Genomic DNA, 228,221 nt, shown 5'->3' on the forward strand with positions numbered 1-228,221 from the left:
CCGCATCCGGCGTCACGCCGCGGCGGCCGGCGACCTCGACATAGGACTGCACATAGGAACGGTAGCGCGGATCGTCCTCGGGATTGACGAGGTCGAAATCCTTGCCGGCCTTGATCGACAGGCCGAAGCGCTTGATGCGCGCCTCTACCACGGACGGACGGCCGACCAGGATCGGCGTCGCCAGCTTCTCCTCCAGCACCACCTGGGTGGCCCGTAGCACGCGCTCGTCCTCGCCTTCGGCGTAAATCACGCGCACCGGCTGGGTCTTGGCCTTGGCGAACATCGGCTTCATGACGATGCCGGAGCGGAAGGCGAAGCGCTCCAGGAGTGCTGTGTATTCGTCGAAATTGGTGATGGGGCGCGTCGCGACGCCGGATTCCATCGCTGCCTTCGCCACGGCCGGGGCAATGCGCAGAATCAGCCGAGGATCAAAGGGACTCGGGATCAGCGAGCCCGGGCCAAAGCCCTGCGTCTCGCCGCTGTCAAAGCCCTGCGCGACCGCATCCGACGGCGCCTCGCGCGCGAGCTGCGCAATGGCCTCGACGGCGGCGTGCTTCATCTCCTCGTTGATGGCGCTGGCACCAACATCGAGCGCGCCGCGGAAGATGAAGGGGAAGCAGAGGACGTTGTTGACCTGGTTCGGATAGTCGGAGCGGCCGGTGCAGATCATGGCGTCGGGGCGCACCTTGCGCGCCTCCTCCGGCATGATCTCCGGGGTCGGATTGGCAAGCGCCATGATCAGCGGCTTGTCGCCCATCGCCTTGGCCATCTCGGGCTTGAGCACGCCGGGCGCGGACAGGCCGATGAAGATGTCGGCGCCGCCAATGACGTCGCCAAGCGTGCGCTTGTCGGTCTTCTGCGCATAGACCGCCTTCCAGCGATCCATCGTGGTGTTGCGGCCCTCATGCACGAGGCCGTCGATGTCGCAGACCCAGATGTTCTTGCGCTGCGCGCCCATCGAGACCAGCAAATTGAGCGTCGCGATGGCCGCAGCCCCTGCCCCCGACGCCACGATCTTGACGTCCGACAGCTTCTTGCCGTTCAAGCGCAGGCCATTGGTGATCGCGGCGGCGACGATGATCGCGGTGCCGTGCTGATCGTCATGGAAGACCGGGATCTTCATGCGCTCCTTCAGCTGCGCCTCGATCTCGAAACACTCCGGTCCGCGGATGTCCTCGAGATTGATGCCGCCGAAGGTCGGCTCGAGCGCCGCCACGGTCTCGACCACGCGCTCGATGGTGTCGGCGGCAATCTCGATGTCGAACACGTCGATGCCGGCGAACTTCTTGAACAGGACGGCCTTGCCCTCCATCACCGGCTTGGACGCCAGCGGTCCGATATTGCCAAGGCCGAGCACCGCGGTGCCGTTCGATACCACCGCGACCAGATTGGAGCGGATCGTCAGCGTGGCGGCTTCAGCGGGGTTCTTGGCGATCTCCATGCAGGCGGCGGCAACGCCCGGAGAATAGGCAAGCGCGAGGTCGCGCTGGTTGGCGAGCGGCTTGCTCGCCTGGATCTCGAGCTTTCCGGGGCGCGGCAGACGGTGATAGGCCAGCGCCGCCTGGTGGAGATCATCAGAATAGGACGACATGCGGTCTCTTGCCTCGCGTTATGCGGCCTCAGTCATTCACAAGCCCCGGCCTGTTCGCCGCAGTGCACACGGTATTCCGGCTCGTGGAAACCGCGATGAAGCACGGCCGGCGCCCCGGTGGCAATATCCGATTCCGCCCCCATCAACAGGGCGGCCAGTCAAATATCTGATAGCCCTAGCTTTCCGCGCGGCGCTTCGCGAATATGGCCGCTTGCGCGGTGCAAAACGAGCAACTGGAGCTGGGAATGAAGCGCATCCTGATCGGCCTGATCGTGGCAGCCGTGCTCGCCGCGGGCGGATGGTTCGGCTTCAACCTCTACGTCCAGCACCGGGCCACGGCCGAGGTCGAAGCGGCGTTCGCGCGGCTTCGCGCCGGCGGCGCCAAGGCGAGCCACGGCAAGGTGGCGTTCGAGCTGTCGAGCCGGACGCTGACGATCGAGGATATTGCGGTTGATCCGGGCCAGCAGTCGCAGATGCAGATCAAGATTGCCGGCGTCAGGGCGACCGGCGTTCGCCAGATCGACGACAGCAGGTTTTCGGCCAACAGTATCGACATCACCGGCATCGACGTCGCGGTGGACCAGGGCGGCCCAGCCAAGGTGAAGGCGTCCTACAAGATCCCGCAACTGACGATCCGCGACTATGCCGGCCCCCTTCACAGCGGGACTGTGCCGGCGAACGGCTCCCTGGCCGACCTCTACCGCTACGTGCTCGGTCAATACGCAAGCGTCGCGGCGTCCTCGCTCACGGCGCCGGCGCTGTCGATGAGCTTCTATTCCAGCGACGGTCCCGGCAGCCACAGCGAGGTCACCTACTCCGGATTGGCGATCCAGAGCCTGAAGCACGGCACGATCGATGCGATGAAGGCGGACCGCGCCACCTTTTCGGCCGAGATGAAGCAGCCGGGCAAACAGAATAAGCTTACAGGTGAGCTCTCGAACATCATCGTCAATGATTTCGATGCGACCGCGATTATCGACGCGCTCGATCCAAAGACCAGCAGTGACGAGACCCATCATCGCGTCTACCGGCAAATTCTGGCCGGCCCCTATACGCTCAAAATGGATCATGGGATACGTATCGATATCGACGGCTTCGTGATCGAGGACATCGACGTGCAACCGTCGAAATTCCGGCTGGCCGAACGATTTGACGCGCTGCAGGATCAACCGGCCGTTCCGACGCCGGCACAGTCGCGCGAAATGCTGGAGAAGATCGCCGGAATCTATGAGGGTATTCGCATCGGCAAGGCCGAGGTCAGCAAGATCGCGATCGGCACGCCGCAGGAGACCGGCAAGGTCAACGCGATCAGATACCGCGAGGGCGAACTCGCGATCGAGGGCGTCGATATGCCGGCCCCACAGGGGCAGTTCAAGATGGAGCGCTTCGCGCTGAAGTCTTTCAGCATGGCAAAACTGATGCGCCTTGGAGCCCGCTTCAGCGAGCCCGGACAGATGCCCACACCGGAGCAGACGCTGGATCTGTTCCGCGTGTTCGAAGGGGTCGATATCAAGGGCGTGGTCTCGCCCTACAAGAACGCGCGGCACCCCGTCACCATCGACACGATCAGCCTGAGCTGGGGCCAACTGGTCGGATCGATTCCGAGCAAGGCCAATCTGGTCGTGAAGATGGTCACGCCCACCGATTCCTCCAATCCTGCGCAGCAGCCGCTGATCATGGCGGGCATCGACAAGCTCGCGATCGACCTCGACCTCGGCGCCGCCTGGACGGAATCATCGGGGGCGTTTGCGTTGGCACCCGCGACGATCGACCTCGGCAATCTTGCCAAGGCGCAGGCCCGCTTCGCGCTCGCCAACGTGCCACGCGGCCTGTTCACGACCGACCCGGCGCAGGCCATGGGTCAGGCGGCGCAGGTCGAGACCGGCGCGATCGAGCTCTCCTTGCGCGACAGCGGCGTGGTCGATCTGGTCGTCGCGCAGTTCTCGCGCATGCAGAACGTCAGCCGCGATGCCGCCCGCGGCGCCATCGTCGAGATGATCAGGGCCCAAGGCGAGAAGGTCGCGGCGTCCAATCTCGATGCAAAGCCCGCGGTGGATGCGCTCGCAAGCTTCGTCGAGACCTCAGGACAAACGCTCAGCATCAAGCTGACACCACTCGGCAAGGTGCCGGTGCTTCAGCTTATGGACGTCCTAAACAACGAGCCGATTGTCGCGCTGGCGCAGTTCAGGATCGAAGCGTCGACGGGGTTGTAGGGGACGACCCACAGACCTCTCCCCGTCATTGCGAGCGAAGCGAAGCAATCCAGACTCTTTCCGCGGAGGGATTCTGGATTGCTTCGCTACGCTCGCAATGACGATGTGGAAACACCTCTCCCCGCATCCGCCTTCGGCGAGAGCGGAGAGAGGCAAAGCCTCACTTCTGCGGCAGGTTTACCTTCACATGCAGCTCGCGGAGCTGCTTGGTCGTCGCATCCGACGGCGCGCCCATCAGCAGGTCCATGGCCTGCTGGTTCATCGGGAACAGCGAGATCTCGCGCAGATTGTTGGTGCCGCACAAGAGCATCACGATGCGGTCGACGCCCGCGGCCATGCCGCCATGCGGCGGCGCGCCGTACTGGAAGGCGCGGTACATGCCGCCGAAGCGATCGACCACTTCCTGCTCGCCGTAACCTGCGATCTCGAACGCCTTCACCATCGCTTCCGGCACGTGGTTACGGATGCCGCCCGAGGCGATCTCAAAGCCGTTGCAGGTGATGTCGTACTGGAACGCCTTGATGGTCAGCGGATCCTGTCCCCTGAGCGCATCGAGGCCGCCTTGCGGCATCGAGAACGGGTTGTGCGAGAAGTCGACCTTCTTGTCGTCCTCGTTGTACTCGTACATCGGGAAGTCGACGATCCAGGCGAGCTCGAACCGCTCCTTGTCGGTGAGGTTCAGTTCCTCGCCGACCTTGTTGCGGGCCAGACCCGAAAACTTCCAGAACTTGTCGGGATCGCCGGCGACGAAGAAGGCGGCATCGCCTTCCTTGACGCCGATCTGCGCGCGGATCGCGGCGGTGCGCTCGGGCCCGATGTTGTTCGCAAGCGGACCTGCGCCCTCACCGCCCTCGCGCCACATGATGTAGCCGAGGCCGGGCTGGCCCTCGCCCTGCGCCCACGAGTTCATGCGGTCGCAAAACGCGCGGCTGCCGCCGCCCGGCGCCGGGATCGCCCAGACCTGGTTCTTGGGGTCTTCGAGCATGCGCGCGAACACCTTGAAGCCGGAACCGCGGAAATGCTCGGAGACGTCCTGCATCTCGATGGGGTTGCGCAAATCCGGCTTGTCGCTGCCGTATTTGCGCAGTGCCTCGGCGAACGGAATCCGCCGCCAGTTCTTGCTCACCGGCTTGCCCTTGGCGAACTCCTCGAACACGCCGGTGATGACAGGCTCCATCGCCGCGAAGACGTCGTCTTGCGTGACAAAGCTCATCTCGACGTCGAGCTGGTAGAACTCGCCGGGCAGACGGTCTGCGCGCGGGTCTTCGTCGCGGAAACAGGGCGCGATCTGGAAGTAGCGGTCGAAACCCGACATCATCAGCAGCTGCTTGTACTGCTGCGGCGCCTGCGGCAGCGCGTAGAACTTGCCGGGATGGATGCGCGACGGCACCAGGAAGTCGCGCGCGCCTTCCGGCGAGGACGCGGTCAGGATCGGCGTGTTGAACTCGAAGAAGCCCTGCCCCTCCATGCGCCGGCGCATCGACTTGATGATGTCGACGCGCGTCATGATGTTCTGGTGCAGTTTTTCGCGGCGCAGATCCAGGAAGCGATACTTCAGGCGGATGTCTTCGGGATATTCCTGGTCGCCGAACACCGGCAGCGGCAAGTCGCCAGCCGGGCCCAGCACCTCGATCTCGGTGACGTAGATCTCGATCTTGCCGGTAGGCAGCTCGTCATTGTCAGTGCCTTCGGGGCGGCGGCGGGCCTTGCCGTCCATCTTGACGACGAATTCCGAGCGCAGCTTCTCGGCCTGCGCGAACGCCGGCGAGTCCGGGTCGACCACGCACTGGGTCAGGCCGTAATGGTCGCGCAAATCGATGAACAGCACGCCGCCATGATCGCGAACGCGATGGACCCAGCCCGAGAGGCGAACCGTCTCGCCGATGTTGCTCTCGCGGAGATCGCCGCATTTATGTGACCGGTAGCGATGCATGGTCGTCCCAAATTCAATGTCGGAGGAAGAGAATCGGACCGTCTGTAATGGCCGGTCCGAAGTTGCGGCAGGGTTTACCTCGGGAGGACGGGGGCGGCAACCAAGGGAACGGCCTGTTTTGGGCCCGGAACGCCCATTTTTGCCCAATCTGGGTCCATCCCTTTGCCATCGGGCGTTCGCCGCCTATCTTGAGGTTATGACGGTCCATTTCCCTTTCCAGAACTCGTATTCGGCACTTCCGGACAGCTTCTTTGCCCGTGTCGCGCCGACCCCCGTGTCCGCGCCCCGGCTGATCAAGCTGAACCGGCCCCTGGCGGTCCAGCTCGGGCTCGATCCTGATGTGCTGGAGACACCTGAGGGCGCTGAAATCCTGGCCGGAAAGACGGTTCCGGATGGTGCCGACCCCATCGCCATGGCTTATGCCGGCCACCAGTTCGGGCATTTCGTGCCCCAGCTCGGCGACGGTCGCGCCATCCTGCTCGGCGAGGTCATCGACAGGGACGGCCTCCGCCGCGACATCCAGCTCAAGGGCTCGGGCCCAACGCCGTTCTCTCGCCGCGGCGACGGGCGCGCGGCGCTCGGCCCGGTGCTGCGCGAATACATCGTCAGCGAGGCGATGTACGCGTTGGGCATCCCGACCACCCGTTCGCTTGCCGCTGTCATCACCGGCGAGCATGTCATCCGCGAGACCGCGCTCCCCGGCGCGGTGCTGACGCGGGTCGCTTCGAGCCACATCCGGGTCGGCACATTCCAGTTCTTTGCCGTACGCCGCGACACCGACGCGATCCGCCGGCTCGCCGATCACGTCATCACGCGGCACTATCCGGACCTGCTTCACGCCGAGCGGCCCTATCATGCCCTGCTCGCCGGAATCGTCGCGCGCCAGGCCGAGCTTATCGCGCGCTGGCTCCTGGTCGGCTTCATCCATGGCGTGATGAACACCGACAACTCTTCCATCTCCGGCGAGACTATCGATTACGGCCCCTGCGCCTTCATGGACGCCTACAATCCGTCGCAGGTGTTTTCCTCGATCGACGAGATGGGCCGCTACGCCTATGCCAACCAGCCGCGCATCGCGTTGTGGAATTTGACGCGGCTCGCCGAATGCCTGCTGCCGCTGTTCTCCGACGAGCAGGAGAAGGCAGTTGCGGAGGCACAGGACATTCTCGGCGCCTTCTCAGAGACGTTCAGCGCGGCCTACCAAGCAGGCCTGCGCAAGAAGGTCGGCCTGTTCACGGAGCGTGACGGCGACGCGGCGCTGATCCAGGACCTGCTCGATGCCATGGCCAAGAACCAGGCCGATTTCACCCTCACCTTCCGCAAGCTCGGTGATGCCGTGGGCGATAACGGCGCCGATGCACGCGCGCAGTTCATGGACCCCGCAGCCTTCGATGAATGGGCCAAGCGCTGGCGCGAACGAACAACCCTGGAGCCGCAGACCGCGTCTGAGCGGCAATCCGCCATGAACGCCGTCAATCCGATCTTCATCCCGCGCAACCACCGCGTCGAGGCCGTGATCCAGGCCGCGGTGAACGATGACAATTACGCGGCGTTCGAGGAGCTGGTGAAAGTGTTGGCAAAACCGTTCGACGAGCAGCCGGACTACGCCGCCTACGCCGATCCGCCGCTGCCGGATCAGCGGGTGCTGCAGACGTTCTGTGGGACGTGAGCCGAATTCACCGCTACTACCTTTAATTGGCTTACGGGTGGATCACGCCTTCGGCTGATCCTATTCGCGCGCCGGCTGTTGTTTACACCTCCCGCCCGCCGGAACCGCTGTCATCAAACTGATACACACGCGCTCTAACGGCCTGTCAGGGCCGTCCTGCCGGAGGCGCCCATCCTCCAACGATCCTGACAAGCGCGCCATGCCGTTCAAATTCATCCACATCACCGACACGCATCTGGCGAACCCCGGGCTGAAGCTCTATGGCCTCGACCCGCGCGCCAGGCTCGATGCTGCCATCGCCGACATCAACAAGCACCAGCCGGACGCCGCCTTCGCGGTCGTGACCGGCGACCTCACCCATTGGGGCGAGGCTGAATCCTACGCCAATTTCGCCGACGCGATGACGGCGCTGAAGATGCCGTACATCGCCATGGTCGGCAATCACGACCGCCGCGTCGCCTGCCTCGACAGCCTGAAGGCGGCGCCGCGCGATCCCAACGGTTTTGTGCAAGGCACCCGCACCACCGAACACGGCCTGTTCGTGTTCCTCGACACGCTGGACGAGACCAGCCACGCCGGCGAGATGTGCGCCAAACGCTTCGACTGGCTGGCGAAGACGCTGGCCGCCGCACCGGCCGACATGCCGTTCGTCGTCTTCATGCATCACCCGCCGTTCCCGGTCGGCGTGCACGCGATGGACGAGATCGCACTGAAGCAGAGCGCGGAATTCGCCGAGGTGATAGCGCCCTATCGCGCGCGCATCCGCCATCTCTTCTTCGGCCATGTGCACCGTCCCATCTTCGGCAGCTACGGCAAGATCCCGTTTTCGACGCTGCGCGGCACCAACCATCAGGTCTGGTTCGAGCTCGATGCCGACGCGCCGCATCTGGCGAGCCACGAGCCGCCGGCCTACGGCGTGGTGCTGATCGACGACGAGAACCTCGTCGTGCACAGCCACGACTTCCTCGACGCCAGCCTGCGCTTCCCGTTCGAGCCGCCTGCGGGTGTCGACGGCCGCGACTATGCGCTCAACTTCCCGGCGCGGTGACATGAGCCTCGCTGAACCCGCGGCTCTCCCGGTCGCGGCTGTGGTGCGGCCGCGCCTGCAGATCGTGACGCGGTTCACCACCCGCTTCAAAGCTTCGCTGCCGGCCTATCTGTTATTGCTGCCGTCGCTGATCTTTCTCGCGCTGTTCACCTATGGCGCGATGGGGCGCGTGCTGATCGATGCGCTCTATCAGCGCGCCACGCCGAAGGCGCCGCTTCTCTTCGTCGGCCTCGACAATATCGGCGCGGTGCTGGCGGACCCCTACTTCACCGGCGCCGTCGTCAACAACCTCATCTACGCAATCGGCACCGCGATCCCCAGCATCGGTCTTGCGCTGCTGTTCGCGCTGGCGCTGGCGCGCACCAATGCCGTAACCAGTGCGCTGCGCGCCGTGCTGTTCCTGCCGGTGCTGATCCCGATGGTGGCGGCGTCCGCGCTGTTTCTCTTTATCTTCCTGCCCAATGTCGGCCTGCTCGATTACTACATCGGCCGGCTGCTGCCGGTGGTTCCGAACTGGCTCGGCGATCCCGACATCGCGCTCTACGCGATCATGATCATCACGATCTGGAAGAACGCCGGCTATTACATGCTGTTCTTCCTGGCCGGCCTCCAGGCCGTGCCCGAGGACGTCATGGAAGCAGCCCATCTCGACGGCGCCGGTCCCTTCATGCGGCTGCGCTACATCATCCTGCCGGAGCTGAAGCCCACCTTCCTGTTCGTCATCGTGATCGCCACGCTGAACGCGGTGACGCAGGTCGACCACGTCTTCGTCATGACCAAGGGCGGCCCGTCGAACGCGACAAATCTCGTGCTGTTCTACATCTACCAGCAGGCGGTCGAGCACTACGACATCGGCAAGGCCTCGGCCGCGACGATGCTGACACTCGCCGCCTTGATGGGCGTCACCGCGCTATCGTTCCGCACCATGGCGAACCGCGAGGGCGGCGCATGAAGCTGATCGACGCCCTCACCAAAGACGCTCCGCTCGCCACCCGCAACGAGATCACGCCCAAACTTGGCTTCGCGCTGACTGTCCTGCTCGCGCTTGCCTGGCTGATCCCGTTCCTGTGGATGGGCGTGGCGACGCTGCGCCCGGCGTCCGACGGCATCAATCTGATGGCCGAGCTGATGCCGAGCCTGAAGCCGACGCTCGACAATATCAGGGACGCCTGGGAGATCGGCGACTTCCCGCGCTATTTCCTCAACACCACGATCATCTGCACCGGCATCCTGCTGGTGCAGTTCGTCACGATCACGCTGGCGGGCTTCGCGTTTGCGCGGCTCGACTTCGCCGGCAAGTCGCTGCTGTTCTATCTGTTCCTGATGCAGCTGATGCTGGTGCCGGTGCTGCTGATCGTGCCCAACTTGAGGATCATCGCGCAATTCGGCCTCTACGACACGCTCGCCGGCGTGATGATGCCGTTCTTTGCGTCGGCCTTCGGCACCTTCCTGATGCGCCAGGCGTTCGAGGCCATTCCGACCGAGCTGGAAGACGCCGCCCTGATCGACGGCGCCAGCCTGTTCCAGCGCATCCGCCACATCTATGTGCCGCTGTCGATCCCGAGCTTCTCGGCGTTCGCCATCATCTCCGTCACCAGCCACTGGAACGACTTCCTGTGGCCGCTGATGGTGATCAATTCGCCGGACAAGCGGCCGCTCACGGTCGGCCTCTCCGTCTTCACCGCGACCGCGGAAGGCACGCAGGCCTGGGGCACGATTGCCGCAGGCACGCTGATGGTGATCGCACCGCTGCTCATCACCTTCCTGATCTTCCAGAAGCGCTTCATCAGTTCTTTCGTCACCTCAGGCATCAAATAGGAGATTTGTAGATGCTGTTCTCCCGCAGGCTCATGCTCGGCCTCGCCATCGCAGGCTCAATGGCAAGCGCCCTCGCCGTTCCGGCGATGGCCGAAGGTCCGACCCAGATCGACCTGTTCTTCCCCGTTCCCGTCGACGGCAAGCTCGCCCGCGACATGGGCACCTTGATCAAGGAGTTCAACGACGGTCACCCCGATATCAAGGCGACCGCGGTCTATACCGGCTCCTATGACGACACGCTGATCAAGACCCGCGCCTCGATCAAGGCCGGCAAGCCGCCGGCGGCCGTGATCATGTCGGCGAACTTCCTGCTCGACATGCAGATCGAGAACGAGCTCACCAATCTCGACAGCCTGATCGCCGCCGACGGCAGCACCAAGGAAAAGTTCCTGGGCCAGTTCTTCCCGGCGTTGCAGGGCAACGCGGTGATCGACCGCTCGGTCTACGGCGTGCCTTTCCACAATTCGACGCCGCTGCTCTACATCAACGCCGACCAGGCCAAGGAAGCCGGCCTCGATCCGAACAAGCCGCCGCAGACCTGGGCCGAGCTCACCGACTGGGCCAAGAAGCTCACCAAGCGCGAGGGCGACAAGGTCACCCGGTGGGGCATCGCAATCCCCTGCGCCTATGACTATTGCGGCTGGATGATGGAAACGCTCACCATGACCAATGGCGGGCGCTACTACAACGAGGAGTTCGGCGGCGAAGTCTATTACGACACACCCTCGATGCTCGGCGCGCTGACCTGGTGGAGCGACCTCGTCAACAAGCACAAGGTCCACCCGCCCGGCGCCACGCCGGGACCAGCCGTCAGCACCTCCTTCATCTCCGGCAACGCCGCGATGATGATGCTGTCGACGGGGTCGCTGACCTATGTGCGCGAGAACGCCAAGTTCAACTACAAGGTCGCCTTCATCCCGCGCAACGTCCGCAACGCCGTGCCGATCGGCGGTGCTTCGCTGATCATTCCCGCGGGCGTCGAAGCGGACAAGCAGAAGGCCGCCTGGACGCTGATCAAGTGGATGACCTCGCCCGAGAAGAGCGCCTGGTGGAGCCGCGCCACCGGCTATTTCGCGCCCAACATGGCCGCCTACAAGACGCCTGATATGGTCGACTTCCTCAACAAGAACCCGGACGCCAAGACCGCCGTCGAACAGCTCGACGTCGCAAAACCGTGGTTTGCGACCTACAAGACCGTGCCCGTGCGCAAGAACCTCGAGGACGAGGTGATGCTGGTGCTCAACGGCAAGAAGCCGCCGAAGGAGGCCCTCGTCGCCGCCCAGAAGGCCGCCGACGAGACGCTCAAGCCGTACAATGCGGAGACGTCGCTGAAGCTGCCGTAAGGCGGCCATCCTGCAAAAGAACTTCGGCGCTCCGTCCTGCGGAGCGCCGAATTCATTCTGGGCAGTTCAAATTCGATCAGTTGCGCTTCCCGTCGAGCCTGAAGACCATCTGGGTCGGACGCACAAACCGCAACGCGATCAGCAGCACGGCGAGGACCGTACACATGTAGATCACCGCCATGGCGTCGATCGAATAGACCGGCCGGACGCCACCAGCGAAGACATTGTAGTAAAGTGCCACGACGAGGGTCTGCGAGCCTCCGCCTGCGAGCAGGAACGCCAGCTCGAAGTTGGAGATCGTGTTCACGAGCACGAGCAGCCCCGCCGTCAGGATGCCCGGCAGCATCAGGGGCAGCAGGATGCGGCGGAAGATCTGGATCCGGTTCGCGCCCAGCATCTGCGCCGACCATTCGAGGTTCATGCTGATCTGCTCGAAGAACGGCAGCAGGATGAACACGGCGAGCGGCACCATCGGGACCAGCACCGCGAGAATGACGCCGAGCACGGTCCCGCCGACGCCGAACCTGTAAAGCGTGGTGGCAAGCGGAATTCCGTAAGTCATCTGCGGGATCAGCAGCGGCAGGAAGTAGAGCAGCAGCAGGATCGGCTTGGCCCTGAAATTGCGCCGCGCCAGCACGTAAGCGGCCGGAAATCCGATCGCGAGCGCAATGACCACGACAGCCAGCGCGATGAACAGCGTGATGAAGAGAATGTGCGCGAGCTCGAACTCCCGCCAGGCGTAGGTGTACCAGTCCGCCGTGAAGGCCGGCGGAAGCGGGTTGCCGAACCAGCGCTTGGCAAACGAGCTCACCACGACATGCGAGACAATGCCCAGCAGGTTCAGGATGAACCCGAGCAGGAACAAATAGATCGCAAGTTTCCACAGGCGTCCGCGCATCGGTCCCTCTCAGCGTTTGCCGACGCCCATGGTCGTCGCGATGGTCATGCGGCGGCGCACCAGCACGATGGCAACGAGCGCCGCAAGCTGGCACAGCCCCATGATGACGGCGATCGCGGAGGCATAGGACATGTCGTATTGCTCGAACGCCTGCTGATACGCGGCGATCGAAATCGTTCGCGTCGAACCGGCCGGCTGCCCCACCATCACCGCCGACGGGAACACCGCAAAGCTCATCACGAAGACCAACGCAAAGGCGATGATCAGGCCGGGCGCGATCAAGGGAAACATCACGCGCCTGAAGATCGTCCACGGCCCTGCCCCCAGCATGCGGGCGGAACTCTCGAGGCTCGGGTCGATGCCTGAGATGTAGCCCAGCAGCATGAGGAAGCAGAAGGGGAAATTCTGCATGAACAGCGAGAAGATGACGCCAATGGAATTGTGGGTCAGCTCGAGCGGATTCTCGATCAGGCCAGCGGCGAGCAGCATCTGGTTCAGCCAGCCATTGGTGCCGTAGAAGCCGAGGATCCCTTCCGAGAGGAAGACGACGCCAAGCGAGATCGGAAGCACGAGAATGGTTGTGATCGTTCGCTCGAACCAGACCCCACGCCGCATTCCATAGGCGAGAAACAGCGCGATCAACACCACGGCAATCGTCGTCGGCAGTGCCAGCAGAAACGTGGTCTTGATCGTGCTGTATTGATAGGCGTCGCTGAAGAAGGCGACATAGTTCGACAGGATTCCGGCCGCGCCGCGTTTCGCCGGCTGCAGGCTGATGTAGATCCCGTAAACGAAGGGATAGACGAACATCGCAAGCACGTAGAGCAGCGAAGGCGCGAGACAGAGGATCGCAAGCAAATCGAGCTCGCTGCGGCGATCGGAACGGGTGAGAGCCACGACTTGTCTCCTCACTCGCGACGCAGCAGCACGAATTTTTCCGGCGGCAGCGTCAGATCCAGCGTGTCCCCGACCGAAAGCTTCTCCAGCGAACGGACCCAAAGCCTCGCGCCGTCACCGAAAGATATCTCCGCCTCCTGCTCCCGGCCGAGATACTCGACCAGTTCGATTTTGCCACGCAGCGCATTGACCCCATCAGCCGGCTTGCCGAGCCGGACATCCTCGGGGCGGATCGCCAGCACAGCGTCGTCTCCCGGACCGAAGCCGTCTCGCGCCCTCGCCCGCAGCGCCTGTCCCCTGAAATTCGCCTCGATCATGCCGCCCGCCTCCCCCCCGAGCGTCACGTCGAGGAAATTTCGAAAACCCATGAAATCGGCAACGAAGACGTTCTTTGGCCGGTCGTGGATCTCCTGCGGTGTGCCGACCTGCATCAGCACACCCTCGCGCAAGACGACGATGCGATCGGAGAGCGACAGCGCCTCGGCCTGGTCGTGGGTCACATAAATGGAGGTCAAGCCGAGCCTTGCATGCAACTGCTTGATCTCTGTGCGCATCTCGACGCGGAGCTTGGCGTCGAGATTGGAGAGCGGCTCGTCGAACAGCATCAAGCGGGGATGCAACACGAGTGCGCGCGCGATGGCGACACGCTGCTGCTGGCCGCCGGAGAGCTGGCCGGGATAGCGGTCTTCATAGCCGGCAAGACGGACCAGTCCGAGCATCTCCTGCACGCGCTGCTTGATTTCCGTGGACGGTCGGTTCTGCAGCGAAAGGCCGAACGCGACGTTGTTGAATACAGTCAGATGCGGGAACAGCGCATAGTTCTGGAACACCATGCCGAAGCCGCGCTTTTCCGGCGGCAGATCATCGATACGGCGGCCGTTGAGGTGAATTTCGCCGTCGCTCGGCAGCACGAGGCCGGCGATGATGCCGAGGGCAGTCGACTTTCCGCAGCCGCTCGGCCCGAGGAAAGTGACGAATTCACGGCCCCCGATCTCCAGCGGAAGGCGGTCGAGCACGACCTTGCCGCCGTAGCGCTTGGTGATCGACATCTCTAGCTTGTCAATGGAATCGGTCATCCCTGCCCCACATGCGCGCGCGAGGGCACGCTGGTGCGCCCCCCGCTCTCTGATCCCCGCGATGATTATTTCTTGACCTGATCAGCGCCGATCTCGCGATCCCACCGGTCCATCGCGTAGCTCAGCTCCTTCACGCCCAGCGGAGGCGAGACTTTCCACTTGGTCCCGATCTGGTCGTACTCAGGACGCCAGAACTCCTTCACCTCGTCCTGTATCTCTTTTGGCGCCGATGCGAGGGTCGCGGCCTTCACGACCGGGCCGATGAAGGCCTTCCAGGTGAGAGCCTGTTGTTCGGGCTTCCACATGAACTTCATCAGGTCGATGATGACATCCACCTGCTCCTGCGGCACACCCTTCGGAATGCACCAGTAGTGGCCATCCACCACGAAGGTGGTGTTCTCCAGGATCACGATCTTGGAATCCGGCGGGATCACGCTCTGGGCGCGAGGCTTCATGTCCCATTCCATGATCCCGGCGATCATCCAGCGCTGTCCCTGCGCGAACTCCTTCAGGGTGATGGCGGTGCCGGTCGGATAGTATTCCGTCGACTTGCCGAGCTCCTTCAGGAAGTCCCAGCTCTTGTCCCAGCCCTTTTCAGGATCGAGCGGCTTGGAGTCCCCGAGGATGAAGGCAAATCCCTGCAGGATCGCGCGGCCCGGGCCGCTGTTGGCCGGACGCGCATACATGAACTTGCCAGGGTTTGCTTTCACCCAGGTGAGCAATTCCTGCGCCGTCTTCGGCGGGTTGGGCACCTTGGCGGGGTTGTAGATCAGCACCGGGCCGCCGGCATTGCCGACCGACGGAAGCAGGAATCCCTTTCCCTCGTCATACAGCGCCTTGCCGGCGTCGGTCAGAACATCGCGCGGAAAGCTGCTCTGATAGTCGGGGATGGCGAGAAGCTGGCCGTTCTGCGCGAGCAGCGCGCCGCCGTCCTGTCCAGTCAGCACCAGGTTGATATCAAGACGTCCGGCATCCTGCTGCGTTTTGATCTTCGCGGGAAGCTCCGGCGCGGGCGCGCGCTGGATCTTGATCTCACCGACCTTGTCGGGATTGGCCTTCTTGTAGTTCTCGATGATGGTTTGCGTGGAGGCGAGATCGCCGCCGGTGTCGATGATCGACAGGCTGATTGGAGCGGCAAAGGCTCCACTGAGGCTCGCCCCAATCAAGGCGGCGGCCATCAGGGTCGCTGACACCTTCGTCATAAGTCCTCCCAGTCTTTATTTTTGTCATTAGTTGTTATTTATTTGTAATACGAAGATCGGCGAAACTGAGCCTTGTTGTCAAGCTATCTGTTGCACGGACATTTCAGCACAGCGGGAACGACCTGAACTTGTCAGAACATATGTCAATAATTTGTCCAATGGCTGACTATCCAAATTGGCGGAGCCGAATTTGAAAAAGCGCACTGCGAAGGTCGCTGAACTGCCGCGCTCCCCCGCGACCGGGCGGTTGAGCGACCGTGTCTACGACCACGTGCTCGGCCACATCGCGATGGGCATCCTTCCCATCGACTGCCGGCTGCCGCCCGAAAACGGCCTTGCTGACCTGCTCGACGTCTCGCGCCCCGTCGTTCGCGAAGCCTTGATGCGATTGCGCGATGACGGGTTGATCGCGTCGCGCCAGGGCGCGGGCTGGTTCGTCACGCGGCGCCCGGCTGCCAACGCTTTCGACTTCGCGCCCGTCAGCAGCATCCCGGACATCCAGCGCTGCTTTATCTTCCGGATGGCTGTCGAGGGCGATGCCGCGGCTCTTGCTGCGCGCAACCGGGACAGGCAAAGCCTGCGCCGCATCCACCAGGTCCTCACGAAGCTCGATGCAATGGTTGCCCAAGGGCGTGAGGGCGGACTGGGCGTCGAGGAGGATCTCCTCTTCCACCGCACGATTGCAGAAGCAAGCGGCAACCGGTTCTTCGTCGAGACGCTGACCTCGTTGAGGGAACAGATCGCCATCGGCGTCAATCTGAACCGCAATCTCTCTCTCATTCAGCCGCGCGGCCGAATCCTGCGAGGCCAGCAGGAACATCGCCGCGTTTTCGAAGCCGTCGAGGCTCAGGACGAAGAAGGTGCCCGTCGCGCCATGCGCACCCACGTCGACAATGCGCGAAAGAGAATATTTGAGGGAGGCTGATTGCTGCGGCGCGCGATTGCATCGGCTCAGATCGTCACCACGATCTCAGATCGTGACTACGATCTTGCCGAATTGCTCGTTCGACTCCAGGAAGCGATGCGCCTCGACGATGTCCTCGAACCGAAACGTTCGGGCGATGATCGGCTTCAACGTGCCGTCCGCCAGCCCATCGAGGATGAAGGCCTTTGCCTTCGCAAGGCGCGCGGGATCGCGGGTGATCTCGTGCACGAGGTAGCCGCGCAGGACCAGGCTCTTGGTCAGCACGTTGACGAGCGGGAATAGCGTCGGCTCGGGGCTCAATCCGCCATATTCGATCAGGATGCCGCCCGGCGACATCGCCGCGGTCAGCGGCTCGAACGCGGGTCCGCCGACCGCATCGAGCACCACACGGACGCCGCTTGAGCCGGCGATGTCGTCCAGCCGCGCGCGAATATCCTCTTCGGCTGACGCGACGACGTGTGCGGCGCCGGCATCGCGCAACGCCCACCGCTTGGCCGACGTCCGCGTCAGGGCGATCGGAACGGCCCCGATCCGGTTCGCGATCTGAATGGCCGCTAGCCCAACGCTGCTCGACGCCGCCGTGATGGCGACGAGATCCCCTCGCGCGAGTCCGGCGATGTCGACCAGTGCGCCGTAAGCCGTGAGATATTGCATCCACACCGCAGCCGCCGTCTCGAAATCCAACTGTGGGGGATGCTTCACGACAAGCTCGGCGGGAAACGTCGCGAGTTCGGCATAGGCCGGCCATCGCACCATCGACAGCGGCGGCACGATGCTGACGGCATCGCCCGGCGCGAAGCCGGCAACATCCGCTCCGACAGCCTCGACGATCCCCGCCGCCTCCAGCCCGAGGCCGGACGGAAATGTCGCGGTCTCGATATAGGTCCCCCTCCGCAACAGGGCTTCCGCACGGTTGAGGCCGAATGCCTTTATGCGAATCTGCACCTCGCCCCGTGCCGGCGGCGCGACGTCGACAGTCTCGATGCGCAGCACTTCGGGACCGCCATGCTGGTGAAAGCGAACGACGCGAGCCATTGGATCTACTCCAAAACAATTGAACTGAATGGAGCTATGCCGCGCCCACGGAAGCAGATAAATCGTCGAAATAAGTGAACAGTCGAAACTAGGAGTTTTTAATCATGGACCGCCTGACCAGCATGGCCGTGTTCGTCAGGGCCGTCGATCTCGGCTCGTTCGCAGCCGCCGCCGACGCCTTCGAGATGTCGGGGCCGATGGTCGGCAAGCATATACGCTTCCTCGAAGAGCGCCTTGGCGTCCGCCTCCTCAACCGCACCACGCGCCGCCAGAGCCTGACGGAAGCTGGCAAGGCCTATTACGAGCGCTGCCGTGTCGTGCTCAAAGAAGTGGAGGCCGCTGACACCGTCGTTGCCGACGAGCTCTCCGAGCCGCGCGGCAGGCTGCGCGTGACCATGCCCGCCCTGTTGGGACGGCACTGCATCGCTCCCTTGCTGATAAAGCTCGCGCGAAAATATCCGCATCTCGAGCTTGATCTGTCTTTCGGCGACCCGATCGCTGACATCATCGAGGCCGGGTACGACCTCGCGATCCGGACCGGCGAACTCGACGACCAGTCCGGCCTGATCACGCGGCGCATCGCGAGCCAGCGCATGGTGGTGTGCGGCGCGCGCTCGTATTTGCGCGCCAACGGCAGGCCGAAAAGGATCGACGATCTCGCATCGCATCAGGCGATCATCTATCGCCGCTCGGGGCGCGTCCGGCCATGGCTATTCCCACAATCGGACCAGCCTCCACGCGAGATCACGCCCATCGGCAGGCTGAGGCTCGATGATCTCGAGGCCATCGCCGATGCCGCCGCACAAGGCATGGGGCTGGCTTGGCTGCCCTACTGGCTGGTCCGCGAGCGCCTCGACACCGGCGCGCTGACCGGTCTCTTCGGCGGACAACCAGAATTCCTGTACGACTGCCACGCGCTGTGGCCGCGTTCGTCTCGGATGCCGCCAAAGGTTCGCGCCACTGTGGATACCCTCGCCGCCGGCCTGCCGAAGCTGATGACGTGATGGCGGGCCCGAAGGCCGCGTTAACCCCGCGTCCACCATCCGGCCCGCCCAGCCGCCGGTAACCATTTGAATTAACAGACCCTCAACGCACAGCCGACAAATCTAACGGTGTTTCTGGAGATTTCCGCCGTGGATCTGTTGGTTTTCGAGTTCCTGGGATTGGCGCTGGTTGCCATGTGTCTGGTCGTGGTGGCGCTGCCCTGCGCCCGCAAATCCTCGAACCGGATCCGGTACGAATAGGAATTTCGGCCAACTGAAGTGATTCCGGCCCAATGCAAGGCTCGAATTCGTCACGAGCCCCTTGACATCACAGCGCTTTCGGCAGAACGGCTGATGGCAAGTGTCATGGGCCCTTCATGGATTTGATTACCACCACCGCTGACCTCGCGGCTGCCTGCAGCCGGCTGGCCAAGCATCCCGTCATTACCGTCGATACCGAGTTCCTGCGCGAAACCACCTATTACCCGCTGTTGTGCGTGGTGCAGTTGGCCAGCGCCGAGGAAGCGATCGTCGTCGACACCCTGGCCGAGGGCATCGACCTCAAGCCGTTCTTCGAGCTGATGGCCAACGAGAGCGTGCTGAAGGTGTTTCACGCTGCGCGCCAGGACATCGAGATCATCTGGCACCAGGCCAACATCATCCCGCATCCGGTGTTCGACACCCAGGTCGCGGCCATGGTGCTCGGCTATGGCGACAGCATCGCCTATGACGCCCTGGTCGAGAAGGTCACCGGCCACCGCCCGGACAAGACCCACCGCTTCACCGACTGGTCGCGCCGGCCGCTGACCAAGGAGCAGATGCATTACGCGGTCTCCGACGTCACGCATCTGCGCGACGTGTTCGCAGCACTCGACGCCGATTTGAAGAAGCGCCGCCGCAGCGAATGGGTCTCGATCGAGATGGAGGTCCTGACCTCGCCAAAGACTTACGACTTCCACCCCGAGCGCGCCTGGGAGCGGCTGAAGACACGGGTGCGCAAGCCGAAGGACCTTGCCGTACTGATGGAGGTCGCGGCCTGGCGCGAGCAGGAAGCGCAGAGCCGTGACGTGCCGCGCGGCCGCGTGCTGCGCGACGAGGCCGTCAGCGACATCGCGACCCACGCGCCGAACACGATCGAGAAGCTCGCAAACCTGCGTTCGGTACCGAAGGGGTTTGAGAAATCCAAATGGGGCGCAGATATCGTCGCCGCCGTCGAGCGCGGGCTGGCGCGGGACCATTCCACGCTGCCGAAGCTGGAGAAGCCGCGCAACAATAACAACGGCGCTGCGACGGTCGAGCTGTTGAAGGTGCTGCTGCGCATGACCGCCGAGCGTCATGCGGTGGCCAGCAAAGTGATCGCGACCGTCGACGATCTCGAGGAGATCGCGGCCGACGACGACGCCGATGTGCCCGCCCTGCGCGGCTGGCGCCGCGAGCTGTTCGGCGACAACGCGCTGAAGCTCAAGCGCGGCGAGCTGGCGCTGGCGATCGAGAAGGGCCGCGTGATCGGGGTTCAGCGGGCGGAGGCGGTTAAACCGTCATCCTGAACTGCGCGCCATGCGCAGCATGGCGAGCCTCGAAGGATGAACGGGGATGGATTAGCGCCCGCTGCTTCCAACGCGTCATTGCGAGCGCAGCGAAGCAATCCAGAGTCTTTCCGAGGAGACAGTCTGGATTGCTTCGTCGCTTCGCTCCTCGCAATGACGGGGGCGAGAGGCCCCTACGCCTGCGGCAGCTTGGCCACTTCCGACTTCATGTCGTTCAACACGCCAGTGATCGCCGCGATCAGCTCGTCGATCTGGGCCTTGGTGACGATCAGCGGCGGGCAGATGGCGATGGCGTCGAGCATGTTGCGCGAGATCACGCCTCGCTCCTGTAGCATACGGCTCGCCATGCCGCCGACGGCGCCGGGCGTCGCGGCCGCGGTCTTGCGGCCCTTGTCGAGCACGAGCTCGATCGCTGCGATCATGCCGACGCCGCGGACCTCGCCGACCAGCGGATGGCTGGTGAGCTCGCGCAGCTTGCCCTGCATGTAGCCGCCGAGCTCGGCGGCATGCGCGACCAAGCCGCGCTCCTCGATGATCTTGAGATTCTCCAACGCAACCGCCGAACCGACCGGATGGCCGCCCGCGGTGAAGCCGTGGCCGAGCACGCCGATCTTGTTGCTCTCGTCCGCGATCGGCTCGAACATGCGGTCGTTCATGATGATCGCCGACAGCGGGAAGTAGCTCGACGTGATCTGCTTGGAGACCACCATCGCGTCGGGCTTGATGCCGTAGGTCTCGCAGCCGAACATCTTGCCGGTGCGGCCGAAGCCGCAGATCACTTCGTCGGCGATCAGCAGGATGTCGTACTTCTGCAAAACCTGCTGGATCTTGTCCCAATAGGTCGCCGGCGGCACGACGACGCCGCCCGCCCCCATCACGGGCTCGCCGAAGAAAGCCGCGATCGTGTCAGGTCCTTCCTTCTGGATCAGCGCGTCGAGCTCCTCGGCCCGGCGCGTCGCGAACGCTTCCTCGCTCTCGCCGGGCGCGCCGTCCTTGTAGAAATGCGGCGATCCCGTATGCAGGATGTTCGGCAGCGGCAGGTCGAACGAGCGGTGGTTGTTGGGTAGGCCGGTGAGGCTCGCGGACGCAATGGTGACGCCGTGATAGGCGCGCATGCGGCTGATGATCTTCTTGCGCTGGGGCTGGCCGAGCGCATTGGAGCGATAGGCGATCAGCTTGAGGACGGTGTCGTTCGCCTCCGAGCCGGAGTTGGTGAAGAACACCTTGCTCATCGGCACCGGTGCGAGCGCGACCAGCTTCTCGGCGAGGTCGATCGAAGGCCCGTGCGATTTGGCCGAGAAGGTGTGATAGAACGGCAGCGCCAGCATCTGCTTGTGCGCGGCATCGACCAGCCGTTTCTCGTTGAAGCCGAGCCCGACGCTCCACAACCCCGCCATCGCCTCGAAATAGCGTTTGCCCGACGCGTCGAACACATAGGGCCCCTCGCCGCGCTCGATCACCAGCGGACCTGCCTGCTGATGCGCGCGGGCGTTGGTATAGGAGTGGAGCTGGTAGGCCACATCCCGGGCTTCTTGCGAATTGGGCAGCATGGACATTTGCAGGGATCCCTTACGTCATCACGTCGCCGGCACGGCCAGCATCACCACTCGATCATCGAGTTACTCGTATCAAGCTACTTCTCAAGCTACTTCGCTATTGCGACGAGGCAAGACTTGCAACGCCAATTCGTCGGCAGCAAGCGCTCAGCAGCGATGCACAAAGCCGCACACAGGACAACGATCAGGCCGCACCGTCGTCATTCTCGTCGTTGTCGGCTGAGGCTTCCCTCACCTCGACCAGCGCCATCGAGAGCAGATAGATGGTCGTGGGCAGACCGATCCGGCGCGCCACCTCGACGGCACGCGACAGATCGCTCGCCAGCTCCCTGAGCTCGTCCTCCCGAGACAATGTCCACACCCCATCCATCCGCCGATCGCGTCAGTCTAGACTGCGACGGCGCCGCTGGTTTTGATCAGTTCGGCGCTGGACTGGAGTGTAGCAAAGTTGGCGATGACATTCACCACCGACTGTTTGTAGGCCGCCGCCTCGCCCGAGCCTGGCTGCCGGCAGGCCACGGCATCGCCGACCACCTGATAGCGGTGGCTACGGTGAAATCCCTCGACGACGGTGGCCAGGATGGTCTCGTCGAGCGAAAAGCCCGTCATCACGCAGCGCACGTTGCGGAGGTTGGACATGTAGTCCACGAAACGCGACGAGCTGTAAGCCGACGGCAACGGGTGCTCGAACGTCATCTCGCCGGGCCGCGGCCTGGCCTCCGCGATCCAATCGGTCAGTCTGGATGACGGATTGAACCACGCCGCCTGCGCGATGCGCTTCAAATGCATCACCGGCCAGAGATTGCTGCGCCACAGCGTCAGCAACTCCAGGCAGCGCATCGTGGCGGTGTCGCCGTCGACAATGACGTGGCGACGCCCAGGGGTCAGATATTCGACCTGGAGATCCGCACAAATCAGGATCGGCGGATCGTCATGGATGGAAACCAGCATTGTCTTGCGCGGAGCTGCACCAGTTTCAACGATCGGCGAGTGCGAGATCTCGCAGCGGCGAAGTCACCACCCGCCCCGCCGAGGCGTCGAGCACCCCCGGCCGGTCCCAATCGCCCTCGGGGCGGATGATAACGTAGGGATCACTGTCCAGCGTGATGGCGTCCGGCCCAGGTTCGATCTCCAGCAGCATCTCCGTGTAGGAGAAATCCGAGAAGGTGATCTTGCGATTGTGGCCGAGCGGCTTGGCGCCGAAATGAGCCCAGAAATCGACCAGCCGGTCCTGCGCCTGGCCGTAGATCTTGCGGAACCCCTTGCGCTTCACGTAGTCGACGCTGGCCTGCACCAGCTTGAACGAGATGCGCGAGCGCCGATATTGGTGACGCACCGCGAGCCGCTCGACCTTGGCGAAATCGCCGAAGAAGCGCACGCGCAAACAGCCCGCGGGCTCGTTGCCGATGTAGCCGATGAAATGCGCGGCAACCATGTCGTTGCCATCGAACTCCTCGTCGAACGGACAATCCTGCTCCGCGAGATAGACCGCGGAACGAATGGCCGTGACAAGCATGAGATCGCTGGGATCACGCGCGAGACGAACGGTGATTGCGCGGGAGTCGGGTTTGGCGAGAGGAATCCTAGTGCCGTGCATCTGCAAAACTCCTTGCTTGAATGATCGCGCCCGGCATGCGCATCGGCTGCCGATGCCAGGGCCGCTCGTAACACCAGAGATCGGGCTGGAAGCTTGAAATTGGCTCGAATCCGGTCGCTCTCATGATCTCGCGTCCGGCCACGGTTGACGGCTGCGCATAGCAATCGGCGCCATGAAATCTTATCTGGCGAAGATGAGCCGCAGCCTTGCCAAGACCGGCGATGCCACGGCCGGTCGCCGCGATCGCCCAGATATAAATCGCCGAAACCGCCTCGTTTGCCGAGGCGAGATGACGCGTGTCGGGTGCGGTCAGGCAGATATCGTCGAGCAGCAATGCATCATGCCCGCGGTCGTTGAGAAACATGAAGGCCATGCCGCCGAGCAGATTGCCATTTCGGGTGAATGTGAGGATGCTCTGGGGATCGAAAGCGAAATATGTCGCGAGCTCCATCGCCCCGATCTGCACACCCGGCACCAGCCGTCGCGCCATCTCCGAAAGCGCGGCAATTTCGGAAAATTGCGCGCAACGGACATCCACGTCAGGGCTCAGCGGCAAGGCATCGAAATCATGCCTTGCGGCAAACGAGCCCCTTTCCTTACTCATGTCGTCCCTCTATCGTTCGGGGGTTTTGTACGCCGCTATGAGGAGAGCCTAGCGGCTGGAGATCAGGAGTATGCAGCAAGTATTGCACCGGGGTGCTGCATTGATGCAGCACCATGAAGAAGCGCTAAATGCGTCCTGGGACGATTTGAAACTGTTTTTAGCTTGCGCAAAATATAAAAGTTTTCGCAACGCGGCCGAAGAGCTCGGGCTCACCTCCACCACATTGATGCGCCGGATCGACCGGCTCGAAGAGAGCATCGGTTGCAAGCTTTTCCTGCGCGACCAGAGCGGGCTCACGCTCAGCGACGAAGGCACCGCGATGATCGCCGACGTCGCGCATATGGAGCGCCACGCCTTCAACGTCTTCCGCCGCGCCTCGCGCTCGTCCAACGATACGTCGGGCACGGTGCGCGTCGCGGTGACGGAGGGCCCCGGCAATTTCTGGATCCTGCCGCGGCTGATCGATTTCCAGAAGACCTATCGCAAGATCGCCGTCGATCTGCGTTGCGCGATGGAGCAGGCGGACGTCGCGCGGCTGGAGTCGGACATCGCGATCCAGCTCGAGCCGCCGACCAATCCCGATCTCATCGTTGCCAGGCTCGGCCGGCTGCACATTTATCCCTTCGTCTCCAGCGACTATGCGGACCTCTACGGCGTGCCGGCGACGCTCGCTGAGTTGCCGAACCACCGCATCATCAAGCAGAGCGCGCCGCAGGTCGACGACGGCGCCTATGCCCGCGTGCTCGGGTTGAAATCGCTGGAGGGCATCGTCGGGATCAAGACCAATTCTTCCGTTGGCGTGCTCTATGCGGTCGAGCGCGGCGCCGGCATCGGTTTCCTGCCGACGGTGTCGATCGCGCTCGGTGCGCCACTCGTCGCCGTCGACCTCGGCGTCAGCCACCACGCCGACCTCTGGCTCACTTATCACAAGGAGTTCCGCACCTCCGAGCGGCACAAGATCGTGGTCGACTGGCTGAAGCAGATCTTCGACCCCAAAACCCATCCCTGTTTCCGCGACGAATTCATCCATCCGAACGCGTTGGTGCCGATGATGACGGCTGCGCACGAAGGCTTTGGATTGTCTGGATACGTTGCAGCGACGCCGAAGTGAGCGGGCTTCACCACCGATATTCGAAGCCGATCGTGCCCTGGTGCGACGTCAGCTCGTTGCGGAACTTGCCGTCGTAATTGACGTAGAGCCGCGCGGTGTTGGTCAGGCTGAGCGAGGCCGAGGCGCCGGCGTCCATGCCGTAACGGCTCTCGCCGATGCCGGGGACGACGATGTTCTGGGTCCCGAGGCTGACCTGGACCGAACCCAGATCCTGATAGAAATTGTCGACGAACTTGCCGTAGGCCGAGAGGTCCAGGATCTTCTGGTCGAAAATGAAGTAGCGCCCGATCTCGGCGCCGATCATGACCCGCGCGCGCGCGATCGCGCTCGAGCCAACGTTGAGCGGATCGAGTCCGCCCGCCTCCTGGAACGCCGCGCCGGTGGCCCGCACATATTCGAGCGCGCCCTTGGGCACGATGCGGATCTGGTCCCTGGTCCAGTAATAGCTGATCTCGGTCAACGCGCCGTCGACCGCGGCGCGATAACCCGCCGTCGCCAGGCCAAAGCCGGTATCCCGGCTGGAATGGACCTTGCCGAAACCGTGCACCACCGCGAAGGCCCAGGTCCAGGGTCCCTTGTCGACGGAGCCGTTGAAGCCGATCTGGGTCAGGTCGAGCGTCGCCGATTGCAGCGCGAGCGGCACGTCGATGTCGGTATGGCTCTGATCGACGGAGAAGCCGAGATTGACGCCCGGCGCGACCCGAGCACCGAAGCCGGCGACGCCGCCGAACGTCTTGCGCTTGTCGCCGACGAAATCGCCCTGCGGATCGGTCCGGACCGAAACGCCGTAGCCCTCGTACCAGGTGCGGTAACGCGGATCCTCCGTGCTCGCCGAGGCTCCGCCACCGCCGGGGTTGGTTCGGAACGCGCGATTGACGCCGCCGGAGGCCTGATTGCCGAGGCGCTCCAGGAAGTTCGAGCCGAGATTGAGTGCGCTGTTGCCGGCCGACTGGTCGTAATTGGTCGAGGTCGGCATCGGCACCGGGGTTGGCGACGGCGTGGGTGTCGGGGTCGGGGTCGGCGTCGGGCTTTGCGCGAAGCCCGGCGTCGCCGACATCATCACGGCGAACGCAAGCGCCATGGCGATCGCGGCCACGATCCGCCGGACGCGGTCCAACCCGATCGTCTGCCATGTTCCCGAACGCTGCGAGGGGCAGCCCATGCCGACAAATCCCGATGGCAAAATGGCGATCCGCAAAAATGCAACACGAGTTGCGGCGCGTGCGGCGATTTGTGCCGAACTGCCTCGGAGGGTCAACCGGTTGGCATGCGACGGCCGGGGCTATTGCCCTCGATTGTGGTTCCGCGGCCACAGGTCGCAAATAGCAGGCGCGTGCGCCCGGTCCGATCTTGAAATCCGGGCGCGGCTTGCTAACGCGCGATTTTCATGTTGCAATGTCGGACACAATCGGAATTGGCGCTCGGCTGTGCGTTTCGCGACCTTGAGACTCAAGACTCGAACAGACTTCCGGAAGCCCGTTTGTGGCGTGGCGTGCGAAAAGCAGCCGCGTCTTTTTTGTATCTAGCGGAGGAGACTACGATGCCACAAAAGGGCACCGTCAAATGGTTCAACCCGACCAAGGGCTATGGGTTCATCAAGCCGAACGGCAGCGACAAGGACGTGTTCGTCCACATCTCCGCCGTCGAGCGTGCCGGACTCTCCACCCTCAATGAAAACCAGGTGGTTGAATACGACCTCGTGGAGAACCGCGGCAAAGCCTCCGCGGAGAACCTCAAGGTCTCCTGATTTCTCTCAAAGCCAAAGCGCGAGAGATCATGACGTTGCCCCCGGCGCTGCCGGGGGATTTTGTTTGGGACGACGAAACGCGACCACGCCTCAGTTCGCCACCGGCGCTACCAGAAAATTCTCCGACGCCGAACTGCCCGCCGTCTTGCAGACGTCGCCCTCGATCTGGACCTTGCCGGTCGCAAGCAGGCTTAGTGCCGCAGGATAGATGCGGTGCTCGACTTCGAGGATGCGCTCCGACAGCGTCTCCGCCGTGTCGTGATCGCTGACGGGTACCGCGCCTTGCATCACGATCGGGCCAGCATCGGTCTCGGGGATGACGAAGTGCACTGTCGCGCCAGACAGTTTGACGCCGGCGCGCAAGGCCTGGCCGTGCGGATCGAGGCCCGGAAACGACGGCAGCAGCGAGGGATGGATGTTGAGCATCCGCCCGTACCAGGCCCTGGTGAACTCGGCGGTAAACAGGCGCATGAAACCGCCGAGGCAAATCAGCTCGATGCCGTGCCGGTCGAGCGCTGCCTGCAACACGGCCTCGAAGCCGGCGCGGTCCTTGCCGAACGGCTTGCTCTCGATCACCAGTGTTTCCACGCCGGCCGCCTTGGCCCGTTCGAGTCCGAGCGCATCAGCCTTGTTCGAGATGACGAGCGAAACCTCCGCCGGAAAATCCGCCGCGCTTGCGGCCTTGATCAGCGCGGACATGTTGGAGCCGCGGCCGGAGATCAGGATGGCGACGCGGCGCTTCATCACAGCGCCAGTCATCACAGTGCCATGTCGAGATGGCCGTTATAGACGACGCGGTGCTCGCCCTCGGCCGGGATCACGGTGCCGAGTTGCGCCACAGTCTCGCCGGCATCGGTGAAGACCCGCACGACATCGTCGACCTTGTCGGGCTCGACGATCGCGATCATGCCGATGCCGCAGTTGAAGGTGCGCAGCATCTCCAGCTCGGCAATGCCGGCCTGGGCCGCCAGCCATTTGAACACCGGCAGCACCGGCAGGCGCGCCAGATCGATGCCGACGCCGAGATGGTTCGGCAGCACGCGCGGAATGTTGTCGGTGAAACCGCCGCCGGTGATGTGGGCGAGGCCCTTAACCGCTGCCGTTTCGCGGATCGCGCGCAGGCAGGATTTGACGTAAAGCCGCGTCGGCGTCAGGAGCGCACCGCCGAGCGTCATGACCGGCGAGAACGGCGCCTGCGCCTCGAAGCCGAGACCGGACTGTTCGACGATCTTGCGCACCAGCGAAAATCCGTTGGAGTGCACGCCCGACGAGGCCAGGCCGATCACGGCGTCGCCCGCGGCAATGTCCTTGCGCGGCAACAGCGTGCCGCGCTCGGCGGCACCAACGGCAAAGCCGCCGAGATCATAGTCGCCGTCCTTGTAGAGGCCGGGCATTTCGGCGGTCTCGCCGCCGATCAGAGCGCAACCGGATTCGCGACACCCTTCGGCGACGCCGGCGACGATCGAGGCGGTGGCCTCCGGGTCGAGCTTGCCGCACGCGAAATAGTCGAGGAAGAACAGGGGCTCGGCGCCCTGTACCACGAGGTCGTTGACGCTCATGGCGACGAGGTCGATGCCGATCCCGCCATGCAGGCCGGTCTCGATCGCGATCTTGACCTTGGTGCCGACGCCATCGGTGGCCGCAACCAGGATGGGATCCTTGAAGCCGGCCGCCTTGAGGTCGAACAGGCCACCGAATCCGCCGATCTCGGCGTCGGCGCCGGGTCGTGCGGTGGCGCGCACCATCGGCTTGATCAGGTCGACCAAGCGGTTGCCCGCGTCGATATCGACGCCTGAATCGGCGTAAGTGAGGCCGTTTTTGCGGTCGGTCATGCCCGATTTCCAGTGGGTTTGCGGCTGGTTACGTCGAATTCCGGGGACGCGCAATGGCAAGCGTGGCGCCCCGCCCTATACTATGTAGATATCAACTGGTTCAGCCTCGAAGGGGCCGGATTTCGAGGTCAGGCCGGGTGCCGGGAAGCGCCGCGTGAGTATTCCGAATATCATTACCCTGGGCCGCATCATGCTGGTCCCGATCATCGTCTGGGCCATCGTGTCGAGCCAAATGGAGGTGGCGTTTGCCGTCTTCCTGATCGCCGGCATTAGCGACGCCGTCGACGGCTTCCTGGCCAAGCGTTTCAATATGGCGAGCGAACTCGGCGCCCTGCTCGATCCGCTCGCCGACAAGGCCCTCTTGGTCTCGATCTACCTGTCGCTCGGCATCTGGGGCGACATTCCCCGCTGGATCGTGATCCTGGTGGTATCGCGCGACATCATGATCGTCGCCGCCGTGATCGTGTCCTGGCTGTTCGACAAGCCGGTCGAGATGAAGCCGTCGAAAGTATCCAAGCTCAACACAGCGGCGCAGGTGGCCTATGCGGCACTGGTGCTGGCCGCCCTCGCCTTCGGCTTCAAGCCCGGTCCTTATGATATAATCCTGATGGCCCTCGTGACGGTCTTCACGCTGTCCTCCGTGTCGCTCTATCTCGTCGAGTGGCTGCGGCACATGAGCACGCTCGAGGCCAAATGAAGGGGATACGGCCCCGCAAAAGGCCAACTCGGGATCGAATAAGTCAAATCTCTTCAGACGAGGCCGGCGCGCCGGCATGGAGCAAAATAAGCGTGCCAGGCCGCGTTCATCCCCGACAATTGGCATTTTCGCTTCCGCACGCGGAGAGCCTGAGCCGGGACAATTTCCTCGAGGGGCCCGCCAATGCCGCCGGCCTTACTCTGATCGACGGCTGGCCGGAATGGCCGCATCGGATCATGTGGCTGGCCGGCCCCGAAGGCAGCGGCAAGAGCCATCTGGCCGCGATCTGGGCCGAGGAGGCTGGCGCCCGCTCGACCACGGCCAATGCGATGACCGCGGCCAGTGTCCCCGGCGCGCTCGCGACCGGCGCGCTGGTGGTCGAGGATCTCAAGGCCAGAGACTTTGACGAGCGCGCCCTCTTCCACCTCATGAACCTCGCCCGCGAGGACGGCGCTTACGTGCTTTTCACCGGCCGCGAGGCGCCGGCGGCGCTCGACGTCGAGCTCCGCGACCTGCGCTCGCGGCTTCGGACGATTCCAATGATTTCGCTACTGTCGCCGGACGACCAGCTGTTCCGCGGCCTGATCGTCAAGTTCTGCGCCGACCGCCAGCTCGCCGTGGACGAAAGCGTGGTGAGCTACCTCGCAACCCGGCTGGAGCGGTCGTCCGCCGCAGCGCGGCGCGCCGTGGAGCTGCTCGACGGCGAGGCCCTGCGGCTCGGCCGTCCCGTCACCCGGGCGCTCGCAGCCGAGCTGCTTCGGGATGCTTGACCGCCACGCCCCTCGGAGCCGCTTGACGCGGCGCGACGGCGGAACATCAATGTCATCGAAACGTCATCGCACTAACACATGCTCCGGCCGGTTTTGGGCGTAAGTCGCAAATTGGGGCGACCTGGATGGATCGACTTCTCATGGATTCCGCGCAAGCTATTGATACAAAAGAGAAAGCCACGGAACCCGAGCGTCAGCCGGCGATCGCATCGAGCCCGGAGCGATTCATCAATCGCGAACTCTCGTGGCTGCATTTCAACCGTCGGGTTCTCGAGGAATCGGTGAATCCCAGCCACCCTGTACTGGAACGGGTGCGTTTCCTGTCGATTTCGGCGAATAACCTCGACGAGTTCTTCATGGTCCGCGTCGCCGGCATCAAGGCGCAGGTGCGCGAGGGCATTGCCGAGCGCGCGCCGGATGGCCTGACACCGTCCGAACAGCTTGCGCTGATCAACCGGACCGTCCCCCAGTTGGCCTCCGATCAGCACGCAATCTGGGCCGATTTGCGCGGCACGCTGGCCGGCGTCGGCATCATACTGGTCGACGGCAAGGAGGTCACCAAGACGGAGCGGATCTGGCTCGAGGACTACTTCCTCAACAATGTTTTCCCGCTGCTGACGCCGCTGGCGATTGATCCGGCGCACCCCTTCCCGTTCATCCCGAGCCTCGGCTTCACCATCGCGCTCCAGCTCACACGCGAGGCCGACGGCAAGCCAATGAACGCGCTGATCCGCATGCCCGGCAAGATCGACCGCTTCATCCGCCTGCCGGCCGAGGGCAAGGTCAGGTTGATCTCGCTTGAGCAGGCGACCGGTCTGTTCATCAACCGTCTATTCCCTGGCTACAGTCTTCACGGCCAGGGGGCCTTCCGCATCATCCGCGACTCCGAGCTCGAAATCGAGGAAGAGGCCGAAGACCTCGTCCGCCTGTTCGAGACCGCGCTGAAGCGCCGCCGCCGCGGATCGGTGATCCGGCTCGAGATCGACGCCAAGATGCCGGAGGAGCTGCGCAGCTTCGTGCAGCATGCGCTGTCGGCGGCCGACGACGAGGTATTCCTGGTCGACGGCGTGCTCGCCATGAACGAGCTGTCGCAGCTTACGCGCCTCGACCGCCCCGACCTCGAATTCACGCCTTACGTGCCGCGCCATCCCGAGCGCGTGCGCGAGCATGGCGGCGACATCTTTGCCGCCATCCGCCAGAAGGATCTGATCGTCCATCACCCCTACGAATCCTTCGACGTCGTGGTGCAGTTCTTGCAGCAGGCCGCGCGCGATCCCGACGTCGTCGCGATCAAGCAGACGCTCTACCGCACCTCCAACAACTCGCCGATCGTGCGCGCGCTGGCGGAAGCGGCCGAAGCCGGCAAGTCCGTCACCGCGCTGATCGAATTGAAGGCGCGCTTCGACGAGGAGGCCAACATCCGCTGGGCGCGCGACCTCGAACGCGCCGGCGTGCAGGTCGTGTACGGTTTCCTCGAACTGAAAACGCACGCGAAGCTCTCGATGGTCGTGCGCCGCGAGGGCGGCAGCCTCACCACTTACGTTCATACCGGCACCGGCAACTATCACCCGGTCACCGCGCGTATTTATACGGACCTCTCCTACTTCACCTCGGAACCGACCATCGGCCGCGACGCCGCGCGCGTGTTCAACTTCATCACCGGCTACGCAGCACCAAGCGATCTGGAAAAGATGGCGGTGTCGCCGCTGACCCTGCGCAAGCGCATCATCGAGCACATCCAGGGCGAGACCGAGCACGCGCGCCACGGCAAGCCCGGCGCGGTCTGGATGAAGATGAATGCGCTGGTCGATCCCGACATCATCGATGCGCTCTACGAGGCCTCACAGGCCGGCGTGCAGGTCGAGCTCGTCGTACGCGGTATCTGTTGCCTCCGCCCCGGCATTCCCGGTCTGTCGGAGAACATCCGCGTCAAGTCGATCATCGGACGCTTCCTGGAACACGGCCGAATCTACTGCTTCGGCATGGGCCAAGGCCTGCCGAGCGCGAAAGCGGCTGTGTATATCTCGTCGGCCGATATGATGCCGCGCAACCTCGACCGCCGCGTCGAGGTCCTGTGCCCGCTGCAAAATCCCACGGTGCATCAGCAGGTTCTCGAACAGATCATGGTCGCGAATTTGAAGGACAATGAGCAGAGCTGGCAATTGTTGCCGGACGGGTCCTCAACGCGTATGAAGGCCGCGAAGGGCGAGGAGCCTTTCAACGTACACAACTACTTCATGACAAATCCGAGTCTGTCTGGCCGTGGAAAGTCGCTCAAGGAATCCTCGCCGCGCCGTCTCACGCGCCGGAACGAACGCCATCAGTCCTGACCGGAGATTCCTGCCGTGAAACGGCCGCGCAAGCGTGGCGCTAGTGTCGCGGTCATCGACATCGGCTCCAACTCGGTTCGTCTCGTCGTCTACGAGGGACTGACGCGGAGCCTGATTCCGATCTTCAACGAGAAGACGCTGTGCGGCCTCGGGCGTGAGGTGCAGAGCACGGGTCTGCTCGCGCCCGATGCCGTCGACAAGGCGCTGACCTCGCTCAAGCGCTTCCGCGCGCTGTGCCGCGTGATGCAGGTCGGCCGCGTGTTCGCGATCGCCACCGCTGCCTGCCGCGACGCCTCCAACGGCCCCGACTTCATCGCGAAAGCCGAGCGCATCTGCGCCGTGAAAATCGAGATCCTGTCGGGACCGCGCGAAGCGAAGCTGTCGGCGCTTGGCGTGATCTCGGGCATTCACCGCCCCGACGGCATCGTCGGCGATCTCGGCGGCGGCTCGCTCGAACTGATCGACGTACGCGGAAACAGCGTGCGCAGCGGCGTGACGCTGCCGCTGGGCGGCCTCGCGCTGCAGGACCTCGCACACAAATCGCTGAAGCGCGCCGACCGCATCGTACGTGAGGCAATCGACGAAGTGCCGCAGCTCAAGGCGGGCAGCGGCCGCAGCTTCTATGCCGTCGGCGGCACCTGGCGCGCGCTCGCACGCATCCACATCATCCAGAGCGGTTACCCGCTCCAGGTGATGCACGGCTATTCGATTTCAGCAGCCGAAGCGCTCGACTTTTCGCGTCGTCTGCGCCGGCTTGCGGCCGTCGACATGCTCGCCGACATCGAGATCGTCGCCGATGCACGCCGCCCGCTTCTTACCTATGCGGCGCTGGTGCTCGAGCACATCATCCGCGTGGCGAAGCCCAAGACCATCGTGTTTTCGACCTTCGGGGTGCGCGAAGGCCTGCTGCACGAGAAGCTGTCGGAGAGCGAGCGCAACAAGGACGGGCTGATCTGCGCGGCGGAAGAGCTGAACCAACTGCTGTCGCGCTCGGCCAAGCACGCTCGTGAGCTGATCGCCTGGACCGACCGCCTCGCGCGCGTGGTCAAGCTGCGCGAGACCGAGGAGGACCGCCGGCTTCGCCATGCGGCCTGCCTGCTTTCCGACATCGGCTGGCGCGTGCATCCCGACCATCGCGGCGAGCAAACGCTGAGCCTTGTCGTCAACGGCAATTTCGGTGCAATCACGCACACCGAGCGCGCCTTTGTCGGCCTGTCGGTGTTCTATCGCTATGCCGGGTTGAGCGAAGAGAACCAGCCGCCGGTCACGATGCAGGAGTTGCTGACGCCGGCCCAGCTCGAACGCGCCCGTCTCCTGGGCGCAGCGTTCCGTGTTGCCCATCTGATCTCGGCCGCACGTCCGGGCGTCCTGCCCGCCACGCATTTCCGCAGCCAGGGTCGCAATCTGATGCTGGTGTTCGAGCACAGGCTCGGCGATCTCGTCGCCGACCGCGTCGGCAGCCGCTTCAAGCAGCTCGCCCGCCTGATCGGGCGCAGCGGATCAATCGTGCGGCGTTAGGGCGAAAAAGGGTTCGACGCCGTCGTGCGGAAATCTGATGCGCCTGCCATAGCGAGCTTCGCTCTGGTTGCCTACGAGTTCTTTTCCCTGATCCAGGCAGCCAATTGCTGATCACTGCGCATCCGCGATAGCTCGAGCTTCGAGGCTACCAACAGAGCATCACTTTGCGGCTCGTCCTGACCGAGCTTGGCTTTGCCTCGAATGGTCGTTATCGACACCTCAAAACCAACAATCATCGACATCCGCCGGGCGATGCCGTCCTCCGGCAACTCTCGCATCGTCCATTGCTCGGGACGGCCACTCTCATATCGCTTCGTCAGTTGGTCGATCCACGAACGTGTTGTTTCCTGGTCCTGCAGCGAGACGTCGCCCTCCGCTTCGACCATCACCTGGTACATGGTTGGCGCCATATCGCGGGCCGGGTACCAGCTTGGACTCACATAGGTGCGCGGCCCAGGGTCAGGACACGCGAACCGCTATTGATCGACGACGCCTGCGGGTTCGACCGGGCGACATGGCCGACCAAGGTTCCCAGTTTGCCGCGACTTCGATCCAGCAGGAGTGGAATTGCCGTCACAAGCGGTACGTCTCCGCCGTTACACATCAGCAAGGCCCACGGATCGGAGTCGATCAAATCGAGCGCCTCATCAGTGGACATGGCCCAACATTGCCGGAAGAGCATCACCGAGCCACCGAAGCAGGAAAACCATAGCGCATCAGGTCGGCCTGGAATTCCTTGACCGATGTAAAGTGATGGCCGTGAAGACCAGCCTCTCTCGCGCCGGCGACGTTTTCCGCAAGGTCATCGACGAACAGAACGACGTCCGGTCTCACGGAAAGTGCAGCGAGGCACCGCGCATAACATGAGACATCAGGCTTTGCCGCCCGAAATTGAGCCGACGCATACATTCTCGAACCGAAGAGCGGGCGGAGTTCCGGGCAGAGAAGGTCGATGTGGTCCACGACCAGCTCCGTGTTGTTCGTGAGAACGGCCACGTCAACGGACCCGCGCAAGTGATCGACGACTTTCAGCATCGCGTGGTCCGGCGTCATCGACGCACGACGAGCGTCGAGCCATTCAGCAAGGCTTAGATCATGGCCGATCCGCTCGCCAAATTCCCTCAGGTACTCCTGACGTGAAAGCGTGCCATCGTCGCCCGACCGCTCGAACCCGCTCTCCCAGATGGCCTGATAGACGTCCGCAGCCGTATTGCCGGAGAACTCCGCCAAGCGGCTGGCACGAGTGCGCCTGTCGTAGGCACAAAGCACGTTGTCCATGTCAAACAGGACGAGCTCGATTTTCTCAGCCATGAGCATTCCGGTGTTGGGGCAGATCCATCAGGCAGACCCGTGAGGAACTCTCAGGGCTTCAATGCCAATAATTAACAAACTCACTGGCGACAACCGAGTAAATCTGAGATGCATACGTGATGGAAACTCACGCATGAGCACTCCCCGCCTGCCTCCCTTGAATGCGGTACGAGCCTTCGTGGCCGCGGCCAGACATGCGAGCTTCACACTCGCCGCGACCGAACTGGGCGTCACCCATGGGGCTGTCAGTCGCCAGATTAAGCTCCTTGAAGACCATCTGGGCGTGCAGCTGTTTGTCAGGGAGACTCGCCAAATAAGCCTGACCTCCGTCGGCCGGCACCTGTTCGCAGGGTTTGCACCCGCGCTTGAACAGATCGCAGCAACAGCCACGGCCGCCGCTCGCCTGTCCCCCGTTTCAAGCCTGCGCATCAATGTCCGGGCGAGTTTTGCGGCGCGCTGGCTCATTCCCCAGCTTCCGAGCTTCATCCGCAAATATCCTCACATCGCACCGCAAATATTCACTAGCTCCGAGGAGCCGGTGCGTCTAAGCCGCGATAGCTTCGATGCCGTCGTCCGCCGAACCAAGGCTGGCTGGCCATCCGATCTCAAGCCACGTCCCTTCATGGCCGACCAGGCATATCTCGTCACTGCACCATCACTGCTCCAAGCCAAGCCGGTCGAAAAGGCCGAAGACCTGGCGGGACATGTCTTCCTTCATAGCGTGACGCGGGCCAGCGATTGGCGTGAATGGCTTAGATTCGCTGGTGTCGATGGGATCCATCCCACCAACGAGATGCAGTTCGATCATCTCGACTTCGCGTTGCGGGCGGCAGCAGATGGATTGGGAATTGCTGTTGGGCCCGCGAGCTTGGTCGCTCACGACATCGCGTCCAAACGATTGTGCCATGTCCTGCCAAAGCTGGTCCGGCCGCTAGAGCCTTACCTCGTCGCGCTCAGCGATGAGTCGAGCCCGGCGGCCCAAGCCTTCGTACAATGGCTCGCATGCGAGGTATTCGATCTGTCGGGGAACTCCAAACCGCAATGGCATGGAGGCGCAACTCGACTTGCGCCAAGTCGTGCGCTCTCTTCGCATGGTGAAACCGAAACGGACTAGCGTACGAAGCCCAAATCGATCCAGCCTCTCCAACCTTGGAGGTGCAGCTATTCCGCCGAGGCCTTGGCGTGCTCGAGCGCAGCGTGGCTCAGCCTGCGCCGGCGCCAGATCGAGCCGACCAAAAGCACGACGACGACGCCAAGCGCCGCACAGAGATATTCGGCGCCAGCGCCGCCGTGGGCGAATTGCGGCGGGATGTGCAGAGCGCCGAGCATCGTGTCCAGCGAGGCGCCGAACCGACCTTCAAATAACGTGTGCAGCTTCGGCGCGATGCCGGGATCGGTCGCGATCACCTCGCCCGCGACCCAGCCGAGCAGCGCAGCACCAGCCCAGACCAGGATCGGCAGCTTCGAGAGCAGCGCCATGATCAGCGCCGCGCCAGCGACGATCAGGGGAACGCTGATGGCAAGGCCGAGGACCAGCAGCGGCACGCTGCCGTTGGCAGCCGCGGCGACTGCAATGACGTTGTCGAGGCTCATGATGATGTCGGCGACGACGACGATCTGCACCGCCTGCCACAGATGCGAGGCCGACTCGACGCCGTCCTCGTCCTCGTTTTCCGGCACCAGCAGCTTTGCCGCGATCACGATCAGCGCGAGGCCGCCGACCAACTTGAGGTACGGCAGTGCCATCAGGCTCACGACGATGCCCGTGAAGATGACTCGGAGCAGCACCGCTGCGCCGGCGCCCAGGATCATGCCCCAAAGCCGGTGCCGCGGCTTGAGGCCGCGGCAGGCAAGCGCGATCACCAGCGCATTGTCGCCGGACAAGAGGATGTTGATCCAGATGATCTTGCCGACTGCAATCCAGAAGGTCGGTTCGGCCATCTCATTGCGGAACTGGGTGAAGAATGCCCCGATCGTGGCGGGATCGAAGATCTGCCAGAGCCAGCTCACAATAAGTCCTTTCGCCCCCTCGACTTAACCTATCGGCTGAAAGCTCAGCCGACGATCTCGTTGCCCGAGAAGAACTGCGCGATTTCGATCGCGGCGGTCTCCGTCGCGTCCGAGCCGTGGGCGGAGTTCTCGCCGATCGACTTTGCGTAGAGCTTGCGGATGGTGCCCTCGGCCGCCTTCGACGGATCGGTCGCGCCCATGGCATCGCGGTACTTGGCGACAGCGCCCTCGCCTTCCAGCACCTGGACCACGACCGGGCCCGAGGTCATGAACTCGACCAGTTCGCCGAAGAACGGGCGGGCCTTGTGAATGGCATAGAAGGTCTCGGCCTGTTCCTTGGTCATGCGGATGCGCTTCTGCGCAACGATGCGCAGGCCCGCCTTCTCGATCACGGCGTTCACGGCGCCGGTCAGGTTACGCGCAGTCGCGTCGGGCTTGATGATCGAGAAAGTGCGTTCCATGGCCATGATCTTGTCCTTGAAGAGAAAAACGGTGGTTCGGAGTTGCGGGGCTTATATCGGCGCCTTCGCGATCCGGCAAGCGACCGCCGGAACGGCCTCACGGGCGCTTCGCCGCAGGCCAAGACTGGATTCCAGACCGGATTCCAACATGGATTACAACGATTTCACGCAGATGAACCCAATCTGAAGACCCTGTCAGGGTTTGGTTCAGCCACGCCGGCGTAACGTGGGGTCCATCGAAACCAAAGCCTTCTCCCGAGGCGGACCGTTTCGGCGGCCTTTCCATCGACGCGATAGCCCCGCGCCGGCAGTTTTAGGAGATCACCATGTTGAGGAAACTTTCGCTCGCTGCAGTCGCCGCAGTCGCGCTGGGTGCCGCGCTGGCCCCCACCTCCGCCTCGGCGCACTGGCATGGCGGTGGCGGCGGATGGCACGGCGGTGGCGGCTGGCATCACGGCGGCTGGGGCTGGGGCGGACCGCGCTTCTATGCTGCCCCTGTCTCCTACGGCTATGGCGGCTGCTATGTGCGCCGGCTGGTCCCGAGCCCCTGGGGACCCCGCTGGCGGCTGATCAACCGCTGCTACTGAGCCTCCAAATACCTTCCTGAGGTACCGTGCCCCCTGCGGTACCTTCCAAGAGAGGCCCCGGCGTTCCCCCCGCCGGGGCCTTGTATTGAGGCAGATACGACGAATTCATACAATTTTTACTAGAATGCCAAGCATGCCCGACGCTTGGCGAAACCATCTTGGGGCCAATGACTTGGTACCGTGTCGTTACTTTTGAACACACGGAACCCTGCGATGGCTGGTCCTATTGCCAATGACAGCGAACAGATCGACCGGCGCACCAGCCGCTCGATTTGCAATGCCGTGGGCGAGCGGCTGCAGCAGAGCCTGCGTCCCGAACCCCAGCTCCCGACGCATCTCGAGCAGCTTTTGAATGAGTTGAAGAAGCGCGACCGCGACTCACATTGATTGGAGCATGATCCGGAAAAGTGTGACGCGGTTTTCCGAACAGATCATGCTCAAACGATAACGTCACCGAAAAACGGGTTGCGTTTGATCCCGCGTGCGGTGACAAGGCCGCATGCTCTCCATTACCGACCTCTCCATCCGCCTCGCCGGACGCCTTCTGATCGATAGTAGCTCCGTGCAGATCACGCCCGGCTCGCGCGTCGGCATGGTCGGACGCAACGGCACCGGCAAATCGACGCTGTTCAAGGTGATCCGCGGCGAGCTCGCGGCCGAGCACGGCTCGGTGACGCTGCCGCCCCGCTGGCGCGTCGGCAGCCTGGCGCAGGAAGCTCCGAACGGCCCCGAAAGCCTGATCTCGGTCGTGCTCAAGGCCGACCTCGAACGTGACGCCCTGCTTCGCGAAGCCGAGGACGCGACCGATCCGCACCGGATCGCGGAAATCCAGACCCGGCTCGTCGACATCGACGCGCATTCCGCCCCGAGCCGCGCCGCCGCGATCCTGTCCGGCCTCGGCTTCTCCGCCACAGACCAGCTGCGCCCCTGTGCCGAATTTTCCGGCGGCTGGCGCATGCGCGTTGCGCTGGCCGCGACGTTGTTTGCCGCCCCGGACCTGCTGCTGCTCGACGAGCCCACCAACTATCTCGACCTCGAAGGCACGCTGTGGCTCGAGGATCATCTCGCGCATTATCCGCGCACGGTGATTGTGATCAGCCATGACCGCGACCTGCTCGAGAGCTCGGTCGATCAGATCCTGCATCTCGAGCGCGGCAAGCTCACGCTCTACAAAGGCACCTACTCCTCCTTCGAGGAGCAGCGCGCCATGCGCGAGATGCTCGATGCCAAGCAGATCAAGCGCCAGGAGGCCGAGCGTGCGCACCTGCAAGCCTTCGTGGACCGCTTCAAGGCCAAGGCCTCCAAGGCGCGCCAGGCCCAATCACGCGTCAAAATGCTGGAACGGCTGAAGCCGATCAGGGCGCTGGTGACGGAGGACGTGCGCGAGATCACTTTTCCGGCGCCGGAAAAAATCCTGTCGCCGCCGATCATCGCCGTCGACAACGCTTCGGTCGGCTACGATCCAGCCACGCCGGTGCTCGGCCGTGTGACCTTGCGGATCGACAATGACGACCGTATTGCGCTGCTCGGATCCAACGGCAACGGCAAGTCGACGCTGGTCAAGCTGCTAGCCGGGCGCCTTGCCCCGTTCTCCGGCAAGGTGACCCGCGCCGACAAGCTATCGATCGCCTATTTCGCGCAGCATCAACTCGACGAGCTGAACGAGGACGCCTCCGCCTACGACCACATCCGCAAGCTGATGGGCGATGCGCCCGAGGCCAAGGTGCGGGCACGCGCCGGTTCTATCGGCTTCTCCGGCAAGGCCGCCGATACCAGGGTCGCAAAACTCTCCGGCGGCGAGAAGGCGCGGCTGCTGTTGGGGCTTGCGACCTTCTTCGGCCCCAACATGATCATCCTGGACGAGCCGACCAACCATCTCGACATCGACAGCCGCGCAGCACTTGCCGAAGCGATCAACGAGTTTCCCGGCGCCATCATCATGGTCTCGCACGACCGCTATCTGATCGAGGCCTGCGCCGACCAGCTCTGGATCGTCGCCGACCGCACCGTGACCAGTTACGACGGCGACCTCGACGAGTACCGCCGCCTGGTGCTGTCCTCGCGCAACGGCGAGCCCGCACCGCGCGAACGCAGCACCGCAAGCGAAAAACCGCAGCGTCCGCGATCGGACAATCGTGGCTCGCTGAAGAAACGGATCGCTGAGGCCGAGAGCGAAATCGCGCGTGTCACCGAGATCATCGCCAAGATCGACACCGCGCTGGCCCTGCCCGACATTTTCACCCGGGATCCCAAGCAGGCCGCGCAACTCTCCAAGGCGCGCGCGAATGCAGCCGATGCGCTGGCGCGGGCCGAGGAACAGTGGCTGGAGGCAAGCGCGCAGTTCGACGAGGCGGCCGGTTAGCGTTCCCGCATGATGTCGTGCCGGTAGCGCCGCAGCGGCGATAGCAAATAGCTCAAAATGGTGCGCGAGCCGGTCCTGATCTCCACCGTCACCGCCATGCCAGGCGACAGGCTGACGAGGCGGTCGTCCACCTGCATTTGCGTGCGATCGAGCGAGATGCGTGCGCTATAGCTGAGCTCCTGACCGTTGGGCTCGCTGCTGTCGTGTTGCGCCCCCGGCGCACGGTCGCCACGCTCCGGCGGACGGTCGCGAATGATAGCGTCTTGCGAGACGCTCAGCACCCGCCCCTCCAGCAGGCCGTAGCGGGTGAAGTTGAAAGTATCGATCTTGATCGCGGCGCCCTGCCCGGCCTCGATAAAGCCGATATCGCGGTTGGAGATCATCGCCTCGATCTCGAGCCGCGTGTCTGACGGCACGATCACGAGCAGCGACTGCGCCGGCGTGACCACGCCGCCGACGGTGTGGACCGCAAGCTGCTGCACGACGCCGTCGACCGGTGACGTCAGCTGCTGCAGCTTTGTCCGCTGCTGCGCCTTGATCAGATCGCGCGCGAGGCCATTGGCCTTCTGCTCGCTCTTGGCGAGATCGTCGGACAGGCCCTTCCGATACTCGGCGACAGCCTGGATGCGGGTCTCCCGGATCGCTGCGACGGCTGAGCCTGCTTCGTTCAGGCGGCTGCGCTGGACGCCGAGCTCCTCCTGTTGCTCGATCTGGAGCTGAAGCGTCTCGTAATAGGTCAGCTTCGAGCCGATTTCCTTCTCCATCAGCGTCCTGCGGATATCGACGCGTTGCTCGGTCACGGGGAGCAATGCACCCAGCTTGTGGATCGTCGCCGCGATGGTCTGCTGCTCGGCGTTCTTCTGCGCCTCCTGACCTGCAAGGGCCGCGAGCTTGGCGCGGTGCTCGCTGGTTTGGCTGGCGAGAAGCTGCTGCTGCGTCGCGACCAGCAAAGGATCGGCATCCTCGGGCGGGATGAGATTGGCGGGACCATCTTCGCCGGCAGCCAGTGCCGCACGAAGGCGCGCGCTGTTGAGCCGTTCGGCCATGAGGTCGTCGTGCAAATGATCGCGCTCCGCGGCATTCACGGTCGGATCGAGCTCGATCAGCAAATCGCCGGATTTGACCGCCTGCCCGTCCTGCACATGGATGGCGCGCACCACGCCGGTCTCGAACGGCTGCACCACCTTGCTGCGCCCGCTTGACACAACCTTGCCGGTCGCGGACGCCACGATGTCGATCGTGCCCCAGGCGGACCATGCGAGCGCCGCGCAGACAAGGGCCATCAGCGCAAATGCGATGGCGCGGCCGATCGGCGACGGCGGGCTTTCCGTGATCTCCAGCGCCGCGGGCAGGAAGGCGGTTTCCTCGACGCGGCGGCTCTTCGCACTCCTAAAAGGAACGACGGTCTTGTCCGGCCGTGCGGCCGGCGCGGTGCTAGCCGACCTCATAAATCCCTCCCTGAAGCCGGTGAAGGTTGGCATAGCGGCCGCCGTTCCTGATCAACGCCTCATGCGTGCCGTCCTCGACCAGACGTCCCCGCTCCAGCGTGAAGATGCGGTCGGCGCCGCGGACGGTGGAGAGCCGATGCGCGATGATCAGGACGGTGCGACCCTTGGCGATCTCCTTCATGTTGTCATGGATGATCCGCTCGCTCTCATAGTCGAGCGCGCTGGTGGCTTCGTCGAAGATCAGGATGCGCGGATTGGTCACGAGCGCGCGGGCGATCGCGATGCGCTGGCGCTGCCCGCCCGACAGTGTCGAGCCGCGCTCGCCGACGACCGTGTCATAGCCTTCAGGCAGCTCCAGAATGAAATCATGCGCGCCCGCAAGCTTTGCCGCTTCCATGATCCGGTCCATCGACAGGGTCGGATCAGCCAGTGCGATGTTGTCGCGCACGGAGCGGTTGAACAGCATGTTCTCCTGAAGGACGATTCCGATCTGCCGCCGCAGCCAGGCCGGGTCGGTCATGACGAGGTCCATGCCGTCGATCAGCACGCGGCCGCCTTGCGGCACGTAGAGCCGCTGCACCAGTTTTGCGAAGGTGCTCTTGCCCGAGCCTGATGAGCCGACGATGCCAACGGTCTGGCCCGCCGGAATATCGAAGGACACGTCGTGCAGGATTTCCGGCCCGTCGAGCCGGTAGCGAAATGCGACCTGCTCGAAGCGGATATTGCCCCGGAGCGCCGGCAGCCCCGCGCGGCCCGCGGAGTAAGCCGGCTCGGTCGCGCTGTTGAGGATGTCGCCGAGCCGCGCGATCGACAGCCGCGCCTGGTGAAAATCCTGCCAGACCTGCGCCAACCGCAGCACCGGCGCTGAGACGCGGCCTGCGAAAATGTTGAAGGCCACGAGCTCACCGACGGTCAGGGCGTCGCCGATCACGAGCCGCGCACCGACATAGAGGATGGCGGCGGTGACGATCTTGCTGACGAACTGCACCAGCTGGCTCGCGGTGTTGCCGAGGCTGGTGACGCCAAAACTCGCCGAGACATAGCCGGCGAGCTGCTCTTCCCAACGACGCTGCATCTGCGGCTCGACCGCCATCGCCTTCAAGGTCTCGATGCCGCTGACACTCTCGACCAGAAACGCCTGGTTCTCGGCACCGCGACGGAATTTCTCCTCCAGCCTGCGGCGAAACAGCGGCGTCGCCGCCGCCGAGATCGCGATGTAGAACGGGAACGATCCGAGCACGATGCAGGTCATCAGCGGCGAATAGGCGAACATCACCGCCAGGAACACTGAGGTGAAGACGAGGTCGATCAGAAGCGTCAACGACGAACTGGTGATAAAATTGCGGATGTTCTCGAGCTCGCGGACCCGCGCCACGGAATCGCCGACGCGGCGGGCCTGAAACCAGGCCATCGGCAGCGCCAGCAAATGGTTGAACAGGCGCGCTCCCAGCTCGACGTCGATGCGGTTGGTCGTATGCGAGAACAGATAATTGCGCAGGATTCCAAGCACGGTGTCGAACAGCGAGACGACGGCGAGGCCGATGACGAGCACATCGAGCGTCGAGAGCGAGCGGTGCACCAGCACCTTGTCGATCACGACCTGGAAGAACAGCGGCGAGACCAGCGCAAAGAGCTGGAGGAAGAACGACGCCGCCACCACCTCGCCCAGCAGCCGCCGGTATTTGCCGATCGCGCCGATGAACCAGGTGATGTCGAAGCGGCGCCCGAGGTCGGATAGTCCCGCGCGCCGGGTCATCAAGATGAGTTCACCGCCCCAGATCGCGCACAGCTCGTCGCGCTCCATGAACACCGGCCGCTGAAAGACTGGTGACTGTACCAGCACTTTCTCGGCAGAAGCTTTTGCGATGACCATGAAACTGCCGTCGCGCAGCATTACGATCGCCGGCAGAGGACTGTCCGACAGACGGCCCCACTGCGTATGATAGGTGCGTGCTTTCAGTCCGAGCGATCTGGCGCAGCGGACGATGTCCGCTGCGCCAAAGTTTGCCCTGCCGAGCCGGTGCCTGAGCTGATCGCGGTCGGCGGCCACGCCTTGCATGTGCAGCAAGGTCATGAGCGCGTCGAGCCCCGTATCGGTCGCCATCGCGTCCGTCGTCATGGGCGTTCTCCAGGCCGGAGCGACAGGTCAGGCGTGCTGCGGCGGAGCGAGCGTCTGGGTCTGCGCCGTGTGCGGATCGGCCAGCGGTATCGCGCCATGGCCGTCGCCAGCCGGAACGAAGCTCGCCGCCATGGCCTGGTTGAGCAGCATCGCAGCCGCCATCGCTCCCCCGTCCTGGATGAGGACGTTGTTGCCGGTGCCGCCATCGAGGACGTCCTGGCCCGGGCCGCCGATCAGCACGTCGTCACCCGCACCGCCCGTCAGCGTGTCGTTGCCGGAACCTCCGATCAGCACGTCGTCGCCATTGCCGCCATTGGCAACGAGCTGGATGCCGCCGTGCAGGCCCGTGGCCGTGATGACATCGTCGCCATCAAGGCCGTTGATGACGATCCTGTCGCCCGCGCCGGCATCGGTGATGTTGATGTCCTGGCCAAGCCCGGACACCGTGATGATGCCGTCATGCTCGGTCACGGTGATGACGTCGTTGCCGCCGGTGCCGTTGATGGTCACGGTGTCAGCGGCGCCGTCATTGGCGCCGAGGTCGAGATTGACCTGGTTCACGCCGGTGCCCGAGAGGTTATTGACCGTGATGTTGTCGGCACCGCCGAGGGCGTTGAAGTCGATATGCTCGACCCCGTTGAGGTCCATCGCGATGGCGGCGACGTCGCGGGTGAACAGCACCCTTCCGCCATTGGCCGAGATGTTGATGTTCTCGTTGACGTTGGCGCCGTTGAACAGCAACGTATCGGTGCCCTTGCCGCCTTCGACGGTGTCGCTGCCGTCGCCCGGATTCCAGACGAAGGTATCATCTCCGGCGCCGAGATTGGCGACGTCGTTGCCGCGGCCGCCGTTCACGATGTCATTGCCGGCGCTGCCGGTGATGGTGTCGTTGCCGTCGCCGCCGTTGATGTTGAGGCTGAGCAGCTGTCCGGCCTTGATCGCGGAGGCATCGATGACGTCGTTGCCGGCTCCGCCGTTGACGGCCAGCACGTCACCGGCGTCGGCGTGCGCGATCGTGACCTGCGCAAGCAGGCCATTGACCACGATCGATCCGCCTGAGGTCACGACCTTGATGCTGTCGTCACCCGCAGTGCCGTTCACCGTCACGCGATCTGCCGCGCCGTCGCCGTTCTGGCTGCCGGGGCCGGCGCTGAGGTCGATCGCAACCTGCGTGATGTCGGTCCCCGAGAGATCGCCGACATTGATATTGTCGGCGCCGCCAGCCGCGGCGATCTGCACACGCTCGACATCGTTGAGATCCATGACGATATTCCCGACGTCGCGGGTGAGCAGCGCACGGTTTCCGTTCGCCGAGATCGACATGGTCTCGGCCACATTGGAGCCGTTGAACACCAGCGTATCCGTTCCCGTGCCGCCTTCGACGGTGTCACTGCCATCACCGGGATTCCAGATGTAGGTGTCATCGCCCGCACCAAGAAACGCCACGTCGTTGCCGCGGCCGCCGGTGATCTTGTCGTTGCCGTCACCGCCGATCAGGGTGTCACCGCCCTGACTGCCGGTGATGGTATCGTTGCCCGCACCGCCATCGATGGTCAGCCCGATCGCGGCAGCAAGCAGCGACGCATCGATGACGTCGTTGCCGTCGAGTGCCTGGATCACCAGCCGGTCGTTGGCAGCCTCGGCATTGGCGATTGTCACGACTTCCGGCAGGCCTGTCACCGTGACCGTGGTGCCCGTGGCCGTGACCTCGATGTGCTGATTGCCGTTGGTGCCGTTGACGGTCACCGTGTCGGCCGCGCCGTCGCCTTGTGTGCCGCCGGGCGTAGCTCCGAGATCGACCAGGACCTGCTTGACACCGGTGCCGGTGAGGTCGCCGACGGTGACGTTGTCGGCGCCGCCGCGCGCATCGAATTCGATCTGCTCGATGCTGTTGAGGTCCATCGTAATGTTGGCAACATCGCGGGTGAAGCGCACCCGGCCTCCATTGGCCGAGATGTTGATGTTTTCGTTGATGTTGGCGCCGTTGAACAACAGCTTGTCGTTGCCTGACCCGCCTTCCACCGTGTCGCTGCCGTCGCCGGGATTCCAGATGAAGGTGTCGTCGCCCGCCCCGAGCTGGGCGACGTCGTTGCCACGTCCGCCGTTGACGGTGTCGTTGCCGGAGCCGCCGATCAGGAGATCGTTGCCGTCACCGCCGGTGATCGTGTCGTTGCCGGCGCCGCCATCGAGCGTCAGCGATATCAGGCTGCCGAGGCCGTTACCGGCCGTGATGACATCGTCGCCGCCGCCGGCGTACAGCACGAGATTCTCCGTCGTGCCGATGTCGAGCGAAAATGGCGCAGCGCCCGTCCCGTCGAACCGCACGCGGGTGCCATTCGCCGTGATGGTGAAAGTCTCCGAGGCATTGCTGCCGTTGATCTGCACCGTGTCGTTGCCCTCGCCGCCTTCGACGACGTTGCTGCCGCCGCCGGGATTCCAGATCATGAGGTCGTTACCGGCCTCGCCGAACAGCTGGTTGTCGCCGCTGCCGCCGTCGAGCGTATCGTTGCCCGCGCCACCGAACAGCAGATCGTTGCCGCCGCCGCCCTTGATCACATCGTCGCCCGCTTGCCCAAACAGCAGATCGGCCCCCGAACCGCCCGTGATCCTGTCGTTGCCATCGCCGCCGAAAATGTGCACCGCGGGCATCGGGCCGTGGCTTTCGTCGACGGTAATCGTGTCGTCACCGCTCTGACCGAAGACATCGATCTCATTGGTGTTGGCGACAGTGGGATCGCCACCGAGAGTCTTCACGTGCCCGCTATTGATGAGCATGCGGCCGGAATTGTCGCGACCGATCACGACGCCGTTATTGGCGCTATCGCCGAAAATGGTGAGCTGCCCCGTAACCGGGGAGAAAACAGAGGTAATAGACATCTAAATATCCTTCGATCGATCTAGCCCCTCCCCTCGATGCGTAGCAGCCGCCAGCAAGACATTCTTGAAGCGTTGCTTGAGATGCGCGTTATTCTTCTGGAGATTTCCTCCAGATTTGCTCCGGGTGGGTTTTCGACCCCCAGTGAGCACGCCAAGCCGAACGAAATTGCCCGTGTGGTCTCCAGGCATTTGGTATTAAGCTCAGCGACGGAATTGGCGTCAGCCCATCGCAGATGATCCGGCTCGATCGTCGAGAGCGACCGGCATTTTCGCCCCATAGATATTTAATCAATGAGTATTTGAGGGAGCTCCCAGATGTCATCACCCGAACCGATCAAGTTCACCGACGGCGCGGCTTACGAGCGCTTCATGGCACCCTGGAGCCGATCGGCCGGGACTCTTTTCCTCGACTGGCTGGCGCCACGCCCCGGACTGGCCTGGGCCGATGTCGGTGCGGGCAACGGCGCGTTCACTGAGCTCCTTCTTGCCAAGTCAGCCCCGTCGTCCGTTTGCGCGATCGATCCCTCCGACGCACAGATTGCGACCGCGCGCGAGAAACTCTCGGGAAGGCAGGTCGAGCTTTCGATCGGCGATGCGATGGCACTTCCCTACGACCGGGACCGCTTCGACGCCGCGGTGATGGCGCTGGTGCTGTTCTTCGTGCCCGACCCGCGCAAAGGCGCCTCGGAAATGGTTCGCGTCACCAAGCCCGGCGGTCTGATCGCATCCTACACTTGGGACATCCTGCGGGGCGGCACACCGACGCAGCCGCTGTGGGAGGAACTTGATGCCCTCGGCATACCCGCAGCGCGCCCGCCGAGTGCGGACATATCTCGCTTCGAGGCGCTGAAGGCGCTTTGGGCGGAGCTCGGTCTCCGCGATATCGAAACCCGCGAGCTGGTCGTCGAGCGAACATTCGCTGACTTCGACGACTACTGGCTCTCCATGGTCGTGAGCAGCCCGAGCGGTGTGTTGGGAAAGCTGTCGGACGCGGAGAGCGCGGAGCTGAAACGCCGATTGCAGGCGCGACTGCCGGCGAGCGCGACCGGTGAGGTCACGGTTCATTCGAGCGCGACTGCGATCAAGGGACGCAAAGCCGCTTGACGGTCTGGGACGAGCATCCGCGACTGACCGCGTTGACAGCCACAAATGGCTTCAGGTCGGAAGATCGACGACGTGTTACGTCGCCGCCTTCTTCTTCGCCTTCGGCTTGACCGGCTTCGGAACGACCGGCGGCTCCGGCGTGCCTTCGATGGCGGAGAGGCGCCCCGATGTGAAGGTGTAGATGCCCGCGCGCGGACCCGTGGTCCAGGTGACCACCGCGACGCGACGGCCGGCGGCGTCACTGGAGAGACTGACGTTGGAGGGCGCGCCGATGCCGCGCACTACATCGCATTCGGCGTGGCCTAGCGCGACCGTGCCGCCCACCGGCGCCGGCGCCGTCGACGCATTGGCGTCGGCAGGTCCAGGCGGCGGTGCCATGCCGGGGCAAGCGCCGTCGGCGCTCACGAGATCCTCAGCCCCCACCGGCTTGTCGGGGGTCAGCGGCGGCGATTCGATCGAGATGTTCTTGATGAACAGGCGGCTGGGCTTGTTGAACCATTCAGCGTCTTTAGCAGAGGCCAGCAGATCGGTTCCGCCCGAGCAGCCCGCGATCAGCGGTGCGACAGCGGCCAACGCAAATATGAGCGACTTTGGAAGCTTTTGATGTCGCACGATAAACTAAATCCCCACGTCAAGGAGCAGTCCTAAGCGATTGTCCCAACATCACTTTGCGGCACGAAGGTGGCCGAAACCATCTTGCGTGAGAAAGTCCAAATTATCATTAATTGCAAACGGCCGCTAATTCCGCCGCTGCCACCGGCCTCGTTCGTCGGCCTGCCAGTAGGTGACCTCAAATCCGCGCGTCTTGCAATCCGTCCACGTGCTGCGGGCAGCCGCAAGCGCATCCGGATCGTCGCCGTCGAACAGCAGGACCATGCGTTCATAGCCCTCCGCGTCCTGCGGCAACGCGGCATTGCCGACCAGGAAGCGAACATTGGCGCCGTTCGGATTGCCCTCCTCGATCGCCAGCACGATCGGCTGCTCGGCCACATCGCTCACGCGCCATGTCGCGTGCGGCAGGAAGGAATCGTCGCGATAGGTCCATAGATGTGCGTCCAGCGCATCGGCGCGCTCCGGCGAGCTCGACTGCACCACGACGCGCCAGCCGCGCTCGAGCGATTTCTCGAGAAGCGGCGGCAAGACGTTCTCAACCGTCATGTTTTGCAGATGGTAAAAGAGCACTTCAGTCATCTTGCATCATTTGCGCTCGTAATTATCTGCCACCAGGCGATCCAGCAGCCGGACGCCGTAGCCCGAACCCCAGCTCTGGTTGATGTCGGTCTTGGGCGCGCCCATCGCCGTGCCGGCAATGTCGAGATGCGCCCAAGGCGTGCCGTCGACGAAGCGCTGCAGGAACTGCGCTGCGGTGATCGAGCCGCCGTGACGGCCGCCGGTGTTCTTCATGTCGGCGAACTGGGAATCGATCAGCTTGTCGTATTCGGGCCCGAGCGGCAGGCGCCAGACCTTCTCGCCGCTCTCGATGCCGGCCGCGTGCAGCCGTTCGGCGAGTTCGTCATTGTTGGAAAACATGCCGGCATGATCAGTGCCGAGCGCGACCACGATCGCGCCGGTCAGCGTCGCCAGGTCCACCATGAATTTCGGCTTGGTCTTCTTGGCGACGTACCAGAGCACGTCGGCCAAAACGAGGCGCCCTTCCGCGTCGGTGTTGATGATCTCGATGGTCTGACCCGACATCGAGGTGACGATATCGCCCGGCCGCTGCGCATTGCCGTCTGGCATATTCTCGACGAGGCCGATGGCGCCGACCACGTTGGCCTTGGCTTTACGCGCTGCGAGCGCGTGCATCAGGCCGACGACGCAGGCCGCACCGCCCATGTCACCCTTCATGTCCTCCATGCTGCCGGCAGGCTTGATCGAGATGCCGCCGGTGTCGAAGCAGACCCCCTTGCCGACGAAGGCGACCGGCGCCTCGCCCTTCTTAGCCCCATCCCAGCGCATGATCACGGTGCGGCTCGGCCGCGCCGAGCCCTGTCCGACGCCGAGCAGCGCGCCCATGCCGAGCTTCTGCATCGCCTTGACGTCGAGCACCTCGATCTTGACGCCGAGCTTGCGCAGCTGGCTGGCGCGGCGTGCGAACTCCTCGGGGAAGAGCACGTTCGGCGGCTCGTTGACGAGATCGCGTGCGATGATGACGCCGTCGACGACTGCGCCGGCCGACGCAAAGGCCTTCTTCGCCCCTGTCGCATCGGCAACCGCCAGCGAGACATCGGCGCGCAAGGCGCCCTCCTCGCCGTCCTTCTTTTTGGTCTTGTAGCGATCGAACTTGTAGGCGCGCAGCCGCAGACCCGAGGCGATCGCAACCGCCTGCTCGCTGGTCATCGCGCCCCCGGGCAGTTCGGCCATGATGGTCATGGCAGTGGTTCCCGCCTTGAGCTTGCTGGCCGCCATACCGCCAAATTTGAGAAAGTCGTTGCCTTTCAGGCCTGCCCCCGTCCCGGTCCCGATCACGATCAGGCGCTGGGCCTTCACACCTTCGGGGGCGAGGATGTCCAAGGCTGCGCCGCTTTTACCCTTGAATGAGGCCGTCGCCGCCGCCCGCTTGACGAGCGAGGTCGCCCCGCCGAGCGCCTTGGCCGTCGCCGGGCCGACCTTCAGGGCTTCGTCACAGAACACGACCAGGATGCCACTGACGGCAGCAGCCAACGGGACGAAGCCGACCTTGATGGCATCGGACATAGATAACTCCTCGAAAGCATGGGGCTTTTTCCGATCAACCGATACGGCCGAAGGCCGGACCTGAACGGCGATTCACTCGTCTTTCCCCACTATGGGCCAGAGGCGCGGTCGATGCCAAGCACCGCCCGTGGCAGGGACGTCACAACGAGGGAAATGTTAACCATATATTGACGGTGCCACGGGTCAGCCATTTTGTTGACGGATCAAAGGGATGGTAGTGAGAACGTAAGCCGCCCGGAAACGGTGGCTGGCCGACCTTGGGGATCCCTGTCAGGGATTGGTCGGACAGCCGGAATTCCGGTGCGCATTGGGGCTTTGGTGGGATTCGTGCGGTAGCGCATGGGGTCGATCGACAGGTATATTTTCCGCACGACGCTCGCGTCGTTTGCGCTCGTCCTGGTCAGCCTTACCGGCGTGATCTGGATTACGCAGGCGTTGCGCGGCATCGACCTGATGACGAGCCAGGGTCAGACCATCCTGACCTTCCTCGGCATCACCAGTCTCGTGATTCCGGCGCTGATCCTGATCATCTCGCCGATCGCGCTGATGATCGCGATTTCGCACACGCTGAACAAGCTCGCGACCGATTCCGAGATCATCGTGATGAATGCCGCCGGCTTCTCGCCGTTCCGGCTGTTCTATCCGTTCTTCTACGCCACCTGCGTGGTGGCGCTGCTGGTCGCCTTCATCTCGGCCTATCTCGCCCCCGACGGCATGCGACGGATCAAGCAATGGGACGCCGAGATCACCGCCGACGTGCTCACCAACATCCTGCAGCCTGGGCGCTTCGCTCAGCTCGACAAGAACCTCACGATCCGGATCCGCGAGCGGCAGCCCGGCGGCGTCCTCGCCGGCATCTTCATCGACGATCGCCGCGATCCCAATGAGCGCGTCTCGATCGTCGCCGAGCAAGGCGAGGTCGTGAAGAACGACAACGGATCGTTCCTGGTGCTCAAGGACGGCAATCTCCAGCGCTTCGAGGCGGGCAAGCGCGATCCGGCGCTGGTGGCATTCGGCCGCTACGGCTTCGACATGTCGAAGTTTTCCAACCAGGGCCACGACGTCACCCTCGGCATTCGCGAACGCTATCTCTGGGAGTTGTTCTCGCCGTCCGAGGACGATCCCGTCTACAAGCAGATTCCCGGACAGTTTCGATCGGCCCTGCATGACAGCCTGTTGGCGCCGATCTATCCATTCGCCTTCGCCGTGCTGACTTTCGCTTTCCTGGGCGCGCCTCGCACCACCCGACAGAGCCGCAATTTCTCGATCGGCTCCTCGATCATCGCGGTGTTCGGCCTCCGCATGGCCGGCTTCGCCTGCTCGGTGATGGCGGTGAAATCGTCGGGCCCGGTGCTGGTCCAATACGCGATGGTTCTGGGTGGCATCGGCGTGGGGCTGTGGATGATCATCGGCGGTGTCGTGGTCGAGCCGCCCGCCGGCCTGATGGAAGCCATCAACAGATCGAACGCGCGCATCGCGCGGCTGTTCGGGCGGCCGGCCGCCGCATGAGCATGCTCACCAACACGCTCGGGCGCTATTTCGCCGGCCGCTTCGTGGTCGCCGCACTCGGCGTGTTCGCGAGCATTTTCCTGCTGCTGGTGCTGGTCGATTATATCGAGATGGTGCGCAAGACCTCGGGACTCGCGTCGGCGTCCGCGATCATGGTGGCCGAGACCTCTCTGTTCCGGGTGCCGCAGCTTCTGGAGAAGCTGACGCCGTTCTGCATGCTGATCGGCGCCATGACCTGCTATCTGGCCCTCTCCCGCCGGCTCGAGCTCGTGGTGGCGCGTGCCGCCGGCATCTCGGCCTGGCAGTTCATCTCGCCCGCGCTCGGCAGCGCGCTCCTGATCGGCGTGATCGCCACCGTTGCCTATAATCCGATGTCGGCGAATCTGCGCGAGCTCTCGAAGCGGATGGAAGCGGAGCTGTTCGGCTCGGCGCCCGGCGGCGGCATTCAGGACGCCTCGGGCTTCTGGCTCAATCAGGTGACCAGCGACGGCCAGACCATCATCAACGCGGCGCGCAGCGAGCAGCAGGGTGTCCGGCTGACGGGGCTCACGCTGTTCCGGTTTGACACGGAGCAGCATTTCAAGGAGCGGGTCGAGGCGCGCGAGGCGACGCTCGAATCCGGCCATTGGCTGTTCAAGGGCGTGCGCCGCTTCACGCTCGATGCCCCGCCGGTCGACCAGGCCAGTCTGGAGATTCCGACGACGCTGACCGAAGCGCAGGTCCGCAACAGCTTTTCCACACCCGAGACTGTGTCCTTTTGGCAACTACCGAGCTACATCCGCTCGTCCGAGAGCTCGGGGTTCGCGACAGCCGGATATCGACTCCAGTATCACAAGCTGCTGGCACAGCCGTTTTTGCTCGCCGCCATGGTGATGCTCGCGGCTTCCGTGTCGCTGCGCTTCTTCCGGATGGGCGGCGTACAGAAGATGGTTTTGAGTGGCGTGGGCGCAGGCTTTCTGCTCTACGTTCTGTCGAAAGTGACTGAAGACTTGAGCAAGGCTGAGTTGATGCATCCGATCGCTGCGGCGTGGTTGCCCGTGGTGGTGGGCGGCCTCACCGGCTTTTTGGCCTTGCTGTATCAGGAGGACGGATAGTGACGGCCGTCCGCCGAGGACACGTATCTGGATTGGCGTTGCGCACCCCCGTGCGCGCGGACGGATATGGCTGGTCTGTCGAAAAGCTCCTGCTCGCCCTGATCGCGACCGTATCGCTCGCTGGCATGATCGATCTTGCCGCGGTGACGCCGGCTGCCGCGCAGAGCTACACATACAATCCGCTGCCACCGCATCCGCGGCCGCCGAAGGCCGCCAATGACGGGCAGATGCTCGTTCAGGCGACCGAGGTCGATTACGACTACAACAATTCGCGCATCTCCGCGGTCGGCAACGTCCAGCTGTTCTACAACGGCACCAGCGTCGAGGCCGATCGGGTCATCTACGACCAGAAGACCAAGCGGCTCCATGCCGAAGGCAACATCCGCATGACGGATGCCGACGGCAAGATCACTTATGCCGAGATCCTGGATCTCTCCGACGACTACCGCGACGGTTTCGTCGATTCGCTGCGCGTGGACACCGCCGACCAGACCCGCATGGCCGCGACCCGCGCCGACCGCTCCTCTGGCAACTACACGGTGTTCGAGAATGGCGTCTACACGGCCTGCGCACCGTGTAAGGACGATCCGAAGAAGCCCCCGCTCTGGCAGGTCAAGGGTGCTCGCATCATCCACGACCAGCAGGAGAAGATGCTGTATTTCGAGACGGCGCAGCTCGAATTCTTCGGTGTGCCGCTCGCCTACATGCCCTATTTCTCGACGCCCGATCCGACCGTGAAGCGCAAGACCGGCTTCCTGATGCCGGGCTTCACCTCCTACACGGCGTTCGGCTATGGCGTCGAAGTCCCGTTCTACTGGGCGATCGCGCCCGACATGGATGCGACCTTCAGCCCGCGCATCACCTCCAAACAGGGCGTGCTGTTCCAGGCCGAGTTCCGCCAGCGTCTGAATGACGGCGCCTACCAGGTCCGCGTCTACGGCATCGACCAGCTCAATCCCGGCAATTTCGCCGGCCAGCCGGGCGACCGCCAGTTCCGCGGCGGCGTCGAGACCAAGGGCCAGTTCGCGCTGAACGACAAATGGGTCTGGGGCTGGGACGGCGTCCTGCTCTCCGACTACTATTTCATGTCGGACTACCGCCTGTCCGCCTACCGCGATCCGCTCGGCTCGTTCCTGAATCTGCCGACGGATGCGCTGTCGCAGCTCTATCTGACCGGCGTCGGCAATCGCAGCTTCTTCGACGCGCGCACGATGTACTGGACGAGCTTCTCGGGCAACCAGCAGCAGGTCCCGGTCGTCTACCCCGTGATCGACTACTCGAACGTGATCAACTATCCGATCTTCGGCGGCGAGGTCTCCTACAAGACCAACTTCGTCAATTTGTCGCGTAACGACGCGGCGTTCGATCCCATCACGACAACGGCCAACACCAGCGGCCTGTGCACGACGACCTCGGCCGATCCGCTCGCGCGCACGCCGTCGCAGTGCCTGCTGCGCGGCTTCCCCGGCACCTACACCCGCCTGACGGCGGAGGCGCAATGGCGCAAGTCCTTCACCGATCCGTTCGGCGAGATCTGGACGCCGTTCGCGATCCTGCGCGCCGACGCCATCAATTCGGACGTCTCCAACCAGCCGGGCGTGTCGAACTACCTGCCCGTCGGCGACACCCAGGCGTTCCGCCTGATGCCGACCGTCGGCCTCGAATATCGCTATCCCTTCATCAACGTTCAGCCCTGGGGCTCGACCACCATCGAGCCGATCGCGCAGATCATCATCCGCCCGAACGAAACCTATGCCGGCAAGCTTCCGAACGAGGATGCGCAGAGCATGGTGTTCGACGCCTCCAACCTGTTCAGCGTCGACAAGTTCTCCGGTTACGACCGCGTCGAGGGCGGCGGCCGCGCCAATGTCGGCGTGCAGGCGACTACGCAGTTCGACAAGGGCGGCGCCATCAAGGTGTTGTTCGGCCAGTCCTACCAGCTGTTCGGCATGAACTCCTACGCGGTGCAGGACTCCATCAATACCGGCATCAATTCCGGCCTCGACAAGCCGCGCTCGGACTACGTGGCAAGCGCCGCGTACTCGCCGAACAGCACCTATACGTTCAGCGTCCGCTCCCGCATGGACGAGCAGACCTGGAACGTCCAGCGCTTCGAGGCGGAAGGCCGCGCCAACTTCAATCGCTGGTCGGTCAGCGTGTTGTACGGCAATTACGCGGCGCAGCCGGAAATCGGCTACCTGACCCGCCGCGAGGGCATCCTGACCACCGGCTCGATCAAGGTCGCGACCAATTGGGTGGTGACGGGTTCGGCGCGCTGGGACCTCGAGGCCAACAAGATCAACCAATATGTGCTCGGCGCCGGATATGTCGACGATTGCTTCGTGCTGGCGGCGAACTATGTAACTTCGTATAGCTATGCCGCGGGCACCACGCCGCCCGTGCTGAGCCACGCGTTCATGTTCCAGATCGGCCTGCGCACGCTGGCGACCTCGACCGGGGCCAGCAATTCCGCCGGCTACCAGTGAACCCGTCAAAATGCCGGCCACCTGCTCCCGATCGCAGGATCATCTCGGCTGACATGCGAGCGACAACCATGACGATCCGATTGCCTCTCTTCCGCCTCCCCTTCCTCGTGCTAGGCGCCGTGCTGGTTCTCGCCGGCGCGCCGGCGCGTGCGCAGAACATCGTCGTCATGGTCAATGGGGATCCCATCACCGATTTCGACATCGAGCAGCGCTCCAAGCTCGACACGCTGACGACGCAGAAGACCCCGGGCCGGCAGGACGTCATCAACGTGCTGATCGACGACAAGATCAAGTTGAAGGAAGGCAAGAAATACGGCGTCGATCCCGGCGCTTCCGACATCAACCAGTCCTACGAGGGCATGGCGCAGCGCATGCGCATATCGACCGATCAGCTCACCAAGTCGCTCGAGAGCAAGGGCGTGCGCCCCGACACTCTCAAGAGCCGCATGAGGTCCGAGATGGTCTGGACCAGCCTCGTGCGCGGCCGCTTCAAGGAGAAGCTGATGATCGGCGAGAAGGACGTTGCCGACAAGGTACGCGAAGGCGGCACCGAGAACCTCCAGATCGAGGGCACCGAATACAAGATGCAGCCGATCGTGTTGATCGTGCCGCGCGGCTCATCTGCGGCCCTCCAGGAGACGCGGATGAAGGAAGCCGAGACCTATCGCACGCGCGTCGGAAGCTGCGAGGAAGCCAATTCGCTGTTCCACTCGACGCCGAACGCTACCATCCGCGAGAGCGTCACCAAGACGACCGCCGACCTGCCCGAAGCGCTGCGCAAAGTGCTCGACGACACCCCGATCGGCCATATGACCGCGCCCGAGGTGACCAAGGCGGGCATCGAGATGGTGGTGCTGTGCTCGCGCAAGCCAACCATGATCGACACGCCGAAGAAGCGCGAGATCCGCGAGAAGATGTATGCGGAGAAATACGAGAAGACCCAGAAGGCCTATCTCGATGAACTCCGCAAAGCGGCGATGATCGAATATCACAACCGCTGATGGCCGCTCCCGCAAAGCCCCTCGCGCTGACGCTCGGAGAGCCCGCCGGCATCGGCCCGGACATCACCATCGCAGCCTGGCTCAGGCGACGCGAGCTGGACTTGCCCGCTTTCTACCTGCTCGGCGACGAGGCGCTGATCGCCCAGCGCGCCAAGACGCTGGGTGCCGAAATCAGGATCGCCGCGGTGAGCCCGGGCGAAGTCGGGGCCGCCTTTGCCGAGGCCCTGCCCGTGATCGCGACCGGCGAACGTGCGACCGCCGTATCAGGCAAGCCCGACGCATCGAGCGCACCGGCCGCATTGGCCTCGATTCGCCAAGCGGTCAGCGACGTCCGAGCCGGCCGCGCCGGCGGCGTCGTCACCAACCCGATCGCCAAGAGCGTGCTTTACCGCGCGGGCTTCCGTCATCCCGGCCACACCGAATTCCTCGCGGAACTCGCAGCCACCGATGCCAGCGTACCGCAGCCGGTGATGATGCTGTGGTCGCCGCGGCTCGCCGTGGTGCCGGTGACGATCCACGTTTCCTTGCGGGATGCCCTCACCCAGCTCACGAGCGAGCTCATCGTCTCGACCGTGCGCATCGTCGCGACCGAGCTCACATCCCGCTTCGGCATTGCGCGGCCGCGGATCGCGATCTCCGGCCTCAATCCGCATGCCGGTGAGGACGGCTCGCTCGGACACGAGGAGCAGACCGTGATCGCCCCGGCGCTCAAGGTGCTGCGCAATGACGGCATCGATGCCAGGGGTCCGTTGCCCGCCGACACCATGTTCCACGAGGCCGCGCGCGCCGGCTATGACTGCGCGGTCTGCATGTATCACGACCAGGCGCTGATCCCGATCAAGACCGTGGCGTTCGACGACGCCGTCAATGTCACGCTCGGCCTGCCCTTCATCCGCACCTCGCCCGATCACGGCACAGCATTCGACATCGCCGGCACCGGCAAGGCCAATCCGGCCAGCCTGATCGCGGCGCTCAAACTTGCCAGCCGCATGGCGGCTGCGACGACCTGATGAGCGCGATCGACGACCTCCCGCCGCTTCGCGAGGTCATTCGCCAGCACGCTCTGTCGGCGCGCAAATCGCTGGGCCAGAACTTTCTGCTCGACCTCAATCTCACCGCACGCATCGCGCGCGCGGCAGCGCCGCTCGAAGAGAGCACCATCGTCGAGATCGGCCCGGGCCCGGGCGGACTGACACGTGCGCTGCTCGCGCTCGGCGCCAGACGCGTCATCGCGATCGAACATGACGAGCGCGCGATCCCGGCGCTGAATGATATTTCCGCGCGCTATCCCGGCCGGCTCGAGATCGTGCATGGCGATGCCATGACCTTCGATCCTCGTCCGCTGCTCGGGCGTGAGCGCGCGAAGATCGTCGCCAATCTGCCCTACAACATCGCGACCCAGTTGCTGATCAACTGGCTCACCACCGAGCCCTGGCCACCCTGGTACGACATGCTGGTGCTGATGTTTCAGCGCGAGGTCGGCGAACGCATCGTCGCGCGCGAGGACGAGGAGGCCTATGGACGGCTCGGCGTGCTCACCAACTGGCGGTGCGAAACAAAAATCCTGTTCGACATCTCGCCGTCCGCCTTCGTGCCGCCGCCGAAGGTCACCTCCTCGGTCGTCCGCCTGGTGCCGCGCACGGAGCCTCTGCCCTGCGATCGCAAGATGCTCGAACAGGTCGCGGCCGCCGCCTTCGGCCAGCGCCGGAAAATGCTGCGCCAAAGCCTGAAATCGCTCGGTGCCGATCCCGCGCGGCTTGCACAAGCCGCCGGCGTCGATGCGACGCGGCGTGCCGAGACCATCCCCATCTCCGGCTTTGTTGCCATGGCGCGCGAATTGGCGGATATACGCAGCGAAACCTAGCCATGAGAATTTCGGAGGAAGGAATATGGCGTTGATGCGTCGGCAGTCGCTGGTCAAGTTCGATGCGCCCCTGTGCGAGACCATCGTCGATACGCCCAAGCCGCAAGGCGCCGAGGTGCTGGTACGCATCGAGCGCTGCGGCCTCTGCCATTCCGACCTGCACATCCAGGATGGTTATGCCGATCTCGGCGGCGGCAAGAAGCTCGACACCACGCGCGGCATGACGCTGCCCTTTACGCTCGGACACGAGATCGCCGGTGTCGTCGACGAAGTCGGCCGCGATGTTCCGGCGGGTCTGGTCGGTTCGAAGAAAGCGGTGTTTCCCTGGATCGGCTGTGGCCAGTGCCGCGACTGCAAGAATGGCGACGAGAACCTCTGCGCCAAGCAGCGCTTCCTTGGCGTCTCCATCGACGGCGGCTTCGCCACCCATGTGCTGGTGCCCGACGCGAAATATCTGCTCGACTACGATCCACTGCCCGTCAACCAGGCCGCGACCCTAATGTGCTCCGGGGTCACCGCCTACGGCGCGCTGAAGCGCCTGGTCGACCGTCCGCGCCAGCGCAATCTGCTGCTGATCGGTCTCGGCGGCGTCGGCATGATGGGCCTGTCGTTTGCGCAGGCGATGTTCAAGCAGCCGATCACGGTCGCCGATCTCTCGCCGGCCGCGCGCGAGACCGCGCTGAAGAACGGCGCAGCCAACGCCTACGATCCGTCCGAGCCCGACGTGATCAAGCGCATCCTGAAGGAGACCGATGGCGGCTTCGACGAGGTGGTCGATTTCGCCGGCAACGAAAAGTCGATGGCCTTTGCCGTTGCGGTTGCCGCGCGCGGCGGCAAGGTCGTGGTCTCCGGCCTGATGGGCGGCCAGTTCACGCTGCCGATGGTGCAATGGGTCTACAAGCGCCTCACCGTCGAAGGCTTCATGGTCGGCACGCTCTCGGAAGCTCACGAGCTGATGGCACTCGCCCGCGCCGGCAGGATCAAGCCGACGCCGATGCGCGAAGAACCGATGGGCGATGTCCAGAAATGGATCGACGAGCTGCGCGCCGGCAAGGTGGTCGGCCGCATCGTGCTGAAGAACTGAGTTCAGCCGGCGGCGGGATGCCTGTCTCGCCGCCGTGCACGGAACGGGTGGCGCCGCACCGCGTTGGCACGCATGTCTATTCGCTGCACGGTCGAGAGCGCATTCTTCATCGCCTGGAGCTTCCTCGAGAAGAGCGGCGAACTCGGCCCACCTGACGCCTCCGCGAACATCATTCTCGATGCGATCGAAGCGCAGCTCAAAACCGGCGACCGCCGGACGCTGATGCTCGCCAACAGGGCAATCGACGCGTACCGCAAGCACATGCACCAAGGCCGCATTCAGGCCGAGAGCCAGGCCCGCCACGGATAATCGTCTGGCATAGGGCTCCCTCGGACCCGCCGGCCTGGCGGCAGTCATGTGGGTAAAGGCCGGCGGTCCGTCGGGCAGAGTGGACGGGTCGTCGCTCGGCGAGACTAAAGTTAGTCCAATCCGCGCACGCCCTATGTTCACGACTGAACTGCGCGCTCGCTCAATCTTGAAATTCCGTAGTTCTCCGGAGGAGAACAGAGTTCGAGGCGTGGCAGACGTGCAACGCGGAACGCTCCGCAGCGTTCAGCACCCATCTTTTTCGATTTCTCGTAAGCTCTTGTGTGCACTTTGGAACCGTCGGTTCCTGCGCGGAAACGTAGGGTTATCTCCGGTGCCGATTCCCGGCAGGTAAGAGAACAAGCGTGACCGGCCGGCCCACGAACGAGCTCCTCCAGCAACTCAGCACCAACGATTTCGAGCTGCTCGCCCCGCATCTGCAATCGGTCGACCTCGCAGCGAACCACATCCTGCATCACGCCGGCGACAGCATCGGCGTCGTGCACTTCCCCTGCGGCCCTGCCTTCGTGTCGTTCGCGGTGCCGGTCGAGGACGATCGCGAGGTCGAAAGTCTGCTGGTCGGCAGCGAAGGCGCGGTCGGCCTCCCCTCCGGACGCGGCCCGTCGCTGGCCCATGCACGCATTGTCGTGAAGGTGGGCGGCACGGTGCTGCGCCTGCCGCTACGCGCGCTGGAACAGGCGCAGCAGAGATCTGCGAGCCTGCAGGATCTGTTCGCGCGTTACGCCGCTTGCCAGCTCGCGCAACTGCTGCAGACCGCGGCCTGCAACGCCGCGCATTCGATCGAGCAGCGCGCGGCGAAATGGATCATCGCGGCGCAGGAGCACATTGGCGGGGAAGAGATTCCGCTCACCCATGAACAGCTCGCCGGCATGCTCGGCGTCTCTCGCAGCTATGCCAGCCGCGTCATCCAGACGCTGAAGGCAAGGCGCATCCTCGCAACGCGCCGCGGCGCCATCCTGATCCTCGACGGACCGGCGCTGCAAGCCAGCGCCTGCGCCTGCAACGGTGCGGTGAAGAAACATTTCAGCGAAGTGCTAGGCCGCCCCTGACAGCACGTCCGATCCGCGCGGTCCGGAACGCCGCCCTTGCTGAAAGCCGTCGACGACATCAAGAGGTTGATCGGCAAATGCCGCAAGCCCCGGCAATAAGCCGAGTCTGCAGGCGAAAGCGACGAACGATCCCTCGATACGGTCCTGAAACAGCTCCGCGCCCGGGAGACTCAGACATCGGCCAGTGGATCGTCATCCGACAAGCAGCACGCCTCGAAGCACCAGCGCTCGCTTCGCCTCGATCACTTCGGAGCCGAGCTTGGAACGCCCAGCTCGTCCAGCGCGTTGGTTCTTCGTCGAGGCAACGAGGGAGTTTGAACCGCATGACGAAGCCGCCGACAAAAACGGTTCAGCCGGTTCCCGACGAGAACCACAGCCACAAGGGCGCCGGCAGTGCGCGGACCGTTTGCGTCGACACCACCAAGGACCATCGCGACGACGAGAAGCAGGACATTCGTGAGCAGGCCGCCCACGGCGACCTTTCGCAGAACACCAGCAACCGGCGCATGGGATAGGCGCAGAAACCAGGGGGATCAAACAGGAGAGACGAACTTGGTCAATCCAGGCAAGTGGTACGATCCGATCTCCGAACGCTGGATCGTGCCGCACGAATTCCACTCCGCGGCGCCGTCCGCCCGCACTAGCGAGAACCACGTCCTCGAGATGCAGAAGTCAGTCGAGATCCAGCGCATCTGGCGCTTACTGGTCGATTGCTGCGCACGGACCTGATGCTCCTCCCTCCGCGCCGCGCCGCATCTCGCCAACAGCCGAGCGATTGTCATGAGTGATCCCGCATCACCCGCGAGGCCGGTCGCGACAGCGATCCGCTGTCGACGGCCACCGGCTGCGCCTGGCTGCTGCTCGCCGCGCTCCTTCTGATCGCCGGTGACGCCGGCTTCCCGCATCATGCTGCGGGTGCTGAGACGCGTGTCCCCAACCTAACGCCGCGCGCGTCACACCGCCCAGCGCTTCCCCTCTACGCCACTCCGGAGGTTTATCGGGGACTGCGAATGGCCATGGCGCCCACGAAATGCCCCAATCAACGGGGGAACGAACGGCGCGCAGGCCCGATTCAGGCCACATCCTCTCCGGATTTGCGGCTCATTGCCACCTAACTCTTTGTTGAGAAAGGGAAGGTAACGAGTTGCGTCATGCGTAATCGGGAGACCAGAATGGGCAACCGCACCGCGAAGTTCATATCCGCGCTAGCGGGCAGCATCATTGCCGGCGCACCATTGGCTGCTGTCTCGCAGAACGCGCCAACCGCACCCGCCGCCGCAAGCACCGCGAGCGACTGCCTCGCCGCGCCCAAGGGTGCCACGCCGCAGGGCCAACACTGGTTCTATCGCCTCGAGCGTTCGACCAAGCGGCAATGCTGGTATCTGCGCGCCGAAGGCGCCAAGGAAGGTGCTAAGGCCACGCAGAGCGCGCAAGCGACGACCGACACGCCGAATGCTGCTCCAGCCGCGCCGCAATCGGTGCAGAATGCGCATGCTGAATACATTGCGCCGCAGACCAGCCCCGCACCGAGCGCGGCGGCATCGGCCGAAGCCGAAACGCAGCAGGCTGCCAGCACCACGGATGCCAATGCGGCGCAGCCCGCTGTCGCCACGCGTTGGCCCGATGCCGCCCCCGCTTCGCCTGCACCGCAGTCAGCGCCCGCAGCGACTTCCCCGCCTGCAACCGACTCAGCACAACCGAGCACCAAGCCGGCCGCATCGCCTGCACCGGTGCCGCTCGCCGCGGCGGACGCGCCCGCGGACAAGCCGACCGGTTCGCTGCAGATGCTCCTGCTCGTCATCGGCGGCGCCTTGGCGCTCGCGGGTCTCCTCGCCAGCGTGATTTATCGCTTTGCCGGTGGACGTGGGCGCGTCCAGACAGCCGATCGCCGCGTGAACTGGGATCATCGGCAGAATGACGACGACAGCCGCGCACCTTGGCACACCGAGCCGGCGCCGCGCGCAGAACGGCCGCTTCCAGTGGACTTCGATGCCGTGCGTGTGGAAGCCCCGCAGATCGCCGCATTCTCCGACGCAATTGGCCGGATCGCTGCGCAGCGCCGTTCCATCGAGGTTGCGACAGCAGAGCCTGACGAGACCGAGATCGACTATTTCGACGGCGCATTCGAGATCGATGCCCCGGCGCCTCAGCTCGCCGCCGACGACATCCACCACAACGAACCGGCAGAGCACGACGCGGACGCGCAAGACGAACATGCGCGCGACGAGAGCGCTGCCGACATCGATATCATCACGGCGATGCTGGAACGGCTGGCGACGGAAGGGCCGCGGCTGACGCAGCCTCGCCCTGAAACCGACGTTGCTAGCCTTGAAGCTGACCTTGCAGCCCTCGCACGAAGCTCACGAGGCCGGTCCGCCGCTCGCGCTTGAGGCGCTCGGCCTTCAGGATCGACTGCACCTCGGCGAAGGCGTCATCGACATTGTGGTTGATGACGATGTAGTCGTACTCGGCCCAGTGGCTCATCTCGTGGCTGGCGCGGCTCATGCGCTTGCGGATCACCTCGTCGGAATCCTGTGCGCGCGAATGCAGCCGTTTCTCGAGATCGCCGGCTGACGGCGGCAGGATGAAGACGCGAACCACGTCGACGCTCGCTTTCTGGTGCAGTTGCTGTGTGCCCTGCCAGTCGATGTCGAAAAGCACGTCCTGCCCAGCGGACAGTGCAGCCTCCACCGGAGCACGCGGCGTCCCGTAGAGATTGTCAAACACGGTGGCCCATTCGAGCAGTTCGCCCTGCTCCACCATCGTTTCGAACCTGGGCTTGCCGACGAAGAAATAATCGCGCCCCTCGACCTCTCCCGGCCGCATCTGACGCGTGGTCGCCGACACTGACATCTTCAGGCCCGGCTCCCGCTCGAGCAACAGACGCGACAGCGTCGTCTTGCCCGCGCCTGATGGCGAGGACAGCACGAACATCAGCCCGCGCCGCTCGACACCGTCAGTTCCGTGACCGCCCGTCATCATCGATCACTCCAGATTCTGGACCTGCTCGCGGAATTGCTCGACCACGTTCTTCATCGCGAGCCCGGTGTTGGTCAGCTCGATGTCGTTCGACTTCGAGCAGCAGGTGTTGACCTCGCGGTGAAACTCCTGCGCCAGGAAGTCGAGCTTGCGCCCGATCGGGCCGCCCTTGCCGATCAGCTCACGCGCCTGTGCGACGTGGGAGGCGATACGGTCGAGCTCCTCGCGGATGTCGGCCCTGGTCGCGATCAGGATCGCCTCCTGCATCAGTCGGTCGGAATCGAAACGGTCGGAGGTGTCCAGCAGCGCGGCGATCTGCTCGGCAAGCCTCGCCTTGATCGCCTCCGGCTTGCGGCCGGGCGCAGCTTCCGCTTTCTTCGCCAGCTGCTCGACCTCGTCGACGCGCTGGGTCAGGATCTGGCCGAGCGAGGTGCCCTCGCGCTTGCGCATCTCGACGAGATCCGCGAGCGCCTTGTCGAAGGCGTCCGCCACGGCAGCCCGCGCGGCCTTGTCCTCCTCCTCGTCGCCCTCGGGCTCCGCGACCTCAATGACACCCTTGATCGCCAAAAGTCCGTCGACGCTCGGCGCGACCGCGTCGACCTTGCCGGCGATGACGGCGGCGGCCTTCAGCACGGCGTTGAGCACATCCTCATTGACGCGGACCGAGGCGACCGCATTGGCGCGCTTGACGTTGAGATTGGCGTAGACGGTGCCGCGCGACAAGAGCTCGCCCGCGCGCTTCTTGGCGTAGGCCTCGAGCTCGTCGAACCCCTGCGGCAGCCGCACCCGCAAGTCAAAGCCCTTGGCGTTGACCGACTTCAATTCCCATTCGAACGTATACGGCCCGCTTGCGCCGTGGCTTCGGGCAAAGCCGGTCATGGACGACAGCGCCATCAGGTCAAATTCTCCGGAAACACAGGATTCGCGAGGCCATCAGGCCACGGGAAACTTAAGACTATTTTGCAGGAAAGTGGAATCCGCAAAGTCCCGTAGGCAGGTCTGCAGCCAGCCTATCGCTGGATCACCTGCGGCGACAGCTGAACCGCGCCCTGGCGCGCAGGCGCCGACCGCTTCTTCTGCTGGGTCGGCCGGGCCGGCGGCGTGGTCGCGGTCGGCGCCGTGTCCACTGCCGCGGGCGCGGCGGCGGCCGGCGCCTGCGGATCGTCGACCGGCTCGACCGTGTCGTTCTGGATCTGCTTCTCCATCGCGCGCAGTTTGGCGACGTTCTTCTGGTGCGCGTCGTAGGTCTCGGTGAAGGCATGTCCACCCGAGCCGTCGGCAACGAAATAGAGGTCGCGGGTGCGGGCCGGGTTGGCGGCGGCCTCGAGCGAGGCGCGGCCGGGATTGGAGATCGGGCCCGGCGGCAGGCCCTCGATCACATAGGTGTTGTAGGGCGAGGGCTGCGTGATCTCGCTGCGCTTGATCGGGCGGCCCAGCGTGCCCTTGCCCCCGACGAGGCCGTAGATGATGGTCGGGTCGGACTGCAGCTTGATCTTCTGCTTGAGGCGATTGACGAACACGGCAGCAACGCGGCTGCGCTCGTCGGGCTTGCCGGTTTCCTTCTCGACGATCGATGCGAGCGTCTCGAGCTGCTCCGGCGTCTTGATCGGAACGTCCTGGCTGCGGCGTTCCCAGATCTCCGCGAGCACACGCTTGTGCGCCTGCTGCATGCGCTGGATCACCTGGTCGCGCGGGGTCCCGCGCGGGAACTTGTAGGTCTCGGGCAGCAGCGTACCTTCGCGCGGCACTTCGCGCACACTGCCAGTGAAGATGTCGTTGTCCGACAACCGCGTCACGATCTGCTCGGAGGTCAGGCCTTCCGGTATCGTGACCGCATGCTGCACCACCTTGCCCTCGACGATGGTGGCGATGACATCGCGCAGGGACGCATTCTTCTGGAACGAATATTCACCGGGCTTGAGGTCCGAGCTCGCCTTCAGCGCGGCCACCGCGGCGATGAACACCCACGGATTGACATCAGTCACGCTTTCCTTGTTCAGGGTCTCGGCGATGTCGCGCTTGCCGGCGCGCTGCGGGATGTTGACGACCTTGTCTTCCTTGAGCGGTCCCGGTGCCTCGAGAACCTGCCGGCCGTAATAATACGCGCCGCCGGCACCGATCATGGCGATCAGCAGCAGCGTGATGATGGCATTACCGACCACGACGAAGGGATTGCGTGCCCGCTCCGAACGCTTCGGCGGCGGCGGGACCTGCTCGGGCTCGAGCGCTGCCCGCGGACTCCGGGGCGAAATGGGCGGCCTTTCACTCATCGAAGCAACCTGAATCCTGCCGGTTCAATCGCAGCCTGACAATCGCTTGCCGAGCCAAATGCACGCGCCCACGGATATGACTATCGCCGAATACGGCAAAACGGTGGATTCGTCGCAAACACAAACTATTGGGCCAGACGCCGGACGATCACCGACGCATTGGTACCGCCGAAACCAAAAGAATTCGACAACGCGACGTTCACCTCGCGCTGCTTCGCCTTGTGCGGCACGAGATCGATCGCGGTATCCACCGACGGATTGTCCAGATTGATCGTCGGCGGGACGATGTTATCGCGAATCGCGAGGATGGCGAAGATCGCCTCGATCGCGCCGGCCGCACCGAGCAGATGGCCTGTCGACGATTTGGTCGAGGACATCGCGACCTTGGAGGCGGCATTGCCGAGCAACCGCTCCACCGCGCCGAGTTCGATCTCGTCGCCGAGCGGCGTCGAAGTGCCGTGCGCGTTGATGTAGTCGAGGTCGGATGCCGTGAGGCCGGCGCGCTTGAGCGCGGCCGACATGCTGCGGAAGCCGCCATTGCCATCGGGTGACGGCGACGTAATGTGATAGGCGTCACCTGAAAGACCGTAGCCGATCACTTCGGCATAGATCCGGGCGCCGCGGCGCCGAGCGTGCTCGAGTTCCTCGAGGACAAGGACGCCGGCGCCCTCGCCCATCACGAAGCCGTCGCGGTCCTTGTCATAGGGACGCGAGGCCTTCTCAGGCGTTTCGTTGAAGCCGGTGGAGAGCGCGCGCGCGGCGTTGAAGCCGGCAATGCCGATGCGGCCGATCGGCGATTCGGCACCCCCGGCAACCATGACGTCGGCATCGCCGAGCGCGATCAGACGGGCGGCATCGCCGACCGCATGGGCGCCGGTCGAGCAGGCCGTGACCACCGAATGGTTCGGACCCTTCAGCCCATGCTTGATCGAGACATAACCAGCGGCGAGATTGATCAAGCGGCCTGGAATGAAGAACGGCGACACCCGGCGCGGTCCACGTTCCTTCAGGAGAAGCGAGGTCTCGGCGATGCCGTTGAGGCCGCCGATGCCGGATCCGATCATGGTGCCGGTCGCGCACTTGTCCTCTTCGGTCTCCGGATGCCAGTTGGCATCGTCGAGTGCCTGACCCGCTGCGGCCATGCCGAAGATGATGAAGTCGTCGACCTTGCGCTGGTCCTTCGGCTCCATCCAGATATCGGGATTGAAGCTGTCGTTGGTGCCGTCGCCGCGCACCACCGTGCAGGCGATCTTGGTCTGCAGATCGGAGACATCGAAGTTCTCGATCCTGCGCGCACCGCTTTCGCCGTTGAGGATGCGTTTCCAGGTCGGCTCGACGCCGCAGCCGAGCGGCGACACCATGCCGAGACCCGTGACGACAACCCGCCTCATATCCGAAAACTCCGCATCGAAAGATTCACGGCCAATAACAAGAAACCGGCTGACCGCTGGGAAGCGGCCCGTCCGGTTTCAATGTTGTCCCCGCGAAAATGAAGAGCCTTAGCTCTTCGCGTTCTTCTCGAGAAACTTCGTGGCGTCGCCGACGGTGAGAATCGTCTCCGCGGCGTCGTCCGGAATCTCGCAACCGAATTCTTCTTCGAACGCCATCACCAGCTCGACGGTGTCCAGACTGTCGGCGCCGAGGTCGTCGATGAAGCTCGCCGCGTCGACAACCTTCTCGGGTTCAACACCAAGGTGTTCGACCACGATCTTCTTAACCCGCTCGCCAATCTCACTCATTGCATAACCTCGTGTTGTTCCCTGTAGACCCGACCCCCCGGGACGATACGAGCCGTCGTGGTCGTTGACTGCCTTCGCTTACGAACTTGGATTTGGCCCCACCCTAACCGATGTGGACCCGGCGAATGACGGCCAAGGCTCCGCATCGCCAATATACAGGGTTTCAAAAACCTGCAATGGCGTTCTTTTGCCCATCCGTTGAAGGTCCGGTTATCATACTTCAATTGCCTTGACTACACGCCTCAATTCGCTCTGGAAACGGCCGTTTGCCGCATCCTGCCCGTCCATGTGGCAGTGCGGAACGGCGTGTCAGATCATGGCCATGCCGCCGTTGACGTGGATAGTCTGGCCAGTGACGTAGGCTGCTTCGTTCGAACTCAGGTAGACGGCGGCCGCAGCAATGTCCTCGGGCGTCCCCAGGCGGTTGGCCGGAACCTTGGTCAGAATCGTCTCGCGCTGCTTGTCGTTGAGCGCATCCGTCATCGGCGTCTTGATGAAGCCCGGCGCAATGCAGTTCGCGGTGACGCCGCGCTTGGCGTATTCGGCGCCGAGCGTCTTGATCATGCCGATCAGCCCGGCCTTCGACGCGGTGTAGTTGCCCTGCCCGGGATTGCCGGTGACGCCGACCACCGAGGTGATGGCGATGATACGGCCGAAGCGCTTGCGCATCATCAATTTGGTGGCGGCGCGCGCCAAGCGGAAAGTCGATGTCAAATTGATGTTGATGACCTCTTCCCAATCTTCGTCGCGAAGCTGAACGAACAGGTTGTCACGCGTGATGCCGGCGTTGGCGACGAGAATATCGACCTGGCCCATCGCTGCTTCGGCCGCGGGGACCAGTGCTTCGACCTCGTCGGCCTTGGAGAGATTGCAGGGCAGCACGAGGGCGCGTTCGCCAAGCTTGCCCGCCAGTTCGTCCAACACTTCCTTGCGCGTTCCGGAAATCGCTACAGTGGCGCCCTGCGCATGCAGGGCCTGCGCAATCGCGCCGCCGATGCCGCCAGTTGCACCGGTGACGAGCGCCTTTTTGCCAGTCAGATCGAACATCGAGTACTCCTCTAGCCCTGCTTCGCAGCGGCCAATGCATCCTTGGCGGCGGCAATGTCGTTCGGCCCGCCCACGGCAACACCAACGGCACCGTCGGCGATGCGCTTGACGAGACCCGACAGCACCTTGCCCGCGCCGATCTCGAAGAAGCGGGTGACGCCCTGCCCCGCCATATAGCCGACCGACTCGCGCCAGCGCACCGTGCCGGTGACCTGCTCGATCAGACGGCGGCGGATCTCGTCGGGATCGGTGATGGCGCTTGCGAGCATGTTCGACACCAGTGGCGCGACCGGCGCCTTGATCGTGACCTTGGACAGCGCTTCCGCCATCGCATCGGCGGCGGGCTGCATCAGCTGACAATGGAACGGTGCGGACACCGGCAGCAGCATGGCGCGCTTGGCGCCTTTGGTCTTGGCGATCTCGACGGCTCGGTCGACCGCGGCCTTGTCGCCGGAGACGACCACCTGCCCGCCGCCATTGTCATTGGCGGCCTGGCAGACCTGGCCCTGCGCCGCCTCCTTGGCGACTTCCATAGCCGCCTCATAATCGAGGCCGAGCAGCGCCGCCATGGCGCCGGCGCCGACCGGCACGGCTTTTTGCATTGCGAGACCGCGGGTGCGAAGCAGCCGCGCGGTGTCCGAGATCGTCAGGCTGCCGGCTGCAGCCAGCGCCGAATATTCGCCGAGCGAATGGCCGGCAACGAAAGCAGCATCCCGCCCCACGGAAAACCCGGCTTCAGCCTCCAGAACCCGCAGGGTCGCCACAGACACCGCCATCAGGGCCGGCTGGGCGTTCTCGGTGAGCTGAAGGGTTTCCGCCGGGCCGTCCCAGATCGTGGCCGTCAGCTTCTCGCCAAGCGCGGCATCGACCTCGTCGAACACGGCGCGCGCCGCCGGAAAGGTGTCGGCCAAAGCTTTGCCCATGCCAACTGCCTGGGAACCCTGCCCCGGAAATGTAAATGCTGCCGTCATCGGCGCTCCTTGGATCGCTCGAGCCGTGTGCTTCGAGAACCCGGCAGCCAATGACGTCCGGCCCGAGCCTTGGTTCCCGACCATGCTCCAAAGGGGGCCGTAGACACTGTCCGGGGCCGGACTGTCAAGCCAGGACGGAAGCCTTGGCCGGCATTCAACTGGGGACGCGGCCTCTCAAAACCCGCCGGCCTTCTGGTCCGCACCGACTTCGGCACCAGCCTGCGCGCGGCGCGCATTGCTGACCAACTGCCCCGGCCGGTCGTCGCGGTTCGGCTTCGCCGTGGCGAGCCGCAACACCGCGGCGTAGTTCGGCTGCACTTCCATCCGGCCGGCATGCCGGCTCTCGCTGAGCAGGCGATGAACCTTCGGCAGATTGTAGCAGGGCACGTAGAACAAGAGATGATGCTCGAGATGATAGTTCACGTAGTACGGCGCGATGAACAGACGCTCGAGGAAATTGGCATGCGTGGTGCGGGTGTTGCGCAAGGGATCGCTGCTATCAGGCACGACGGCGTGCTCGGCGATGTTGCGAATGCGGGTGATGACCATCATCCAGGTCAACAGCGGCACCAGCCATAGCAATGGATAAGCCCACCACACACCGGCCGCCGCGCAGGCTGCGAAAATCGCGGCGTTGACGAGGCATTGCGGGCCGAGCTTTTCCCAGAAATGCGCGGCGCGCTGCCGCCATTGCCAGTCCTTCGGACCGAGCGCGTTGAGCCATTGCGCCTTGCGCTGCTGGTAGCCGGTCTGCCCGGTGATGTCGCGGAAGAACTTGCGGCGATAGCTCAGCTTGGTGATCGGAAACGGCGCCGACAGCACCAGATCAGGATCGTCCTCCTGCTGCGTGCGTGCATGATGCTGAAGGTGATAGCGCCGATAGCTGCGCGTTTCGGCAAAGAGAGGATAGGCGCAGAGCCATTGGCTCAGGGCCAGATTGGTCTTCTCGTCCGCGGACAGGCAACCATGCGCACCATCGTGCATCAGGATCGCAAGTCCCAACTGGCGCGAGCCGATGATGGCGACGGCGAGAACGTAGGTGATCGGATTGGGCCACCACGCGACCAAAGCGATTGAACCGATGATGAGCGCCCAGGCGTGCGCGATCATCGCGATGCCCTTCCAGGTCACGCGCCGGCGCATTTCGGCCAGTTGATCGTCGGTCAGGAAATCGCGGGCGCGCATGCGAAGCGCGGTCATGGCCTACCCCTCTTCATTTGAATTATTGGATGCGTCGCGCTCGTCGACGAGACGGAGCCGCGCTGTGTCATCCGTGGATTTCGCCTGCTCGCCGAGCACGCGCAGCATCTCTTCGCAGAGTGCCTCGGGCGAGCGGCCCATGGCGTACCCCTCGAGAATGATTCCGATGGCGACCGCCCAGAACCGACGCGAGCTTTCATCGGGCGCGCGCAGCGAGCGCCAGCCATGACGGGCCACCTGACTCGCATAAGCGCGAGCGCCTTCGCTATGCAGGCGCTCGATGGTGCGCTCGACCAATGGCGCCAGATCCTGGCGCCGCCGCGTCAGCGTCAGCGCCTCGGCGAAGAAGGCGATCGAATCGCTCCCGGTCACGGTCTCGGCCAGTGCGTGGGTGTAGTCCCGCGGCGTGCGCGCCTTCAGCGCCGCCTGCTCGGTCGCGCGCGCCAGATACAGGAGATCGCGGCAGGCGCATTCGACGAACAGCGCCTCCTTGGTGCGGAAGTAATAGGTGATTTGGCTCGGAAACGCGTCCGCAGCGGCTGCGATATCGGTGATCGCCGTGCCGGACAGCCCCTGCTCCCTGAACAGCGGGCTGGCAGAGTCCAGCAGCAGCGATCTCATCTTGCGCCCGGCCGAACGCGTCGCCCGTGCAGCATGTTTGGGATCGCCAGCCGCCTCAAACGGCTCTTGGGCCGTCTTTTCCACCATCGGATCGTCTCCTTTGTTCTTTGTATGATATACAAACAAATAAATCAAGCAGGCATGGTATGAGAGGACCGGTCCCCACCACCCACCGGGACGATCCGGGTCGAAAACACAGCCGCAAACCTTGCCAAGCCGGCCAAAATCCGTATAACGCGCGCATCCGCAGACCCCGGCCGGGAGCTGAACGGACGGTCTCAGCAGATTCATTCGTGATTTTGGTGTGGCAGGGCCAGTCGGCCCGTCGTCCCGTGTTTCCGCCTTCTGAGCTTAATCCCAGAGTCCTTTCCGAAGGTCTCTTAAGGGCTTGACGCCGGGCAATGCGCTAACACGAGGAAAGGACGACTATGGCTCTCTATGAGCATGTTTTTCTCGCGCGCCAAGACGCGAGCACGCAGCAGGTCGAAGAGCTGACTGCGCAGATGACCGGTATCGTCGAGGGTCTCGGCGGCAAGGTCACCAAGACCGAGAATTGGGGCGTTCGCTCCCTCACCTACCGCATGAACAAGAACCGCAAGGCGCACTTCGTGCTGCTCAACATCGAGGCGCCGTCCGCGGCGATCGCCGAGATCGAGCGCCAGGAACGCATCAGCGAAGACGTGATCCGCTATCTCAGCGTCCGCGTCGAGGAGCTCGAGGAAGGCCCGTCCGCGATGATGCGCAAGGCGGATCGTGATCGCGAGCGTGACGACCGTGGCGGCGGCTTCCGCGATCGTGAAGGCGGCGGTTTCCGTGGCGACCGTGAAGGCGGTTTCCGTGGTGGCGATCGTGACGGTGGTGGCTTCCGCGGTGATCGCGGCCCGCGCCGTCCGCGCGACGAAGCTGAAACCACCACCACGACGGATGGGGAGTAAGACCAATGGCTGAAGCTGGTGCACGCCGCCCATTTTTCCGTCGTCGCAAGAGCTGCCCGTTCACGGGCGCCAATGCTCCGAAGATCGACTACAAGGACTCCAAGCTGCTGATGCGTTACGTCTCCGAACGCGGCAAGATCGTGCCGAGCCGCATCACCGCGGTGTCCGCGAAGAAGCAGCGTGAGCTCGCCCGCGCCATCAAGCGCGCGCGGTTCCTGGGCCTGCTGCCCTACGTCATTCGCTAAGACGAATTCGGCCGGCGGCGGCATAGCCGCCGGCCGCACTCTTCAAGTTTCATAAGGCTTCCGGGTCGTCCGGTCGCCGATGGTTGGGGCAAGGCGCCTCTAACCGCTCGAAGGGAGCGGGACAGCTGATGATGGTATTTGGACTGATAGCCCTGATCGCCGGCGCTGCGTCGGCCCTGATGTTCGCCTCGATCGTATCGGGCGCGCTGATCTCGCTCGTCCTGGTTTGCCTCGCTCCACTGCCGCTCATGCTCGCCGCGATCGCCTGGGGACCGCTCTGCGGCGCGATCGGTGGCCTCGTCGCGACGCTCGTCATCGCAGGCGCGCTCAGCCCACCCCTCGCCCTCGGTTACGGTCTCGCGTTCGCGCTGCCGGCCTGGTGGCTTGGCCATCTCGTCATGCTGGGAAGACCCCTGGCGAGCGGCGAGATCGCGGGCTCGGATGCTGCTTCGCCCCAAGTCGAATGGTATCCGCTTGGACGTATCCTGCTCTGGATCGCGGCGCTGGCGACGCTGCTGACCGCGGGATCACTGTATTCGCTGGGAAGTGATGCGTCGGCCATCAGCGACGCGATGCGCCGTGGCTTCGCCAAAATTCTTTCACTGGTCAGCGAGACGACCGTTACACAGAACGATCCCCGCGTCGGCGTGATGGTCGCTGTCATTCCGGTTCTGCTCGCCGCATCGCAGATGGCGACGCTGACCCTGAATCTCTGGCTCGCCACCAAGGTCGCGGCTGTTTCAGGACGCCTGCACCGGCCCTGGCCGGACCTCAGCGGCACGAGCTTGCCGCCGATGACGCTGGTGGCACTCTGTGTCGCGCTTGCCTTCAGCTTCTTCAGCGGAATGACCGGCATTCTCGCCGTCGTCGTCACGACCGTCTTGATGATGGCCTATGCGCTGGTCGGCTTTGCCGTTCTGCACACCATCACGCGCGACCTCACCAATCGCGGGGTCTGGCTCGCCGCCGCCTACGCCATCGTCTTCATGTTCAGCCTGAGCCTCATCCTGCTGACCGCCCTTGGCCTTGCGGACGCCGTGTTCGGCTTCCGCGAGCGCTTCCTGCGCAACCGGCAACCGCCGCCATTGCCGACAACTTAAATCCAACCCGAAAACTGAAAACTCAGAGCACTTCAAAGGAGAACGAATATGGAAGTCATTTTGCTGGAACGCGTGAGCAAGCTCGGCCAGATGGGCGAAGTCGTGAAGGTTCGCGACGGCTATGCCCGCAATTTCCTGCTCAAGCGCGGCAAGGCGCTGCGCGCCACCGCCGACAACCGCTCCAAGTATGACGGCATGAAGGCCGATCTCGAAGCTCGCAACCTTGCCTCGAAGGGTGAGGCGTCCAAGGTCGCCGAGAAGATTCAGGGCAAGAACATCATCGTGATCCGTCAGGCGTCCGAAGCCGGCCAGCTGTTCGGCTCGGTGACTGTGCGTGACGTCGTCATGGCGTTCGAGGCCGACGGCGTTGCGCTTGAGCGCCCGCAGGTGCAGTTGGACGCACCGATCAAGGCTATCGGCAAGCACACCATCACGGTTGCGATTCACCCCGAGGTCGAGGTCGAGGTCAGCGTCACGGTTGCGCGCAGCCAGGACGAGGCCGAGCGCATCAACCGCGGCGAGGACATCTCCACCCGCAACGAGGATCGCGATGCTGCCGCCGAGGCGATTGCCGCCGCCGGCGAGTTCTTCGATCCGGAAGCCCAGCACGACGACACCCAGCCGGCGCCCGCCGCGGAAGAGACCGAGAAGTAAGGCCCGCATTCACGCAGGCTGCGAAGCCCGGCTGCCTCAGGCAGCCGGGCTTTTCGTTTTGACGGCGACGTCCTCGCTCAGCATCGCGATCGAGGCGAGTGCCGTTGCCGTATGCTTCTCGACGCCGTCGATCAGACAGAACACGTCCGCCGCGACCACGGAAACCTGACGGCCCGGGCTTGATCACCCTGGCACGGCAGATCAGTTTTTCGCCGACCGCAGGCGACAGCAGGTTGAGCTTGTATTCCGCCGTCAGCGCCGGCTGGCCGCGCGAGGTCGCCGCCGCAATGGTCGTGGCGTTGTCGACCAGGAAGGCGGTGACGCCGCCATGGAAGAAGCCATGCTGCTGCAACAGGCGCGGCCTTCGCAGATCAACGGGTTTTATCTGCTTATTGCGAGATCGGCGGAGCTGGCGGCCCAGGGGCGGGTGCAGGCGACGGGGTCGCGGCGGGCGCAGACGGCGCGGGCTCTGCCGGCTTCGCCGCTGGCGCGGTGCTGGGCGCAGGCTCGGCCGGTTTGGAAACGGCAGCTTCCGCAGGCTTAGGTTCAGCCGGTTCAGCCGGCTTGGCAGCGGCTGCCGGCGGGGCCGGCGTCACCTGCGGCACCGGATCGGGACGCAGAGGCGGCGTCTCGCTGCTGCTCGGCTCGACCTTGGCGCTCTCCGGCTTGGCTTCGGCCGGCTTTTCGGCCGGCTTGGCGCTGTCGGGCTTGGACTCTTCGCGACTGGAATCGACCTTGGCGTTCTCGCTCTTTGGTTCAGTTTTGGGCTCGGTCTTGGATTCGGTCTTGGATTCGGTCTTGGGTTCTGTCTTGGGCTCAATCTTGGAATCGACCCTGGGCTCAACCTTCGGCGCGGCCGCGTCATCCGTCTCCGGCTTGCCGCGCTTGCTGATACGCTTGCCTTTGCGGCCCTCGGGCCGTTGTTCGGTGGCAGCCTCGGGCTTGGCGCCTTCCTTGCCCTCCTCGCTCGGTCGCGCCACGCGCTTCTGACGGCTTTCAGGCGCTGCAGCCGCGCCCTCGCCCTCGGGTTTGGCAGCCTCTTGCGAGCGTTGGCGGCGCCCCTGATGCTCAGGCGACTGCCCCGGGTTGGTGTTGGCGTCCTTCTCCTTGGCGCCGTCCTTCCTGTCCTTGCCGTCCTTCCCGTCCTTGGCCTGGTAGCGGGTGTCGGCGGCACCATTGGAGACGAGATAGGACGCGAGCACGCCGGCCATGTCGGGGCTGGTGGTGTAGTGCTGACGCAGGAAGCCCGGCAGCGAGCCCGGCGCAACGGTCTTCAACAGCCCGCGCGGGCTCTTGTGGCAGGCATTGCAGGTCTGCGCAAAGATCTGGGATGGGGCCTTGCCGGCCTCGAGGTTCGTCGCCTGCGCGAGAGCGGCATCGGTGGCTCCGAAGCCGATCAGAAACAGCACCGTGGCGAGGCTGAGCGCTCGGCTCGACATTCCCATCATCTCCATTGAAATCCGAAAGATGCCGCCGGCATCGGGCGCGGCGGCGGTCACCTTTTAGCCGATTGTGCTGGGAATGGAAGCGCACTCATCAAGCATGTGATCACGCGTTTTTCGAATATCGGGTTTGAACACAACGCATTAGCGGGCCGGGAATAGGCTGCTTAGATTTACATGCGAACGCATGGGAACGATATAGTCTCTCCGGGCGTGAATGTATGACGGCCGGGTTTGTTCGCTTCTTTTCGGGTTCGCTCGAGAGGTGTACGTCGATGGACCGCTTGTTACGCAAGTTCTTGTCTCAATTCATCCGCCGCGGGTCGATGACGGTGACCACGGCGGGCGGAATGAAGTTCAGTGTCGGCGACGGTTCGGGCGAGCCCGTCGAAGTCTGCTTCGTCACTGCAGATGCACAACGAAGAGTCCTCATCAATCCCGAGCTCGGGCTTGGCGAGGCCTACATGAACGGGGAGTTCGTCGTCGAGCGCGGCACCATAGCCGATGCCCTCGCGATCCTGCTCGATCAAGCCGACCTGCTGCCGCAGTGGGCAAAACCCTGGTGGCACCTGCGCTATCTCACCCGGCAGCTGAAACAGTTCAATCCGCGGACACGCTCGCGCAGCAATGTCGCGCATCACTACGATCTCGATGCGCGGCTTTATTCGCTCTTCCTCGACGCCGACAAGCAATACAGCTGCGCTTATTTCGAGACGCAGGACGCCACGCTCGACGACGCGCAGCTTGCCAAGAAGCGGCACGTCACCGCAAAGCTGCTGGTCAGCCGCGGCCAGCGCGTGCTCGACATCGGCTCGGGCTGGGGCGGGCTGAGCTTCTATCTCGCAGAGACCGCAGGAGCTGACGTGACTGGTGTTACGCTGTCGACCGAGCAGTTGCAGGTCGCAAACGCGCGCGCCGTCGAGAAGGGCCTGACCGGTTCGGCGCACTTCCTGCTCGAGGACTATCGCGACATCGACGGGCCATTCGACCGCATCATCTCGGTCGGCATGTTCGAGCATGTCGGGGTCAAGTTCTACGATACCTATTTCGCGCGCTGCGCCGAGCTGCTGAGCGAGGACGGCGTCATGGTGCTTCACTCGATCGGCCGCTCGCAGGGCCCGGACTCGACCAATCCCTGGATCGCGAAATACATCTTCCCCGGCGGTTACATTCCCTCACTATCGGAAGTGCTGCCGTCGATCGAGGACGCCGGCCTCTTGGTCTGCGACGTCGAGATCCTGCGCCTGCATTATGCGGAGACGTTGAAGGCCTGGCGGCAACGCTTCATGGCGCGGCGCGAGGAAGCCGTGCAGCTCTACGACGAGCGCTTCGCGCGGATGTGGGAGTTTTATCTCGCCTCCTGCGAGATGACGTTCCGCAAGCAGGGCATGATGAACTTCCAGATCCAGCTCACCAAGCGCCAGGGAGTGGTTCCTATAACCCGCGACTATATCGCGCACGAGGAAGCCCGGTTGCGCGCCCTCGAGGGCGGCGCCAGGCCGAAGCTGACGCTCGCTGGTGAATGAAATCTAATGACGAACGGTCGAAATCGGCGAGATCCGGAAAGAAACCGGTAACGCTAACTGGGCGTGCAATTCCGCCAGGGTTTCGGGCTCGACCGGCAAGCGGCGCTGCTCCGGTTGTGCGGCACGCTCCATAGCCGCGATCAGCCCGGACAGCCAAAGCCGACCCGCGTCGCTTCGCCAAACCTGTAGCTGCCGTTCTGGCCGCATGGCTTGCCTCGTCTCCCTGGTGGCAGGGTATGAGAGACAATCCCCTACCCGCCAGTCCTGTTCCGGAGGTACCCCGAAAGAATCCGGGGAGATGTGATCTGCTTCACATTAAGTCTGGCCGGTCCTGGCCTAGATCCTCGTCATGAGCAAAGAGACCCAAACCTCATTCGACGTGCAGGACGACCTCCGCACCGATTACGCCCTGATCGCCACCGGCGTCTGCGCGGCCCTGGTTGCGCTGGTCTACCTCTTGCTGGTCTGAATCCCGCGCCGAAAGCGGCCAGCGTGCGTCATTTCGCGCGCTCTTTGATAGGTCTGCGCCTCAATCCATAAGGTTCACGGCATCCGGATTTTTCCGTGGTGCGGTCGCGGCCACTTCCAGCGCCTGGCGAGTTCCGCAGAAATCCGTCAAGCGCGGCGCATGCTGCGACCGCTAATCATCCACCATTTTTAATGATCGGTTGATAGCGACGAGCTTTTGCTTCCGCTTCGGGCTGAGGCGGCGCTTTATCCCGGCCCCGCATCTGCCCCAGAAAATTGCTATCGCTCGACCATGGCCCTGACTGATTCGAACGTCCTCAAACTCGCGCCCGAACCCGGAACTCCCGCGTATCGGAGCGCGCCGCATAATATCGAGGCGGAACAAAGCCTTCTGGGCGCGATCCTGGTCAACAACGACGCCTTCTATCGGGTCTCCGATTTCCTGGAGCCGAAGCACTATTTCGAGCCGCTGCATCAGACCATCTACGAGACCGCCGGCAGCCTGATCCGGATGGGCAAGATTGCCACGCCCGTGACGCTGAAGACGTTCCTGCCCGCCGACACCGACGTCGGCGGCATGACCATCGGCCAATATCTGGCGCGGCTCGCGGCTGAGGCGACCACCATCATCAACGCCCAGGACTATGGGCGCACCGTCTACGACCTAGCGCTGCGGCGTGACCTGATCGGCATCGGCGAGGACATGGTCAATGTCGCCTATGACGCACCGGTCGATTTCGCGCCGCGGGCGCAGATCGAGGACGCCGAGCGGCGGCTCTACGAACTCGCCGAGTCCGGTCGTTATGACGGCGGCTTCCAGAAATTCTCGCAGGCGTTGGCGGTCGCGGTCGACCTCGCGGCAAAGGCGTTCCAGCGCGACGGAAAGCTGTCCGGCATCTCGACGGGCATGCGCGACCTCGACAACAAGATGGGCGGCCTGCAACACTCCGACCTCATCATCGTCGCCGGACGCCCCGGCATGGGAAAGACGTCGCTGGCGACCAACATCGCCTACAACGTCGCCAAGGCCTATGTCGCCGAGCTCCAGGCCGACGGCACTATGAAGGCCGCTAATGGCGGCGTGATCGGCTTCTTCTCCTGCGAAATGTCGGCCGACCAGCTCGCCACGCGTATCGTGGCCGAGCGCACTGGCATTTCCTCCTCCCACATCCGTCGCGGCGGCATCTCGGAAGCCGATTTCGACAAGATCCGGGAGGTCTCGATCGAGCTGCAGTCGCTGCCTTTCTATGTCGACGCGACCGGCGGCCTGTCGATCGCGCAGCTGATGGCGCGCGCGCGCCGGCTGAAGCGACAGAAGGGCCTCGATCTGCTCGTGATCGACTACATCCAGCTGCTCTCCGGCTCAGGCAAGCGCGCCAGCGACAGCCGCGTGCAGGAAATCACGGAGATCACGACCAGCCTGAAAGCGCTGGCCAAGGAGCTCAACGTCCCCGTCATCGCGCTGTCGCAGCTCTCGCGTCAGGTCGAATCCCGCGAAGACAAGCGACCGCAGCTCTCCGACCTGCGTGAATCCGGATCAATCGAGCAGGACGCCGACGTCGTGCTGTTCGTTTACCGAGAGGAATATTACCTTGCGATGAAGGAGCCGCGCCCGGGCACGCCCGAACACGAGAAATGGCGCCTGGACATGGACCTTGCGTACGGCAAGGCCGAAGTCATCATCGGCAAGCAGCGCCACGGCCCGACAGGCACCGTCGATTTGGCGTTCGAAGCCTCGGTCACGCGGTTCAGCGACCTCGCGCCTGACAGTCAGATGCCGGCTCGAAGCAGCAACGACTATTGAGTTCCTTGAACCGGGCCTGCCTCTTGCGTAAAACGACGCCATGACAATGGCGTCCGACCCGAACATGATCCCGCAATCCGGCCTTCTCTCCGCGGAGGCCAATCAGGCTGCCGCGCTCGCAGCCCACGGCGGCGTGCTCACCGTCGATCTCGACGCCATCATCGCCAACTGGCGCAAGCTCGAGAAGACCGCCGTGCCGGCCGAGTGCTCGGCAGTGATCAAGGCCGACGCCTATGGCTGCGGCACCGCGCAGGTCGCGCACGCCCTGAACAAGGCCGGCTGCAAGACCTTCTTCGTGGCCACCATCGAGGAGGCGCGCACCGCTCGCGCGGCGGTACCGGACGCCACGATCTACGTCCTCGGCGGCTATTTCCAGAACACCGGCGAGCACTACGCCAAGATCAACTGCCGTCCCGTGATCGGCGATCTCAACGAACTCGCGGAATGGGACGTGTTCTGCCGCCGCACCGGCTGGTCCGGCGGCGCCGCGATTCACATCGACACCGGCATGAACCGGCTCGGGCTGACGCTTGCGGAGGCGCAGGCCATTATCCCCCGCATCAATGCCGGCGATCACGGCATCACGCTGGTGATGAGCCATCTGGTCTCGGCCGAGCAACTCAACAGTCAGATCAACGCCAAGCAGCTCGCGGCCTTCCGCAGCATTGCCAGCGAATTCTCCGGTGTGCCGGCGACGCTCGCCAATTCCTCAGGCATCTTCCTCGGCGCGCCGTTCCAGTTCGACCTGGTACGGCCGGGCGCCGCGCTTTACGGCGTCAATCCGACGCCGGAGGCCGACAATCCGATGCAGCCGGCGGTCGACCTCAAGGCGCGCGTCGTGCAGATCCGCACGATCGAGCGCGGTGAAAGCGTTGGCTACGGCGGCACCTGGACCGCGCGGCGACCGACCAGGCTCGCGATCATCGCGGTCGGCTATGCCGACGGCTATTTCCGTGCCGCCAGCTCCAATGACGGCACCCGCGGCGCCGAGGTGATCGTTGCCGGCAAGCGCTGCCCGGTGGCGGGCCGCGTCTCCATGGATCTGATCGCGATCGACATCACCGACCTGCCGCCGAACGCGGCGCGTCGCGGCCACATGGTCACGCTGCTCGGCGACGGCATCACCGTGGACGAGCTCGCCCATCATTTCGGCACGATCGGTTACGAAGTGCTGACCAGTCTCGGGCCCCGCTATGCCCGCGTCTACAAGGGCGGCAATGTCGTAGAGGCGCTGGCAAAGCCGGAGCCCGCGCAGGCGGCCGAACAGCCGCCCTCCCCGCCGCCGATCGAGCAGCCGGCGGCTCCGCCGCCGCTGCCGAGCTGACGGGCCTCTTACTTCTTCCGGCTGTCCAGCGCCGCCTTGCAGGTCGCGCTGAGCTGGTCGCGCTTGGCGTTGAGGCAGGCGACGATCTTGCCGCCACCGGGCGCGATGCCGGCGCAGAATTTGTCGTAATCCGCCTTGCACGCACCGCGCGGATCGGCCGATTGTGCCGAAGCAACCCCGGAGAACGCGACGACGACTGCAACGGCGGCAAAGCTCAACTTGGACATGGTATCTCCGGTAACAGAAGGCCGAAGCCGGTAGCTCTACATGAAGATTGCGACATTCAACATCAACAACATCAACCGCCGCCTGCCCAATCTGCTCGCATGGATGCGCGCGGCGAAGCCCGATGTGGTTGCACTTCAAGAATTGAAGGCAAGTGATGGCGAATTTCCGGCAGCCGCGATCGAAAAGGCCGGCTACGGCGCGGTCTGGCGCGGACAAAAGACCTGGAACGGCGTCGCCATTCTCGCCCGCAACGCCGAGCCCGTGCTGACGCGCGACCGGCTGCCGGGACGCCCCGATGACCACGAAGCGCGCTACATCGAAGCTGCCGTGCGCGGCGTCATCGTCACCAGCATTTACTTGCCGAACGGCAATCCGCAGCCGGGCCCGAAGTTCGACTACAAGCTCGACTGGTTTGCGCGGCTGAAGCGCCACGCCAAGACCTTCATCAAGCAGGACCTGCCCGTTGTGCTCGCCGGCGACTACAACGTCGCGCCGACGGAGATCGACATCTACCCGACGCGGTCATGGGACAAGGATGCCTTGATCCAGCCGAAGAGCCGCGCGGCGTTCGCCTCGCTGGTCGAACAAGGCTGGTGCGATGCGATCCGCGAGCTGCACGGAGACAGGCGCATTTACACCTTCTGGGACTACAAGCGGAATCGGTGGCCGCGCGATGCGGGCCTCAGGCTCGACCATCTGTTGGTGAGCCCTGCCCTTGTCTCACGCCTGGCAAAGGCCGGCGTCGACAAGAAAATTCGCGGCGAGGATGGCGCCAGCGATCATGCGCCGGCCTGGGTGGTGCTGAAATAAGCAAGGCGCCGTAGGGACATGCAGGACTGCGCCCTCACCACAGGTTCTTGCCGTCGATCATGTTGACCGGCACGGCTTCCAGATCGAAATCGTCGAACAGGCGCGCGTTGACCCCGACCTTGGGATTGTCGAAGTCAGGCTTTCCCGTGGACCAGTCCGGCGATTCCGAGAAAGTCCCGCAACCGCAGCTTGCACAGAAATGATGTTTGACGGTCCGGCTGCCCCAGCGATAGGTCGCGACATTGTCGGCGGGTGACAGCAGGCGAAACTGCGCCGGCGTGTAATAAGCCCACAGCGCGCCACGCTTGGCGCAGAGCGAACATGTGCAGCGCGTCACGCTCGCGGGCGCCTCTGTCACCTCGAACACCGTCTCACCACAATGACAGCTTGCCTCGATCGGCATGACCCGCTCTCCGTTTTGTCAGGAGGTGGTCATAGCCCGCCCCTGCTGCCAACATGCTGTCAGCAGCGGCGGGTTCACGGACGACAGGCGACCAGTTGCGCAGCTGCCGGCGCGAAAAGTCTCAACTCGCGGACAGGCGCTTGGCGTTGGCGGCCACGTGCTCCCGATAGCGCTGAACGACCGTAGCCGGCGTTGCGCCCGAGAGCAGGCTCGCAAACGCTTCGAAAACGGCCGCGACCTTTTCGCTGACTATCAGCACGGCCTCGTGCCCGGCAGCCTCGTCGCCGTGGCTGAGCTTCTCGCAGCGAAGGCGAACCACTTCGCTCGTTTCGACCGCAAGCATTGCGCCGGCAACCCAAGGATAGCCGTTGTCGGATCCACTGAGCACCGCATGGCGGTCGAGCGCGGAAAAGGAATGGCGGTCGGGCATCACAGACCTCAAATTCTTTGAGCGACGCTCCGATCAATACGCTTCAAATTCTAAGGATCCGGCCGGGGAACCGGTCGGATTGGCAACGCCTATGCCACCCGCAATTAACCAAGGCTCTTGACGCGGCAGCTCTGGTTATCATACTGGTCTTACCAAGATCAGACCAAGAAGAGATCGGGATGGAGCTGAAGAGGGCCGCCGAGGGCGAAAAAGGGTTCGAGAAGGTGTTTGCCTTCCTGCGTGAACGCCTGCTTGCAGGATCGCTCAAGCCCGGCGACCGCCTCATTTCGGAACGCGAGCTTGCAACACTGCTCGGCGTCAGCCGGCCGATCGTCCGCGAGGCGCTGCGCGCCCTGACCGTCCTCGGTATCGTCGAGATCCGCGACCGCATCGGCACGGTCGTGACGCGGCCCGACGTCTCGGTGCTGAACGACTTCTTCACCTTCGCGCTCGCCCAGCACGCCGACATGCTCGACGACGTCATGCAGGCGCGCGTCGCGATCGAATGCCAGGCGATTCGCCTTGCCTGCGAGCGCGCCAACATTTCTGATTTTGAACGGCTGCAGCGCACGCTCGCCAAGATAGGAGAGACGATCGACGAAGCGGATGCCGGCGGCATGGCCGACTTCGAATTCCATCGCGCCATCGTCGTGGCATCGCATTCGGAAACGCTCTCGGTGCTGCACGGCTCGATGGCGGGCCTCCTGACGCATTCGCATCGCAGCCGACGCGAGCTGGTGCAGGCATTTCAGTCGATGAAGACGTATCTGATCGACGACCACCGCCGCATCTTCGAGGCCGTCATCGCGCGCGATCCCGAGCGCGCAGACGCCACGCTGCGCAAGCATTTTGCCATCGGCGACGAATTCCGGCGACGCGCCGTCGTTGGCGACATCGACAAGACCATCGCCTCGGGCTGATCGCGGACTGCCGGTCAAACAAGAAACGGACGACGAACATGGGACGGAACGAGAAGGGCAGCGTCGGCTTCATCGGCATTGGCACGATGGGCCTGGAGATGGTGCGCAACCTCCTGAAGGCCGGGCACGCGGTGCGCGCCTTCGATCTCAATCAGGCTGCTGTTGCTGACATCGTCAAGGAAGGCGCGACCCGCGCCAAGAGTCCTGCCGATGCCGCGCAAGGCGCCGACATCGTCATCACCATGCTGCCCGACACACCCCATGTCGAAGCGACCATTTACGGCGAGCACGGCCTGCTGAAGTCGCCGCCATCAGGCAAGCTCATCGTCGACATGAGCACGATCTCGCCGGTCGCGGTCCGTCGCATCCATACCGACCTGCAAAAGGTCGGCATCGGCTTCATCGACGCGCCGGTCTCGGGCGGCCCGCTCGGCGCCAAGAACGCCGCACTCTCGATCATGGCCGGCGGCGATGCGGCCGCCTTCGCGCAGGCCGAACCGTTCTTCCGTGCGATGGGCACGACTATCACGCATGTCGGCGCGTCCGGCGCCGGCCAGACCGTCAAGCTGTGCAATCAGCTCATCTGCGGCATCAACATTCAGGCGATCTGCGAAGCACTCGCGCTTGGTCGCGCTTCGGGCCTGGATCTCAATCTGCTGCGTCGCGTGCTGCTCGGTGGCTCCGCCGCCTCCTGGATGCTCGACAAGCTCGGCCCCGCGATGATCGCGGGCGACGTCTCCGCCGGCTTCCGGATCGATCTGCAGCTCAAGGACCTTCGCCTGGTGCAGGAACACGCGCAGGCCCTGAGCGTGCCGCTGCCCGGCACCGCGCTCGTCACCAGCCAATATGTCGACGCCCGCGCCCATGGCGAAGGCGGCAACGGCAACCAGGCGCTGTTCCGCGTCTATGACCGTATGACCAACCAGACCACAGGCTGAACCGACGACGATGAGTCTGCAACTCGACTTTCCCGCGGTGCTGGAGCGATGGCCGAGCTTTCTGGCCGGCGCTGCGCTGACGCTGGAGTTGGCGGCCTTCGCGACAGTGTTCGGCGCCCTGCTCGGTACGCTCACGGCGGTCGGGCGAGGCACGCACAACGCGCTGATCGCGAGGGCTTGCAAGGTCTATGTCGAGATGATCCGCAACACGCCGCTGCTGGTGCAGATCTTCCTGGTCTATTTCGGCCTCGCGAGCGTGGGGATGAAATTCTCCGCCTTCACCGTGGCGGTGGCAGCGCTGACCATCAATGTCGGCGCCTACACCGCCGAGATCATGCGCGCCGGTTTCGAGGCGATCCCGCGCGGGCAGATCGAGGCAGCCGAAGGGCTGGCGCTGTCGCGGCTGCAGATCTACTGGCACATCATCCTGCTGCCGGCGATTGAGAGGGTCTATCCGGCGCTGACCAGCCAATTCGTTCTGCTAATGCTCGCCTCCTCGGTCTGCTCGCAGATTTCGGCGGAAGAACTGACCGCGGTCGCGAACTACATCCAGTCGGACACCTACCGCGCGTTCGAGACCTACATCATCGTCGCCGTGCTCTACGTCATCCTGTCCCTGGTGATGCGTGCGGGTTTCTGGGGCCTCGGCCTGGTTCTGTTCCCGCGCCGTCGCCGGCTCGGCACGCCGCTGTGAGATGACCATGGGCGGACATCTCAACATCAACCATTTGATATTCCTCGGACAGGGCGCGCTTTGGACGATTGGCTTGTCCGCAATCGCGCTGATCGGCGGCGGCATCGTCGGCTTCGTGATCGCACTCGCGCGGATCTCGCCGCTCAAATCGGTGCGGATCGCCAGCGCCGTCTATGTGCAGCTCATCCAGGGTACGCCGCTGCTGGTCATCCTGTTCCTTGGCTATTTCGGCCTCGCCGCGATCGGCCTCAAGGTATCGTCGCTCGCAGCCGCCGGCGCCTCGCTGACGCTCTACGTCGCTGCCTATCTCGGCGAGATCTGGCGCGGCTGCATCCAGTCGGTGCCGAAGCCGCAATGGGAAGCCGCCGAAGGCCTGGCGCTAAGCCGGACCCAGCGGATGATGAAAGTGATCCTCCCACAGGCGATCCGAATCGCGACGCCGCCGACGGTCGGCTTCATGGTGCAGATCATCAAGAACACGTCGCTCGCCTCCGTCGTCGGATTCGTCGAGCTGATGCGCTCGGCCCAGATCGTCAACAACTCGCTGTTCGAGCCGTTCGCGATCTACGCCATCATCGCCGTCGTCTACTTCGCCATGTGCTATCCCCTATCGCTGCTCAGCCAGAAGCTGGAACGGCGGATGGGGCGTGGCAGGTCCAACCTCGTGCCAGTCTGACATGCAGCAAAACTCCTCCCCGCCCGAATCCATCGTGTCGCTCCGCGACGTGCAGAAGAGCTTCGGCCCGCTCCTTGTGCTGGATGGCGTCTCCTTCGCCGTCGAGCGCGGCGAAGTCCTGGCACTGATCGGCCGCTCCGGCTCCGGCAAGAGTACGGCGCTGCGCTGTATCGACCGCTTCGAGAAGGTCGACGGCGGCGAGATCGTCGTGTGCGGGCACCGCGTCGACCGTCCCGATGTTGACCTGCGCGCGTTGCGCCAGGACGTCGGTATCGTCTTCCAGAGCTACAATCTGTTTCCCCATCTCACGATCGAGCAGAATATCACGCTGGCACCCTGCGCGGTGAAGGGCATAGCCACATCGCAGGCCAAGGATCTGGCGCGCAAGGTGCTGGCGCAGGTCGGGCTCGAGGAAAAACTTCACGCTTATCCTGAGCAGCTGTCGGGCGGCCAGCAGCAGCGCGCGGCGATCGCACGGTCGCTTGCGATGCAGCCGAAGGTGATGCTGTTCGACGAGGTCACCTCGGCGCTCGATCCCGAGCTCACCGCCGAAGTGCTGAAGGTGATCGAGCAACTGGCGGCGGATGGCATGACCATGGTGATGGTCACCCACGAGATGGGCTTTGCGAAGGGCATTGCCGACCGCATCGTCTTCATGCATCGCGGCAAGGTTCATGAGACCGGACCCGCCTCGATCCTGACGTCGCCAACGACGCCGGAGCTGACGCAATTCGTCGGCACAGGAAACCTAAAATCATAACAGGGAGAGGAGAACCAAGGATGACCAACAAGACATTGCTGGGGACTGCCGTACTGTTCGGTCTCGTCATGCTGGCTACCACGCCGGCATCGGCCGATTTGCTCGACGACATCATGCAGGCCAAGAAGATCCGTATCTCGACGGACGTCGCCATCCCGCCATCGGGCATGATGGATTCGAACATGAAGCCGACCGGCTCCGACGTCGAGGTGGCGCAATTGCTTGCCAAGGACTGGGGGGCTCGAGCTCGAATTTGTCCAGACCACTGGCGCAACCCGTATCCCCAACGTCCTGACAGGCAAGGCCGACATCATCATCTCGACCCTGTCGGTGACGCCCGATCGCGCCAAGGTGATCGACTTCACCAAGCGCTATGCGACGCTGCAGTCCGACGTCGGCTGTCTGAAATCGATGAACGTCAAGGACTGGCCCGATCTGAAGGACAAGACGATCGGCGTCTCGCGCGGCACCACCCAGGATACCACTCTGTCCAACATGAAGGACAAGGAGCTGAAGATCGCCCGCTATGACGACGACGCCACGGAAGTCACGGCGGCCGTCTCCGGCCAGGTCGATTGCGTCGGCACGTCGGCCACGATCATCAACCAGATCGGCGTCAAGAATCCGGCCCGTATCTTCGAGTCGAAGATCCCACTTGCGACCTTCGACCTCGCGATCGGCCTCAAGAAGGGCGAGCAGCGCCTGATGGACAAGCTCAACGCCTGGATCACCGAGAACGTCAAGAACGGCAAGCTCAACGCGATCTACAAGAAGTTCCACGGGGTCGAGCTGCCGCCCGACATGCGCAGCTGAACCAGAGAGACATCGTGACAGCCGCTAGCGGCTGTCACGGCCATTGCAAGATTGAAGAAGGACATCACATGCGTCTCGTCATCGGATCCGACCACGCCGGCTGGCCGCTCAAGCAGACCGTCATCGACCACATCCGCAAGCTCGGCCACGAAATCGTCGACGTCGGCTCCTATGACGACAAGCCGGTAGACTTCCCCGACATTGCGCGAGCCGTAGCACAGAAGGTTACCTCGGGCGAAGCCGCACGCGGCATCATGGTCTGCGGCACCGGCGTTGGCGCCTCGATCGCCGCCAACAAGATGAAGGGCATTCGCGCTGCAGTCTGCCACGACGTCCATTCCGCGCACCAGAGCGTCGAGCATGACGACGTCAACGTCATGTGCATCGGCGCACAGATCGTCGGCGCCTGGCTCGCCGTCGATCTCGTCTCGTCCTATCTCTCTGCCGAATTTTCGACGGACGAAGACTTCCGCCGTCGCGTCGAGAAGCTGCGCGTGATGGACGAACAGGGCTGACGCCTGGCCCGGGACCTTGCGCGCGACCTGGCCTGGATTGCGCTGCGCTCCATCCGGGCTACGAGATCTTGCGTTGCCCGACGGGCAAAACACCCTGGCTGTGGGGCAATCCACGCGACCAAAAATATTCCACTTTACCGAAATTCGGAAACGGCGTATGTGTCGCGCAACCCGGCCCAAGGAAGAGGGGCGTATCGCGATCGTCACGAACGCGGGCCGGACGGCGGTGGACGTGGGTCACATCGGCGCGAAGGGTCTTGCAGGGCGGGCAACCGTGAGCGAGACCATCGCGCGTACGACCGGTGTGATTTGCGTACGGCAAAATCGTGTGGTCCTGGCGCCCGGGGTCTGTGCGCCAAGTCTCGCGGTGATGCGTGTGACCCAACCGGGTTCGCGTATCAGTCATCTGCGAGGCGACGGGGGCAATAGTGCATCGCTCCCCGGGGAGAGCACGACATAAGCCGTCAAACCACTGCGCAGGGAAGGCCGGATGTCTCGGCTTCGCCTGTATGCCGCTGTGCAGATTCTTGTAGCGCAACTGTCGCACAGTGGACCGCGGGTGCCAGCCGGCACCCGGTCTTCCCTGCGCCCTCTTTCAATTGAGGGGGAGGCATTGGCAAAGCTCGGGCGAAACAAGCCGCGAGGATGTGAACTCATGTCAGTCATTCGGTCGCGTGCCCCCGGACGCTGCACAGCCCGTCCCGGACACAAAGGAACTAACGCCGCCATTCACTCATGCCCTCTCCTCCGGCTACACTATTTCGATTCCCAGGAGCCCTTCCCTTGGCCTTTCTGTTCGTCCTCAGCGTTGGCCTGATCGCTGGCACCATTTCCGGCATCGTCGGCACGGGTTCGTCGATCATGCTGATGCCGGTGTTGGCCTACGCCTATGGGCCGAAGGAGGCCGTGCCGATCATGGCTGTCGCCTCCGTGATGGCGAATTTCTCGCGGATTCTGGCGTGGTGGCGCGAGGTCGACTGGCGGGCCTGTCTGGCCTATTCGGTCACGGGCATCCCGGCCGCAGTGCTGGGCGCACGGACGCTCTTGGCTCTGCCCTCGCACGCCGTCGATCTCGCCATCGGCATCTTCCTGATCGCGATGGTGCCGGCGCGGCACTGGCTGGCGCGGCACGATCTCAAGGCAAATCTCTGGCATCTCGCGATCGGCGGCGCGATCATCGGCTATCTCACCGGCATCGTGGTCTCGACCGGCCCACTCAGCGTGCCGCTATTCCTGTTCTATGGCCTCAGCAAAGGCGCCTTTCTCGCGACCGAAGCCGCCGCCTCGCTTGGCCTCTACTTCGCCAAATCAGTAACGTTCGAGCGCTTCGGTGCGCTGACGCAGGACGTCTTCATCAAGGGCCTGGTCGCGGGCTCGTCGCTGATGGCCGGCGCTTTCGTCGCAAAGCGCTTCGTGCTGCACCTGAAGCCGGAGATGTTCCGCCTGGTGATGGACGCGATCATGGTCGCAGCAGGGCTCTCCATGCTATGGAACGCGACGCAATCTCCCTGAGCATGATTCACGCCCATGGCCAAGAACACACTGTCCTTCGTCTGCCAGAACTGCGGCGCGGCCTATAACCGCTGGCAGGGCAAGTGTGAGTCCTGCGGCGAGTGGAATACGCTGGCCGAGGAGGACGCGACCGGCAGCGTGCCGGTCTCGATCCGCTCCAAGCGCAAGGGCCGGACGTTTGCGCTGGAGAGCCTGTCGGGCAAAACCCAGGATGCGCCGCGCCTGTCCTCCGGCATGACCGAGCTTGATCGCGTCACGGGCGGCGGCTTCGTCCGCGGCTCGGTGCTGCTGGTCGGCGGCGATCCCGGCATCGGCAAATCGACGCTGCTGACACAGGCGACCAGCCTGATGGCGCGTGCCGGCCATCGCATCGTCTACATATCCGGCGAAGAAGCCATCGCCCAGGTGCGGCTGCGCGCCGAGCGGCTCGGGCTGTCCGATGCGCCGGTACAGCTCGCGGCCGAGACCTCGGTCGAGGACATCGTCTCGACGCTGTCGGAAGGCGCGGTTCCCCGGCTGATCGTGATCGACTCGATTCAGACCATGTGGACCGACACGGTCGAATCGGCGCCCGGCACGGTCACGCAGGTGCGTGCCTCGGCGCAGGCGCTGATTCGTTTCGCCAAGAAGACGGGTGCCGCCATCATCCTGGTCGGCCACGTCACCAAGGACGGCCAGATCGCGGGCCCCCGCGTCGTCGAGCACATGGTCGACGCCGTGATGTCCTTCGAGGGCGAAGGCTCACAGCAATTCCGCATTCTGCGCGCGGTCAAGAACCGTTTTGGTCCGACCGACGAGATCGGCGTGTTCGAGATGACCGGCCTCGGCCTGCGCGAGGTCACCAACCCCTCGGAGCTGTTCCTGTCCGAGCGTGACCTCGGCACCCCCGGCACCGCAGTCTTCGCGGGCATCGAGGGCACGCGGCCCGTTCTGGTCGAATTACAGGCGCTGGTGGCCCCGACATCGCTCGGCACCCCGCGCCGCGCCGTGGTCGGCTGGGATCAGAGCAGGCTCTCGATGGTGCTGGCGGTGCTGGAAGCGCATTGCGGGGTCAAGCTGTCCGGCCACGACGTCTATCTGAACGTCGCGGGTGGCCTGCGCATTCACGAGCCGGCGGCCGATATGGCCGCGGCGGCTGCGCTGGTTTCCTCGCTGGTTAATGCGCAGTTACCCACGGATGCGGTCTATTTCGGCGAAATCTCGCTGTCCGGCGTCATCCGCCCGGTGGCGCAGACCCCGGCCCGGCTCAAGGAGGCGGTCAAGCTCGGCTTCAAACGCGCCGTGCTGCCCGAATCGGCCCGAGGCGCCGATGCCAGCGGTGACGCCGGGTTGACCCTGAACGCGGTCAACAGCCTCACAACCCTGGTCGCCGAAATCGCCGCCAAGGGCTCCCGCCGCGGCGACTCGCCCCCGCCGGCGGAGAAAAATGCCACACCGGCAAGATTCCGCCGCGGAGAGGGTTAGGTGGTGGTGACGTCAAGCGCCCCCACCGCTATACAGCCGTCACAAAAGCAGCACGGGATTGCGTGGTTGCGGCCTTGCCGGGAACGCCGTCCGGCCCTCACTTAGGGTGGCGGCCAAACACCGATTCGCTGAGCACCCCTTGAGCGTACGAGCGGACCAGACCAGCCGATGCCAGTAACACTCCTCGACCTGATCATGCTCGGTGTGATGCTGATCTCGGGCCTGCTCGCCATGGTCCGCGGCTTCATGCGCGAAATCCTCTCGATCGCGGCCTGGGGCACTGCGGCGATCGTGACGCTGTACTCTTTCTCCAAGCTGCTGCCGACCGCCAAGACTTATTTCAACAACGACACCGTCGCGAGCGTGGTCGTGGTCGCCGGTGTGTTCGTCGGTACCCTGGTCGTGGTCTCCGTGATCACGGTCCGGATCTCCGACATGATCCTGGATTCGCGGATCGGGGCGCTGGACCGCACCCTCGGCTTCCTGTTCGGGCTGGCTCGCGGGCTTTTGATTGTCGTGGTGGCCTTCCTGTTCTTCACCTGGCTGGTGCCGGACAAGCAGCGTCCGGACTGGGTCTCGGGGGCAAAATCCCGCGTGGTGCTCCAGGGAACCGGGGATTGGCTGATGTCCCTCTTGCCGGATGACCCCGAGAACACCATCTTGAAGAGATTCAAGAAAAACAAACCAGATGATGATCAAGCTGATACCGAGCAACAGCCTTCGGGCAGCGGCGACGGATACAGTAAACCTGCTCGTGACAGCCTGAAGAAGCTGATCGAGAAACCTGCGGCGCGTTGATTGAGCCCTAAAGAGAGGCGCGGACGAGATGCGACACCCTGACCAGGACGCCCATACTGAACTCGATCCCGGCTCCGCCGCGCTAGAGCTTCAGGACGACCTGGAGGGAGATACGCTGCGCGAGGAATGCGGCGTCTTCGGCATCTACGGACACCCGGACGCAGCCGCCATCACGGCGCTCGGCCTCCACGCCCTTCAGCATCGCGGCCAGGAAGCCGCCGGCATCGTCTCTTACGACGGCAGCCGCTTCCATTCCGAACGCCGCCTCGGTCTCGTCGGTGACACCTTCTCCCGCCGCGAGCTGATCGACCGCCTGCCCGGCAATATGGCCGTCGGCCATGTCCGCTATTCCACCACCGGCGCCAACATCCTGCGCAACGTGCAGCCGCTGTTCGCCGAGCTCAATGCCGGCGGCCTTGCGGTCGCCCACAACGGCAACCTCACCAACGGCCTGACGCTGCGCCGCGAGCTCGTGAAGAACGGCGCGATGATGCAGTCGACCAACGACACCGAGGTGATCCTGCATCTCGTCGCGCGCTCCAGGCGCAGCCGCTTCATCGAGCGCTATATCGACGCCCTGCGCGAGATCGAGGGCGCCTATGCATTGGTGTCGCTGACCAACAAGAAGCTGGTCGGCGCGCGCGATCCACGTGGCATCCGCCCGCTGGTGCTCGGCGAGCTCGACGGCTGCCCGATCCTGACATCGGAAACCTGCGCGCTCGACATCATCGGCGCGCGCTTCGTGCGCGACATCGAGCCAGGTGAAGTCATCGTGTTCGACGAGAGTGGCCAGGACATCCACAAGCCGTTCCCGCCGATCGCGCCGCGGCCCTGCATCTTCGAATACATCTATTTCTCCCGGCCGGATTCCATCGTCCACGGCCGTTCGGTCTACGAGGTGCGCAAGAATTTTGGCGCGCAGCTCGCGCGCGAGAGCCATGTGCCCGTCGACGTCGTGGTGCCGGTGCCGGATTCCGGCGTGCCCGCCGCGATCGGCTATAGCCAGCATTCGGGCGTGCCGTTCGAGCTTGGCATCATCCGCAATCACTATGTCGGCCGCACCTTCATCCAGCCGACGCAGGCGATCCGCGAGTCGGGCGTGCGCATGAAGCATTCAGCGAACCGCGCCGCGATCGAAGGCAAGCGCATCATCCTGATCGACGACTCGCTGGTGCGCGGAACGACCTCGAAGAAGATCGTGCGCATGATGCGCGATGCCGGCGCCAAGGAAGTGCATTTCCGCCTCGCCTCGCCACCGATCCTCTATCCCGATTATTACGGCATCGACCTGCCCGACCGCGGTGGCCTCCTGGCCGCGACGCATTCGCTGGAGGAGATGCGCGAGATCATCGGCGCCGACTCGCTTGCCTTCCTCTCGATCGACGGCATGTACCGCGCCATGGGCGAGCCCGGCCGCGACCCGGCCAATCCGAGATTCTCGGACCACTGCTTCACTGGCGCCTATCCGACCCACCTCACCGACCAGACCCAGACCGAGCAGCAGCCGCGACAGCTGTCGCTGCTGGCGGAGGCGAGCTGATCCTCAGCTGTCATTCCGGGGCGCGCAGTGCGCCCCGGAATGACACCCTCGCGGGCTTGTGCGGACCGGCCGCCTCTGCAATACCCCCGCCATGACAAAGCCCCTCGCAAACCGCATCGCTCTCGTCACCGGCGCCTCGCGCGGCATCGGCTTCGCCACGGCGCTCGCGCTGGCGAAGGCAGGCGCGCATATCGTTGCGACCGCGCGCACGCAGGGCGGGCTCGAGGAGCTCGATGACGAGATCCACAAGGTAGGCGGCAGCAGCGCCACGCTGGTGCCGCTCAATCTCACTGATTCCGACGGCATCGCGCGGTTAGGCGCGGGCCTGCATGAACGCTACGGCAAGCTCGACATCCTCGTCGGCAATGCCGGCGTGCTCGGCCCTTCCTCGCCGGTCGGCCATATCGAGCTCAAGACGTTCAACGATGTCATGGCCGTCAACGTCTCCGCGAACTTCCAGCTGATCCGCTGCATGGAGCCGCTTCTGAAGCAGTCCGATGCCGGGCGCGCCGTGTTCGTCACCTCGGGCGCCGCCAACAAGGCGACCGCCTATGTCAGCCCCTACGCCGCCTCCAAGGCTGCGCTGGAGACGCTGGCGCGGGCCTGGGCGCAGGAGACGGCGAACACGCCGCTGCGCGTCAACCTGTTCAATCCGGGCCCGGTCCGTACCCGCATGCGCGCTACGCTGATGCCGGGCGAGGATCCCGCGACGCTGGACACGGCCGAGCAGGTCGCCGAATTCATCGTCCCGATGTGCGCGCCCGACTGGACCGAGACCGGCAAGTTCTACGATTACAAGGCGCGGACCTTGATGAGCTTCCGCTCGCCGGCCTGATTTGACTCAAGCGCCTCCCCGCGATTGACTGCCCGCGCTCAAGCGGCAGCAAGCCGCAAGCCAAAAAAGGGAGGTTGCCATGGTGCCATGGCATGATCGCGCGAGGCTTGATCGTACAGGGCTCAACCGTGCTCTCGCGCGTATCTCGCACGCTTTCTCCATCCTGATCGCGGCCATCGCATTTGTTCTTCCGGGCGTGGCCAACGCAGGCGACGTCCCGGCCTTCGCGGTCGATGCCTCCTGGCCGAAGCAACTCCCGAACAACTGGATCCTCGGCCAGGTCGGCGGCATCACCGTCGACTGGCAAGGGCACATCTGGGTGATCCACCGTCCACGCTCGCTCACCGATGACGAGAAAGGCGCGAGCCTCAACCCGCCGCGCTCGAAGTGCTGCGTGTCCGCGCCGCCCGTGCTCGAATTCGACGTTGACGGCAATTTGCTGCGGTCCTGGGGCGGGCCCGGCCCCGGCTATGAATGGGTCGGTCGAGAGCACGGCATAGAGGTCGATCCCGCCGGCTTCGTCTGGATCGGGGCAATGCCGACAACGACAATGCGATCCTGAAATTCACGCTCGACGGCAAGTTCGTCGGCCAGATCGGCAAGATCGCGCCGAGCCTTGGCAGCAACGACACGACGCAGCTCGGCAAGCCCGCCGAAACCGCGCTCGACAAGGAAGCGAACGAAATCTACGTCGCCGACGGCTATGGCAACCGCCGCGTCATCGTGTTCGATGCGACAATGCTCGCCTACAAGCGGCACTGGGGGGCCTACGGCAACAAGCCTGATGACAACAAACAGGCGGCCTATGACCCGAAGGCGCCAGCGTCCCAGCAATTCGGCAATCCCGTCCATTGCGTAAAGATCGCCAATGACGGCCTCGTCTATGTCTGCGACCGCATCAACAACCGCATCCAGGTGTTCAAAAAGGACAGCACCTTCGTGAAGGAGTTTTTCTTCGAGAAAAACACGCTCGGCAACGGCGCGGTATGGGATATCGCGATCTGGCCTGATCCGAAGCAAACCTGGCTGCTCAGCGCCGACGGCGAAAACAACGAGATCCGGATCATCAAGCGCGAGGACGGCAGCGTGGTCGGCAGCTTTGGGCACAACGGCCGCAATGCCGGGCAATTCCACTGGGTGGCATGCCATGGCGGTCGATGCCAAGGGTAACGTCTATACCGCCGAGGTCGACACCGGAAAGCGCATCCAGAAATTCAAGCTGATTTCGGACGCGCTGAAATAGCGCCTCAACGCATTTTATCCAAAGGTTAACCGACGGATGACGCTACGACGCAGCGTCATCCGGCTTTAGGCGCATTGCCGCCGCCCCTGGGACAGGCTACGGAATCCGCCGGAACAAGGCTCCGCAAGAGAGCCGTCCGCATATTTGACAATGGAGGAAACCTTTTATGACGACGACGTTCGCGCGCCGCTCAGCGGCCCTTCTTGCCTGCGCCGCTTTCGGTTTTGCCACATCAGCCTACGCCCAGGACAAGACCGTCACGATCGGCGTGCTCAACGACATGTCCAGCCTTTACGCCGACATCGGCGGCCCGAACTCCGTTGTGGCCGTCAAGATGGCTGTCGAGGATTCCGGCCTGCTCGCCAAGGGCTGGAAGATCGAGGTCATCAGCGGCGATCACCAGAACAAGCCGGACGTCGGCGTCAACATCGCGCGCCAGTGGATCGACACCCAGAAGGTCGACGCGATCGCCGACACGCCGAATTCCGGCGTCGCGCTGGCGGTGAGCAACGTCGTCAAGGAAAAGAACGCCGTCCTGCTCAACAATGGCGGCGCCAGCGCCGACCTCACCGGCAAGGCCTGCAACGCCAACACCATCTCCTACAGTTACGACACCTACATGCTTGCCACCGGCACCGGCAAGGCGCTGACCAAGGCCGGCGGCGACAGCTGGTTCTTCCTGACCGCCGACTATGCCTTCGGCGCCGCGCTGGAGCGCGACACGAGCGCGGTCATTACCGCGAATGGCGGCAAGGTGCTTGGCGGCGTCAAGCATCCGCTCAACACGTCGGACTTCTCGTCCTTCTTGCTGCAGGCGCAGAACTCGAAGGCCAAGATCATCGGGCTTGCGAACGCCGGTGGCGACACCACCAACGCGATCAAGCAGGCGGCCGAGTTCGGCATCGTCGAAGGCGGCCAGAAACTCGCCGCGCTGCTGCTGTTCATCAACGACGTCCACTCACTCGGCCTGAAGACCGCGCACGGCCTGACCTTCACTGAATCCTTCTATTGGGATCTGAACGATGGCACTCGCGCGTGGTCAAAGCGCTTCCAGGAGAAAGTGACCAACCACGCGATGCCGTCGATGACCCAGGCCGGCAATTATGCGGCCGTGCTGCATTATCTGAAGGCGATGGAAGCCCTCGGCGGCAATCCGCATGACGGCGCCAAGGTCGTCGCCGAAATGAAGAAGCTGCCGACGGACGATCCGTTGTTCGGCAAGGGCCCGCTGCGAGAAGACGGCCGCCGCATCATCCCGGCCTATCTGTTCGAGGTGAAGAAGCCCGAGGAGTCGAAGGGACCGTGGGACTATTACAAGCTGGTCGCCACCATCCCCGCGGAAGAAGCCGCAAGGCCGCTCAAAGACAGCGAGTGTCCGCTGGTGAAGAAGTAACGCCGTCAAAGCGGCGGTAGGGTGGGCAAAGCGAAGCGTGCCCACCGCCTCTTGAGGTCGCGAAGAGATGGTGGGCACGGCGCCTAAGCGCCTTTGCCCACCCTACGATACCGTCTTCGTCGCGGCCAGCGTCCGCACCGCTATCGCCACGCACAACACCATCAATGCGGCCGCGAGCAAGAACGGCGCGCCAGGCAAATGCAGCGGCGTGCTGCCGCCGATGAAATAGGAAAACGTCAGCGTGAACAGGAACGGGCCGACGAGCTGCGCCACGCTCTGTACGCTCCCGGTCGCGCCTTGCAACTGGCCCTGCTGATCGGGCGCGACCAGCCGTGTCATCAGCGACTGCAGTGCGGCTCCCGAGATCCCCCACAGCGACATCACGGGAATGCCGATCCAGAACAGCGGCCCGGTCGGCGCGCTGCCGAAGATCGCAAATCCAACGGCGCCACAGCACAATCCGAGCAGCAGCGCGCCACGCTCGCCGAGCATTCGCACGATCGGGCCAATTGCGAGCCCCTGCACCACCATGGCGCCGACGCCGACCATCGCGAGCGTCAGTCCGACGGTCTTGGAATCCCAGCTGTAGCGATAGGTCGCGTAGAGCACGAAAGTCGACGGCAGCACGACATGCGCAACCTGCGCGATGAAATTGACGACCGACAGCGCCGTTAGCCCTGCGTTGGACCGCAAGAGATAAACCGCCCCGACCGGATTGGCGCGCGTCCAGCGAAACGACGCGCGCTTTTCCGACGCCAATGATTCCGGCAAGATCAACAGACCATAGAGTGCATTGGCAAAGCTCAAGCCCGCCGACGCCCAGAACGGCAGTCGCGGATCGATATCGCCGAGCAGACCGCCCAGCGCCGGACCCAGGATGAAGCCCGCGCCGAACGCCGCGCCAATTTTGCCGAAGACCGCCGCGCGCCGCTCCGGCGGCGTGATGTCGGCGATATAGGCGAACGCGGTCGAGATGCTGGCCGAGGTGATGCCGGAGATCACGCGGCCGACGAACAGCCAATTCAGCGACGGCGCGAGTGCCATCAGCACGTAGTCGGCGGCAAGCCCGAAATTCGACAGCAGCACCACCGGCCGGCGCCCGAAGCGATCCGACAGCGCGCCGAGCAGCGGCGAGAACACGAATTGCATCAACGCCCAGGCGGTGCCGAACAGGCCGAAGATGCGGGCCGCTTGCGCGGTGTCGTTGCCGACGAAGCTCTCGACCAGCTTGGGCAGGATCGGCATGATCACGCCGAGCGCGAGCATGTCGAGCAGGATGGTGACGAAGATGAAGGCGACGGCACCACGCCGGATCGGCGCAGCGCCTTGCGCCATCGCCTCACCGGCATCGTTGCTCACGACGGCCGCTTGCGCTTGTGGGCGAAGGGGTTGGCCTTCTCGCGCAAGGTAATCCGCACCGGCGTGCCCGGCAGCTCAAAAGCCTCGCGCATGGAATTGGTCAGGTAGCGCAAATAGGATTGCGGCACGGCATCCGCGCGCGAGCAGAACAGCACGAAGCTCGGCGGACGCGCCTTGGTTTGCGTGATATAGTTCAGCTTCAGCCGGCGGCCCGACACCGCGGGCGGCGGATTGGCCTGGACCGCCTCTTCGAACCAGCGGTTCAACGCCGAGGTCGAGACGCGCCTGTTCCAGAGCGCATAGGCGTCCTGGATCGCCTGCATCAGGCGATCGATGCCCTCGCCCATCAAGCCGGAAACGGCGACGATCGGCACGCCCTTGATCTGCGGCAGCCAGTGGTCGGCATCGCGGCGCAGGCCGGAGATGGTGCCGCCACCCTTGCTCTCCATCAGGTCCCATTTGTTGACCGCGAGCACGACCGCGCGGCCCTCACGCTCGATCAGGTCGGCGATACGAAGATCCTGCTCTTCGAAGCGGTTCTGCGCATCCATCATCATCACGACGACTTCGGCAAAACGCACCGCGCGCAATGCGTCGGCGACCGAGAGTTTTTCGAGCTTCTCCTCGATGCGCGAGCGCCGGCGCAAACCCGCAGTATCGAACACGCGAAACTCCCGGCCCTTCCAGTTGATCTCGACCGCGATGGAATCACGCGTGGTGCCTGCCTCCGGGCTCGTCAGCAGGCGTTCCTCGCCGAGCAGATGGTTGATCATGGTCGACTTGCCGGCATTGGGCCGGCCGACGATGGCGACCCGGATCGGGCGCGTCGCGGCCTCTTCCTCGGTGAGCGGCTCGTCGTCCTCGACCTCATCCTCTTCGACGGGCTCCGGCATCAACTCCCGGAGGGCGTCATACAACTCGCCCATGCCCTCGCCGTGCTCGGCTGAGACCTGGATGGGATCGCCGAGGCCGAGCGCAAAGGCCTCCATCGCGCCGGCATCGCCATGCTTGCCCTCGCTCTTGTTGGCGACCAGCAGCACCGGCTTGTTGGCCTTGCGGGCGAAATCGGCGAAGGCGCGGTCGGTCGGCGTGAGACCAATGCGGGCATCGATCACGAAGAACAGCGCATCCGCTTGTGCGATCGCGGCCTCGGTCTGCTCCTGCATCCGTGCCGTCAGCGAGCCCTTGGCGCCTTCGTCGAGGCCAGCAGTGTCGATGATGGTAAATTCGAGATCGCCGAGCCTGGCCTCGCCCTCGCGGCGGTCGCGGGTGACGCCCGGCAGATCATCGACGAGCGCGAGCTTCTGTCCGACGAGGCGGTTGAACAGCGTTGACTTGCCGACATTGGGCCGGCCGATAATGGCAATTGTAAAGGACATCAGTCATTCGTGCGCCGCGGAGGTGGCGCCTGTCAATTCAGTGAAAAATGTCAGCGGGAGAAACTGCCGCTGGGCAGCGGCGCCGGGAACGCTCCCGGCGACTGCTGTTGCTGGGTGGTCTGCGCCGATTGTGCCGGCTGCTGTGCGGGTTGTTGGTCCGGCGGCGGCGCAGTGGTGCGCTTGCGGACAATCTTGTGCTTCGGCGGTGCGGCAGCCGGCGCCGGGGCCGCCTCGGGCTGGGCCTCGCCATCGACCTCACCGGCCGGCGCTTCAGCTGGTGCGGCTGCGGTCGTGGCCGGTTGCCTGGTCTTCTTCGCGTTGGCGGATTTCGACGGTTTCGCGGGCTCCGCGGGCGGCGGTTCGGCCGGCAGCGCCGCGACGGCGGGCGCGTTCGCATCCTGCTGTTGCTGCGCGCCCTTGTACATGTCCTTCGGCACGCCCTGCTCGAGACCCGGCACGCCCTCGGGGAATACCGGCTTGCGGTCGCCCGGCAGCTTCTTCTTGGTGTCGAGGAAGTCGAGCAGATCGCTCGGATCGAATCCGCCGCTGGAGCAGCCGCCCAGGAGGCCCGTAAAGGCGATCAGGACGGCGGCTGCGATTAGACGTGGCGTACGGCGCATATCAGTATCTCGTCTCGGCTCTCGGGACCGTCAGCTCAAGCCTTAACTCTTGGCGACGGGCGGCAGCAGGGCCTGGAGCGCCTCGGCGCGCGAGCGCAGGCCCGGCGGCGTTTCGCCATCCTCGGCGATCGCGTCGAGCCATTTGCGGGCCGCGGTCATGTCGTTGTTGCGCCAGGCCGACAGCGCCAGTAGCTCTCGGGCGCTGTGGCGGAAGGTCGATTTGGGCTCGGCAGAGGTTTCCAGCCGTTGCTGGATGTCGGCGTAGCTCGCGCTGTCCACCAGCAGGCCGGCGGCGCGAATCTTGGAAAAATCCCGCCACTCGCTGCCTACGCCGCTGTCAGCGGCGATGTCGTCGTACATCTTGGCCGCTGCCTTTGGATCGCGGGTCGATGCCTCGGCCGCGGCGCGGAGCCGCGCCAGGGTGCGGTAACCAGATGGGGCCTTGGCAGCGAGATCAGCAAAGGCGGTCTCGGCCTCCGCGTGCTTACCCTGCTCCGACAGCTCAACGGCCTTCTCGAAGGTCGCGCCGGCCTCGGCGGCCTTCTTGGACTCCAGATACTGGTAGCCGCGCCAGCCGCCCACGGCCGCCACGACCAGCACCATCAGGGCGATGAAGTAGAGCGAATATTTGTCCCACAGCTTTTTGAGCTGCTCGCGACGTACTTCTTCGTCGACTTCGTCAAATAATTCAGACACTTATGCTAATCCCATGCCCGGCCGGGAGCGCGCGCCAGATTGAGCGCGTCTAAAACCCGTCCCCACGTCGCGGCGGCGATACCCTATCGATATGGCGGAGGCAAGGCAAAGCAAGCCCGATCAAGGCGTTAACGCGACAACCGGGGATATCCCGGGGGCCCGCCGGCCCTGTTTAGATTCCGACCAGCAGCTCTCGCAGCTGCCGCTTCACCACCTTGCCATTGGCGTTGCGCGGGAGGGGCTCGGCCGTGATCGTCATGGTCTCTGGCACCTTGTAATCGGACAGCCGCTCGGCACACCAGGCCCGCAGGTCGTCGCTGCCGACCTGGATGCGCGTGACCACGACCGCATGGACGCGCTCGCCCAGCACCGGGCATGGCTTTGCGATGATCGCGCTCTCGACCACGGCGGGATGACCGGCCAGCACGGATTCGACCTCGGCCGAATAGATCTTGAGGCCGCCGCGGTTGATCATGTCCTTCTGCCGGTCGAACACGCGGACGAACCCTTCGGCGTCGACCGAGCCGAGATCACCCGAGTGCCAGAATCCGCCAGTAAAGCTCTCGGCCGTTGCCTTCGAGTTGTTCCAGTAGCCCTTGATCACGGAGGCGCTCTGGATCCAGAGCTCACCGATCTCGCCGGGCGGCAGCGCGCGCCCATCCATCCCCATCGCGATGATCCGCGCACCCGGACACGCCAAGCCGACGCTGTCGATATGGCTCGCCGTCAGCTCGCCCGGCATGATGGTCGACGGCGACGTCGTCTCGGTCGAGCCATAGCAGTTCGCAAGATTCAGGCCTGGAATTGTCGCCTTGAGCTTCTCGATGGTGGCGACCGGCATCGGCGCTCCGCCGAATCCGCCGATGCGCCAGCTCGAGAGATCATAGCCCTCGAAATCGGGCTGCAGCAGACAGAGATTGTACATCGCCGGTACCATCACCGTGTAGGTGACGCGCTCGCGCGCGGCGAGCTTGAGATATTCGGCCGCCTTGAATTCCGGCATGATGATCAACGCGCCGCCGCAGCGGATCATCGTCGTGATATTGGCGACGACGCCCGTGACATGCCCGAGCGGGACGGCCGCAATCGAGCGATCGACTGCCGTCAATTGCAGGCAGGACACGAACACCATGGAGGAATGCACGATGTTGCAATGAGCCAGCATCGCGCCCTTCGGCTTCCCTGTCGTGCCTGAGGTGTAGAGGATCATCGCTGTGTCCTCTTCACTCACGTCGACCGGTGCCAGAGCCGGGGCGTTTTCGGCGAGTACCGCGAAGTGCGACAGAGCCGGATCGCTGTCGATGGCGACGCGATGGATCACATCGGGCACATCCTGCGCATCGGGCAGCCGCTCGGCGAGACCTGCTTCGTGGATCAGGATCTTGGCGCCGCAATCAGTCAGGACATAGGCGATCTCCGGTTTCTGCTGGCGCGTGCTGAGCAGCACCGTGACCAGCCCCTCATGCGCGGCGGCGAACAGCAGCAACGGAAACTCGATGCGGTTGCCGAGCAGGAGCGCAACACGATCACCGCGCTGCAGGCCGAGCTTGCGAAAGCCCGATGCAATCCGCGCGGCCTGCTCCACTGTCTGCCGCCAGCTGAGCCGGACATTGCCGCAGACGAGCGCTTCGCCCTCGCCGTTTATCGCGGAGGCATCAGCGATCATCGCCCAGAGACTCTCAGGCCGATCGGTGAAGGCCGGTACAACCCGATCGCCAAAACGCGCCTCGAACCGCATCGGCGGAATCTGAGATTGCGACCAGTCCATCGGAGAGCCCTCGGCTTGCTGCTTTTGTCACCTTCCGCGCATGGGCACGCGGCTGCTGTCTTGCGCTGATTGGCTGTCTTTTTTGTGCATGATCTATCGGAAAACCGCCGCACATTTTTCCGGATTTTGCACTAGCCGCCCATGACGGGAACGCCGATCACGACAGGATGGAATGCAAACGCCAGCGCCAGATAGGCAACGATGCCGACAGCAACAGCGATCAGATCGTTGGTGACGCCGCCCACGGGAATCGGCGGTCCGCCGGCGTCCTTGCGATGCTTCAGCGAAATGCGGTCATACACTCCCCAACCGAGGAACGAGCCGAACAGGATGATGGAGCCGAGATCCCCATTGGCGAGCAGATGCGCAGCCGCCCACAGCTTGATGCCAGCGAGCATCGGATGCTTCAGGGTCGCATAAATGCGACCGCGCAAATATGACGCGACCACCAGGATCACGGCAGGCAGCATCAGCGCGACCGTGATGTGCTTCATCGCCTTCGGCGGGTACCAGACATCGATCCAGCCGGTCGCACGATAATGGCTAAAGCCCCAGACGATCAGCCCCAGCCCCGCGAGCGAGACAACCGAATAGAGGATCTTGTAGGTCCCCTCGCCCAGCCGCGCGACCGCCTGCGCGCGCGCGTCACGTTTCGTTGTAAAAACATGGGCGGCGAAAAACAGCACCAGCCCCAGGATCATGACCAGCAGACCCACGACATTCTCCCCTCAACCAGCGCCCGCCCATGGCGTATCATCGATTGGCCGCCGGTCGCAACTGATGCGCTACTTGCCAGTTTCGCGATTATCGACGTAGCGGATCGCGATCGGGCGCCCGGCCAGGGCACCGCCGAGACCGCTGGTGAATTTCAGCGGCAGGCAGGCGTTCAGCGATGATTTGATCGCGTCGAGATAGATCGTCCTAGTATCGGCCGGGACGCCCGCGGTCGCGTATGTGAGGCGCGGCGGACCGATCAGGCCGCCCGCCTTGTTGAAACTGAAGCGCACCGACATCTGCATCCCCGTCCGCGCACTGTCTGATGGCGGCGACCAGCAGGTGCGCAACTCGGCGAAGAGATCGCCGATCGTATCGAGATCGTGGTCCGGCTTCTGGTATTTGGCGCGGTCGGCGTCTGACGGGACGCTTTCGATCGTGAGCTGGAGGTTCTCTCCGTAGGGATAGTCGATCTCGGGAATGCAGGGCCCGTGATCGAGTGGGCTGCAATAAGACGGCGTGCAGGGCCTGCTGTCGAGCACGCTGCACGGCTCGTGCGCAAATGGGATCGGATTAATCTGGCGGCGCTGCGCAACGGCTGCGAGCGTCGAGATCGCCAGCAGGATCAGAACGAGAATGCCGCGCCACATGCCTTGAGCTCGCGATGTCACGTGAGTGGAACGTGGCACCGTCAGCGACAGCGTCAAGGCCGCGGGCGTTCACATGCTCGCGTTCAAGCGGCCGAGGCACGCCCTACCCTTTCTTCTTGACGTCCTTGACGTTGGTAAACTCGATGCCCTCGGCGCGCTCTTTGGTATAGCCGAGATAGAACTCGTTCCTGGCCAGGTACACGGGATCGCCGTCGACATCGTCGGCGATACTCGACGTATTGGCCGCGATAAAGGTGTCGAGCTTCTTGCCATCCTCCGAGGAGACCCAGCGCGCGAGCTGGAACTCGCTCACCTCGAACTCGACCGGCAGCGAATATTCGGCATCGAGCCGTGCCTTGAGCACGTCGAGCTGCAGCGCGCCGACCACGCCGACCAGCGCCGGTGCGCCGTCGCGCGGACGGAACACCTGCACGACGCCCTCTTCCGACATCTGCTGAAGCGCTTCCTTCAGCTTCTTCGCCTTCATCGCGTCGGTGAGACGGACGCGGCGGACGATTTCAGGCGCGAAGCTCGGCACGCCGACAAAGTTGAAATCCTCACCCTCTGTCAGCGTGTCGCCAATGCGCAGTGTGCCGTGATTGGGAATGCCAACGACATCGCCGGCAAAGGCCTCATCCGCCACCGAACGGTCCTGAGCAAAGAAGAACTGCGGGCTCGACAGCGGCATGCTCTTGCCGGTGCGCACCAGCTTCGCCTTCATGCCGCGGCTGAGCTTGCCGGAGCAAAGGCGGGCAAACGCAATGCGGTCGCGGTGGTTCGGATCCATGTTGGCCTGGATCTTGAACACGAAGGCGCTCATGCGCGGATCGGTCGCTTCGATCTTGCGCTGGTCGCTGTCTTGCGCACGTGGCTCGGGTGCGAACTTGCCAAGGCCTTCCAGCAGATCGCCGACGCCGAAATTGCGTAGCGCGCTGCCGAAATAGACCGGCGTCAGATGGCCCTCGCGGAACGCTTCGAGCTCGAACGGTTTTGAGGCCTCAGTGACGAGCTCGAGCTCATCCTTGACTGCGGAGACGTCGAGATTGGCATTGAGCTTGGCGAGCTCCGCGATCTCGATCTGTTGCGCAGCGCCCGTCTTGCCGCCGCCGCCTTCGAGCAGGCGTACGCCGCCATTGACGACGTCGTACGTGCCGAGGAAGTCGCGGCCGCGGCCGACCGGCCAGGTCATCGGCGTGGTGTCGAGCGCCAGCGTCTTCTCGATCTCGTCGAGCAGCTCGAAAACGTCGCGGCTCTCGCGATCCATTTTGTTGATGAAGGTGATGATCGGGATATCGCGAAGACGACACACCTCGAACAGCTTTCGCGTCCGCGCCTCGATGCCCTTGGCTGCGTCGATCACCATGACGGCGGAATCGACCGCCGTAAGCGTACGGTAGGTGTCTTCCGAAAAGTCCTCGTGGCCCGGCGTGTCCAGCAGGTTGAACACGAGGCCTTCGAACTCGAAGGTCATGACCGAGGTCACGACCGAGATGCCGCGCTCGCGCTCGATCTTCATCCAGTCCGAACGGGTGTTGCGCCGCTCGCCCTTGGCCTTGACCTGACCGGCCAGATTGATGGCGCCGCCAAACAGCAGGAGCTTTTCGGTCAGCGTAGTCTTGCCGGCGTCCGGGTGCGAGATGATCGCAAATGTGCGCCGCCGCGACACTTCTGCGGCAAGCGGAGAACGGGCCGGCGATTCGGCGGTGGTCGCGATGTCGGACATGGCGGGAGCGTTTGGCAGGGAAAATGGGCCTGATCAAGCCTGATTTGGTGATTGCGGAGCGTTCCGGCCAGTCCCATATCGCTCTTTTGGGAGGGACGGCCCTCCTTTTCGTCAGTCATTACTCGCGGGGACGACCCTGCCTTGAACGGAGGGTCGTCATGGCCTGGAGCATTCTGTTCGTCGCCGGTCTTCTCGAGATCATTTGGGCGATAGGGCTGAAGTATACCGAAGGTTTTACCAGGCTTGTTCCATCCGTCATCACGCTCGCGGCCATGGCCGGCAGCGTCATCCTGCTCGGGCTCGCGCTCAAAACACTGCCCGTCGGAACCGCTTATGCCGTCTGGACCGGCATCGGCGCGGTCGGCACAGCGACGCTGGGCATCTACCTGTTCGGCGAGCCCGCCACCGCGCTCCGCCTCGCCAGCATCGGGCTGATCGTGGCCGGCATTGTCGGGCTGAAGCTCGTTACTTGAAGATCTGGACCGCCCACCAGGAGAGCGCCGCGACGATGGCCGAGGCGGGGATCGTGATCACCCAGGCATAGACGATCGAGCTCGCCACGTTCCAGCGCACCGCCGAGACCCGGCGGGCCGCACCGACGCCGACGATTGCGCCGGTAATGGTGTGGGTGGTCGAGACGGGAACCCCGAGGAAGGTCGCCATGAACAGGGTCGCAGCGCCGCCGGTCTCGGCGCAAAATCCCTGCATCGGCGTCAGCTTGGTGATGCGCAGGCCCATGGTGCGGACGATGCGCCAGCCACCCATCAGCGTCCCCATCGCCATCGCCGCCTGGCACGACAGGACCACCCAAAACGGCACCGAGAATTCGCCGCCGAGATGGCCCTGCGAATAGAGCAGCACGGCGATGATGCCCATCGTCTTTTGGGCGTCATTGCCGCCATGACCGAGCGAATAAAGTGAAGCGGAGGCGAATTGCAGGATGCGGAAGGCGCGATCCACGGCAAAGGGGGTCGAGCGCACCGAGGCCCAGGACACAATCGCGACCAGCATCATCGCGAGCAGGAAGCCGACCAGCGGCGACAACACGATCGCGAGCACGGCTTTGGTCAATCCGCTCCAAACCGCAGCATGGATTCCAGCCTTGGCCATCCCGCCGCCGACGAGGCCGCCGATCAGCGCATGCGAGGACGAGGATGGAATGCCCAGCGCCCAGGTCACGAGGTTCCAGACGATGGCGCCGACAAGCGCCGCGAAGATGACCTGGGCATCGACGATTGCGGGATTGATGATGCCGGTGCCGATGGTCTGGGCGACGTGCAGGCCGAACACCATGAAGGCGACGAAATTGAAGAATGCGGCCCAGATCACCGCAAATTGCGGTCGTAGCACGCGAGTCGAAACGATGGTCGCGATCGAATTGGCGGCATCATGCAGGCCGTTCAGGAAGTCGAACAGCAGCGCGACGGCAATCAATCCGACCAGAACGGGAAAACCCAACGCAGCATCCACGGCGCGGCTCCCGCCCTAAACTTGCTCGATGACGATGCTGTTGATCTCGTTTGCGACATCGTCGAAACGGTCGGCCACCTTTTCGAGGTGATCGTAGATCTCGGCACCGACGATGAAATTCATCGCACTGCCGTCACGGTGCTTGAGGAACAGCTCCTTCAGCCCGATGTCATGGAGATCGTCGACGCGGCCTTCGAGCTTGGTCAGCTCTTCGGTGATCGCGGTCAGCATCGCGACGTTGGGCCCGATCGACTGCATCAACGGCAGTGCACGGCCGACCAGATTGGCGCATTCGATCAGGAGCGCACCGATCTCGCGCATTGGCGGCTCAAAGGTGCGGACCTCGAACAGCATCACCGCTTTGGCCGTCTGCTGCATCTGGTCGATGGCATCGTCCATCGAGGTAATGAGATTCTTGATGTCCCCCCGATCGAACGGCGTGATGAAGGTGCGTCGCACCGCCGTCAGCACCTCACGGGTGATGTTGTCGGCGTCGTTCTCGAACTGGTTGACGCGCTGGCAATAGACCGGCGTCTCTTCGCCGCCCTTGAGTACACCTTGAAGCGCGATCGCGCCCTGGATCACGGTCTGGGCATGGCGGTCGAACAGGTCGAAGAACCGTTCTTCCTTCGGGAGGAAAGCGCGAAACCAACGCATCATGGGGATAGTCTACCGGCTGGAATGGCCCGGCCCGAACGGGCCGTCACGAAACTGTCATAGACCATTTTCATTCCGCGCGCGTGTCATCTCACGCCCGCGGTGCCGCATCATCCACCGCTTTCAGCTATCAATTAATATATAGCTAGATCAACGGCTTAGAGTGATCGCTTGAAATAATGAGCGAATTCACCGACCACGCCACGGCGGAAGGTGAGCACGCAAATCACGAAGATCGAGCCCTGGATCACCGTCACCCATTGGCCGAAGCCCGCCAGATATTGCTGCATGGCGATGATCGCGAAGGCGCCCACCACGGGACCGAAAATGGTGCCGAGACCGCCGACCAGCGTCATCAGCACGACTTCGCCGGACATCGACCAATGCACGTCGGTGAGCGAGGCATTCTGCGCCACGAACACTTTCAGCGATCCGGCGAACCCCGCCAGCGTGCCCGAGAGGACGAATGCCAGGAACTTGTACTGGTCGGTCCGGTAGCCCAGCGAGATCGCGCGCGGCTCATTTTCGCGGATCGACTTCAGAACCTCGCCAAACGGCGAGTTGATGATGCGATAGATCAGCAGGAAGCCCGCGAGGAAGCCAACCATCACGACGTAATAGAGCACGGTCGGCTTGGACAGGTCTAGGACACCGAACATGTGTCCCTGCGGGATGCCCTGGATGCCGTCCTCGCCATGCGTGAACGGCGCCTGGAGGTAGATGAAGTACAGGAGCTGCGACAGCGCCAGTGTGATCATCGAGAAATAGATGCCCTGACGGCGGATCGAGATGTAGCCGGTGATGATCGAGAGGACAAAGGCTCCGGCAACACCGACGAGGATGCCGAGCTCCGGCGGCAGCGCCCACACCTTCAGCGCGTGCGCGCTGCAATAGCCGGCGGTGCCCATGAACATCGCGTGGCCGAACGACAGCAGGCCGCCATAGCCGATCAGAAGATTGAAAGCGCAAGCGAGCAGCGCGAAGCAGAGCGCCTGCATCACGAAGAACGGATAGATGCCACTGAATGGCACTGAGGCGAGCAGCAGCGCCATCACCACGAAGACGATCATCTCGTCACGCATCGCGCGCGGGGTCACCGGCAGCGTGTCGTCCGTCAAGGCTGTCATATCAGGCTGCCCTTCCCGTCAATCCCGTTGGCTTCACCAAGAGCACCAGCACCATCAGCACGAACACGACGGTGTTGGAGGCCTCGGGGTAGAAATATTTGGTCATGCCCTCGATCACGCCCAGCGCGAAACCGGTGATGATGGAGCCCATGATCGATCCCATGCCGCCGATCACCACCACCGCGAACACGACGATGATGAGGTCCGCGCCCATCAGCGGCCGTACCTGGTTGATCGGCGCAGAGAGCACGCCGGCGAGCGCGGCCAGGCCAACGCCCAATCCGTAAGTGAGCGTGATCATGCGCGGTACGTTAATGCCGAAGGCACGCACCAGCGTCGGGTTTTCGGTGGCGGCGCGCAGGTAAGCGCCAAGGCGCGTCTTCTCGATCAGGAACCAGGTCGCGATGCACACCACCAGCGAGAAGATGACCACCCAGGCGCGGTAGACCGGTAAGAACATGAAGCCGAGATTTATGCCGCCCCTGAGCTGATCCGGAATGGCGTACGGCATGCCGGAGGAGCCAAAATAGTTCTGGAACACGCCCTGCACGATCAGCGCGATGCCGAATGTGAGCAGCAGGCCGTAGAGATGGTCGAGCCCGGTCAGGAATTTCAGCATGGTCCGTTCCAGGATCATGCCGAAGATGCCGACGATGATCGGCGCCAGCAACAGGGCCCACCAGTAACTGATGCCGCCGATGTTCAACAGGAAGTAGGCGACGAATGCGCCCATCATGTAGAGCGCGCCATGGGCGAAATTGATGATGTTGAGCATGCCGAAGATGACGGCGAGCCCTAGACTGAGCAGCGCGTAGAACGAGCCGTTGATCAGTCCCACCAGTAGCTGTGCGTAGAGAGCCTGCATCGATCCAGCACCCAGTCCCTTCGGCGTTCCCTAGAGGTGCCCGCCGGCTGGCAGCCGGCGGGCTGTTGGTCTTACTTCTTCAGCAGCGGGCACTTGCTCTCGGAGAGCGGCGTGAACGCCTGGTCGCCCGGCACCGTGCCGACGAGCTTGTAGAAGTCCCACGGTCCCTTGGACTCGGAGGGCTTCTTCACCTCGAACAGATAGGCGTTGTGGATAGTGCGGCCGTTGGGCTGGATCTCACCCTTGCCGAACAGATCATCTTCCGTCGGCATAGACTTCATCTTCTCGACGACCTTGACGCCGTCATGAGGATTGCCGCCGAGCGCATCCAGCGCCTTGAGATAGTGGCGCACGCCCGCATAGACGCCCGCCTGCACCATGGTCGGCATCGCGCCGTTCTTCATCTTTTCCGAGAACCGTTTGGAGAACGCCCGGGTCTGGTCGTTCATGTCCCAGTAGAAGGTCTCAGTGAAGTTCAGGCCCTGCGCGGTTTCCAGACCGATCGCCTTGACGTCGGTGAGGAACAAAAGCAGCGCAGCGAGCTTCTGGCCGCCCTTGACGATGCCAAACTCGGCCGCCTGCTTGATCGTATTGGTGGTATCGCCGCCGGCATTGGCAAGGCCGATGATCTTGGCCTTGGAGGCCTGCGCCTGGAGCAGGAAGGACGAGAAGTCCGGCGTGTTCAGCGGATGCTTGACGCCGCCGACGACCTTGCCGCCGTTTGCAGTGATGACGGCCGTGGTGTCGCGCTCGAGCGCCGCACCGAAAGCGTAGTCGGCGGTCAGGAAGAACCAGGTGTCACCGCCGGCCTTCACCAGAGCCTGACCCGTGGTGTGGGCCAGCATGTAGGTGTCGTAGGTCCAGTGCACGGTGTTGGGCGAGCACTGCGCGTTGGTGAGGTCCGAGGTCGCTGCGCCCGAATTGATGTAGACGCCGTTCTTTTCCTTGACGACGTTGTTGACGGCGAGCGCCACCCCGGAATTCGGCACGTCGACGATGACGTCGACCTTGTCGACGTCGAACCACTGGCGCGCGATCGCGGTGCCTATATCCGGCTTGTTCTGGTGATCGCCCGAGATGACGTCGATCTTCCAGCCCTTCGCGGCGAGGCCGGAATCTTGCACCGCCATCTGCGCAGCGAGCGTCGAGCCGGGCCCACCGAGGTCGGCATAGAGACCGGACTGATCGGATAGTGCGCCGATCTTGACCGTCTTGTCCTGCGCGAAGGCTGCGCCGGCGGTGGTAACGGCCAACGCCGTGCCGAGCAACAACGATGCAATCGACTTTTTCATGCTACTTCCCTCGTGACTCTTCTCGTGACCGTCCGACCCTTGGCCGCACTAGACGCCGAGATAGGTGTGGAGCTTGTCCATGTTGGCGGCAAGCTCCGCATTGGAAAATCCGTCAATGATCTTGCCGTGCTCGACGACGTAATAGCGGTCGGCGACGGTGGATGCGAACCGGAAGTTCTGCTCGACTAGAAGGATCGTGAACCCTTCCTTCTTCAGCCGCGCAATAGTGTGACCGATCTGCTGAATGATGACAGGCGCAAGACCTTCGGTCGGCTCGTCCAGCATCAGGAAGCTGGCGCCGGTACGCAGGATGCGCGCGATCGCCAGCATCTGCTGCTCGCCGCCGGACAGCTTGGTGCCTTGGCTGTTGAGCCGCTCCTTCAGGTTCGGAAACAGGTCGAAGATCTGCTCGAGCGGCAGCCCGCCTGGCCGCACCACCGGCGGCAGCAATAAATTTTCCCGCACGTCGAGACTGGAGAAAATTCCCCGCTCCTCCGGGCAGAACGCGATACCCATGCGTGCGATCTTGTCAGAGGTCGCGCGGATGATCTCCTGGTTGTTGAATTTGATCGAGCCGGCGCGCTTGCCGATGATGCCCATGATCGACTTCAGCGTGGTCGTCTTGCCGGCGCCATTGCGTCCGAGCAGCGTGACGACCTCGCCGGCATTCACATCGAAATTGATCCCGTGCAGGATGTGGGACTCGCCGTACCAGGATTCGAGGTTGCGCACCTGAAGGATATTGCCGCTGGTCGCAGCCTTCGCAGGAGCCTCGGCAATTGCAGTCTCAGGCATGACCGGCTCCCAGATAGGCTTCCTTGACGCGCTCGTCCTTTGTGAGTTCGCTGTAGTGGCCCTGCGCGAGCACCTGCCCGCGCGTCAGCACGGTGATGATGTCGGAGAGATTGGCCACGACGCTGAGATTATGCTCGACCATCAGGATTGTGTACTTCGCCGAGATCCGTTTGATCAACGCTGCGATCTTGTCGATATCCTCGTGGCCCATGCCGGCCATTGGCTCGTCCAGCAGCATCATCTCCGGATCGAGCGCGAGCGTGGTCGCAATCTCGAGCGCGCGCTTGCGCCCATAAGGCATCTCGACCGCCGGCGTATTGGCGAACTCGCTGAGACCCACATCGTTCAATAATTCACGCGCGCGGTCGTTGAACTGATTCAGCACCGACTTGGAACGCCAGAAATCAAAGGAGCTGCCGTGCTGGCGCTGGAGCGCGACACGGACATTCTCCAGCGCGGTCATATGAGGGAATACCGCCGATATCTGGAACGAACGCACCAGCCCTAAGCGGGCCACATCGGCCGGCGCCATCGCGGTGATGTCCTGTCCCTTGTACAGGATCTTTCCGGCAGACGGCTTGAGGAACTTGGTCAGAAGATTGAAGCACGTCGTCTTGCCGGCCCCGTTCGGGCCGATCAACGCGTGGATACTCCCGCGGCGAACCTTGAGCGCAACGTCGCGGACGGCGAAGAAGCCCGCGAACTCCTTGGTCAAGCCTTCCGTTTCGAGAATGAACTCATCGGCCAAACAGATTTCCCCCTGCCCGCGCAATGCACGTGGCTGTCCTTGTTACTTCGGCTTTCCGGAGGCCTTGGAGCCTTCCCGGAACGCCGCCTCCGGGCGCGGAATATGCCGGAGGTGACGGGGGTTAGGCAAGGCGGAAAGCTGAGCAGGTCAGGCCTCCGGCCGGGAGTCTCATGCTCCCTTAGTTGAAGGTTTTGTGATGTCGCGCCTGCCGGCCTCCCGGTTCGCAAGACACCGGTCATCAAGTCGTCGTTAACGGTCTTTGGTCCCGCGCGCCAGCCTTCATAGAAAATTTTCCCGCCGCGGCGATCATGCACGGGTTTCATTCGCCGGGAATATTGTTTTGGATTTCGCCAGCGCCCCTCCTTCCGCCGTCAAGTCGATCAAGCAGCGTGACCTGCTCAACACGTGGCTGCGACTTTATGCGCGCCATCAGACCGCGCCGGCGATCTGGGAGTATCAGCCCGCACGACTCGAGGAAGAGCTGTCCGATCTCATCTATTACACGGTGGACAATTCAACGCCGACGCCGCGCCTGACCATTCAGAGTGAGGGCACGCGGATCTCGCGCGCCTACGGCCATACCGGCAAGGGAATCCTGCTGGAGGATTATGTCGGGCCACGGCTCGCGCCCTTTGTGATGCCGGTCTATCACGAATGCGCCGCGCGCGGACTTCCGGTCTACAGCGTTGCCGACGTCGACGACATCTACGGCCGCGTCGTCGCCTATGAAAGGCTGCTGCTGCCGTTCCTGACCGATGACAAGGTCAGCCACGTCATCGCTTCGCTCAAGACTTTCTGCGAGGACGGCGGCTTTGAGATCAAGAATCTGCTGCGCGGAAATGACGCGCTGCCGCGGCCGAAACTTCGCACCGTGATCGACCGCGATCTGTTTCACCGCGCGCCCGGCCGCATCGCCGCCGCTGACGTCGTCGAATTCGCCGATCGGCCGGGCGGTCCGAACGTCACCGCCGAGATCATCGAGTTGAACTAGCTCTTGCGCGATTTGGCACCGACTTCCTTGTCGTAGACATCCGGCTTGAAGCCGACCAGGAGCTTGCCGCCGATCTCGAGCACGGGCCGCTTGATCATCGATGGTTGCGCTAGCATCAGCGCCAGCGCCTTCTTCTCGGTCAGGCCTTCCTTGTCGGCATCCGGCAACTTCTTGAAGGTGGTGCCGGCGCGATTGAGCAGTGTCTCCCAGCCGAGCTTGTCGCTCCATTGTTTGAGCTTGTCCTTCTCCACGCTGGCAGTCTTGTAATCGTGGAACTCGTAGGCGACGCCATGGGCATCGAGCCAGGCACGCGCCTTCTTCATGGTGTCGCAGTTCTTGATGCCATAGATGATGTTGGGCAAGACGGTCCTCGCGCATGCGTCGTGACGTGCTGTGGTCATGGCTTTGGCGTTGTACGAAACTCCGGTTCGCGCGACAATATTGCGAACGACGTTTTCGACCTCTCCCGAGCGGACACGCCATGCACGTCACCCACGATCCCGCCGCGGTCGCCTCGCCGACCATCGACTTCAATACGTTCCTCGCAGTCGATATCCGCGTCGGCACCATCGTCGATGCCAAGCCGTTCCCTGAGGCACGCAAGCCGGCCTGGCGGCTGTGGATCGACTTCGGCCCGGCCATCGGCGTGCGCAAGAGCTCGGCGCAGATCACCGAGAACCATCCGCTCGAGGCGCTGGTGGGACAGCAGGTCGCCGCCGTCGTCAATTTCCCGCCGCGCCAGATCGGACCGGTCGTCTCCGAGGTGCTGACGCTCGGCTTCCCGGATGCCGACGGCAAGGTCGTACTGATGCAGCCGAGCAAGCCGGTGCCGAACGGCGGACGGCTGTTCTAGCGGCAGGCATTGCCTTCGCCGGCCTCCCATCGCCCTATCCCTCTGTTTTTTAGGCCAAGCCGTCCGGACTTGGCCAAAATCCGCCTTGATCATAAAAATAACTGACTAAGCTAATTTCACGGCCGCTTCGGAATATTCAATCCGCGCTCCACAGCAGGCCGCGCCAGCCCGCGTTCGAGCCAGGCACCGACCGACTTGAACTGGCTGAACGTGACGAGATCACCGGCGCCGTAGAAGCCGATGAGGTTGCGCACCCAGCCGAGCATGGAAATGTCGGCGATGGTGTAGTCGTTATCCATGAACCATTGCCGACTCGCGAGATGCGTGTCCATCACGCCGAGCAGGCGCTTGGACTCGCCCACGTAACGCTCAAGCGGCCGCTTGTCTTCAAAATCCTTGCCGGCGAATTTGTGGAAGAAGCCGACCTGGCCGAACATCGGCCCGATTCCGCCCATCTGGAAATGCACCCACGCAAGAGTCTGGTAGCGGCGCGCAGCGTCCTGCGGCAGCAGCTTGCCGGTCTTCTCCGCGAGGTATTGCAGGATCGCACCCGACTCGAACAGCGGCAGCGGTCTGCCGCCGGGGCCGTTGGGGTCGAGGATCGCCGGGATTTTGCCGTTCGGATTGAGCGAGAGGAATTCCGGCGTCTTCTGGTCGTCCTTGCCGAAGTCGACGAGATGGACTTCGTAAGGCAGTCCGATCTCCTCCAGCATGATCGAGACCTTCACGCCGTTCGGCGTCGGCAGCGAATAGAGCTGAAGCAATTCGGAATGTTTGGCAGGCCAGCGCTTGGTGATGGGAAATGCGGAGAGATCAGACATCGGGACCCCGGATTCGTTCGTGAGATGCCGCTTAATCTAGGCGAGCCATCGAACGGCGCAAGGTCGAGTCATTCAGACGAATCACAATGGACGCAGCAGATGACTGGTGGCGTAGACCACGTCGCGCTGTGCCCGTTGTTCGATGAAGAGCTGCCCGGTGACGAGCAATCCTCCGGTGAAAACGAGCGCGAGCATCGCGGTCGCGAATTGACTGGCATCATTCATCGCACGAGCTTCTCTGTCATATGTTCGGACGGGGAACGCAGACCGACCGTCGCCAGTTCCTGAATGGTTCAAATAAATTGCCTAATTTTCCCGGTCTAGATCTGCCGGACGAACGCATGTCGGGAAATGTCCAGAGATCGCGGCGGGCCCCCAGAAACACGGCGGGGCCCACCATTTTGCGCGCACGCAAGTCGCACGTTCGATAGCCGCTCGGGTTCAACCCGATCGGCATGTCGATCATTGCACGCGCATGCGGCATCGCGATCAAACGCGTGAGGCCCGGCGAATAGTCAAAGCCGTGACCGCCGCGGTCATCGATCCACGCGGCAATCCAGCCGAAGCGAAATCCATCGAGACCGAGATAATTCTCACATGTACGGTTCCGCCTCCAACCAACGTTCGCTCATCCCGCGCCTTCATACCGCTCAAACAGCCGCTGCGCCAACAACGCATGGCTGAGCGTGCCGCCGGCGCGCACGGCCGCTGCAATCAGTGCAGCTTCGGCTACCTCTTCGCGTGTGGCACCGACCTCCGCCGCCTGCGCCGTATGCACGTCGAGGCAATACGCGCACTGCGTGGTGAGCGCGACCGCGAGCGAGATCAGCTCGCGATATTTTGGCGGGATCAGTCCGTCCTTGCGTTCGACCGCGTGGTTGAACGCCAGGAACGCATTGGCCTCGGCTGGCGCCAGCGCGACGAAGGCCGGGATCGATTTCAGATCGTCGGGGGTTTGATAATCAGACATGGCTCACCTCGTCAGATATTCGCGCATCAGGGCGCGGGCGCGATGCAGGCGCGCCTTCACGGTCTGCCGCGTCGCGCCGAGCGCTTCGGCGATTTCGGCGATGGTCATTTCCTTGACGTCGCGCATCAGCGCGACATCGCGGTAGTGCAGTGGCAGTGCCTCAAAGGCCGCGGCAACATCGAGCCGCAAATCGACCTCGGGCCGCGACAGCAGCGCGGCCTCCGCCTCGCTCTCATCGATCGACGGCGCGAGGCCCGCCTTGCGCGCGAGCCGCAGGCACTCGCGGCGGACGACGCTGAACAACCACGCCGAAAATGCGAGCCACGAGCGGATCGTGCCGACATGCCGGAACAGGATCCACAGCGCCTCCTGCGCCGCGTCCTCGGCGTCCGCCGAGCTGCGGCAGGTCGCGCGAGCGTAGCGGCGGATATCGGGCTGTGCCGTCTCGAGCAGACGGGCGATCGCCTCGGGATCGCCGAGCCGCGCCGCCTCGAACAGGTTTGGCGAGATCGCAGCCGCGCTCACGACACGCCTCCCCGTCCAATACGGGCCATCGCGCACATTGGGCAATAGCCGACCAAGCCGGTCAGCGCGAAGCCGGCGCCGCCGAGCGCGACCAGCCACGCCGCCGCACCCGTGAGATAGATCAATGCCGCGATCGCTACCGCAGTCCCCGCGGCGACCCGCACTGCCTGGTGCAGGGCGCCAATGTTCTTCCTGTAAAACGCCATCACAACCTCCATCAGCCGAAGCGGAATGCCTCGACCGTAAAGAGGGCGCGGTGGCGCAAAAGGATTCGCGGGCGCCTGCAATTCTTTCGCGGTCAGCCTCCCACCGCCTGGTAGGCTAGGCGCTTGAACTCGAAGAAGAATGGATTCCAGAAGCCCAGATGGCGCTGGGCCATCAGCACGCCGGCGGTATTGGCTTCAGGACAAATCCACCAATGGGTGCCAGCGAGCCCGCCCCACTGGAATTCGCCCGTGGAATTCGGGGGATCAAACTGCGTCGGCGCGAAGGTTACGGCGCCGCCGAGGCCAAAGCCCTTGCCCGGCATAGGGCCAAGATTGGCGAAGCGGATGACCTGGCCCGCCGGCAATTGGTTGGTCATCATCTGAAGCAGCGTCTCCGGCTTCAGCAGTGCATCCGGACCGGGCAACAGCGCCCGCACCAGAGCGAGCATGTCCGGCAAGGTCGAGACGAGCCCACCGCCGCCCGACAGCCGCGGGAACGGCCGTCGATAGGCCTGCGGATAGGGCAGATTATCGGCGCGCGTGAGGCCGGGCTTCATCGGATCGAGCACGTCGGCGCCGGTATAGTGCGCGACCAGCCTGCCCTGCTGCGCTTCCGGCACGGAGAAGCCGGTATCGGTCATGCCGAGCGGATCCAGGATGCGCGCCTTGAAGAAGACGTTGAGCGGCTTGCCCGAGACGACCTCGACGACGCGGCCGAGCACATCGGTCGCCACCGAATATTCCCAGCTCGTGCCGGGATGATAGGACAGCGGCAGATCTGCGAGCTTGTCGATCATGTCGGTCAGCGGCGTCAGCGGATTGAGCACGCGCGCGTCGTTGTAGCCTTTGAAGAGCACCGTCCCGGGATCGAAGATGCCGTAGCTGAGGCCCGACGTATGGGTCAGAAGCTGCCGGATCGTGATCGGGCTGTTCGCCGGCTCGACATCGGCAAGGCTCGAAGCGCCCTGCTTCAGCACCTTGCGATTGCCAAGCTGCGGCAGGAATTTTTCAATCACGTCATCGAGCCCGATACGGCCCTCCTCGACCAGCAGCATGATCGCAGAGGTGACGAAGATCTTGGTGTTGGAGAAGGCACGAAAGATGTGGTCCGGCCGGAGCGCCGTCTTCGCCTCGCGATCGGCAAAGCCGACGCATTGCTGGTCGACCACCTCGCGTCCGCGCAGCACCGCCCAGGACACGCCGGGGACGATCTCCTGATCGACGTAGCGCTGCATCGCCGTCCGCACAGCGGAAAAATCTGGTGTCCTGGCGTCCATAAATTGGCTCCTCCCCGAATTGGTTGCGATGGATATAGCCACGAATCGCCCGCGGGGAAGCCCGTTCGCACGAGCCGAGCTGATGAGGGAGTTGATCTCGCTGCTTCAGAACGCAACCAGCCAGTCGACCTCCTATAGCTCCAGCGGCAACTCGGCGTCCTCCAACGCATCGAGCGCACTGCTCGTCGACTACACGACCTAAGATTGAAGGCCCGGCGCACATCGCCGGGCCGTCATCCCTGCTTCATAAATGCCGTGACGTGCAGACGACGGCGAATGCGCATGCCCTGGCGCTGATAGAGTGCGATGGCAGACGTGTTGTTCGAAAACACGTGCAGGAACGGAATCTCGCCGCGCGCCTCGATCTGGCGCGCGACCGCGGCGAGCAACGCCTGCGCGTAGCCGCGCCCGCGATAGTCGGGATGGACGCAGACCGCGGTCATCTCGACGAACTTTCCCGGCTTCATGCGCTCGCCGGTCATCGCGACCAATTCAGCACCGACGCGAATGCCGAGGAACGTGCCGAGCTCATGGGTGCGCAACGCGAACGGGCCCGGCTTGGTCAGCGCCGTCAACGCCATCATCGCGGCAACGTCGGCCGCCCCGAGCCTCACGATCTCGGCGTCACGCAACGGGCTATCCGCAGGTGAGCCGATCATCTGTTCGCCAGTCTCGGCCAGCACGACCTTGAAGCCGGCCGGAACATCGACGGCGTCCTGCGTGAACAGCGCGACAACCTGCGTGTCCGACATGAGATCACCGAGCGCGGCGAAACTCGCCGCCGACATGTCAGCCATGTCGGCGAATGGCGTCATGTCAACGGGATAGCGCAGCGCGCGCGGGCCGCCCTCGGCCAGATGTTTATGGCTCGTCGTCAACGCGCTCCAGATCGGACGATCCAGCAGCGCCACATCGCTGTCGGACACGAACCTAGTCCTTATCGAAGCTGACGATGACTGCGGCGTTGGCAATGAGGATGGGGTCGTTGCCCTGTTCCGGGGCCGAGGGAATCTCCAGCCCGCCCTTGACCGCGTTGACGGTCACCGTGCCGTAAGGAAGCTCCTTCGCAACCGCCTCCTTGTCGACACTTTCCGGATTGGGCACCGCGATGGTGACGTCGACGAACATGCATTCGCAGTCTTGCCGATCATCCGGAAGAAGCCGAGGCTCGAATGCTTGATCGCGTCCGACACCGCTCGCTTCGCCGCCTTGGTGGCGTCCTTGCCGTGAACGTCGACGCCCATGCCCATCTCGGTGATACAGCGAACGCGAGTCATGCTCATTCCTGTCAGTGCTGGAGTTCAGAGGGGCAGACCTTCCGCGATCCGCGCCTCCGGCACAAGCGCCTTCTCGCGCAGGAAATATGCGTTGCGATCCTCCTCCTGCGCGTTCACGACCGCGCGAATTCGCAGCAAATCCTTGCGCGCGACGAGGCCAACCACGCGATGGCTGGCGCGATCCACTACCGGCAACCGCCCGAGATCGGAGGCGACCATGAGATCGGCCACCCGTCCCAGCACGTCGTCGGGATGCGCCAGCACGACCGAGGTGTCCGACACCACATCATCGAGCGTCGCCGCCTGATGATCGCCCTCCGTGCGCCAGCGCAGCACGTCGGCGCGGGTCACCATGCCGGTCAGCCGCCCATCGGCCGCGATGACCGGATAGGATTTATGACGGCGCTGATCAGACGTGAAGAACGCCACCGCCGCGTCGATGGACATGTCGACCGGCAGGGTGTCGACGTTCGTGACCATGACGTCGGCCGCGCGCAGCAGCTCGAACGGATCGATCGCGTATTCGCGGGTGATGTGCTGGCCGCGGCGCGCGATCTTCTCGGTCAGGATCGAGCGCTTGAGCAACAGCACGGTGACGGCGTGCGCCGCGCCGGTCGCCGCGAGCAGCGGCAGCAGCATGTCGATATTGCCGGTCAGCTCGATGGCGAACATCACGCCTGTCAGCGGCGAGCGCATCGTGCCACCCATCATCGCGGCCATGCCGACCAGCGCCCAGAACGACGCGCCACCGGGCAGGATCAGCCCCTCCAGCCAGCCAGCCGTGCCGCCGAGGATCAGCAGCGGCGCCAGCACGCCGCCCGACGTGCCCGAGCTCAGCGCGACCACCCAGATCACTGATTTCACCAGCAGCAGCCGTATCGCCTCGTCGCGCACCATGTGGCCGGACAGGAGATCGCCAATGACGTCGTAGCCGACGCCGAGCGCGCGGGGGTCAATCAGCCCGCCAAGGCCGACGACCAGGCCGCCAAGCATCGGCCACCACATCCAGTGCACCGGCAGATGGTCGAACAGGTCTTCGATCGCGTAGAGCAGCCGCGTCATCAATCCGGATTGCAGGCCGGCGACGATGCCGACGCCGATCGCAGCCGCGAGGCCCCACCAGGGAAGGTCCGGCCGCTCCGCAAACGGAAACAGCGGTCCTGTCCCGAACAGCAGCGGGCGCCACGCCGCCGAGATCACAGCCCCCGTCACCACGGGCAGGAAGCTGCGCGGCTTCCATTCGAACAGCAGCAGCTCGATCGCGAGCAGTACCGCCGCGATCGGCGTACCGAAGATTGCCGTCATGCCGGCGGCCGCGCCCGCGACCAGCAGCGTCTTGCGCTCGGCCGCGGTGAGATGGAAGCACTGGGCGAAGATCGATCCGATCGCGCCTCCCGTCATGATGATCGGTCCCTCGGCGCCGAACGGACCGCCACTTCCGATCGACACCGCCGAGGACAACGGCTTCAGGATCGCGACCTTCGGCTGCATCCGGCTGCCGCCGATCAGGATCGCCTCGATCGCTTCAGGAATGCCGTGGCCCCGGATCTTCTCCGACCCGAACCGCGCCATCAACCCGACCACGAGACCGCCCAGCGCCGGCGCCAGCACCATCCACACCCCCGGATGGGCATTCGCCAGCGAGACATTCTCGGTGCTGAAATGACCGAACCAGACCACATTGGTCACCAGCGCAATCAGCTTCAGCAGCACCCAGGCGGCCCCGGCGCCAAGGCTACCGACCAGCAGCGACATGCCGATCAGGACCAGCACGCGGCGGTCGGCGGTAAAATCTCCGGGCTTGCCGCGAGGACGCGGGAGGCCGCCGGTCATGTCGGGGGTCTGGCGCATGTATTTCTCTTTTGGGAGGATCGTTCGCGCCTGCAATATATCGTGTCACGATATATATCAAGGAATGGCTGGTATGATCCTCCCAGCAATTTTCGAGAATTTCCTCCTATTTCTGCCGCGCCCGCAGTTCGTCGACCAGCACCCGCACGTTCTCGGAATAGTCGATCGGAATCACGACCAGGTGCACGCCGCCCTCCTTGAAGGCCGCGTCCAACGTCGGGCCGAAGCTGTCGATGCTTGCGATGCGGTGGCCCTTGGCGCCATAGGCCTCGGCGTAGAGCACAAAATCGGGATTGCCGAATGTCATGCCGTAATCGGCGAAATGGTCCACGGCCTGCTTCCAGCGGATCATGCCGTAGGCGTTGTCCTCCAGCACCAGCACGACGAGATTGAGCTTGAGGCGGACGGCGGTTTCCATCTCCTGGCTGTTCATCATGAAGCCGCCGTCGCCGGCAACTGCGAGCACGCGGCGATCGGGATAGAGCATCGCGGCCATCATCGCCGACGGCAGGCCGGCGCCCATCGTCGCCAGCGCGTTGTCGAGCAGCAGCGTGTTGGCGACGCGGGTACGGTAGTTGCGCGCGAACCAGATCTTGTACATGCCGTTGTCGAGCGCGACGATGCCGTTCTCGGGGATGACCTGGCGGATGTCGTGCACGATACGCTGCGGGGTCGGCGGCCAGCGCGCCTCGGTGGCGCGGTCGGCGATGTGGTTGAGGATCTCCTCGCGCAGCGGCAGCAGCGCAGCCGCCTGCGGCAGCTTGCCTTCGAGCCGGTCGGCCAGAAGCTCCAGGCTCGGGCCGACATCGCCGACCACCTCGGCGTCAGGAAAATAGACCAGCTCGACGCTCGCCGAGGTGTAGCTGACGTGAATCACCTTTGGCCCCGATGGCCCCATGATGAAGGGCGGCTTCTCGATCGGGTCATGGCCGATCGCCACGATCAGATCGGCGGCGTCGATGGCATCGTGGACATAATCACGCTCGGACAGAGCCGCGGTGCCCATGTAGAGATTGGTGCCGCCGGGAACGGTGCCTTTGCCCATCTGCGTGGTGAAGAACGGAATGCCGGTCCGCCGCACGAAGCTCGCGATGCCGTGGGTCGAGCGCGGCCGGCTGGTCGCGGCGCCCATCATCACGAGCGGACGCGCTGCGGCCAAAATCATCTCGGCGGCGCGGTCGAGCGCGGCGCGATGCGCAACCGGAATCTCGATCGGGTGGATTGGGATCACGGGAACGGCCGGCACCTCGTCGCCCGCGACGTCTTCTGGCAACTCGAGATGCACGGGACCCGGCCGCTCCTCCATCGCCACGCGAAAAGCGTCGCGCACCACGGTCGGAATCGAGGAGGCGTTGATGATCTGCCGGGACAATTTCGTCAGCGGCTTCATGGTCGCGACCACGTCCACGATCTGGAAGCGCGCCTGCCGGCTGCTCATGATCGGCTTCTGGCCGGTAATGAGGATCATCGGCATAGCGCCGAGATGTGCATAGGCGGCCCCCGTCGACAGATTGAGCGCGCCGGGGCCGAGCGTCGACAGGCAGACGCCGGGCTTACCGGTCAGCCGGCCATGAGTCGCTGCCATGAAGGCAGCGGCCTGCTCGTGGCGGGTCAGGATCAACTGAATTTTTGAGGTGCGCAACGATTCGACGAGATCAAGATTCTCTTCGCCGGGAACACCGAAGATACGATCGACGCCTTCGTTCTCCAGCGCCGCGACAAACAGGTCCGATCCTTTGACTTTGTGGTCCTGCTTGCTCATATCGCCTCCGCTTGCTGCTGCCGTGTCCGCTCCGGGAACAAAATTCATCGTAGCGGTCTGGGTCGCATGCACAACTCACAAAGAGGCGCGCAATTGCATCAACTCCGTCATTGCGAGCGCAGCGAAGCCATCCAAGATCTTTCCGCGGATGCATTTCTGGACTGCTTCGCTGTGCTCGTCATGACGGAGTGTGAAGAGGCGGCATGCTCCACTCTCGTGTCCCGGAGGCGCTGCAATGCGTAGCATTGCTGCGCAGAGTCGGGCCCCAGAAAGCAACAGTATCCATGCGGACACGACAGTCCCGGACTACGCTGAAGCGAAATCCGGGCTACAGCGATGGGCGAGCGCCCCTTCGGCGCTCGCCCGCCCGATACGCACAGCGCGGGCGTGGGAGTCGCGGCTGTTGAAAGAGCTGCGCGGTCCGCCGCCGGAAGGCCGCTACCGCGCGCCCTGCAGGCGCGCGATCACCGCGTTCACGCGCGGATCCTGAATCGGGCTGTGCGGCCGATCGGTCATGTCTTGCTTTCCTTGCGTCACTTGCGTCAGTCACTTGCCGAGGATTTCCGCGGCCGCACGCTCCAGAATTCCGGCGATGCGACGCGCCTCGGCAGAATCGCTGCCGTGCTTGGAACGTAGCGCGCGCTTGAGATTGTGACGGGCGCGATGCATCTCGTCGGAGGCATCGGCATCGAGATCGCTGACGCCGGCAAAGGCCTCGCGCACCTCGTCCATGCGGCGTCCGATCCGCGACAGCGCCTGGAGGATCGCATCAGCCGTCCCGCGCTGCTCGGCAAGATGCGCCTCGCCTTGCGGCGTGAGGCTGTAGAGTTTTCTGCCGCCGTCCTGCGCGACGCTCGCGTGGCCGACCTCTTCGAGATAAGTCAGCGCCGGATAGATCACGCCCGGGCTCGGCGTATAAAATCCTTCCGAACGCTCCTCGATGATCTTGATCAGCTCGTAGCCATGCGCGGCCTTTTCGGCGAGCAGTGCCAGGATTACGAGCTGAAGGTCCTGCGACGACAGCCGCCGCGCACCGGGAAGATCGTCGCCGCCGCGCCCGAAAAAGCCATGCCCGCCGCGGCCGAAGCGATGCCGCCCGCCATGTCGGCCCATGGCGAAGTGGGCGAAGTGGGCGAAGTGCCCAAAGTGGAAGTCTCTGTGGTCTCGGTGTTTGCCGAACATATCTTACGTCCTTTCTCAAAACATATCGTACGATATAATTTGAGATATCCTCGATGCAACTCACGGGTCTGTGATCGATTGCTGCGCGCCCGCCGCCGGCCGCTACTCGGCAGCCTCGCCGTGCGGGACGGCCTGCTCGACCTCAAGCTGGAGGATGTCGTTGAAGCGGTTGAAGGCGCCGCGGAGCGCGATGTGCCAAGTCAGCTCGACGATCTGGGCTTCCGAAAAGTGCGTGCTCAGGCGGGCAAAGATCTCGTCGCGCGACCTGTCCCAGTTGTTGGTGACCGCGATCGAATATTCGACGACGAGCTTGTCGAACTCATCAAGCTCGGGATGATCCTTGTAGTCGTTCGCTCGCAAGATCAACCAGCAACGACCGCATATGCTTGAATATCGGCGCGCGATGCGCCATCACACCAGCCTGGTTCTCGAACGCGCCATGACTCCCAGAACCTTCGAAACCCGCTGCCTGCGCCTGCCCGCTGCCACCAAGGTGGTGCAGTGGGAAGGCACCTCTGTGTTCAAGGTTGGCGGCAAGATGTTCGCGCTGAGCGGCGGCTTCACGGCCGGCTCCGGCGGCTACTTGTTCAAGGTCTCGAACATTGCCTACGCCATGCTGATCGAGCACGGCCTGGCGCGGCCCGCGCCCTATCTCGCGCGGGCCAAATGGGTGCAGCTCGTCAGCAACAATGCACTGCCGGATGCCGAGCTCACGGCCTATCTCGCACAGGCTCATGCTCTCATCGTGACCAAGCTGACGCGGAAGGCTCGCAAGGAGCTCAGGCTAGACTAGAGCTTCGCCCGCCGGACATGGGGCCGATCCAACCGACATCCGCCAGGATCGCGACGCAGCGTCGATAATACTCCTCGCCGTCGAGCGTCCCCGCGACGTGCCGGGCGAAGTACGGACAGGCAAAATCCGGAGGCGATTGACGACAGATTTATATCTGACTACCGTCAGACAATGCTGAATCCCATCTCCCGCGTCCGCCGCTTCAACCGTGCCGTGACGTCCGCCGTCGGTGCGCTCGATACATCGTTCCTCGGCCGCGGGCGGCCGCTCGGGGCGGCGCGTGTGCTCAATGCGATCGGACAGGGTCGCTCGGATGTGGGCGAGGTCCGCGACTATCTCAACCTCGATTCCGGATTGATGAGCCGGCTGTTGCGCAGCCTGGAAGATGAAGGCCTGATCGAGACGCACGCGCATGAGGATGATGCGCGGCGCCGTGTAGTCAGCCTGACGCGCGCGGGCAGGCGCGAATACGCGGCCTACGAGGCGCTGTCGAATAAGCAGGCCGAGGGCTTTCTCGCCCGCAATTCGCAAGCCGAGGCGCTGCTCGCGGCGATGGATCTGATCGCCTCCGCGCTGACGCGCGACCGTATCGCGCTCGCCGAGATGGATCCGCGCAGCGACGAGGCGCGCTATTGCCTAAGGGAATATTACGCCGAACTTGGCCGCCGTTTCAAACAGGGCTTCGACGTCTCGCTGTCGCGCGATCCTGATGCCAAGGACATGCGCCGGCCGCGCGGCGGCTTCATCGTCGCGATGTCGGACACACTGCCGATCGGCTGCATCGGCCTGAAGGGCACCGATCACGGCTATGCCGAGATCAAGCGGCTTTGGGTTGCGCCCTCCGCACGCGGAATGCGGCTCGGCAAGCGCCTGATGGATGCTGCCGAGGATGCCGCGCGTAGGCTCGGCATCGCACTGTTGCGGCTTGACACCAACAGCGCGCTGCCGGAGGCCGGCCAGCTCTACCGCACCACCGGCTGGCGCGAGATCCCGCGGTTCAACGACGATCCCTATCCGGATCTGTTCTTCGAAAAACAGATCCGGTCGTAGACCTCGTCACGCCGCCACCGGCGCGGGCTCGGCTTGCGGCTTCGGGAACGGCCTGAACGTCATCGCCATCAGGAATGCGCCGAGGCCCATCGCCCAGGAGCCGATATAGAGCCAGGCGTAGCTGGAGAACGCATCGTAGATCAGGCCGCCGGCGAGCGGGCCCGTCGCCATGCCGAGGCTGCCGGCCATGGCGGTGCCGCCGATCACGGTGCCCATCATCTTGAGCGGAAAGTTTTCGCGGATGATCACCGCATAGAGCGGCATGGTGCCGGCATAGATGAAGCCGAAGACCGTCGCCACCATGTAGAAGGTCGTGAGCTCGTGGGCGAAGACATAAGCGAGCGCGCCGAAGGCTTGCGCGAGCAGGCCCGAGACCAGCACGCGCTTGGCGCCGAGACGGTCACCCATCAGGCCGAAGGCGATGCGGCCGCCGAGACCGGCCAATCCCTCGACGCTATAGATCGTCACCGCCGCGATCAGCGGGATACCGCAACTCACGGCATAGCTGACGGTGTGGATGATCGGGCCGGAATGGGTGGCGCAGCAGAAGAAATTGGTGGCGAGCAGGATGATGAATTGCGGCGAGCGCAGCGCTTCGCCCACCGACATCTCGTTCCGCGGCCCGCCTTGGCCGGCTGCCGCGACCGGCGGATGCGCCAGCGCTGGCGGCCGGCGCACCAGCAGCGCGACCGGGATCATGATGACGGCGACGACCAGCGCGATGATCTGCATCGCGGTGCGCCAGTCATGATGGGACACCAGCCAGGCCGCGAGCGGCGCCATCGTCATCGGCGCCACGCCCATGCCGGCCGACACCAGCGACACGGCGAGGCTGCGATGGGTGTCGAACCAGCCCGTGACGGTCGCCATCATCGGCGCGAAGATCGCCGCGCAGGAGGCGCCGACCAGCAGGCCGAAGACGAACTGAAACGCGATCAGCGAGGTCGCATGGCTTGCGGCGAACAGGCTCAGCGCCAGCACGATCGATCCGGTCAGCACCACCGGCAGCGGACCAAATTTATCCGTCAGCGTGCCCCACGCCATGCTGGTGAAGGCCATCGCCAGGAAGCCGATCGTCATCGCGCTTGAGATGCCGGTCACGGACCAGCCGGTGTCTTTTGCGATCGGCTGCAGGAACACCGGCAGCGAAAACATGCCGCCGATCGCGACGCAGCCGAGCAAGCCGCCGGCGGCGACGATTACCCAGCGATAAGAGGAAGCATTCATTGTTGTCTCCCGTCAGGTCTGTCTGGGTGGAAGACGAATGGGAACCGTGGGGGCCGACAGCTTAGCGCAAATTTTTGCGGCGGTGACCACCAACAAGATGTCGAAAACAACCCCATGCACAGTAGCCGGCCGCAGCGGGATCAATGACTTACGGCACCGGTGAGTTGCAACGCCGGTCACTCACGATGTCACACCGCGATTTGACACGTCGGGCAAAACACCTGCATGATGTCATCATCCCGCATCCACGATCGCATCGTCCCGAAGCGCCTGCCGCTCCGCGCCGGGCTACGCGTCGAACAGGGCATTCACGTCGCTCTCCGTGAGGGCCGACCCGATCCCGCCTTCACGGTCGAACAGGCCATCGGCGAGCGCGCGCTTTCGCGCCTTGAGCTCGTCCATCTTTTCCTCGATCGTGCCGGCGGCGACCAGCCTGTAGACGAATACGGCCTTGTCCTGTCCGATCCGATAGGCCCGATCGATCGCCTGTTCCTCGACGGCGGGATTCCACCAGGGATCGAAGATGACGACAGTATCGGCTGCTGTCAGGTTGAGGCCCACGCCGCCCGCCTTCAGGCTGATCAGGAAGACCTGCGCCGAACCGTTCTGGAATGCTTCGATCGCTGTCTTGCGATCCTTGGTCTTGCCGGTGAGCATGCTGTAGCGCAAGCCATCCTCGTCGAGGGGCCGCCTGATCAGATCGAGCATGGAGGTGAACTGCGAGAACACGATGATCTTTCGTCCCTCGCTCGCCAGTTCCCGCACCATCTCGATCAGGCGATCGAGCTTGGCCGACGGCCGTTCGACCCCGTCATCGAGCTTGAGCAGCGCCGGATCGCAACATGCCTGCCGCATCCGGAGCAGAGCTTCGAGAACCACGATATGGCTCTTTGCCAGGCCGCGCTCTGCGATGGCCTCGCGAACCTTGCGCGACATCGACAGCCGTATCGAATCGTAGAGGTCGCGTTGCGGTCCCTCCAGCACGATGGTCTCGACGATCTCGCTCTTGGCGGGCAGCTCGGTCGCCACTTCCGCCTTGGTCCGGCGCAACAGGAACGGCTTGACGCGCCGCGCCAGCACCGCGGCCCGCATCTTGTCGGCCCGCTTCTCGATCGGTGTGCGCCATTGGCGCGCGAAGGCAGCCTTGTCGCCGAGATAGCCGGGGTTAACGAAGCTCATGATCGACCAGAGTTCGCCAAGGTGGTTTTCCATCGGCGTTCCGGTGAGACAGAAGCGATGTCGCGCCTTCGTCTCGCGCAGCCATCGCGTGGTGGCGGCATCGGGATTCTTGACCGTCTGGGCCTCGTCCAGCACGGCCATGTGCCATTCGCGTTCCAGCAGGACCTCGCGGTCCCTTGCGATCAGCGGATAGGTGGTCAGAACCAGATCGTGTCCGGCGATAAGGTCGAACTTCTCCTTGCGGTCCGGCCCATGCAGGACGAGGACTTTCAGGTCCGGTGCAAACTTTTGCGCTTCGGCGGACCAGTTTGTCATCAGGCTGGTCGGCGCGACGACCAGCACAGGATCGGTCATGCGACCGCGCTGCTTTTCCAGCGAGATCAGGGCCAGGATCTGCACGGTCTTGCCCAGCCCCATATCGTCGGCCAGAACGCCGCCCAATCCGCTCTCGCGGAGCAGATCGAGCCACGCGACGCCCTGCGCCTGATAAGGCCGAAGCGTGGCACGAAAGGTCGGAGGCAGCTGCGGAGCGGTCAGCCCCCGAGATTGAATTAAGCCGGCGAGATGGCGCAGATTGTCGGCGCCCCGAAACGTAAACTTTTCATTCTCCACGTCGAGCAGCGGAACGATGTCCATGCGCGACAGCCGGAGCTTTCCCGCGCCATGCGCGAACGCGCCGGTCATCTGAAGGCCATGCAGCGCAAGCACGAGCGGAAGAAACCGGTCGGCAGCCAACGCGAGATGCCGGCCGTCGGCAAGCGGCAGATAGAACGGGTCGCCCTGCGCGGCGAGTTGTTTGACGAGGTCGGGTGCGAATCCCGGTTCCGACACCAGCGCGGCCAGATGCGGCGCGAGATCGTGCCGCTCGCCGTCGATCTCGATGCCGAGCGCCAGTTCGAACCAGTCGATACCGCTGGACTCCAGCACCGCGTCGAAATCGCCCGAGGACTCCGCCAGCCGGAACGGAAAGTCGTCGCTGATCAGGATATCGAAGCCTTCCATCCGCAATTGCTCGGCATGGAGGGACAGAAATGCGAACCACTTGCCGCGATCGCCGAGCCCCAGGTCCATGGCATTGTCGAAGTCGAGCGTCGGGTGCGCCGACCGCGCATCCACAAAACCAACCGCTGCCAGCCGTTGACGCGCCTGCCGCTCCTTGCCCTGCCGCCTTTTGATTGCATAGACCTGCCCTGCTTCGAACAGCTCCACGCGGGTCGGCCTTTGGGTCGGATCGATCTCGAACCGGCCGTAGCGAAAGCCGACACTGGCGACTGCGAAGGGCCCCCGTTGCTGGTCCTTGTCGCGGGCGTAATAGTAGTAGCTCGTGTTCAAACGCCCGAGCTTCAGCCGCAGGATTGGCCTCGGATCCTCGTCGATCTCTGTCACGTTGGGAGCGGGCGCAGGCAGAATTCCGTGATGGAGTGCAGGCAGCTTCTGGCTCAGGCGGCGTGACACCTCCTCGACTTGCGCGCGGGGAATGGCGGGCGCCGAAAGGAACTGACCCGCCAGACGCGCCGACAGCCCCAACCGGACCGGCCCGATCAGCCCGCCGGCCTCTTCGACATAAACCGGCGGTTCGGCGTTGAGCGCGACCGCGCCCGGCACGACGAGATATGGCGCGACGGACCGCTTGCCGGCCTCGCGCCATTCGATGCGGCCATCGCGCGCATCGCCCCACTTCATCGGCCTGCCCTTGTGATCCAGCCAAAATGCCCGGCCAGTCGCGACGATCCGCTGCAACAGCTCGACCGGATACGGGAGTTCGGTATAGTAATCACGAAAGCGGGTCGCGATCTGCGTCACGAGGTCGACGTCGATCTCACGGAAGTACTTTGGCGCTCGTTCCGGCTTGAACTCGTATTGGCTCGGACTGGTGTAGTTGTCGGCCAATGCGCCGCTCCTCAGCGTCCGGACCGAGCGCAGGCTTATGGCGAGGCGTGGCCTGCCATCGCGCGACGGGGCCAGGCAGTACACGAGGCGCTGGCTCTCGTCCCCGGTATCATCGGTTCCCCTCGCCGCGCGGCCGACACTATCGATCCAGTTGTTCAGTTCCAGAGAGAGCGCCGGGGGCGCGGCGTAACCAGGCGCCTTGGTGGTTTGCGCGCCCGTTTGCGGCGCCTGTTCCACCGGATCGTTGTCGCTCATCGCCTCGAGCAGGGTCGCCGCGACGAGCTTGCAATTGAAGTCCATCGGACAATTGCAATCGCCGTCGATGTCGGCGAGCTCGCCATGCGTAAATTTCAAATTGATGTCGACGCTGTAGACGTTTCCCTGGCTACCGCGCACCTGGGCGCCGACATGCGTCAGGTCGTCGCTGACCGCCAGTCTGGAGACCCGGCGCTCCGCCTGATAGACGTGCGCCTTCTCCATCGCAGCTCGGCTGAAGTAACTGGTGATGTCTTTGCGATTGAGAACTTCAGATAGCACGTGCGGCTGTATCCACAGCGATTTACCAGCGTGGAGCATAGCCGCTTCGTCTGAACCTTTGTAGCGGCTAAAACCGGGTTGTGAACAGAGCGCTGACATCGCGCGGCGCCATCCGGTCGCAGGGCAATCGCATATGGGAGCGATTCCCCCCATAGCCATCCTTCGAGACGCCCGCCGTTGGCGGGCCCTCAGGATGAGGACCGAGTGCGCGGCCGTCGTTTCGACCAGCACCGATGTCACTTAGCCTCATCCTGAGGAGAGCGCGAAGCGGTCGTCTCGAAGGACGAGGCGCGCGCCGCGATCGCGCAAACTGCCATATGCGATTGCCCTGCATCCGGTCGTCAGCGTGCCGCAAATGATGCTGCTTCAGACCCGCTTGGCGCGCTGACGCCACTCGCTGACGGTGAGCCAAAGCGCCGAGACCAGGAAGTAGAGCGCACCGACGCCGGCATAGCCCGCGACATTCGCGATGGATGGGACTGCGGGCATCGTGGCCTGAAAAATGAAGAACCCGCCCGCGAGTGCCGACTGACCACCGCTGAGCACCATGGCCCATTGCGCGCCAAAACTTTTCCAGCGCCGGATCGCCGTCCCCAGTTGGAGCAAGCCTGAGAGAATCGCCCATGCGCCGAACACGCCGAGCACCCCGTTCATGCTCGCTTGCAAGGCGACGATGACGGCGACTGATGTCGCGAGACTGACTACGACGTTCAGTGCCTGCGTGCGGTTTTGACTGAGGCCTCCGCTGCGCAAGGCGTCGAGGAAATTGGCTGCGGCGTCCCATGCCGGATAGAGCACGAGCAAGGCGCCGGCGATCGCCGCAGATGACGGCGCGACGGCAAACGCGGCAGCGACCCAGACGACGGAGAACGCCCCGCGGAGGAAGTAGTATTGTTTGAGCCATTGCTCGCGATCGTCAAGAACGAGATCCATCTGATAGTGAGTCATCGCCTTCTCTCCTTACCTAATAGTTGGTAGCCTTCGCACAGCAGGATGCGTTCACCCCGATGCCTGTGGGTGCCGTTGTCATCTCGCCGATATCTCAGTGCTTCGCGGACAGCCGATCCAGCAGCGGTGCGGTGATCACACCGAACATTTTGGGATCGCCATAAGCGCGCGCCGACAGCATCGCGCCGTGAATGGTCGCCATGAATCCTTCAGCCTCGACCCGGGCTGCGCCGGAGAATTTGAACCGCCCCTTCCGCTTGCCGCGCTCCATTACCGACGTCAGCCAAGAGGCCAGCGAACGGAAGTGGGCCCGGACTTCGAGCGCCACCTCCTCCGGCAAGATCGGAAGCTCGCTCGCAAGAAGCGCGCAGACGCAGAAAGGAACGCTCGCGTCCGTGATGCACGCCTCCCAATACCCGACATAGCTTTTGAGCTGCTCGCGCGGGTCATCGATATTGCGCTCGAGCGCCGACAGTCCGGCTACGGCCTCTTCGCGATAGTGGGACACCAGAGTACGGACGAGGTCGACCTTGCTGGCGAAGTGGTGGTGGATGCTCGGCTTGCGAATGCCGACGACTTCGGCCACGTCGGCGTAGCTGAAGCCGTTGTAGCCGCCCGCGATGATCAGCGTGCGGGCGCAGGCCAGGATATCGTCGGCGGTCGAGGAAGCGTTGGTCATGGAAGTTAACTACCTTCCAGTTGGTAGGGCGTCAAGGACCAGTGCTTCACTCCCCCGTGAGTGGTAGGAGCCGCACATGACTATTCGCCCAATCGTCCGCTATCCCGACCGCCGGCTCGCCATGCGCGCCCGCCCCGTCACCGCCTTCGACGGCGGCTTGCGCGAGCTTGCGAACGATCTGCTGGAGACCATGCGCGCCGCGCCCGGCATCGGCATCACGGCGTCGCATGTTGGCGTGCCCTTGCGCGTCGTCGTGCTCGAGCTCGACGCCAGAGCCCCGCAGACCTACGTCAATCCCGAGATCGAATGGGCCTCGCCGGAAATGATTTTGCACAAGGAAGGCAGCGTCTCGATGCCCGGCGTCAACGACGACGTCCAGCGCCACGCGCGCGTGCGGATCAGCTATCAGGATCTCGACGGCAAGACGCAAAGCGAGGAGTCCGACGGGTTGCGCGCTGTCTGCCATCAACACGAGATCGACCAGCTCGACGGCCTGTTCTGGATCCAGCGGCTGTCGCGGCTGAAGCGCGAGCGGCTGGTGAAGCGGTTCGAGAAGATGGCGCGGGGCTAGAGCGAGTTAGTTCTCCTGGAATGGCATTATTCTCCTCATCCTGAGGAGACCGCGCAGCGGTCGTCTCGAAGGATGGCCACGGGCGCGATCCGGGCCTTCATGGTTCGAGACGCGCGTTCCGCGCTCCTCACCATGAGGGTCCTCCGACCCACCTGACGCACGAGGGCGAAGGGACAGGCCGCCCTCCGAGCAGCTATTTCAACGGCAGAAACAGCTCCACCACGGCCTCGTGCTCCGGCACTTCCGGAAAGAAGCTCAGCCGCTGGCAATAGATCGGGAAATCGCGGGCCTCCTCGCCGCTGGCGGGAAGCCAGTCGCGATAGAGATAGAGCGCGGCGGGCTCCAGATTGTCGGTGTAGCCGACGACGCGCAGCACGGCGCAGCGTCCGCCGGGGATCTCGCCGGCCTTCATCGCTTCGTCATTGGCCGCGATCGGCTGATCGGTACCGACACAGAGGTCCGCGCTGTAATCGGCTGGCTGCGCGGGCCGCCGCTCGGAACGCCAGACGTTGAAGGTCGGGCTTGTGCTGGGGTGCAGGTTGGCCGCCTTACGCCAGGCGATGAAGCGCTGGATGGTGGCGCCGAGCGTCGCAGGGCTCCCCCGATGCTCCATGATCGCCACCCGTGTGGTCGGCACGTCGCGGATCGTCACGTCGTCACTGGCAAAACTTGTCTTCATGAGCTTGCTCCTCGCATTGTCTAAAGGCCCGAAGGCCGCAAGCCACGGCTCCCAATCGGGAGACTTTTGGAACGACGACGGCGATTGCCCGAACCGTTGCCGAAAGGCGCGGGCGAAGGCATCCGGCGCCTCGTAACCGGCATCCATCGCGATGTCCGTGACGCTTTGCGCGTCCACGTAGGCCAGCCGGTATGAAGCGCGCTTCATCCGGGCGAGCTGGACATAGCGATGCACGGACAACCCGAAGGTCGCCGTGAACTGCCGATGGAAGTGAAACTTCGAGAAGGCCGCAACAGCGCTTAAGCTGTCCAGGTCCAGATCCGCGTCGAGATGCCGGTCGATATGATCCAGCACCCGCCGCATCCGGTCCTGATAGTTTTGCAACGCCGCCGTCATCGTCCCTCCTCCGTGGCGGCTTCAGTTAGGCGATGATGGGCACTAGACGCTCGACCGATCTTGCGGTTTGGCAGGGATCCGTAGCCCGGATGGAGCGCAGCGTAATCCGGGATTCATGCCACACAAGCAGCTGCGCGAAACGGTTGGTCTGTTCCCGGATTGCGCTGCGCTCCATCCGGGCTACAAAAACGCTAGTCGATCTCCACAAGTGCGCGCATGAAATTCGGCGTCGACCACGTCGCCACACCCGTTCCGGCAAAGTCGCGGTCGGTCGTCCAAACGTCAGCATCGACGCTCCAGGCGAGTGCCAGCACATGCGCGTCGCGTTCGGCTCCGTTGCGACTCGGCACGGCGTCACGAAGCGTCTCCCCGCATCGGTCAAGCATGGGCGCCAATGCGGCGACGGGAACGATCGTGAGTAATTCGGCCAGATCGTCGAGCACCTCGATCAGCTCCGGACGCCGCAATCCGAGCGTGATGCGCCGGCGCGCCTCCTGCATAACTCGGTCCGTCGTCACCAGAACCGAGCTTTCGGCAGCTTGCAGGAGTGCGCCGGAGCTTCGGCCACGAACGGCGGCGATCAGAATGGCCGCATCGATGACGATTGTGGTCGACGGCCGTCTCATGCCTTCGGGTTTGATTTGGACTTGGCTGTGAGCGCTTTCACGGCCGAGACGGACCAATCGACCGGATCGACGTCGCCAAATTCAGCGAGCGCCGCGTTGTCCGCGGCGACGTCGCGGCCTTTCGCAAGCCTCTCGGCCCGCGCCAGTACCGCAGCAAGCCGATCCGGATCGGTCGCCTTAAGAGGGATGAGCAGGCCGACTGTCCGCTCACCCGACTTGACCGGCGTGGGACCGGGCAACGCACCGATCGCCTCGCCGGAAATCTTCTGCAAATCGCGGATGCTGATGTGGCTCATAGCCATTTACATACACCTATATGTAATCAACGGCAAGCCCTACGCACCCTCCCTATCCCCCCGCCATCAGCGCCTTCGCCAACGCCATATACGCCGGCAGTGTCACGGGATCGTTGGCGGCGTTGCCCGCGACGGGGTGCGAGGCGTAACGCGCGATCACCATTTCGGCTTTTGGATCGATGTAGATGCCCTGGCCGTGAACGCCGCGCGCCATGAAGGCGCTGTGGGCGTTGTGCGTGCCCCACCATTGATTGCCACCTGCGCAACAATCAGGACCTCGGCAAATCAACAAAGGGATCGAGCACCGGCACACCGAGTGGCTTGAAGTGTCTGACGTTACGCGACAGGACCGTCAGCACATGCTGGCGTGCTGTCGCAGCAATGATGATGTCCGCAAATCCGGGCGCATGCCCCTGCCCGCGGGCCCGGTCCGATAGCTCCCCCGCGAGCCGCGCCGCCTGTGTGTCGAACGTCAGAATTCGGTCGCCATAGAGATGCAACACAGCCTCAAGCCATTGGGCCAGATCCTTGCTCCTGCGCGTGGCTTTCTCGCGGCGCAGCTTGGCTATTCCGTCCTCGACCTCCGCAATGGTCACGACAGACAAGAACAGGGAGGCGGATTGTGCATCCATCCATTCGACCATCGCCGCCGGAGCCAGCCGGTTCGGCGAGGCCGCAGAAATGACATTGGTATCGACGAGGTACACGCTTCAGAAGTCGGTCTTGCGCAGCCTGGACCGATTGCGCGCCGGCAAATCGCCCGCTTTCACGGGAGCCGCCGTCAACAGACGCCCAAAGCTCGGGACCTGCGAGAGCCGGCGCCACTCGTCGTAGCTCAAGACCACCGCCTGTTTCTTGCCGTGACGCGTGATCACCGCAGGCTTGCCGTCGATGGCTTCATCGACGACCGCGGAGAGGTTGGCCTTCGCGTCACGAAGTTGGATTTCGCGCATGAGACACCTATATGACTACTGTAGTCATACCTGAGATTTCGCCGTATATCAAGGAACCTGCAACCACGGACATCAGATCACGTTCGAACAGGGGTAAGCCTGCCTCGCCTATTGCTTGAAGCAATGCTCGCGGTGCCACTTTAGAAAATGCGGGTGTGGGCGATCTGATAATCGGTGCGGCGGAAGTGCATGGCCGCTCTTATTGATGATCGACCGCACTCCATCCGAATCGTTTGTCTGGCGCGAGATTAATATCTCCAAATTGTCGGCCAGGCCGATTAGACCTCGATCGAACATCCAATGCGCGGTGCCGGAAAGAGCAATGCCATTGCTAATGATGTCAGGTCCGTTTGCCTCAACTGGCCTAATGTGAGCGGCGGCGACTTCCGCACGTCCCATTCCGTTGACGAGCTTTAGCCCCGTGATGGCACAACGCTCATCGTAGGCGCGTAGCACAATGCGGCGGAAGACCCGGTCGCGCAAAACTCTCGAGAGCGTCAAGCTAACGCGGTCACGATGGTGCTCGAAGATGAAAGGCTTCTGCTTCTCGTTGAGATCGAGCGGCGGGACATCATCATCGCGTCGCGGTAGTAGAGGCGTATTGTCCGCGAGACCAAGTCCGCATATTCGATCGAAATCGTCCGAAGAAACTGGACGGACGGCCGATTGAGCGCGTCCTGAAATTCGCCCCTGCTCGTTCAGGACGCCACGTTCCACAGGACCAGTTGGCCCATTGAAGGAGACCGGATTGGCAAAATCGAGATAACTTCCGGGCTCAATCAGAGCGAGATACATCCCCGAAGTGGCGCGATCGGGAATAACCTGCTGAACCCGCGCAATCGCAAAGTAGCCGCGCGTCTCGGCGACCTTGCTTGGTTCATAGTAGATTATCCAATCGCCAACGCACGCCTCAACTCGGCGGAGATATTGACTAGGAAACTGATATTGTTCAGCGGGGCTGTCATCGTAAATCGAATCCGATCGATGGATGAAGACCCCAAAAGCCATGATCTATGCCGCGCCGCCTCTCCGGGAAGTAACGACCAGTGAAAAAAAACCTAGAGAGCAGCCCCTACTCCCACTCAATCGTCCCAGGCGGCTTACTCGTCACGTCGTACACCACCCGGTTCACGCCCTTCACCTCGTTGATGATGCGTGTGGCGGTCTCGCCGAGAAACTTCATGTCGAACTGGTAGAAGTCCGCGGTCATGCCGTCGGTTGAGGTGACGGCGCGGAGGCCCACGACGTAGTCGTAGGTGCGGCCGTCGCCCATGACGCCGACGGTCTTGACGGGGAGCAACACGGCAAAGGCCTGCCAGATGTCGTCGTAGAGGCCGTGCTTGCGGATCTGGTCGATGTAGACGGCGTCGGCCTGGCGCAGGATGTCGAGCTTGTCGCGGGTGATGTCGCCGGGGCAGCGGATGGCGAGGCCGGGGCCCGGGAACGGGTGGCGGCCGACGAAGATTTCGGGGAGGCCGAGCTCGCGGCCGAGCTTGCGCACCTCGTCCTTGAACAGCTCGCGCAGGGGCTCGACGAGCTTCATGTTCATGCGCTCAGGCAGACCGCCGACATTGTGGTGCGACTTGATCGTCACCGAGGGACCGCCGGTGAAGGAGACGCTCTCGATCACGTCGGGGTAGAGCGTGCCTTGCGCCAGGAAGTCGGCGCCGCCGATCTTCTTGGCTTCCTGCTCGAACACCTCGATGAAGAGACGGCCGATGGTCTTGCGCTTTGTCTCGGGATCGGTGACGCCTTCGAGCTCGCCCAAAAACTGCTTCGACGCATCCACGTGCACGAGCGGGATGTTGTAGTGGTGACGGAACAGGTCGACGACGGTCTTGGCCTCATCAAGGCGGAGCATGCCGTGATCGACGAACACGCACGTCAGCTGGTCGCCGATGGCTTCATGAATCAGCACGGCCGCAACCGCGGAATCGACCCCGCCGGAAAGGCCGCAGATCACCTTGCCCTTGCCGACCTGCGCGCGGATTTTTGCGATCTCTTCCTCGCGGAAGGCGCGCATGGTCCAGTCGCCGGAGAGGCCGGCGATCTTGCGCACGAAGTTGCGGATCAGCTTCGCGCCGTCGGGCGTGTGCACGACTTCTGGGTGGAACATCAGGCCGTAGTACTTGCGCTTCTCGTCCTGGATGATCGCGAAGGGCGCATTCGGCGAGGTGCCGGCCACTGAGAAGCCCGGCGGCATCTTGGTGATGCGGTCGCCGTGGCTCATCCAGACCTGGTTCTTGCTGCCTGATGACCAGACGTCCTCGAAAAGCTTGCTCTCGGTCTTGACCTCGACGTCGGCGCGGCCGAACTCGCGATGATGGCCGCCCTCGACGGTGCCGCCGAGCTGGGCCGCCATGGTCATCTGGCCGTAGCAGATGCCGAGCACAGGCACGCCGGAGGCGAAGATCAGCTGCGGCGCGCGGGGGGAGCCGGCTTCATGCACCGACTCCGGGCCGCCGGAGAGAATCACCGCTTTCGGCTTCATCTCCTTGAAGGCTTCTTCAGCCTTGTTGAACGGGACGATCTCGCAATAGACGCCGTCCTCACGCACGCGACGCGCGATCAGCTGCGTCACCTGGCTGCCGAAGTCGACGATGAGAATCTTGTCGTGCGCCGAGGCCACGGTCGGCGCCGGCGCGGAGCGGTCGTTCTGTGCTGCTGTCATGGCAAGCAAATACGCGACACACGCCCTCCCCGCAACCGCGCGGACCGCGCGCCCACATCCTTCTTTGGGCATGGACAAATGGATATATGTCAGTATTATTGACCTAATTTACCCCATCCACCAAACAGGGGCCAATCAGGGAGATTGCCATGTCACAGCTCCATCAACCATCAACGCTTGCCGCGCTGGGCCGCACGTGGGTCGAGGCCTGGAATGCCCGCGATCTCGAGCGCGTGCTGACGCTTTACGACGACGCGACAGTGATGACCTCGGATCGCATTCCGGCGATGGGGTTCGATGCCAGCGGCACCGTGCGCGGCAAGGATGCGCTGCGGGCGTATTGGGGCAAGGCGCTCGGGCTGATCCCGAACCTGCACTTCTCCTTGATCGACGTATTCGTCAGCCCGGACAGCGTGGTGGTGTTTTACGAGAACGAGCGGGGCAAGCGCATCTGCGAATATCTGCGGGTGAATGATGCGGGGCTGATCGTGCAGGGATCGGCGAACCATCTGCCGCATTGACGTTGCTCTCTCCCCGTCATTGCGAGCGAAGCGAAGCAATCCAGAATCCCTCCGCGGCGGCAGTCTGGATTGCTTCGTCGCAAGGGCTCCTCGCAATGACGGAGTTTGTTGCTAAGAGCATACCCCACGCAGCATTGCTCAACGACAGGACCCCCATCATGAAGCTCCCCACCTCGCCCTTCACCGTCACCGACTGGAGCAAGGTCGAGGCCACCACGCATCCCGGCGAGACCGGGCACGCGCTGTGGCGGACGCTCAACATCGGCGATCTCCGGGTGCGGATGGTCGAGTATTCGCCGGGCTATCTCGCTGATCACTGGTGCGACCGCGGGCACGTGCTCTATGTGCTCGCGGGCGAGCTCGACAGCGACCTGCGCGACGGGCGCACATTCAAGCTCATTGCGGGGATGAGCTACCAGGTCTCGGATTTTGGCGACGCCGCGCATCGCTCCTCGACGGCGGTGGGCGCGACGCTGTTTATCGTGGATTGACGGACCCCTCGACCCGCGTTTTGCAGCGCAAAATAGCAAAGTTCGCTGCCCTCGCTGTCAGCGCGTGGTGCCTTGAACTTGCCCCAATAAATCGATATATTCGACAGCATCGATCCTTGGCCGAACGACTGGGCCGCTCCGTCTCACTTCAATGGGCGAGCACGTTTCAGGTATTTCTCCAAAATCGACCAATCGGGACGTGGGCGCAAATATTGCGCATTTGTCCCCCTGAGTGCATCGTCAATTGAAAGGAAATGACTATGGCAATGGGCACCGTGAAGTGGTTCAACAACCAAAAGGGCTTCGGCTTCATCCAGCCGGATGACGGCCAGAAGGACGTCTTCGTTCACATCAGCGCTGTTGAACGCGCTGGTCTGAGCACCCTCAATGAGGGCCAGAAGGTTTCGTTCGACATCGTTGCGGACCGCCGCAGCGGCAAGTCCTCGGCCGACAACCTCCGCGCCGGCTAGTTGACCGCGCAATTCGCGATCTGACCACGGACGTACCGGCAGATCGTAGAGTTCAAAAGACCCCGCGACCGGGACTCCGGTTCGCGGGGTTTTTGTTTGGGGTTCAGCCCACCTTTTTCAGCACCGAGACGAAAAACCCATCCGTCCCCGTGCGGCGCGGGGTCATGAGCCAGCCCTCGTCCGACCGCAGCGCGGCTTGCGCAAATTCCTCGGCCTTGTCCCAGAGCACGCTCGCGGTCTGCTCCGGCGACACCACTGCGAACTCCGGATGGCGCGCGACAAAGGCCCTCACCTGCTCGCCGTTCTCCTCTGGGAGAACCGAGCAGGTGATGTAGGCGATGCGGCCGCCGTCCTGCACCAGCGGCGCGGCACGCTCCAGCACCTCTGTCTGGTCGCGCAGGCGGATCTCCAGCGCACCCGGACGCATGCGCCATTTGGCGTCGGGATTGCGGCGCCAGGTTCCGGTTCCCGTGCAGGGCGCGTCGATGACGACGAGATCGGCGGAGGCGCGGATGTCGGCCAGCGGATCGGCCTCGCCCTTGGGCGTGCGGACATCGGCGTTGTGGACGCCGGCGCGCGACAGGCGCTCGTGAATGGGCACAAGCTGGCGCTTGTCGCTGTCGGTCGCGATCAGCCGTCCCTTGCCCTGCATCTGAGCTGCGAGCGCCAGCGTCTTGCCGCCGGCGCCGGCGCAGAGATCGATCACCTGCTCGCCCGGTTTTGCCGCGGTGAGGAGGGCCGCAAGCTGCGATCCTTCATCCTGCACTTCAACGCCGCCCTTGATGAAATCCTCTTCGGCCGCGATGCCGGGATTGCGTGCATCGGCCAAAAGCGCGATGCGCAGGCCATTTGGCGACCAATGCGTCGGTTTCGCATGAAGATGAGCAAGCGCCTTCAGCACCTTGTCGCGGCTGGATTTTAGCGTGTTGACGCGCAGGTCGAGCGGCGCCCGGCTCGCCATCGCCACCGCCTCGGCGACGCGGTCGTCACCGAATACCCTGGCCAGGTGAGAATCGAGCCATTCCGGATAGTCGCCGGCGATCGCGGCGGGCGCATCTTTCAGCGAGCGATGGCTGAGCGCTGCCTGCTCCGCCTCCGTCAGCGGCTCGGGTGCAAACCGGCTGCCGTCGAACAGCGCCGTCATGGTGGCCGTGTCCATGCTCCGCTCGAGGCGGAGCATGCCGATCAGGCGCGCCCGGGCGGTATCGGAATCCATCAGGAATGCGCTCGAGGCGTAACGGCGCAGCACGTCCCAGACGAGGCCGGCAATGGCGGCACGGTCGCCGGAGCCGGCAAAGCGGTGCGCGGTGCCCCACTCCTTCAGCGCTTTCGCCGCGGGCACCCGGTCCTTTTCGATGGTGTCAATCAGTTCAATGGCTGCGGACAGCCGGGCAGCGGGAGTCATTTGAATCTTTCAGATCAGCAACAAAATCTTCAGTGCGAAGTAGATCCACATCGCCAGCAGCACCAGCACGCCGGCGAGCCAGATCGACGAGCGCCGGCCGAGATCGTTCGAGGTCACGAACACGCCGGCATGGGCAAAGCGCGTCACCACGAACACCCAGGACATCAGCACGATGAAGAGATCGGCATGGCGGAGCGGCAGCGCCAGCGCGATCAGGGCGTAGAACAGCACCGGCAGCTCGAACTGGTTGCGGTAGCAATTGGCGATCTGCGTGGCGCCTTTCGGCCAGTTCGGCTCGCCCAGCGCAATGTCGCGGATCTTGGTGTCGCCCGAAACCAGCGCATTCCGGCGCCCGAACACCATACCGAGCAGGAGCGCGAAGGTGAGCCCGATCTGCACGAAGACCGGCAACAAAACCATTTGGACGGACATCGGAACTTTCCCGTGAGGCGGCGTGCCGCAGACCGTCATTAGCCGCGACTTCTGGCGCTGACAATCGACGAGTTGAACCGGCGTTCCCGATGCGGCGACCAACTGCCGATCATTAGAGCGATTTTGGCCCATTGCAGGCCCACAAGGCGCGAGATCGCCAAGAGAGCACCATGAACACCCTGTCCGGCCTTTGGACCGAATCCGCCGACGGCGGCATCTGGATGTCGGCCATGGCGGGTATCGCGTGCTTTAAACTTTGTTCGATCACAGATTGCACGCGCGCGTCATCGTTCCGACGTTTGACCGCGCGATACTTTGCGCATGTCAGATTTTCGCATCACCCAGATTTCCGACACGCATCTCGGCCGGCGCTTCCCCGGCCTCATTGCGAACTTCCAGGCGGTCAGCGAGCACATCGACGCTGACAGGCCCGATCTCGTCATCAACACCGGCGATGTGTCCTTCGACGGTCCCACCAGCCGCGACGATGTGGCGTTTGCCAAGAGCCTGCATGAAGCTCTGCCCGTCGACTGTCGCTATCTGCCGGGTAATCACGACATCGGCGACAACCCGACCGCACTCGGGCCGGCGCCGAAGCCGCCGATCGCGGAAGTCCACCGCCAGCAATTCCGCGACATCATCGGCGAGGACCATTGGTCGTTCGATGCCGCCGGCTGGCGCTTCATCGGGCTCAACTCGCTGGTGATGAATTCAGGCCTGGCGTTCGAGGCCGAGCAGTTCGACTGGCTGGCCTCGGAAATCGCGAAGGTCAATGGCAGGCCGGTCGCGCTGTTCCTGCACAAGCCGGTGTTTCTCAACCTGCCCGACGATCCCGAAACGCCGGAGACCTCGATCCGCTACGTGCCGCAGCCGGCACGCGCACGGCTGATCGAGATGTTTGCGCGCGTCGATCTGCGGCTGATCGCCAGCGGTCACGTGCACCAACGTCGCGACTTCACGTTCCGCCACACGCGGCACGTCTGGGCGCCCTCGGCCGGCTTCAAGATCAACGACGCGCGCCAGGACCGGATCGCGATCAAGGAGACGGGCCTCGTCGCGTACCGTTTCGCCCCTGACAGCTTCGAAGTGCGCCACGTCCGTGCGGCGGGCCAGGTCGATATCGAAGAACTCTTCGCCCAGATGGGCGGCGAGCATTAAGCGCGCGCCTCGCCTCTCAGGCGACGCTCTTGAGATCCTGCTGGATCGCGGCGAGCAAGGATTGCAGCGCTTCGCTGGTCACAGACCGAGCTGCAGCATCATTCGCGGGCGTCATGCTGGTGGGCTCGGCCGCCTTGGCCGCACGATTGGGAAAGCGCGGCGGAGGTGTCGGCATCGGAACTCGCACGAGCGGGCCCTCATCCTCGCTGTGCACGAACTTGCCGTGGATGACGTCGTCATGGCGCCCCATGACATACATGGCCGCCCAATAGCCGGCAGCCAAAAGGATTACGCAGAAAATACCGATCTCTAACATCGCAGCACCTGAAATATGCGCGATGATTCAATGCCTTCGCCCCGGCGTCAATGAACCGTCGGTCACGCTTTGCGCCTTTTACGAGCAGGTGTGGCCGATCGGTGACTCTTTGTTAACCACCGGTGTCAGGCGTGTGACACCGGTGCAACTAGTGGACGCTCGAGGCCATCTAGGAGACGCTCACAGCCCAGCAGCTAAGCCTGGTCCGGCCCGACCCGGACCAGCTGCTTGCCGAAATTGGCGCCCTTCAGAAGCCCGATGAAGGCGCCGGGGGCGCTCTCCAGGCCCTCGGTGACGAACTCCTTGTACTTCACCTTGCCGTCGCGGACCCACCCCGACATGTCGCGCAGGAAGTCGCCATGGCGGGAGGCGAAGTCGGAGACGATGAAGCCGCGGAAGGTGAGCCGCTTGGTCAACGTCGCGCGCATCATGGAGGCCGCCCATTTCGGCGGCTTGGCTTCGGTGTCGTTGTAATGCGCGATCAGGCCGCAGACCGGGACACGCGCGAACGGATTGAGCAGCGGGAAGACCGCCTCGAACACGGCACCGCCCACATTCTCGAAATAGACGTCGATGCCCTTCGGGCAGGCATCCTTCAGCTTCGCGGCTAGATCGGGATCGCGGTGATCAATGCAGGCATCGAAGCCGAGCTCCTTGACGACGTAGTCGCACTTGTCCTTGCCGCCGGCGATGCCAACCGCCCGCGCGCCCTTGATCCTGGCAATCTGGCCCACGGCCGAGCCGACCGCGCCGGAGGCGCCGGCGACAACGACGGTCTCGCCTTCCTGCGGCTTGCCGATATCGAGCAGGCCCGTGTAGGCGGTCATGCCGGGCATACCGAGCACGCCGATGGAGGTCGAGATCGGTGCGAGTTTTGGATCGACCTTGGCGAGCCCCTTGCCGTCGGAGATCGCATGCGTCTGCCAGCCCGCGCGCGAAAGCACGATGTCGCCCTTGGCGAAGTTCGGATTGTTGGACGCGGCAACTTCGCTGACCGTACCGGCTTCCATGACGCCACCGACCGGCACAGGCGCGGCATAGGACGGACCGTCGCTCATGCGACCGCGCATATAGGGATCCAGCGACAGCCAAATCGTGCGCAGCAGAACCTCACCCGCACCCGGCGTCGGGACTGCGAATTCCTCCAGGCGAAAATCCGATGATTTGGGTTCGCCGACGGGACGTGCGGCGAGAACGATGCGCTTGCCTTGGGACATGATGGCTTCCTCCGAATTGTCTTTCGGGGCGAACGGAAGCGGAGCAATCCAGTTGCGTCAACAGAAAAGGACTCGCGTAGCCCGGATGGAGCGAAGCGCAATCCGGGACTTTCCCGGCATTTCGCTTCGCTCCATGCGGGCTACAAGGCTGCAGCGACTAACCCCCGCCCGGATAGTTCGGCGCCTCGCGGGTAATCGTCACGTCATGGACGTGGCTTTCGCGCAGGCCCGCGCCGGTGATGCGGACGAAATTCGCTTTCTCGTGCAGCTCCTTCATGTCCTTGGCACCGACGTAACCCATCGCGGCGCGGAGGCCGCCGGCGAGCTGGTGCATGACGTTGCCGACCGGGCCCTTGTAGGGCACCTGACCCTCGATGCCTTCGGGCACGAGCTTGAGCGTGTCCTTGATGTCCTGCTGGAAGTAGCGGTCGGCAGATCCCCGCGCCATCGCGCCGACCGAGCCCATGCCGCGATAGGCTTTGTAGGAACGGCCCTGCCACAGGAAGACTTCGCCGGGCGTCTCGTCGGTGCCGGCGAGTAGCGAGCCGACCATGGCGATGTCCGCACCGGCGGCGAGCGCCTTGGCAAGATCGCCGGAGAACTTGATGCCGCCGTCGGCGATGACGGGGATGTCCGACTTCTTCGCCGCTTCCACAGCATCCATGATCGCGGTGAGCTGGGGCACGCCGACGCCGGCGACGATGCGCGTGGTGCAGATCGAGCCCGGACCGATGCCGACCTTGATGCAGTCCGCACCCGCGTCGATCAGCGCCTGCGTACCCTCGGCGGTCGCGACGTTGCCGGCGACGACCTGCACGGAGTTCGAGAGACGCTTGATGCGGTTCACCGCATGCAGCACGTGGCGGGAATGGCCGTGCGCGGTGTCGACGACGACGAGGTCGACGCCGGCATCGATCAGCCGCTCGGTGCGCTCGAAGCCGGTGTCGCCGACCGTGGTGGCGGCGGCAACGCGCAGGCGCCCCTGCGCGTCCTTGCAGGCGAGCGGATGGGCGACCGCCTTCTCCATGTCCTTTACGGTGATCAGGCCGACGCAGCGATACTGCTCATCGACCACGAGCAGCTTTTCGATGCGGTGATGATGCAGCAATCGTCTGGCTTCGTCCTGGCTGACATTCTCGCGCACGGTGACGAGGCCTTCATGCGTCATCAGCTCGGAGACTTTTTGCCGGCGGTCGGTGGCAAAGCGCACGTCGCGGTTGGTGAGGATGCCGACCAGCTTGCCCGGCGTGGACTTGCCGGCGCCGGTGACGACGGGGATGCCGGAGATGCCGTGATCGCTCATCAGCTTGAGCGCATCGTCGAGCGTGGCCTCAGGGCTGATGGTGAGCGGGTTCACCACCATGCCCGATTCATAGCGTTTGACCTGCCGCACCTGGGCGGCCTGGCCTTCCGGATCGAAATTGCGGTGGATGACCCCGAGGCCGCCGGCCTGCGCCATGGCGATCGCCATGCGGGCCTCGGTGACGGTGTCCATGGCGGAGGCCATGATCGGGATGTTGAGCGGGATGGCGCGGGTGACGCGAGAGCGGATGTCGACCTCGCCCGGCATGACGTCCGACAAGCCCGGCTTCAACAGCACGTCGTCGAACGTAAAGGCTTCGCGAATGCCTTGCTGCACCGTGGCCATATGCCAACTCCTTCCTGCGGCCGTGCCGCAAATAAGTATGGATGAGCGCCGCCCTCGGCGTACCTTGCGGCATCGCCGGAGAATCGGAGCCCATCGGTGGGGTTGACGCGGGTCGATAGCACGGCCGCGCGACGAATCAAAGCAAATCGGACCGCTGGCCAGCCATGCACAGGCTTTTTAGGCAAGTTCAGCGGGACAGCCAGGCAACGGCCTGCCCACCGCCATCCCGGAGCGCGACGAAGTTGCGAGCCCGGGATGACGAAGGAACGAGCGCAGGATTTAGGTGCTATGCGTTGATCCGCAATGGTCGAGTGCTAGCGGCGGTGATAAGCCGCAATTCTCGCTCTTCCTTCTGATTTCCATTACCAATCCGTCATGGTCGACAAGCAACGCATCATTCCCCTGATCGTGGCCACCGCTCTCTTCATGGAGAACATGGACTCCACGGTGATCGCCACCTCGCTGCCGGCGATTGCGGCCGACATCGGCACCAGCCCGCTGACGCTGAAGCTCGCGATCACGTCCTACCTCTTGTCGCTTGCGGTGTTCATCCCGGCGAGCGGCTGGACCGCTGACAGGTTCGGCGCCCGCATGGTGTTCGCGATCGCCGTCGGCGTCTTCATGGTCGGCTCGGTCGGCTGCGCACTCTCGACCTCGGTTATCGACTTCGTGTTCGCGCGCGTCCTCCAGGGGATGGGGGGCGCGATGATGACGCCGGTCGGGCGCCTCGTGCTGCTGCGCTCCGTCGACAAGAGCGCGCTGGTCAACGCCATGGCCTGGGTGACTGTCCCTGCCCTGATCGGTCCCGTGATCGGCCCGCCGCTCGGCGGCTTCATCACCACCTACGCCTCATGGCACTGGATCTTCCTGATCAACATTCCGATCGGGCTGCTCGGCATCTTCATGGCCTTGCGCTTCATCGATCCCATCAAGAGCGAGAACCGCGAACCGTTCGATCTCTACGGCATGGTGCTCGCCGGCATCGGGCTTGCCGGCATCGCCTTTGGCCTGTCGGTGGCCGGCCTCAATCTGCTGCCCTGGAGCACGATCGCCGCCCTGGTCGTCGGCGGATCGATCTCGATGACGCTCTACGTCATCCATGCCCGGCGGACGGGATCGCCCGTGCTGGACTTTTCGCTCCTCAGCCTGCCGACGCTGCGCGCGGCCATTCTCGGCGGCTTCATGTTCCGGCTCGGCATCGGCGCGCTGCCATTCCTGCTGCCGCTGCTGATGCAGATCGGCTTTGGCCTGTCCCCATTCAAGTCCGGTCTTGTCACGTTTGGCTCCTCGCTCGGCGCCATGGGCATGAAGGCGCTGGCCGCGCGGCTCATCCGCGCTTTCGGCTTCCGCAATCTGATGACGGTGAACGCGATCGTCAGCGCGGTCTTCCTCGCCGCCTGCGCGCTGTTCACGGTGACGACGCCGCTGCTGATCATCATGATCATCCTGGTGGTCGGCGGCTTCTTCCGTTCGCTCGAGTTCACCGCGATCAACACCGTGGCCTACGCCGACGTCGAGAGTGCGCAGATGAGCCGCGCCACCACGCTGGTCAGCGTCAACCAGCAGCTCGCGGTCTCCGCCGGCGTCGCGGTCGGTGCCGCCTCGGTCGAGACCACGATGTGGCTCAGCCATGTCAGCGAGCTCAACGCCACCGTGTTCGCGCCGGCCTTCGTCGTGGTGGCGCTGACCTCGGCGGCGTCGAGCTGGTTCTTCTGGCAGATGCCCGACGACGCCGGCCACGAGATCTCCGGCCGCAAGGCGGTGGAGATCGCAAGCCGCAAGGGCGCAGCCAAGAGCGCGACAACCGCCGCCGTCAAGGTGGCGACGGAAGACACGCAGGACATGCGGGACCAGCGGCTAGGGTAGCGAAGTCCAGTAGCCCGGATGGAGCGAAGCGCAATCCGGGACCTGTCCCGCATTCCGCTTCGCTCCATGCGGGCTACCCGCTCCTCGCAATGACGGAATTCGTGGCTACGCTTTCCCCTCGCCGCGAAATCCCGTCGCGAGCACGTAGCGCTCCGACGAATCCTGCCGGCTCGCCGCTGGCTTGACGTGACGTACGGCCGCGAAATCGCGCTTGAGTTGGGCGAGCAGATCGGCGTCGGCGCCGCTCTGGAATGTCTTGGCCAGGAACGTCCCGCCGGGTTTGAGCACGTCGCATGCAAAGGCGGCTGCCGTCTCGACCAGGCCAACGATGCGGAGCTGATCGGTCTTGCGATGACCGGTGGTGTTGGCGGCCATGTCGGACATCACGACATCGGCGCCGCCGCCGAGCATCGTGGTCAATTTTTCCGGCGCGTCATTGTCCATGAAATCGAGCTGGGCGAAGTCGACGCCGGGAATCTCCGGCATCTCCAGCAGGTCGATCGCGACCACCTTACCCTTGCCGTCGACCGAGCCGACGCGCTTGGCGGCGATCTGGCTCCAGCCGCCCGGCGCCGCGCCGAGATCGAACACGGTCATGCCGGGCTTCAAAAACCGATACTTGTCGTCGATCTCCAGGAGCTTGAACGCCGCGCGCGAGCGATAGCCCGCCGCCTTGGCCTTGACGACATAGGGATCGTTGAGCTGCCGCTCCAGCCAAAGTTTTGACGAGAGTTTGCGCTTGCCGCCGGTCTTGACCTGGACGTGCAAGCGGCCGGTGGTGTCCTTGGCCATCTCACCAGCTCCTGAGCGCGCCGTCTTCGCGCATCATCTCGACCAGCATGCCTTCGCGCAGGCCACGGTCGGCGACGCGCAGGCGCGGCAGCGGGAAAGCGCTGCGGACGGCATCGAGGATGGCGCAGCCCGCCAGCACAAGGTCGGCACGCTCGATACTGATGCAGCTGTTGTTCGCGCGGTCCTCGTAACTCATGCCGAGCAGCTTGCTGATGGTCGCGGTGATATCGGCATCGTTCATCCAGATGCTGTCGATGCGGCGGCGGTCGTAGCGCGCGAGATTGAGATGGATGCCGGCGAGCGTCGTCACCGTACCGGAGGTGCCGAGCAGATGCATGTCGGTGAGATCACGGCTGTGTTGTTCCGCGAACGGCGCGATGTGATTTGCGACCTCCTGCTCCATCGCTGCATAGATCTCAGGCGTCACGTCGCGGCCGCCGAACTGCTCGGCCAGCGTCACGACGCCAAGCGGGATCGACATCCAGGCTTTGATGCGCGGCTCCGGATTGGCGGGATCGCGCTCGATCCGCACCAGTTCGGTCGAGCCGCCGCCGATATCGAACAGGATGGCGCCCCTGCCCTTGGGGTCGACCAGCGGCGAGCAGCCGAGCATGGCGAGCGAAGCTTCGGTCTCACGGTCAATCACCTCGAGCTCGATGCCGGTCTCGGCTGCGACGCGACTGCGAAAACCCTCTGCATTCGAGGCCGCGCGGCAGGCTTCGGTCGCGATCAGCCGCAGCCGCTTGGCTTTGCGCAGGTTGATCTTGTCCCGGCAGATGCTGAGCGCGCCGATGGCGCGATCGATCGCGGCCTCGCTGATCGAGCCCGTCGCCGAGACGCCCTCGCCGAGCCGGATGATGCGCGAGAAGGAATCGACCACGCGAAAGCCATCGTGGGTCGGACAGGCGATCAGGAGCCTGCAATTGTTGGTGCCGAGGTCCAGCGCCGCATAGACGCCGGTTCCCGCTTGCGCGGGGACGGCCGGTTCGGGGGCCAACGCCACCGCCGCCATCGACCCCTCCAGCTCACCGTGCGGCACATGGCCGTCGCGGAGCCGCGTGTGGTCATTCATACAAACTGTCTTTCCGCGGCCGGTCAGGCCGGTCTGGAATTGCTTTTTCGCCTGAAACATTAGCAGCGCGGCGGGTATGCGCAACAACGCATCACATGGGACCATGCCCATTCATGCGTTGTCGTGAAGAGGTCCGTGGGTTATCTCAGAGGTACCGGTCCCCCAAGGCGCCCGCAAAACGCGCAATTGCCGGCTTTTCAGGTCATTTCCATGCAAGAACACACCAAATCGTCCACGCTCGAAAACGCTATTGCACTGCAAAAATACGGCGTCGGGCAGCCGGTCCGCCGCAAGGAGGACGACACGCTGGTGCGCGGCAAGGGCCGCTACACCGACGATTTCAATCTGCCCGGCCAAGCCTATGCCGTGGTCGTCCGCTCGACCCATGCCCATGGCGTGATCCGCGGCATCGGCACCGACGCCGCGAAAGCGATGCCGGGCGTGCTGGGGGTGTGGACCGGCAAGGACATCGATGCCGCCGGCTACGGCCCCTTCACCTGCGGCCTGCCGCTGAAAAACCGCGACGGCTCACCCCTGCTCCAGACCAACCGCCAGCCGCTGGCGACCGACAAGGTCCGCTTCGTCGGCGATCCCGTCGCCTTCGTCGTGGCGGACACGCTGGCCCAGGCCCGTGACGCGGCCGAGGCTGTCGAGCTCGATATCGAGCCGCTTCCGGCGGTGACCGATCCCGAGGAAGCCACCAGGCCCGGCGCGCCCCAGCTCTACGACCACATCCCGAACAACGTGGCGCTCGACTATCACTATGGCGACATGGAGAAGGTGAACGCCGCTTTCTCCGGCGCAGCCCATGTCACCAAGGTCGACATCGAGAACACCCGCGTCGCCGTGGTCTCGATGGAGCCGCGCGTGGGTCTTGCCTCCTACGACAAGGCCACCGAGCGCTACACCATCCAGATGCCGACGCAGGGCGTCGCGGGCAACCGCGCCAACCTCGCCAAGAATTTGAAGGTGCCGAACGAGAAGGTGCGCATCCTCACCGCCAATGTCGGCGGCTCCTTCGGCATGAAGAATGTCAACTACCCCGAATATATGTGCATCCTGTATGCGGCGAAGGCGCTGGGACGTCCGGTGAAGTGGCTCGACGAGCGCTCCACCAGCTTCCTCTCCGACAGCCACGGCCGCGCGCAGCGCATCCATGCCGAGCTCGCGCTCGATGCCGAGGGGCACTTCCTCGCGGCGAAGCTGTCCGGTTACGGCAATCTCGGTGCCTACATCACCGGCGTCGCGCCGGGGCCGCTCTCCCTCAACACCGGCAAGAACTTTTCCAGCGTCTACCGGACGCCGCTGATGGGCGTCGACATCAAGACAGTGCTGACCAACACCACGCTGATGGGCGCCTATCGCGGCGCCGGACGGCCCGAGGCGAACTATTACATGGAGCGGCTGATCGACCGCGCCGCCGACGAGATGGGCATCAACCGGCTCACGATGCGCAAGCGCAACTTCATCAAGCCGAACCAGATGCCCTTCCCCGCCTCCTCCGGGGTCACCTATGACAGCGGCGACTTCCAGGCCGTCTTCAACAAGGCGCTGGAGATTTCCGACCACGACAATTTTGCCAAGCGCAAGAAGGACAGCAAGAAGGCCGGCAAGCTGCGCGGCATCGCGGTCGGCTCCTATCTCGAGGTCACCGCGCCGCCGAGCCCCGAGCTCGGCAAGATCGTGTTCGATGCCGATGGCAGCGTGCAGCTGATCACCGGCACGCTCGACTATGGCCAGGGCCATGCGACGCCGTTCGCGCAGGTGCTGTGCGCGCAGCTTGGCGTTCCCTTCGAGAGCGTGAAGCTGGTGCAGGGCGACAGCGACATCGTCCACACCGGCAACGGCACCGGCGGCTCGCGCTCGATCACCGCGACCGGGCAAGCCATCGTGGAATCATCGAGGCTCGTGATCGAGAAGGGCAAGCGCGCCGCCGCGCACATGCTGGAGGCGTCAGAAGCCGACATCGAGTTCGCCGACGGCAGCTTCACCATCGCCGGTACCGACCGCAGCATCGACATCATGGAGCTCGCCAAGAAGCTGCATGACGGTAAGGTGCCGGACGGCGTGCCTGACTCGCTCGACGTCGACCACACCAGCGAGCCGGTCCCGTCAGCCTTCCCGAACGGCTGCCATGTCGCCGAGGTCGAGGTCGATCCGGATACGGGCATCGTGCAGATCGTGCGCTACAGCGCCGTGAACGACTTTGGCACCGTGATCAACCCGATGCTGGTCGCGGGCCAGCTTCATGGCGGCGTCGTTCAGGGCATCGGCCAGGCGCTGATGGAGCATGTCCGCTACGACGAGAGCGGCCAGCCGATCACGGGTTCGCTGATGGACTACGCGCTGCCCCGCGCCGAGGACGTGCCGTTCATGGAGGTCGGCGATCATCCGGTGCCGGCCAAGAGCAATCCGCTGGGCACCAAGGGCTGCGGCGAGGCCGGCTGCGCCGGCAGCCTGTCGACCGTGGTGAATGCGGTGCTCGATGCGTTGTCGGACTACGGCATCAAGCATATCGACATGCCGCTGACGCCTGAGCGCGTGTGGCGGGCGATCCAGGACGCGAAGGGCACGGCGTAAGACTTACGCCGCCGCCTGCTCGCGCGGCTGGTAGATCGCGGTGTGCTGGCAATGCGCCAGCGGCGTTGTGCCGTTGGCCACGACAAGCGCGTCGAGCTCGACGAAGCGGTGGCCTTTCTTCTCGTAATTCGCGGTCACCTTCGCCCGCGCGACGATCTCGTCACCGACGCGCGCGGTCGACAACAGCTGCATGCGGCTGCCGACATGGATCCACGGGCCCAGAATGGTGTTGTCGACCAGGACGCGGTTCATGACGCGCTGGATCAGGCCGGGATGGCCGAGCCCTTCGCGCGCGAAAACCGGATCGGTCTCTCTGACGTCGGCGAGATAGCCGGTCGCATCCTGCCCGGCCCAGCGGCGCGGCGCCGTGCCGAGCCATTTGCCGACCTCGAACGTCGCAGGACTGACCGGCCTGCGCTCGGCAACCGCCGAGACTTCAACGTAATCAACCAATGACACCGCCGGAGCTGTCGCCGCGAGCGACGCTGTTCCGGTAGCACAAAGCTCGGTGCGGCTGAACACTTCGATCGTGAGCAGGCCGTTGTGCTCGGTCGCATCGACATCGGCGGTCTCGCCGTCATAGACCGGCTTGATGAAACGGGCGTCGACCAGCCCGCGGGACAGGAAATCGCGGCCCCAGCGCGCCACCGGCACGTGCATCATATAGGCGAAGACATCGACGCCCGGAACGAGGCCACCGGAAAAACCGAAGCGGCGTGCCGCCGCGTCATCGTGCATTCTGTTTTCGGACTGCTTTGCGGTGTTGTAGGCAGCAACGCGGTAGGTTTCGAGCCGGTTCGGCATGGCGGGCCTTCCCTGTATTTTGTTGTTTCGGAGCCGATCGTAGGCCCCGGGGAACACCGGTCAATCCCCTCGCCTTTGGAGCCCGAATGGGGTACCACGCGGCGAATGACCGACACCCCCACCCGCATCTATGTCGACGCCGACGCCTGCCCGGTGAAGGACGAAATCTACCGCGTCGCGCTCCGGCACGGCGTGCCCGTGAGCGTTGTCGCCGGCAACCTTATTCGTGTGCCGCAGGATCCGCTGATCGAGCGGATCGCGGCCGGCGCCGGCATGGACGCCGCGGACGACTGGATCGTGGAACGCGTCAAGCCCGGCGACGTCGTCGTGACCTCAGACATTCCGCTCGCCAGCCGCTGCGTAAAAGCGGGCGCCGACGTGATCGCACCGAACGGCAAGCCGTTCACCGAGGAGTCGATCGGCATGACACTGGCCGTGCGCAATCTGATGACCGATTTGCGCTCGGCGGGCGAAGTCACGGGCGGTCCGCGATCGTTCGCGCCGCGCGACCGCTCGACATTCCTCTCCGCGCTCGACCAGACGCTGCGCCGGATCCAGCGCCGCCGCACTGATGCGTCCGCTACGAGCCAAGGTTAGTTATGGCGCCGCCACTGATCCAACTCAAAGACATCAAGCTGACCTTTGGCGGTACGCCGCTTCTGAGCGGCGTCGAGCTCAATGTCGCGCAAGGTGAGCGAGTCTGCCTGATCGGCCGCAACGGCTCCGGCAAGTCGACGCTGCTGAAGATCGCAGCCGGCCTCGTCGAGCCCGACGGCGGCACGCGCTTCGTGCAACCCGGCGCGACGGTTCGCTATCTGCAGCAAGAGCCGGATTTCGGCGACCACAAGACCACGCTCGCCTATGTCGACGCGGGGCTCGCGCCCGGTGACGACCAGCATCAGGCGCACTATTTGCTGGAGCAACTCGGGCTCACCGGCGACGAGAACCCGCACAATCTCTCCGGCGGCGAGGCCCGTCGCGCGGCGCTGGCGCATGTGCTGGCGCCCTCGCCCGACATTCTGCTGCTGGATGAGCCGACCAACCATCTCGATCTCGCCACCATCGAATGGCTGGAAAAAGAGCTCGACAGCCGCCGCAGCGCACTGGTGATCATCAGCCACGACCGCCGGTTTCTCACCAATCTCTCGCGTTCGACCGCCTGGCTCGACCGCGGCAAGATCAAGCAGATCGACCGCGGCTTTGCCTCGTTCGAGACCTGGCGCGACGAGGTGCTGGCCGAGGAAGAGCGCGACCAACACAAGCTCGACCGCAAGATCGTCGACGAGGAGCACTGGCTCCGCCACGGCGTCTCCGGCCGGCGCAAGCGCAACGTCAAGCGGCTCGGCAATCTGCATGCGCTACGCGACCAGCGCCGCAACTATCGCGGCACCGCGGGCACCGCCAGTCTCGCCGCCGCAGAAGCCGAGCAATCCGGCAAGCTGGTGATCGAAGCCAAGGGCATCACCAAAGCCTTTGGCGACCGTATCATCGTCGATAGTTTCTCGACCCGCATCCAGCGCGGCGACCGGCTCGGCATCATCGGTCCCAACGGCGCCGGCAAGACGACGCTGGTCAATCTGCTCACCGGCGGCGCGCAGCCGGATTCCGGCACGGTGCGGCTCGGGGCCAATCTTGAGACGGCCACGCTCGACCAGCACCGCGAAAGCCTCGATCCCAAGTCGACGCTGGCCGAGGCGCTGACCGGCGGCCGCGGCGACCAGATCATGGTCGGCGGCAAGCCGAAGCATGTCGTAGGCTACATGAAGGACTTCCTGTTTGCCCAGGAGCAGCGCGGCACGCCTGTGGAGGTGCTCTCAGGCGGCGAGCGCGGCCGCCTGATGCTGGCGCGCGCGCTGGCCAAGCCATCGAACCTGCTGGTGCTGGACGAGCCGACCAACGATCTCGATCTCGAAACGCTCGACGTGCTCGAAGACATGCTCGGCGACTACGAGGGCACTGTCATCCTGATCAGCCATGACCGCGACTTCCTTGATCGCGTCGTCACCTCCGTGATTGCCCCCGAAGGCAACGGCAAATGGACCGAATATGCCGGCGGCTATAGCGACATGCTCACGCAGCGCGGCGCCGACCTGAAGCGCGAGACGGGCAAGGCGCAAGCGTCCGCCGAGAAGAAAGAGGAGCGCTCCACTGCTCCCGCGTCCGCGTCCAAGCGGAAGCTGAGCTTCAACGAGAAGCACGCGCTGGAAACGCTGCCGAAGAAGATGGAGACGCTGCAGGCCGACATTGCCAAACTGCAGGGCGTGCTTCACGATCCCAATCTCTATGCCAAGGATCGCAAGAAATTCGACGACACGTCAGCCGCCATCGCCAAGGCGCATGAAGAACTCTCCGCCGCCGAAGAGCGCTGGCTCGAACTTGAAATGCTTCGCGAAGAAATAGAGCAGGCTTGAATCATGACCACTCCCCTCGCCGCCAAGATCGCCCGCGAATACGGCACGCCCTGCGCCGTCATCGACATGGACAAGGTCGAGCGCAACATCGCGCGGATCCAGAAGGCCTGCGACGACGCCGGCGTCGCCAACCGGCCGCACATCAAGACGCACAAGAACCCGACCATCGCGAAGATGCAGGTCGCGGCCGGCGCCAAGGGCATCACCTGTCAGAAGATCGGCGAGGCCGAGATCATGGCCAATGCCGGCATCGACGACATCCTGATCAGCTACAATCTGCTGGGCGAGGAAAAGATGGCGCGCCTCGGCGCGCTGAACACCAAGACCAACATGACGGTCGCCGCCGACAATTCAACCGTCGTTGCCGGACTGCCGAAGGCGGCCGCGGCCTCGGGACGTCCGCTCTCGGTCGTGGTCGAATGCGACACGGGGCGCAAGCGCGCGGGCGTCGAGACCCCAACGGAAGCGATTGCGCTGGCGCGCGAGATTGCAGCGTCCAAGGGCCTGGAGTTTGCTGGCTTCATGCTCTACCCGACCGAGACCGGCTGGGGCGATGCGCAGAAGTTTTTCGACGAGGCGCTGGCCGGCGTGCGCACGCACGGGCTCGATGCCAAAATTGTCTCGACCGGCGGCACGCCGAACCTCAAGAATATCGGCAAGCTCAAGGGCGGCACCGAACATCGCTTCGGGACCTACATCTACAACGACCGCATGCAGGTGGCGGCTGGCTCGGCCACCTGGGACGATTGCGCGCTGCACATCTATTCGACGGTGGTGAGCCGCGCCGCGCCCGAGCGCGGCATTCTCGACGCCGGCTCGAAGACGCTGACGACGGATACCGGCGGGCTCGACGGCCACGGCCTGATCCTCGAGCATCCCGAAGCCAAGATCGCGCGCTTCGCCGAGGAACATGGCTTCCTCGACCTCTCCCGCAGCAACACCAGGCCGAATGTCGGCGACGTCGTGCGGATCGTACCGAACCACGTCTGCGTCGTCGTCAATATGATGGACGAGGTGGTGATGGTCCGCGGCGAAGAGATCATCGGCACGCTGCCGGTGGCGGCGCGCGGGAAGCTGCGCTAGGCGCGTATCAGAGCCTGTAGCTCCCGATCCAGGCCATCGCGGAACAGGTTGATCGGTCCGGTCAGACGGCCCGCCGGCGGGCGATGCACCAGCCATGCGCGCACGGCGGGATTGAAGTCCCGCGCAGCGACCGCCTTGAGCTTGTTGCGAAACGCGCTGCGCTTCAGCGCGAGCGGCGTCACCAGGCCGACGCCAAGGCCTCGCGCCACGAGCGACAGGCGAAGCTCGCTGTCGAGCGCCTCCACGGCGACGGTGAACGGCAAATGCTCGGCATCGAAGCGGCGCTTGAGCGTGTCGCGAAATCCGCAGCCGTCCTGGTTGATCACCCATGAGAGCTGCGATAGACGTTCCAGGTCAACGGTGAGCGGGATCTTTGTCTCGCGCGCGACGACGAACACCACCGGCTGCGAACCGAGATCGTCGGCGACGAGATCGGCGGGCGGCGCGGCCCCGTCGGGCAGGCAGATCGCCGCGGCATCCAGCTCGTTGCGGCTGACCCGCTCGACCTGGTTGGGCGACCAGCCCGAGACGACGCGCACGCTCAACGCCGGAAACCCGGCACGCACCGCATCGAGCGGCGCGGAGAGCCCGGCCTCGGAGAGAAACGGCGTGAGTCCAAGCCTGAACTCGCCACGCACCACGCCGTCATTGGCGACGCCGGCCTTGAGATCATCCAGCATCCTCAGCAGGCGGCGGCCCTGCTCATAAGCCTCATGACCCGCGGCCGTGGGCTTCAGCGGTTTCGACATGCGGTCCAACAATTGCGCACCCAGCATCTCCTCGAGATTCTGGATGCGCCGAGTCACGCCGGGTTGAGTGAGATTGAGGCGCGTCGAGGCCGCGACGATTGATCCGGTCTCGACCACCGCGACGAAAGCGACGAGGTCATGGGTATTCATAACTAACTCGCATATTCTTTATAGACTTAATTGAATTGTAGCATATTTCTCATCCCGCTTAAAGGGGGATCCCGCACCAGCCCGCGAGGTCCCATGACCATCTCCGAAACCAGCAAGCTCGCATCCCGAAAGCAACTCGCCGAGCGATCGCTGATCTGGCTCGGCGCCATCACCACCGGCGTCGTCGTCACCAATTTGTTCGCACCGCAGATTCTTGTTGGACTGATCGGCCGATCGCTGGCCATGACCGCCTGGCAGGCAGGCCTCGTCAGCACGCTGACCCTGCTTGGCTATGCACTCGGGCTGTTGTTGCTGGTGCCGCTGGTCGATCTCGTCGAGAACCGCCGCCTGATCCTTCGGACGCTCGGCAGCGCCATCGTCGCTGCCCTGGCGACGGCGCTCGCGCCGACGCCTGCACTCCTGTTGCTTGCCACCTTCGTCCTTGGCGCTTCCTGTGCGGCGATCCAGATGATGGTTCCGCTGGTCGCATCCATGGTCGCGCCGAAACGCCGCGGCCAGGCCATCGGCGAGGTGATGAGCGGATTGATGATCGGCATCCTGTTGTCGCGGCCCGCGGCGAGCCTGATCGCGGATCTCTGGAGTTGGCGCGCCTATTACGTCGCCTCGGCCGCACTGATGGCGCTGCTTGCCGGCGCCCTCGGCCGCTATCTGCCAACGCTGCAGCCAGCCGCACGCGTAAGCTATGGCGAATTGCTCCGCTCGTTCCCGAACCTGCTGCGGCAAGAGCCCGTGCTGCGCGTGCGGGCCTGGACTGCTGCCCTGGTCATGGCGTCTTTCACCGCCTTCTGGTCCGCGGTCGCGCTCCGCCTGCCGGATGCACCGTTTAGGCTCGACGCCAAGGGCATTGCGGCTTTCGCGCTGATCGGCGTCGCCGGCGCCGCGGCGACGCCGATCGCCGGCCGCTTTGGCGACAAGGGCTGGGCAAGACCGCTGTTCTTCGCGGCTCATCTGTGCATCATCGGCTCGCTCGCGCTCTGCGCCTGGGCCGGTGCGCTGGAGTCCCGCATCGCGGCTCTGCTGGTGTTGAGCCTCGGCACGATCCTGCTCGACATCGGCATCACTGCCGACCAGACGCTCGGGCGCCGCGCCGTCAATTTGTTACAGCCCGAGGCACGCGGCCGTATCAACGGCCTGTTCGTCGCACTGTTCTTTATCGGCGGTGGGGTCGGCTCCGCGATGGCCTCACTGGCCTGGAGCTACGGCGGCTGGACCGCGGTCTGCGTGGTCGCGGCGAGCTTTGGCGTGCTCGGACTCCTCACCGATCTTCTGACCAGGACCGGCACGTCTTGATCAGGACGATGCAAGCCATCGCAACGCGCCCCTGCCCGCGGCCGCGCCGGTCGCGAAGGAGGCCTGGAGCAGATAACCGCCGGTCGGGGCCTCCCAATCCAGCATCTCGCCGGCGGCGAACACGCCCGGCAATTTGCGCAGCATGAAGTGGTCGTCGAGTTCGTTGAAGGCAATCCCGCCCGCGGTCGAGATCGCGCGGTCGATCGGGGCTACTCCCGTGAGCTGAAGCGGAATCGCGTTCACCAGATGCGCAAGCTCAGCCGGCGAGAGCGCTGCCAGCGGACGGCCGGACGCAATGGCCGCCTCCTGCATCAGGCCGATGCCGACCGGAGACAATTGCGCAGCCTTGCGCAGGAAGTTCGCGAGGGATTGCTTGCCACGCGTGCCCGACAGGCGCGTGGTCAGCGCCGCATTGTCGAGATCGGGCCGCAAGGCGATCGTCAGCCGCGCCTGCCCGATCCCCAGCACCGCCTCGCGCAGCTCCGCCGACAGCGTGTAAATCGCGCCGCCTTCGATGCCACGGCGAGTGATCATGGCTTCGCCACGTACCGTGTGCGCACCGACGGTCAACGCCACGCCCTTCAGGGGCTGGCCTTCGAACCGATCGCGGAAGATGTCGGACCATGCGACCGTGAAGCCGGAATTGGCCGGCCTGAGCTTTGAGATGGCAACGCCCTTCGCGGCAAGGTAATCGACCCACGCGCCATCCGAGCCCAGCCGCGGCCAATTCGCGCCACCGAGCGCGAGCACCGTTGCGCCGGCTTCGATGGCAAGCGGGCCGTCCGGCGTTTGAAACTCCAGCCACCGCTCCGCGTCCCATCCGGCCCAGCGATGCCGAAACGCGAATTGCACGCCAGCCGTATCCAGCCGCCGCAGCCAGGCGCGCAGCAAGGGCGAGGCCTTGAACGTTTTAGGAAACACACGCCCGCTGCTGCCGACGAAGGTCACCTGCCCAAGTGTCGCGCTCCAGTCGCGCAGCGCATCGGGCGGAAACGCCTCGACCGCAGCGCGCAGATGCGGCATCGCTTCGCGGTAGCGCGCGAGGAAATCCGGCAGCGGCTCGCTGTGGGTGAGATTGAGCCCGCCACGGCCGGCCATCAGGAATTTGCGGCCTGCGGACGGCATGGCGTCGTAGACGGCGACGCGGGCGCCGCCCGACGCGAGCACCTCCGCCGCCATCAAGCCGGCGGGGCCAGCGCCGATGACGGCGACGTCACTCAGAGCTTGATCCCCGCCCGCGCCGCGGCCTGCGCGACGTATTTCTGCGTCTGCTCGAACGCACCCGTTAGCGCCTTGGCCTTCGACATGTCGCTGATCTCGGCGAAATGCGCGGCGACCGCGTCCGGCGTCCAGTCGGACTCCGGCAGGTTGATGCCTTCGCTCTCCAGAATCTTGATCACGGCGAACGATCCTGCACCGGCGCCCATGATGGTGCGGGTCGGCGCGTCCTCGCTCAGCATGTACTCGACCGCGGGCGTGATCGCGTTCGGCTTCATCAGCTGCAGCGCCTGCGGCGGCAGCAGCTCTTCGGTCATGCGGGTCGCTGCGGTTGGCGAGATGATGTTGACGCGGATGTCGGTCTTGCGGCCCTCCTCGGCCAGCACGTTCATCAGTCCGACCATGCCGGACTTCGCCGCACCGTAGTTGGCCTGGCCGAAATTGCCGTAGAGGCCGGAGGACGACGTCGTCAGCACGATGCGGCCGTAGTTGCGGTCGCGCATGCCGGCCCAGGCCGCCTTGCAGCAGTAGAATGTGCCGACGAGATGCACGTCGAGCACCTTCTGGAAATCGGCGGCTTCCATCTTGCCGAACGACTTGTCACGGAGGATGCCGGCATTGGCGCACATCAAATCGACGCTGCCCCACTCCCTGGTGGCGCGTTCGACCATGGCGGTGACCTGCTCGAAATTTGAGACGTCGGCGCCGTCGGCCATCGCGGTGCCGCCGCCCTTGCGAATCTCCTCGACCACGGCTTCGGCGGGCGAGAGTGAGCCGCCGCTGCCATCACGCGCGCCGCCGAAATCGTTGACCACGACTTTCGCACCGCGGCTCGCGAGGCCAAGCGCATGCGCCTTTCCGAGACCATTGCCCGCGCCGGTGACGATGGCGACGCGTCCGTCGAACCTGATAGCCATTGTGCAGTTCCTGTCTTCTTCCTTCTCCCCTTGTGGGAGAAGGTGGCGCGAAGCGCCGGATGAGGGGTTATCTCCACAAGCGACTCCGCGGAGAGATGCCCCTCACCCGGTCTCGCGTTCCGCGAAGCCGCCCTCTCCCACAAGGGGAGAGGGTGAGACCGCGAAAATTCGACAGCTTTTGAGCAGCGATGCATGGCCGGGTCAAGCCCGGCCCTGACGGCCCGACTTACGCGAAATAGATCAAGCCGAGCCATTCCGCGACCAGCGCGGGCTTGTCTTCGCCTTCGATCTCCACCGTCACGTTGGTGCGGGACTGCAATTCGTTGGGCTTCCGCAGTTTGGCTTCGGAGAGCACAAAACGGCCGCGGACGCGCTTGCCCGAACGCACCGGCGAGATGAACCGCAGCTTGTCGAAGCCGTAATTGACGCCCATCGTGGTGCCCGCAATCGCCGGCATCACTTCGTAGGACATCACCGACATCATCGACATCGTCAGGAAGCCGTGTGCGATGGTGGTACCGAACGCCGTCTCCTTCTTCGCCCGTTCCGAATCGACATGGATGAACTGATGATCCTCGGTCACGTCGGCATAGGTGTCGATGCGGGGCTGATCGATCAGGTGCCAGGACGATACGCCGATCTCCTTGCCAACCATGGCCTGATAGGCCTCGATCGTGATCGGCGGCTTCTTCCAGATTTCGTTCACTTAGGTCTCACTTCTTGTTTTGAGCAGCTCCGGAAAGTCCTCCTCACGGAATTCCCGGCCGCGCAGCGGATCGTCGCGATCATTGTCGCGTTCGAGCCGTCGTAGCTGCACGCGGCGGATTTTGCCAGAGATCGTCTTCGGCAGTTCCGTGACGATTTCGAGGCGGCGGATGCGCTTGAACGGCGCCAGCCGCGTATGCAGGTGTTGGAAGATGGAGAGCGCCGTCTCCGGCGTTCGCTCCGCGCCCGAGGTCAGCAGCACGAACGCTTTGGGGATTGCGAGCCGGATCGGATCCGGGCTCGGCACCACGGCGGCTTCGGCGACAAGCTCATGCTCGAGCAGCACGCTCTCCAGCTCGAACGGGCTGATGCGGTAATCCGAGGATTTGAACACGTCGTCGGAGCGGCCGACGAACGTGAGATAACCGTCGTCGTCTTCGAACACCACGTCGCCGCTGCGATAGAGTTCGCCTTCGGCGCCGGAGAGCTTGCCGTCGTCACTCTGATAACCCTGCATCAGGCCGGCGGGACGGTCAGCGCCCAGCAGCAACGCCACCTCGCCTTCCTTGGCCGGATGGCCATCGGCATCGCTGACCTGCACGCGATAGCCCGGCAGCGGCCGGCCCATCGAACCGACTTTGATCTTCTGGCCCGGCGAGTTGCCGGCGAGCGCCGTCGTTTCCGTCTGGCCGTAGCCGTCGCGGATGGTGAGGCCCCAGGCGGCCTGCACCTGGTCGATCACTTCCGGATTGAGCGGTTCGCCGGCGCCGCAAACTTCGCGCAGGCTCACCTTGAACGACGCCAGGTTCTCCTGAATGAACAGCCGCCACACCGTCGGCGGCGCGCACAGCGTGGTGACGCCGCAGCGGCCGATGGTGGCGAGCAGGCCCTTGGCATCGAAGCGCGGCTGGTTGACCACGAACACGGTCGCGCCCGCGTTCCACGGCGCGAACAAGCAGCTCCAGGCGTGCTTGGCCCAGCCGGGCGACGAGATGTTGAGATGGACGTCGCCGGGCTTCAACCCGATCCAGTACATGGTCGAGAGATGGCCGACCGGGTAGCTGCGCTGGCTGTGCCGCACGAGCTTTGGCTTTGCCGTCGTGCCCGAGGTGAAATAGAGCAGCATCGGGTCGTCGGCGTTGGTCGGACCGTCCGACGTAAAACGCTCCGGCGCTTGCGCCGCCTCGTCATAGGCAAGCCAGCCATCGGAGGCCGCGCCGACGACGATGCGGACGATGCTCTCGGCACCAAGGCTTGCGAATTTCGCGACCTGGTCCTCGGCGGCCACTACCGCCTTCGCTCTGCCGCGGTCGAGCCGGTCGCGGAGTTCTTCGGCCGTGAGCAGCGTGGTCGCGGGGATCACGACAACGCCGAGCTTCATCGCCGCCAGCATCGTCTCCCACAGGGGAACGACATTGCCGAGAAGCAGCAGGAGATGATCGCCGCGCTTCAAGCCCTGCGCGCGGAGGAAGTTGGCGACCTGGTTCGAGCGCTTCGAGAGCGCCGCAAAGGACAATCTTGTCTGCTTGTTCTGCGCGGCATCGACAATCCAGAGCGCGGGCCGATCTTTGCTCTCCGCATTCGCCGCCAATTCGGCGTCGAACCAGTCGAGCGCCCAGTTGAAGGGGACCGGATCGGGCCAACGGAAGTCTTTGACCGCTGTCTCGTAATCCGTGCGGTTGTGCAGCAGAAACGCGCGCGCTTCCTGAAATGTCGTCATCAAGCTTTCCCGGCTAGATCCCTAACGTGCTTGATAATTCCGGAAAAATCCACCCCGCCCTGCCCGGCTGCGTCGAAAGACTGATAGATCTCCTGCGCATGCTTGCCGAGCGGCGTGGCCGCGCCTGCGGCCTTCGCCGCGTCCTGCGCCAGGGTCAGATCCTTCACCATCAGCGCCGAGGCAAAGCCCGGCTTGTAGTCGTTGTTGGCGGGCGAGGTCGGCACCGGGCCTGGAACCGGGCAATAGGTCGTGAGCGACCAGCACTGGCCCGACGAGGTCGAAGCGACGTCGAACAGCGCCTGATGCGAGAGGCCGAGCTTTTCGCCAAGCGCAAACGCCTCGCTCACCGCGATCATGGAAATACCGAGGATCATGTTGTTGCAGATCTTTGCCGCTTGCCCCGCGCCGGCGCCGCCGCAATGGACGATCTTCTTGCCCATTTTCTCCAGAACCGGCTTTGCCGCTGCGAACGCGTTCTCCTCGCCACCGCACATGAAGGTGAGCGTGGCACCCTTGGCACCGCCGGTGCCCCCGGAGACCGGCGCATCGACCGAAAGCACGCTGCTCCTGGCTGCGAGCGCATGCGCCTGCCGCGCGCTTTCGACGTCAATGGTGGAGCTATCGATGATCAGCGCGCCCTTGGTCATGGCGGGAACAACCTCGTTCCAGACGCCGAGCACATGCTTGCCGGCCGGCAGCATGGTGACGACGACGTCGGCACCCTTCACCGAACTCGCGGCACTTTCACCGATGCTGGCGCCGTCCGCCTTGGCCTGATTTCGCGATGCCTCGGCGAGATCAAAGGCCACCACCTTGTGGCCGGCCTTGACCAGATTGGCCGCCATCGGGCCGCCCATGTTGCCGAGACCGATGAATGCGATCGTGGCCATCTTCGTTTCCTCCGCTTGAACGTTGTTAGTTGAACTTCAGCTCGCCGGTGCCGATCTCGGCGAGATACGGCACAAGCATCTCGGCCGTCACATCCTCGATCCGCGGCGGCGACCAGGTCGGATTGCGGTCCTTGTCGATCACGGCAGCGCGCACGCCCTCGCGGAAATCATCGCTGCGGAAGACTTCGCAGGCGGCGCGATATTCGCGCACCAGACATTCTTCAAGGCTCGACGCCGTCCGCGCCAGCCGCAACAGTTTCAGCGTCACCACCATGCCGCGCGGCGATTTTTCGTTGAGCGTCTTGAGCGTCGTCAGCGCGAATTCCGAGCCGTCGCGCCTGAGCGCAGCGAAGATATCTTCCATGCGGTCGAAGCCGAACAGCGCGTCGATGATCGGCTCTTTGGCCCCCACCGGACCTGCCGCATCGCCGGTCGCAAATCCATTGATGAGCTTGGTGACGTCGGCTGCGGTTGCGCCCGAACGGACCTTGGTCAGCGCCTCACGCAACTCCGGCCATTTGACCGCCGGGACCACGGCGTCCGCAAATTTTGCATGGATCGCGTCGGGGCCATTCATGGTCTGGCCGGTGAGACCAAAATAGGTGCCGATCTCGCCGGGCGAGCGCGACAGCAGCCAGGTGCCGCCGACATCGGGGAAGAAGCCGAGCCCGACCTCGGGCATCGCCAGCTTGGTGCGATCGGTGACGACACGATGGCTCGCATGGCCGGAGAGGCCAACGCCGCCACCCATCACGAGGCCGTCCATAAATGCCACGTAAGGCTTCGGATACTTCGCGATCCGCGCATTCATGATGTATTCCTGGCGCCAGAACCGCGCGCCGAGATCACCACCTTCGCGCGAGCTTTCCCAGAGGCCGCGAATGTCGCCGCCGGCGCAGAGCCCACGTTCGCCGGCGCCTTCCAGGATGATCATGGCGACTTCAGGATCGGTCTCGAACTTGTCGAGCGCCGCGTCGATGCCGATGGACATCTCCAGGGTCATGGCGTTGATCGCCTTGGGCCGGTTGAGGCGGATCACGCCCGCCGCGCCCTCGCGGCGAACGATAAGGTCGCCCTCCTCCACCGAACTCATCGCGCGCCCTCGATCAATTTGCGCGCCACGATGAGCCGCATGATTTCGTTGGTGCCTTCGAGGATTTGATGCACGCGCAGATCGCGCACGATCTTCTCGATTCCGTATTCGCTGAGGTAGCCATAGCCACCGTGGAGCTGGAGCGCATCGTTGGCGACCTCGAAACCGACATCGGTTCCAAAGCGCTTTGCCATCGCACAGAGCATGGTGGCGTCGGGGTCCTTGCGGTCGAGGGCCGCCGCGGCACGCCACAGGAAGGTGCGCGCGGCTTCCAGCTCGATCGCCATGTCAGCGAGCTTGAATTGCAGCGCCTGGAATTCGTCGAGACGTTTACCAAACGCCTTGCGCTCTTTCATGTAAGAGCGCGCCCTGTCGAGCGCAGTTTGGGCTCCGCCAAGAGAACACGCCGTGATGTTGAGGCGGCCGCCATCGAGACCGGCCATCGCGATCTTGAAGCCGACGCCCTCTTCGCTCAGCCGGTTGGCGATCGGCACGCGGGCGTTCTCGAAGATTACCGCGCGGGTCGGCTGCGCGTTCCAGCCCATCTTGCGTTCATTGGCACCGAAGGAGACGCCGGGCGTTTTGCCGTCGATGACGAGCGTCGAGATGCCACCGGGGCCATCGCCGCCGGTCCTGACCATCGCGACCAGCAGATCGGTACCGCCGGCGCCGGAGATGAACTGCTTCTGGCCGTTCAAGACGTAGTGATCACCGTCGCGCACCGCGCGGGTACGCAGCGCTGCTGCGTCCGAACCGGCGCCCGGTTCGGTCAGGCAGTAGCTCGCGATCAGCTCCATCGTGCAGAGCTTCGGCAACCATTTATGGCGCTGGGTGTCGCTGCCGAAGGCATCGATCATCCAGGACGCCATGTTGTGGATGGAGATGAAGGCTGCCGTCGTCGGGCAGCCCGTCGCGAGCGCTTCAAAAATCAGCGCGGCGTCGAACCGCGTCATGGCGGAGCCGCCGACATCCTCGCGGATATAGATGCCGCCCATGCCGAGCGTGGCGGCCTCGCGCATCACGTCGACGGGAAAATGCTTCTCCTCGTCCCAGCGCAACGCATGCGGCGCGATCTTCTCCGCCGCAAACGCCAACGCCATGTCGCGAACCGCGACTTGATCCTCATTCAGGGCGAACTGCATGCCGGGATGCTCACCTTTCTCGTCATTGCGAGGAGCTCGCGACAAAATTGCAAAGTAATTTTGCGCTGAAGCGACGAAGCAATCCAGTCTTTCTCTTCGCGGCGAGATGGATTGCTTCGCTGCGCTCGCAATGACGGGCTGGGCAACAGCCCTACTTCATCGTCGGGATCGAGAACTCCGCACCTTCCTTGACGCCGGACGGCCAGCGCGAGGTCACCGTCTTGGTCTTGGTATAGAAGCGGATCGAGTCCGGGCCGTGCTGGTTGAGATCGCCGAAGCCCGACTTCTTCCAGCCGCCAAAGGTGTAATAGGCGATCGGCACGGGGATCGGCACATTGATGCCGACCATGCCGACATTGACCTTGGCCGCGAAGTCGCGCGCGGCGTCACCGTCGCGGGTGAAGATGGCAACGCCGTTGCCGTAGTCATGGTCGGACGGCAGCGCCAGCGCTTCCTTGTAATCGTGCGCGCGGACGACCGAGAGCACCGGGCCAAAGATCTCTTCCTTGTAGATCCGCATGTCCTTCGTGACGTTGTCGAACAACGAACCGCCGAGATAAAAGCCCTTCTCGTAGCCCTGCATCTTGAAACCGCGGCCGTCGACGGCGAGCGTCGCGCCTTCCTTGATGCCGATGTCGATGTAGCTTTTGACCTTCTCGACCGCCTCGCGCGTGACCAGCGGACCGTAATCGGCGGACGGATCGATCGAGGTGCCGATCTTGAGCGACTCGACGCGCGGGATCAGCTTTTCCATGAGGCGGTCTGCGGTGGTCTTGCCGACGGGCACGGCGACCGAAACCGCCATGCAGCGCTCGCCGGCCGAGCCGTAACCCGCGCCGATCAGCGCATCGACGGCCTGATCCATGTCGGCGTCCGGCATGATGATGGCGTGGTTCTTGGCGCCGCCAAAGCATTGGCAGCGCTTGCCGGTCTGGGCTGCGCGCTCGTAGATGTACTGCGCGATCGGCGTGGAGCCGACGAAGCCGACGGCCTTGATATCGGGATCGTCCAGAATGGCGTCGACCGCCTCTTTGTCGCCGTTGACGACGTTGAGGATGCCGGCCGGCAGGCCCGCCTCGATCATGAGTTCGGCGAGCATCATCGGCACGCCCGGATCGCGCTCCGACGGCTTGAGGATGTAGGCGTTGCCGCAGGCGATCGCGGGGGCGAACTTCCACATCGGGATCATCGCCGGGAAATTGAACGGCGTGATGCCGGCGACGACGCCGAGCGGCTGGCGCAGTGAATAGATGTCGATGCCGGGGCCGGCACCTTCGGTGTACTCGCCCTTCATCAGATGCGGGATGCCGCACGCGAATTCGGCGACTTCAAGGCCGCGCTGGATGTCGCCCTTGGCGTCGGGCACGGTCTTGCCGTGCTCGCGCGCGAGCAACTCGGCGAGCTTGCCGTAGTCGCGCTGCACCAGCTCGACGAATTTCGTCATGACGCGGCCGCGCCGCTGCGGGTTGGTCGCAGCCCACTCGGGCTGTGCTGCGCGCGCGTTCTCGACGGCGGCACGAACTTCGGCCTTGGAAGCCAGCGCGACCTTGGCCTGGACGTCACCGGTCATCGGCTCGAAAACGTCGGCGGTGCGGCCCGAAGTGCCCTTGACCTCCTTGCCACCGATGAAATGTCCGACTGAACGCATGGAATGATCTCCTTGAGGCCGAGCTTGAATGCTTTGACAAATCCTATCGACCTGCATTTTATAGGATTCAAGTCTGAGATAATGCACCATAGATGTGCGAAAATGCTGGATCAAGGTCACATCGACTGGGACGACTTTCGCTTCGTGCTGGCCATCGTGCGGGGCGGCTCGGTGTCGGCTGCGGCAAAACAGCTCGGAGTCGACCATGCCACGGTTATCCGCCGCGTCGACCGGCTGGAAAAGCACCTCTCCGCTAAACTGTTTGACCGGCGCAAGACCGGCTATCTCCTCACCGAGGCCGGCCAGCGCGTCGCCGACAGCGCCGAAGCCATGGAATCGACCATCGTCGCCAACCAGGAGCAGGTCGGCGGCTCGGTGGCGCGGCTGACCGGAACGGTGCGGATCGGCGCGCCCGACGGGTTCGGCACCGCCTTCCTGGCACCGCGGCTGGCGCCCTTCGCGGACCGCTATCCCGATCTCGATCTGCAACTTGTAGCCACTGCGCGGCTGTTCAGTCTCTCCAAGCGCGAAGCGGATATCGCCATCAGTCTGACGATGCCGAAGGAAGGCCGCATCGTCGGCCGCAAACTGCTCGACTACCGCCTCGGGCTCTACGCGTCGCCCGCTTATCTCGGTCGCTTCCCCAAGATCACCTCACGCGAGGTGCTGCCACAGCACCGCTTCGTCGGCTACATCGAGGAGCTGCTGTTCACGCCCGAGCTCGACTATCTGCCGCAGGTGTCGCCGCGGATCTCCGCGCGCCTGCGCAGCGCCAATCTGATCGCGCAGCTCAACGCCACGCTCGCGGGCTTCGGCATCGCGGTGCTGCCGCATTTCATGGCGAGCGACTATCCGCAGCTCGTCGCGGTGCTGCCGGAAGAGATCTCGATCACCCGGACGTTCTGGATGCTGATGCACGCCGACAGCAAGGATCTCGCGCGGATCAGGGCGGTGGCGGATTACATCGGCGAGATCGTGGAACGCGAGCGGGCGTTGTTTGCGGGGCGGTGAACGACGGTCTCGTGGGCAAAGGCGCCCTAACGCCGTGCCCACCATCTCTCTCGACTCACGGCTAACTGGTGGGCACGCTTCGCTTTGCCCACCCTCCAGCATCTCGCCTAGTTCTGCTTCTTCCTGGCCGGTACAGCCTTCGCAGGCTCACGCCGTGCGCTGTCGAGCGCACTGTCCTTGCCCGCCTTCAGCACCTCGTCCGACAGCTCGCTCGAGCCGGCAATGCGCGCCAGCAGCAGGGTGCCGGCCATCGTCGCCAGCGTGGCGATCGCCTGCTTGCGCGCGGCCTTGCGCGGCAGATTGGGGATGAAATCGGTCATCATCTCGATCATCTCGTCGAGCTTGCCGGCAAAGGCTTTTCGCGTCTTCGGGCTCTCGCGGGCGATCTCGGCGCCGAGCGCGGGGATCGAGCAGCCATGGCCGGGATTATCACGGTGGAGTACCGAGAGATAAGTCTCGACGATCTGCGTCAGCTGTTTCTCGGGCGCAACCTGATCGGACTGCTTGCGCCAATGCTCGACCGAGCGGTCCATCGCATAGGCAAAGGCCTCGATCACCAGCGCCTCGCGGGAATCGAAATGCGCGTAGAAGCCGCCATGGGTGAGGCCCGCCTCTTTCATGAGGTCGGCGACGCCGATGCCATGGGCCCCCTTTTCGCGCAGCCGCACAGACGCCTTCTTCACGATGCGGTCGTGGGTTTCCTGCTTGTGTTCCCGAGAATAGCGCATGCGGCTCTCATTGGATGTCGGAGGTCATCTTATAACACGGATATCGGTCCGACGGCGCATTAATTCCCCGTAAAATTGTTGCCGATCATGGAAAAGGTTGCAGTTGCATGGACTGCGAGGGCCCCCCTGCCGTCGCGCACGAAACCTTCGGTGTAGCTGGTCTGGCGCCCCAGCTTGATGATTTTGCCTTCGGCCGAGATCAGCCCCGACCGGACCGAGAGCGGACGAAGGAAGGTCATTTTCAGGTCGAGAGTTACTGATGACTGTCCGGCCTCAAGCCGCGTCGAAATCGCGCAGCCCATGGCGGTGTCGAGAAGCGCGGCGGCAGTCGCGCCATGCAGCAGCCCGATGGTATTCTCTAAGTCCTCGCGCGGCTCCAGTTCCATCACGATCCGGCCCGGCTCGACCACAGCCATGATGAAACCGATCAGCTTTGCGAACGGCGGCGGCGGCAACCGGCCGTCACGAATGCCGAGCATGGCGTCGATGCCGGACAAGCCCAGCGCCGCCTTTGCAACGGGCGCAGGCACCTGCCAGTCCACCACGCGCTCGCGCCGCAGCGCGGCTGAAAATAGCTCGAGTTGGGCGGGTTCGGTCACGGGTGGCCTCTTTGTATGATTTATGTCATACTATGTTGCGGACTTCGCGCTGGCAACTCCAACCCACCCGCTTGACAAGGGACGCATTTCGGCCCGGAAGTAATGCCGACCGGCGTGCTGTCGCGCATGTCCACCAACCTTCGAGATCCCACGATGGAAATGCTCAACAACCACTGCGGCGTGACGCGCGATGCGCGCGGCGTCGTTCATGTCGCAATTTGCAATGCCGGCTCGCTGAATATTCTGGGCTCGCCCGTGACCGACGCGGTTCGCGAAGGCCTGCAGCAGCTCTCTTCTGACCGAAGCATTCGCGTCGTGGTGCTGCGCGGCCAGAGCGAGAAGAGCATGATCGGCGGCGCCGACATCAAGGAGATGGCCAAGCTCGACCAGACATCGGCCGAGGCCTTCATCAGCCGCCTGCGCGATCTCTGCGAAGCCGTGCGCCAATTCCCCACCCCCGTGATCGCGCGCATGCCCGGCTGGTGCCTCGGCGGCGGGCTCGAGGTTGCGGCGGCCTGCGACTTCCGGATCGCCGCGAAAGATGCGCATTTCGGCATGCCGGAGGTTCGCGTCGGCATCCCGTCGGTGATCCATGCCGCGCTGTTGCCGCGCCTGATCGGCTGGGCCCGCGCGCGCTGGCTGGTGATGACCGCGGAGAATATCGACGCGCCGACGGCGCTTGCCTGGGGCCTGATCGACAAGGTCGCGCCGGAGGGCGGGCTCGACGCCGAAGTCGAGCACGTCGTGAAAGCGCTGCTCGAATGCGGCCCCGAGGCGCTGCGCTCGCAGAAGGCACTGCTGCGACAATGGGAGGAACTGCCGCTGACGGAGTCGGTGAACCTCAGCGTCAAGGTGTTCGGCGAGTCGTTCCTGACGGACGAGCCTACGCGGCTGATGCAGGCGTTTGTGAATCGGAAGCGGTAAGCAGCCCTCCTCCGTTCGAACCACGACAATTTCTCAGGCCCGGCGCGGTTGCATTTGCAGCTTCGGTATCAAAGCGGAGATGTCCTGAATTGAGGGAAGTCCGTCATTTCAGACTTCCCGTTTACGTGCCAGACTGCAACAATGACGCGGGTCTCCCGGCGCCCGCCAACCACGATTGAGGGGCAATGATCTCGAACTGGCTCGCGGCCGCGCTCGGCCGCCGCAACATCCACTACGGCTGGGTGATGGTTGGCGTAACCTTCTTCGCCGCGCTGATCAGCGCCGGCACGGTCGGCGCACCCGGCGTGTTCATCGTTCCGCTGCAAAAGGAGTTCGGCTGGAGCACCGCTGAAATCTCCTCCGCGCTCTCGATCCGCTTCATCCTGTTCGGGCTGATGGCGCCGTTCGCGGCGGCCCTGCTCAACCGCTACGGCCTGCGCAACGTCACGCTGACCGCGCAACTCATCGTGGTCTCGGCCCTGGTGGCCTCGCTCGGCATGACGCAGGTCTGGCAGCTCGTGGCGTTGTGGGGCGTGGTGATCGGCATCGGCACCGGCATGACCGCGCTGGTGCTGGGCGCCACCATCGCAACCCGCTGGTTCGCAGCAAGGCGGGGCCTCGTCGTCGGCGTCCTGACCGCGAGCGTCGCCACCGGCCAGCTCGTGTTCCTGCCGCTGCTCGCAAGCCTCACCGAACGTTACGGCTGGCGCCTGGCGCTCGGCTTCGTCTGCATCATGCTCGGCGTGTCCGCATTGGCAGTGCTGCTCGTGATGTGCGATCGGCCGAGCGATCTCGGCCTGCGCCCCTTCGGCGATGAGGGCACCGAGCCGCTGCCCGCGCCGCCCGCGAACAACGGGTCGATCACAGCCGTGGCGCTCGGCACGCTGCGTGACGCCTCGAAGTCGCGCGCGTTCTGGATCCTGTTTGCGACCTTCTTCGTCTGCGGCGCCTCGACCAACGGTCTCGTGCAGGTGCACCTGATCCCGATGTGTCTCGATTTCGGCATCCCGCAGGTACAGGCTGCGAGCCTGCTGGCGGCGATGGGCATCTTCGACTTCTTCGGCACCATCATGTCGGGCTGGCTGTCGGACCGGTATGACAATCGCTTCCTGCTGTTCTGGTATTACGGCCTGCGCGGGCTCTCGCTGATCTTCCTGCCGTTCAGCGATTTTTCGTTCTACGGCCTGTCGATCTTCGCGATGTTCTACGGTCTCGACTGGATCGCGACCGTGCCGCCGACGGTGCGACTAACCGCGCAGAAATTCGGGCCCGAACGCGCCAATCTGGTGTTCGGCTGGATCTTTGCGGGCCATCAGCTCGGCGCCGGTGCTGCTGCCTTTGGCGCGGGCCTGTCGCGGACATTGCTCCAGAGCTACCTGCCCGCCTTCTTCATCGCCGGCGCGCTCTGCGTGTTGGCTTCGCTGATCGTACTGACACTGTCGCGGCAGCCGAAACCGCAACCGAAACCCGCGATGGCCTAGTACTTGATCGTGGTGGTGACGCCGAACACTGCGGCGTCACCAATCCGCGACACGCCGGTCGGATCGCCCGGGTTCGGAATGCCGCCGGACGGCTGGAACACGTATTGGAAGTAAGGCGCGATCAGCCAGCCCGGCTTGATGTGCGCCTCGTAGATGATTTCGAGCAAGGCCTCGCTGCTGCGCACCGGGCTCTGGATGCCGTTGAAAAACTGCGTATCGACGTCGAGGCTGCGTGCTGCGCCCGAAATCCGCATATAGGCCAATCCGATTCCGAACCGATCGAGCGGACGGCCGGCCGCAAAGCCGACAAAGCCGACGCCGCCGTCGAGGTAGAGGTCGATCAGATTGCGGTCGGGCGGGCTGTAGGCGATGCGGCCGAAGGCAGTGACGCCGGGGATCGAGGCCGACACGGTCTTTTCGGTTTCTGTCCCTGGCGGCCGCCAGAGGGCCTGCTCGACGACTGCATAGATTCCGTAATTGCCGCGAAGCTTCGCCGGAATGCCGGATCCAGTCGGGTCTGCGAGCGAGAATCCGTCCGCAGCAAAGCGCTGACTGTCGAAGTCGCCGAAATGATACCAGCCTCCGGGTGTGACATTGCCGGCAAGCGCGCTTCCGCCGATGTCGACGTGATAGTCAAAGTCGACCTGCCCGATCAGCCAGGGCGGATCGTTGACGCGAAAGGCGAGACCATGATTGTCGCGCGTCTGCGGATCTCCATCGCCGGGCGCGGCCGGATTGCCGTTGAAGATCGCGCCGAAGACGGTGACGTTGTCCGCGACCTGAGCTTTGACGCGAATACCGGGCACCGCGATCGGCGGCGCCGGGCCGCCGGCCGGCAGGTTGGTCGCCTTGATCGCGGGCCAGCCGAAAGTGCCATTGATGAAGAGGTCGTCGGTCTGGCTGTCGAAAAATTCGACGTCGGCGGCCTGCTGGCCGGCCCTGATGTTCAGACGGTCGTTGAAGAGGCTCTGCTCGAAATAGGCGTTGTAGAGCCGCTGGTCAGGCAGCGCCTCGATCTCGCTGATCGTGGCGAGGTTGTGGATGTAGTTGCGGCTCAGCCCGCGCCCATAGATGATGTAGCCGTTGGCGTAGAAGCGGCCGCCGGTCCAGCCGACCAGCTTGTCGAGATCGGCGTCGACCGAAAGATCGAGCCGTCCGAATTGGATGGCGCCGCGCGACACTCCGCCCGACACATTGCCGATGTTGTCGGCGATGTAGGTCGCGCCGAAATTCAGCCCCTTGTTGACGAGACCGTCATGCCACTCGTTGAACCATTCTGGGAACAGCCAGTCGGCGGCGCTTTCGTCCTTGGCGCCGGCGAATGCGCCGGTGTTCGCGAACAACACCGCCGCGATCACGAGCGAGAGTCGTAACGCAAATATCTGGGCAATCGCACTCACGGCTGACACCGGCTGGCATGCGCTACTTTTTGAAGATGCCGGTGCGCCGCATGAACAGATAGGCCGCTCCAATCGACGACGCCATCAGCACGGCGGCATAAATAAAGCCCTCGTCGACGTCGGTGAGCGGCAGGCCCTTGGTGTTCATGCCGAAGATGCCGGTGATTAGTGTCGGCGGCAGCAGCAGCGTCGTCACGATCGACAGCGTATGGAGATGCTTGTTGCTCTCCTCCTCGTTCTTGAAGCGCAGCTCCTCCTCGAGCAGGCGGCTGCGCTCGCGGAGCTCGACGATGTCGTGATCGAGACCGTCGAGGCGCTGGGCGAGCTTTCCGGCCTGAATGCGCAAGCCCGGCGACAAATGATCGGTGTTCTTCTGGTCGAGCCGGTGAAACAGCACGCGCAGGCCGGTGAGCTGGCGGTGCAACCTGACACAGGTCCGGCGCAACCTTCCAAGCGTACGGCGCATCTCCGGTTTCACATCATCGGCGAGGATGCGTTCCTCGATGCCGTCGACCTCCTGGCCCAGCGTGTCGGCCATCCTGTCAAGCGTGTCGGCGACCTCGTCGACGATCTTTTCCAGCAGATGGGCGACATTGTCGACGCGATAACCGCCTTCGAGCACGCGCCGCGTCGCATCCGCCGAACACAGCGCCTGGTGGCGGCCCGAGACCAGCAAATGCTCGGTCATGGCGAAGCGCAGGAACGCGGTCTCTTCAGTCGCAGCATCGATGTCGCGGACGAGATCGGAGAACACGCCGTAGACGCAATGATCGATGACGTGAAGCTGCTGGAACGTGTCGTTCGACAACAGGAGGTCGCGCGCCAGCGGCGGCAGCTGTGAGGCCGCAATCCACGACCGCACGCGCGCGTCTGTCAGATTGAAATGCAGCCAGAGCCGGCCGTCATGGCTGAACTCGATCGGCTGGTCGATCGGCAGCGCCTCGGCGCTGCCATCGCTGTGCAGGCGGAACGCCCAGACCAGGCCGGGAATGGCCGGCGCAACATCCGACATCACGCTGGCAAGCTTTGCCGCCTCGACCATATTCGCTCCCACGTCAATGCAGCCCAGATCCGAGGGACTGTTCGTCTCCTCCGGATCTTCGCGGGTACTCGATTACATTACGCCAGTGTTACAGTTTGATGATGCTGTGCCGCCCTACTCCGCGGCCAGCCCCGTGGCGGCTGCAGTCTCCGCTTCCTTGATGTAATCGTGCACCACGCGGCCGAACGGCAGCGTCAGATCGGCGATGTAATGATGCGCGCCGATGCAGCGGCGAACCGGGAAATCCGCAACCGGCGCATTGACGTGCGGCACCAAATGGAGCCGGCCGGGGCCCATCCAGGAGCCCTTCGGCACGATATCGATGAGGTTGATCGCGACCAGCTGGCAGACCTCGAGGTGTCCGTCGACGCCCGGAATCATCTTCAGATTGACCTGCGTCTTCGACAGCGTGGCGCGGGTGAGATCGCCGTTGCCGGCCATGCTCTCGTGCTTGTAACCCATCGTGCCCATGGCGACGAGCTGGCCGGCATATTCCAGCGTGCCCGTCAGCGTGTCCTTGACGATCTCGAGTTTCGGATGGGCATATTTCTTGGGAAAGCCCCAGATCTCGCGGCCCGCCGCGATCGGCGGATCATCGTCGAGATACATCTGAGAAACGAAGTTGACCTCCTCGCCGCGCAGCCGCGCCGGGATCACGAGACCGGACTCGGTGTAGCTGCCGAAGCCGGAGGAATCAGGCATCTTGATCCATTCATAGTGCACGATCGGCTGATCGATCGGCTCCAACGGCTCCGGCAGACCGGCACGGATCAGGTCCGGGTCGGTCTCGTAGGTGATGACGAGGAATTCGCGGTTGACGAAGCGGTACGGGCCGGCCGGATAGCTCGGCCCTGCCGCCGGCATGGACGGAAGTCTCAGTACGTCTTCCCTGCGCATCCTGGTCTCCTGTGTGATGCTCGGCCGGCAACATCTCGCCTCGATGCAAATTGCTAGCCACAGTCCTTGACTGCGGTGTGACGATTGCGGTCAGGGACACGACCTCCGCCATTCCCGTCGCGGTTGACCTGCATGCAAAGGATGCATCGGCGCCAACTTTGTCATCACGCCGTCACCACCGCCCGCAATCGTTTGGGATAAGCAGGAGGCATCACCATGGACGCCCGCACGTCGCAACCGACACATCAGATCCATCAGCCGCCCGCACGGGGCTGGCGGCCCGAGCGCTGCGACCGCGTCGCGCTGGTCCTGCAAGGCGGCGGGGCGCTCGGCGCCTACCAGGCCGGCGTCTACCAGGCGCTGCACGAGGCCGGCATCGAGCCGGACTGGGTCACCGGCGTCTCGATCGGCGCGATCAACTCCGCGATCATCGCCGGCAACAAGCCGGAGAAGCGGCTCGAGGCACTGCGCATCTTCTGGGAGCGCATCACCAACCGCAAGATCTGGCACTACACGCCCGATGGTGACATCTTCCGGCAGTGGCGCAACCTCTACAGCTCCTGGATGACGTCCGCGATGGGCCAGCCGGGCTTCTTCACCCCACATCAGACCAATCCCTGGCTCAGCCCTATCGGCGCCCGGACCGCGACCAGCTAATACGACACCGCAGCGCTCAAGGCGACGCTGCTCGAGCTCTGCGACTTCGATCTCATCAACGAAGAAGACCCGCTTTGCCGTCGGTGCGGTGAACGTGCTGTCGGGCAATTTCATCTATTTCGACAACGCCCATGACGAGATCGAACCTGAGCACGTCATGGCCTCCGGCGCGCTGCCGCCGGCGTTGCCGATGGTGCGGATCGGCACCGATCATTTCTGGGACGGCGGCATCGTCTCCAACACGCCGCTGCAACATCTGCTCGACCAGGAGGACGCGCTCAATTCGCTGGTGTTCCAGGTCGACCTGTTCAGCGCCCGCGGCGTGCTGCCGCGCTCGATCCAGGACGTGATGGCCCGCCACAAGGACATCATGTATTCCTCGCGCACCCGCCACAATACCGACGTCTACCGCCGCGCCCATAATCTCAAAGTGCTGCTCTACAAGGCGCTCGCGAAGATCCCGGACGAGCAGCTTTCCGACGAGGATCGTGGCCTCAAGACGAGCCTCTGCCACATGCCGGAGATCGCCATCCTGCACCTGATCTACCAGCAGAAGGCCTATGAGGGCGACGCCAAGGATCACGAGTTCTCGGGCACCTCGATGCGCGAGCACTGGACGAGCGGCTACGAGGACACCAAGCGCACGTTGAAGCGCCGCGACTGGATCAAGATGCCGGACGAAGGCATGGGGCTCGTGGTGCACGACGTGCATCGGGAGACGGAGAGCGCATAGCTCCATCCTCCTCGTCATAACGAGCGCAGCGAAGCAATCCAGAATCCCTCCGTGGAGACAGTCTGGATTGCTTCGCTGCGCTCGCAATGACGGAGCAAGGGGCATAGTCGCGCTCTCTGATTTACGTCTTACTTGCAGGCATACTTTTCACGGACACACTTCCGCGTTCTCGCGGCCTGTTCCGCCCGAGCTTTGCGATCTTCTTCGCACCCTGTTTAAGAAAGGGCGCAGGGAAGGCCGGGCGCCGACTGGCACCCGCGTCCCGTGTGCGGAAAAGACGCGCACGGGTTGGACAACAGGTGACGCCGGAACGCCCGGCCTTCCCTGCGCAATGGCTTTACGGCTTATGTCGCGCTCTCCCCGGGGAGCGATGCGCTATTGCCCCCGTCGCCTTGCGGATGGCTGATGTGCGGGCCCGGTTGGACGACACACATCACCACAAGACTTGACGCACAGACTCCGGGCGCCAGGACCACACGATTTTGCCGTCCGCGCACATCCCCGCCTTTGTCCCGATGGCTGGCGTGCGCTCGCCATCGGGACCGAACGAGAACGCTGTCAACGCCGTGTCGTGCCGCGCTCACGCTGCTCACGCAGCACCATTGAAGGAGCTACGCCCTGCAGCCTGGACTACGCGCCGACGTCGTCGCGGCCACCGCCTCCCTGCCCGCGTCTCGTGACGATCGCGAAACGCCCTTGTAGCGGGCGGGATGGGCACAATATGCGCTATATCCGAATTTCGGTAAATAGGAATGTTTTTGGGCGGAGGGATTGACAGGGTGTTTTGCCCGACGGGCGGCGATCAAGTCAGACCGGGACAGGCACAAATTGTTGGCGGGGATATTGAGAGATGTTGCCGGAGTTTGTCCTGGTGTTACCGATATTGCCGTTAGACTTCCCGGACCAAACGTGGACAATGCTCCCCAAGCGCTTCGCGCGCGCAGTGCACACCAAGATGCGCCAGAGGAAACAAAATGCCGACTGCCTTCCCGTCGCCCGTACCCACCATTCCGACCGCGCCTTTGACCGCCCAGCTGCGCGACGCGTTGCGCGCGATCGTGGGCGAGAAGGGATTTATCGAAGACGAACACAGCAAACAGCCGTTCGTCACGGACTGGCGCGGGCTGCTGGTTGGCGGCGCCGGGGCCGTCATACGTCCCGGCAGCACCGAGGAGGTCTCGAAAGTGGTCCGGCTTTGCCACGAACACGGCGTCGCGATCGTGCCGCAGGGTGGCAACACGGGGCTGATGGGCGCCGCCACGCCCTGGCCTGCGCACACCGGCATCGTGCTGTCGCTCGGTCGCATGAACCGCGTGCTGGAGGTCGATCCCGTCGGCTATGCGATGACGGTCGAGGCCGGCTGCGTTTTGCAGACGCTGCAGGAGACCGCGGCCAAGCACGACAGGTTCCTGCCGTTGAGCCTTGGCGCCGAGGGCTCCTGCATGATCGGCGGTAATCTTTCCACCAACGCCGGCGGCGTGCAGGTGCTGCGCTACGGCAACGCGCGCAACCTGGTGTTCGGGCTCGAGGTCGTCCTGCCCAACGGCGACGTCTGGAACGGATTGCGTGCGCTCAAGAAGGACAATACGGGCTACGACCTCAAGCATCTCTTCATGGGCGCCGAAGGGACGCTCGGCATCATCACCAAGGCGGTCCTCAAGCTATGGCCGGCGCCGAAGGACGTCTGCACGGCGTGGCTGGCTGTCCGCGATCCCAGCGCGGCGCTGGAGATCCTCTCCGAAGCGCATGCGGCCTCCGAGGACAATGTCGGGTCCTGCGAGCTGCTGAGCCGCGCGGCCGTCGATCTCGTGATGCGCCACATCCCCGGCGTCCAGGATCCGCTCAAGGCGGATACGCCGTGGTACCTGCTGCTTGAATGGTCGTCCTCGCGCCCGCGGCAGGACGGGGCCGCTGGCATGTCGGAGAAGCTGGAGCAGTTTCTCGCCGATCAACTCGATGCCGGTCGCGTGCTCGATGCGGTGATTGCGCAGACCGTCAGTCAATCGCGCAACATGTGGCGCATCCGGGAAGCCATGGCCGAGGCCTCCCGCGCCGAGGGTCCGGGGATCAGCTACGACGTGTCGGTGGCGATCTCCAGAATTCCGGAGTTCGTCGACAAGGGGCTCAAGGCCGTACTCGATATTCTCCCGAGCATTCGCCCCTATCCTTTGGGGCATATCGGCGACGGCAATCTGCACTTTTCGTTCATGGGGCCGAAGGGCATGGATCAGCAGACGCTGAACCAATACACCGCCGCGATCACACGCGCCGTGAACGACATCATCACCTCGATGGGCGGCTCGATCTCGGCGGAGCACGGCATCGGCATCGAAAAGCTCGACGAGCTCAGCCACTACCGCTCGAAGACCGAGCTCGACATCATGCGCACCATCAAGCGCGCGCTCGACCCGCAGAACATCATGAATCCGGGGAAGGTGCTGCGGGTGTGATGAGTCCGAGCACCCTCCCCGTCGTCTCAGCCGTGCGGGTTGACGATGGTGTAGCCTCGCAGTGAACGCGCGTGCATGCGGGTGGCGTGACCGCCCGAATTGGCGTCATAGGCCATCCACATGTCGCCGCCGAGAGGCTGCTCCAGAACGAAGACGTGCCCGCGGCGCGCTGCAACCATTCCCGGCGCCGGCGACGTCCGCGGGAAACGCAGCCAGTTGGCAGCGAGGTTCAATTCCGGCACGTGATGGCCGAAGACGCGCAGCGCCGCGCCACAGCCGCAGAAGGACGAGGGACAACCGGCCGGACGGCCGCCAATGATGCGACCACCGCCGGACACGCTGATTGTCGTGGCGGTGTACCCCGCGTCGGTCACCTTCATTTGCGTTGCGCGATAGGCTTGCAGGGAATGCCTGGGAGCCCGTTCGCGTTGCGTTTGCACATACGAGAAGTCGCAGGGCATGGTGACGTTGCACCCAGGCGCTTGAACATTGCGAGAGGGTCGCGCTTCGGAGGCAACTGAACTAATGGCAATTAGCAAACACGCAGAAATTACTGACTTGATCATTGCAGGACTCCGTCTGGAGGGCCTGCCCCGCGATGAGCTACCGATATCGGTTTGACCGAAATGGGCCTGAAGAGCGGCGAAAAATGGCTGGATTTGGGCGCAGCTGATTCGAATGTGTCCCGATTGAGACAAGCCAACCCGGACCGTGTTCGCGGTGAGACGCTGAATCGTGTCGCTTCCGCCTTCGCTCTTCGAGCTTCGGCGGATAAGCGCTCGCAATGACGGCAGGCGTTACGGCCGGATCGTCATGTTCTCCGGCGGCCCTGCTTTTCGCAGCGGCTCGGCCAGCCGCGCGAACTCGCAGAGCAGCGAGCGCGTCTTGCGCGGGTCGATGATCTCCTCGACCCAGAATTTTTCGGCCGAGCGGAACGGCGAGCGCAGCTTGTTGAGCCGCTCCTGGATCTCGTTGAGTTTGGCGGCCTTGTCCTCGGCGGCGTCAATGTCGGCCCGATAGGCGGCCTCGATGCCACCTTCGAGCGGCAGCGAGCCCCAATAGGCCGACGGCCAGGCGTAGCGGATCGAGAAGCGGTCGGCCGGCTGATGCACCACGCCGGCGACGCCGAACGCGTTGCGGAGGATCACCGTGCACCAGGGCACGGTGGTCTGGTTGACCGCGGCCATGGCGCGCACGCCATGACGGATGGTTGCCGCCTTCTCGGCATCGAGGCCGATCATGAAGCCCGGGCAGTCCATGAGATAGACGATCGGCAGATGGAAGGTCTCGGCGAAGTCGACCCAGCGCACCACCTTCTGGCAGGCATCCGCCGTCCAGGAGCCGCCATAGTGAAAGCTGTCGCTGGCGAGCAGCATCACCGCCCTGCCTTCGAGCCGCGCAAGTCCCACGATGATCGGCTTGCCGAAATTGGAGGCGACTTCGAAGAACGAGCCCTTGTCGACGACCTGCTCGATGATCGGCCGCATCTTGTAGACCTGCTTGCGGTTGCGCGGCACCGCATTCATCAGCGCCTCTTCGCTGCGCTCCGGATTGTCGATGCAGGGCAAGGTTGGCGGCAACTCGTGGACCGATGACGGCAGATAGGACAGGAAGCGCCGCGCGCAGGCAAAAGCCTCCTCCTCGGTGTCGACGGCATGGTCGACCGCGCCGGCCTTGGTCTGAATGTCGGCGCCGCCGAGTTCCTCCTTCGAGAGATTTTGGCCCAGCGCCTTCACCACCGGCGGTCCCGCGACGAACATCGCGGACTTCCGCGTCATGATGGAATAGTGGCTGGCGGCAAGGCGCGCCGCGCCAAGGCCGGCGACCGAGCCGAGGCCGAGTGCGACCACCGGCACGCGCGACAGGTTTTCCGTCGTGAAGCGATACCAGCGCGTGCCGCCGATGCCGCCCGGCAAATTCGCCGCGCCCTTGGTCTCGATGGTCTTGACCGAGCCGCCGCCACCGGAACCCTCGATGATGCGGACGATGGGCAGACGGAAGTCGTGCGCCATCTCCTCCGCCATCAACGGTTTCGCGGAGATCGACGCATCCGCCGAGCCGCCGCGCACCGTGAAATCGTCACCGACCACGACGACCGTGCGGCCGTCAACGCGCGCCCGGCCGAACACGCAGTTCGCCGGTGTCATGGTTTTCAGCTCGCCGTTGGGATCGTACTCACCGATGCCGGAGACGGCACCGATCTCGTGGAAGCTACCCTTGTCGATCAGTCTGTCGATGCGCTCCCGAACAGTCAGCCGGCCCTGGTCATGCTGTCGCTTGACCTTGTCAACGCCGCCCATCTCCCGCGCGAAGGCTTCGCGCCGGGCGAGCTCGTCGAGTTCCGGCTTCCAGTTCATTCACTCCCTCCGAATTGATCGGCTTGTTATTGTTGTGCACAGCCATTGCGACCGGTTTGCGCGAGATACGAGCGTTGAAGACGTCGCCTTCGGCGCCCTCCATCAGGCTGCCGAGCGAACGGCCGAGCGCGAGCATCAGCGGCGCGACTTCGGCATGCAGACGCTGCTCGTCATACATCGACGAGAGAAGACCGATCGTGATGACCACGAAGGTCTGGTACTGCGGCGACCAGATCGGCATCGCGAGGCCATTGATGTGCGGGCTCCACAGGCCGCAGGCCACGACATAGCCGCGCTCGCGCAGCGACTGCCGGTTGGCCTCGATGCGGGGCTTGAGGATCTTTGCAGCTTCGGGCGCTTCGCGCTCCATTTCCGCGATGTAGGCATCGCCGACTTCCGGCGACAAGGCCGCCGTGTAGGCGGCGCCAGCAGCGGTCGAGGCCATCGAGATGCGGCTGCCGGTGCCCTCGTGCAGACCAAGCGCGGAGGCCGAGCGCGCGAACTGGAGATAGACCAGATGGAAGCGATCGGGAACGACGAAGCCGACCGTGCCCGGCAATTGCTCGGCGACTTCCTGGAGGCGCTGGCGGATCATGCTGCGCAGCTGTGCGCCCTTCATCATCGAGGCGCTCATCGCCACGGCGCTCGGGCCGATGCGATACTTCTGGTCACGCGGCAGATAGACCAGCTGGCCCATGCGCGTCAGCGTGTGGGTGAGCCGCGACACCGTTGAACGCGGCAGGCCGCAGCGATTTGAAATCTCGAGATTGCCAAGCCTGCTATCGTGGCCCTCGAAGCATCGCAACACGTCGAACGCGCGCGACACCACCTGGATGACATCACCTTCACCGGCATCGCCAGCGAGTGCACCTTGTCTACTCAACCGCTCCGAACGTCGTCCCATGATCCCTACCGATTGTTCCGCTGTGCGGAATTAAATTCCACTTGCAGACGACGCTACCTCAGGCATTTTGCAACGACAACAAAAAGGCGATGGCATGCCAGAAATTAAGATCGTCACGGAGGTCGCCGGCCGCATCTGCGCAACTCCCGTGCAAGTTGGAGGAACCGTTGCGGATGGCGACGAAATTGTGGTGATCGAAGCCATGAAGATGGAGATACCGGTGCCCTCGCCTGCGGCCGGCACGCTCACATCGCTGCTCGTAGGGATCGATGACCTCGTTGCGGAAGGTCAAGCTATCGCGATCGTCGCGAGCTGAGCACGCGCCGTTGCGGCTTCTCGGTCCGCGACAATCTGAGACACATGATAGCGCGATGGCGCGCGCCGTCTTGCGTTCGGGCGTCACGGCAGCGAGCCCTCCGGCGGGTTGCGCATGCCTGGATTGCGATGCACAAGGGAGGCAATGATAGCGCAACCGCCGCCCGCCTCTGCCTGGACCCGCTCGAAGCCGCCGCTGCTGCGGTTTCTCGACACTTGCCTCAATGAATTCTCCGCCGAGTCCTCAGGCGCGGTCGCTGATTACATTCCCGAGCTGAGCAAGGCCGATCCTGCCTGTTTTGGCATCAGCCTCGCGACACTCGACGGCCATGTCTACGAGGTCGGCGACAGCCGAGTGCCCTTCACCATCCAGTCGATGTCGAAACCGTTCGTGTTCGCGCTGGCGCTGGATCTGCTCGGCGCAGGTAAGGTCGAGAGCGCGATCGGCGTCGAGCCCTCCGGCGACCCCTTCAACTCGATCCGGCTCAATTCCGAAAACCATCCGTTCAACCCGATGGTCAATGCGGGCGCGATCGCCTGCACCGGGCTGATCCATGCGAGCAAGGGCGCCGAGGCCTTCGAGCAGATCCGGCTCGCGCTCAGCCGCTTTGCCGGACGCGACCTCGCCGTGGACGAGGCTGTGTACACATCGGAGAGCCAGACCGGCGACCGCAACCGTGCCATCGGCTATCTCCTCAAGACCAATGCGGTGATCTCGGACAATGTCGCGGGCGTCCTCGACGTCTATTTCCGGCAATGCGCGGTGCTGGTCACCGCGCGCGACATCGCGGTGATGGCGGCGACGCTTGCCAATCGCGGCGTCAATCCGGTCACGGGCGAACAGGTGCTGACGCCGTATGCGATCTCGCGCACGCTATCGGTGATGACGTCGTCGGGCATGTACGATTATGCCGGCGAATGGATCTACCGGATCGGCATTCCCGCCAAGAGCGGCGTCGGTGGCGGCATTCTCGCGGCCCTTCCCGCCCGCCTCGGCCTCGGCAGCTATTCGCCAAAGCTCGACAAGCACGGCAACAGCGTGCGCGGCATCAAGGTCTGCGAGGCGCTGTCCTCGCATTACGACCTGCACATGCTCAACCGCAGCGACGACGCCCGCAACGCCGTGATCGCCGACTACGACATCGGCAAGAGCCCGTCACGCCGCGTCCGCCGTCAGCAGGAGCGCGACATTCTGGCCGCGCACGAAGAGGCTGTGCGCGTGATCGAGCTGGTCGGCGTGCTGTCGTTGTCGGCGGTCGACTACGTGACGCGCCGGCTCGCGGGGCAATCGCCGCCGCAAATCGTCGTGTTCGACCTGCATCGTGTCACCTCCACCACGCGCGCCGGCGCCCGGCTCATCGCCGAAGCCTTCGAAGAGCTCGCCGCGCTGAATGTGACCGTGGTGATTTCAGGTGTCCGGCGTGCCTCCAAGGAATGGGACACGCTGCGAGAGTGGACCGCAGAACTGAAGAACGTTCGCGACTTCTATCTGCTCGATACCGCGATCGAATGGGCAGAAGACCAGATCGTCTACCGCCATGGCGGCTCGATCGATTTTCACGAGACCACCGAGCTGTCGGAACAGCCGCTGCTCGACGGCCTCAGCGCCGAGGAGCTGACGGACCTTGCCTCGATCAGCACGATCCGGACCTATCGGTCCGGCGCAAAGATCCTCACCACAGGCGATCCCGCCGATGCCCTGTTCTTCCTGCGCAGCGGCGCGGTGCATGTCACCCTGCCCGACGGCGTGCGGCTGGCGACGCTCACCGCCGGCATGGCCTTTGGCGAGATGGCGCTGATCGAGACCGCCCGCTCCGCCGACGTGTTCGCGGACATGGCTGCGACCGCGTTCGAAGTCCCGCTCAAAGATTTCGAGCGTTTTCGCAGGCAGCACCCGCGTGCGAGCGAGCGCATCATGCGCAATCTGGCGCAGTTGCTGGCGGATCGCCTGATCGTCGCCAACACCAAGGTGGATATCTTGACATCGACGTGAGCGGCGCCTACCGGCTTGCCGCCTCGCTGAGCCGTCGCTTGATTTTGGCTGCGCTCGCCTTGAGCACGTCGGATGGCTGCTGGCCCGTCGCGGCGCACAGGCAGGCCCAGTAGTAGACGACATCGCCGAGCTCGTCGACGAGACCCGCCTTGTCGAGCCAGTCGTCGCGCAGCAGCTTCTTGATGTGATCAGCGACCTCGCCGGATTCACTGGCGAGACCGAGCCCGAGATAGGACAGGCGCTCGTTCGAGGGATGCTCATCGACTTTCGCAATGGTTGCGGCCCAGGCCGCATATTCATCGATCGTCATGGCCATCCCTCGCGGCAGCGCCTGATCAGCCTACCACTTCCGTGACGGGCTGAAGATCAATCTCGAAGGTCTCAAGGAACTTTGAGGTCATAATGTAGAAGCCGACCGAGAGCTGCAGCTCGACGAGCGCGGCCGGCGTCAGCCTCGCGGCGATCGCCTTGAAGGTCGCGTCCGTCGGCTTCTTCAGTTTCACGATCTCATCGGTGAAAGCGAGCGCGGCGCGCTGGGTCTCGTCGAAGCAGGTCGCAGCCTGCCAGTTTTCGAGCGCCTCGTTCTGCGCGTCGGTGACGCCGACATTCTTGCCGATGCGCTTGTGCGCGATGATCTCGTACGGCGCCTCGCACAAAATGCCGGTGCGGGTGATCGCAAGCTCGCGCACAACAGGATCGAGCTCGCCCTTGTGGCGGATCGCGCCGCCGAGGCGGCAGTATTGTTCAAAATAGCTCGGCGCGTGCGACATCATGCGAAAGATATTGGCGTTGCGATTCTTGTCGAGGATTTCGCGGGTGCGGTCGGTTGCCTTGGACGGATCGCTGTAGTCGATGCGGGCCATGATTTACCTTGAGTTTTTCCCGGAAATTGTCCCGGAGCCTTTGATACTTATTGTCGTTGTCGGGCAAAGTTCCCTGAAACTGTATTCGCGCTCGACCGCAGGAGCAACATTATCGAGTCAAAATGCCGCCGCATTGCTGATCGACCCTGGCACAGTCGATATTCGCCGCGTGGGGACACATTGCAGCAAATACTCGACATGGGGTGTTCCGAGTAAAAACAATTGGCCGTCGGGTGTGCAGTGCGCACAACGATGAGTCACGCCCAAGTCTAGGGAGAATCGGCATGAAGGAAGCCACCAAGGGGGCGGCCTCGGAAGCGCTCGCGCATATGCTGGCGGTGATGGCGATGCTCGTCATCGCCAGCGTATTGTTCTACGTGCGTTGAGTTGGAGTTTCAGAGTTTTCGTCATTCCGGGGTGGCTCTCGCACAAGCCAGGCCCAGAATACCCGTTCCAGGCTCGGTCCTTTGGACCGCCCCCGAATGACGAAATCCCACTATTTCTTTCTGGTGAAGAACGGCACGAGCTTTCCGGCGAACGGCATATAGCTCGCATCGACCTCGTCGCCGATGGCGAGATCCTTCTCGCCATGCGCCATCATGCGAAAGCCTTCGGCGCAATCGACCAGCAGGATGTTGTAGAGCACGTGCGCGCGCGTCTCGGGCGTCGCGGCGCGGCAGACCAGCGAGGTCGCATAGACCCTGCCCTTGCCGCTGGCGCGTGCCTCGCGCGGATCGGCCGCGCCGCAGGTCGCACAGAAGGCGCGGTGGAAATACTGCACGTGGCCGCAGGCGCCGCAGCTCTGAAATGCGATCGCCTGCTCGCCCTTGGTCCAGTCAGCGATTCGTTCGCTCATCGCACCTGCTCCAGAAACATGCTGACATGGGACGACAGCACGCCGCCATCGCCGTGCAAAAGCGCGATCGAGGCATCGCGGACCTGACGATTCGCCGCCCGCCCCGTCATCTGCAAATGCGCCTCGACCAGATGCGCCATGGCGCCGCCGACGCCGCAATGGCCATAGCTGAGCAAGCCACCATGGGTGTTGAGCGGCATCGCGCCATTACGGTTGAAATGACCGGCGCGCACGCGAGCCGCCGCCTCGCCGCGGCCAGCAAGGCCGAGGTCTTCCAGCAGCATCGCGAGCGTGATGGTGAAACTGTCGTAGATCGCGGAATAGCGCACGTCGGAGATCGCGAGACCCGTGGCCTCCTTGGCGCGCGCAATCGAGATTTCTGCACCGAGTTGGCTGAGCGCGGGCGCAGTGGTGACATGCTGATGCGTATGGGCCTGGGCGCAGCCGCGGATGCGCACGCCGGCCTCGCCGATCCGCTCGCGGCTGATGACGAAGGCCGCGCCACCGTCGGAGACCGGGCAGCAGTCGAGCAGCTTGAGCGGCATTGCGACCGGCTTCGAGGCCATGACGTCGGCGACCGTGATGAGGTCGTGAAATTGCGCGCCGGGGTGCGTGCAGGCATGCGCGCGCATCAGCACCGCGAATTCGGCAAGATCCTCTTCGGTCACGCCGTATTCATGCATGTAGCGCTTGGCGACCAGACCATAATATGCAGGAATAGTCGGTCCCAGCGGCACCTCGTAGTCGGGATGCCCGACCTGGGCCAGGGCCTGGATCGAAGCGTCGCGGCTCTGCCCGGTCAGGCGGTTCTCGCCGGCGACAACAAGCACGTTGCGGCAGACACCCGACACGACGAGATGATGCGCGAGCATCGTCATCGCAAGCCCGGTGGCGCCCCCAACCTGGACGGCGTGGGCATAAGACGGACGAATGCCGAAATGCTCGGCGAAGACGGTCGCCAGCATGATGTGCGGCGAGACGGTGGAGTAGCCGCAGAGGATGCCGTCGATCTCGGCGCGCTTGAGCCCGGCATCGTCAAGCGCGGCTTGCGCCGCCTTGCTCATCAGATCGAGCGAGGACCAGCCTTCATGCTTGCCGTAGGACGTGAGGCCGACGCCGGTGATGTAGCTCATGAGGTACTCCCTACTCCGGCACCGGGCGCGTGACGCCGTCGCGAACTATGGCCGCGATCTCGTCCGCGGAGTATCCGATCTCGCGCAAAATCTCCGCGCCGTGCTCGTTGAGCCGCGGCGCCAGCCGCACCGGCTCAGCCTCGGTTTCCGACCAGGTTGCCGTCACCTTCATGCTGCGGATCGGGCCTTCGGTCGGATGGTCGACGACCGGGAAGAAGCCGGTCGCCTCCAGATGCTCATCGTGCAGGATCGACGCGAGATCGTGCATCGGCATGACCGGCACGTCGGCCTTGGTCAAAAGGTCGATCCACTCTGCGGTGGCACGCGTCTCAAAAATGCGGGCGAGCTCGGCATAGACCACGTCGATGTTGGCGGCGCGGCCGGCGAAGGTCGCGAATTTGGGATCGGCGCGCAGATCGTCGCGGCCCGTGGCCTTGAAGAAGTTCTCCCACTGCTTGTCGTTGTAGACGATAACGCTCAGATAGCCGTCCGAGGTCTTGTACGGCCTGCGGTCGCGCGAGAGATGGCGGGCGTAGCCGCCCTTGTCGAGCGGCGGCTCGTAAGTGAGCCCGCCCATGTGGTCGCCCATGACGAAGCCGGCCATGGTCTCGAACATCGGGATGTCGACACGCTGGCCGCGCCCGGTGCGGTCGCGATGCACGAGGCTGGCGCAGATCGCACCGACAGCGGTCAACCCCACGATGCGATCGACCAGCGCGTTCGGCACATAGCGCGGCACGCCGTCACCGGTCTGCGCCATCAGCGCCGGCAGCGCGGTCGCACCCTGGATCAAATCATCATAGGCAGGTTTTGCGGCATAGGGCCCGTCCTGCCCGAAGCCGAACACGCCAGCATAGACCAGACGCGGATTGATTTCGGAAACAACGTCGTAGCCGAGTTGAAGCCGCGCCATCGCCTGCGGGCGGACGTTATAGACGAGCACGTCGGCGTCCCTGAGAAGCCGCAGCACGGCCTCGCGTCCCGCGGGCTTCTTCAGATCGAGGCAGATCGAACGCTTGCTGCGGTTGGTGTTGAGGAACACCGGGCCCATGCCGGTGTGCCGCATCGGGCCAATCAGGCGGGTGACGTCGCCATCGAGCGATTCCACCTTGATCACGTCGGCACCATAGTCGCCGAGCATCTGGGTCGCATAAGGCCCCATCAGCACGGTGGTCATGTCGACGACCTTGATGCCCTTCAGCGGCCCCATTCGCTCGCTCCCGATTGCGCGGGCTCAATGCGGCCTCGCGATTTCGGTCCAGCTAAAGGCAGGGGCGCCGCGCGCGCAAGGGCGGCCGGCGTATGGCTGCATGCGCCGCACAGCGGCGCTATTTCTTCTGGCGGGATTCGCGAACCTTGAGGAGACGGTCGAGCTCGTCGTTCTGCTGATTGATGCGGTCGGCAATTCGCGACTCGTTCTGCTCGCCCGAGGCGGCCGCGGCCTGCTCGATCAGCTGGCGGATATTGTCCTCGAGGATCGCGATGCGATCGTTGAGGGCGTCCATCGACAGCGAAGATTCGTAGTCATTGCCCATGATATAGGTCTCGCAAATCGATCAGGAGCCGTAGGGTAGGCAAAGCGTAGCGTGCCCACCATGATCTAGCACAAACAAGGTAGTGGGCACGGCGCTTGCGCGCCTTTGCCCACCCTACAGGACTGAGCTTACTTCAGCGGCTCCAGGACGGAGACGTAATTGGCAACGGCGGCGCCACCCATGTTGAAGATGCCGCCAAGCTTGGCGTCCTTCAGCTGCATGCCCTCTGGCGCCTGTCCTGCGAGCTGCATCGCGGTCATCACATGCATGGAGACGCCGGTGGCGCCGATCGGATGGCCCTTGGCCTTCAACCCGCCGGACGGATTGACAGGCAGCTTGCCGTCCTTGAGCGTCCAGCCTTCCTTGATGGCACGAGCACCCTGCCCCTTCGGCGTCAGGCCCATCGCTTCGTATTCGATCAGCTCGGCGACGGTGAAGCAGTCATGGGTCTCGACGAAGGAGAGATCGGACAGCGTCACGCCGGCCTGCTCCAGCGCGCGCTGCCAGGCGACCGTGCAGCCCTCGAATTGCAGAATGTCGCGCTTGGACATCGGCAAAAAATCCTGGGCATGCGCGGTGGCGCGGAAGCCGATCGACTTGCCCATGCCCTTCGCGGTTTCCGCATCGGCCAGCACCAGCGCAGCCGCGCCGTCGGAGACCAGCGAGCAGTCGGTGCGCTTCAGCGGACCCGCGACATACGGGTTCTTCTCGCTCTCGGCGCGGCAGAACTCGAAGCCAAAATCCTTGCGCATCTGGGCGAAGGGATTGGCGACGCCGTTCTTGTGGTTCTTCGCCGCAATCAGCGCCAGCGCGTCGGACTGGTCGCCGTATTTCTGGAAGTAGGAGCTGGCGATCTTGCCGAACACGCCGGCGAAGCCGCCGACGGTGTCGCCGTCCTCAGGCAGATAGGAGGCCTTGAGCAAGTTCTTGCCGATCTCCGGCCCCGGCGTCCGGGTCATCTGCTCGACGCCGACGACCAGCACGATTTTGGCAGCACCGGCTGCGATCGCACGAACACCCTGATGCACGGCGGCGGAGCCCGTGGCGCAGGCATTCTCGACGCGGGTCGTCGGCTTGAAGCGCAGCTTCGGGTCGGCCTGGAGCACCAGCGAGGCGGTAAAATCCTGCGCCGAGAAGCCGGCGTTGAAATGGCCGAGCACGATCTCGTCGACGTCGGAGGCCGAAATGCCGGCATCGGCCATCGCCTCATTGGCGACGCGCGTGACGAGGCTTTCGACAGTTTCGGTGTCGAACTTGCCGAACGGCGTATGCGCCCATCCGACGATGCTGGCGGTCATGGTCTTTTCTCCCTGGCGCTCTCTTGCTGAGCTAAGTCTTAGCCCAGCGATGGCAAGACTTCACGCAGGTTTAAGGGCCTGGAGGGTGCGCTGGCAGATGGCAGTTATGCCAGCCCAGTTCCCGGCCTTGATCTCGGCCGGCGGGCACAGCCAGGAACCGCCAACCGCAACCACATTGGACTCGGCGAGCCAGGTCGCGGCATTGGCCTCCCCGATCCCGCCAGTCGGGCAGAACCGCACATTCGGGAACGGCCCACCCAGCGAGCGCAGGCCCTTGATGCCGCCGGCCTGCTCGGCCGGGAAGAATTTTGCGACGTCGAGGCCGTAGGACAGCGCCAGCATCAGTTCCGACGCCGTGGCGATGCCCGGTGCAAACGGCAAGGAGCTGTGGGCGGCGACCTTCAACAGATCTGGGGTCAGGCCCGGGCTGATGCCGAACGCGACGCCGAGCTTCTCGACACGGGTGAAGTCGGCCGGGTTGAGAATCGTGCCGATGCCGACGATCGCCTCGGGCACTTCCGCCATCATCGCCCTCGCCGCCTCGATCGCAACGGGGGTGCGCATGGTCACCTCCAGCGTGCGGACGCCGCCGGCAACCAGTGCACGCGCGAGCGGCACGGCGTCCTGAATTCGCTCGATGGTGAGCACCGGAATGACGATCGCGGCCTTGAACAGCGCGACGAGGTGGTTCTGTTGGGCAGTCGTGGTCATGGGGTCTCGATCTTACTTGGTCGCTTGACGAGAGGTCGCCGGCCGGTGCCGCCTCTTCGGTGGCATGGCATAGCCCGGAATGATGGCGCCGGGATAGCAGATCACGAGGCTGGCGAGCCGATGCCCGGCCTGAGCCGCCTCAACGGAATCGGAACCGCCGAGCCGGGCCGCGATATAGGCCGCGGCAAAGCTGTCGCCGGCGGCCGTGGTGTCAACGACCGGCTTGGTCATTGGTTCGGCGCGGACCTCGCTCGTTCCACCGGCATGGCGCAGCAGGCTGATTGGCTCGGCGAGCCGGAACACCAGCTCGGGCGTGGGGATTCGTGCCATCAATTGCTCAGGGCTCTCGCCGGGATAGAGCGCGAGCAGATCCTCGGTCGAGGTCAGCACGATATCGGCGCCCGCAAACGCCGCGGCAAACACCTCGCGCGCGATATCGCGGTCCGGCCAGCCGCGTGCACGAAAATTGGTGTCGAACACGAAGCGGGTGCCGAGCAAGCGCGCGCGCTTGATCGCCGCGAACAGGCGCTCGCGCCCGGCCGCGTCGTAGATCGAGAGCGTGATCGCAGAGAGATAGACGATGTCGTAGCTCATCAGCGAGTTGAGCAGCTCGCCGGTCTCCGGCAGGCTCATCAGCTGGCGCGCCGCGGCACTGTCGCGCCAGTGGAAGAACTGGCGCTCGCCATTGGCATCGAGCTGGATCATGTAGAGGCCGGGCAGCTTGCCCGGCAGCCGCACCACGCGGCGGGTGCCGACGCCCTCCGCATTCCAGGCAGCAATCATCTCGTCGCTCAAGCCGTCATCGCCAAGCGCGGTGAGATAATCGACCTTGACCTCGAGCCGCGCCAGATACACTGCCGTGTTGAGGGTGTCGCCGCCGAAGCCGCGCGAGTAGAGGCCGCCGCCCTGCCCACTGGACTGTCCGCCCTGGGCCTGCCGGAGCTCGACCATGCATTCACCGATGCAAGCAACGCTCGCCATCGTCAAATCCAAGCTGTTCATCTCGGACGATCAGGCGACGAAATTGCCGCCGAGCTCGTCTTCGATGTGAATGCGGATAATATCGTCGAAGGTCTTCTCTTCGGTGGTGAAGCCGAGTTCGCGCGCCCGCTTCGCCTCGAAATTGCGCGGCCAGCCGCCGACGATGCCGACGATGAACGGATCCGGCTCATGCTTGATGCGCGCGGCGACCTTGTCGCCGGCGACCCGCCTGAGCGCTGCAATCTGCTCGCCGACCGTTGCCGAGAAGCCGGGCATGGTCAGATTGCGTCGCGGACCCACCTTGGCGAGATCCATGGTGCTGGCATGCAGCAGGAAGCCAACCGCCGAGCGCGGCGTGGCGTGCCAGTGGCGGACGTCCTCGGACACCGGGAGGACCGCTTCCTTGCCGGCGAGCGGTTCGCGCAGGATGTTGGAAAAGAAGCCGGATGCCGCCTTATTGGGCAGGCCGGGCCGGATGCAGATGGTCGGCAGCCGGATGCCGATGCCGTCGAGGAAGCCGCGGCGCGAATAATCCGCAAGCAGCAGTTCTCCGATTGCCTTCTGCGTGCCGTAGCTGAGCAGCGGCGTGTGGAAGAACTCGTCGCCGATCGCATCCGGGAATGGTGCGCCGAACACCGCGATCGAGGACGTGAACACCACGCGCGGCTTGTAGCCGCCGCCGACAAGCCTGACAGCGTCGAGCAGCATCCGCGTGCCGTCGAGGTTGATGCGGTAGCCCTTGTCGAAATCGAGCTCGGCTTCGCCCGAGACGATCGCGGCGAGGTGGAAGATCACGTCGGGACGGCCGGCGACCAGCTTCTCGGCAGCACCGGGGACAGCGAAATCGCCCGACACGGTCTCAACGGCAAAACCGGCATTTTCCGGCTTCCTGGGCTCGACCACGTCGTGCATGGTCAATTTGGTGATGTCGCTCTTGCCAAGCCGGCCGTCGCGCAACAGCCGTTCACACAATTTGCGGCCGACCATGCCGGCAGCGCCCAGAACCAGAATGTGCAAGAGCCTACTCCTTCTTCTTGGCCGGAGCGCACCGCTCTTGAAACGTGTCGGTGCGCTCTCAGGCAGACCCCGCGATCATTCCTTCACGGCGCCGGTCATCGCCGACACATAGTACTCTACGAAGAAGGAATAAAGGATAACTACGGGGACCGAGCCAGTCAGGGCCGCCGCCATCAGGGCGCCCCAATGGTAGACGTCGCCATTGACGAGCTCGGTGATGGCGCCGACGGGAATCGTCTTGTTCTCCGACGAGGAGATGAAGGTCAGCGCGTAGATGAACTCGTTCCAGGACAACGTGAAGGCGAAGATGCCCGCCGAGATCACCCCCGGAAGCGACAGCGGCAGCGTGATCTTGGTCAGGATCTGCAGCCGCGTCGCCCCGTCGATCAGCGCGCATTCCTCAAGCTCGTAAGGAATGGTGCGGAAATAACCCATCAGGAGCCAGGTGCAGAACGGGATCAGGAAGGTCGGATAGGTCAGGATCAGCGCCAGATTGCCGTCGAACAGGCCGAGCTGGAACACGATCGCCGCCAGCGGAATGAACAGGATCGAGGGCGGGACGAGATAGCCGAGAAAGATTGCCAGGCCGACATAGCGCGAGCCCTTGTAGCGGAGACGCTCGATCGCATAGGCGGCGCAGACGCTGGCGAACAACGAGATGAAGGTCGAGGACACCGACACGATGACGGTGTTCCACATCCACAACGGGTAGTCGGTGTCGAAGAACAGCTTCTTGACGTGCTCGAGCGTCGGGTGCGCGATCAGGAACGGATTGTACTTCTCATAATCGTACATCTCCGCGTCCGGCTTGAACGTCGTCACCGCCATCCAATAGAACGGAAACAGCAGGAAGACGATGATCAGGCCGAGCGGAAGGTAGACGCGGAGGAGCTTCCGCGGGAAACTCTCGAGGTAGTCCGTTCCGACGCTTTGGTCGTCCACGGTGGTCATGATCAGTCCCTCCCGCCCTGCTGCCAGCGAGAGCGCTGAAGCCCGAAGAAGCTCAACAGGATTGCCGCGACCAGGAACGGGATCATCGCGTTCGAGATCGCCGCGCCTTCGCCGAGATTGCCGCCCGTGATCGCGCGCTGGAACGACAGCGTCGCCATCAGATGTGTCGCGTTGATCGGGCCGCCGCGCGTGATGGTGTAGATCAGCTGGAAGTCGGTGAATGTCATCAGCACCGAGAATGTCATCACGACCGCGATGATCGGCGACAGCATCGGCAACGTAATGTGGCGGAAGCGCTGCAGATTGGTGGCGCCATCGAGATTGGCGGCCTCGTAGAGCGCGGGCGAGATGGTTTGCAATCCCGCCAGCAGCGTGATGGCGACAAAGGGCACGCCGCGCCAGATGTTGGCGAGGACGACCGACCAGCGCGCATTCCAGGGATCCCCGAGGAAATCGATGTAATGGGTCAAGATGCCCGCTTTGATCAACACCCAAGAGATGATCGAGAACTGGCTGTCATAGATCCACCAGAAGGCGATCGCCGACAGCACGGTCGGCACCACGAAGGGCAGCAACACGATGGCGCGGACTATCGACTTGAACGGCAGCCGCTCGTTGAGGAGCAGGGCTAGGTAGAGTCCGATCGCGAATTTCACGATGCTCGCGAACACCGTGTAGAAAATGGTGTTGAACACCGACAGCCAGAACACGGAGTCCTTGGACAGCGAAACGAAGTTCCGGAAGCCGATGTAATGGCCGACGCCGCCGATCTTGGTGTCGGTCATGCCGAGCCAGAAGCCCAGCACGAGCGGATAGGCCAGAAACAGGATCAGGATGGCGATCGCCGGCACCATGAACATGGCGCCGAGGAAATTCCGGCTTTCGAACGCTCTTGACCACAGGCTGCTGCGCCTCAAAGGCGTGGCAACGGGCTCGGCCATAACTGCCATGCGGACTCCCCTTATAGAACGACAACGGCGGCGCCCAGCAAACCGGACGCCGCCGCAGTAGCGGATCAGACCTGGTAGTAGCGCTTGGCGCGCTCGGCGGCGCGGGCTGCTGCTTCCTTTGGCGTAACCTGTCCGGCGGCGGCTTCCGCGAACATGTCGACCACGACGAAGTCGCCCATGACGGCGGCCGAGGCGTAGCCGAGATCGCCAGCATAGCCGTTGTCACGGCAGCGCTTCAGGCAGTCACGATACGGCGTGATCTTCGGGTCGGAGGTCCAGACCGGGTTGTCGTTGTAGGCCGGGAGCGGCGGCGAGACGTAGCCGTTGGAGGCGACCTCCCAGGCGTCGTAGTTCTCCTTGTCCATCATGAACTTGATGTATTCCTTGACGGCCTTCGGATACTTCGAGTGCTTGTAGCCGTAGTAGACCAGGACGTTCTGCTGCTCGGTCGGCACGCCCACGGGTCCGATCGGCATCGGCGCGTGGTTCATGTCCTTGGCAATCTCCTGCTGCTTGGGATCAGGGGAGTTCTTGCCGACAGTCCAGATCGAGATGCCGTTCAGGGTGAGACTCAGTTCGCCGTTCAGGAAGGCCTTGTTGTTGTTCGAGTCGTTCCACGACAGCACGCCCGGAATGAACGTCGCGTAGAGCTGCTTGACGTATTCGATCGCAGCGACCGTTTCCGGCGAGTCGATCACGACCTCGTTCTTGTCGTTGACGACCTTGCCGCCAAACGCCCACAGCGCCCACTGGCACCAGCCGTTGGCATCACCCGTGGCATGGCCGAGCGCGAAGCCGGCCGGCGTGTTGTTCTTCTTCAGGGCCTGGCACAGCTTGAGGAAGCCGGCGGTGTCCTTGGGGAATTCCTCGAAGCCCGCGGCCTTCACGTGGCTGATGCGGTAATTGAGGCAGCCGCCGGTCGCGCCCTGCGGAATGGCGATCCAGTTCTTGCCCTTCTTGCCGTAGCGCTCGGCAACCGGATACCAGCCGCCATACTGTTTGCCGAGATAATCAGCGACGTCGGTGACGTCGATCAGCTTCTCGGGGAATTTGAAGGGATCGTCGAGCGTGCCGATGATCAGGTCCGGACCGGCGCCGACATTGGCGGCGACCGCGGCCTTGGGACGGATGTCTTCCCAGCTCTCGGCCTCGAGCTTGACCTTGATGCCGGTCTTCTCGGAGAATTTCTTGGTCTGCTCGGCGAACTTGTCGAACTCGGCCTGGATGAACTGCTTCCAGCGCAGCACGCGGATGGAGGCGTTCGGCTCCGGCGTGTTGGTCCACTCTGCAGCACGCACCGGGACGATCCCCGTGCCGGCGAGCAAAGCTGCGCCGCCCAGGCTGGCTTTAAGCACACTACGCCTGTCGAAATGGCTCATCGTTCTCTCCCTGAATTTTATATTTTGTATTTGGTCGTCTTACGTCACGTAAAGTCGTTATATGCGCTTACCCGTCGCCTCGTCGAACAGATGCACCAGCGCCGGGTCGGGCTTCAGCTTGACCTTGTCGCCCGGATTGAACTGGTGGCGCTCACGGAAGACCGCAACGACCTGCTCGCCGCCGACCTTCGCGAACACCTGGGTCTCCGAGCCGGTCGGCTCGACCACCAGGATCTCTGCATCTGCACCGTCGTCGGCAATGGTGAAGTGCTCGGGCCGCACACCGTAAACGACCGGCTTGCCGTCGGATCCCGCCGGCGCGGTCTTGAGCGGCAGCTTGACGCCGTTCGGACCTTCGAAGGTGGCGACGCCGTTGACGCGCACGTGGCCTTTGAGGAAATTCATCGAGGGAGAGCCGATGAAGCCAGCGACGAACTGATTGTCGGGCTTGTCATAAAGCTCGAGCGGCGTGCCCATCTGCTCGACGATGCCGTCATGCATCACGACGATCTTGTCGGCCATGGTCATGGCCTCGATCTGATCGTGGGTGACGTAGACGGTCGTGGTCTTGAGCCGCTGGTGCAGCTCCTTGATCTCGGTGCGCATGGCGACGCGCAACTTGGCGTCAAGGTTCGACAACGGCTCGTCGAACAGGAACACCTGGGGATCGCGCACGATGGCGCGGCCCATGGCGACGCGCTGGCGCTGACCGCCGGAGAGCTGGCGCGGATAACGCTCGAGCAGCGGCGACAGCGCAAGGATTTCGGCGGCGCGCTTCACGCGCTTGTTGATCTCGTCGGAGCCCGCGTTCCGCAATTTCAGCGAGAAGCCCATGTTCTCGCCGACCGTCATGTGCGGATAGAGCGCGTAGTTCTGAAACACCATCGCAATGTCCCGCTCCTTGGGCTGGACATTGTTGACGACGCGGTCGCCGATCGAGATCGTGCCGGAACTGATATTCTCGAGGCCTGCGAGCATGCGCAGAAGCGTCGACTTGCCGCAGCCGGAGGGGCCAACCAGGACGACGAACTGGCCGTCCTCGATCGGGATCGACACGCCGTGCAGGACTTCAAAATTGCCGAACGATTTCCGCACGTCGCGGATTTGCACAGACGACATCTAGCTCCCTCCTCCGACTTAGACGGCGCATCTGTTGCACCGCCACCGTCTTGTTTTTCTGAACTTCGCCGACACGGAGTCCGCTGTTAGCAAGCGGCATTGTCGGCAGTTTGTGCGGCTTTGGCAATTTGGTCTTTGGTTAGTCGTTGCTGGTAGCGCTGTCAACGATCCTTTGTTTGCGGGAGTGGCTGTGTTAAGAGCAACAAATGGGTCGAAATCGCACCAAGTCTGGCAAGATTCGGCTGGCGGAAGTCGCCGAGCTCGCCGGCGTCAGTCCGATTACGGCGTCCCGCTTCTTCCGTAATCCCGAGGCGCTGTCGGTCGCCAAGCGGACGCGAGTCGAAAGCGCGGCCCGGGAGCTCGGCTATGTGCCCAACCTTGCGGCGCGCGCGCTGGCCTCGCAGCGCACCGAGGTGATCGGTGTCTTGATTCCGTCACTAACCAATAACGTGTTCTCCGACGTGCTGCGCGGCATCTATGACGCCTCCGAAAACAGCCGTTACTCGATTCAGTTGTCCAACACACGCTACAGTATTCTTCAGGAGGAGAGGCTGTTGCGCCTGTTTCTGGCGCAGAAGCCGGCGGGACTGATCGTCACAGGCATCGACCAGACCACGGAATCGCGCGCGATGCTGGAGGCGGCCGACTGCCCGATCGTGCAGATCATGGAGATCGGGTCCAATCCGGTCGACATGATGATCGGCTTTTCCCACTTTGATGCAGCGCGCGCGGCGATCGCTCATTTGTTCGCGCAGGGCCGCCGCAAGATCGGCTTCGTCGGCGCGCGCATGGACCCGCGGGTGCAGCGCCGGCTCGACGGCTATGTCACGGCGATGAAGGACTTCGGCCTCTATGACCAAAGACTGATCGTGACGACGGCGATGCCGACCTCGGTGACTCTCGGCGGCGCGCTGTTCGCCGATCTGCTCGCGCGCGAGCCCGGCATCGACTCGGTGTTCTGCGCCAATGACGACCTCGCGCTCGGCGTGCTCTTCGAATGCCGACGCCGGGAGATCGCAATCCCCGATCAGATCGCGATCGTCGGCTTCAACGACCTCGAATTCATGGCCTCCTCGGTGCCGACGCTGACGAGCGTACGGACCAACCGTTACGAAATGGGCAGCGCGGCTGCCGCGATGCTGATCGAAGCGATCGAAGGCAAGCGTCCCGAAGAGCCCGTGCTCGATCTCGGCTTTACGGTGATCGAGCGGCAGAGTTCGCAGACGCAGCGGTCGGCAGCCAGCCCACGTGCGCCGGAATGGGCGCCGGCCGTACAAAATGATAGCGTTACCAACGACCCATGAGTAGTATCGCACTTGTGAGGAAACGTTCGCCAGCAGGCGGGCCGTCATTACATGCTCGCGCTGCCGGGCATCGCATCGATCGACATCGCGGACGTCGGCCCGTGCGTTTGCATTGAAGGAGAAACCAATGACAAAAAAGCCAACCAATGGGCATGCGCCCGCCGGTAACGGCACCCGCCGCCACCTTCGCTCGCAGGAATGGTTCAACAATCCGCATAATCCGGGCATGACCGCGCTCTATCTGGAGCGCTATCTGAACTACGGCCTCACCCGCGCCGAGTTGCAGTCCGGCAAGCCGATCATCGGCATCGCCCAGACCGGCAACGACCTCTCCCCCTGCAACCGCCATCACATCGAGCTGGCCCACCGCGTCCGTGAGGGTATCCGCGAGGCCGGCGGCATCGCGATGGAATTCCCGACCCACCCGATCCAGGAGACCGGCAAGCGCCCGACCGCGGCGCTCGACCGCAACCTCGCCTATCTCGGCCTGGTCGAGATCCTCTACGGCTATCCGCTCGACGGCGTGGTGCTGACCACCGGCTGCGACAAGACCACGCCGGCCTGCATGATGGCGGCGGCGACCGTGAACCTGCCCGCGATCGTGCTGTCGGGCGGTCCCATGCTCAACGGCTGGCACAATGGCGAGCGCACCGGCTCCGGCACCATCGTCTGGAAGTCGCGCGAGCGGCTTGCCGCCGGCGAGATCGACTACGAAGAATTCATGGAGATCGTGGCGTCCTCGGCGCCCTCGGTCGGCCATTGCAACACCATGGGCACGGCGTCGACCATGAACGGCCTGGCCGAAGCGCTCGGCTTCTCGCTGCCGGGCTGCGCGGCGATCCCCGCGCCCTATCGCGAGCGCGGCCAGATCGCCTACGAGACCGGCAAGCGCGCCGTCGAGATGGTCTGGGAAGACCTCAAGCCCTCGGACATCCTGACGCGAAAAGCGTTCGAGAACTGCATCGTGATCAATTCGGCGATCGGCGGCTCGACCAACGCGCCGATCCACATCAACGCGCTGGCCCGCCATATCGGCGTGGAGCTGTCGATCGACGACTGGCAGAAATTCGGCCATGATGTGCCGCTGCTGGTGAACATGCAGCCGGCCGGCTTCTATCTCGGCGAGGAATTCCACCGTGCCGGCGGCGTGCCTGCCGTGGTGCGCGAATTGATGAAGCACAAGCGCATCCATGAGGATGCCGTCACGGTCAACGGCCGCGGCATCGGCGAGAACTGCAAGGATGCGCCCAAGCCCGACAACGACGTGATCTGGGCTTACGACAAGCCGCTGGTGAAGGACGCAGGCTTCCTGGTGCTGAAGGGCAACCTGTTCGATTCCGCGATCATGAAGACCAGCGTGATCTCGAAGGAGTTTCGCGACCGCTATCTCAGCAATTCGAAGGACCTCAACGCCTTCGAGGGCCGCGCCATCGTGTTCGAGGGACCGGAGGATTATCACGAGCGGATCGACGATGCCTCGCTCGACATCGACGAGCATTGCGTGCTGTTCATTCGCGGCACCGGGCCGATCGGCTATCCCGGCGGCGCCGAGGTCGTGAACATGCAGCCGCCGGCGGCACTGATCAAGCGCGGCATCCTCGCCCTGCCCTGCATCGGCGACGGCCGCCAGTCCGGCACCTCGGGCTCGCCCTCGATCCTCAACGCTTCACCGGAAGCCGCCGCCAATGGCGGGCTCGCGATCCTCAGGAACGGCGACAAGGTCCGCATCGACCTCAACAAGGGCAGCGCCAACATCCTGATATCGGACGACGAGGTAAAGAAGCGGCACGCCGAGCTGAAGGCCAATGGCGGCTTCAAGCATCCGCCGAACCAGACGCCGTGGCAGGAGATCTACCGCAACACCGTCGGCCAGCACGCCACCGGCGCCTGCATGGAGCTCGCCACGCGCTACCAGAACGTCGCCGGCGCGTTTGGCGTCGCGCGGGATAATCACTAACCACGCGTCATTGCGAGGAGCGAAGCGACGAAGCAATCCAGTCTGTCTCCGTGGTGAGATTCTGGATTGCTTCGCTTCGCTCGCAATGACGACAGCAATCAAATTCAAGGTGAGGAGAACAAGAAAATGGCAGACCGCCTCAAGGGTAAGCGCGCCGTCATCACGGCTGCGGCCGCTGGCATCGGGCGCGCATGCGCTCTCGCATTCGCGCGCGAGGGCGCGACCGTCATCGCCACCGACATCAACGAGAGCGGCATCGCGGGCCTGACCAAGGAAGGCATCGCCGAGGTCGCAAAACTCGACGTCCGCAACACCGCCGACGTCAACGCCTTTGCCAAGCGCATCGGCAAGATCGACATCCTGCTCAACGCCGCCGGCTTCGTGCATCACGGCACCATCCTGGAGTGCTCGGAAGAGGATTTCGATTTCTCGTTCGACCTCAACGTCAAGTCGATGCACCGGACCATCAGGGCCTTCCTGCCCGACATGCTCGCAGGTGGGGGCGGCAGCATCGTCAACATCTCGTCTTGCGCGGCGCTACGCCCGCCGGCCAACCGTTACGTCTACAGCTCGTCGAAAGCAGCGGTGTCGCTGCTGACCCGCGCAGTCGCGCTCGACTTCATCACCAAGGGCATCCGCTGCAACTCGATCTGCCCCGGCACCGTCGAAACGCCCTCGATGCTCGATCGCGCGGCCGCGCAAGGGCCGCAGGGCAAGGAGATGTTCGTCTCTCGCCAGAAGATGGGCCGGCTCGGCACCGCCGACGAAATCGCCAACATGGCGATCTATCTCGGCAGCGACGAAAGCGCCTTCACCACCGGCGTCGACCTCGTCGTCGACGGCGGCTACATGCTCTGATCACTCGGATCACGTCTCATGAACAAGATTGATCTCAACGGTCGCGTCGCCGTCGTCACCGGCGGCGCGCAGGGCTTTGGCCGCGCCATCACGCAGCGCTTCGTCGACTCCGGTGCCAAGGTCGCGATCTGGGATTTCGACGCCGCACTGGCCGAGAAGACCGCAAAAGAGATCGGCGACAACGTCCGCGTCTTCAAGGTCGACGTCACCGACACTCCAGGCGTCGAGCAGGCCCGCGATGCGACGCTCGCCGCCTTCGGCAAGATCGACATCCTCGTCAACAACGCCGGCATCGCCGGCGTCAACAAGCCGGTCTGGGAGACCGATCTCGAGGAATGGCGCAAGGTGCTGCGCATCAACCTCGACGGCCCCTTCATCGTCTGCAAGGCGATCGTGCCCGCGATGCTCAAGCAGAAATACGGGCGGATCGTGAACATCGCCTCGATCGCCGGCAAGGAAGGCAATCCGAACGCCTCGCACTATTCGGCGTCCAAGGCCGGCCTGATCGCGCTGACGAAGTCGCTCGGCAAGGAGCTCGCCGCCCATGACATTCTCGTGAATGCGGTGACGCCGGCAGCAGCGAAAACCGCGATCTTCGACCAGATGACGCAGCAGCATATCGATTTCATGCTGTCGAAAATCCCCAAAGCGCGTTTCGTGCTGGTCGAAGAGCTCGCCGCGATGGCAGCGTGGCTTGCATCTGAAGATTGTGCCTTCTCCACCGGCGCAGTCTTTGATATTTCCGGGGGACGGGCGACCTATTGAGGACATCATGATCCGGGAAGGCGGATGCCTGTGCGGCGCGGTGCGGTTCAAGGCGGAAGGCGAGCCGCTGAACGTGCGGATCTGTCATTGCCGCATGTGCCAGAAGGCAATGGGCTCGCCCTACTTCGCCCGCGCCCAGTTCGACCAGAAAGCATTGACCGTCGAGGGTGACACCGGCCGCTATGCATCGTCCGAGAATATCGACCGCGTGTTCTGCAAGACTTGCGGCACGCGGCTGTTTTCCTGGCGGCGGAACGGCACACTGGCGGGCGTCTCCCTCACTACCTTCGACGACCGCAATGCTTTCGCGCCGACCGTGCACATCTGGGTCTCGGAAAAGCTCGCCTGGCTGAAGCTCGACGACGGCCTGGTGCAATATGAGACGACGATTCCGGCGTGACGGCAATCATTTGCAGCGTGGCATTTCGGAACCGGTCACCCTATGTTGAGCTGAAGCGTTGCTGCACCGCCGGTTTGGCCAGGTCGTCTGCAAGGCGACAGGCAAAACCAGGACAGACGCGACGTGAACATTTCCTTCTATGACCTCTCGGTGTGGGTGCTGCCACTGGTGCTCGCCATCACCTTTCATGAGGCTGCGCACGGCTTCGTCGCGCACCGGCTCGGCGACAACACCGCCTGGCAGCTCGGCCGCGTCAGCTTCAACCCGCTTCGCCATATCGATCCGTTCGGCACCCTGATCCTCCCGGCGATGCTGCTGTTTGCACATTCGCCGTTCCTGTTCGGCTATGCCAAGCCGGTGCCGGTGAATTTTCGCAATCTCAACAATCCGAGGCTGGACATGGTCTGGGTCGCCTTGGCCGGTCCTGTGACCAACATCCTGCTGGCGCTCGTCGCCGGCCTCGCCCTCCATGCCCTGCCCTGGGTCCCCGCCGGTTCGGCGCAATGGATCTTCGACAATCTCAAGAATGCGCTGCTGATCAACGCCGTGCTGGCGGTGTTCAACATGATGCCGATTCCACCACTCGACGGCGGTCGGGTCGCGGTTGGGCTGTTGCCGCGCCCACTCGCCCAGCCGCTGTCGCGGCTCGAGCCGTTCGGCATGCTGATCCTGATCGCGCTCTTGATCCTGCTGCCGCTGGTCGGTTCCCGGTTCGGTCTAAATCTTGATGTTATTTCAGCAATACTGCGAACGTTGACCGGTTATGTGATTCAAGCTGTTCTCTTGCTGACCGGCAATGCGTAGTTGAAGCCGTACCCTTCAAGATCCTGCACTTGAAGATCCTGCACTTGAAGACAAAGCCGAAGGGCTAGAGGCCAACTTGGTCAAAGCTGCCGATATGCTGATTGCGCGACGCGCGGACACCCGTGCCCGCGCCGATTTCGCCACCTGGAAGATGATGGCCAAGCTGAATGGGTTGTCGGCGCTGCCTCCGGACGCACAGGGCTTTCTCGATGGCTACAAAAAGCTGCTGGAGCGGACGAGCGAGGGCGAGGCGGCCGAGGCGACGATCGCCGAGGTTTACAAATCCTACTACCTGGAGATGGGCGGCGCCGGGAACCCGCCCGATGTGCGCACACGGCCGGCTGAGCCGGTGGCGGATAATGTTACCGCCTTTCGGCGCCCGGCGCCCAAGCGGAAGAGCGCTGGTACATTCGGTGCGACGATGTTCGGTGGAACCCAGAAGCGCCCGCTCCCGGTGGCGTTGATCTTCGCCTGCCTGATCGTGGTCTACGTCTCGATCAAATACTACTGGCGCTGACAGCCATCGGTTATTTCGGCTTCTTGAAATTCACCGGCAAGCTGAAGGCGAACTGATCGTCCGTGAGCTCGGCCGGTGGGGCCGGCACGGGATCCGAGCGGCGCACCATGGAGACTGCCTCGCTGTCGAAAGCGGGATCTCCTGACGATTCCGCCACGTCGACGGAGACGACATTGCCGCGGCGGTTCAGGACCAGGCTGAGCTTGACCGTCGTCGTCTTGCTCTTGTCCCTGGGATAGCGCTTGTGCAGCTCGAAATAGGCGCTGATCCGCTTGCCCCATTCGGCCGTCAGCTTGCGAATGTCCTTGCCGATGCCCTGGTGGGGCGCAGCCGCCTTCTCGTCCTCGCGCGCGTCTTCGTTCAGCGCCTGCCTCGCCGATTCCTGCGCGTTCGGCATTTCCTCGACCGCCTGGGTTTCGACCTTGGCCACCTTCGTGGTGTCCTCAACCGGCTTCTTGGAGTCGTTCTCGGTGACGAGGCGGTCCGGGTCTTCGGCTTCCTGAGGTATTTCCTTCGGGAGATCGGTCTCTTTGACCTCGGCCTGCTGCTGCATCTGCTGCGGCTGGAACTGCGAAGCTTCGCTGTCCGGTCCGGGCGGCAGATCCGTCTCCGGGAGCTTCGGCGAGGTCATTTCGACGGCGTATTCCGCGCCGTTGGCACCAAGGCCATCGTCACCGTCATCGGTTCGAAGGTTGGCGAGCGCCAGCGCGGCCCCGCCAAGATGCAGGCCAATCGCCGCAATGGCGGCCAGAATCCAGAGCCGCCGGGATGGTTTCGCTTCGATCACAGGGTCGGACATCGCGCTGCCATCAGGGTTGGACCGCCCCTTGCGCCGGCCCCGCCGCCGCAGGAGGTGCTTCGAGCGCCACCAGCTTGATACGAGAATAGCCGCCGGACCGCAGGATTTCCATAACGCCCATCAACTCGCCGTAGGGTACGACCTTGTCGGCGCGCAGGAACACATACTTGTCCTTGCTCATGTCGGCGATCCCGTCCAGCGAGCTGACCAGGTCGGTCCGCTTGACCGTATTTTCTCCGATCGCAAGCGTCAGATCGGGCTTGATGCTGACATAGGTCGGCTTGTCCGGCTTCTTCTGCGGCATCGCGCTCGATGTCGGCAGGTCGATCGGCAGATCGACCGTGGACAGCGGAGCTGCGACCATGAAGATGATCAGCAGCACCAGGATGACGTCGATGAACGGCGTGACGTTGATGTCATGCGTTTCCGAGAAATCGTCGTCGTCATCATTGTCTGTGAGCGAAACAGCCATGGCCTACTCCGCGGCGCGCGAATGCGAGCTGCCATGGCTGCGATCGAGATCGCGCGACAACAGCCGGGCGGCCGCCCCCGAGGCGCGGCTGACGAGCTCGAGATAGCTCTTCGTCACGCGCGAAAAGTGATTGTAGATGATGACGGCAGGAATGGCGGCGACGAGACCGATGGCGGTGGCGAGCAGCGCCTCGGCGATACCGGGGGCAACGACGGCGAGGTTTGTGGTCTGCGATTTCGAGATTCCGATGAAGCTGTTCATGATGCCCCAGACCGTGCCGAACAGGCCGACGAAGGGCGACGTCGAGCCGATGGTCGCGAGTATGCCCATGCCGATGCGGATGCGCCGCGCCTCGGCGCGCATGATCTCGGCAAAGCTCGATGCCGCACGCTCCTTGATACCGGTATCGCTGGAAATTCCGGCCGACATTCGCGCCTCGCGCAGCGCTGCCGCGACGAAGGACGGCAACATGCCCTGCTTCGTACCGAGCGCCATCTGCGCTTCCGCGAGCGACCGCGCCTCCGCGGTTTTCTTCAGCGCCGAACGAAGCTTGGCGGAAGCGACCGACAGCTCGATCGACTTCGCGATGAGGACGGTCCAGGTCATCAGCGAGGCGAAGGCGAGTCCGATCATCACCGCTTTCACGATGATGTCCGCCGACATGAACATCACCCAAGGCGACAATTCCTTCATGGCCGGCGCGATGCCGGCCTTCGGCGCAGCGCCCGCCTCCGATGCCGGGGCAACTACAGCGTCGGTCGAGGACGCGCCGGGTGTCGCGGCCACGGGCGCAGCGGCCGCCGGGGCTGCTGTCGATGGCGCGGGCGCCGTAACCGCACTTGGCTGTGCCGCGACTGTGGGTGCAGCCGCAGGTGCCGCAACAGGCCGGGCCGGCTGGGTTTGTGCCTGGGCGGAAACAGGCACTGCGAGCCAGGTGGCCGTCAGCAGCACGGCTGCAGCGAGGCTTGCTTGGAAAGATGTAATCTTCATACTTCGGCCCAGGTGCGAATGAGGTTGTGATAGATACCCGTCAATTTGACCGTTTCGGGATCGTCACGCCCGAGCCGTGCCACTAGCGCCTGAATGGCGGTGTCGAGGTCAAAGATCATGCTGCGGGCTTGATCGTCCCGTATCATGCTCTGAAGCCAGAAGAAAGACGCAACCCGCGCCCCTCTGGTCACCGGCGTGACCAGATGCAGGCTGCTCGAGGGATAGAGCACGCAGTCCCCGGCTGGCAACTTGACTTCGTGCGAACCGTAGGTGTCCTCGATCACAAGTTCGCCACCGTCGTAATCCTCGGGCTCGCTGAGGAACAGCGTGACCGAAAGATCCGTGCGGATGCGAAGGCCGGTCAGCCGGTCGCCGCGGATCGCGTTGTCGACATGCAGGCCGAAATGGTGGCCGCTGTCCGCCGCATAGCGGTTGAACAGCGGCGAAAAGATCTGGAGCGGGATAGCGGCTGCCAGAAATCGCGGGTTCGCCGTCAACGCCGAGATGATGCGATGGCCGAGCTTGCGCGCGACCTCGCTATCCGGCGGCAACTGCTCGTTGCGCTTGACCATTGCTGACTGCGCGCCCGCGGTGGAACGGCCGTCTTCCCATTCGCTGGCGTCCATGATGCGGCGGAACTCCGCCACATCATCCTTGCTCAGGACGCCTTCTATGCATGTCAGCATGGCACCTCGTCATCTCTCCATCAGTAGCGCGCAGATATCGTCAGATAAGCGGCACGTCCCGGTGCTTCCAGCACGAAGGGCGCAGCGCTCTGATAAAGCGCGTCATAGTAGCGCTTGTCGAAGATGTTGTTCACGTACACCTTCAAGCGCCAGTTCTTATTGATCTTCGCTTCCGCGAACGCGTCAAACCGCCAGTAGCTCGGGAGCGATGTGCCCTGGTTGGCCGCGAGGAACGTGCCGCCATAGATCTTCGAGCGGTACACCGCTTGCCCGCCGAACTCCCAGATATCATTGAGCTGATACTTAGTGAGCATGCTGAAGGACTGGTGCGCGACGTTCGCGAGCGGCAGGCCGACATTTGACGCATAGAGCGTGGTATTGGCCGGCGGAACGAGCGACTTGGTCACTTCCGACTGCATCAACACGAGACCACCAAAGACGCTCCACTTGTCGGTGATTTTGCCACCGACCCCGAGATCGATACCTCTGATCCGATATGCGGCGCCCGCACTGATGCACGAGACCGTGCCTGTTGTACCGGCAGGGTATGGGCAGCTCGCGGTCGCGGTCGCCGCGGTCACGTTGACGGACTCTCGCGCGTTGTCCTTCTCGGTCTGGAATAGCGCGGCAGTCAGCAGCAAGTGCCTGTCGAACAGTTCCCATTTGGTGCCGAGTTCGATCGCCCGGTTCTTTTCCGGACCGAATATTTGCGGTGAATTGCCGTTGAGGACCGGCGCCAGACCGCCGTATTGAACGCTCGTGCCGTCGAACTCAGAGCCAACGGGATTGGACGACGTGGCGTAGGCTGCATAGACGCTGCCATTGGGCAACGGCTTCAGTGTCAGGCCAAGATTGAAGTTCGGTAGCCCGTATTCCTGCTGCTGCTGACCGAACGTGTTGGCGACGCCGTTGACCGTCCCGTATCCGTTGACCTTGATGCTGTAGTCGTCGTAGCGGACGCCTCCATTGAGGATCAGCAGGTCGCGATAGTTCGCGCTGTCCATGACGTAGCCGCTGACTGTGTCAACGCTAATCTTGGTCGGGAAGCCGCTGAGCCCGCCCGGAAGTGGAACGACATTGTTGGTGAATTGCGGTGAGAACACACTGACGCCGGACGTCGATCCGCCGGGGGTGAAGATCGGGCCGGTCGTCAATTCGGAACTGAATCCTGCATATTTGTCGATCGACGAGCGCTCGCGATCGTATTCGATACCGCCCAGCAGGGTGTGCTTGAAGCCAGCATAATCGTCGAACTTGTAGGTGGCCTCGGTCTGGTTCGCGAAGACGTCGGTTGCCTGATAACGGCTTTGCGGATTGACCGTGAGGGTCGATGCCGAGAGCGGAGTGGCCAGCACCGGAGACTCCGGAAGCGTCCCGACGTAGTTCTGCGTCGAATGCGAGTCCCTGATCTTGTTGGTCAACAGCAAGTCCGGCGTGATCTGGACCTCGGCGTTGATTGTGCCGATGTCCTGACCGACGCGATAGAAGTCCCGCTTTGTGAAGCCGTACCAATTGTTGCGGTTGGAGCCGAAGTCCGGGAACGGACCGCCGGCGGTGCTCGCCGTGCTCGGCCGGTAATACGGCACGCCAAAGTCCGGGAGCCCCGTCAACGCGGTATGAATGTAATCAGTCGTAATTTTGATCGCATCGGTCGGCTTCCACGTCGTGGCGACGAAGGCACCATCCCGGTTGTCCGTCACGTAGTCGCGGCCTGCTACACCGGCATCCTGGAACAATCCGCCGGCACGAATGGCGAAGGTAGAATTGACCACCTGATTGACGTCGAGCACCACGCGTTTGGTCCGGTCGGTGCCGAACGTGGTGTCCATGTTGTAGAAACTCTTCTCGGTCGTCGCCTGCTTGGTGACGATGTTAATCGCACCGCCGGCAACGCCGCGGCCCGCAAAGGTCGAGCCGGGTCCGCGCAGGATTTCGACCTGTTCGGTGAAGAAGTTCTCGCGGACGCTGACGCCGGAATCGCGCACGCCGTCGATGAAGACGTCGTTGCGAGCATCGAAGCCGCGGATGAAAAAGCGGTCGCCGAAGGCGTTGCCGCCCTCGCCGGTGCCGAGCGTCACGCCGGCCGTGCTGAGGATCGCCTGCTTCAGCGTCGTGGCGCCCTTGTCCTCGAGAATTTCCTTGCTGAGCACGGTGATCGACTTCGGCGTATCGACCAGCTTCTCCGGGAATTTGCCACCGGCCTGCACGTGATCGACCTTGTACGGCGCGACGGGGTCCGCATAGGGATTGCGGTCGGCAGCGGGCGCCTCGGTGGGCACCGCGGGTGCCTGCGCTGCTTGCTGGCGCTGCTGCGCGGCACGCCGCAGCGCGTTGCGGGCGCGGACCTGATCGGGCGTCGGCTTCGCGGCGGTGGAGCGCGGCCGCTCCTTCGGCGCATCGACGTTGACGGGAGGTAGGGTCGACTGCTGGGCCTGAGCGCCGCTCGAAACTGACGCGACCGCAATCAGACTTGCAACGGCGGACACGGTCTTGCCGGTCGCGCCTTCGAGATTGCCGCCAAATGATTTCCGAACCGCGACCGAACGCAACGACTTCGGTGTTCTTGCAACGCCCATCACACGCCCCACTGTGCTTCTGCTTCCAATCGTCGTGTTGCGACAACGCGACGCATTGGTGCTATCGAGCGTGCTTATGGGGGTCAACGCGATCACGGCAACACTGCGTAACAAACCAGCCATTTCATAGCGATTCTAAACTTGCTTGGGCATTTCAGTTTGAACCGTTCTAAACTGAAGTTTGTAAGCGTTCTAAACTGGCACCAAGATGCTGATGACGCGCTTCGCGACCAAATGCAGAAGAGCAGGGACGCTGCCGTGGCAGGCATCCCGATTTGGATCAGCCAAATCAGAACCTAGCCTTAGAACTTGGCCGTCGTGACCAGATAGAACGCTCGCCCCGGCGCGACCGCGACGAACGGCACGGCGCTGCGATAGAGCGTGTCGTAGTAGAGCTTGTTGGTGAGGTTCTGTGCGTAGAACTTCATGGTCCAATTCTTGTCGATCTTCTTCTCAACGAAGGCATCGAAGCGCCAGTAGCTCGGCAGCTCATTGCCGGTGTTGGCCGCGAACGTGCCGCCATAGACCTTGGAGCGGTACACCGCCTGCCCGCCGACTTCCCAGTCGCCGTCGAACTTGTACTTGGTCAGCATGCTGAACGACTGGTGCGCGACGTTGGCAAGCTGCAAGCCAATGTTGGAAGCGATGTTGCTCTGCGTGACCTTGGACTGCATCAGCACCAGGCCGCCAAAAATGCTCCAGCGATCGGTGATCTTGCCCTCGGCCTCGATGTCGATGCCCTGAATGCGATAGGCCGCGCCCGAGGTGAGGATGCGCGCAGCATTGGTCTCGCGCGCATTGTCCTTCGTGGTTTGGAACAGCGCCGCGCTGACCAGCAGGTGACGATCGGCGAGCTCCCACTTGGTGCCGAGCTCGGCCGCCTTGTTGCGCTCGGGTCCGAGCAGAACGGTCGTGTTGGCGGGCAAGCCGCCGTAATCGGTTCCGGTCGCATCAAGCTCCGACCCGAACGGATTGGCCGAGGTCGCATAGGCCGCATAGACGCTTCCGATCGACATCGGCTTGTAGACCAGGCCAACATTGTAATTGACCAGATCGGAGTTCATTTTCAGATAGGCCGCGTTGGTCGACGAGCTCATGTTGTAACCGTCATAGCGGATGCCGCCATTGACGATGATGGTGTCCTGCCAGTTCGCGGTGTCCATGGCGTAGACGCTGCTGGTGTTGACGCCATAGCGCGTCGGATTGCCCGTCAGCGACGGTGTACCGAAGCCACCGACATAAGTGGACTGAGGGGAGTAGAGATTGATCCCCGAGAGAGCCCCGCTGCTCGTGAACCCGGAGCCGGCCAGCTCCGATGCCAGGCCCGAGTAACGGTCGATCGAGATGTTCTCGTTGGTGTATTCGACGCCGAACACCGCGGTGTGCTTGACCCCGCCGGTGTCGAGCTTGAACGTGGCCTCGTTCTGGTTGGCCCACACATCCACGGTCTGGTAGCGGCTCTGCGCACTCGCCGTCGTGGTCCAGAGCAGCGGATTGATGTTGGTCGTGACCGGGTTCTGCGGCAGCGTACCGATATAGTTCAGTAGCGAGTGCTCGCCGCGTACCTTGCTGGTCAGTGTGATGGCCTCGTTGACCTTGTACTCCGTCGTCGCAGTGCCGAAATCCTGCCGCGCGGTCTGGAAGTCGCGGTTGAGGAAGCCGTACCAGGTCCCGCGCGGGATGCCGGCCGACGTCACCGGCACGTTGCCCTGCTTGTAATAGGGCACGCCGAAATCCGGCAGGCCGCTGAGATCGGTGTGGACGTAATTGGTCGTGATCTTGATGTCGTTGGTCGGCGTGTACTTGGTCGACTGGAAGGTGCCCCAGCGATCGTCGGTCACGTAATTGCGGCCGGCGACATTGGCGTCCTGGAACATGCCGCCGGTGCGCACCGAGAACGAGGGATCGACGACCTGGTTGACGTCGAGCGTGACGCGCTTGGTCCTGTCGGTCCCGAACTCGGTATCCATCCGCTTGAAGTTGACGTCGCCGGCCTGCTTGGTGACGATGTTGATGGCGCCGCCGGCGGTGCCGCGGCCGGCATAGGACGATGCCGGTCCGCGCAGGATCTCGATCTGCTCGGTGAAGAAGTTCTCGCGGATCGACACTGCGGGATCGCGGATGCCGTCGATGAAGACGTCGTTGCGCGCATCGAAGCCGCGAATGAAGAAGCGGTCGCCGAAGGCATTGCCGCCCTCGCCCGACCCCAGCGTCACGCCGGCGGTCGAACGCCCGATCTCCTTCAGCGTCGTCGCGTTCTTGTCCTCTAGCACTTCCTTGCTGAGCACCGTGATCGTCTTCGGCGTGTTCAGCATCGGCTCGGGAAACTTGCCGGACGCCTGGACGTGGTCGACCTTGTAGGGCGCGGCCGGATCGGCATAGGGATTGCGATCCACCGCACCAGCCGGGGCCGGCGCTACGGCGGCGGCCTGCTGCTGCGCCTGCTGGCGCTGTGCGGCGCGGCGAAGCGCGTTGCGCGCGCGAACCTGTTCCGGCGTCGGCTTCGAAGCCGCCGAACGCTGACGCTCCACCGGCGCATCGACATTCACCGGCGGCAGGCTCGACTGCTGTGCCTGCGCGCCGCTCGATACCGACGCCACCGCAATCAGGCCGGCGACGGCTGACACCGCCTTGCTGGAATTGCTGTCGAATTCCAATGAATTTCTTGCCGCGATCGCACGCAACGATCGCGGAGCCACCGCCAGCCCCATCTCAACACACCCCATCGCAAATTCGTCGATACGCAACATGCGCGACGAACGATGAGGCGGTGCTATCGACCGCAAAAAATCAGGTCAATGCAGGCAGGCACGTGAGACCACTTGAATCCATCCAGATCAAATCGATTCTAAGATCTCGAGTTTGAAATTGCCGAAATGTCGCGCGACACATTGAAGCAATCAGACGTTGCAGCACTTGTCCTTGCGCATCATTTTGCGCAGCCGTCAGTCGCTACTCGGCGGCTTCATCAGCGAGAACAATTCGTCGACGGTGCGCAGCGCAGTTGCGCGCACGCGATCGCTGTTGTCCATGCCGGCGATGTTGACGCCGTTGACGACGGCTTTGATCTCGTCGCGGAAGTCGGTGAGGAAGCGCAAGGGATCGCGCTGCTCATTGGCGACGCGCGCGATCAACCCCGTGATCAAAATCTGACACGCGATCAGCTTGCCGTTCAACTCGTCCATTCCGCACTCCTGTTGTGGCCGCGCTGATATGAACGACGCTGATTTTGCTGACAACCGAAACGCCGCATCACCGGTTTAGAACCGTTCTCGCGAGGTTAATTCACTTTCCTCGAAAGGCGCATTGGCGCGCTCTCCGCGGCCCACCACACCCACGCCGCCTGCGAGCATTTCCCGCCCCTTGCACGCTCCTCGTTCGGGCTGGGAAAATGCAGCACTGCACACCGCTGCGTCACCCGTTTGCCTACGGGGTGCAAAGCTTTCCAATTGTTTAGGATTCTCAACGGATAGTGCTGTTTACACTGGAACTTGGCGTGTATTATACAGGGCCGCTCCGGAACCCTTTGATAGCCCCGCAATTCGTTGTTTTGGGCATAAAGCCGATACGCTCACATATGAAAAAGTCACGGCCGATCCTGTGGATTCTCATCATCGCAGCCGTGGCCGGTGGCGGCTATTACGGCTGGAAGCGATTCTCCGCGTCTGAGGCTGCGAAAGCCCAGACCGCGCAGAAGGGTGCGACGCGGGTCACCGCCGTGCCCGTCAGTATCGCGCCGGTCCAGAAGGCCGACTTCCCGGTCTACCTGACGGGCCTCGGCACCGTGCAGGGCTTCAACACCGTACAAGTCCGGACACGGGTGGACGGCCAGATCGACAAGATCGCCTTCACCGAAGGCCAAATGGTCAAGCAAGGCGATCTCCTGGTCGAGATCGATCCGCGCCCGTTCCAGGCCGTCCTCGATCAGGCCAAGGCCAAGAAGGTGCAAGACGAGGCCAACCTCGCCAATGCCAATCTCGATCTTCAGCGCTTTACCAAGCTCGGTGAATTCGCGACGCGGCAGCAGACCGATACGCAACGCTCCACGGTTGCCCAGCTCACCGCCCAGATCGCCGCCGACGAAGCCGCGATCTCCAACGCCCAGACCCAGCTCGACTACACCCAGGTCAAGTCGCCGATCACCGGCGTCGCCGGCCTCCGCCAGGTCGACATCGGCAACATCGTCAACGCCTCGACCCAGACCGGCGTCGTCACCATCGCACAGGTCGAGCCGATCACGGTGATCTTCACCGCGCCGGAAGACCAGCTGCCCTATATCAGCGAGGGTCAGAAATCCGGCGAGCTCAAGGTGATCGCGTTCACCACCGACGGCAAGAAGACGCTGGCGGAAGGCAAGCTCGCGGTCATCAACAATCAGGTCGATACGAGCAGCGGGACTATCCGGCTCAAGGCGGTGTTCGACAACAAGGAACACGCGCTGTGGCCGGGACAATCGGTGTCGACACGCCTTCTGGTGCGGACCCTGAAGGATGCGACCATCGTCCCCGATGACGCAGTCCTGCATTCGACCAACGGTCTCTACTCTTATACCGTCAGCCAGGACAACAAGGCCGAGGTTCGCAAGATCAAGGTCAGCTACGCCATCGACGGACGTTCGGTCATCGATGAAGGGCTAAGCCCCGGCCAGCAGGTGATCACCGGCGGTCAGTACAAGGTGCAGCCCGGAAGTCTCGTCTCGACGACTGTGGCGAGCACGGATCCGGTTCAGAAGAACAAGGTTCAGTAGGAATGACCGAAGGCGGGATTTCGGCACCTTTCATCCGTTATCCCATCGGCACCTCGCTGCTGATGGCCGGCATTCTCTTTGTCGGTCTCGTTGCCTATCCACTGCTGCCGGTCGCGCCGCTGCCGCAGGTGGACTTCCCGACCATCCAGATCACGGCCAACCTGCCGGGCGGCAGCCCGGAGACGATGGCCTCGTCGGTCGCGCAGCCGCTGGAGCGCCAGTTCGCCCAGATTCCGGGCATCGCGCAGATGACCTCGACGAGCTATCTGGGCACCGCCTCGATCACCATCCAGTTCGACCTCAACCGCAGCATCGACGGTGCTGCGAACGACGTCCAGGGCGCCATCAACGCCGCCAGCGGCCAGTTGCCGAAGAACCTGCCCTCGCCGCCGACCTATCGCAAGGTGAACCCGGCGGACTCGCCGATCCTGCTGCTGTCGGCGACGTCAGACACGCTGCCGCTGACCACCGTCAGCGATTCGATCGACGCCCAGCTCGCCCAGCAGATCAGCCAGATATCCGGCGTCGCGCAGGTGTTCATCGGCGGCCAGCAGAAGCCCTCGGTTCGCGTGCAGATCGATCCGGCGAAACTCGTCGCCAAGGGCCTGTCACTCGAGGACGTGCGCAGCGCGATCGCAGTCACCACTGTCGACAGCCCCAAGGGCAATATCGACGGCGACAAGCGCGCCTATACGATCTACGCCAACGACCAGTTGTTGCAGTCCAAGGACTGGAACGACGTCATCATCGCCTACCGGAACGGCGGTCCCCTGCGGATCAAGGACATCGGCCAGGCGGTCACTGGTCCTGAGGACGCCAAACAGGCGGCCTGGGCCAACGGCAAACGCGGCGTGTTCCTGGTCGTGTTCAAGCAGCCGGGTGCCAACGTCATCGAGACCGTTGACCGGATCAAGGCCACCCTGCCCCGCTTGGTCGCGGCAATTCCGCCCGCGGTCAAGATCGAGGTCATCAGCGACCGCACCACGACCATCCGCGCAGCGGTCGAGGACGTACAGTTGACGCTGCTGCTGACCATCGCCCTCGTGGTCATGGTCATCTTCGTCTTCCTGCGCAGCTTCTGGGCGACGGTGATTCCGACCATCACGGTTCCGCTGGCGCTGCTCGGCGCCTGCGCCCTGATGTGGGTGTTCGGCTATTCGCTCGACAATCTGTCGCTGATGGCGCTCACGATCGCGGTCGGCTTCGTCGTCGACGACGCCATCGTGATGCTCGAGAACATCACCCGCTACATCGAGCAAGGCGAAAAACCGCACGCCGCCGCCTTCAAGGGCTCCAAGGAAATCGGCTTCACGATCGTGTCGATCAGTATCTCGCTGGTCGCGGTGCTGATCCCGCTGCTGCTGATGGGCGGCATCATCGGGCGCCTGTTCCGCGAATTCGCGGTCGTGCTGGCGATGACGATCTTCGTCTCGATGTTCGTGTCGCTGACACTGACGCCGATGATGGCCTCGCGTTTCCTGCGCGCACACGGCGAGGTCACCCACGGCAAGTTCTACCAGTGGAGCGAACGCGCCTTCGATGCGCTGCTGCGCGGCTATGAATATGTGCTCGATCACGCCCTGGCCTGGCGGCGCACGACCCTCGCGATCTTCTTCGCCACGCTCGCGCTGTCGGTCTATCTCTTCGTGCTGATCCCGAAGGGCTTCTTCCCACAGCAGGACGTCGGTCTGATCACCGCGACGTCGGAAGCCTCCCAGGACATCTCTTCTGCCGAGATGCGACGGCGCCAGGTCGAGCTCGGCAAGATCGTGATGGAAGATCCCGATATCGCCTCGTCCGCGATGAACATCGGCGGCAGCGGCCGCGCCGGCAATAACGGCAACATGTTCATCACGCTGAAGCCACGCAGCGAGCGCAGCGCGTCCGCGCAGCAGATCATCACGCGGCTGCGTCCCAAGCTCGAGAAGGTCGCCGGTGCCCGCCTCTATATGCAGGCGGCCCAGGACGTCCGCCTCGGCGGCCGTCCGACCCGCACACAGTTCGAGTTCACGTTGCAGGACGCCGATCTCGGCGAGCTCAACGAGTGGGCGCCGAAGATTCTCGCCAAGATGCAGACCCTGCCGCAGTTGCGCGACGTCGCGACCGACCAGCAGACCCAGGGCACCACGGTCCAGCTCAAGATCAACCGCGACACTGCCGCGCGCTACGGCATCCAGCCGCAGCTGATCGACGACACGCTCTATGACGCCTTCGGCCAGCGCCAGGTCGCCCAGTACTTCACGCAGCTCAACAGCTATCACGTGATCCTGGAGATCCTGCCGGAGATGCAGGGCAGCCTGGATTCGCTGAACAAGCTCTACCTGAAATCGCCACTGACCGGCGACCAGGTGCCGCTGTCGACCTTCGCGACATGGTCCACCGATCCGGTCCGCTCACTCTCGATCAGTCACCAGGGCCAGTTCCCGGCGATCACCATCAGCTTCAACCTCGCCCAGGGCGTGGCGCTCGGCCAGGCCACGGAGTCCGTGCAGAAGGCGATGGCCGAACTCGGCGCGCCGCCGACGCTCAATTCGAGCTTCCAGGGCACCGCGCAGGCGTTCCAGCAATCGCTCGGCACCGTGCCGCTGCTGATCCTCGCAGCGCTCGTCGTGGTCTACCTGATCCTCGGCATCCTCTACGAGAGCTACATCCATCCGATCACGATTCTATCGACGTTGCCCTCGGCCGGCGTCGGTGCGCTCTTGATCTTGATGGCTGCGGGCTTCGAGTTCAGCCTGATCGCGCTGATCGGCATCATCCTGCTGATCGGCATCGTGAAGAAGAACGGCATCATGATGGTCGACTTCGCCATCGCCGCCGAACGCGACGGGAAGACACCGGAGGAATCGATCCGTCAGGCCGCGCTGCTCCGCTTCCGCCCGATCATGATGACCACGATGGCAGCACTTCTCGGCGGCGTGCCGCTGATGCTCGGCCACGGCACCGGCGCCGAGATTCGCCAGCCACTCGGCTACGCCATGGTCGGCGGCCTGATCGTCAGCCAGGCGCTGACGCTGTTCACCACCCCGGTGGTTTATCTCTATCTCGACAAGTTCTCGAACCTGTTCTCGGGCCGCTCGGCCGAGGATGAAGGGCACGAGACGGCCGAGCACGGCACCGTCAAGGAAGCCGCCGAGTAAGCTTGCGCGGCGGCTCCCGCGACGCTACAGCGAGGCCCTCGGTTCACGCCAACGCGGTCTCGCCATGCCCATGCAATCCAGACTTGTCGCCCTCGCCGCCGCCGCTGTCCTATTGTCGACCGGCGTCACGCATGCCCAGCAGGGCGCCAAGAAGAGCGCAGCTCCGGCCCCTGCCGCCACGCAGTCCGCGCCCGCACCGACCCAGCCGCAAGCGGACGGTGCCGCCCCGGCGCAGCCCGGCTGGATCGCGCGCTGCACCAGCGCGAGCCGCGACGCGCCGCTCGAATGCGCGATCGAGCAGAACGCCGTTCTGACCAAGACCGGCCAGACCATTGTCCTGATCAACATCCGCATCGCGCCCGACACCCGCACGCCGGTAGCGCTGCTCCAGCTGCCGCTCGGCCTCAACCTCCCGGTCGGCGCCAAGCTTCAGGTCGACGAGGGCAAGACCGTCGATCTTCAGATCCAGACCTGCGAGAACCGCGGCTGCTACGCCTCGACGCCGATCGCGCCGGACCTGCTCGCGAGCCTGAAGTCGGGCAAGCAGTTGAAGGTGTCCTTCCAGAACATGTCCAAGGAGACGATCGCGATCCCGATGCCGCTCAGCGATTTCGCGACAGCCTACGACAAGATCAAGTAAGGGCCTCGGGCCCTACTGCCGCGCCATCTGTGCGTTGCCGACGGCCTCGCCGTCGAGCGTCTGGTCGTTGTGCATGGTGACGGTGACGCGGAGCAGCCGCCCTTCGAACGCGAACGGCGCCTCGTAATGCGACACCGGGCTGCCCCGGTCGCGGCCGATGTCGAGGCCGGACCACGAGATGAGGGTGTGGAAGCCGAGCTGGGTCTGGAGCGAGCCGGCCTCTTCACCGTCAATCAGCAGCGTGTAGTCGGTCACGCCGGTGCGCGAGCCCTTGGCCGGCGGCTCCTTGCGGACGAGACGTTCGACATGCACTCCCAATCGCCGCGCGCCTGAGGGCACCTTACGACCGGAGCGCACGATCTGGTGGCTACCGCCGATGTTGAGGTCGTGCACGAGGTGGCCGTCTTTGATATAGAGGCTGTAGCCCGACGTCGCATCGCCATGCGAGATCAGCACGCCGCTGGCTCCCTCTTCATCGATCTCGACATGCGCCTCGATCGTGTAGCTGCGGCTGCGCACGTCGGGAGCAACGTCCGTCGGCACATGGCCCATGCCGTGGTGAAAGACGAAGTGATGGCGCGCGCCGTGGAAGCGTGCAGCGTTCTCGGCAAAGCGCGGCCCGAAACGGTCGTCGAGCGGCAGCACATTGTGCTTCTCGGCCTCTTCCCACCATGTCGCGATCATCTGTCCTAGACGCTCCGGCTCCTTCGTCGCGAGATCGTTGGTCTCGGAGAAATCCTCATCGAGATGGAACAGCTCCCATTTGTCTTTCTCGAACGGCGTGCCCGGCGGATGGTAGGCGACGGCCTTCCAGCCGCCCTGCCAGAGGCCGCGATGGCCGAACATCTCGAAATATTGCGCTGACGTCTTCGATGGCACCGAGGCATCCATGATCGAGCGCGCAAAGCTCTCGCCTTCGAGCGGCATCTGCCGGCAGCCGGCGATCTCGCGCGGCGCCTCAATGCCGATCAAGTCCAGCAGCGTCGGCGTCAGGTCGCAGGCGTGCACGAACTGGTGCCGCAGCTCGCCCTTGGCTGCGATCCGCTTCGGCCAGTTGATGACGAAGGGATCGCGGATGCCGCCACCATGGGTGTTCTGCTTGTAGCGGCGCAACGGCGTGTTGGAGGCCATGGCCCAGCCGTGCGGGAAATTGCTGTGGGTGTCGGGCCCGCCGATGTCGTCGATGCGGGCGAGCTTTTCGGCGATCGGCTCCGGCTTGAAATTGAACGGACCCATCGCGTTGACGAAACCGAGCGGGCCGCCCTCCTGGCTCGCGCCATTGTCGGACATCACGATGATGACTGTGTTGTCGCGAATGTCAGCCGTCTCCAGAAACGCGACGAGGCGCGCAAGATGCCGGTCGGAATGGTCGAGCATGCCGGCGAAGGCTGCCTGCAGCCGCGTGAAGACGCGACGCTCGTCGGTGGAGTGATCCTCCCAGGCCTTGACGCCGTCGTTGCGCGGAGGCATCCGCGTCTCCGGCGGCACCAGCCCCATCGCTTTCTGGCGCGCAAGGCGCTGCTCGCGCTCGACATCCCAGCCGTGCACGAAGGACGCGTCGTAGCTTCGGATGATTTCGGCCGGTGCCTGGTGCGGCGCGTGACAGGCGCCGAGCGCAACCCAGGTCAGCCAGGGAATATCGGGCCGGTCGGCATGGTGATCACCGATGAAGCGGATCGCCTGGTCGACCAAATCTTCGGTCAGATGATAGCCGTCGGCATAGGTGCCTGGAGGATCGATGTGCGTGTTGTCCGAGACGAGCTCGGGCGCGTATTGGTCGGTCTCGGCGTCGAGGAAGCCGTAGAAGCGGTCGAAGCCGCGGCCCAGCGGCCAGCCGTCGAACGGGCCGGTCGCGCCGCTCTCGGTCAGCGGCGTGACGTGCCATTTGCCGACCATGTAATTGCGATAGCCGTGCACGCGCAGCATCTCGGCAAGCGTTCCCGCCTCGCGGGCGATCTTGCCGCGATAACCGGGATAGCCGGAATCGAAATTGGCCAGACAGCCGACGCCGACCGAATGGTGGTTGCGCCCGGTGAGCAGCGCGGCGCGCGTCGTCGAGCACATCGCGGTGGTGTGGAAGCCGGAGTAGCGCAGGCCCTCCGCGGCGAGCTTGTCTATGGTCGGCGTCTTGATCGCCGAGCCGTAGCAGCCGAAATCGGAGAAGCCGACATCGTCGAACAGCACGACGAGGATGTTCGGCGCGCCCACGGGCGGCTTTACACCCTCCGGCCACCAGGGCTTTGACTCCGCAACCGTCTTGCCGACGGTACCGCGGAACGGCGTGCCGCTGCCTGCGCTCATCTATTGCTCCCTGTCCCGGCCGTCACGGTTGACCCGCGGCTCGTCTCATCATAAATTATAATCCGAATTATGATTATGATTCAGGGCTGATGCAAGCACGAACGCGGCCATCTTCGGGAGACCCCGGCTCTCGCGATTTCGACCTGCCTGGCGTCGCCCCATCACGTCAGAAGCGCAGCCGCGAGACAACGCTGGCGCTGCTGCGCGCCGGCGCCGACATGCTGCGGACGCGTAGCTTTGCGGAGCTCTCGATCGAGGCGCTCTGTACGGAAGTGGGCGTTACCGTCGGCGCCTTCTACAGCCGCTTCGAGAGCAAGGAGGCCTATTTTGGCGCGTTGATGGCGCTCGCCGCGCGCGACGGCGAGCAGCGGCTCGGCGAGATCAGACGCCCTTTATCCGCGACGGACCTCGACAAGCTCTGCCAAATCGTCGTCAGCGGCATCGTCGCCTGGATGCGCCACCACGAGGGCGTACTGCGCGCGGCCCTCCAGCATGACGACACCCGTCCGGACAAATGGACGACATTCAAGGCCCTGGCCAAGACGACCGCCGAGCGCGCCACCCCTCTCCTGCTGCCCGCCATGGGCAAGGGCCGCGGGGCCGCAAAGACCCGCGCCATCGCGTTCGGCCTGCAGGTCGTACTGGGCACGCTGGTGAACGCGATCCTCAACGATCCCGGCCCGCTGTCGCTCCGGTCGAAAGAGATGGAGACGCGGCTCGCCTTCTGTCTCTCAGTGTTGCTCCAGGCGGAGATCGGTCAGTCCACGCCGAGATAGGCCTTCTGCACCTGCGGATCTTCCGCGAGCGCTGCCGCCGTGCCGGATAGCACGCTCCTGCCGACCTGGAGCACGGTGGCGAAATCCGAGACTTCCAATGCGAGCTCGATCGACTGTTCGGCGAGCAGAATGGTCAGACCCTCGCGGTGGAGGTGGCTGAAGGTTTCGTACATGGACTCGACCACCGCCGGCGCGAGGCCGAGTGATGGCTCATCCAGCATCAAGAGCCTGGGGTCGCTCATCAGCGCACGGCCGACCGCAAGCATCTGACGCTCGCCGCCGGACATGGTGCCGGCGCGCTGGGTACGGCGCTCCTTCAGGCGCGGGAAAAATTCGTAGACGCGCTCGAGGAGCGCGGCCTGGCGCGACTTGTCGTGCAGCGGCGTGGCGCCCAGCATAAGGTTGTTCTCGACGCTTTGCTGCACAAACAGCCGCCAGCCCTCCGGCGACAACGCAAGCCCCTTGCGCACGATGGCGAATGCCCGCTGGCCGGCGATGTCCTCGCCACGAAAGCTGATCGATCCCGAATGAACGGGAATGAGACCGGCGACCGCGTTCAGCGTCGTGGTCTTGCCGCCTCCGTTGGAGCCGAGCAATGCGACGACGCTCCCTTCCGGCACTTCCAACGAAACATCGGAGACGCCAATGAGATCGCCATAGCGCACCTCGAGGTGCTCGATCCTGAGCAACGGTCCGCTCATAGATCCGGCCCGCCCATCAGCTCGACCGGCGTGTGGCCGGCGGCTGCCTTCGCGGCGCGTTTGCCAAGGTAGGCTTCGATCACAGCAGGGTCCGAGGTGACTTCGCGGGGTGACCCACGGGCGATCTCCTTGCCTTGGTGAAACACCATCACGCGGCTTGCCAGCGACATGATCACTTCCATGATGTGCTCGACGATGACGAGCGTGATGCCGGAACGATGGATGTCGCGGACGAGATCGATCGCAAGCCTCACTTCGTGCGCGTTGAGGCCAGCCATGGCCTCATCGAGCAGCAGCACCTTCGGCTCGGTCGCGAGCGCGCGGGCGATTTCCAGCCGCTTGCGCCCGGGCGTGCCGAGCGAGCGCGCCGGCGCATCCGCGAGCCGACTCATGCCCACGCGCTCCAGCACGGCGCGCGCCCTGGCTTCGGCCTCCTTGCGATGCGAAGTCCGCAGGAAAGCACCAATCGTGACGTTTTCCAGCACGGTCATGCCTTCAAACGTCTGCGGCACCTGGAAGGTACGCGCAAGCCCGAGCCCGGCACGCAGCTCCGGCGTGAAATCCGTGATGTCGCGTCCTCCAAACAGAACGCGGCCGGAGGTGGCCTTGAGGTCGCCGGTCAGGCAATTGAAGAAAGTGGATTTCCCTGCGCCGTTCGGCCCGATCAGGCCGAGAATGTCGCCCTGCTCCAAGGTCACGGAGGCGTCGTCCACCGCCTTGAAGCTGCCGAACGCCTTGGTGATCCCGCGCGCCTCAAGGAGCATGGCTTGCTCCCGTATCGGTCGTTGGCTTCCTGCGCCGCGTAAACAGGCTGAGCAGACCGCCGGGCTGGAAGCGCGCGATCAGGACGATGATCGCGCCATAGAGCACGAAGGTGAGGCCGGCACCCTTGCCGCCGAGCCAACTGTTGGAGATCTCCTCCAGCGGCACCAGGATCGCGGCCCCCACCAGCGGCCCGAACAGCAACCCTGCCCCGCCCAGTGCGGCCATGATCAGGATCTTCACCGAGATCAGGATGCCGAACCCGGACTCGGGATCGACAAAGCCGAACATCATCGCATAGAGCGCGCCGGCAACGCTCGTGAACGCCGCACTCAGCATGTAGGCGTAGAGCTTGGTCCGGCTCGCGGGTGCACCGAGCGAGCGTGCGGCACGCTCGGAGTCCTTGATCGCGCGCAGGTAAAATCCCATCCGGCTGTTGGTCATCCACCAGGTGATGAACAGCGTGATCGCGAGGATGACGAGGAAGAGATAGTAATATGGCAGCGACGACAGGAACGAGAGATCGAAGATGTTGCGCGGCACGGTCGGCCCCGAGAGGCCGACGGCCGCACCCAACCAATCGGTGTTGGTGACGATCAGCCGCATCGTCTCGGCCACCGCGATCGTCGCCATGCTGAAATAGTGACCGGACAGCCGCAGCGTCGGCACACCGATGATCGCGGCAAGCCCGACCGCCAGCACGATGCCGCCGGGAATGCCGAACAGCGGCGACAATCCGAACTTGGCGTAGCTCCCCATTGCGGCATAGGCACCGCAGCCGAAGAACACGACATGGCCGACCGAGACCTGCCCGGCATAGCCGCCGACGATGTTCCAGGCCGACGCCGCGATCGCGTAGAGCAGCACCAGCGCGCCGAGGCGCTGCTGGAACGGTGAGGACAACAGCAAGGGATAAGCGATCGCAATCGCTGCGACGACCGAGAGCCAGATCCAGCGCCGCATCACATCCATCAGGACTTGCCCATCAGACCTTGCGGCCGGAACCAGAGGAAGAACAGGAACAGCACATAGACGATGATGTCCTTGTAGATCGCGCCGATCAGATAGCCGGACAGCGACTCGATCACGCCGATCAGAAGACCCGCGACGAGCGCACCAGGCACGCTACCAAAACCGCCGAGCGAGACCGTGACGAAGGCGACGATGCTGAGCGTCTCACCGACCGTCGGCACGATGTAGAAGAAATTCGCGATCAGCGCGCCGGCTAGCCCCGTTGCGCCCGCCGCGATCGCCCAGGCGATCGCCTGCATGGTGTCGGGACGTATGCCCATCAGCTGCGCCGCGGTCTGATCCTCCGCTACCGCCAGCATTTTCGAGCCAAGCGAGGTACGCGTCAGCAAGAGATGCAGGCCAAACGTCACCAGCAGGGCGACCACGCCGGCCAGCAGCCGCGAAGCCTCGATGCGCAGGCCTGCGAACGCATAGGTGCCGCCGACAATGTCCTGCGGCATCGACAGGAAGTTGGCGCCGAACCACCAGAACACGGAATAGCGCAGCAAGAGCGCTAGCCCGAAGGTGCCGAGGATCTGCGCAAGCATCGGCCCCTTCATGATATCGCGGATCAGGGCGAAGTAGACGACGACACCGACCGTTGCGAGCACCAGCGTCGCCAGCGGCGCACCGAGGAGCGGCCCGCCTCCCAACAGGGTGTAGACGACGTAGGCGACATACATGCCGAGCATGACGAAATCGCCATGGGCGAAATTGACGATGTTCATCATGCCCCACACCAGGGTGAGGCCCGAGGAAAACAGGGCGTAGACGGCGCCAAGCAGAAGCCCGCCGACGATCACCTGCACGAGGACAAAGGACATGAGCCGCGTTGCTCTGATCAGATCATTTTGGGAGCGGCGGGCCGCGCGGCCCCGCCTTCAACAATTCACCAGCCCTTGTAGGGCAGCACCGGCGACTTCTCGGCATTGGCCTTGGGCCACACCGAGACGTAGTTCTCGCCGTCCTGAAGCTGGATGATGGCGCCGGACGCCAGGATGTTCTGGCCCTTGTCGTCGAACTTCACGCCCTTGTAGCCGATCATAAGCTGGTCGGCTTTCAGGTCCGTCGCCTTCAAGGCAGCCTGAACCTTGGCAGGATCGGTCGATCCGGCACGGTCGACGGCGTCGGCCAGCACGAAGAAGCCCTGCATCTGGCGAGCGACCGTGTCGTCCATCTCCTCGCCGCTCTTCTTCTTGTACATGTCGGCGATGACGGCCGACGCCGAGCCCGACGGTCCGACGACCCAGGACGAGCGGTTGAACACGCCCTGCGAGATCTTGCCGACCGCCTTGATGAAGGACGGGTCGGAATAGCCGGCATCGTCGGCGAGCAGGATCGCAGGCTTGTAGTCGAGCGACTGCATGGTCTTGGCGAACAGGATCGCATCCGACGTGTAGCTGATCATGATGATCACGTCCGGCTTCTTGTCCTTGAGCTGGAGCACTTGGCCCTGAAGGTCGGTCGCGTTGACGGGATAGGCGACATCGAGCGCGACCGGCTGCCCCTTCTCCTTGAAGGCGGCGCTGATCGTGTTGGCGACCGAAGTGCCGTATTCGGTGTTGTCGTGGACCAGCGCGATGGCGTCGGTCTTGGCGCCGGTCGCCTTCATGTCGGTGAGGAACTCAGTGTATATCTTGGCGAAATCGGTCGCGATCGGCGTGGTGCGGAAGAACCATTTGAAGCCGCGCTCGGTGAGATTGGCGGCAACGGATTCCGAATTCAGAAAGGGAATGCCGTATTTCTCGGCAATCGCGCTTGATGTCAGCGTCACTCCGGACTGATACGAGCCGAATACGGCCGCGACCTTGTCTTCTGTGATCAGGCGTAGCGCCTGGTTCTGCCCCGTCGCCGGGTTGCCCTGGTTGTCGGCGAAGACGGCCTCGATCTTGGCACCGCCGAGACCGGCAAGGCCTGCGTTCTTGGCCAACGGCAAATTGCCGAGCTCGGGATGCGCATTGTTGATGATGTCCATGGCGACTTCGATGGCCGCCTTGGCGTGTGCTCCGATCGAGGCAGTGCCGCCAGACATCGGCATGATGACGCCGATCTTGACCACCTTGTCCTCGGCGCGTGCGCCGGCAGCGAGCGCAAGGGACATCGCGGCCGCGCAAAGCAGCCCCGTGACGTACTTCAATGTCATGAAATCAGACCTCCCAGAGGGTTTCCCCAACCAGTATTTTTCGGAAAGCTTGGGCGAAGCGCCCGCTTCCGTTTGATTA

The 228,221-nt window shown here is 63.8% G+C and carries 213 protein-coding genes and 8 pseudogenes (1 of these 221 running past the window's edge); 88 read left to right on the plus strand and 133 right to left on the minus strand.

The genetic code is table 11. From position 1 onward, the window contains the following. Positions 1-1,591, minus strand: partial view of an NADP-dependent malic enzyme gene (locus ABIA96_RS09290; RefSeq protein ID WP_354136742.1) — the 5' portion only. Its footprint begins 719 nt before the window's first position; only the first 1,591 of its 2,310 coding nucleotides appear in the window; the start codon lies at positions 1,589-1,591; its stop codon lies beyond the left edge, outside the window. Between the two features lie 245 nt (positions 1,592-1,836). Between ABIA96_RS09290 and ABIA96_RS09295 the strand changes: the two genes are divergently transcribed. Further along, the gene (locus ABIA96_RS09295; RefSeq protein ID WP_354136743.1) at positions 1,837-3,804 is read left to right on the plus strand and encodes an aq_1923 C-terminal domain; all 1,968 of its coding nucleotides are present in this window, start codon (positions 1,837-1,839) and stop codon (positions 3,802-3,804) included. A 160-nt stretch (positions 3,805-3,964) separates the two neighbouring features. On the opposite strand, the gene aspS is transcribed toward ABIA96_RS09295, so the two are convergent. Next, positions 3,965-5,737 (minus strand): aspartate--tRNA ligase, encoded by a 1,773-nt coding sequence (gene aspS, locus ABIA96_RS09300; RefSeq protein ID WP_354136744.1) that lies wholly within the window; start codon positions 5,735-5,737, stop codon positions 3,965-3,967. Between the two features lie 196 nt (positions 5,738-5,933). Here aspS and ABIA96_RS09305 point away from each other — a divergent pair, with 196 nt between their 5' ends. From ABIA96_RS09305 to ABIA96_RS09325, 5 genes are all read left to right on the plus strand, one after another. Beyond that, positions 5,934-7,406, plus strand: coding sequence for a protein adenylyltransferase SelO (locus ABIA96_RS09305; RefSeq protein ID WP_354136745.1), 1,473 nt, complete (start codon positions 5,934-5,936; stop codon positions 7,404-7,406). Between the two features lie 199 nt (positions 7,407-7,605). Continuing rightward, complete coding sequence (locus ABIA96_RS09310; RefSeq protein WP_354136746.1) at positions 7,606-8,454, plus strand: phosphodiesterase; 849 nt, start codon at positions 7,606-7,608, stop codon at positions 8,452-8,454. Between the two features lies 1 nt (position 8,455). Next, positions 8,456-9,406, plus strand: coding sequence for a carbohydrate ABC transporter permease (locus tag ABIA96_RS09315; RefSeq protein ID WP_354136747.1), 951 nt, complete (start codon positions 8,456-8,458; stop codon positions 9,404-9,406). Beyond that, on the plus strand, positions 9,403-10,272 hold the full coding sequence (locus ABIA96_RS09320; protein WP_354136748.1) for a carbohydrate ABC transporter permease: 870 nt from the start codon (positions 9,403-9,405) through the stop codon (positions 10,270-10,272). The genes ABIA96_RS09315 and ABIA96_RS09320 overlap by 4 nt, the downstream gene beginning before the upstream one ends. An 11-nt stretch (positions 10,273-10,283) precedes the next feature. Then, positions 10,284-11,615: an ABC transporter substrate-binding protein gene (locus ABIA96_RS09325; RefSeq protein WP_354136749.1), complete on the plus strand. Its 1,332-nt coding sequence runs from the start codon at positions 10,284-10,286 to the stop codon at positions 11,613-11,615. Positions 11,616-11,691: 76 nt separating this feature from the next. Here ABIA96_RS09325 and ABIA96_RS09330 read toward each other — a convergent pair whose 3' ends face one another. From ABIA96_RS09330 to ABIA96_RS09345, 4 genes are all read right to left on the minus strand, one after another. Continuing rightward, positions 11,692-12,513, minus strand: coding sequence for an ABC transporter permease (locus tag ABIA96_RS09330; protein WP_354136750.1), 822 nt, complete (start codon positions 12,511-12,513; stop codon positions 11,692-11,694). A gap of 9 nt (positions 12,514-12,522) precedes the next feature. After that, positions 12,523-13,410, minus strand: coding sequence for an ABC transporter permease (locus ABIA96_RS09335; RefSeq protein WP_354136751.1), 888 nt, complete (start codon positions 13,408-13,410; stop codon positions 12,523-12,525). A gap of 11 nt (positions 13,411-13,421) precedes the next feature. Then, positions 13,422-14,486, minus strand: a complete 1,065-nt coding sequence (locus ABIA96_RS09340; RefSeq protein WP_354136752.1) for an ABC transporter ATP-binding protein — start codon at positions 14,484-14,486, stop codon at positions 13,422-13,424. A gap of 65 nt (positions 14,487-14,551) precedes the next feature. After that, positions 14,552-15,688: an ABC transporter substrate-binding protein gene (locus ABIA96_RS09345; RefSeq protein WP_354136753.1), complete on the minus strand. Its 1,137-nt coding sequence runs from the start codon at positions 15,686-15,688 to the stop codon at positions 14,552-14,554. A 175-nt stretch (positions 15,689-15,863) separates the two neighbouring features. Here ABIA96_RS09345 and ABIA96_RS09350 point away from each other — a divergent pair, with 175 nt between their 5' ends. Further along, complete coding sequence (locus ABIA96_RS09350) at positions 15,864-16,613, plus strand: FadR/GntR family transcriptional regulator (protein WP_354136754.1); 750 nt, start codon at positions 15,864-15,866, stop codon at positions 16,611-16,613. A gap of 45 nt (positions 16,614-16,658) precedes the next feature. Here ABIA96_RS09350 and ABIA96_RS09355 read toward each other — a convergent pair whose 3' ends face one another. After that, entirely contained in the window at positions 16,659-17,648 is a 990-nt protein-coding gene (locus tag ABIA96_RS09355) for a zinc-dependent alcohol dehydrogenase family protein (RefSeq protein ID WP_354136755.1), read from the minus strand. Between the two features lie 104 nt (positions 17,649-17,752). Here ABIA96_RS09355 and ABIA96_RS09360 point away from each other — a divergent pair, with 104 nt between their 5' ends. Further along, complete coding sequence (locus ABIA96_RS09360) at positions 17,753-18,652, plus strand: LysR family transcriptional regulator (protein ID WP_354136756.1); 900 nt, start codon at positions 17,753-17,755, stop codon at positions 18,650-18,652. A gap of 356 nt (positions 18,653-19,008) precedes the next feature. After that, complete coding sequence (gene rnd / locus ABIA96_RS09365; protein ID WP_354136757.1) at positions 19,009-20,178, plus strand: ribonuclease D; 1,170 nt, start codon at positions 19,009-19,011, stop codon at positions 20,176-20,178. 173 nt (positions 20,179-20,351) lie between these two features. Here rnd and ABIA96_RS09370 read toward each other — a convergent pair whose 3' ends face one another. From ABIA96_RS09370 to ABIA96_RS09390, 5 genes are all read right to left on the minus strand, one after another. Continuing rightward, complete coding sequence (locus tag ABIA96_RS09370; RefSeq protein ID WP_354136758.1) at positions 20,352-21,734, minus strand: aspartate aminotransferase family protein; 1,383 nt, start codon at positions 21,732-21,734, stop codon at positions 20,352-20,354. Positions 21,735-21,918: 184 nt separating this feature from the next. Then, positions 21,919-22,095: a hypothetical protein gene (locus ABIA96_RS09375; protein WP_354137140.1), complete on the minus strand. Its 177-nt coding sequence runs from the start codon at positions 22,093-22,095 to the stop codon at positions 21,919-21,921. 26 nt (positions 22,096-22,121) lie between these two features. Further along, positions 22,122-22,685: an isochorismatase family protein gene (locus ABIA96_RS09380; RefSeq protein WP_354136759.1), complete on the minus strand. Its 564-nt coding sequence runs from the start codon at positions 22,683-22,685 to the stop codon at positions 22,122-22,124. A 25-nt stretch (positions 22,686-22,710) separates the two neighbouring features. Further along, on the minus strand, positions 22,711-23,331 hold the full coding sequence (locus tag ABIA96_RS09385; RefSeq protein WP_354136760.1) for a GNAT family N-acetyltransferase: 621 nt from the start codon (positions 23,329-23,331) through the stop codon (positions 22,711-22,713). After that, the gene (locus ABIA96_RS09390) at positions 23,318-23,935 is read right to left on the minus strand and encodes a hypothetical protein (RefSeq protein WP_354136761.1); all 618 of its coding nucleotides are present in this window, start codon (positions 23,933-23,935) and stop codon (positions 23,318-23,320) included. Before ABIA96_RS09390 ends, ABIA96_RS09385 begins: the two co-directional genes overlap by 14 nt. A 70-nt stretch (positions 23,936-24,005) precedes the next feature. On the opposite strand from ABIA96_RS09390, the gene ABIA96_RS09395 reads away from it, so the two are divergent. After that, on the plus strand, positions 24,006-25,046 hold the full coding sequence (locus ABIA96_RS09395; RefSeq protein ID WP_354136762.1) for a LysR family transcriptional regulator: 1,041 nt from the start codon (positions 24,006-24,008) through the stop codon (positions 25,044-25,046). 7 nt (positions 25,047-25,053) lie between these two features. Here ABIA96_RS09395 and ABIA96_RS09400 read toward each other — a convergent pair whose 3' ends face one another. Continuing rightward, positions 25,054-26,208, minus strand: coding sequence for an autotransporter outer membrane beta-barrel domain-containing protein (locus ABIA96_RS09400; RefSeq protein WP_354136763.1), 1,155 nt, complete (start codon positions 26,206-26,208; stop codon positions 25,054-25,056). Between the two features lie 378 nt (positions 26,209-26,586). Here ABIA96_RS09400 and ABIA96_RS09405 point away from each other — a divergent pair, with 378 nt between their 5' ends. Beyond that, on the plus strand, positions 26,587-26,793 hold the full coding sequence (locus ABIA96_RS09405) for a cold-shock protein (protein WP_007591938.1): 207 nt from the start codon (positions 26,587-26,589) through the stop codon (positions 26,791-26,793). A gap of 90 nt (positions 26,794-26,883) precedes the next feature. Here the strand turns inward: ABIA96_RS09405 and purN are convergent, their stop codons facing one another. Then, complete coding sequence (purN, locus tag ABIA96_RS09410; protein WP_354137121.1) at positions 26,884-27,537, minus strand: phosphoribosylglycinamide formyltransferase; 654 nt, start codon at positions 27,535-27,537, stop codon at positions 26,884-26,886. 14 nt (positions 27,538-27,551) lie between these two features. Next, complete coding sequence (gene purM / locus ABIA96_RS09415) at positions 27,552-28,625, minus strand: phosphoribosylformylglycinamidine cyclo-ligase (protein ID WP_354136764.1); 1,074 nt, start codon at positions 28,623-28,625, stop codon at positions 27,552-27,554. Positions 28,626-28,779: 154 nt separating this feature from the next. On the opposite strand from purM, the gene ABIA96_RS09420 reads away from it, so the two are divergent. The 4 genes from ABIA96_RS09420 to ppx all read left to right on the plus strand — a co-directional run bounded on the left by ABIA96_RS09420 (position 28,780) and on the right by ppx (position 33,940). Beyond that, a complete protein-coding gene (locus tag ABIA96_RS09420; protein ID WP_354136765.1) occupies positions 28,780-29,322 on the plus strand; it encodes a CDP-alcohol phosphatidyltransferase family protein in 543 nt (180 codons plus the stop codon). Positions 29,323-29,414: 92 nt separating this feature from the next. Then, positions 29,415-30,092: a P-loop NTPase family protein gene (locus ABIA96_RS09425; RefSeq protein ID WP_354136766.1), complete on the plus strand. Its 678-nt coding sequence runs from the start codon at positions 29,415-29,417 to the stop codon at positions 30,090-30,092. A 140-nt stretch (positions 30,093-30,232) separates the two neighbouring features. Further along, on the plus strand, positions 30,233-32,422 hold the full coding sequence (locus tag ABIA96_RS09430) for an RNA degradosome polyphosphate kinase (protein ID WP_354137122.1): 2,190 nt from the start codon (positions 30,233-30,235) through the stop codon (positions 32,420-32,422). 15 nt (positions 32,423-32,437) lie between these two features. Beyond that, a complete protein-coding gene (gene ppx / locus ABIA96_RS09435; RefSeq protein ID WP_354136767.1) occupies positions 32,438-33,940 on the plus strand; it encodes an exopolyphosphatase in 1,503 nt (500 codons plus the stop codon). A 71-nt stretch (positions 33,941-34,011) separates the two neighbouring features. On the opposite strand, the gene ABIA96_RS09440 is transcribed toward ppx, so the two are convergent. From ABIA96_RS09440 to ABIA96_RS09450, 3 genes are read right to left on the minus strand one after another with little or no spacing between them, the layout of a single operon-like run. Then, entirely contained in the window at positions 34,012-34,338 is a 327-nt protein-coding gene (locus tag ABIA96_RS09440; protein ID WP_354136768.1) for an FMN-binding negative transcriptional regulator, read from the minus strand. Positions 34,339-34,376: 38 nt separating this feature from the next. After that, positions 34,377-34,598 carry an FMN-binding negative transcriptional regulator gene (locus ABIA96_RS09445; protein ID WP_354136769.1) on the minus strand — a complete coding sequence of 74 codons (222 nt, stop codon included), beginning with the start codon at positions 34,596-34,598 and terminating at the stop codon, positions 34,377-34,379. A 23-nt stretch (positions 34,599-34,621) separates the two neighbouring features. Then, complete coding sequence (locus ABIA96_RS09450) at positions 34,622-35,251, minus strand: HAD family hydrolase (RefSeq protein ID WP_354136770.1); 630 nt, start codon at positions 35,249-35,251, stop codon at positions 34,622-34,624. Between the two features lie 133 nt (positions 35,252-35,384). Here ABIA96_RS09450 and ABIA96_RS09455 point away from each other — a divergent pair, with 133 nt between their 5' ends. Further along, entirely contained in the window at positions 35,385-36,365 is a 981-nt protein-coding gene (locus tag ABIA96_RS09455; protein WP_354136771.1) for a LysR substrate-binding domain-containing protein, read from the plus strand. Positions 36,366-36,412: 47 nt separating this feature from the next. Here the strand turns inward: ABIA96_RS09455 and ABIA96_RS09460 are convergent, their stop codons facing one another. Both ABIA96_RS09460 and ndk read right to left on the minus strand, forming a co-directional pair. Continuing rightward, entirely contained in the window at positions 36,413-37,261 is an 849-nt protein-coding gene (locus ABIA96_RS09460; RefSeq protein WP_354136772.1) for a TerC family protein, read from the minus strand. Positions 37,262-37,305: 44 nt separating this feature from the next. Continuing rightward, positions 37,306-37,728, minus strand: coding sequence for a nucleoside-diphosphate kinase (gene ndk / locus ABIA96_RS09465; RefSeq protein WP_354136773.1), 423 nt, complete (start codon positions 37,726-37,728; stop codon positions 37,306-37,308). A 320-nt stretch (positions 37,729-38,048) separates the two neighbouring features. On the opposite strand from ndk, the gene ABIA96_RS09470 reads away from it, so the two are divergent. The 3 genes from ABIA96_RS09470 (at position 38,049) to ABIA96_RS09480 (ending at position 40,671) form a co-directional block, all read left to right on the plus strand. After that, entirely contained in the window at positions 38,049-38,309 is a 261-nt protein-coding gene (locus ABIA96_RS09470; RefSeq protein WP_354136774.1) for a sulfur globule protein precursor, read from the plus strand. Between the two features lie 213 nt (positions 38,310-38,522). Next, positions 38,523-38,696: a hypothetical protein gene (locus ABIA96_RS09475; protein ID WP_354136775.1), complete on the plus strand. Its 174-nt coding sequence runs from the start codon at positions 38,523-38,525 to the stop codon at positions 38,694-38,696. 112 nt (positions 38,697-38,808) lie between these two features. Beyond that, on the plus strand, positions 38,809-40,671 hold the full coding sequence (locus ABIA96_RS09480; protein WP_354136776.1) for an ABC-F family ATP-binding cassette domain-containing protein: 1,863 nt from the start codon (positions 38,809-38,811) through the stop codon (positions 40,669-40,671). Here the strand turns inward: ABIA96_RS09480 and ABIA96_RS09485 are convergent. Genes ABIA96_RS09485 through ABIA96_RS09495 form a run of 3 tightly spaced genes read right to left on the minus strand, consistent with a single transcriptional unit; the run spans position 40,668 to position 47,115 of the window. Beyond that, a complete protein-coding gene (locus ABIA96_RS09485) occupies positions 40,668-42,119 on the minus strand; it encodes an HlyD family type I secretion periplasmic adaptor subunit (RefSeq protein WP_354136777.1) in 1,452 nt (483 codons plus the stop codon). The genes ABIA96_RS09480 and ABIA96_RS09485 overlap by 4 nt on opposite strands. Then, on the minus strand, positions 42,106-44,238 hold the full coding sequence (locus ABIA96_RS09490) for a type I secretion system permease/ATPase (protein WP_354136778.1): 2,133 nt from the start codon (positions 44,236-44,238) through the stop codon (positions 42,106-42,108). The genes ABIA96_RS09485 and ABIA96_RS09490 overlap by 14 nt, the downstream gene beginning before the upstream one ends. A gap of 27 nt (positions 44,239-44,265) precedes the next feature. Next, positions 44,266-47,115, minus strand: a complete 2,850-nt coding sequence (locus ABIA96_RS09495; protein WP_354136779.1) for a beta strand repeat-containing protein — start codon at positions 47,113-47,115, stop codon at positions 44,266-44,268. Positions 47,116-47,430: 315 nt separating this feature from the next. On the opposite strand from ABIA96_RS09495, the gene ABIA96_RS09500 reads away from it, so the two are divergent. Next, positions 47,431-48,219 (plus strand): class I SAM-dependent methyltransferase, encoded by a 789-nt coding sequence (locus ABIA96_RS09500; RefSeq protein WP_354136780.1) that lies wholly within the window; start codon positions 47,431-47,433, stop codon positions 48,217-48,219. A gap of 75 nt (positions 48,220-48,294) precedes the next feature. Here the strand turns inward: ABIA96_RS09500 and ABIA96_RS09505 are convergent, their stop codons facing one another. The 3 genes from ABIA96_RS09505 to ABIA96_RS09515 all read right to left on the minus strand — a co-directional run bounded on the left by ABIA96_RS09505 (position 48,295) and on the right by ABIA96_RS09515 (position 50,916). Then, positions 48,295-48,792, minus strand: coding sequence for a hypothetical protein (locus ABIA96_RS09505; protein WP_354137123.1), 498 nt, complete (start codon positions 48,790-48,792; stop codon positions 48,295-48,297). Positions 48,793-48,957: 165 nt separating this feature from the next. Then, the gene (locus ABIA96_RS09510; protein ID WP_354136781.1) at positions 48,958-49,410 is read right to left on the minus strand and encodes a DNA polymerase III subunit chi; all 453 of its coding nucleotides are present in this window, start codon (positions 49,408-49,410) and stop codon (positions 48,958-48,960) included. A gap of 6 nt (positions 49,411-49,416) precedes the next feature. Continuing rightward, complete coding sequence (locus ABIA96_RS09515; RefSeq protein WP_354136782.1) at positions 49,417-50,916, minus strand: leucyl aminopeptidase; 1,500 nt, start codon at positions 50,914-50,916, stop codon at positions 49,417-49,419. A 339-nt stretch (positions 50,917-51,255) separates the two neighbouring features. On the opposite strand from ABIA96_RS09515, the gene lptF reads away from it, so the two are divergent. The 12 genes from lptF (at position 51,256) to ABIA96_RS09575 (ending at position 63,720) form a co-directional block, all read left to right on the plus strand. Further along, positions 51,256-52,425: an LPS export ABC transporter permease LptF gene (lptF, locus tag ABIA96_RS09520; protein WP_354136783.1), complete on the plus strand. Its 1,170-nt coding sequence runs from the start codon at positions 51,256-51,258 to the stop codon at positions 52,423-52,425. After that, positions 52,422-53,519, plus strand: coding sequence for an LPS export ABC transporter permease LptG (gene lptG, locus ABIA96_RS09525; protein WP_354136784.1), 1,098 nt, complete (start codon positions 52,422-52,424; stop codon positions 53,517-53,519). The genes lptF and lptG overlap by 4 nt, the downstream gene beginning before the upstream one ends. Then, positions 53,519-56,005: an LPS-assembly protein LptD gene (locus ABIA96_RS09530; protein ID WP_354136785.1), complete on the plus strand. Its 2,487-nt coding sequence runs from the start codon at positions 53,519-53,521 to the stop codon at positions 56,003-56,005. The genes lptG and ABIA96_RS09530 overlap by 1 nt, the downstream gene beginning before the upstream one ends. A gap of 68 nt (positions 56,006-56,073) precedes the next feature. Continuing rightward, positions 56,074-57,006, plus strand: a complete 933-nt coding sequence (locus ABIA96_RS09535; RefSeq protein ID WP_354136786.1) for a peptidylprolyl isomerase family protein — start codon at positions 56,074-56,076, stop codon at positions 57,004-57,006. After that, positions 57,006-58,016, plus strand: coding sequence for a 4-hydroxythreonine-4-phosphate dehydrogenase PdxA (gene pdxA, locus ABIA96_RS09540; protein WP_354136787.1), 1,011 nt, complete (start codon positions 57,006-57,008; stop codon positions 58,014-58,016). The genes ABIA96_RS09535 and pdxA overlap by 1 nt, the downstream gene beginning before the upstream one ends. Next, complete coding sequence (gene rsmA, locus ABIA96_RS09545; RefSeq protein WP_354136788.1) at positions 58,016-58,870, plus strand: 16S rRNA (adenine(1518)-N(6)/adenine(1519)-N(6))-dimethyltransferase RsmA; 855 nt, start codon at positions 58,016-58,018, stop codon at positions 58,868-58,870. The genes pdxA and rsmA overlap by 1 nt, the downstream gene beginning before the upstream one ends. A gap of 25 nt (positions 58,871-58,895) precedes the next feature. Then, positions 58,896-59,954, plus strand: coding sequence for an alcohol dehydrogenase (locus tag ABIA96_RS09550; RefSeq protein WP_354136789.1), 1,059 nt, complete (start codon positions 58,896-58,898; stop codon positions 59,952-59,954). Positions 59,955-60,026: 72 nt separating this feature from the next. Then, a complete protein-coding gene (locus tag ABIA96_RS09555; protein WP_354136790.1) occupies positions 60,027-60,263 on the plus strand; it encodes a hypothetical protein in 237 nt (78 codons plus the stop codon). 362 nt (positions 60,264-60,625) lie between these two features. Continuing rightward, on the plus strand, positions 60,626-61,330 hold the full coding sequence (locus ABIA96_RS09560) for a Crp/Fnr family transcriptional regulator (protein ID WP_354136791.1): 705 nt from the start codon (positions 60,626-60,628) through the stop codon (positions 61,328-61,330). A 323-nt stretch (positions 61,331-61,653) separates the two neighbouring features. Further along, a complete protein-coding gene (locus ABIA96_RS09565) occupies positions 61,654-61,845 on the plus strand; it encodes a hypothetical protein (RefSeq protein WP_354136792.1) in 192 nt (63 codons plus the stop codon). A 37-nt stretch (positions 61,846-61,882) separates the two neighbouring features. Beyond that, positions 61,883-62,059 (plus strand): hypothetical protein, encoded by a 177-nt coding sequence (locus ABIA96_RS09570; protein ID WP_354136793.1) that lies wholly within the window; start codon positions 61,883-61,885, stop codon positions 62,057-62,059. 443 nt (positions 62,060-62,502) lie between these two features. Next, positions 62,503-63,720: a hypothetical protein gene (locus ABIA96_RS09575; RefSeq protein WP_354136794.1), complete on the plus strand. Its 1,218-nt coding sequence runs from the start codon at positions 62,503-62,505 to the stop codon at positions 63,718-63,720. Here ABIA96_RS09575 and gmk read toward each other — a convergent pair. From gmk to ABIA96_RS09620, 9 genes are all read right to left on the minus strand, one after another. Next, positions 63,653-64,312, minus strand: a complete 660-nt coding sequence (gmk, locus tag ABIA96_RS09580) for a guanylate kinase (RefSeq protein WP_354136795.1) — start codon at positions 64,310-64,312, stop codon at positions 63,653-63,655. The two genes, ABIA96_RS09575 and gmk, sit on opposite strands and share 68 nt — an antisense overlap. Before the next feature lie 3 nt (positions 64,313-64,315). Continuing rightward, a complete protein-coding gene (locus ABIA96_RS09585; protein WP_354136796.1) occupies positions 64,316-65,203 on the minus strand; it encodes a YicC/YloC family endoribonuclease in 888 nt (295 codons plus the stop codon). 116 nt (positions 65,204-65,319) lie between these two features. Then, positions 65,320-66,579: an endolytic transglycosylase MltG gene (mltG, locus tag ABIA96_RS09590; protein ID WP_354136797.1), complete on the minus strand. Its 1,260-nt coding sequence runs from the start codon at positions 66,577-66,579 to the stop codon at positions 65,320-65,322. A gap of 125 nt (positions 66,580-66,704) precedes the next feature. Then, the gene (gene fabF / locus ABIA96_RS09595) at positions 66,705-67,970 is read right to left on the minus strand and encodes a beta-ketoacyl-ACP synthase II (RefSeq protein WP_354136798.1); all 1,266 of its coding nucleotides are present in this window, start codon (positions 67,968-67,970) and stop codon (positions 66,705-66,707) included. A gap of 108 nt (positions 67,971-68,078) precedes the next feature. Next, a complete protein-coding gene (locus ABIA96_RS09600) occupies positions 68,079-68,318 on the minus strand; it encodes an acyl carrier protein (RefSeq protein WP_006020277.1) in 240 nt (79 codons plus the stop codon). A gap of 309 nt (positions 68,319-68,627) precedes the next feature. After that, positions 68,628-69,365 (minus strand): 3-oxoacyl-[acyl-carrier-protein] reductase, encoded by a 738-nt coding sequence (fabG, locus tag ABIA96_RS09605; protein ID WP_354136799.1) that lies wholly within the window; start codon positions 69,363-69,365, stop codon positions 68,628-68,630. Between the two features lie 11 nt (positions 69,366-69,376). After that, positions 69,377-70,336, minus strand: a complete 960-nt coding sequence (gene fabD, locus ABIA96_RS09610; protein ID WP_354136800.1) for an ACP S-malonyltransferase — start codon at positions 70,334-70,336, stop codon at positions 69,377-69,379. 174 nt (positions 70,337-70,510) lie between these two features. Further along, positions 70,511-71,536 carry a fatty acid desaturase family protein gene (locus tag ABIA96_RS09615; protein WP_354136801.1) on the minus strand — a complete coding sequence of 342 codons (1,026 nt, stop codon included), beginning with the start codon at positions 71,534-71,536 and terminating at the stop codon, positions 70,511-70,513. A 3-nt stretch (positions 71,537-71,539) separates the two neighbouring features. After that, positions 71,540-72,244 (minus strand): TetR/AcrR family transcriptional regulator C-terminal domain-containing protein, encoded by a 705-nt coding sequence (locus ABIA96_RS09620; RefSeq protein WP_354136802.1) that lies wholly within the window; start codon positions 72,242-72,244, stop codon positions 71,540-71,542. Between the two features lie 341 nt (positions 72,245-72,585). Here ABIA96_RS09620 and rpsF point away from each other — a divergent pair, with 341 nt between their 5' ends. The 4 genes from rpsF to rplI all read left to right on the plus strand — a co-directional run bounded on the left by rpsF (position 72,586) and on the right by rplI (position 75,091). Beyond that, positions 72,586-73,092 carry a 30S ribosomal protein S6 gene (gene rpsF / locus ABIA96_RS09625; protein WP_354136803.1) on the plus strand — a complete coding sequence of 169 codons (507 nt, stop codon included), beginning with the start codon at positions 72,586-72,588 and terminating at the stop codon, positions 73,090-73,092. 5 nt (positions 73,093-73,097) lie between these two features. Continuing rightward, entirely contained in the window at positions 73,098-73,337 is a 240-nt protein-coding gene (gene rpsR / locus ABIA96_RS09630) for a 30S ribosomal protein S18 (protein ID WP_007592020.1), read from the plus strand. A 128-nt stretch (positions 73,338-73,465) separates the two neighbouring features. After that, complete coding sequence (locus tag ABIA96_RS09635; RefSeq protein ID WP_354136804.1) at positions 73,466-74,437, plus strand: DUF2232 domain-containing protein; 972 nt, start codon at positions 73,466-73,468, stop codon at positions 74,435-74,437. 48 nt (positions 74,438-74,485) lie between these two features. Beyond that, a complete protein-coding gene (gene rplI / locus ABIA96_RS09640) occupies positions 74,486-75,091 on the plus strand; it encodes a 50S ribosomal protein L9 (RefSeq protein WP_354136805.1) in 606 nt (201 codons plus the stop codon). A gap of 36 nt (positions 75,092-75,127) precedes the next feature. Here rplI and ABIA96_RS09645 read toward each other — a convergent pair. Both ABIA96_RS09645 and ABIA96_RS09650 read right to left on the minus strand, forming a co-directional pair. After that, positions 75,128-75,512, minus strand: a pseudogene (locus tag ABIA96_RS09645) (PaaI family thioesterase). Further along, positions 75,481-76,530, minus strand: a complete 1,050-nt coding sequence (locus ABIA96_RS09650; protein ID WP_354136806.1) for a prolipoprotein diacylglyceryl transferase — start codon at positions 76,528-76,530, stop codon at positions 75,481-75,483. Before ABIA96_RS09650 ends, ABIA96_RS09645 begins: the two are co-directional and overlap by 32 nt. A gap of 278 nt (positions 76,531-76,808) precedes the next feature. Between ABIA96_RS09650 and ABIA96_RS09655 the strand changes: the two genes are divergently transcribed. From ABIA96_RS09655 to alr, 3 genes are all read left to right on the plus strand, one after another. After that, positions 76,809-78,059 (plus strand): cyclopropane fatty acid synthase, encoded by a 1,251-nt coding sequence (locus ABIA96_RS09655; RefSeq protein ID WP_354136807.1) that lies wholly within the window; start codon positions 76,809-76,811, stop codon positions 78,057-78,059. 760 nt (positions 78,060-78,819) lie between these two features. Next, positions 78,820-80,331 (plus strand): replicative DNA helicase, encoded by a 1,512-nt coding sequence (locus tag ABIA96_RS09660; RefSeq protein WP_354136808.1) that lies wholly within the window; start codon positions 78,820-78,822, stop codon positions 80,329-80,331. A gap of 46 nt (positions 80,332-80,377) precedes the next feature. Further along, positions 80,378-81,655, plus strand: a complete 1,278-nt coding sequence (alr, locus tag ABIA96_RS09665) for an alanine racemase (protein ID WP_354137124.1) — start codon at positions 80,378-80,380, stop codon at positions 81,653-81,655. Between the two features lie 8 nt (positions 81,656-81,663). On the opposite strand, the gene ABIA96_RS09670 is transcribed toward alr, so the two are convergent. Next, complete coding sequence (locus tag ABIA96_RS09670; RefSeq protein WP_354136809.1) at positions 81,664-81,882, minus strand: cysteine rich repeat-containing protein; 219 nt, start codon at positions 81,880-81,882, stop codon at positions 81,664-81,666. Between the two features lie 40 nt (positions 81,883-81,922). Between ABIA96_RS09670 and ABIA96_RS09675 the strand changes: the two genes are divergently transcribed. Next, positions 81,923-82,693 carry an exodeoxyribonuclease III gene (locus ABIA96_RS09675; RefSeq protein ID WP_354136810.1) on the plus strand — a complete coding sequence of 257 codons (771 nt, stop codon included), beginning with the start codon at positions 81,923-81,925 and terminating at the stop codon, positions 82,691-82,693. 34 nt (positions 82,694-82,727) lie between these two features. Here the strand turns inward: ABIA96_RS09675 and ABIA96_RS09680 are convergent, their stop codons facing one another. After that, on the minus strand, positions 82,728-83,096 hold the full coding sequence (locus tag ABIA96_RS09680; RefSeq protein ID WP_354136811.1) for a GFA family protein: 369 nt from the start codon (positions 83,094-83,096) through the stop codon (positions 82,728-82,730). Positions 83,097-83,217: 121 nt separating this feature from the next. Beyond that, positions 83,218-83,526, minus strand: a complete 309-nt coding sequence (locus ABIA96_RS09685) for a hypothetical protein (protein WP_354136812.1) — start codon at positions 83,524-83,526, stop codon at positions 83,218-83,220. Between the two features lie 179 nt (positions 83,527-83,705). On the opposite strand from ABIA96_RS09685, the gene ABIA96_RS09690 reads away from it, so the two are divergent. From ABIA96_RS09690 to ABIA96_RS09755, 14 genes and pseudogenes are all read left to right on the plus strand, one after another. Beyond that, positions 83,706-84,446: a FadR/GntR family transcriptional regulator gene (locus ABIA96_RS09690; protein WP_354136813.1), complete on the plus strand. Its 741-nt coding sequence runs from the start codon at positions 83,706-83,708 to the stop codon at positions 84,444-84,446. Then, complete coding sequence (locus ABIA96_RS09695) at positions 84,446-85,384, plus strand: NAD(P)-dependent oxidoreductase (protein ID WP_354137125.1); 939 nt, start codon at positions 84,446-84,448, stop codon at positions 85,382-85,384. Before ABIA96_RS09690 ends, ABIA96_RS09695 begins: the two co-directional genes overlap by 1 nt. 10 nt (positions 85,385-85,394) lie before the next feature. Further along, positions 85,395-86,078: an amino acid ABC transporter permease gene (locus tag ABIA96_RS09700; protein ID WP_354136814.1), complete on the plus strand. Its 684-nt coding sequence runs from the start codon at positions 85,395-85,397 to the stop codon at positions 86,076-86,078. Between the two features lie 7 nt (positions 86,079-86,085). Continuing rightward, positions 86,086-86,754, plus strand: coding sequence for an amino acid ABC transporter permease (locus ABIA96_RS09705; RefSeq protein WP_354136815.1), 669 nt, complete (start codon positions 86,086-86,088; stop codon positions 86,752-86,754). A 1-nt stretch (position 86,755) separates the two neighbouring features. Continuing rightward, entirely contained in the window at positions 86,756-87,514 is a 759-nt protein-coding gene (locus ABIA96_RS09710; protein WP_354136816.1) for an amino acid ABC transporter ATP-binding protein, read from the plus strand. 20 nt (positions 87,515-87,534) lie between these two features. After that, positions 87,535-88,327, plus strand: a pseudogene (locus tag ABIA96_RS09715) (transporter substrate-binding domain-containing protein). A gap of 68 nt (positions 88,328-88,395) precedes the next feature. After that, positions 88,396-88,842, plus strand: a complete 447-nt coding sequence (gene rpiB / locus ABIA96_RS09720) for a ribose 5-phosphate isomerase B (RefSeq protein ID WP_212337312.1) — start codon at positions 88,396-88,398, stop codon at positions 88,840-88,842. A 783-nt stretch (positions 88,843-89,625) separates the two neighbouring features. Then, the gene (locus ABIA96_RS09725; RefSeq protein ID WP_354136817.1) at positions 89,626-90,354 is read left to right on the plus strand and encodes a sulfite exporter TauE/SafE family protein; all 729 of its coding nucleotides are present in this window, start codon (positions 89,626-89,628) and stop codon (positions 90,352-90,354) included. A 15-nt stretch (positions 90,355-90,369) separates the two neighbouring features. After that, positions 90,370-91,818: a DNA repair protein RadA gene (gene radA, locus ABIA96_RS09730; protein WP_354136818.1), complete on the plus strand. Its 1,449-nt coding sequence runs from the start codon at positions 90,370-90,372 to the stop codon at positions 91,816-91,818. 168 nt (positions 91,819-91,986) lie between these two features. Then, the gene (locus ABIA96_RS09735; RefSeq protein ID WP_354136819.1) at positions 91,987-92,616 is read left to right on the plus strand and encodes a CvpA family protein; all 630 of its coding nucleotides are present in this window, start codon (positions 91,987-91,989) and stop codon (positions 92,614-92,616) included. A 28-nt stretch (positions 92,617-92,644) separates the two neighbouring features. Then, positions 92,645-94,156, plus strand: a complete 1,512-nt coding sequence (purF, locus tag ABIA96_RS09740) for an amidophosphoribosyltransferase (protein ID WP_354136820.1) — start codon at positions 92,645-92,647, stop codon at positions 94,154-94,156. A 91-nt stretch (positions 94,157-94,247) separates the two neighbouring features. Continuing rightward, entirely contained in the window at positions 94,248-94,991 is a 744-nt protein-coding gene (locus tag ABIA96_RS09745) for an SDR family NAD(P)-dependent oxidoreductase (RefSeq protein ID WP_354136821.1), read from the plus strand. A gap of 79 nt (positions 94,992-95,070) precedes the next feature. Next, positions 95,071-96,234, plus strand: a pseudogene (locus ABIA96_RS09750) (NHL repeat-containing protein). A gap of 166 nt (positions 96,235-96,400) precedes the next feature. After that, positions 96,401-97,627, plus strand: coding sequence for an ABC transporter substrate-binding protein (locus tag ABIA96_RS09755; protein ID WP_354136822.1), 1,227 nt, complete (start codon positions 96,401-96,403; stop codon positions 97,625-97,627). A gap of 102 nt (positions 97,628-97,729) precedes the next feature. Here the strand turns inward: ABIA96_RS09755 and ABIA96_RS09760 are convergent, their stop codons facing one another. The 8 genes from ABIA96_RS09760 to ABIA96_RS09795 form a co-directional block, all read right to left on the minus strand. Beyond that, positions 97,730-98,986 (minus strand): TCR/Tet family MFS transporter, encoded by a 1,257-nt coding sequence (locus ABIA96_RS09760; RefSeq protein WP_354136823.1) that lies wholly within the window; start codon positions 98,984-98,986, stop codon positions 97,730-97,732. Further along, on the minus strand, positions 98,983-100,365 hold the full coding sequence (der, locus tag ABIA96_RS09765) for a ribosome biogenesis GTPase Der (protein ID WP_354136824.1): 1,383 nt from the start codon (positions 100,363-100,365) through the stop codon (positions 98,983-98,985). Before der ends, ABIA96_RS09760 begins: the two co-directional genes overlap by 4 nt. Before the next feature lie 50 nt (positions 100,366-100,415). Then, positions 100,416-100,985: a hypothetical protein gene (locus ABIA96_RS09770; RefSeq protein WP_354136825.1), complete on the minus strand. Its 570-nt coding sequence runs from the start codon at positions 100,983-100,985 to the stop codon at positions 100,416-100,418. 42 nt (positions 100,986-101,027) lie between these two features. After that, positions 101,028-101,681 carry a tetratricopeptide repeat protein gene (locus ABIA96_RS09775; RefSeq protein WP_354136826.1) on the minus strand — a complete coding sequence of 218 codons (654 nt, stop codon included), beginning with the start codon at positions 101,679-101,681 and terminating at the stop codon, positions 101,028-101,030. 172 nt (positions 101,682-101,853) lie between these two features. After that, positions 101,854-103,449: a class I adenylate-forming enzyme family protein gene (locus ABIA96_RS09780; RefSeq protein ID WP_354136827.1), complete on the minus strand. Its 1,596-nt coding sequence runs from the start codon at positions 103,447-103,449 to the stop codon at positions 101,854-101,856. A 131-nt stretch (positions 103,450-103,580) separates the two neighbouring features. Beyond that, a complete protein-coding gene (locus ABIA96_RS09785; RefSeq protein WP_354136828.1) occupies positions 103,581-104,165 on the minus strand; it encodes an NnrU family protein in 585 nt (194 codons plus the stop codon). 69 nt (positions 104,166-104,234) lie between these two features. Next, positions 104,235-104,813, minus strand: coding sequence for a UCP034077 family protein (locus tag ABIA96_RS09790; protein WP_354136829.1), 579 nt, complete (start codon positions 104,811-104,813; stop codon positions 104,235-104,237). Positions 104,814-104,916: 103 nt separating this feature from the next. Further along, positions 104,917-106,536 (minus strand): peptide chain release factor 3, encoded by a 1,620-nt coding sequence (locus tag ABIA96_RS09795; RefSeq protein WP_354136830.1) that lies wholly within the window; start codon positions 106,534-106,536, stop codon positions 104,917-104,919. A gap of 158 nt (positions 106,537-106,694) precedes the next feature. On the opposite strand from ABIA96_RS09795, the gene sugE reads away from it, so the two are divergent. Then, the gene (gene sugE, locus ABIA96_RS09800; protein WP_354136831.1) at positions 106,695-107,009 is read left to right on the plus strand and encodes a quaternary ammonium compound efflux SMR transporter SugE; all 315 of its coding nucleotides are present in this window, start codon (positions 106,695-106,697) and stop codon (positions 107,007-107,009) included. Here the strand turns inward: sugE and ABIA96_RS09805 are convergent. The 7 genes from ABIA96_RS09805 to ABIA96_RS09835 form a co-directional block, all read right to left on the minus strand. Beyond that, complete coding sequence (locus tag ABIA96_RS09805; RefSeq protein ID WP_354136832.1) at positions 107,002-108,006, minus strand: inorganic phosphate transporter; 1,005 nt, start codon at positions 108,004-108,006, stop codon at positions 107,002-107,004. The genes sugE and ABIA96_RS09805 overlap by 8 nt on opposite strands. A gap of 15 nt (positions 108,007-108,021) precedes the next feature. Next, complete coding sequence (locus tag ABIA96_RS09810; RefSeq protein ID WP_354136833.1) at positions 108,022-108,666, minus strand: DUF47 domain-containing protein; 645 nt, start codon at positions 108,664-108,666, stop codon at positions 108,022-108,024. Positions 108,667-108,821: 155 nt separating this feature from the next. After that, positions 108,822-109,790: a branched-chain amino acid ABC transporter permease gene (locus tag ABIA96_RS09815; RefSeq protein ID WP_354136834.1), complete on the minus strand. Its 969-nt coding sequence runs from the start codon at positions 109,788-109,790 to the stop codon at positions 108,822-108,824. Position 109,791: 1 nt separating this feature from the next. Continuing rightward, positions 109,792-110,655, minus strand: coding sequence for a branched-chain amino acid ABC transporter permease (locus ABIA96_RS09820; RefSeq protein ID WP_354136835.1), 864 nt, complete (start codon positions 110,653-110,655; stop codon positions 109,792-109,794). A 71-nt stretch (positions 110,656-110,726) separates the two neighbouring features. Next, positions 110,727-111,947 carry an ABC transporter substrate-binding protein gene (locus tag ABIA96_RS09825; RefSeq protein WP_354136836.1) on the minus strand — a complete coding sequence of 407 codons (1,221 nt, stop codon included), beginning with the start codon at positions 111,945-111,947 and terminating at the stop codon, positions 110,727-110,729. Between the two features lie 48 nt (positions 111,948-111,995). Next, positions 111,996-112,742 (minus strand): ABC transporter ATP-binding protein, encoded by a 747-nt coding sequence (locus tag ABIA96_RS09830; RefSeq protein ID WP_354136837.1) that lies wholly within the window; start codon positions 112,740-112,742, stop codon positions 111,996-111,998. Then, a complete protein-coding gene (locus ABIA96_RS09835) occupies positions 112,735-113,490 on the minus strand; it encodes an ABC transporter ATP-binding protein (RefSeq protein WP_354136838.1) in 756 nt (251 codons plus the stop codon). Before ABIA96_RS09835 ends, ABIA96_RS09830 begins: the two co-directional genes overlap by 8 nt. 340 nt (positions 113,491-113,830) lie before the next feature. On the opposite strand from ABIA96_RS09835, the gene ABIA96_RS09840 reads away from it, so the two are divergent. Next, positions 113,831-114,481 carry a PAS domain-containing protein gene (locus tag ABIA96_RS09840; RefSeq protein ID WP_354136839.1) on the plus strand — a complete coding sequence of 217 codons (651 nt, stop codon included), beginning with the start codon at positions 113,831-113,833 and terminating at the stop codon, positions 114,479-114,481. Here the strand turns inward: ABIA96_RS09840 and ABIA96_RS09845 are convergent. Continuing rightward, complete coding sequence (locus ABIA96_RS09845) at positions 114,478-114,843, minus strand: ArsC family reductase (RefSeq protein ID WP_354136840.1); 366 nt, start codon at positions 114,841-114,843, stop codon at positions 114,478-114,480. The genes ABIA96_RS09840 and ABIA96_RS09845 overlap by 4 nt on opposite strands. Positions 114,844-114,962: 119 nt before the next feature. Here ABIA96_RS09845 and ABIA96_RS09850 point away from each other — a divergent pair, with 119 nt between their 5' ends. After that, complete coding sequence (locus ABIA96_RS09850) at positions 114,963-115,334, plus strand: tRNA-binding protein (RefSeq protein WP_354136841.1); 372 nt, start codon at positions 114,963-114,965, stop codon at positions 115,332-115,334. A gap of 116 nt (positions 115,335-115,450) precedes the next feature. Here ABIA96_RS09850 and ABIA96_RS09855 read toward each other — a convergent pair whose 3' ends face one another. From ABIA96_RS09855 to ABIA96_RS09915, 13 genes and pseudogenes are all read right to left on the minus strand, one after another. Continuing rightward, entirely contained in the window at positions 115,451-116,155 is a 705-nt protein-coding gene (locus ABIA96_RS09855; RefSeq protein ID WP_354136842.1) for a glutathione S-transferase family protein, read from the minus strand. An 81-nt stretch (positions 116,156-116,236) separates the two neighbouring features. Further along, positions 116,237-116,380, minus strand: a complete 144-nt coding sequence (locus ABIA96_RS09860) for a hypothetical protein (protein WP_354136843.1) — start codon at positions 116,378-116,380, stop codon at positions 116,237-116,239. Between the two features lie 100 nt (positions 116,381-116,480). After that, positions 116,481-116,747 (minus strand): annotated as a pseudogene (locus ABIA96_RS09865) (DUF429 domain-containing protein); the annotation flags it as partial. A 36-nt stretch (positions 116,748-116,783) separates the two neighbouring features. Then, entirely contained in the window at positions 116,784-117,125 is a 342-nt protein-coding gene (locus ABIA96_RS09870; protein ID WP_354136844.1) for a carboxymuconolactone decarboxylase family protein, read from the minus strand. 3 nt (positions 117,126-117,128) lie between these two features. Beyond that, a complete protein-coding gene (locus ABIA96_RS09875) occupies positions 117,129-117,650 on the minus strand; it encodes an RNA polymerase sigma factor (protein ID WP_354136845.1) in 522 nt (173 codons plus the stop codon). Beyond that, complete coding sequence (locus ABIA96_RS09880; RefSeq protein WP_354136846.1) at positions 117,647-117,856, minus strand: YgaP family membrane protein; 210 nt, start codon at positions 117,854-117,856, stop codon at positions 117,647-117,649. The genes ABIA96_RS09875 and ABIA96_RS09880 overlap by 4 nt, the downstream gene beginning before the upstream one ends. A gap of 92 nt (positions 117,857-117,948) precedes the next feature. Next, positions 117,949-119,133, minus strand: a complete 1,185-nt coding sequence (locus ABIA96_RS09885) for a serine hydrolase domain-containing protein (RefSeq protein WP_354136847.1) — start codon at positions 119,131-119,133, stop codon at positions 117,949-117,951. Positions 119,134-119,366: 233 nt separating this feature from the next. Continuing rightward, positions 119,367-120,059, minus strand: coding sequence for a GNAT family N-acetyltransferase (locus ABIA96_RS09890; RefSeq protein WP_354136848.1), 693 nt, complete (start codon positions 120,057-120,059; stop codon positions 119,367-119,369). 4 nt (positions 120,060-120,063) lie between these two features. After that, a pseudogene (locus tag ABIA96_RS09895) lies at positions 120,064-120,410 on the minus strand (Lin0512 family protein). A gap of 24 nt (positions 120,411-120,434) precedes the next feature. After that, complete coding sequence (locus tag ABIA96_RS09900) at positions 120,435-122,261, minus strand: chloride channel protein (protein WP_354136849.1); 1,827 nt, start codon at positions 122,259-122,261, stop codon at positions 120,435-120,437. A 106-nt stretch (positions 122,262-122,367) separates the two neighbouring features. Next, positions 122,368-124,023, minus strand: coding sequence for an acetolactate synthase large subunit (locus ABIA96_RS09905; protein WP_354136850.1), 1,656 nt, complete (start codon positions 124,021-124,023; stop codon positions 122,368-122,370). A 546-nt stretch (positions 124,024-124,569) separates the two neighbouring features. Further along, a complete protein-coding gene (locus ABIA96_RS09910; RefSeq protein ID WP_354136851.1) occupies positions 124,570-125,205 on the minus strand; it encodes a PadR family transcriptional regulator in 636 nt (211 codons plus the stop codon). 102 nt (positions 125,206-125,307) lie between these two features. After that, the gene (locus tag ABIA96_RS09915) at positions 125,308-125,571 is read right to left on the minus strand and encodes a carboxymuconolactone decarboxylase family protein (RefSeq protein WP_354136852.1); all 264 of its coding nucleotides are present in this window, start codon (positions 125,569-125,571) and stop codon (positions 125,308-125,310) included. Between the two features lie 73 nt (positions 125,572-125,644). On the opposite strand from ABIA96_RS09915, the gene ABIA96_RS09920 reads away from it, so the two are divergent. Further along, positions 125,645-125,998: an MmcQ/YjbR family DNA-binding protein gene (locus ABIA96_RS09920; RefSeq protein ID WP_354136853.1), complete on the plus strand. Its 354-nt coding sequence runs from the start codon at positions 125,645-125,647 to the stop codon at positions 125,996-125,998. A gap of 171 nt (positions 125,999-126,169) precedes the next feature. Then, complete coding sequence (locus ABIA96_RS09930) at positions 126,170-127,048, plus strand: bifunctional helix-turn-helix transcriptional regulator/GNAT family N-acetyltransferase (RefSeq protein WP_354136854.1); 879 nt, start codon at positions 126,170-126,172, stop codon at positions 127,046-127,048. A gap of 6 nt (positions 127,049-127,054) precedes the next feature. Here ABIA96_RS09930 and ABIA96_RS09935 read toward each other — a convergent pair whose 3' ends face one another. The 4 genes from ABIA96_RS09935 to ABIA96_RS09950 form a co-directional block, all read right to left on the minus strand. Next, positions 127,055-128,275, minus strand: coding sequence for an MFS transporter (locus ABIA96_RS09935; RefSeq protein ID WP_354136855.1), 1,221 nt, complete (start codon positions 128,273-128,275; stop codon positions 127,055-127,057). 288 nt (positions 128,276-128,563) lie between these two features. Further along, on the minus strand, positions 128,564-131,881 hold the full coding sequence (locus ABIA96_RS09940) for a DEAD/DEAH box helicase (protein ID WP_354136856.1): 3,318 nt from the start codon (positions 131,879-131,881) through the stop codon (positions 128,564-128,566). Positions 131,882-132,247: 366 nt separating this feature from the next. Then, a complete protein-coding gene (locus ABIA96_RS09945) occupies positions 132,248-132,829 on the minus strand; it encodes a DUF308 domain-containing protein (RefSeq protein WP_354136857.1) in 582 nt (193 codons plus the stop codon). Between the two features lie 94 nt (positions 132,830-132,923). After that, on the minus strand, positions 132,924-133,508 hold the full coding sequence (locus tag ABIA96_RS09950) for a TetR/AcrR family transcriptional regulator (protein ID WP_354136858.1): 585 nt from the start codon (positions 133,506-133,508) through the stop codon (positions 132,924-132,926). Positions 133,509-133,584: 76 nt separating this feature from the next. Between ABIA96_RS09950 and ABIA96_RS09955 the strand changes: the two genes are divergently transcribed. Further along, a complete protein-coding gene (locus ABIA96_RS09955; RefSeq protein ID WP_354136859.1) occupies positions 133,585-134,079 on the plus strand; it encodes a peptide deformylase in 495 nt (164 codons plus the stop codon). Between the two features lie 193 nt (positions 134,080-134,272). On the opposite strand, the gene ABIA96_RS09960 is transcribed toward ABIA96_RS09955, so the two are convergent. From ABIA96_RS09960 to guaA, 8 genes and pseudogenes are all read right to left on the minus strand, one after another. Continuing rightward, positions 134,273-135,154 (minus strand): AraC family transcriptional regulator, encoded by an 882-nt coding sequence (locus ABIA96_RS09960; protein WP_354136860.1) that lies wholly within the window; start codon positions 135,152-135,154, stop codon positions 134,273-134,275. Between the two features lie 191 nt (positions 135,155-135,345). After that, positions 135,346-135,837 (minus strand): PIN domain-containing protein, encoded by a 492-nt coding sequence (locus ABIA96_RS09965; RefSeq protein WP_354136861.1) that lies wholly within the window; start codon positions 135,835-135,837, stop codon positions 135,346-135,348. Continuing rightward, positions 135,777-136,082, minus strand: a complete 306-nt coding sequence (locus ABIA96_RS09970) for a hypothetical protein (RefSeq protein ID WP_354136862.1) — start codon at positions 136,080-136,082, stop codon at positions 135,777-135,779. Before ABIA96_RS09970 ends, ABIA96_RS09965 begins: the two co-directional genes overlap by 61 nt. Positions 136,083-136,128: 46 nt before the next feature. Continuing rightward, a pseudogene (locus ABIA96_RS09975) lies at positions 136,129-136,329 on the minus strand (6-aminohexanoate hydrolase); the annotation flags it as partial. Positions 136,330-136,345: 16 nt separating this feature from the next. Next, entirely contained in the window at positions 136,346-136,783 is a 438-nt protein-coding gene (locus ABIA96_RS09980; RefSeq protein ID WP_354136863.1) for a type II toxin-antitoxin system VapC family toxin, read from the minus strand. A 3-nt stretch (positions 136,784-136,786) separates the two neighbouring features. Beyond that, a complete protein-coding gene (locus tag ABIA96_RS09985) occupies positions 136,787-137,029 on the minus strand; it encodes a type II toxin-antitoxin system Phd/YefM family antitoxin (RefSeq protein ID WP_354136864.1) in 243 nt (80 codons plus the stop codon). Between the two features lie 108 nt (positions 137,030-137,137). After that, entirely contained in the window at positions 137,138-138,037 is a 900-nt protein-coding gene (locus ABIA96_RS09990; RefSeq protein WP_354136865.1) for an HNH endonuclease, read from the minus strand. Between the two features lie 64 nt (positions 138,038-138,101). Then, positions 138,102-139,700 (minus strand): glutamine-hydrolyzing GMP synthase, encoded by a 1,599-nt coding sequence (gene guaA / locus ABIA96_RS09995; protein WP_354136866.1) that lies wholly within the window; start codon positions 139,698-139,700, stop codon positions 138,102-138,104. A gap of 149 nt (positions 139,701-139,849) precedes the next feature. Between guaA and ABIA96_RS10000 the strand changes: the two genes are divergently transcribed. The 3 genes from ABIA96_RS10000 to ABIA96_RS10010 all read left to right on the plus strand — a co-directional run bounded on the left by ABIA96_RS10000 (position 139,850) and on the right by ABIA96_RS10010 (position 141,182). After that, positions 139,850-140,221, plus strand: a complete 372-nt coding sequence (locus ABIA96_RS10000; RefSeq protein WP_354136867.1) for a nuclear transport factor 2 family protein — start codon at positions 139,850-139,852, stop codon at positions 140,219-140,221. A gap of 158 nt (positions 140,222-140,379) precedes the next feature. Further along, positions 140,380-140,712: a DHCW motif cupin fold protein gene (locus ABIA96_RS10005; protein ID WP_354136868.1), complete on the plus strand. Its 333-nt coding sequence runs from the start codon at positions 140,380-140,382 to the stop codon at positions 140,710-140,712. A 260-nt stretch (positions 140,713-140,972) separates the two neighbouring features. Next, on the plus strand, positions 140,973-141,182 hold the full coding sequence (locus tag ABIA96_RS10010) for a cold-shock protein (RefSeq protein ID WP_148749473.1): 210 nt from the start codon (positions 140,973-140,975) through the stop codon (positions 141,180-141,182). Between the two features lie 103 nt (positions 141,183-141,285). Here the strand turns inward: ABIA96_RS10010 and ABIA96_RS10015 are convergent, their stop codons facing one another. Continuing rightward, complete coding sequence (locus ABIA96_RS10015) at positions 141,286-142,587, minus strand: RsmB/NOP family class I SAM-dependent RNA methyltransferase (RefSeq protein ID WP_354136869.1); 1,302 nt, start codon at positions 142,585-142,587, stop codon at positions 141,286-141,288. A gap of 9 nt (positions 142,588-142,596) precedes the next feature. Beyond that, a complete protein-coding gene (locus ABIA96_RS10020; protein ID WP_354136870.1) occupies positions 142,597-143,019 on the minus strand; it encodes an MAPEG family protein in 423 nt (140 codons plus the stop codon). Positions 143,020-143,340: 321 nt separating this feature from the next. Here ABIA96_RS10020 and ABIA96_RS10025 point away from each other — a divergent pair, with 321 nt between their 5' ends. Beyond that, positions 143,341-144,177, plus strand: a complete 837-nt coding sequence (locus ABIA96_RS10025; RefSeq protein ID WP_354136871.1) for a metallophosphoesterase family protein — start codon at positions 143,341-143,343, stop codon at positions 144,175-144,177. A gap of 16 nt (positions 144,178-144,193) precedes the next feature. On the opposite strand, the gene ABIA96_RS10030 is transcribed toward ABIA96_RS10025, so the two are convergent. The 3 genes from ABIA96_RS10030 to guaB form a co-directional block, all read right to left on the minus strand. Further along, on the minus strand, positions 144,194-144,493 hold the full coding sequence (locus tag ABIA96_RS10030; RefSeq protein WP_354136872.1) for a hypothetical protein: 300 nt from the start codon (positions 144,491-144,493) through the stop codon (positions 144,194-144,196). 194 nt (positions 144,494-144,687) lie between these two features. Beyond that, positions 144,688-145,710 carry an NADPH-dependent curcumin/dihydrocurcumin reductase gene (gene curA / locus ABIA96_RS10035; protein ID WP_354136873.1) on the minus strand — a complete coding sequence of 341 codons (1,023 nt, stop codon included), beginning with the start codon at positions 145,708-145,710 and terminating at the stop codon, positions 144,688-144,690. 157 nt (positions 145,711-145,867) lie between these two features. Next, positions 145,868-147,358 carry an IMP dehydrogenase gene (gene guaB, locus ABIA96_RS10040; protein ID WP_354136874.1) on the minus strand — a complete coding sequence of 497 codons (1,491 nt, stop codon included), beginning with the start codon at positions 147,356-147,358 and terminating at the stop codon, positions 145,868-145,870. Positions 147,359-147,733: 375 nt separating this feature from the next. Between guaB and ABIA96_RS10045 the strand changes: the two genes are divergently transcribed. Continuing rightward, the gene (locus tag ABIA96_RS10045; RefSeq protein ID WP_354136875.1) at positions 147,734-149,224 is read left to right on the plus strand and encodes an MFS transporter; all 1,491 of its coding nucleotides are present in this window, start codon (positions 147,734-147,736) and stop codon (positions 149,222-149,224) included. Positions 149,225-149,329: 105 nt separating this feature from the next. Here the strand turns inward: ABIA96_RS10045 and ABIA96_RS10050 are convergent, their stop codons facing one another. Next, the gene (locus ABIA96_RS10050; protein ID WP_354136876.1) at positions 149,330-150,016 is read right to left on the minus strand and encodes an RlmE family RNA methyltransferase; all 687 of its coding nucleotides are present in this window, start codon (positions 150,014-150,016) and stop codon (positions 149,330-149,332) included. Position 150,017: 1 nt separating this feature from the next. Further along, a complete protein-coding gene (locus ABIA96_RS10055) occupies positions 150,018-151,088 on the minus strand; it encodes a Ppx/GppA phosphatase family protein (protein ID WP_354136877.1) in 1,071 nt (356 codons plus the stop codon). Between the two features lie 210 nt (positions 151,089-151,298). On the opposite strand from ABIA96_RS10055, the gene ABIA96_RS10060 reads away from it, so the two are divergent. Next, positions 151,299-153,668, plus strand: coding sequence for a xanthine dehydrogenase family protein molybdopterin-binding subunit (locus ABIA96_RS10060; RefSeq protein ID WP_354136878.1), 2,370 nt, complete (start codon positions 151,299-151,301; stop codon positions 153,666-153,668). Positions 153,669-153,671: 3 nt separating this feature from the next. Here the strand turns inward: ABIA96_RS10060 and ABIA96_RS10065 are convergent, their stop codons facing one another. Further along, the gene (locus ABIA96_RS10065; RefSeq protein ID WP_354136879.1) at positions 153,672-154,472 is read right to left on the minus strand and encodes a hypothetical protein; all 801 of its coding nucleotides are present in this window, start codon (positions 154,470-154,472) and stop codon (positions 153,672-153,674) included. A gap of 105 nt (positions 154,473-154,577) precedes the next feature. Here ABIA96_RS10065 and ABIA96_RS10070 point away from each other — a divergent pair, with 105 nt between their 5' ends. From ABIA96_RS10070 to ABIA96_RS10080, 3 genes are read left to right on the plus strand one after another with little or no spacing between them, the layout of a single operon-like run. Continuing rightward, positions 154,578-155,069 carry a YaiI/YqxD family protein gene (locus ABIA96_RS10070; RefSeq protein ID WP_354136880.1) on the plus strand — a complete coding sequence of 164 codons (492 nt, stop codon included), beginning with the start codon at positions 154,578-154,580 and terminating at the stop codon, positions 155,067-155,069. 2 nt (positions 155,070-155,071) lie between these two features. Continuing rightward, entirely contained in the window at positions 155,072-156,883 is a 1,812-nt protein-coding gene (locus ABIA96_RS10075; RefSeq protein ID WP_354136881.1) for an ABC-F family ATP-binding cassette domain-containing protein, read from the plus strand. Positions 156,884-156,886: 3 nt separating this feature from the next. Then, positions 156,887-157,966 (plus strand): D-TA family PLP-dependent enzyme, encoded by a 1,080-nt coding sequence (locus ABIA96_RS10080; RefSeq protein WP_354136882.1) that lies wholly within the window; start codon positions 156,887-156,889, stop codon positions 157,964-157,966. Here ABIA96_RS10080 and ABIA96_RS10085 read toward each other — a convergent pair. Then, positions 157,963-158,865: a LysR family transcriptional regulator gene (locus ABIA96_RS10085; RefSeq protein WP_354136883.1), complete on the minus strand. Its 903-nt coding sequence runs from the start codon at positions 158,863-158,865 to the stop codon at positions 157,963-157,965. The genes ABIA96_RS10080 and ABIA96_RS10085 overlap by 4 nt on opposite strands. Before the next feature lie 93 nt (positions 158,866-158,958). Here ABIA96_RS10085 and ABIA96_RS10090 point away from each other — a divergent pair, with 93 nt between their 5' ends. After that, complete coding sequence (locus tag ABIA96_RS10090) at positions 158,959-160,176, plus strand: MFS transporter (protein WP_354136884.1); 1,218 nt, start codon at positions 158,959-158,961, stop codon at positions 160,174-160,176. Here ABIA96_RS10090 and ABIA96_RS10095 read toward each other — a convergent pair whose 3' ends face one another. The 8 genes and pseudogenes from ABIA96_RS10095 to ABIA96_RS10130 form a co-directional block, all read right to left on the minus strand. Continuing rightward, positions 160,177-161,397, minus strand: coding sequence for a BaiN/RdsA family NAD(P)/FAD-dependent oxidoreductase (locus ABIA96_RS10095; protein WP_354137126.1), 1,221 nt, complete (start codon positions 161,395-161,397; stop codon positions 160,177-160,179). Further along, positions 161,394-162,311 carry an SDR family NAD(P)-dependent oxidoreductase gene (locus tag ABIA96_RS10100; RefSeq protein ID WP_354136885.1) on the minus strand — a complete coding sequence of 306 codons (918 nt, stop codon included), beginning with the start codon at positions 162,309-162,311 and terminating at the stop codon, positions 161,394-161,396. Before ABIA96_RS10100 ends, ABIA96_RS10095 begins: the two co-directional genes overlap by 4 nt. A 226-nt stretch (positions 162,312-162,537) precedes the next feature. Next, entirely contained in the window at positions 162,538-163,017 is a 480-nt protein-coding gene (locus ABIA96_RS10105; protein ID WP_354136886.1) for a MaoC family dehydratase, read from the minus strand. After that, positions 163,018-164,736: an AMP-binding protein gene (locus ABIA96_RS10110; protein ID WP_354136887.1), complete on the minus strand. Its 1,719-nt coding sequence runs from the start codon at positions 164,734-164,736 to the stop codon at positions 163,018-163,020. Next, positions 164,736-165,641: pseudogene (gene mmsB / locus ABIA96_RS10115) on the minus strand (3-hydroxyisobutyrate dehydrogenase); the annotation flags it as partial. The gene ABIA96_RS10110 and the pseudogene mmsB, both read right to left, overlap by 1 nt. Positions 165,642-165,651: 10 nt before the next feature. Next, positions 165,652-166,719 (minus strand): enoyl-CoA hydratase/isomerase family protein, encoded by a 1,068-nt coding sequence (locus tag ABIA96_RS10120; protein ID WP_354136888.1) that lies wholly within the window; start codon positions 166,717-166,719, stop codon positions 165,652-165,654. Continuing rightward, on the minus strand, positions 166,716-167,861 hold the full coding sequence (locus tag ABIA96_RS10125; RefSeq protein ID WP_354136889.1) for an isobutyryl-CoA dehydrogenase: 1,146 nt from the start codon (positions 167,859-167,861) through the stop codon (positions 166,716-166,718). The genes ABIA96_RS10120 and ABIA96_RS10125 overlap by 4 nt, the downstream gene beginning before the upstream one ends. A 151-nt stretch (positions 167,862-168,012) precedes the next feature. Beyond that, the gene (locus ABIA96_RS10130) at positions 168,013-169,509 is read right to left on the minus strand and encodes a CoA-acylating methylmalonate-semialdehyde dehydrogenase (RefSeq protein WP_354136890.1); all 1,497 of its coding nucleotides are present in this window, start codon (positions 169,507-169,509) and stop codon (positions 168,013-168,015) included. Positions 169,510-169,611: 102 nt separating this feature from the next. On the opposite strand from ABIA96_RS10130, the gene ABIA96_RS10135 reads away from it, so the two are divergent. Further along, the gene (locus ABIA96_RS10135) at positions 169,612-170,520 is read left to right on the plus strand and encodes a LysR family transcriptional regulator (RefSeq protein WP_354136891.1); all 909 of its coding nucleotides are present in this window, start codon (positions 169,612-169,614) and stop codon (positions 170,518-170,520) included. Positions 170,521-170,627: 107 nt separating this feature from the next. Here the strand turns inward: ABIA96_RS10135 and ABIA96_RS10140 are convergent, their stop codons facing one another. Beyond that, the gene (locus tag ABIA96_RS10140) at positions 170,628-171,248 is read right to left on the minus strand and encodes a TetR/AcrR family transcriptional regulator (RefSeq protein WP_354136892.1); all 621 of its coding nucleotides are present in this window, start codon (positions 171,246-171,248) and stop codon (positions 170,628-170,630) included. A gap of 59 nt (positions 171,249-171,307) precedes the next feature. After that, the gene (locus ABIA96_RS10145) at positions 171,308-171,847 is read right to left on the minus strand and encodes a PaaI family thioesterase (protein WP_354136893.1); all 540 of its coding nucleotides are present in this window, start codon (positions 171,845-171,847) and stop codon (positions 171,308-171,310) included. 153 nt (positions 171,848-172,000) lie between these two features. Between ABIA96_RS10145 and ABIA96_RS10150 the strand changes: the two genes are divergently transcribed. Both ABIA96_RS10150 and ABIA96_RS10155 read left to right on the plus strand, forming a co-directional pair. Further along, entirely contained in the window at positions 172,001-172,771 is a 771-nt protein-coding gene (locus tag ABIA96_RS10150) for an enoyl-CoA hydratase (protein WP_354136894.1), read from the plus strand. A gap of 185 nt (positions 172,772-172,956) precedes the next feature. Then, a complete protein-coding gene (locus ABIA96_RS10155; protein ID WP_354136895.1) occupies positions 172,957-174,252 on the plus strand; it encodes an MFS transporter in 1,296 nt (431 codons plus the stop codon). Here the strand turns inward: ABIA96_RS10155 and ABIA96_RS10160 are convergent. From ABIA96_RS10160 to ABIA96_RS10170, 3 genes are all read right to left on the minus strand, one after another. After that, the gene (locus ABIA96_RS10160; RefSeq protein ID WP_502918806.1) at positions 174,249-175,652 is read right to left on the minus strand and encodes a carbohydrate porin; all 1,404 of its coding nucleotides are present in this window, start codon (positions 175,650-175,652) and stop codon (positions 174,249-174,251) included. The genes ABIA96_RS10155 and ABIA96_RS10160 overlap by 4 nt on opposite strands. 22 nt (positions 175,653-175,674) lie before the next feature. Beyond that, complete coding sequence (locus ABIA96_RS10165) at positions 175,675-176,694, minus strand: transporter (protein ID WP_354136896.1); 1,020 nt, start codon at positions 176,692-176,694, stop codon at positions 175,675-175,677. Between the two features lie 114 nt (positions 176,695-176,808). Further along, on the minus strand, positions 176,809-177,591 hold the full coding sequence (locus tag ABIA96_RS10170; RefSeq protein ID WP_354136897.1) for an acetoacetate decarboxylase: 783 nt from the start codon (positions 177,589-177,591) through the stop codon (positions 176,809-176,811). Between the two features lie 216 nt (positions 177,592-177,807). Between ABIA96_RS10170 and ABIA96_RS10175 the strand changes: the two are divergent. Together ABIA96_RS10175 and ABIA96_RS10180 are read left to right on the plus strand one after the other, a co-directional pair. Next, a pseudogene (locus ABIA96_RS10175) lies at positions 177,808-178,981 on the plus strand (patatin-like phospholipase family protein). A 974-nt stretch (positions 178,982-179,955) separates the two neighbouring features. Then, on the plus strand, positions 179,956-181,431 hold the full coding sequence (locus ABIA96_RS10180; RefSeq protein WP_354136898.1) for an FAD-binding oxidoreductase: 1,476 nt from the start codon (positions 179,956-179,958) through the stop codon (positions 181,429-181,431). Positions 181,432-181,457: 26 nt separating this feature from the next. On the opposite strand, the gene ABIA96_RS10185 is transcribed toward ABIA96_RS10180, so the two are convergent. From ABIA96_RS10185 to ABIA96_RS10195, 3 genes are all read right to left on the minus strand, one after another. Next, positions 181,458-181,811: a hypothetical protein gene (locus tag ABIA96_RS10185; RefSeq protein ID WP_354136899.1), complete on the minus strand. Its 354-nt coding sequence runs from the start codon at positions 181,809-181,811 to the stop codon at positions 181,458-181,460. Between the two features lie 417 nt (positions 181,812-182,228). Beyond that, positions 182,229-183,788 (minus strand): acyl-CoA carboxylase subunit beta, encoded by a 1,560-nt coding sequence (locus tag ABIA96_RS10190; RefSeq protein WP_354136900.1) that lies wholly within the window; start codon positions 183,786-183,788, stop codon positions 182,229-182,231. Beyond that, a complete protein-coding gene (locus tag ABIA96_RS10195) occupies positions 183,718-184,692 on the minus strand; it encodes an IclR family transcriptional regulator (RefSeq protein WP_354136901.1) in 975 nt (324 codons plus the stop codon). Before ABIA96_RS10195 ends, ABIA96_RS10190 begins: the two co-directional genes overlap by 71 nt. Positions 184,693-184,786: 94 nt before the next feature. Between ABIA96_RS10195 and ABIA96_RS10200 the strand changes: the two genes are divergently transcribed. Then, the gene (locus ABIA96_RS10200; protein ID WP_354136902.1) at positions 184,787-185,008 is read left to right on the plus strand and encodes an acyl-CoA carboxylase biotin carboxyl carrier protein subunit; all 222 of its coding nucleotides are present in this window, start codon (positions 184,787-184,789) and stop codon (positions 185,006-185,008) included. A 144-nt stretch (positions 185,009-185,152) separates the two neighbouring features. Beyond that, positions 185,153-187,000 (plus strand): glutaminase A, encoded by a 1,848-nt coding sequence (gene glsA / locus ABIA96_RS10205; protein ID WP_354136903.1) that lies wholly within the window; start codon positions 185,153-185,155, stop codon positions 186,998-187,000. A 7-nt stretch (positions 187,001-187,007) separates the two neighbouring features. Here the strand turns inward: glsA and ABIA96_RS10210 are convergent, their stop codons facing one another. The 14 genes from ABIA96_RS10210 to ABIA96_RS10275 form a co-directional block, all read right to left on the minus strand. After that, entirely contained in the window at positions 187,008-187,310 is a 303-nt protein-coding gene (locus ABIA96_RS10210) for a nucleoside triphosphate pyrophosphohydrolase family protein (RefSeq protein WP_354136904.1), read from the minus strand. 25 nt (positions 187,311-187,335) lie between these two features. Next, entirely contained in the window at positions 187,336-187,863 is a 528-nt protein-coding gene (locus tag ABIA96_RS10215) for a carboxymuconolactone decarboxylase family protein (protein ID WP_354136905.1), read from the minus strand. Positions 187,864-188,359: 496 nt separating this feature from the next. Beyond that, a complete protein-coding gene (locus ABIA96_RS10220) occupies positions 188,360-188,719 on the minus strand; it encodes a Zn-ribbon domain-containing OB-fold protein (protein ID WP_354136906.1) in 360 nt (119 codons plus the stop codon). Further along, the gene (locus tag ABIA96_RS10225; RefSeq protein ID WP_354136907.1) at positions 188,716-189,852 is read right to left on the minus strand and encodes a thiolase family protein; all 1,137 of its coding nucleotides are present in this window, start codon (positions 189,850-189,852) and stop codon (positions 188,716-188,718) included. Before ABIA96_RS10225 ends, ABIA96_RS10220 begins: the two co-directional genes overlap by 4 nt. Positions 189,853-189,862: 10 nt before the next feature. After that, a complete protein-coding gene (locus ABIA96_RS10230) occupies positions 189,863-191,062 on the minus strand; it encodes a CaiB/BaiF CoA transferase family protein (protein ID WP_354136908.1) in 1,200 nt (399 codons plus the stop codon). A gap of 118 nt (positions 191,063-191,180) precedes the next feature. After that, positions 191,181-191,387, minus strand: coding sequence for a hypothetical protein (locus ABIA96_RS10235; protein ID WP_354136909.1), 207 nt, complete (start codon positions 191,385-191,387; stop codon positions 191,181-191,183). Between the two features lie 128 nt (positions 191,388-191,515). Next, positions 191,516-192,685 (minus strand): acetyl-CoA acetyltransferase, encoded by a 1,170-nt coding sequence (locus ABIA96_RS10240; RefSeq protein ID WP_354136910.1) that lies wholly within the window; start codon positions 192,683-192,685, stop codon positions 191,516-191,518. A 60-nt stretch (positions 192,686-192,745) separates the two neighbouring features. After that, positions 192,746-193,396: a bifunctional 4-hydroxy-2-oxoglutarate aldolase/2-dehydro-3-deoxy-phosphogluconate aldolase gene (gene eda / locus ABIA96_RS10245; RefSeq protein ID WP_354136911.1), complete on the minus strand. Its 651-nt coding sequence runs from the start codon at positions 193,394-193,396 to the stop codon at positions 192,746-192,748. Between the two features lie 12 nt (positions 193,397-193,408). Next, positions 193,409-194,377: a sugar kinase gene (locus ABIA96_RS10250; protein WP_354136912.1), complete on the minus strand. Its 969-nt coding sequence runs from the start codon at positions 194,375-194,377 to the stop codon at positions 193,409-193,411. Positions 194,378-194,407: 30 nt separating this feature from the next. Next, positions 194,408-195,394, minus strand: a complete 987-nt coding sequence (gene denD, locus ABIA96_RS10255; protein WP_354136913.1) for a D-erythronate dehydrogenase — start codon at positions 195,392-195,394, stop codon at positions 194,408-194,410. Between the two features lie 75 nt (positions 195,395-195,469). Continuing rightward, complete coding sequence (locus ABIA96_RS10260; RefSeq protein WP_354136914.1) at positions 195,470-196,345, minus strand: carbohydrate ABC transporter permease; 876 nt, start codon at positions 196,343-196,345, stop codon at positions 195,470-195,472. 2 nt (positions 196,346-196,347) lie between these two features. Further along, positions 196,348-197,295, minus strand: a complete 948-nt coding sequence (locus ABIA96_RS10265; protein WP_354136915.1) for a carbohydrate ABC transporter permease — start codon at positions 197,293-197,295, stop codon at positions 196,348-196,350. Between the two features lie 65 nt (positions 197,296-197,360). Continuing rightward, positions 197,361-198,674, minus strand: a complete 1,314-nt coding sequence (locus ABIA96_RS10270; RefSeq protein ID WP_354136916.1) for an ABC transporter substrate-binding protein — start codon at positions 198,672-198,674, stop codon at positions 197,361-197,363. Between the two features lie 57 nt (positions 198,675-198,731). Further along, positions 198,732-199,793, minus strand: coding sequence for an ABC transporter ATP-binding protein (locus ABIA96_RS10275; protein WP_354136917.1), 1,062 nt, complete (start codon positions 199,791-199,793; stop codon positions 198,732-198,734). A 206-nt stretch (positions 199,794-199,999) separates the two neighbouring features. Between ABIA96_RS10275 and gntR the strand changes: the two genes are divergently transcribed. From gntR to ABIA96_RS10310, 7 genes are all read left to right on the plus strand, one after another. After that, entirely contained in the window at positions 200,000-201,097 is a 1,098-nt protein-coding gene (gene gntR, locus ABIA96_RS10280; RefSeq protein ID WP_354136918.1) for an HTH-type transcriptional regulator GntR, read from the plus strand. A 127-nt stretch (positions 201,098-201,224) separates the two neighbouring features. After that, positions 201,225-203,054 carry an IlvD/Edd family dehydratase gene (locus tag ABIA96_RS10285; RefSeq protein ID WP_354136919.1) on the plus strand — a complete coding sequence of 610 codons (1,830 nt, stop codon included), beginning with the start codon at positions 201,225-201,227 and terminating at the stop codon, positions 203,052-203,054. A 126-nt stretch (positions 203,055-203,180) separates the two neighbouring features. Beyond that, positions 203,181-203,912, plus strand: coding sequence for an SDR family oxidoreductase (locus ABIA96_RS10290; RefSeq protein WP_354136920.1), 732 nt, complete (start codon positions 203,181-203,183; stop codon positions 203,910-203,912). Positions 203,913-203,930: 18 nt separating this feature from the next. After that, the gene (locus ABIA96_RS10295; protein WP_354136921.1) at positions 203,931-204,677 is read left to right on the plus strand and encodes an SDR family NAD(P)-dependent oxidoreductase; all 747 of its coding nucleotides are present in this window, start codon (positions 203,931-203,933) and stop codon (positions 204,675-204,677) included. A 7-nt stretch (positions 204,678-204,684) separates the two neighbouring features. After that, positions 204,685-205,077: a GFA family protein gene (locus ABIA96_RS10300; protein WP_354136922.1), complete on the plus strand. Its 393-nt coding sequence runs from the start codon at positions 204,685-204,687 to the stop codon at positions 205,075-205,077. 123 nt (positions 205,078-205,200) lie between these two features. Continuing rightward, on the plus strand, positions 205,201-205,881 hold the full coding sequence (locus ABIA96_RS10305) for a site-2 protease family protein (RefSeq protein ID WP_354136923.1): 681 nt from the start codon (positions 205,201-205,203) through the stop codon (positions 205,879-205,881). Between the two features lie 94 nt (positions 205,882-205,975). Then, the gene (locus ABIA96_RS10310) at positions 205,976-206,398 is read left to right on the plus strand and encodes a hypothetical protein (protein ID WP_354137128.1); all 423 of its coding nucleotides are present in this window, start codon (positions 205,976-205,978) and stop codon (positions 206,396-206,398) included. A gap of 10 nt (positions 206,399-206,408) precedes the next feature. Here the strand turns inward: ABIA96_RS10310 and tolA are convergent, their stop codons facing one another. The 7 genes from tolA to ABIA96_RS10345 form a co-directional block, all read right to left on the minus strand. Beyond that, complete coding sequence (tolA, locus tag ABIA96_RS10315; protein WP_354136924.1) at positions 206,409-207,197, minus strand: cell envelope integrity protein TolA; 789 nt, start codon at positions 207,195-207,197, stop codon at positions 206,409-206,411. Positions 207,198-207,207: 10 nt separating this feature from the next. Further along, complete coding sequence (gene exbD, locus ABIA96_RS10320; RefSeq protein WP_354136925.1) at positions 207,208-207,669, minus strand: TonB system transport protein ExbD; 462 nt, start codon at positions 207,667-207,669, stop codon at positions 207,208-207,210. Between the two features lie 3 nt (positions 207,670-207,672). Further along, positions 207,673-208,659: a tonB-system energizer ExbB gene (exbB, locus tag ABIA96_RS10325; protein WP_354136926.1), complete on the minus strand. Its 987-nt coding sequence runs from the start codon at positions 208,657-208,659 to the stop codon at positions 207,673-207,675. Next, complete coding sequence (locus ABIA96_RS10330; RefSeq protein WP_354136927.1) at positions 208,656-209,345, minus strand: Fe2+-dependent dioxygenase; 690 nt, start codon at positions 209,343-209,345, stop codon at positions 208,656-208,658. The genes exbB and ABIA96_RS10330 overlap by 4 nt, the downstream gene beginning before the upstream one ends. Positions 209,346-209,365: 20 nt before the next feature. Next, entirely contained in the window at positions 209,366-211,921 is a 2,556-nt protein-coding gene (locus ABIA96_RS10335; protein ID WP_354136928.1) for a TonB-dependent receptor, read from the minus strand. A 302-nt stretch (positions 211,922-212,223) separates the two neighbouring features. Next, positions 212,224-214,632: a TonB-dependent receptor gene (locus ABIA96_RS10340; protein WP_354137129.1), complete on the minus strand. Its 2,409-nt coding sequence runs from the start codon at positions 214,630-214,632 to the stop codon at positions 212,224-212,226. A gap of 234 nt (positions 214,633-214,866) precedes the next feature. After that, a complete protein-coding gene (locus ABIA96_RS10345; RefSeq protein WP_354136929.1) occupies positions 214,867-215,106 on the minus strand; it encodes a hypothetical protein in 240 nt (79 codons plus the stop codon). A 392-nt stretch (positions 215,107-215,498) separates the two neighbouring features. Here ABIA96_RS10345 and ABIA96_RS10350 point away from each other — a divergent pair, with 392 nt between their 5' ends. The 3 genes from ABIA96_RS10350 to ABIA96_RS10360 all read left to right on the plus strand — a co-directional run bounded on the left by ABIA96_RS10350 (position 215,499) and on the right by ABIA96_RS10360 (position 220,448). Continuing rightward, positions 215,499-216,668 carry an efflux RND transporter periplasmic adaptor subunit gene (locus tag ABIA96_RS10350; protein WP_354136930.1) on the plus strand — a complete coding sequence of 390 codons (1,170 nt, stop codon included), beginning with the start codon at positions 215,499-215,501 and terminating at the stop codon, positions 216,666-216,668. Positions 216,669-216,670: 2 nt separating this feature from the next. Next, entirely contained in the window at positions 216,671-219,808 is a 3,138-nt protein-coding gene (locus ABIA96_RS10355) for an efflux RND transporter permease subunit (RefSeq protein WP_354136931.1), read from the plus strand. A 64-nt stretch (positions 219,809-219,872) separates the two neighbouring features. Continuing rightward, a complete protein-coding gene (locus ABIA96_RS10360; RefSeq protein ID WP_354136932.1) occupies positions 219,873-220,448 on the plus strand; it encodes an invasion associated locus B family protein in 576 nt (191 codons plus the stop codon). Positions 220,449-220,460: 12 nt separating this feature from the next. On the opposite strand, the gene ABIA96_RS10365 is transcribed toward ABIA96_RS10360, so the two are convergent. Continuing rightward, positions 220,461-222,749 (minus strand): arylsulfatase, encoded by a 2,289-nt coding sequence (locus ABIA96_RS10365; RefSeq protein ID WP_354136933.1) that lies wholly within the window; start codon positions 222,747-222,749, stop codon positions 220,461-220,463. 89 nt (positions 222,750-222,838) lie between these two features. On the opposite strand from ABIA96_RS10365, the gene ABIA96_RS10370 reads away from it, so the two are divergent. Continuing rightward, a complete protein-coding gene (locus tag ABIA96_RS10370) occupies positions 222,839-223,525 on the plus strand; it encodes a TetR/AcrR family transcriptional regulator (RefSeq protein ID WP_354136934.1) in 687 nt (228 codons plus the stop codon). On the opposite strand, the gene ABIA96_RS10375 is transcribed toward ABIA96_RS10370, so the two are convergent. The 5 genes from ABIA96_RS10375 to ABIA96_RS10395 form a co-directional block, all read right to left on the minus strand. Then, a complete protein-coding gene (locus ABIA96_RS10375) occupies positions 223,507-224,226 on the minus strand; it encodes an ABC transporter ATP-binding protein (protein ID WP_354136935.1) in 720 nt (239 codons plus the stop codon). The genes ABIA96_RS10370 and ABIA96_RS10375 overlap by 19 nt on opposite strands. Beyond that, positions 224,223-224,990 (minus strand): ABC transporter ATP-binding protein, encoded by a 768-nt coding sequence (locus ABIA96_RS10380; protein WP_354136936.1) that lies wholly within the window; start codon positions 224,988-224,990, stop codon positions 224,223-224,225. Before ABIA96_RS10380 ends, ABIA96_RS10375 begins: the two co-directional genes overlap by 4 nt. Beyond that, on the minus strand, positions 224,980-225,960 hold the full coding sequence (locus ABIA96_RS10385; RefSeq protein WP_354136937.1) for a branched-chain amino acid ABC transporter permease: 981 nt from the start codon (positions 225,958-225,960) through the stop codon (positions 224,980-224,982). The genes ABIA96_RS10380 and ABIA96_RS10385 overlap by 11 nt, the downstream gene beginning before the upstream one ends. Further along, on the minus strand, positions 225,960-226,823 hold the full coding sequence (locus ABIA96_RS10390; RefSeq protein WP_354136938.1) for a branched-chain amino acid ABC transporter permease: 864 nt from the start codon (positions 226,821-226,823) through the stop codon (positions 225,960-225,962). The genes ABIA96_RS10385 and ABIA96_RS10390 overlap by 1 nt, the downstream gene beginning before the upstream one ends. A 65-nt stretch (positions 226,824-226,888) precedes the next feature. Beyond that, positions 226,889-228,142, minus strand: coding sequence for an ABC transporter substrate-binding protein (locus ABIA96_RS10395; RefSeq protein ID WP_354136939.1), 1,254 nt, complete (start codon positions 228,140-228,142; stop codon positions 226,889-226,891). Positions 228,143-228,221 lie beyond the last annotated feature (79 nt).

Origin of the sequence: Bradyrhizobium sp. LB11.1, from assembly GCF_040549385.1 — a bacterium.
GTDB lineage: Bacteria > Pseudomonadota > Alphaproteobacteria > Rhizobiales > Xanthobacteraceae > Bradyrhizobium.

Excerpts from the sequence above, each read along its gene's own strand:
- ABIA96_RS09295 (WP_354136743.1), top strand. The coding sequence starts at position 1,837 with ATGAAGCGCATCCTGATCGGCCTGATCGTGGCAGCCGTGCTCGCCGCG.
- aspS (WP_354136744.1), bottom strand. The coding sequence starts at position 5,737 with ATGCATCGCTACCGGTCACATAAATGCGGCGATCTCCGCGAGAGCAAC.
- ABIA96_RS09305 (WP_354136745.1), top strand. The coding sequence starts at position 5,934 with ATGACGGTCCATTTCCCTTTCCAGAACTCGTATTCGGCACTTCCGGAC.
- ABIA96_RS09310 (WP_354136746.1), top strand. The coding sequence starts at position 7,606 with ATGCCGTTCAAATTCATCCACATCACCGACACGCATCTGGCGAACCCC.
- ABIA96_RS09315 (WP_354136747.1), top strand. The coding sequence starts at position 8,456 with ATGAGCCTCGCTGAACCCGCGGCTCTCCCGGTCGCGGCTGTGGTGCGG.
- ABIA96_RS09320 (WP_354136748.1), top strand. The coding sequence starts at position 9,403 with ATGAAGCTGATCGACGCCCTCACCAAAGACGCTCCGCTCGCCACCCGC.
- ABIA96_RS09325 (WP_354136749.1), top strand. The coding sequence starts at position 10,284 with ATGCTGTTCTCCCGCAGGCTCATGCTCGGCCTCGCCATCGCAGGCTCA.
- ABIA96_RS09330 (WP_354136750.1), bottom strand. The coding sequence starts at position 12,513 with ATGCGCGGACGCCTGTGGAAACTTGCGATCTATTTGTTCCTGCTCGGG.
- ABIA96_RS09340 (WP_354136752.1), bottom strand. The coding sequence starts at position 14,486 with ATGACCGATTCCATTGACAAGCTAGAGATGTCGATCACCAAGCGCTAC.
- ABIA96_RS09345 (WP_354136753.1), bottom strand. The coding sequence starts at position 15,688 with ATGACGAAGGTGTCAGCGACCCTGATGGCCGCCGCCTTGATTGGGGCG.
- ABIA96_RS09355 (WP_354136755.1), bottom strand. The coding sequence starts at position 17,648 with ATGGCTCGCGTCGTTCGCTTTCACCAGCATGGCGGTCCCGAAGTGCTG.
- ABIA96_RS09360 (WP_354136756.1), top strand. The coding sequence starts at position 17,753 with ATGGACCGCCTGACCAGCATGGCCGTGTTCGTCAGGGCCGTCGATCTC.
- rnd (WP_354136757.1), top strand. The coding sequence starts at position 19,009 with ATGGATTTGATTACCACCACCGCTGACCTCGCGGCTGCCTGCAGCCGG.
- ABIA96_RS09370 (WP_354136758.1), bottom strand. The coding sequence starts at position 21,734 with ATGTCCATGCTGCCCAATTCGCAAGAAGCCCGGGATGTGGCCTACCAG.
- ABIA96_RS09380 (WP_354136759.1), bottom strand. The coding sequence starts at position 22,685 with ATGCTGGTTTCCATCCATGACGATCCGCCGATCCTGATTTGTGCGGAT.
- ABIA96_RS09385 (WP_354136760.1), bottom strand. The coding sequence starts at position 23,331 with ATGCACGGCACTAGGATTCCTCTCGCCAAACCCGACTCCCGCGCAATC.
- ABIA96_RS09390 (WP_354136761.1), bottom strand. The coding sequence starts at position 23,935 with ATGAGTAAGGAAAGGGGCTCGTTTGCCGCAAGGCATGATTTCGATGCC.
- ABIA96_RS09395 (WP_354136762.1), top strand. The coding sequence starts at position 24,006 with ATGCAGCAAGTATTGCACCGGGGTGCTGCATTGATGCAGCACCATGAA.
- ABIA96_RS09400 (WP_354136763.1), bottom strand. The coding sequence starts at position 26,208 with ATGGGCTGCCCCTCGCAGCGTTCGGGAACATGGCAGACGATCGGGTTG.
- ABIA96_RS09405 (WP_007591938.1), top strand. The coding sequence starts at position 26,587 with ATGCCACAAAAGGGCACCGTCAAATGGTTCAACCCGACCAAGGGCTAT.
- purN (WP_354137121.1), bottom strand. The coding sequence starts at position 27,537 with ATGAAGCGCCGCGTCGCCATCCTGATCTCCGGCCGCGGCTCCAACATG.
- purM (WP_354136764.1), bottom strand. The coding sequence starts at position 28,625 with ATGACCGACCGCAAAAACGGCCTCACTTACGCCGATTCAGGCGTCGAT.
- ABIA96_RS09430 (WP_354137122.1), top strand. The coding sequence starts at position 30,233 with ATGGATTCCGCGCAAGCTATTGATACAAAAGAGAAAGCCACGGAACCC.
- ABIA96_RS09440 (WP_354136768.1), bottom strand. The coding sequence starts at position 34,338 with ATGTACCAGGTGATGGTCGAAGCGGAGGGCGACGTCTCGCTGCAGGAC.
- ABIA96_RS09445 (WP_354136769.1), bottom strand. The coding sequence starts at position 34,598 with ATGTCCACTGATGAGGCGCTCGATTTGATCGACTCCGATCCGTGGGCC.
- ABIA96_RS09450 (WP_354136770.1), bottom strand. The coding sequence starts at position 35,251 with ATGGCTGAGAAAATCGAGCTCGTCCTGTTTGACATGGACAACGTGCTT.
- ABIA96_RS09455 (WP_354136771.1), top strand. The coding sequence starts at position 35,385 with ATGAGCACTCCCCGCCTGCCTCCCTTGAATGCGGTACGAGCCTTCGTG.
- ndk (WP_354136773.1), bottom strand. The coding sequence starts at position 37,728 with ATGGCCATGGAACGCACTTTCTCGATCATCAAGCCCGACGCGACTGCG.
- ABIA96_RS09470 (WP_354136774.1), top strand. The coding sequence starts at position 38,049 with ATGTTGAGGAAACTTTCGCTCGCTGCAGTCGCCGCAGTCGCGCTGGGT.
- ABIA96_RS09475 (WP_354136775.1), top strand. The coding sequence starts at position 38,523 with ATGGCTGGTCCTATTGCCAATGACAGCGAACAGATCGACCGGCGCACC.
- ABIA96_RS09480 (WP_354136776.1), top strand. The coding sequence starts at position 38,809 with ATGCTCTCCATTACCGACCTCTCCATCCGCCTCGCCGGACGCCTTCTG.
- ABIA96_RS09485 (WP_354136777.1), bottom strand. The coding sequence starts at position 42,119 with ATGAGGTCGGCTAGCACCGCGCCGGCCGCACGGCCGGACAAGACCGTC.
- ABIA96_RS09490 (WP_354136778.1), bottom strand. The coding sequence starts at position 44,238 with ATGACGACGGACGCGATGGCGACCGATACGGGGCTCGACGCGCTCATG.
- ABIA96_RS09495 (WP_354136779.1), bottom strand. The coding sequence starts at position 47,115 with ATGTCTATTACCTCTGTTTTCTCCCCGGTTACGGGGCAGCTCACCATT.
- ABIA96_RS09500 (WP_354136780.1), top strand. The coding sequence starts at position 47,431 with ATGTCATCACCCGAACCGATCAAGTTCACCGACGGCGCGGCTTACGAG.
- ABIA96_RS09510 (WP_354136781.1), bottom strand. The coding sequence starts at position 49,410 with ATGACTGAAGTGCTCTTTTACCATCTGCAAAACATGACGGTTGAGAAC.
- ABIA96_RS09515 (WP_354136782.1), bottom strand. The coding sequence starts at position 50,916 with ATGTCCGATGCCATCAAGGTCGGCTTCGTCCCGTTGGCTGCTGCCGTC.
- lptF (WP_354136783.1), top strand. The coding sequence starts at position 51,256 with ATGGGGTCGATCGACAGGTATATTTTCCGCACGACGCTCGCGTCGTTT.
- lptG (WP_354136784.1), top strand. The coding sequence starts at position 52,422 with ATGAGCATGCTCACCAACACGCTCGGGCGCTATTTCGCCGGCCGCTTC.
- ABIA96_RS09535 (WP_354136786.1), top strand. The coding sequence starts at position 56,074 with ATGACGATCCGATTGCCTCTCTTCCGCCTCCCCTTCCTCGTGCTAGGC.
- pdxA (WP_354136787.1), top strand. The coding sequence starts at position 57,006 with ATGGCCGCTCCCGCAAAGCCCCTCGCGCTGACGCTCGGAGAGCCCGCC.
- rsmA (WP_354136788.1), top strand. The coding sequence starts at position 58,016 with ATGAGCGCGATCGACGACCTCCCGCCGCTTCGCGAGGTCATTCGCCAG.
- ABIA96_RS09550 (WP_354136789.1), top strand. The coding sequence starts at position 58,896 with ATGGCGTTGATGCGTCGGCAGTCGCTGGTCAAGTTCGATGCGCCCCTG.
- ABIA96_RS09555 (WP_354136790.1), top strand. The coding sequence starts at position 60,027 with ATGTCTATTCGCTGCACGGTCGAGAGCGCATTCTTCATCGCCTGGAGC.
- ABIA96_RS09565 (WP_354136792.1), top strand. The coding sequence starts at position 61,654 with ATGACGAAGCCGCCGACAAAAACGGTTCAGCCGGTTCCCGACGAGAAC.
- ABIA96_RS09575 (WP_354136794.1), top strand. The coding sequence starts at position 62,503 with ATGGGCAACCGCACCGCGAAGTTCATATCCGCGCTAGCGGGCAGCATC.
- gmk (WP_354136795.1), bottom strand. The coding sequence starts at position 64,312 with ATGATGACGGGCGGTCACGGAACTGACGGTGTCGAGCGGCGCGGGCTG.
- ABIA96_RS09585 (WP_354136796.1), bottom strand. The coding sequence starts at position 65,203 with ATGGCGCTGTCGTCCATGACCGGCTTTGCCCGAAGCCACGGCGCAAGC.
- mltG (WP_354136797.1), bottom strand. The coding sequence starts at position 66,579 with ATGAGTGAAAGGCCGCCCATTTCGCCCCGGAGTCCGCGGGCAGCGCTC.
- fabF (WP_354136798.1), bottom strand. The coding sequence starts at position 67,970 with ATGAGGCGGGTTGTCGTCACGGGTCTCGGCATGGTGTCGCCGCTCGGC.
- ABIA96_RS09600 (WP_006020277.1), bottom strand. The coding sequence starts at position 68,318 with ATGAGTGAGATTGGCGAGCGGGTTAAGAAGATCGTGGTCGAACACCTT.
- fabG (WP_354136799.1), bottom strand. The coding sequence starts at position 69,365 with ATGTTCGATCTGACTGGCAAAAAGGCGCTCGTCACCGGTGCAACTGGC.
- fabD (WP_354136800.1), bottom strand. The coding sequence starts at position 70,336 with ATGACGGCAGCATTTACATTTCCGGGGCAGGGTTCCCAGGCAGTTGGC.
- ABIA96_RS09615 (WP_354136801.1), bottom strand. The coding sequence starts at position 71,536 with ATGACCGCGCTTCGCATGCGCGCCCGCGATTTCCTGACCGACGATCAA.
- ABIA96_RS09620 (WP_354136802.1), bottom strand. The coding sequence starts at position 72,244 with ATGGTGGAAAAGACGGCCCAAGAGCCGTTTGAGGCGGCTGGCGATCCC.
- rpsF (WP_354136803.1), top strand. The coding sequence starts at position 72,586 with ATGGCTCTCTATGAGCATGTTTTTCTCGCGCGCCAAGACGCGAGCACG.
- rpsR (WP_007592020.1), top strand. The coding sequence starts at position 73,098 with ATGGCTGAAGCTGGTGCACGCCGCCCATTTTTCCGTCGTCGCAAGAGC.
- ABIA96_RS09635 (WP_354136804.1), top strand. The coding sequence starts at position 73,466 with ATGATGGTATTTGGACTGATAGCCCTGATCGCCGGCGCTGCGTCGGCC.
- rplI (WP_354136805.1), top strand. The coding sequence starts at position 74,486 with ATGGAAGTCATTTTGCTGGAACGCGTGAGCAAGCTCGGCCAGATGGGC.
- ABIA96_RS09650 (WP_354136806.1), bottom strand. The coding sequence starts at position 76,530 with ATGTCGAGCCGAGCGCTCAGCCTCGCCACGGTGCTGTTTCTGATCGGC.
- ABIA96_RS09655 (WP_354136807.1), top strand. The coding sequence starts at position 76,809 with ATGGACCGCTTGTTACGCAAGTTCTTGTCTCAATTCATCCGCCGCGGG.
- ABIA96_RS09660 (WP_354136808.1), top strand. The coding sequence starts at position 78,820 with ATGGCCCTGACTGATTCGAACGTCCTCAAACTCGCGCCCGAACCCGGA.
- alr (WP_354137124.1), top strand. The coding sequence starts at position 80,378 with ATGGCGTCCGACCCGAACATGATCCCGCAATCCGGCCTTCTCTCCGCG.
- ABIA96_RS09670 (WP_354136809.1), bottom strand. The coding sequence starts at position 81,882 with ATGTCCAAGTTGAGCTTTGCCGCCGTTGCAGTCGTCGTCGCGTTCTCC.
- ABIA96_RS09675 (WP_354136810.1), top strand. The coding sequence starts at position 81,923 with ATGAAGATTGCGACATTCAACATCAACAACATCAACCGCCGCCTGCCC.
- ABIA96_RS09680 (WP_354136811.1), bottom strand. The coding sequence starts at position 83,096 with ATGCCGATCGAGGCAAGCTGTCATTGTGGTGAGACGGTGTTCGAGGTG.
- ABIA96_RS09685 (WP_354136812.1), bottom strand. The coding sequence starts at position 83,526 with ATGCCCGACCGCCATTCCTTTTCCGCGCTCGACCGCCATGCGGTGCTC.
- ABIA96_RS09690 (WP_354136813.1), top strand. The coding sequence starts at position 83,706 with ATGGAGCTGAAGAGGGCCGCCGAGGGCGAAAAAGGGTTCGAGAAGGTG.
- ABIA96_RS09700 (WP_354136814.1), top strand. The coding sequence starts at position 85,395 with ATGAGTCTGCAACTCGACTTTCCCGCGGTGCTGGAGCGATGGCCGAGC.
- ABIA96_RS09705 (WP_354136815.1), top strand. The coding sequence starts at position 86,086 with ATGGGCGGACATCTCAACATCAACCATTTGATATTCCTCGGACAGGGC.
- ABIA96_RS09710 (WP_354136816.1), top strand. The coding sequence starts at position 86,756 with ATGCAGCAAAACTCCTCCCCGCCCGAATCCATCGTGTCGCTCCGCGAC.
- rpiB (WP_212337312.1), top strand. The coding sequence starts at position 88,396 with ATGCGTCTCGTCATCGGATCCGACCACGCCGGCTGGCCGCTCAAGCAG.
- radA (WP_354136818.1), top strand. The coding sequence starts at position 90,370 with ATGGCCAAGAACACACTGTCCTTCGTCTGCCAGAACTGCGGCGCGGCC.
- ABIA96_RS09735 (WP_354136819.1), top strand. The coding sequence starts at position 91,987 with ATGCCAGTAACACTCCTCGACCTGATCATGCTCGGTGTGATGCTGATC.
- purF (WP_354136820.1), top strand. The coding sequence starts at position 92,645 with ATGCGACACCCTGACCAGGACGCCCATACTGAACTCGATCCCGGCTCC.
- ABIA96_RS09745 (WP_354136821.1), top strand. The coding sequence starts at position 94,248 with ATGACAAAGCCCCTCGCAAACCGCATCGCTCTCGTCACCGGCGCCTCG.
- ABIA96_RS09755 (WP_354136822.1), top strand. The coding sequence starts at position 96,401 with ATGACGACGACGTTCGCGCGCCGCTCAGCGGCCCTTCTTGCCTGCGCC.
- der (WP_354136824.1), bottom strand. The coding sequence starts at position 100,365 with ATGTCCTTTACAATTGCCATTATCGGCCGGCCCAATGTCGGCAAGTCA.
- ABIA96_RS09770 (WP_354136825.1), bottom strand. The coding sequence starts at position 100,985 with ATGCGCCGTACGCCACGTCTAATCGCAGCCGCCGTCCTGATCGCCTTT.
- ABIA96_RS09780 (WP_354136827.1), bottom strand. The coding sequence starts at position 103,449 with ATGGACTGGTCGCAATCTCAGATTCCGCCGATGCGGTTCGAGGCGCGT.
- ABIA96_RS09790 (WP_354136829.1), bottom strand. The coding sequence starts at position 104,813 with ATGTGGCGCGGCATTCTCGTTCTGATCCTGCTGGCGATCTCGACGCTC.
- ABIA96_RS09795 (WP_354136830.1), bottom strand. The coding sequence starts at position 106,536 with ATGTCCGACATCGCGACCACCGCCGAATCGCCGGCCCGTTCTCCGCTT.
- sugE (WP_354136831.1), top strand. The coding sequence starts at position 106,695 with ATGGCCTGGAGCATTCTGTTCGTCGCCGGTCTTCTCGAGATCATTTGG.
- ABIA96_RS09810 (WP_354136833.1), bottom strand. The coding sequence starts at position 108,666 with ATGATGCGTTGGTTTCGCGCTTTCCTCCCGAAGGAAGAACGGTTCTTC.
- ABIA96_RS09815 (WP_354136834.1), bottom strand. The coding sequence starts at position 109,790 with ATGACAGCCTTGACGGACGACACGCTGCCGGTGACCCCGCGCGCGATG.
- ABIA96_RS09820 (WP_354136835.1), bottom strand. The coding sequence starts at position 110,655 with ATGCAGGCTCTCTACGCACAGCTACTGGTGGGACTGATCAACGGCTCG.
- ABIA96_RS09825 (WP_354136836.1), bottom strand. The coding sequence starts at position 111,947 with ATGAAAAAGTCGATTGCATCGTTGTTGCTCGGCACGGCGTTGGCCGTT.
- ABIA96_RS09830 (WP_354136837.1), bottom strand. The coding sequence starts at position 112,742 with ATGCCTGAGACTGCAATTGCCGAGGCTCCTGCGAAGGCTGCGACCAGC.
- ABIA96_RS09850 (WP_354136841.1), top strand. The coding sequence starts at position 114,963 with ATGCACGTCACCCACGATCCCGCCGCGGTCGCCTCGCCGACCATCGAC.
- ABIA96_RS09855 (WP_354136842.1), bottom strand. The coding sequence starts at position 116,155 with ATGTCTGATCTCTCCGCATTTCCCATCACCAAGCGCTGGCCTGCCAAA.
- ABIA96_RS09860 (WP_354136843.1), bottom strand. The coding sequence starts at position 116,380 with ATGAATGATGCCAGTCAATTCGCGACCGCGATGCTCGCGCTCGTTTTC.
- ABIA96_RS09870 (WP_354136844.1), bottom strand. The coding sequence starts at position 117,125 with ATGTCTGATTATCAAACCCCCGACGATCTGAAATCGATCCCGGCCTTC.
- ABIA96_RS09880 (WP_354136846.1), bottom strand. The coding sequence starts at position 117,856 with ATGGCGTTTTACAGGAAGAACATTGGCGCCCTGCACCAGGCAGTGCGG.
- ABIA96_RS09885 (WP_354136847.1), bottom strand. The coding sequence starts at position 119,133 with ATGGACGCCAGGACACCAGATTTTTCCGCTGTGCGGACGGCGATGCAG.
- ABIA96_RS09900 (WP_354136849.1), bottom strand. The coding sequence starts at position 122,261 with ATGCGCCAGACCCCCGACATGACCGGCGGCCTCCCGCGTCCTCGCGGC.
- ABIA96_RS09905 (WP_354136850.1), bottom strand. The coding sequence starts at position 124,023 with ATGAGCAAGCAGGACCACAAAGTCAAAGGATCGGACCTGTTTGTCGCG.
- ABIA96_RS09910 (WP_354136851.1), bottom strand. The coding sequence starts at position 125,205 with ATGTTCGGCAAACACCGAGACCACAGAGACTTCCACTTTGGGCACTTC.
- ABIA96_RS09920 (WP_354136853.1), top strand. The coding sequence starts at position 125,645 with ATGACTCCCAGAACCTTCGAAACCCGCTGCCTGCGCCTGCCCGCTGCC.
- ABIA96_RS09930 (WP_354136854.1), top strand. The coding sequence starts at position 126,170 with ATGCTGAATCCCATCTCCCGCGTCCGCCGCTTCAACCGTGCCGTGACG.
- ABIA96_RS09935 (WP_354136855.1), bottom strand. The coding sequence starts at position 128,275 with ATGAATGCTTCCTCTTATCGCTGGGTAATCGTCGCCGCCGGCGGCTTG.
- ABIA96_RS09945 (WP_354136857.1), bottom strand. The coding sequence starts at position 132,829 with ATGACTCACTATCAGATGGATCTCGTTCTTGACGATCGCGAGCAATGG.
- ABIA96_RS09950 (WP_354136858.1), bottom strand. The coding sequence starts at position 133,508 with ATGACCAACGCTTCCTCGACCGCCGACGATATCCTGGCCTGCGCCCGC.
- ABIA96_RS09955 (WP_354136859.1), top strand. The coding sequence starts at position 133,585 with ATGACTATTCGCCCAATCGTCCGCTATCCCGACCGCCGGCTCGCCATG.
- ABIA96_RS09960 (WP_354136860.1), bottom strand. The coding sequence starts at position 135,154 with ATGACGGCGGCGTTGCAAAACTATCAGGACCGGATGCGGCGGGTGCTG.
- ABIA96_RS09970 (WP_354136862.1), bottom strand. The coding sequence starts at position 136,082 with ATGGCTATGAGCCACATCAGCATCCGCGATTTGCAGAAGATTTCCGGC.
- ABIA96_RS09985 (WP_354136864.1), bottom strand. The coding sequence starts at position 137,029 with ATGCGCGAAATCCAACTTCGTGACGCGAAGGCCAACCTCTCCGCGGTC.
- ABIA96_RS09990 (WP_354136865.1), bottom strand. The coding sequence starts at position 138,037 with ATGGCTTTTGGGGTCTTCATCCATCGATCGGATTCGATTTACGATGAC.
- guaA (WP_354136866.1), bottom strand. The coding sequence starts at position 139,700 with ATGACAGCAGCACAGAACGACCGCTCCGCGCCGGCGCCGACCGTGGCC.
- ABIA96_RS10000 (WP_354136867.1), top strand. The coding sequence starts at position 139,850 with ATGTCACAGCTCCATCAACCATCAACGCTTGCCGCGCTGGGCCGCACG.
- ABIA96_RS10005 (WP_354136868.1), top strand. The coding sequence starts at position 140,380 with ATGAAGCTCCCCACCTCGCCCTTCACCGTCACCGACTGGAGCAAGGTC.
- ABIA96_RS10010 (WP_148749473.1), top strand. The coding sequence starts at position 140,973 with ATGGCAATGGGCACCGTGAAGTGGTTCAACAACCAAAAGGGCTTCGGC.
- ABIA96_RS10015 (WP_354136869.1), bottom strand. The coding sequence starts at position 142,587 with ATGACTCCCGCTGCCCGGCTGTCCGCAGCCATTGAACTGATTGACACC.
- ABIA96_RS10020 (WP_354136870.1), bottom strand. The coding sequence starts at position 143,019 with ATGTCCGTCCAAATGGTTTTGTTGCCGGTCTTCGTGCAGATCGGGCTC.
- ABIA96_RS10025 (WP_354136871.1), top strand. The coding sequence starts at position 143,341 with ATGTCAGATTTTCGCATCACCCAGATTTCCGACACGCATCTCGGCCGG.
- ABIA96_RS10030 (WP_354136872.1), bottom strand. The coding sequence starts at position 144,493 with ATGTTAGAGATCGGTATTTTCTGCGTAATCCTTTTGGCTGCCGGCTAT.
- curA (WP_354136873.1), bottom strand. The coding sequence starts at position 145,710 with ATGTCCCAAGGCAAGCGCATCGTTCTCGCCGCACGTCCCGTCGGCGAA.
- guaB (WP_354136874.1), bottom strand. The coding sequence starts at position 147,358 with ATGGCCACGGTGCAGCAAGGCATTCGCGAAGCCTTTACGTTCGACGAC.
- ABIA96_RS10045 (WP_354136875.1), top strand. The coding sequence starts at position 147,734 with ATGGTCGACAAGCAACGCATCATTCCCCTGATCGTGGCCACCGCTCTC.
- ABIA96_RS10050 (WP_354136876.1), bottom strand. The coding sequence starts at position 150,016 with ATGGCCAAGGACACCACCGGCCGCTTGCACGTCCAGGTCAAGACCGGC.
- ABIA96_RS10055 (WP_354136877.1), bottom strand. The coding sequence starts at position 151,088 with ATGAATGACCACACGCGGCTCCGCGACGGCCATGTGCCGCACGGTGAG.
- ABIA96_RS10060 (WP_354136878.1), top strand. The coding sequence starts at position 151,299 with ATGCAAGAACACACCAAATCGTCCACGCTCGAAAACGCTATTGCACTG.
- ABIA96_RS10065 (WP_354136879.1), bottom strand. The coding sequence starts at position 154,472 with ATGCCGAACCGGCTCGAAACCTACCGCGTTGCTGCCTACAACACCGCA.
- ABIA96_RS10070 (WP_354136880.1), top strand. The coding sequence starts at position 154,578 with ATGACCGACACCCCCACCCGCATCTATGTCGACGCCGACGCCTGCCCG.
- ABIA96_RS10075 (WP_354136881.1), top strand. The coding sequence starts at position 155,072 with ATGGCGCCGCCACTGATCCAACTCAAAGACATCAAGCTGACCTTTGGC.
- ABIA96_RS10080 (WP_354136882.1), top strand. The coding sequence starts at position 156,887 with ATGACCACTCCCCTCGCCGCCAAGATCGCCCGCGAATACGGCACGCCC.
- ABIA96_RS10085 (WP_354136883.1), bottom strand. The coding sequence starts at position 158,865 with ATGAATACCCATGACCTCGTCGCTTTCGTCGCGGTGGTCGAGACCGGA.
- ABIA96_RS10090 (WP_354136884.1), top strand. The coding sequence starts at position 158,959 with ATGACCATCTCCGAAACCAGCAAGCTCGCATCCCGAAAGCAACTCGCC.
- ABIA96_RS10100 (WP_354136885.1), bottom strand. The coding sequence starts at position 162,311 with ATGGCTATCAGGTTCGACGGACGCGTCGCCATCGTCACCGGCGCGGGC.
- ABIA96_RS10110 (WP_354136887.1), bottom strand. The coding sequence starts at position 164,736 with ATGACGACATTTCAGGAAGCGCGCGCGTTTCTGCTGCACAACCGCACG.
- ABIA96_RS10120 (WP_354136888.1), bottom strand. The coding sequence starts at position 166,719 with ATGAGTTCGGTGGAGGAGGGCGACCTTATCGTTCGCCGCGAGGGCGCG.
- ABIA96_RS10125 (WP_354136889.1), bottom strand. The coding sequence starts at position 167,861 with ATGCAGTTCGCCCTGAATGAGGATCAAGTCGCGGTTCGCGACATGGCG.
- ABIA96_RS10130 (WP_354136890.1), bottom strand. The coding sequence starts at position 169,509 with ATGCGTTCAGTCGGACATTTCATCGGTGGCAAGGAGGTCAAGGGCACT.
- ABIA96_RS10135 (WP_354136891.1), top strand. The coding sequence starts at position 169,612 with ATGCTGGATCAAGGTCACATCGACTGGGACGACTTTCGCTTCGTGCTG.
- ABIA96_RS10140 (WP_354136892.1), bottom strand. The coding sequence starts at position 171,248 with ATGCGCTATTCTCGGGAACACAAGCAGGAAACCCACGACCGCATCGTG.
- ABIA96_RS10150 (WP_354136894.1), top strand. The coding sequence starts at position 172,001 with ATGGAAATGCTCAACAACCACTGCGGCGTGACGCGCGATGCGCGCGGC.
- ABIA96_RS10155 (WP_354136895.1), top strand. The coding sequence starts at position 172,957 with ATGATCTCGAACTGGCTCGCGGCCGCGCTCGGCCGCCGCAACATCCAC.
- ABIA96_RS10165 (WP_354136896.1), bottom strand. The coding sequence starts at position 176,694 with ATGGTCGAGGCGGCAAAGCTTGCCAGCGTGATGTCGGATGTTGCGCCG.
- ABIA96_RS10170 (WP_354136897.1), bottom strand. The coding sequence starts at position 177,591 with ATGCGCAGGGAAGACGTACTGAGACTTCCGTCCATGCCGGCGGCAGGG.
- ABIA96_RS10180 (WP_354136898.1), top strand. The coding sequence starts at position 179,956 with ATGCCGACTGCCTTCCCGTCGCCCGTACCCACCATTCCGACCGCGCCT.
- ABIA96_RS10185 (WP_354136899.1), bottom strand. The coding sequence starts at position 181,811 with ATGAAGGTGACCGACGCGGGGTACACCGCCACGACAATCAGCGTGTCC.
- ABIA96_RS10190 (WP_354136900.1), bottom strand. The coding sequence starts at position 183,788 with ATGAACTGGAAGCCGGAACTCGACGAGCTCGCCCGGCGCGAAGCCTTC.
- ABIA96_RS10195 (WP_354136901.1), bottom strand. The coding sequence starts at position 184,692 with ATGGGACGACGTTCGGAGCGGTTGAGTAGACAAGGTGCACTCGCTGGC.
- ABIA96_RS10200 (WP_354136902.1), top strand. The coding sequence starts at position 184,787 with ATGCCAGAAATTAAGATCGTCACGGAGGTCGCCGGCCGCATCTGCGCA.
- glsA (WP_354136903.1), top strand. The coding sequence starts at position 185,153 with ATGATAGCGCAACCGCCGCCCGCCTCTGCCTGGACCCGCTCGAAGCCG.
- ABIA96_RS10210 (WP_354136904.1), bottom strand. The coding sequence starts at position 187,310 with ATGACGATCGATGAATATGCGGCCTGGGCCGCAACCATTGCGAAAGTC.
- ABIA96_RS10215 (WP_354136905.1), bottom strand. The coding sequence starts at position 187,863 with ATGGCCCGCATCGACTACAGCGATCCGTCCAAGGCAACCGACCGCACC.
- ABIA96_RS10220 (WP_354136906.1), bottom strand. The coding sequence starts at position 188,719 with ATGAGCGAACGAATCGCTGACTGGACCAAGGGCGAGCAGGCGATCGCA.
- ABIA96_RS10225 (WP_354136907.1), bottom strand. The coding sequence starts at position 189,852 with ATGAGCTACATCACCGGCGTCGGCCTCACGTCCTACGGCAAGCATGAA.
- ABIA96_RS10230 (WP_354136908.1), bottom strand. The coding sequence starts at position 191,062 with ATGGGGCCGCTGAAGGGCATCAAGGTCGTCGACATGACCACCGTGCTG.
- ABIA96_RS10235 (WP_354136909.1), bottom strand. The coding sequence starts at position 191,387 with ATGGGCAATGACTACGAATCTTCGCTGTCGATGGACGCCCTCAACGAT.
- ABIA96_RS10240 (WP_354136910.1), bottom strand. The coding sequence starts at position 192,685 with ATGACCGCCAGCATCGTCGGATGGGCGCATACGCCGTTCGGCAAGTTC.
- eda (WP_354136911.1), bottom strand. The coding sequence starts at position 193,396 with ATGACCACGACTGCCCAACAGAACCACCTCGTCGCGCTGTTCAAGGCC.
- ABIA96_RS10250 (WP_354136912.1), bottom strand. The coding sequence starts at position 194,377 with ATGGCGAGCGTTGCTTGCATCGGTGAATGCATGGTCGAGCTCCGGCAG.
- ABIA96_RS10260 (WP_354136914.1), bottom strand. The coding sequence starts at position 196,345 with ATGACCACCGTGGACGACCAAAGCGTCGGAACGGACTACCTCGAGAGT.
- ABIA96_RS10265 (WP_354136915.1), bottom strand. The coding sequence starts at position 197,295 with ATGGCAGTTATGGCCGAGCCCGTTGCCACGCCTTTGAGGCGCAGCAGC.
- ABIA96_RS10270 (WP_354136916.1), bottom strand. The coding sequence starts at position 198,674 with ATGAGCCATTTCGACAGGCGTAGTGTGCTTAAAGCCAGCCTGGGCGGC.
- ABIA96_RS10275 (WP_354136917.1), bottom strand. The coding sequence starts at position 199,793 with ATGTCGTCTGTGCAAATCCGCGACGTGCGGAAATCGTTCGGCAATTTT.
- gntR (WP_354136918.1), top strand. The coding sequence starts at position 200,000 with ATGGGTCGAAATCGCACCAAGTCTGGCAAGATTCGGCTGGCGGAAGTC.
- ABIA96_RS10285 (WP_354136919.1), top strand. The coding sequence starts at position 201,225 with ATGACAAAAAAGCCAACCAATGGGCATGCGCCCGCCGGTAACGGCACC.
- ABIA96_RS10290 (WP_354136920.1), top strand. The coding sequence starts at position 203,181 with ATGGCAGACCGCCTCAAGGGTAAGCGCGCCGTCATCACGGCTGCGGCC.
- ABIA96_RS10295 (WP_354136921.1), top strand. The coding sequence starts at position 203,931 with ATGAACAAGATTGATCTCAACGGTCGCGTCGCCGTCGTCACCGGCGGC.
- ABIA96_RS10300 (WP_354136922.1), top strand. The coding sequence starts at position 204,685 with ATGATCCGGGAAGGCGGATGCCTGTGCGGCGCGGTGCGGTTCAAGGCG.
- ABIA96_RS10310 (WP_354137128.1), top strand. The coding sequence starts at position 205,976 with ATGCTGATTGCGCGACGCGCGGACACCCGTGCCCGCGCCGATTTCGCC.
- tolA (WP_354136924.1), bottom strand. The coding sequence starts at position 207,197 with ATGTCCGACCCTGTGATCGAAGCGAAACCATCCCGGCGGCTCTGGATT.
- exbD (WP_354136925.1), bottom strand. The coding sequence starts at position 207,669 with ATGGCTGTTTCGCTCACAGACAATGATGACGACGACGATTTCTCGGAA.
- exbB (WP_354136926.1), bottom strand. The coding sequence starts at position 208,659 with ATGAAGATTACATCTTTCCAAGCAAGCCTCGCTGCAGCCGTGCTGCTG.
- ABIA96_RS10330 (WP_354136927.1), bottom strand. The coding sequence starts at position 209,345 with ATGCTGACATGCATAGAAGGCGTCCTGAGCAAGGATGATGTGGCGGAG.
- ABIA96_RS10335 (WP_354136928.1), bottom strand. The coding sequence starts at position 211,921 with ATGGGCGTTGCAAGAACACCGAAGTCGTTGCGTTCGGTCGCGGTTCGG.
- ABIA96_RS10340 (WP_354137129.1), bottom strand. The coding sequence starts at position 214,632 with ATGGGGCTGGCGGTGGCTCCGCGATCGTTGCGTGCGATCGCGGCAAGA.
- ABIA96_RS10345 (WP_354136929.1), bottom strand. The coding sequence starts at position 215,106 with ATGGACGAGTTGAACGGCAAGCTGATCGCGTGTCAGATTTTGATCACG.
- ABIA96_RS10350 (WP_354136930.1), top strand. The coding sequence starts at position 215,499 with ATGAAAAAGTCACGGCCGATCCTGTGGATTCTCATCATCGCAGCCGTG.
- ABIA96_RS10355 (WP_354136931.1), top strand. The coding sequence starts at position 216,671 with ATGACCGAAGGCGGGATTTCGGCACCTTTCATCCGTTATCCCATCGGC.
- ABIA96_RS10360 (WP_354136932.1), top strand. The coding sequence starts at position 219,873 with ATGCCCATGCAATCCAGACTTGTCGCCCTCGCCGCCGCCGCTGTCCTA.
- ABIA96_RS10365 (WP_354136933.1), bottom strand. The coding sequence starts at position 222,749 with ATGAGCGCAGGCAGCGGCACGCCGTTCCGCGGTACCGTCGGCAAGACG.
- ABIA96_RS10370 (WP_354136934.1), top strand. The coding sequence starts at position 222,839 with ATGCAAGCACGAACGCGGCCATCTTCGGGAGACCCCGGCTCTCGCGAT.
- ABIA96_RS10375 (WP_354136935.1), bottom strand. The coding sequence starts at position 224,226 with ATGAGCGGACCGTTGCTCAGGATCGAGCACCTCGAGGTGCGCTATGGC.
- ABIA96_RS10380 (WP_354136936.1), bottom strand. The coding sequence starts at position 224,990 with ATGCTCCTTGAGGCGCGCGGGATCACCAAGGCGTTCGGCAGCTTCAAG.
- ABIA96_RS10385 (WP_354136937.1), bottom strand. The coding sequence starts at position 225,960 with ATGGATGTGATGCGGCGCTGGATCTGGCTCTCGGTCGTCGCAGCGATT.
- ABIA96_RS10390 (WP_354136938.1), bottom strand. The coding sequence starts at position 226,823 with ATGTCCTTTGTCCTCGTGCAGGTGATCGTCGGCGGGCTTCTGCTTGGC.
- ABIA96_RS10395 (WP_354136939.1), bottom strand. The coding sequence starts at position 228,142 with ATGACATTGAAGTACGTCACGGGGCTGCTTTGCGCGGCCGCGATGTCC.